The organism is Flavobacterium sp. Leaf359, assembly GCF_001423985.1.
GTDB lineage: Bacteria > Bacteroidota > Bacteroidia > Flavobacteriales > Flavobacteriaceae > Flavobacterium > Flavobacterium lindanitolerans.
The window spans coordinates 127,030-290,290 of sequence record NZ_LMPW01000002.1 but is presented as its reverse complement, the minus strand read 5'-3'; the positions used below and the strand labels follow the sequence as shown (position 1 = coordinate 290,290).

Annotated in this window: 156 protein-coding genes, 1 tRNA gene and 1 pseudogene (1 of these 158 cut by a window edge); 67 read left to right on the top strand and 91 right to left on the bottom strand. The window is 36.0% G+C overall.

Annotated elements, in window-relative coordinates; genetic code table 11:
- From ASG38_RS03925 to ASG38_RS03910, 4 genes are all read left to right on the top strand, one after another.
- Positions 1-507 (top strand): HAD hydrolase-like protein (locus ASG38_RS03925; protein ID WP_235498559.1); only part of this gene is annotated, 507 nt, incomplete at its 5' end.
- 33 nt (positions 508-540) lie between these two features.
- Positions 541-1,170: a chloramphenicol acetyltransferase gene (locus ASG38_RS03920; RefSeq protein WP_056067347.1), complete on the top strand. Its 630-nt coding sequence runs from the start codon at positions 541-543 to the stop codon at positions 1,168-1,170.
- 45 nt (positions 1,171-1,215) lie between these two features.
- Positions 1,216-2,619: a hypothetical protein gene (locus tag ASG38_RS03915; RefSeq protein WP_056067345.1), complete on the top strand. Its 1,404-nt coding sequence runs from the start codon at positions 1,216-1,218 to the stop codon at positions 2,617-2,619.
- A 9-nt stretch (positions 2,620-2,628) separates the two neighbouring features.
- Complete coding sequence (locus ASG38_RS03910; protein ID WP_056067343.1) at positions 2,629-3,531, top strand: histone deacetylase; 903 nt, start codon at positions 2,629-2,631, stop codon at positions 3,529-3,531.
- Positions 3,532-3,652: 121 nt separating this feature from the next.
- On the opposite strand, the gene ASG38_RS03905 is transcribed toward ASG38_RS03910, so the two are convergent.
- Positions 3,653-3,985, bottom strand: coding sequence for a single-stranded DNA-binding protein (locus tag ASG38_RS03905; protein WP_056067342.1), 333 nt, complete (start codon positions 3,983-3,985; stop codon positions 3,653-3,655).
- 186 nt (positions 3,986-4,171) lie between these two features.
- On the opposite strand from ASG38_RS03905, the gene ASG38_RS03900 reads away from it, so the two are divergent.
- The 4 genes from ASG38_RS03900 to ASG38_RS03885 all read left to right on the top strand — a co-directional run bounded on the left by ASG38_RS03900 (position 4,172) and on the right by ASG38_RS03885 (position 9,386).
- The gene (locus tag ASG38_RS03900; RefSeq protein WP_056067340.1) at positions 4,172-5,698 is read left to right on the top strand and encodes a bifunctional GNAT family N-acetyltransferase/carbon-nitrogen hydrolase family protein; all 1,527 of its coding nucleotides are present in this window, start codon (positions 4,172-4,174) and stop codon (positions 5,696-5,698) included.
- Positions 5,699-5,820: 122 nt separating this feature from the next.
- Positions 5,821-6,186 carry a hypothetical protein gene (locus tag ASG38_RS03895; protein ID WP_056067338.1) on the top strand — a complete coding sequence of 122 codons (366 nt, stop codon included), beginning with the start codon at positions 5,821-5,823 and terminating at the stop codon, positions 6,184-6,186.
- A gap of 10 nt (positions 6,187-6,196) precedes the next feature.
- The gene (locus ASG38_RS03890) at positions 6,197-8,584 is read left to right on the top strand and encodes a M28 family peptidase (RefSeq protein ID WP_056067336.1); all 2,388 of its coding nucleotides are present in this window, start codon (positions 6,197-6,199) and stop codon (positions 8,582-8,584) included.
- Positions 8,571-9,386 carry an NAD(P)H-binding protein gene (locus ASG38_RS03885; RefSeq protein WP_056067334.1) on the top strand — a complete coding sequence of 272 codons (816 nt, stop codon included), beginning with the start codon at positions 8,571-8,573 and terminating at the stop codon, positions 9,384-9,386. The genes ASG38_RS03890 and ASG38_RS03885 overlap by 14 nt, the downstream gene beginning before the upstream one ends.
- 208 nt (positions 9,387-9,594) lie before the next feature.
- Here the strand turns inward: ASG38_RS03885 and ASG38_RS03880 are convergent, their stop codons facing one another.
- Positions 9,595-10,119 (bottom strand): hypothetical protein, encoded by a 525-nt coding sequence (locus ASG38_RS03880; RefSeq protein WP_157486019.1) that lies wholly within the window; start codon positions 10,117-10,119, stop codon positions 9,595-9,597.
- A gap of 357 nt (positions 10,120-10,476) precedes the next feature.
- Positions 10,477-12,534, bottom strand: coding sequence for a M13 family metallopeptidase (locus tag ASG38_RS03870; protein WP_056067329.1), 2,058 nt, complete (start codon positions 12,532-12,534; stop codon positions 10,477-10,479).
- A gap of 121 nt (positions 12,535-12,655) precedes the next feature.
- On the opposite strand from ASG38_RS03870, the gene ASG38_RS03865 reads away from it, so the two are divergent.
- Positions 12,656-13,330: an SCO family protein gene (locus ASG38_RS03865; protein WP_056067327.1), complete on the top strand. Its 675-nt coding sequence runs from the start codon at positions 12,656-12,658 to the stop codon at positions 13,328-13,330.
- A gap of 42 nt (positions 13,331-13,372) precedes the next feature.
- On the opposite strand, the gene ASG38_RS03860 is transcribed toward ASG38_RS03865, so the two are convergent.
- Positions 13,373-13,807: a YMGG-like glycine zipper-containing protein gene (locus ASG38_RS03860; RefSeq protein ID WP_056067324.1), complete on the bottom strand. Its 435-nt coding sequence runs from the start codon at positions 13,805-13,807 to the stop codon at positions 13,373-13,375.
- Between the two features lie 226 nt (positions 13,808-14,033).
- Here ASG38_RS03860 and ASG38_RS03855 point away from each other — a divergent pair, with 226 nt between their 5' ends.
- Genes ASG38_RS03855 through ASG38_RS17335 form a run of 3 tightly spaced genes read left to right on the top strand, consistent with a single transcriptional unit; the run spans position 14,034 to position 16,684 of the window.
- Positions 14,034-14,270 (top strand): FeoA family protein, encoded by a 237-nt coding sequence (locus ASG38_RS03855; RefSeq protein ID WP_056067322.1) that lies wholly within the window; start codon positions 14,034-14,036, stop codon positions 14,268-14,270.
- Positions 14,267-16,504 carry a ferrous iron transport protein B gene (feoB, locus tag ASG38_RS03850; RefSeq protein ID WP_056067320.1) on the top strand — a complete coding sequence of 746 codons (2,238 nt, stop codon included), beginning with the start codon at positions 14,267-14,269 and terminating at the stop codon, positions 16,502-16,504. The genes ASG38_RS03855 and feoB overlap by 4 nt, the downstream gene beginning before the upstream one ends.
- A gap of 54 nt (positions 16,505-16,558) precedes the next feature.
- Entirely contained in the window at positions 16,559-16,684 is a 126-nt protein-coding gene (locus tag ASG38_RS17335) for a FeoB-associated Cys-rich membrane protein (protein ID WP_082482145.1), read from the top strand.
- On the opposite strand, the gene ASG38_RS03845 is transcribed toward ASG38_RS17335, so the two are convergent.
- Together ASG38_RS03845 and ASG38_RS03840 are read right to left on the bottom strand one after the other, a co-directional pair.
- Positions 16,681-17,334 (bottom strand): metal-dependent transcriptional regulator, encoded by a 654-nt coding sequence (locus tag ASG38_RS03845; RefSeq protein WP_056067318.1) that lies wholly within the window; start codon positions 17,332-17,334, stop codon positions 16,681-16,683. The two genes, ASG38_RS17335 and ASG38_RS03845, sit on opposite strands and share 4 nt — an antisense overlap.
- 29 nt (positions 17,335-17,363) lie before the next feature.
- On the bottom strand, positions 17,364-19,235 hold the full coding sequence (locus ASG38_RS03840) for an Nramp family divalent metal transporter (RefSeq protein WP_056067316.1): 1,872 nt from the start codon (positions 19,233-19,235) through the stop codon (positions 17,364-17,366).
- A gap of 88 nt (positions 19,236-19,323) precedes the next feature.
- Here ASG38_RS03840 and ASG38_RS03835 point away from each other — a divergent pair, with 88 nt between their 5' ends.
- The 10 genes and pseudogenes from ASG38_RS03835 to ASG38_RS03790 form a co-directional block, all read left to right on the top strand.
- Positions 19,324-21,585, top strand: coding sequence for a TonB-dependent receptor (locus ASG38_RS03835; RefSeq protein ID WP_056067314.1), 2,262 nt, complete (start codon positions 19,324-19,326; stop codon positions 21,583-21,585).
- A gap of 2 nt (positions 21,586-21,587) precedes the next feature.
- Complete coding sequence (locus ASG38_RS03830; protein ID WP_056067311.1) at positions 21,588-22,046, top strand: thioredoxin family protein; 459 nt, start codon at positions 21,588-21,590, stop codon at positions 22,044-22,046.
- 21 nt (positions 22,047-22,067) lie between these two features.
- Positions 22,068-23,210, top strand: a complete 1,143-nt coding sequence (locus ASG38_RS03825; protein WP_056067309.1) for a lycopene cyclase family protein — start codon at positions 22,068-22,070, stop codon at positions 23,208-23,210.
- 100 nt (positions 23,211-23,310) lie between these two features.
- Positions 23,311-23,721 carry a BrxA/BrxB family bacilliredoxin gene (locus tag ASG38_RS03820; protein ID WP_056067307.1) on the top strand — a complete coding sequence of 137 codons (411 nt, stop codon included), beginning with the start codon at positions 23,311-23,313 and terminating at the stop codon, positions 23,719-23,721.
- Positions 23,722-23,900: 179 nt separating this feature from the next.
- Positions 23,901-25,280: a rhodanese-related sulfurtransferase gene (locus ASG38_RS03815; protein WP_056067305.1), complete on the top strand. Its 1,380-nt coding sequence runs from the start codon at positions 23,901-23,903 to the stop codon at positions 25,278-25,280.
- Positions 25,281-25,458: 178 nt separating this feature from the next.
- Positions 25,459-26,781, top strand: a complete 1,323-nt coding sequence (locus tag ASG38_RS03810) for a regulatory iron-sulfur-containing complex subunit RicT (RefSeq protein WP_056067304.1) — start codon at positions 25,459-25,461, stop codon at positions 26,779-26,781.
- Positions 26,765-27,250, top strand: a complete 486-nt coding sequence (locus ASG38_RS03805; protein WP_056067302.1) for a gliding motility lipoprotein GldH — start codon at positions 26,765-26,767, stop codon at positions 27,248-27,250. Before ASG38_RS03810 ends, ASG38_RS03805 begins: the two co-directional genes overlap by 17 nt.
- A gap of 5 nt (positions 27,251-27,255) precedes the next feature.
- A complete protein-coding gene (locus ASG38_RS03800; RefSeq protein ID WP_056067299.1) occupies positions 27,256-29,565 on the top strand; it encodes a penicillin-binding protein 1A in 2,310 nt (769 codons plus the stop codon).
- Positions 29,566-29,627: 62 nt separating this feature from the next.
- Positions 29,628-30,329, top strand: a complete 702-nt coding sequence (locus tag ASG38_RS03795) for a CoA transferase subunit A (protein ID WP_056067297.1) — start codon at positions 29,628-29,630, stop codon at positions 30,327-30,329.
- Between the two features lie 2 nt (positions 30,330-30,331).
- A pseudogene (locus ASG38_RS03790) lies at positions 30,332-30,973 on the top strand (3-oxoacid CoA-transferase subunit B); the annotation flags it as partial.
- 65 nt (positions 30,974-31,038) lie between these two features.
- On the opposite strand, the gene ASG38_RS03785 reads toward ASG38_RS03790, so the two are convergent.
- On the bottom strand, positions 31,039-31,776 hold the full coding sequence (locus ASG38_RS03785; RefSeq protein WP_056067295.1) for a hypothetical protein: 738 nt from the start codon (positions 31,774-31,776) through the stop codon (positions 31,039-31,041).
- Between the two features lie 8 nt (positions 31,777-31,784).
- Positions 31,785-33,476 carry an ABC transporter ATP-binding protein gene (locus ASG38_RS03780; RefSeq protein ID WP_056067413.1) on the bottom strand — a complete coding sequence of 564 codons (1,692 nt, stop codon included), beginning with the start codon at positions 33,474-33,476 and terminating at the stop codon, positions 31,785-31,787.
- A gap of 220 nt (positions 33,477-33,696) precedes the next feature.
- Here ASG38_RS03780 and ASG38_RS03775 point away from each other — a divergent pair, with 220 nt between their 5' ends.
- Both ASG38_RS03775 and ASG38_RS03770 read left to right on the top strand, forming a co-directional pair.
- Positions 33,697-36,642, top strand: coding sequence for a S8 family serine peptidase (locus ASG38_RS03775; RefSeq protein ID WP_056067293.1), 2,946 nt, complete (start codon positions 33,697-33,699; stop codon positions 36,640-36,642).
- Positions 36,643-36,837: 195 nt separating this feature from the next.
- Positions 36,838-37,455 carry a hypothetical protein gene (locus ASG38_RS03770; protein ID WP_056067291.1) on the top strand — a complete coding sequence of 206 codons (618 nt, stop codon included), beginning with the start codon at positions 36,838-36,840 and terminating at the stop codon, positions 37,453-37,455.
- A 46-nt stretch (positions 37,456-37,501) separates the two neighbouring features.
- Here the strand turns inward: ASG38_RS03770 and ASG38_RS03765 are convergent, their stop codons facing one another.
- The 5 genes from ASG38_RS03765 to ASG38_RS03745 form a co-directional block, all read right to left on the bottom strand.
- Complete coding sequence (locus ASG38_RS03765; protein ID WP_056067289.1) at positions 37,502-38,215, bottom strand: 3'-5' exonuclease; 714 nt, start codon at positions 38,213-38,215, stop codon at positions 37,502-37,504.
- Positions 38,199-39,359: a serine hydrolase gene (locus ASG38_RS03760; protein ID WP_056067286.1), complete on the bottom strand. Its 1,161-nt coding sequence runs from the start codon at positions 39,357-39,359 to the stop codon at positions 38,199-38,201. The genes ASG38_RS03765 and ASG38_RS03760 overlap by 17 nt, the downstream gene beginning before the upstream one ends.
- Positions 39,360-39,379: 20 nt before the next feature.
- On the bottom strand, positions 39,380-39,853 hold the full coding sequence (locus tag ASG38_RS03755) for a methylated-DNA--[protein]-cysteine S-methyltransferase (RefSeq protein ID WP_056067284.1): 474 nt from the start codon (positions 39,851-39,853) through the stop codon (positions 39,380-39,382).
- A 71-nt stretch (positions 39,854-39,924) separates the two neighbouring features.
- Positions 39,925-40,608 carry a response regulator transcription factor gene (locus ASG38_RS03750; RefSeq protein ID WP_056067282.1) on the bottom strand — a complete coding sequence of 228 codons (684 nt, stop codon included), beginning with the start codon at positions 40,606-40,608 and terminating at the stop codon, positions 39,925-39,927.
- A gap of 4 nt (positions 40,609-40,612) precedes the next feature.
- Positions 40,613-41,872, bottom strand: a complete 1,260-nt coding sequence (locus ASG38_RS03745) for a sensor histidine kinase KdpD (protein WP_056067280.1) — start codon at positions 41,870-41,872, stop codon at positions 40,613-40,615.
- A gap of 182 nt (positions 41,873-42,054) precedes the next feature.
- Between ASG38_RS03745 and ASG38_RS03740 the strand changes: the two genes are divergently transcribed.
- Positions 42,055-42,495 (top strand): DUF1573 domain-containing protein, encoded by a 441-nt coding sequence (locus ASG38_RS03740; protein WP_056067278.1) that lies wholly within the window; start codon positions 42,055-42,057, stop codon positions 42,493-42,495.
- Between the two features lie 50 nt (positions 42,496-42,545).
- Here ASG38_RS03740 and ASG38_RS03735 read toward each other — a convergent pair whose 3' ends face one another.
- The 8 genes from ASG38_RS03735 to hemA all read right to left on the bottom strand — a co-directional run bounded on the left by ASG38_RS03735 (position 42,546) and on the right by hemA (position 49,369).
- On the bottom strand, positions 42,546-42,938 hold the full coding sequence (locus ASG38_RS03735) for a c-type cytochrome (protein ID WP_056067275.1): 393 nt from the start codon (positions 42,936-42,938) through the stop codon (positions 42,546-42,548).
- A gap of 63 nt (positions 42,939-43,001) precedes the next feature.
- A complete protein-coding gene (hemB, locus tag ASG38_RS03730; RefSeq protein WP_056067273.1) occupies positions 43,002-43,994 on the bottom strand; it encodes a porphobilinogen synthase in 993 nt (330 codons plus the stop codon).
- Positions 43,995-44,054: 60 nt separating this feature from the next.
- On the bottom strand, positions 44,055-44,957 hold the full coding sequence (gene hemF / locus ASG38_RS03725; RefSeq protein WP_056067271.1) for an oxygen-dependent coproporphyrinogen oxidase: 903 nt from the start codon (positions 44,955-44,957) through the stop codon (positions 44,055-44,057).
- A gap of 4 nt (positions 44,958-44,961) precedes the next feature.
- The gene (locus ASG38_RS03720) at positions 44,962-45,336 is read right to left on the bottom strand and encodes a hypothetical protein (RefSeq protein WP_056067269.1); all 375 of its coding nucleotides are present in this window, start codon (positions 45,334-45,336) and stop codon (positions 44,962-44,964) included.
- Positions 45,337-45,415: 79 nt separating this feature from the next.
- The gene (gene hemE / locus ASG38_RS03715) at positions 45,416-46,438 is read right to left on the bottom strand and encodes a uroporphyrinogen decarboxylase (RefSeq protein ID WP_056067266.1); all 1,023 of its coding nucleotides are present in this window, start codon (positions 46,436-46,438) and stop codon (positions 45,416-45,418) included.
- 74 nt (positions 46,439-46,512) lie between these two features.
- On the bottom strand, positions 46,513-47,187 hold the full coding sequence (locus ASG38_RS03710; protein ID WP_056067264.1) for a uroporphyrinogen-III synthase: 675 nt from the start codon (positions 47,185-47,187) through the stop codon (positions 46,513-46,515).
- Positions 47,188-47,198: 11 nt separating this feature from the next.
- Positions 47,199-48,116 (bottom strand): hydroxymethylbilane synthase, encoded by a 918-nt coding sequence (hemC, locus tag ASG38_RS03705; RefSeq protein WP_056067263.1) that lies wholly within the window; start codon positions 48,114-48,116, stop codon positions 47,199-47,201.
- A complete protein-coding gene (hemA, locus tag ASG38_RS03700; RefSeq protein ID WP_056067262.1) occupies positions 48,113-49,369 on the bottom strand; it encodes a glutamyl-tRNA reductase in 1,257 nt (418 codons plus the stop codon). The genes hemC and hemA overlap by 4 nt, the downstream gene beginning before the upstream one ends.
- Positions 49,370-49,630: 261 nt before the next feature.
- Here hemA and ASG38_RS03695 point away from each other — a divergent pair, with 261 nt between their 5' ends.
- The 6 genes from ASG38_RS03695 (at position 49,631) to ASG38_RS03670 (ending at position 56,073) form a co-directional block, all read left to right on the top strand.
- Positions 49,631-50,503 carry an AraC family transcriptional regulator gene (locus ASG38_RS03695; protein WP_056067411.1) on the top strand — a complete coding sequence of 291 codons (873 nt, stop codon included), beginning with the start codon at positions 49,631-49,633 and terminating at the stop codon, positions 50,501-50,503.
- Between the two features lie 42 nt (positions 50,504-50,545).
- A complete protein-coding gene (hemH, locus tag ASG38_RS03690) occupies positions 50,546-51,574 on the top strand; it encodes a ferrochelatase (protein ID WP_056067260.1) in 1,029 nt (342 codons plus the stop codon).
- Positions 51,575-51,599: 25 nt separating this feature from the next.
- The gene (locus ASG38_RS03685) at positions 51,600-52,157 is read left to right on the top strand and encodes a CopD family protein (protein WP_056067258.1); all 558 of its coding nucleotides are present in this window, start codon (positions 51,600-51,602) and stop codon (positions 52,155-52,157) included.
- A 56-nt stretch (positions 52,158-52,213) separates the two neighbouring features.
- On the top strand, positions 52,214-53,629 hold the full coding sequence (locus ASG38_RS03680) for a PAS domain-containing sensor histidine kinase (RefSeq protein ID WP_082482150.1): 1,416 nt from the start codon (positions 52,214-52,216) through the stop codon (positions 53,627-53,629).
- 37 nt (positions 53,630-53,666) lie between these two features.
- Positions 53,667-54,449 (top strand): enoyl-CoA hydratase/isomerase family protein, encoded by a 783-nt coding sequence (locus ASG38_RS03675; RefSeq protein WP_056067254.1) that lies wholly within the window; start codon positions 53,667-53,669, stop codon positions 54,447-54,449.
- 64 nt (positions 54,450-54,513) lie between these two features.
- Complete coding sequence (locus ASG38_RS03670) at positions 54,514-56,073, top strand: hypothetical protein (RefSeq protein WP_056067252.1); 1,560 nt, start codon at positions 54,514-54,516, stop codon at positions 56,071-56,073.
- 34 nt (positions 56,074-56,107) lie between these two features.
- On the opposite strand, the gene ASG38_RS03665 is transcribed toward ASG38_RS03670, so the two are convergent.
- Positions 56,108-56,305, bottom strand: a complete 198-nt coding sequence (locus ASG38_RS03665; protein ID WP_162239646.1) for a helix-turn-helix domain-containing protein — start codon at positions 56,303-56,305, stop codon at positions 56,108-56,110.
- Between the two features lie 248 nt (positions 56,306-56,553).
- Between ASG38_RS03665 and ASG38_RS03660 the strand changes: the two genes are divergently transcribed.
- A complete protein-coding gene (locus tag ASG38_RS03660) occupies positions 56,554-58,104 on the top strand; it encodes a hypothetical protein (protein ID WP_157486016.1) in 1,551 nt (516 codons plus the stop codon).
- Between the two features lie 46 nt (positions 58,105-58,150).
- Positions 58,151-58,669 carry a hypothetical protein gene (locus ASG38_RS03655; protein WP_157486014.1) on the top strand — a complete coding sequence of 173 codons (519 nt, stop codon included), beginning with the start codon at positions 58,151-58,153 and terminating at the stop codon, positions 58,667-58,669.
- A gap of 39 nt (positions 58,670-58,708) precedes the next feature.
- Here ASG38_RS03655 and ASG38_RS03650 read toward each other — a convergent pair whose 3' ends face one another.
- Genes ASG38_RS03650 through ASG38_RS03640 form a run of 3 tightly spaced genes read right to left on the bottom strand, consistent with a single transcriptional unit; the run spans position 58,709 to position 61,141 of the window.
- Entirely contained in the window at positions 58,709-59,359 is a 651-nt protein-coding gene (locus tag ASG38_RS03650; protein ID WP_056067245.1) for an HD domain-containing protein, read from the bottom strand.
- Positions 59,360-59,407: 48 nt separating this feature from the next.
- A complete protein-coding gene (locus tag ASG38_RS03645; RefSeq protein WP_056067244.1) occupies positions 59,408-60,403 on the bottom strand; it encodes an acyl-ACP desaturase in 996 nt (331 codons plus the stop codon).
- 3 nt (positions 60,404-60,406) lie between these two features.
- On the bottom strand, positions 60,407-61,141 hold the full coding sequence (locus tag ASG38_RS03640) for a 1-acyl-sn-glycerol-3-phosphate acyltransferase (RefSeq protein WP_056067242.1): 735 nt from the start codon (positions 61,139-61,141) through the stop codon (positions 60,407-60,409).
- A 150-nt stretch (positions 61,142-61,291) separates the two neighbouring features.
- On the opposite strand from ASG38_RS03640, the gene recA reads away from it, so the two are divergent.
- The 4 genes from recA to ASG38_RS03620 all read left to right on the top strand — a co-directional run bounded on the left by recA (position 61,292) and on the right by ASG38_RS03620 (position 65,117).
- Complete coding sequence (gene recA, locus ASG38_RS03635; RefSeq protein ID WP_056067240.1) at positions 61,292-62,296, top strand: recombinase RecA; 1,005 nt, start codon at positions 61,292-61,294, stop codon at positions 62,294-62,296.
- A 98-nt stretch (positions 62,297-62,394) separates the two neighbouring features.
- Positions 62,395-62,823, top strand: coding sequence for a hypothetical protein (locus tag ASG38_RS03630; protein ID WP_056067238.1), 429 nt, complete (start codon positions 62,395-62,397; stop codon positions 62,821-62,823).
- A 24-nt stretch (positions 62,824-62,847) separates the two neighbouring features.
- Complete coding sequence (locus ASG38_RS03625; RefSeq protein WP_056067236.1) at positions 62,848-63,393, top strand: RNA polymerase sigma factor; 546 nt, start codon at positions 62,848-62,850, stop codon at positions 63,391-63,393.
- Positions 63,390-65,117: an outer membrane beta-barrel protein gene (locus ASG38_RS03620; RefSeq protein ID WP_056067234.1), complete on the top strand. Its 1,728-nt coding sequence runs from the start codon at positions 63,390-63,392 to the stop codon at positions 65,115-65,117. The genes ASG38_RS03625 and ASG38_RS03620 overlap by 4 nt, the downstream gene beginning before the upstream one ends.
- A gap of 67 nt (positions 65,118-65,184) precedes the next feature.
- Here the strand turns inward: ASG38_RS03620 and ASG38_RS03615 are convergent, their stop codons facing one another.
- On the bottom strand, positions 65,185-65,943 hold the full coding sequence (locus ASG38_RS03615) for a 1-acyl-sn-glycerol-3-phosphate acyltransferase (protein WP_056067232.1): 759 nt from the start codon (positions 65,941-65,943) through the stop codon (positions 65,185-65,187).
- Positions 65,944-66,066: 123 nt separating this feature from the next.
- Between ASG38_RS03615 and trpS the strand changes: the two genes are divergently transcribed.
- Positions 66,067-67,041, top strand: a complete 975-nt coding sequence (gene trpS / locus ASG38_RS03610; RefSeq protein WP_056067230.1) for a tryptophan--tRNA ligase — start codon at positions 66,067-66,069, stop codon at positions 67,039-67,041.
- A 264-nt stretch (positions 67,042-67,305) separates the two neighbouring features.
- On the opposite strand, the gene ASG38_RS03605 is transcribed toward trpS, so the two are convergent.
- Positions 67,306-67,842 (bottom strand): hypothetical protein, encoded by a 537-nt coding sequence (locus ASG38_RS03605; protein ID WP_056067228.1) that lies wholly within the window; start codon positions 67,840-67,842, stop codon positions 67,306-67,308.
- Between the two features lie 128 nt (positions 67,843-67,970).
- A complete protein-coding gene (dprA, locus tag ASG38_RS03600; protein WP_056067226.1) occupies positions 67,971-69,071 on the bottom strand; it encodes a DNA-processing protein DprA in 1,101 nt (366 codons plus the stop codon).
- A 103-nt stretch (positions 69,072-69,174) separates the two neighbouring features.
- Here dprA and ASG38_RS03595 point away from each other — a divergent pair, with 103 nt between their 5' ends.
- The gene (locus ASG38_RS03595; protein WP_056067224.1) at positions 69,175-70,110 is read left to right on the top strand and encodes an SPOR domain-containing protein; all 936 of its coding nucleotides are present in this window, start codon (positions 69,175-69,177) and stop codon (positions 70,108-70,110) included.
- A gap of 100 nt (positions 70,111-70,210) precedes the next feature.
- Positions 70,211-70,723: an acyl-CoA thioesterase gene (locus tag ASG38_RS03590; protein WP_056067221.1), complete on the top strand. Its 513-nt coding sequence runs from the start codon at positions 70,211-70,213 to the stop codon at positions 70,721-70,723.
- Positions 70,724-70,756: 33 nt separating this feature from the next.
- Here ASG38_RS03590 and ASG38_RS03585 read toward each other — a convergent pair whose 3' ends face one another.
- From ASG38_RS03585 to ASG38_RS03480, 22 genes are all read right to left on the bottom strand, one after another.
- A complete protein-coding gene (locus tag ASG38_RS03585; RefSeq protein WP_056067408.1) occupies positions 70,757-72,013 on the bottom strand; it encodes a murein hydrolase activator EnvC in 1,257 nt (418 codons plus the stop codon).
- Between the two features lie 22 nt (positions 72,014-72,035).
- Complete coding sequence (locus tag ASG38_RS03580; protein ID WP_056067219.1) at positions 72,036-72,809, bottom strand: DUF4292 domain-containing protein; 774 nt, start codon at positions 72,807-72,809, stop codon at positions 72,036-72,038.
- On the bottom strand, positions 72,809-74,161 hold the full coding sequence (locus ASG38_RS03575) for a lipopolysaccharide assembly protein LapB (protein WP_056067218.1): 1,353 nt from the start codon (positions 74,159-74,161) through the stop codon (positions 72,809-72,811). Before ASG38_RS03575 ends, ASG38_RS03580 begins: the two co-directional genes overlap by 1 nt.
- Before the next feature lie 19 nt (positions 74,162-74,180).
- Positions 74,181-75,191 carry a sugar phosphate nucleotidyltransferase gene (locus ASG38_RS03570; protein ID WP_056067216.1) on the bottom strand — a complete coding sequence of 337 codons (1,011 nt, stop codon included), beginning with the start codon at positions 75,189-75,191 and terminating at the stop codon, positions 74,181-74,183.
- Positions 75,192-75,243: 52 nt separating this feature from the next.
- The gene (dut, locus tag ASG38_RS03565) at positions 75,244-75,678 is read right to left on the bottom strand and encodes a dUTP diphosphatase (protein ID WP_056067214.1); all 435 of its coding nucleotides are present in this window, start codon (positions 75,676-75,678) and stop codon (positions 75,244-75,246) included.
- A gap of 27 nt (positions 75,679-75,705) precedes the next feature.
- A complete protein-coding gene (locus tag ASG38_RS03560) occupies positions 75,706-77,169 on the bottom strand; it encodes a lipopolysaccharide biosynthesis protein (protein ID WP_056067407.1) in 1,464 nt (487 codons plus the stop codon).
- A gap of 144 nt (positions 77,170-77,313) precedes the next feature.
- Entirely contained in the window at positions 77,314-78,126 is an 813-nt protein-coding gene (locus ASG38_RS03555) for a T9SS type A sorting domain-containing protein (protein WP_056067212.1), read from the bottom strand.
- A gap of 78 nt (positions 78,127-78,204) precedes the next feature.
- Positions 78,205-79,062: an ATP synthase F1 subunit gamma gene (gene atpG / locus ASG38_RS03550; RefSeq protein WP_056067210.1), complete on the bottom strand. Its 858-nt coding sequence runs from the start codon at positions 79,060-79,062 to the stop codon at positions 78,205-78,207.
- Positions 79,063-79,161: 99 nt separating this feature from the next.
- A complete protein-coding gene (atpA, locus tag ASG38_RS03545; protein ID WP_056067208.1) occupies positions 79,162-80,739 on the bottom strand; it encodes a F0F1 ATP synthase subunit alpha in 1,578 nt (525 codons plus the stop codon).
- A 37-nt stretch (positions 80,740-80,776) separates the two neighbouring features.
- On the bottom strand, positions 80,777-81,310 hold the full coding sequence (gene atpH / locus ASG38_RS03540) for an ATP synthase F1 subunit delta (protein ID WP_056067205.1): 534 nt from the start codon (positions 81,308-81,310) through the stop codon (positions 80,777-80,779).
- 1 nt (position 81,311) lies between these two features.
- Positions 81,312-81,803 (bottom strand): F0F1 ATP synthase subunit B, encoded by a 492-nt coding sequence (locus ASG38_RS03535; RefSeq protein WP_056067204.1) that lies wholly within the window; start codon positions 81,801-81,803, stop codon positions 81,312-81,314.
- Between the two features lie 81 nt (positions 81,804-81,884).
- Positions 81,885-82,085: an ATP synthase F0 subunit C gene (gene atpE / locus ASG38_RS03530; protein WP_044401428.1), complete on the bottom strand. Its 201-nt coding sequence runs from the start codon at positions 82,083-82,085 to the stop codon at positions 81,885-81,887.
- A 40-nt stretch (positions 82,086-82,125) separates the two neighbouring features.
- Positions 82,126-83,274, bottom strand: a complete 1,149-nt coding sequence (atpB, locus tag ASG38_RS03525; protein ID WP_369814293.1) for a F0F1 ATP synthase subunit A — start codon at positions 83,272-83,274, stop codon at positions 82,126-82,128.
- 131 nt (positions 83,275-83,405) lie between these two features.
- The gene (locus tag ASG38_RS03520; RefSeq protein ID WP_235498558.1) at positions 83,406-83,693 is read right to left on the bottom strand and encodes a hypothetical protein; all 288 of its coding nucleotides are present in this window, start codon (positions 83,691-83,693) and stop codon (positions 83,406-83,408) included.
- 95 nt (positions 83,694-83,788) lie between these two features.
- Positions 83,789-84,016, bottom strand: coding sequence for an AtpZ/AtpI family protein (locus ASG38_RS03515; RefSeq protein WP_056067199.1), 228 nt, complete (start codon positions 84,014-84,016; stop codon positions 83,789-83,791).
- Positions 83,982-84,392, bottom strand: a complete 411-nt coding sequence (locus tag ASG38_RS03510; protein WP_056067197.1) for a polymer-forming cytoskeletal protein — start codon at positions 84,390-84,392, stop codon at positions 83,982-83,984. Before ASG38_RS03510 ends, ASG38_RS03515 begins: the two co-directional genes overlap by 35 nt.
- Before the next feature lie 3 nt (positions 84,393-84,395).
- Positions 84,396-87,059, bottom strand: a complete 2,664-nt coding sequence (locus ASG38_RS03505) for a tetratricopeptide repeat protein (protein WP_056067195.1) — start codon at positions 87,057-87,059, stop codon at positions 84,396-84,398.
- 188 nt (positions 87,060-87,247) lie between these two features.
- Positions 87,248-87,943, bottom strand: a complete 696-nt coding sequence (locus ASG38_RS03500; protein WP_056067193.1) for an ABC transporter ATP-binding protein — start codon at positions 87,941-87,943, stop codon at positions 87,248-87,250.
- 37 nt (positions 87,944-87,980) lie between these two features.
- Positions 87,981-89,453, bottom strand: coding sequence for a DUF5687 family protein (locus tag ASG38_RS03495; protein ID WP_056067191.1), 1,473 nt, complete (start codon positions 89,451-89,453; stop codon positions 87,981-87,983).
- Between the two features lie 55 nt (positions 89,454-89,508).
- Complete coding sequence (locus ASG38_RS03490; protein WP_056067189.1) at positions 89,509-90,207, bottom strand: hypothetical protein; 699 nt, start codon at positions 90,205-90,207, stop codon at positions 89,509-89,511.
- Between the two features lie 56 nt (positions 90,208-90,263).
- The gene (locus ASG38_RS03485) at positions 90,264-90,932 is read right to left on the bottom strand and encodes a hypothetical protein (RefSeq protein WP_056067187.1); all 669 of its coding nucleotides are present in this window, start codon (positions 90,930-90,932) and stop codon (positions 90,264-90,266) included.
- A 1-nt stretch (position 90,933) separates the two neighbouring features.
- A complete protein-coding gene (locus ASG38_RS03480; RefSeq protein WP_056067185.1) occupies positions 90,934-91,269 on the bottom strand; it encodes a PadR family transcriptional regulator in 336 nt (111 codons plus the stop codon).
- Positions 91,270-91,393: 124 nt separating this feature from the next.
- Here ASG38_RS03480 and ASG38_RS03475 point away from each other — a divergent pair, with 124 nt between their 5' ends.
- Complete coding sequence (locus tag ASG38_RS03475; RefSeq protein ID WP_056067183.1) at positions 91,394-92,446, top strand: ferredoxin--NADP reductase; 1,053 nt, start codon at positions 91,394-91,396, stop codon at positions 92,444-92,446.
- A 50-nt stretch (positions 92,447-92,496) separates the two neighbouring features.
- Here ASG38_RS03475 and ASG38_RS03470 read toward each other — a convergent pair whose 3' ends face one another.
- The 6 genes from ASG38_RS03470 to ASG38_RS03445 form a co-directional block, all read right to left on the bottom strand.
- Positions 92,497-93,513, bottom strand: a complete 1,017-nt coding sequence (locus tag ASG38_RS03470) for a hypothetical protein (RefSeq protein ID WP_056067180.1) — start codon at positions 93,511-93,513, stop codon at positions 92,497-92,499.
- Entirely contained in the window at positions 93,494-95,128 is a 1,635-nt protein-coding gene (locus ASG38_RS03465) for an NAD(P)/FAD-dependent oxidoreductase (protein ID WP_056067178.1), read from the bottom strand. The genes ASG38_RS03470 and ASG38_RS03465 overlap by 20 nt, the downstream gene beginning before the upstream one ends.
- On the bottom strand, positions 95,106-96,623 hold the full coding sequence (locus ASG38_RS03460; RefSeq protein ID WP_056067176.1) for a polyamine aminopropyltransferase: 1,518 nt from the start codon (positions 96,621-96,623) through the stop codon (positions 95,106-95,108). Before ASG38_RS03460 ends, ASG38_RS03465 begins: the two co-directional genes overlap by 23 nt.
- On the bottom strand, positions 96,616-96,831 hold the full coding sequence (locus ASG38_RS03455) for a DUF350 domain-containing protein (protein ID WP_056067403.1): 216 nt from the start codon (positions 96,829-96,831) through the stop codon (positions 96,616-96,618). Before ASG38_RS03455 ends, ASG38_RS03460 begins: the two co-directional genes overlap by 8 nt.
- A 208-nt stretch (positions 96,832-97,039) precedes the next feature.
- On the bottom strand, positions 97,040-98,260 hold the full coding sequence (locus ASG38_RS03450; RefSeq protein ID WP_056067175.1) for a DUF4178 domain-containing protein: 1,221 nt from the start codon (positions 98,258-98,260) through the stop codon (positions 97,040-97,042).
- Positions 98,260-98,622: an S-adenosylmethionine decarboxylase family protein gene (locus ASG38_RS03445; protein ID WP_056067174.1), complete on the bottom strand. Its 363-nt coding sequence runs from the start codon at positions 98,620-98,622 to the stop codon at positions 98,260-98,262. Before ASG38_RS03445 ends, ASG38_RS03450 begins: the two co-directional genes overlap by 1 nt.
- A gap of 149 nt (positions 98,623-98,771) precedes the next feature.
- Here ASG38_RS03445 and ASG38_RS03440 point away from each other — a divergent pair, with 149 nt between their 5' ends.
- Entirely contained in the window at positions 98,772-99,671 is a 900-nt protein-coding gene (locus ASG38_RS03440) for a DUF4349 domain-containing protein (protein WP_056067172.1), read from the top strand.
- A gap of 10 nt (positions 99,672-99,681) precedes the next feature.
- Here the strand turns inward: ASG38_RS03440 and ASG38_RS03435 are convergent, their stop codons facing one another.
- Genes ASG38_RS03435 through ASG38_RS03425 form a run of 3 tightly spaced genes read right to left on the bottom strand, consistent with a single transcriptional unit; the run spans position 99,682 to position 101,593 of the window.
- On the bottom strand, positions 99,682-100,722 hold the full coding sequence (locus tag ASG38_RS03435) for a glycosyltransferase family 9 protein (RefSeq protein WP_056067169.1): 1,041 nt from the start codon (positions 100,720-100,722) through the stop codon (positions 99,682-99,684).
- Between the two features lie 55 nt (positions 100,723-100,777).
- Entirely contained in the window at positions 100,778-100,981 is a 204-nt protein-coding gene (locus tag ASG38_RS03430) for a hypothetical protein (protein ID WP_056067167.1), read from the bottom strand.
- 6 nt (positions 100,982-100,987) lie between these two features.
- A complete protein-coding gene (locus tag ASG38_RS03425; protein WP_056067165.1) occupies positions 100,988-101,593 on the bottom strand; it encodes a DUF4254 domain-containing protein in 606 nt (201 codons plus the stop codon).
- A 175-nt stretch (positions 101,594-101,768) separates the two neighbouring features.
- Here ASG38_RS03425 and upp point away from each other — a divergent pair, with 175 nt between their 5' ends.
- Positions 101,769-102,422, top strand: coding sequence for a uracil phosphoribosyltransferase (upp, locus tag ASG38_RS03420; protein WP_056067163.1), 654 nt, complete (start codon positions 101,769-101,771; stop codon positions 102,420-102,422).
- Here upp and ASG38_RS03415 read toward each other — a convergent pair.
- Entirely contained in the window at positions 102,417-103,346 is a 930-nt protein-coding gene (locus ASG38_RS03415) for a DUF6427 family protein (protein ID WP_056067161.1), read from the bottom strand. The genes upp and ASG38_RS03415 overlap by 6 nt on opposite strands.
- A 115-nt stretch (positions 103,347-103,461) precedes the next feature.
- On the opposite strand from ASG38_RS03415, the gene ASG38_RS03410 reads away from it, so the two are divergent.
- Positions 103,462-103,692 (top strand): hypothetical protein, encoded by a 231-nt coding sequence (locus tag ASG38_RS03410; RefSeq protein ID WP_056067159.1) that lies wholly within the window; start codon positions 103,462-103,464, stop codon positions 103,690-103,692.
- A gap of 59 nt (positions 103,693-103,751) precedes the next feature.
- On the opposite strand, the gene purD is transcribed toward ASG38_RS03410, so the two are convergent.
- A complete protein-coding gene (gene purD, locus ASG38_RS03405) occupies positions 103,752-105,023 on the bottom strand; it encodes a phosphoribosylamine--glycine ligase (RefSeq protein WP_056067157.1) in 1,272 nt (423 codons plus the stop codon).
- A 91-nt stretch (positions 105,024-105,114) separates the two neighbouring features.
- Between purD and ASG38_RS03400 the strand changes: the two genes are divergently transcribed.
- Positions 105,115-106,431: a phenylacetate--CoA ligase family protein gene (locus ASG38_RS03400; protein ID WP_056067155.1), complete on the top strand. Its 1,317-nt coding sequence runs from the start codon at positions 105,115-105,117 to the stop codon at positions 106,429-106,431.
- Here the strand turns inward: ASG38_RS03400 and ASG38_RS03395 are convergent.
- From ASG38_RS03395 to ASG38_RS03345, 11 genes are all read right to left on the bottom strand, one after another.
- Positions 106,417-107,193 (bottom strand): glycosyltransferase, encoded by a 777-nt coding sequence (locus tag ASG38_RS03395; protein ID WP_056067152.1) that lies wholly within the window; start codon positions 107,191-107,193, stop codon positions 106,417-106,419. The genes ASG38_RS03400 and ASG38_RS03395 overlap by 15 nt on opposite strands.
- 2 nt (positions 107,194-107,195) lie before the next feature.
- Positions 107,196-108,548 (bottom strand): undecaprenyl-phosphate glucose phosphotransferase, encoded by a 1,353-nt coding sequence (locus ASG38_RS03390; protein ID WP_056067150.1) that lies wholly within the window; start codon positions 108,546-108,548, stop codon positions 107,196-107,198.
- Positions 108,549-109,532, bottom strand: coding sequence for a UDP-glucuronic acid decarboxylase family protein (locus tag ASG38_RS03385; RefSeq protein WP_056067147.1), 984 nt, complete (start codon positions 109,530-109,532; stop codon positions 108,549-108,551).
- Position 109,533: 1 nt separating this feature from the next.
- Positions 109,534-110,838, bottom strand: coding sequence for an O-antigen ligase (locus ASG38_RS03380; RefSeq protein WP_056067146.1), 1,305 nt, complete (start codon positions 110,836-110,838; stop codon positions 109,534-109,536).
- Positions 110,780-111,886 carry a DUF1972 domain-containing protein gene (locus tag ASG38_RS03375; RefSeq protein WP_056067143.1) on the bottom strand — a complete coding sequence of 369 codons (1,107 nt, stop codon included), beginning with the start codon at positions 111,884-111,886 and terminating at the stop codon, positions 110,780-110,782. The genes ASG38_RS03380 and ASG38_RS03375 overlap by 59 nt, the downstream gene beginning before the upstream one ends.
- 227 nt (positions 111,887-112,113) lie before the next feature.
- A complete protein-coding gene (locus ASG38_RS03370) occupies positions 112,114-113,211 on the bottom strand; it encodes a glycosyltransferase family 1 protein (RefSeq protein ID WP_056067141.1) in 1,098 nt (365 codons plus the stop codon).
- Complete coding sequence (locus tag ASG38_RS03365) at positions 113,198-114,460, bottom strand: hypothetical protein (protein ID WP_056067140.1); 1,263 nt, start codon at positions 114,458-114,460, stop codon at positions 113,198-113,200. Before ASG38_RS03365 ends, ASG38_RS03370 begins: the two co-directional genes overlap by 14 nt.
- Before the next feature lie 15 nt (positions 114,461-114,475).
- Complete coding sequence (locus ASG38_RS03360; RefSeq protein WP_056067138.1) at positions 114,476-115,396, bottom strand: hypothetical protein; 921 nt, start codon at positions 115,394-115,396, stop codon at positions 114,476-114,478.
- Positions 115,393-116,673, bottom strand: coding sequence for an oligosaccharide flippase family protein (locus ASG38_RS03355; protein WP_056067137.1), 1,281 nt, complete (start codon positions 116,671-116,673; stop codon positions 115,393-115,395). Before ASG38_RS03355 ends, ASG38_RS03360 begins: the two co-directional genes overlap by 4 nt.
- Before the next feature lie 289 nt (positions 116,674-116,962).
- The gene (locus tag ASG38_RS03350) at positions 116,963-117,508 is read right to left on the bottom strand and encodes a hypothetical protein (protein WP_157486003.1); all 546 of its coding nucleotides are present in this window, start codon (positions 117,506-117,508) and stop codon (positions 116,963-116,965) included.
- A 70-nt stretch (positions 117,509-117,578) separates the two neighbouring features.
- Complete coding sequence (locus tag ASG38_RS03345; protein WP_056067131.1) at positions 117,579-118,643, bottom strand: acyltransferase; 1,065 nt, start codon at positions 118,641-118,643, stop codon at positions 117,579-117,581.
- A gap of 99 nt (positions 118,644-118,742) precedes the next feature.
- Here ASG38_RS03345 and ASG38_RS03340 point away from each other — a divergent pair, with 99 nt between their 5' ends.
- Positions 118,743-120,218, top strand: coding sequence for a glucosyltransferase domain-containing protein (locus ASG38_RS03340; RefSeq protein ID WP_056067129.1), 1,476 nt, complete (start codon positions 118,743-118,745; stop codon positions 120,216-120,218).
- 7 nt (positions 120,219-120,225) lie between these two features.
- Here the strand turns inward: ASG38_RS03340 and ASG38_RS03335 are convergent, their stop codons facing one another.
- The 8 genes from ASG38_RS03335 to ASG38_RS03300 are packed head-to-tail and all read right to left on the bottom strand — an operon-like array spanning position 120,226 to position 128,607.
- Positions 120,226-120,942 (bottom strand): glycosyltransferase, encoded by a 717-nt coding sequence (locus tag ASG38_RS03335; RefSeq protein WP_056067127.1) that lies wholly within the window; start codon positions 120,940-120,942, stop codon positions 120,226-120,228.
- A complete protein-coding gene (locus ASG38_RS03330; protein ID WP_056067125.1) occupies positions 120,930-121,691 on the bottom strand; it encodes a hypothetical protein in 762 nt (253 codons plus the stop codon). The genes ASG38_RS03335 and ASG38_RS03330 overlap by 13 nt, the downstream gene beginning before the upstream one ends.
- Complete coding sequence (locus ASG38_RS03325) at positions 121,692-122,684, bottom strand: hypothetical protein (protein WP_056067123.1); 993 nt, start codon at positions 122,682-122,684, stop codon at positions 121,692-121,694.
- A gap of 2 nt (positions 122,685-122,686) precedes the next feature.
- The gene (locus tag ASG38_RS03320; protein ID WP_056067121.1) at positions 122,687-124,384 is read right to left on the bottom strand and encodes a hypothetical protein; all 1,698 of its coding nucleotides are present in this window, start codon (positions 124,382-124,384) and stop codon (positions 122,687-122,689) included.
- Between the two features lie 42 nt (positions 124,385-124,426).
- Positions 124,427-125,329, bottom strand: coding sequence for a carboxypeptidase-like regulatory domain-containing protein (locus ASG38_RS03315; RefSeq protein WP_056067119.1), 903 nt, complete (start codon positions 125,327-125,329; stop codon positions 124,427-124,429).
- Positions 125,329-126,204 (bottom strand): carboxypeptidase-like regulatory domain-containing protein, encoded by an 876-nt coding sequence (locus ASG38_RS03310; RefSeq protein WP_056067117.1) that lies wholly within the window; start codon positions 126,202-126,204, stop codon positions 125,329-125,331. The genes ASG38_RS03315 and ASG38_RS03310 overlap by 1 nt, the downstream gene beginning before the upstream one ends.
- Before the next feature lie 4 nt (positions 126,205-126,208).
- A complete protein-coding gene (locus ASG38_RS03305) occupies positions 126,209-127,690 on the bottom strand; it encodes a GH3 auxin-responsive promoter family protein (protein WP_056067115.1) in 1,482 nt (493 codons plus the stop codon).
- A gap of 47 nt (positions 127,691-127,737) precedes the next feature.
- A complete protein-coding gene (locus tag ASG38_RS03300; protein ID WP_056067113.1) occupies positions 127,738-128,607 on the bottom strand; it encodes a M23 family metallopeptidase in 870 nt (289 codons plus the stop codon).
- A gap of 248 nt (positions 128,608-128,855) precedes the next feature.
- Here ASG38_RS03300 and ASG38_RS03295 point away from each other — a divergent pair, with 248 nt between their 5' ends.
- Together ASG38_RS03295 and ASG38_RS03290 are read left to right on the top strand one after the other, a co-directional pair.
- A complete protein-coding gene (locus ASG38_RS03295; RefSeq protein WP_056067112.1) occupies positions 128,856-129,035 on the top strand; it encodes a twin-arginine translocase TatA/TatE family subunit in 180 nt (59 codons plus the stop codon).
- Positions 129,036-129,216: 181 nt separating this feature from the next.
- Positions 129,217-129,597, top strand: a complete 381-nt coding sequence (locus ASG38_RS03290) for a DoxX family membrane protein (RefSeq protein WP_056067400.1) — start codon at positions 129,217-129,219, stop codon at positions 129,595-129,597.
- Between the two features lie 35 nt (positions 129,598-129,632).
- On the opposite strand, the gene ASG38_RS03285 is transcribed toward ASG38_RS03290, so the two are convergent.
- From ASG38_RS03285 to ASG38_RS03270, 4 genes are all read right to left on the bottom strand, one after another.
- A complete protein-coding gene (locus ASG38_RS03285) occupies positions 129,633-129,977 on the bottom strand; it encodes a helix-turn-helix transcriptional regulator (RefSeq protein WP_056067110.1) in 345 nt (114 codons plus the stop codon).
- A gap of 82 nt (positions 129,978-130,059) precedes the next feature.
- Positions 130,060-132,213: a Tex family protein gene (locus ASG38_RS03280; protein ID WP_056067108.1), complete on the bottom strand. Its 2,154-nt coding sequence runs from the start codon at positions 132,211-132,213 to the stop codon at positions 130,060-130,062.
- 99 nt (positions 132,214-132,312) lie between these two features.
- Entirely contained in the window at positions 132,313-132,744 is a 432-nt protein-coding gene (rpiB, locus tag ASG38_RS03275; RefSeq protein ID WP_056067106.1) for a ribose 5-phosphate isomerase B, read from the bottom strand.
- Positions 132,745-133,382: 638 nt separating this feature from the next.
- Positions 133,383-133,622 carry a putative signal transducing protein gene (locus ASG38_RS03270; RefSeq protein WP_056067398.1) on the bottom strand — a complete coding sequence of 80 codons (240 nt, stop codon included), beginning with the start codon at positions 133,620-133,622 and terminating at the stop codon, positions 133,383-133,385.
- A gap of 140 nt (positions 133,623-133,762) precedes the next feature.
- Here ASG38_RS03270 and rnr point away from each other — a divergent pair, with 140 nt between their 5' ends.
- The 3 genes from rnr (at position 133,763) to ASG38_RS03255 (ending at position 137,455) form a co-directional block, all read left to right on the top strand.
- Positions 133,763-135,949 carry a ribonuclease R gene (gene rnr, locus ASG38_RS03265; RefSeq protein WP_056067104.1) on the top strand — a complete coding sequence of 729 codons (2,187 nt, stop codon included), beginning with the start codon at positions 133,763-133,765 and terminating at the stop codon, positions 135,947-135,949.
- Positions 135,950-135,975: 26 nt separating this feature from the next.
- The gene (locus tag ASG38_RS03260) at positions 135,976-136,656 is read left to right on the top strand and encodes a head GIN domain-containing protein (protein WP_056067103.1); all 681 of its coding nucleotides are present in this window, start codon (positions 135,976-135,978) and stop codon (positions 136,654-136,656) included.
- 112 nt (positions 136,657-136,768) lie between these two features.
- Positions 136,769-137,455, top strand: coding sequence for a LysE family translocator (locus ASG38_RS03255; protein ID WP_056067396.1), 687 nt, complete (start codon positions 136,769-136,771; stop codon positions 137,453-137,455).
- Between the two features lie 58 nt (positions 137,456-137,513).
- On the opposite strand, the gene ASG38_RS03250 is transcribed toward ASG38_RS03255, so the two are convergent.
- A tRNA-Cys gene (locus tag ASG38_RS03250) sits at positions 137,514-137,587 on the bottom strand.
- A gap of 133 nt (positions 137,588-137,720) precedes the next feature.
- Between ASG38_RS03250 and ASG38_RS03245 the strand changes: the two genes are divergently transcribed.
- A complete protein-coding gene (locus tag ASG38_RS03245; protein ID WP_056067101.1) occupies positions 137,721-139,658 on the top strand; it encodes an LTA synthase family protein in 1,938 nt (645 codons plus the stop codon).
- On the opposite strand, the gene folB is transcribed toward ASG38_RS03245, so the two are convergent.
- On the bottom strand, positions 139,659-140,018 hold the full coding sequence (gene folB / locus ASG38_RS03240) for a dihydroneopterin aldolase (protein WP_056067394.1): 360 nt from the start codon (positions 140,016-140,018) through the stop codon (positions 139,659-139,661).
- A gap of 127 nt (positions 140,019-140,145) precedes the next feature.
- On the opposite strand from folB, the gene ASG38_RS03235 reads away from it, so the two are divergent.
- The 4 genes from ASG38_RS03235 (at position 140,146) to ASG38_RS03220 (ending at position 143,481) form a co-directional block, all read left to right on the top strand.
- Positions 140,146-142,239: a glutamine--tRNA ligase/YqeY domain fusion protein gene (locus ASG38_RS03235; RefSeq protein ID WP_056067099.1), complete on the top strand. Its 2,094-nt coding sequence runs from the start codon at positions 140,146-140,148 to the stop codon at positions 142,237-142,239.
- A 295-nt stretch (positions 142,240-142,534) separates the two neighbouring features.
- Positions 142,535-142,861, top strand: coding sequence for a YtxH domain-containing protein (locus ASG38_RS03230; protein WP_056067097.1), 327 nt, complete (start codon positions 142,535-142,537; stop codon positions 142,859-142,861).
- Positions 142,862-142,873: 12 nt separating this feature from the next.
- Positions 142,874-143,227 (top strand): hypothetical protein, encoded by a 354-nt coding sequence (locus ASG38_RS03225; protein ID WP_056067095.1) that lies wholly within the window; start codon positions 142,874-142,876, stop codon positions 143,225-143,227.
- 11 nt (positions 143,228-143,238) lie between these two features.
- Positions 143,239-143,481 (top strand): DUF6327 family protein, encoded by a 243-nt coding sequence (locus ASG38_RS03220; protein ID WP_056067094.1) that lies wholly within the window; start codon positions 143,239-143,241, stop codon positions 143,479-143,481.
- A gap of 30 nt (positions 143,482-143,511) precedes the next feature.
- On the opposite strand, the gene ASG38_RS03215 is transcribed toward ASG38_RS03220, so the two are convergent.
- Both ASG38_RS03215 and gltX read right to left on the bottom strand, forming a co-directional pair.
- Positions 143,512-144,522 carry an SPFH domain-containing protein gene (locus ASG38_RS03215; protein ID WP_056067091.1) on the bottom strand — a complete coding sequence of 337 codons (1,011 nt, stop codon included), beginning with the start codon at positions 144,520-144,522 and terminating at the stop codon, positions 143,512-143,514.
- 70 nt (positions 144,523-144,592) lie between these two features.
- The gene (gltX, locus tag ASG38_RS03210) at positions 144,593-146,107 is read right to left on the bottom strand and encodes a glutamate--tRNA ligase (protein ID WP_056067089.1); all 1,515 of its coding nucleotides are present in this window, start codon (positions 146,105-146,107) and stop codon (positions 144,593-144,595) included.
- Between the two features lie 207 nt (positions 146,108-146,314).
- On the opposite strand from gltX, the gene ASG38_RS03205 reads away from it, so the two are divergent.
- The 7 genes from ASG38_RS03205 (at position 146,315) to ASG38_RS03175 (ending at position 156,566) form a co-directional block, all read left to right on the top strand.
- On the top strand, positions 146,315-149,644 hold the full coding sequence (locus ASG38_RS03205) for a DUF4175 family protein (protein WP_056067392.1): 3,330 nt from the start codon (positions 146,315-146,317) through the stop codon (positions 149,642-149,644).
- Positions 149,637-150,056, top strand: a complete 420-nt coding sequence (gene ybeY, locus ASG38_RS03200; protein WP_056067087.1) for an rRNA maturation RNase YbeY — start codon at positions 149,637-149,639, stop codon at positions 150,054-150,056. The genes ASG38_RS03205 and ybeY overlap by 8 nt, the downstream gene beginning before the upstream one ends.
- Before the next feature lie 94 nt (positions 150,057-150,150).
- Positions 150,151-152,022 carry a tRNA uridine-5-carboxymethylaminomethyl(34) synthesis enzyme MnmG gene (gene mnmG / locus ASG38_RS03195; RefSeq protein ID WP_056067085.1) on the top strand — a complete coding sequence of 624 codons (1,872 nt, stop codon included), beginning with the start codon at positions 150,151-150,153 and terminating at the stop codon, positions 152,020-152,022.
- Positions 152,023-152,131: 109 nt separating this feature from the next.
- Positions 152,132-152,548, top strand: coding sequence for a hypothetical protein (locus tag ASG38_RS03190; protein WP_157486001.1), 417 nt, complete (start codon positions 152,132-152,134; stop codon positions 152,546-152,548).
- Positions 152,545-153,393, top strand: coding sequence for a bifunctional 2-polyprenyl-6-hydroxyphenol methylase/3-demethylubiquinol 3-O-methyltransferase UbiG (locus ASG38_RS03185; RefSeq protein ID WP_056067081.1), 849 nt, complete (start codon positions 152,545-152,547; stop codon positions 153,391-153,393). The genes ASG38_RS03190 and ASG38_RS03185 overlap by 4 nt, the downstream gene beginning before the upstream one ends.
- Positions 153,394-153,624: 231 nt before the next feature.
- Positions 153,625-154,203, top strand: coding sequence for an OmpH family outer membrane protein (locus ASG38_RS03180; protein ID WP_056067390.1), 579 nt, complete (start codon positions 153,625-153,627; stop codon positions 154,201-154,203).
- Positions 154,204-154,295: 92 nt separating this feature from the next.
- On the top strand, positions 154,296-156,566 hold the full coding sequence (locus ASG38_RS03175) for a helix-turn-helix domain-containing protein (RefSeq protein ID WP_056067079.1): 2,271 nt from the start codon (positions 154,296-154,298) through the stop codon (positions 156,564-156,566).
- Position 156,567: 1 nt separating this feature from the next.
- On the opposite strand, the gene ASG38_RS03170 is transcribed toward ASG38_RS03175, so the two are convergent.
- Together ASG38_RS03170 and ASG38_RS03165 are read right to left on the bottom strand one after the other, a co-directional pair.
- Positions 156,568-156,951 (bottom strand): DoxX family membrane protein, encoded by a 384-nt coding sequence (locus tag ASG38_RS03170; protein ID WP_056067076.1) that lies wholly within the window; start codon positions 156,949-156,951, stop codon positions 156,568-156,570.
- A gap of 5 nt (positions 156,952-156,956) precedes the next feature.
- Entirely contained in the window at positions 156,957-158,105 is a 1,149-nt protein-coding gene (locus ASG38_RS03165) for a DNA polymerase III subunit (protein WP_056067074.1), read from the bottom strand.
- Positions 158,106-158,491: 386 nt separating this feature from the next.
- Between ASG38_RS03165 and pgk the strand changes: the two genes are divergently transcribed.
- The 4 genes from pgk (at position 158,492) to ASG38_RS03145 (ending at position 163,174) form a co-directional block, all read left to right on the top strand.
- A complete protein-coding gene (gene pgk, locus ASG38_RS03160; RefSeq protein WP_056067072.1) occupies positions 158,492-159,679 on the top strand; it encodes a phosphoglycerate kinase in 1,188 nt (395 codons plus the stop codon).
- A gap of 103 nt (positions 159,680-159,782) precedes the next feature.
- Positions 159,783-161,705 (top strand): LysM peptidoglycan-binding domain-containing protein, encoded by a 1,923-nt coding sequence (locus tag ASG38_RS03155; RefSeq protein WP_056067071.1) that lies wholly within the window; start codon positions 159,783-159,785, stop codon positions 161,703-161,705.
- A 42-nt stretch (positions 161,706-161,747) separates the two neighbouring features.
- Positions 161,748-162,719 (top strand): DUF4837 family protein, encoded by a 972-nt coding sequence (locus ASG38_RS03150; RefSeq protein WP_056067069.1) that lies wholly within the window; start codon positions 161,748-161,750, stop codon positions 162,717-162,719.
- 8 nt (positions 162,720-162,727) lie between these two features.
- Positions 162,728-163,174 carry a GNAT family N-acetyltransferase gene (locus tag ASG38_RS03145; protein ID WP_056067067.1) on the top strand — a complete coding sequence of 149 codons (447 nt, stop codon included), beginning with the start codon at positions 162,728-162,730 and terminating at the stop codon, positions 163,172-163,174.
- Here the strand turns inward: ASG38_RS03145 and ASG38_RS03140 are convergent.
- On the bottom strand, positions 163,171-163,261 hold the final stretch of the coding sequence (locus ASG38_RS03140; protein ID WP_056067064.1) for an OmpA family protein. It continues 728 nt past the right edge of the window; the window shows 91 of its 819 coding nt (coding positions 729-819); the start codon falls outside the window, past its right edge — the gene reads right to left on this strand; its stop codon occupies positions 163,171-163,173. The genes ASG38_RS03145 and ASG38_RS03140 overlap by 4 nt on opposite strands.

The window sequence follows — 163,261 nt, the reverse complement described above, 5'->3', positions numbered from 1 at the left end:
AAAGGATATATCCTTTCCATGATTGAAGCTGCCATGAAAATTTCAAACAAGACCATTAGCGTTGATGTCATTGAAAAAATCATTGAATACGGCAAAGAATTGCTTCAAAAACCTATAGAACTGCTTGATGGAGTTGAAGAAACATTGGAAGCCCTGCACGGAAAATACAAACTGGTTGTTGCCACAAAAGGTGATTTGCTTGACCAACGTCGTAAATTGCATAATTCAGGACTGGGACATTATTTCCACCATATTGAAGTTATGTCAGACAAACAGGAAAAAGATTATCACGACCTGCTGAACCGATTGGAAATAAAACCCCAGGAATTTTTCATGATTGGGAATTCCTTAAAATCAGACGTATTACCTGTATTGGGAATAGGAGGCCATGCCGTACATATCCCTTTCCATACGACCTGGGCACATGAAAAAATAGACCATAAAGTAGAACACAAAAATTTCAAGGCTTTAGACAAGATTACCGAGGTTCTGCCTATTTTGCTATAATTAAAATACAACAGCACCTGTGCTGAAAACATAATGAAAACCAAATTAGACCTAAACAACTGGCCAAGAAAAGAACACTTTGAATTCTTTAGCAAATTCGAGGAACCTTTTTTTGGTATAACTGCCACTATAGACTGCACCCAAGCATATGAAACCGCCAAGAAAAAAGGCACTTCTTTCTTTTTATACTACTTGCACAAAACATTGGCAGCGGTTAATGCCGTTGAGAATTTCCATTACAGAATTTCGGAAGGAGAAGTATACCGCTATGACAAAATTGATGCTTCACCTACTTTAACTAGAGATGACAATACGTTCGGTTTTTCATTGGTCGAATTTTTTCCAGATTATGAGGTTTTTGAAGCTAAAGCCAAAGAAGAAATCGAAAGAGTCAGGAATACGCCGGGTCTGTTTACAAGAAACTTCGAAGTAGACAACCTGATTCATTTTTCTGCTATTCCCTGGGTAGATTTCACTTCACTGTCACATGCCCGTAGTTTTTCATTTCCGGATAGCTGTCCTAAAATTTCTATCGGAAAGATGGTTGTGCAAGACAATGGGAAAAGAACCATGGCCATTTCCGTCCACGTTCACCACGGATTAATGGACGGGTTGCATGTCGGGGAATTTTTCAATAAATTCCAGGAATTAATGGATTCTTAAACTGGTATTATTTTTGAGCAGAAAGAAACTAAAAAACAACAGCTTATGAAAAAAATATTCCTTTCGCTTTTTACTCTTTGCTGCGTCAATCTTTCTTTCGGCCAGACATTGCTTGCCTCACATCCTTTGGAACTAAAAAAGGCAACAAGCTATCATCAGATAGTTAATGCCGTCAATGACCAAAATCAGGTTTTTGTATTTGCCTCAGATAAAGAAAAATTAAAAGTATTGAAATACAACAATGCCTTGTTTTTCAAAGACAGTCTATCTGTAAACCGTCCTGATAAAAACTACACCGCTATGGTAGGATTTAGTTTTGAAGATAACGGAAATCCTTACCTGTATTGGTCTTCTGATGATTATACAAAAATCCAGTCACACTATTTTGATTTCAACAACAGGGCATCAGTAACAGCTTCCCACCAGCTTTCTCTAAAAAATGAAAGTATCATTTCCGTCTTTAGCGAAAACAATTCATTCTACATCCTGTCGTTGCCCCAAAAAGAAGATAAGCTGAAATTTTACTGCTTTAATAAAGGGCAGTTAGATGAAAAAATCATTGATTTTTCTTCTTACAAATTCATGGACGAAAAAGGAAAATCGTCGACTTTTTCCAGTCTAATCAAAGAGAATGGGATTGAGAAAATCGACACCCGTTCTTCAAATCCACTTTTCCAAAGTGTTCCCAAAATAAAATTTTATATTACAGGGAGACACATGATGCTTACTTTTGATTCATCCGGCAGGACACAGCTATTTGACATTGACCTTACTACTTTTGCTATAAATGAAAAAACAATTCCAGCACTCACATTAAAGGGAAGTGGCGGCCAGTCCAACTCTTATTTCCACGACAATAAATTATACCAAATCAGGGCCAATGAAGAAGAATTGGCAATAGCTGCTGTTGATATAGCAACCGGAGAAGAGCTTAAAAGATATACTGCCGGTTCCAAAGATTCCATTTCGTTTAGAAATTCTCCTCTCTATTCCCAAACCGGAAACCAAAGAGGACAGGAATTAAAAAACACTAAAAAATTCTTCAATAAATTAAGCAATTCCTCTTTAGGAATTACCGTATATAAAACTCCTGCTTCCTTGATGGTGACTGCTGGCGGTATAAGAGACGTAAGTTCTGGTGGCGGAATCTTACTGGGAATAACAGCAGGTGTAGCGATGGCTATTTCCGGAAGCTATTATGTTCCAGAGGATATATTTGACAGCCAAAATATGCAAACTAATTATTTTGAAAGTCTTTTTGATGATAAATTTGAACATAAAAAAGGCCCGCAGCAAGGATTGGCTGTAGATTACATATCGCAATTCCTGCACGAAAACAATGTTTCTCTTGTTTCCGTTTTCCCATATAAGGATTATTTTATCATGGGGTATTATGATTCTAAAAAGAAAGAATATGCAATGCGGAAATTTGAAGATTTTAATGAGTAATCCCTGTTGATGCTTCCCATAGCTTTTCATCCCATATACAAACATCCTCTGCCGGAAGGACATCGTTTTCCGATGTTGAAGTACGAACTGCTTCCGCAACAATTGCTCCATGAGGGAATTGTTTCCGAAAGCGATTTTTTCAAACCGGGAATCCCAGACCTGCAACACATCCTGGCAGTTCATGATAAAGCATATGTTGACGAGCTGGTTAATCTGACTTTAGACGCAAGAGCCGCACGTAAAATAGGGTTTCCGCTTTCTGCCGAATTGGTTGAACGCGAACTCCGCATTGCGCAAGGCACAATACTGGGCTGTGAAAAGGCATTGCAATACGGCATAGCCTTTAACATAGCAGGAGGCACTCACCATGCCTACTCGAATCGTGGCGAGGCCTTTTGCCTGTTGAACGACCAGGCCATTGGCGCACAATACCTTCTTGACAAAAAACTAGCATCAAAAATTCTTATCATTGATTTGGATGTCCATCAGGGCAACGGAACAGCGGAGATATTTCAGAACAATTCTAATGTTTTTACTTTTTCTGTCCATGGAAAATCGAATTATCCGTTCAAAAAGGAAACCTCTGACCTTGATATTGCACTACCGGATAAAACCGGAGATGAGGAATATCTTAAGATTATAAACGATACGGTTCCCAAATTAATCGACCGTGAAAAACCAGATTTTATCTTTTATCTTAGCGGAGTAGACATACTGGATTCTGATAAACTCGGAAAATTGGGCTGTTCAATAAACGGATGCAAAAAAAGAGATGAAATCGTATTGTCTCTTTGCCGCAAGTTTGAAATTCCTGTCCAATGCAGTATGGGCGGAGGCTATTCACCGGAAATAAAAACTATTATTGAAGCGCATACAAATACCTATCGAATAGCTAAGAATATCTTTTCATAAAAAAACCATCTCAACATTGAGATGGTTTGGAGGGGAATTAATCTGGATGGCGCTTAAATGTTTCTGCTTTATGGTACAATTTAACTGGACATTTGCGACATCTTAAAAAATTTCAAAAGAATTATTTACCCAACAATATAATCTCATTAACCACAATTTCCGAGATGTATTTTTTTTCACCGTTTTTGTCATCATAACTTCTATGGACTAACTTACCCTCAATGGCTATCTGGTCACCTTTTGTGACATACTTTTCCATAATTTCGGCTGTTTTTCCCCATGCCGCTACAGAATGCCATTGCGTATCTGTAACTTTTTCACCTTTGTCATTAGTATAAACTTCATTGGTAGCAATAGTAACGGAAGCCAGTTTTTTCCCACCGTCAAAATTCTTGATGTCCGGGTCCTTTCCGGTATGCCCTATAAGCTGTACTCTGTTTCTTAATGTGTTCATGGCGTTTCGTTTTAAAGTTTAAATTATTTCAAAATTAAATCAAACCGTATGTTTAACTAATATCACAAATATGTAACGTTTTGTTTAATTTATTCGGTAAGTATTCGTTTACTTTCGATTGTAAACGTTTGTAACCGCTTGTAAACCGAAAAAAATGCCGTAACTTTCGGAAAATGATTTTTTTTTATGCAGGCAGAAATTAATAAAGTCGAATTACGAAACTTACAGATAGAAGATTATAAGCAGCTCAAGACTTCCATGTTGCATGCTTATGATGAATTTGACGAACCCTACTGGGAAGAAAAAGAAATAGAAAAATTGCTTTCGGTTTTTCCGGAAGGACAACTCGTCATTCTCGTTGATGACAAGGTGGTTGGCTCTGCTCTTTCCATTCTCGTGAATTACAAAAAAGCCAGTTCCAACCATACATACCAAAAAATCACGGGAAATTTTTCTTTCTCCACACATGACCCGGATGGAGAAGTATTGTATGGTATTGATGTCTTTATCGACCCTGAATACCGTGGACTACGGTTAGGAAGGAGACTCTATGATGCCCGAAAAGAATTGTGCGAAACCTTAAACCTGAAATCGATAATATTTGCCGGAAGGATTCCAAAATATTCTCAATATTCGGAAGAAATGACCCCGAAAGAATATATTGACAAGGTAAGGCTGAGTGAATTGTATGACCCGGTACTTTCGTTTCAGTTAAGCAATGATTTCCACGTATTGAAAATCATGAAAAACTATCTTGAAGGCGATATCAGTTCTCAGGAGTATGCCGTACTGCTGGAATGGAACAATATCTATTACGAAAAAAGCCCTAAGCTTATTAATGTCAAAAAAAGTGTCATCAGGCTCGGACTCGTACAATGGCAGATGCGCCCTCTTGCCAATCTGGAAGCCCTTTTTGAACAGTCGGAATTTTTCATCGATGTCGTTTCGGGCTACAGTAGTGATTTTGTGTTGTTTCCTGAGCTGTTCATTGCTCCTTTGATGGCTGATTATAACCATCTTTCTGAAGCCGATGCCATCAGGGAAATTTCCCATTTCTGTGAACCGATTCGCAAGAAATTCCAGGAATTTGCCATTTCATACAACATAAATATCATTACCGGCAGCATGCCTTACACAGAAGATGGAAATCTTTATAATGTAGGATTCTTATGCAAAAGGGACGGAACTTATGAAATGTATACCAAAATACATATCACTCCTAACGAAGTTCAATATTGGGGAATGAAAGGTGGGTCTGAAATCAGGACTTTTGATACAGACTGTGGTAAAATCGGCATCATGATTTGTTATGATGTAGAATTTCCTGAGTTATCACGATTAATGGCAGATGAAGGAATGGAAATTCTTTTTGTTCCTTTTCTTACCGATACACAAAACGCTTATACCCGCGTAAAATTTTGCGCCCAGGCCAGAGCTATCGAAAATGAATGTTATGTGGCCATAGCCGGATGTGTAGGCAATCTTCCGAAGGTAAACAACATGGACATCCAATATGCACAGGCAGCCGTCTTCACTCCTTCTGATTTTGCCTTTCCTTCTAACGGAATCAAGGCAGAAGCTACTCCCAATACAGAAATGACACTCATTGCCGATGTCGACCTTGACTTGTTGAAAAAACTACATGAACAGGGAAGTGTCAGAATATTAAAAGACAGGCGCGATGATTTATATAAAATTAAAAAGCTGAAATAGAAAAAAATTTCTGATGTTTGTGTAAGAAAAAGATGTAGTTAGCTTTCGTAAAAAGTTTTAACCATAAAAGTTATAAGCTTTTATGCCATTTAATTAATATTTACACCAAAAAAGAACAATATATGCCAAAATCATGTTTAGAATGTAAGGAGAGGATTATGGGTCGGGAAGACAAAAAATTCTGCGGTGATGGATGCAGGAACGCTTATAATAACAAAATAAATAAAGATTCAAATAATTTAATGCGGAACATTAACAACAAGTTACGCAAAAATTACAGAATTTTATCGGGGATAAATTCTGATGGCAAAATACAGGTTTCCAGGTCAAGATTGCTCACTAAAGGTTTTGACTTTGAGTTTTATACCAGTACGCTGCCAACAGAAAACGGAAATACCTACTATTTCCTGTATGACCAGGCCTATTTACCTGTAAAGGATGATTCCTTTATAATAGTAAAGAAAGAATATTTAACACCACCTAAATAATCTCAACGGAATGAAAAAAAGATATAGTTCCCTTATTTCTGCTTTACTTGTCGCAGGAATTATCTATGGGATTTTCTTTGCAATGATGCCCCAAAACATTGCCGAAGAAGAAGTCCCACTGACGGAATTTTCTACCAAAAGAGCTCTTGAACAAGTCTCCTCTATAGCAAAATCTCCACATTATGTAGGTTCAGAAAATCATAAAGCCGTTGCTTCCCTTCTCGAAAAAGAACTTCAAAAACTCGGATTAGAAACGACAACACAAGAAGGATATACGTTGACAGAATGGGGAAATCTGGCAAAATCAAAAAATATTCTTGCCCGGATAAAGGGTTCTAACAATTCCAAAGCACTGATGCTTTTGTCGCATTACGACAGCGCTCCACATTCATCTTCTCTGGGTGCTGCTGACGATGCTTCCGGAATTGCTACCATACTGGAAAGTGTAAGGGCATTTCTTGCGAACAAAACGGCCAACAAAAACGACATTATCATTTTGTTTTCTGATGCGGAGGAACTGGGACTGAATGGAGCTGCTCTTTTTGTTACGGAGCATCCCTGGGCCAAAGATGTCGGGCTTGTCCTGAATCTCGAAGCAAGAGGAAGTGCCGGACCGTCTTATATGCTGATGGAAACCAACAAAGGAAATGCGGCCATGGTGAAAGAATTCACAAAAGCCAATCCGGGTTTTCCTGTTTCGAACTCTCTGATGTACAGCATTTACAAAATGCTTCCCAACGACACAGACCTGACGGTTTTCAGGGAAGAAGGAAAAATACAGGGATTTAATTTTGCTTTTATTGACGACCATTTCAATTATCACACGCAACAGGATGACATACAACATCTGAGTCCTACTACTTTAGCCCATCAGGGCACCTATATCGTTCCTTTACTTAAATATTTCTCCAATACCAATCTGAGTACCCTCAACGATGGCGAAGATTATGTTTATTTCAACACTCCTTTTTACTTTGTAAGCTATCCATTTTCATGGAACTATATACTTGTTACTATTGCGGGAGTGCTTTTCATTTTCATTGTTTTTATCGGCATAGGCAAAAGAGCCTTATCCATTAAAGAAATCGGACGTGGTTTTGCCCCGTTCTTTGCTTCTCTTCTGGTTTCGGGTGCTGCTGCTTTCCTGGGATGGAAAGTCCTGAATGAATTTTATCCTCAATACAAAGACATTTTACACGGATTCACCTATAACGGCCACTATTACATAGGCTTTTTTGTCTTTATCAGTTTGGCCATCAGTTTTGCTTTCTATAAAAAATACTATTTCGAAAACCAGGCGATGAACTTTGCCATAGCACCTTTGTTCCTGTGGCTTCTGATAAATATTGCACTGGCGATTTATCTTCCCGGGGCAGGATTCTTTATAATTCCTGTTTTTTGTGCACTTATCATGCTGGCTTATTATGTAATTACACAGAAAAAAAGCTGGATACTGAACCTTATCCTCAGTATTCCGGCTTTTATAATTTTTATCCCGTTCATTACTACATTTCCAATCGGATTAGGACTAAAACTATTGGCCGGAAGTGCAGTATTAACCGTTTTGGTATTTACGCTTCTGCTTCCTGTTTTTGGCTATTATTCAAAAAAAGGTATCTGGGCCACGGCTATGCTTTTGATTGCAACTGGCTTTTTTATAAAAGCACACCTTGAGTCTGGCTATGAACCCGGAAAAGCAAAACCAAACAGCCTCCTGTATGTTTACGACGGTGATACCGGAAAAGCATTATGGGTGACCTACGACCAAAACCTTGATAGCTGGACCAAAGGATATCTTAGTGAAAAACCTTCTGATGCCAAACATTTGGAACCTTATAACCTGTTTAGTAAATACAATTCCAAATTTACCTATTCGAATTCTGCTCCTGCCAAAGAACTGGAAGAACCTACTATCCAATTCCTGCGTGATACGGTAATTGGAACCCAAAGGCACCTTAAAATTAAAATCAGTCCTAACCGGAAGGTAAACCGCTATGATATTTTTGCGCATGAAAACCTTACTTTCCATAACCTGAGAGCCAATGGGGTAAAACATATCAACCAGAAAGGTTCTGCTTTTAAGAGAAAAGGAAGAAAACTTTTGAGCTATTATGTAACAGATAATGAGCCTTTGGAATTGCAGTTCAGTATTGCTTCAAAAGCGGTGCTTGATATGGATTTGATGGAATCTTCTTTCGACCTGATGAGCAACAAAATGTTCAGTATTGCAAAGCGTGAAAACTGGATGATGCCAACACCTTTCGTACTAAATGATGCAGTAGTCATAAAGCAAAAGATAAAACCTAATTTCAGAAAGGAAATCATTCCTGAACAGCTATTAGACAGTCTACAGCAACAGCCAACAACTCTGGAAATCAATGCCAATGCAGCAAATTAGTATCTTAGGTTGCGGATGGCTCGGATTGCCTTTGGCTAAAGCTTTACTAGAGAAAGGATTTTCAGTAAACGGCTCGACAACTTCCGAAAACAAGCTTAGTATTCTGGAAAATTCCGGAATAAAGCCTTTTTTAATTGCTGTAAGTTCTGAAGGAATTCAGGGAAACCTAAATGATTTTTTGAATGGTTCTGAAATTCTGATTATTGATATACCGCCAAAACTAAAAGGCGATACAAATGAAAATTTTGTAAAAAAAATGCAGAATCTGGTTTTGGAAATAGAAAAATCTTCCATTAAAAAAGTACTGTTTATAAGTTCAACATCGGTATATGCTGATACTGAAAATACTCCCGTTATCACAGAAGAAAATACTCCAAATCCGGATACCGAAAGTGGCAGGCAGCTTTTTGAATCTGAAAACCTCTTACTGAATAATCCTAAATTCAGTACTACCGTTTTGCGTTTTGGAGGATTAATAGGTGAAGACCGCCATCCTGTAAAATTTCTCTCAGGCAGAGAAAACATTGAAAATCCTGACGGACCTGTCAATCTTATTCATCAACAAGATTGCATCGGGATTATTGAAAAGATTATTAAAAAAGATATTTGGAACGAAACATTTAATGCTGCAGCACCCATCCATCCGGGGCGAAAAGAATATTATACTCAAAAAGCGGAAAGCCTTGGTTTGGAAGTACCGAAATTCAATGTTGAAAAAAAATCAGTTGGGAAGATTATAATTAGCAATAAGCTAGAAGCCATTTTGAATTATAATTTTGAAGTAATGGACAGGAATTTTTAATTTAAAATAAGTTTAAATCCCTTTTCTATATACTTACAAGTTAATGTAAATGACCTGACACTATTTGTATTTTTTAAAAAACTCGTCAGGGGGCAAACGAGTAGCATCATACTTTTTAATTGCATTAGGTATTGCAAAGGCTAAGTAAACTATCAGCAAGACCAAAACTATATACCCTATCTTTTTTTTTGTTATCATGGCGCTTATTTTATTTACATTTTTTACAAACTGTAGACTGTAAGCAATTCATATATGATTCTTGTTGGGACTTTGTGTCTACCGGGAGCCCTGAACATGAAAAACTTATAAAGAAACTTACTTTTTGCCAAAAAGTACAGGCATCCAAATAAATAGTACCATTTTTATTTCTTGTGCATGGGTCTTTATCGTGAGTTCCTAACACCTTTGCTTCAATCTCATGAAGTAATTTTACGTAATCTTCTACACTCTCTTTTTTGTACTTTTCGTAGAATGAATTTAAAATTCCAACTATAGAATTTTGATATGTTTTTACTTTGTCAAAGTCTTGCTTGTTTAATGCTTTTTCCCAATTCTTTATTTCTAAATCAATATTACTGTCTTTTACATCTTTTTCAAATGCCACTACTATATCAGAAGACATCCTTTTTCCTAAAACACTAAAATCATCCTTTAATTGATTTATTTGCCCATTCTCATCATCACAAGACAAAAACATGACACTGCTTAAAAACAAAAACAACGCTTTTTTCATGATTATTAAATTTTTAAAAATTGAATTTCTATTTTTTAAGGGTTTTCAAGTTACTAATGGCACACATATGTATTTGGAAAGTTTTATTTTCCCGTCATTCTTAATAAGAATTACAAAAGAAGCAGCCAAAAGAACCTTATTTAGGATTTGAATTTTAGATAAAACTAACACTTAAAAACATAACATCCACTACACAAATTAGTAGAATTTAACTCTCAAAATAAAATCCATTATTTTGTGTAGTGTGCATCACATAGTATTAAAAAGTAGAGCTTAACTTTTAGTAAGAGGTTTTTGAGAAAGAGTAGTTTTTGATAAATAAAAAATCCCAAGCTCACACTTGGGATTTTTTATTTTTTACCAGATTTTAACTCTCTTTTCCGGTTCTACATACATTCCGTCTCCTTTTTTGATTTTGAATGCTTCATAGAATGCGTCCACATTTTGAAGTGGCACATAAGCCCTGTACATTCCCGGTGAATGCGGATCTGTTTTTACCTGATTCTTAATAGCTTCATCACGGGCTTTGGTTCTCCAGATGGTCGCCCATGAAATAAAGAAACGCTGTTCAGGAGTATATCCGTCAATCAATCCCGGACGTCCGTTCTCTTTTAAATACAATTGCAAGCCATCATAAGCTGCATTCACACCACCTAAATCTCCGATGTTTTCACCTAAAGTAAATTTACCGTCAACATAAATTCCAGGTAGTGGCTGCAAAGCACTGTATTGGTCTGCCAAAGCACCACCCAATCCTGTAAACTGCTTCAAATCGTCGTCAGACCACCAGTTTACCAAATTTCCATCGGCATTATATCGGGACCCTGAATCGTCAAATCCGTGTGAAATCTCATGTCCTATAACCGCTCCGATTCCTCCATAATTAACAGCTTCATCCGCTTTGTAATCATAGAATGGCGGCTGCAGGATAGCTGCCGGGAAAACGATCTCATTATACGAAGGGTTGTAATAGGCGTTTACAGTCTGAGGCGACATAAACCATTCATCTTTATCAACCGGTTTGTTTAATTTTTCGATATCTTCCTTATAATTCCAACGGGCTGCATTTTTAATGTTTTCAAAATAAGTTCCTCCTTTTTCAGGAGCAACGATTGTCAATGCAGAATAATCTTTCCATTTGTCAGGATATCCAATTTTGATTCTTGACTTGTGCAGCTTTTCAATGGCACTTGCTTTTGTAGCTTTTGTCATCCAAGGCAATCTGTTGATTCTGTTTTCAAAAGCCAGGAAGATGTTTTTAATCATCATTTCTGCCTTCGCTTTTGCTTCTGGCGGGAATTTTTCAGCAACATATAGTTTTCCTAAAGCTTCACCAATCATTCCGTTTACTGTCTGCAATGCTCTCTCGTCGCGAGGTCTTTGCTTCACAGCTCCTGTCAGGGTTTTGCCATAGAATTCCCAGTTTGCCGTTTCAATTTCTGTTGAAAGTGTTCCGGCAGATTTGTTAAGCAACGTCCATTTCATATATTCTTTCCAATCCTCAACTTTGTTTTGCTTGAAGATTTCTTCCAATGCAGTCATGTATTTTGGCTGAGATACGATAACTGAATCCAATTTTGGAAGTCCGATTCCAGTCAAATAGGTATTCCAGTTAATAGAAGGAGTCAGTTTCTGTAAATCGGCAATAGCCATCGGGTTGTAGGTTTTCCTTCTGTCTCTTCGTTCCACTCTATCCAATCTCGGCTTGGCCATAGCAATTTCCAATGCTACAATTTTCGCCGCATTTTTCTTCGCTTCATCTGGTTTTTCGCCAAGATATTGCAACATTCTGGCAACGTGCTGTTCGTATTTTTCTCTTTTTTCTTTTGAATCGGCTTCATCAGAAACATAATAATCCCTGTCCGGAAGACCTAAACTTCCTAAACCAACGGTTACCACATTTCTGTTACTGTTTTTAGCATCAGTACCTACTCCGGCTCCTGTAAATCCAACTCCGCCTACCGGCTCCATATCAATCATCAGGGCTTGAAGGTCTTTTACATTTTTAACCGCATTGATTTTTGCCAGATACGGTTTTAGAGGAGCAATTCCCTGTTTGTTCCTTGTTACCGTATCCATAATAGACTTGTAAAGATTTACAGCCTTGGCCTGGTCTGATTTAGGGTCCAGCTTTTTATCCGAGACCGCTTTCTTGAGGATAGCTAACGCATCTTCATCTGTTCTCTGGCGAAGTTCGTCAAAACTTCCCCAACGAGTCCTGTCAGCAGGAATCTCGGTTTCCTTAACCCATTTTCCGTTAACAAATTTAAAGAAGTCGTCATTGGGTCTTACTGACAAATCCATATATTGGATTTCAATACCAGGATGTGGTGATTTTTCCTGGGCATTCGCCGAAATTGCGGTCAAAATCATGGCCGTTACGGACAGCATACCCTTATTCGAAATTATTTTCATATAAAACTCTGTTTGTGTTGTCACAAATTTAAAAAGTAAACCAGTTGCATCAACTTATATAACTGTTAAAATAAAATCTGCATGACGCTTTCTTTTGTAATTTTGCAAAAATTTCTTCTGCATGCTTACCTTTTTTAAAAAATATAGAATTTTCTTTCTAGTCCTTTTCCTGCTATCCGCGACCATCATCACACTCTTCTATTTTGCACTAAAGCCAAAAAAGACGCTTAAGATATACAATCCTGCCGATGTCAATCCTGAAATGGTAGACACCACGGTACAGTATGTGAAAAAATACCATACCATTGATGATTTTTCGTTTACCAACCAAAACGGAAAAACAATAACCCAGAAAGACTATGAAGGAAAAATCTATGTAGCCGACTTTTTCTTTACGACCTGCCCATCAATCTGCGTACCAATGGGTGAAAATATGGCATGGCTTCAGGAACAGATTAAGGACAATCCTAAAGTGATGCTGCTTTCCCATACCGTAATGCCAGACATTGACACGCCGGAAGTTTTAAAAGCTTATGCCGTTAAAAAAGGAGTAATTGACAGCAAATGGAATCTGGTTACGGGCGATAAAAAAGACATTTATTATATTGCCAGAAAATCATATCTCGCCGTGAAAACTTCAGATTCCAGCGAGTTATATGATATGGTACATACCGAAAATTTTGTGTTGGTAGATACAAAAAGAAGAATCCGCGGATTTTATGACGGCACCAAACTTGAAGAAGTCAAAAGACTACTGGAAGACATTAATTATTTGAGTAATGAAAAATCAGAATAAAAAAAGAGAGGCATTAGCCTCTCTTTTTCGTTTGTTCCGGGTTTATTGTTTTTCTTTCTTCTTTTTGCTATCGTCAATAATGGCTCCCGTTCCGGCACCTACTGCTGCTCCGGCCAAACCACCAATAATAGCACCTTCACCTTTTTTCTTTGAAACGGCAGCTCCTGTAATGGCTCCGGCTCCGGCTCCAATCACAGCACCTTTTGCCGTATTGCTCCATCCTTTTTTCTTCTGCTCAGCGGTTACCGGAGCAGCTTTATTTGCTGAAGCCCGAGCAGCTTTTGCTTCGGCTGCAGCTACAACGGCATTCATGGAATCAATTGTTCTTTGTTTGGCCAATGCTTCTTCCTGTTCTTTCATCACCACTTTCATAGAATCTATCTCACGCTGTTGCTCCAGCATTGCATTTTCACTGGCCGTGTCTTTACATGCAGAGAAAACAATCACTATAAATGCGGCATAAATTAGCTTTTTCATGACTTTTATTTTTGATTATGGTATAAAAGTAAGCTTATAAAACTGAGTAATTTTATAGGATTGCACTATAATTTTATAAAACTTAAATGCGGTATTTTCTTTATAGAGAATCATCAAACATAAAAAACCATTGAAAACGCTAGGATTTAACCTCTATTTTTTATTTAAACGCCTTACTTCAATAATAATTCCTATTTTTGCAATCTAAATTGAATCTAAATAAGGCTTGAAAACTTTAGCACAGCTCAAAATCGGTCAGAAGGCACAGATACTCGACGTTAATATCGATACGATTCCTTTAAAATTGCTTGAAATGGGATGTCTTCCCGGCAATTTTGTTGAGCTATTGCAGATTGCACCTCTTGGCGACCCGTTATATATTGATGTCAATGACAGTCATGTTGCCATTCGCAAAGAAACTGCCCTTGCTATAACTGTTGAAGTCGTGAATGAAGCTCTATGAGTCATAAAAATCTTAAAGTAGCCCTTATAGGCAATCCTAATACCGGGAAAACTTCTGTCTTTAATCAGCTTACAGGATTGAAGCAACAGGTTGGTAATTATCCGGGAATAACCGTTGAAAAGAAAATCGGTTACAGCAAGCTGGCCGAAAATCTGAAAGCCACCATTCTTGACTTGCCCGGAACCTATAGTTTAAACGCCAGTTCTATTGATGAGAATGTGGTAATTGAACTATTGCTCAACAAAAACGACCCTAATTATCCGGATGTTGCGGTTGTAGTTACCGAAGTTGAAAATCTTAAACGAAACCTGCTTCTTTTTACACAGATTAAGGATTTGGAAATCCCGACAATCCTGGCTATCAACATGTCAGACAGAATGGATTATAAAGGCATCAGCCTGGATATTCCTTATCTTGAAGAGCAGTTAAAAACCAAAATAGCTCTTATAAGCTCTCGCAAAAACATTGGTATTGACAATCTCAAACAGCTTATAGCCGATTATAAAACCTTATCAACAGAGCCTTGCCTGAATGCATCAAGCATTGATGTTGATTATTTTAACAGGCTCCGCCATGCTTTCCCGAAAGAACTGCTTTATAAATTATGGCTCGTCATTACACAGGACGTGAACTTTGGAGAACTGGAACGGAATGAGATTGCTGAAAAATCTTTTGCAAAATCCAATTCTGAGCTGAAAAAAATGCAGCAAAAAGAAACCATCAAAAGATACCAGTTTATCAATGATGTTCTTAAAGTCGGATATAAGGTTGATTCATCCAAAGCAAAAGGAGTGAGAGCAAAACTGGATAGAATCCTGATGCACAAAGTTTTTGGATATGTCATCTTTTTTGCCATTCTGATGCTGATTTTCCAATCGGTATTTTCATGGTCAAGTATTCCGATGGATTTTATCGATGAAACTTTTGCTAAACTGGCTAGCTTTTCAAAAGAACACCTTCCACCTGGTTTACTAACCGACCTTATTTCTGAGGGAATCATACCGGGAATTGGCGGAGTAGTAATTTTCATACCGCAAATTGCCTTTCTGTTTCTTTTTATTTCTGTATTGGAAGAAAGCGGTTATATGAGCCGTGTGGTTTTCCTTATGGATAAAATCATGAGAAGATTTGGACTTAGCGGAAAAAGTGTTGTTCCATTGATTTCGGGAACCGCTTGTGCTATTCCGGCTATCATGGCATCGAGAAATATCGAAAACTGGAAAGAGCGATTAATTACCATCCTGATTACTCCTTTCACAACCTGTTCAGCAAGACTGCCTGTTTATGCCATTCTGATTGCCCTGATTATTCCCGAAAAAAGAATCCTTGGTTTTTTAAACCTACAGGGGCTGACTTTAATGGCATTGTATCTTTTAGGTTTTTCCATGGCTATTTTTGCCGCCTATATCCTAAACAAAATATTAAAAATAAAATCCAAGTCGTATTTCGTTATTGAGATGCCCAATTACAGACTGCCTTTGTTTAAAAATGTGGCCATTAACGTAATCGAAAAAACAAAATCTTTTGTGGTTGGAGCAGGGAAAATCATCCTTGCCATTTCGATAATCCTTTGGTTCCTGGGTTCGCACGGTATGTCTCACGAATACGCTAATGCAGAAACTATTGTCAAAGAAAGAATACAAAAGCAAGGTTTAACACGATTCAACCAAAATTACATCGACAATACACTTTCAGAGCATTATACAGCATTGCAGGACAGCGTTGCCAAAAACGTTTACAAGATTAACAGTCAGGACATCGCTGATTCTATAGCTGCCAAAAAAATAGAACTTTTTGAAAAAGTAGAAAATCAGGAAATTTCCAGTTTTAAGCTCGAAAAATCATTTATAGGAGTTTTAGGAAAAGGCATAGAACCTGTCATCAAACCATTAGGTTATGACTGGAAAATTGGTATCGCGGTTATTACTTCCTTTGCGGCAAGAGAAGTATTTATTGGTACGCTGGCTTCTATTTACAGCGTAGACAGCGAAGAAGAAGCAACCATAAAAAGTCGAATGGAAGCTGAAATCAATCCGGTTACAGGCGATAAGATTTTCAATTTTGCTACGGGAATATCGCTGTTACTTTTTTATGCTTTTGCGATGCAGTGTATCAGTACGCTGGCAATTACGAAGAAAGAAACCAACTCCTGGAAATGGCCTGTCATTCAGCTGGTTTTTATGAGCTCATTTGCCTACGGAGTTTCATTAATTGTTTATCAGATTTTGAAATAAAGGTTTATCATTTTCTTGGCATAAGCCGAAGAATTTAATTTTTAACTTTGAGACATGAATATTCAGGAAATCATAGCATACCTACTTGTAGCAGGAGCTTTTGCTTTTCTTGTCAAGAAATTCTTTTGGAAAAAGAAAAAGGCAGGAAATTGCGGCAATGACGATTGCGGATGCCACTAAAGCAGTTTGACAAAAAGGTTGCTTGCAATTTTATTGGAAATCGTAAGCTCTTTTCCATTCACTTTTATTCTCAAGGACAAATCAAAACTTTCTCTGGACAGAAACTCGATTTTTGAACCCAAAGCAATTTCCTGCTTGTCGAGGTATTTCAAAAATTCTGAAGAAGTGTCCTTTACACCAACACAAATCCCGGACTGGTTTTCTGATAATTCCGAAAGCAATTGCTTTTCGATTTTTATAATTCTTCCTTCCCTGTCCGGTATAGGGTCACCATGGGGGTCTTCTGTAGGATTGTCTAAAAAATCGTCGAGCTTATTGATGAGTTTTTCTGATTTGATATGTTCTAACTGTTCGGCAATATCATGCACCTCATCCCATGAAAAACCAAGCTTTTCTACTAGAAAAACTTCCCAAAGGCGGTGTTTTCTCACAATCATTTTTGCAGCCAGCTTTCCATCTTGTGTTAATGAAACTCCCTGATATTTTTTATAATTAATCAGGCCTTTTTCCGCAAGCTTTTTCAACATATCCGTAACAGACGATGCTTTCGTTTCCATTTTTTCAGCAATGGCATTCGTACTGACTTCAGCATCTGAAGCTGTTGTTAGGTGATAGATTGTTTTTAGGTAATTCTCTTCTGAAAAAGTCATTGCAAAATATTTTGAGTGTAAAGGTAAACCTACTTCTTGACAATAAATAACGGTATCGATATTTGATGGCGCAATTTATTAACCGTAGTTCCAAAAAGCAAATCCTTGAAACCGGTATGCCCATGGGTTCCCATCACCAAAATATCAAAACTTCCAGTATTTACTATAGCCGGAATCACTTTACCTGGTTTTCCAAACCCTAATTGGGTTTCAACCCTGAACCCTTTTTGAACAAGCATTTCCTTATATTCGTTCAGCAATTTTTCATCAATTGTGGTTTCATGGTCCTGTATGTTTTCGCCATACATCATGGCACCAACAGTTTCTACTATGTGAATCAATGTATAATTTGCTTCTATTCCTCCCAATTCAAAAGCACTGTTTATGGCAACCTCATCTGCTTCCGAAAAATCAACAGAAATAGCAATATTCTTTTTCGTATACGTTGCCTTTTCTGAAAACTTAAGCGTAAGGTTGTGTGGTGAATGGTTGTAATTTTTCGCTTTTGACCTGGCAATAAACGGTTTGAAAACAATATATAAAAGCAGTACCAAAAATGCTATTGCCAAAGGAACAACTGTCAACCAAAGCACTAAAGGATTCTCTGCATTTTCAATCCATCCGGTAATTTCATCATAAACCAGTTTTGCATTGAGCGACACAATGGTTGATGCGATAATCCAGGCAGCTATTTGGGTAATCCTGCCAATATGGAAACCTTTCATCTTTCGTTTGTCGCTTACAAAATGGATTAACGGAATAATGGCAAATCCTAATTGGAGGCTCAAAATCACCTGACTGAAAATCAGCAGTTTTCCCGTAACCTGCTCACCATAAATCATGATGACAATAACAGCAGGCACAATGGCAATCAATCGCGTAATTATTCGGCGAACCCACGGCTGTATTCTTAAGTTGAGATAACCTTCCATAACTATCTGCCCGGCCAATGTTCCTGTAATTGTTGAGCTTTGTCCGGCAGCGATTAAGGCAACTGCAAAAAGTATCGGTGCCCATTTTGTTCCTAAAAGTGGTTGCAGAAACTGGTGTGCATCCTGAATCTCTGCCACATGAAACATCCCGTTGCGGTAGAAGGTTGCCGCAGCCAGAATCAAAATAGCCGCATTGACCAGAAAAGCCAGATTCAGTGCTATGGTAGAATCAATCAGATTGTATTTTAAGGCCTGTTTGATGCCCTTATCAGTCCTGTCAAACTTTCTTGTCTGCACCAGAGAAGAATGTAAGTATAAATTATGTGGCATTACAGTTGCACCAATAATACCAATGGCTATATACAATGCTGCTTCATTAGGAATGGATGGAATCAGTCCCAATACAACCTTATCAAGTTCCGGTTCTGCAAATACCATTTCAAACACAAAAGAAAATCCTATTATAGCTACCAAGGCAATGATAAAAGCTTCCATTTTCCGGATACCTTTATTAATAAGAAACAGCAAAAGAAAAGTATCGAGAACCGTAATCAAGACACCTTCAATCAAAGGAATATCAAACAAAAGGTTAATCCCGATCGCCATACCCAATACTTCTGCAAGGTCACAGGCCGCAATGGCAATCTCTGCTAAAAAATAAAGAATATAGTTAATGAAAGGCGAATAGGTTTCCCGCGATGCCTGTGCCAGATCACGCTGTGTCACAATTCCAAGTCGGGCGCTCAAACTTTGCAAAAGCAATGCCATAATATTACTCATCAGAAGTACCCATAAAAGCGTATAGCCAAACTGGCTTCCTCCCGCTATATCAGTTGCCCAGTTCCCCGGGTCCATATATCCAACGCTAATCAGATAGGCCGGTCCCAAAAAAGCCAGCACTTTTCTAAATGCCGATTTTTTATTTTGGGTAGCCACTGACCCGTGTACTTCTTCCAATGATTTACTCATACAAAACAATTATTGATACAAATATAATTATTTTATTTGCTTAGTAAAATATAATTTTTAGTTTTGTCTAAAAATTAATTGCTGCTTAATGAAAAATATAGCCCTACTATTTCTAATCTTTTCTTTCCAAAACTTTTATGCACAGGAGAAAGGTACTATTTCCGGAAAAATAACTTCCGAAGGGATTGCAGTTACCGATGCTGATATCAAAATCTTAGGAACTAATTATAGCACATCATCAGACAGCTTAGGTAATTATAAAATCGATAATATTCCTGCCGGAAATTATAAGATTCAGGTAGCTTATGTAGGTAGCAAAACACAGAGAAAAGCCATAACCATTAAAAAAAATGAAACCCTGGAATGGGATGCAGAATTGGAAAACGATAAAAATTCTTTGGAAGAAGTAGTTGTAAGCGGCACTTTAAAACCTGTCAGCCGTTTGGAAAGTCCCGTTCCCGTTGAAGTATACAAACCCTCTTATTTCAAGAAAAATCCAACTGCCAATATTTTTGAAGCAATGCAGAACGTGAACGGAGTCCGTCCACAACTCAACTGCAATATCTGCAACACGGGCGATATCCACATTAACGGATTGGAAGGGCCTTATACATTGGTGTTAATTGACGGAATGCCAATCGTTAGCGGACTGTCTACCGTTTACGGATTGTCCGGAATCCCAAATTCGCTGCTGGAACGGATTGAAATCGTAAAAGGCCCGGCATCTTCCTTATACGGAAGCGAGGCGGTTGGAGGCTTAATCAATATTATCACCAAAAATCCGTCCAATGCTCCACGGTTTTCAATAGACGGTTTCAGCAATTCATGGGGCGAAGTCAACCTGGATGCCGGATTCAAAGGAAACATAGGCAAAAACTCTTCCGTTTTATTAGGAGTCAATTATTTCAATTACAGTAATCCGATAGACAACAATCATGATAATTTCACAGACGTTACACTACAGCATCGTATTTCTGTCTTTCAAAAATGGAATCTGGGCAGAAAAAGCAACAAATTGTTTTCACTGGCCGGCCGTTATTTTTATGAAGACCGTTGGGGTGGCGAAATGCAATGGGAGAAAAAATACCGTGGCGGAGACGAAGTCTATGGTGAAAGCATTTATACTAAAAGATATGAACTATTAGGAGCCTATGAACTGCCTATTGAAGAGAAAATGCTGTTTTCGTTTTCGTATACAGACCATGACCAGAATTCTGTATATGGAAATACGCCCTATATGGCCCAACAACGTATTGGTTTCGGACAGCTAACCTGGGACAAGAAAATTTCCAACCATGACCTGCTTTTTGGAACCGCTATCCGCTATCAGTTTTACAACGATAATACTCCGGCTACTTCCACTGCCGACAAAACCTTGATTCCGAGCATTTTTGCTCAAGATGAAATAAAATTCAACGATAAACACAGCATACTTCTTGGTGCACGATACGACTATAACAGTGACCACGGTTCTATTTTCACACCCCGTTTTGCTTATAAATTCAAAGCGACCGATAATGATATTATCCGCCTGAATTCCGGAACCGGATTCCGTGTCGTAAACCTGTTCACCGAAGAACATGCCGCCTTAACCGGTTCCAGGGAAGTTGTTATTGCAGAAGAGCTAAAACCGGAGAAATCGTATAATGCCAATATCAATTACCTGAAGAAAATCTATACAGAAAACGGAACCTATATTGGCCTGGAAACGGCAGCCTGGTATACGTATTTCACAAATTCCATCCTGCCTGATTATGATACAGACCCAAATAAAATCATATACAAAAATCTGGATGGTCATGCCGTGACAACAGGAGTTAGTGCTAACTTAGACATTGTTTTCCAAAACGGACTGAAATTTATTTTGGGAGCTACGTATATGGATGTTTCCAAAACCGAAAACGACATCAAGACAAGACAGATTCTGACTGAAAAGTTTTCGGGAACCTGGGCTATTTCATATCGCATTCCAAAATTGTTTCTCGACATTGACTATACGGGAAATGTCTACGGCCCAATGCGTTTGCCATTGCTTGGAGAACTCGACCCGAGAAAAGAATACTCGCCAACGTGGAGCATACAGAACATCCAGTTCACTTACAATAAAATAAAAGATGTCGAAATTTATATGGGCATCAAGAACCTATTAAACTGGACGCCAAACAAGGGAAATCCTTTTATTATTGCAAGAGCTAACGACCCTTTTGATAAGAATGTGCAATATGACCCGCAGGGAAATGTCCTGCCAACGCCAGACAATCCATATGCGTTGACTTTTGACCCAAGTTATGTTTATGGTCCGAATCAAGGTATCCGAAGCTTTTTTGGAGTGCGATATACTTTGAAATAATTATGAAAAAGTGGTTTCTTATACTAGCATTGGTAACGGCAGTTCCAACTTTTGCCCAACTCAAAACGCACACTTTTGAAGAAGCAGAAAAATTAGCCGCTGCCACTTCCAAACCTTATGTCATTTTTATACATACGGATTGGTGCAAATTCTGCAAGATGATGGAAAACACGACTCTTAAAAACAAAGAACTTATAACAGCCCTGAACCAAAACTTTTATTTTATTTCTTTTGATGCGGAAGATAAAAAAGACATCTTTTTTAACGGGACTGTTTTTAAATTCAGGCCAAAGGGAAATAATTCCGGCGTTCATGAATTGGCTACGGCATTGGCAGAAAAAAATGGAAACACGGCCTATCCGTCAATTGTTATCCTAAATTCCGATTATTCTATAGCCGCACAGCTCCAATCTTACATAAATGCAAAAGACCTGTTGCAGATGTTGCGTAAGATCCGATAAAATATTCGCTATTTTTGGAATATGAAAAAGTACGACTACATTTTTGCCGGGGCGGGACTGTCCGCATTGATGACCGTCTACCAGATGATACTTTCCGGGAAATTCAAAGAAAAGAAAATCCTTCTTTTGGATGCCGATTCCAAAAAAAACAATGACCGCACCTGGTGTTTTTGGGAAAAACCAGATGGAGATTACGAACACCTTGTCTATAGAAAATGGAATACGGCCATTTTTTCGGATGCAAATTTCACGCGTGATTTAAATCTAAGTCCTTATCAGTACAAGATGATACAGGGAATGGATTTTTACCAACATGTCTTTGAAGCAATTTCAAAAGAACACAATATTGAATTCTTACAGCAAAAGATAATTCATTTCAAAGAAGATAATGGCGGGGTTTTGGCAGAAACAGAAACAGAAAAATTCTACTGTGATAAACTTTTCAATAGTGTTTTAAATCCACAGGAAATTATTGGGCAAAATAAATATCCCTACTTGCAACAGCACTTTATTGGATGGAAAATCAAGGCTAAAGAACCCGTTTTCAATCCGGAAAAAGCCACTTTCATGGATTTTTCAATAGCCCAAAAAGGAAATACGCGATTTATGTATGTATTGCCATTTTCAAAAACCGAAGCTTTGATAGAATACACTTTATTTTCGAAAGAACTGCTTCCTGAAAATGAATATGAAAACGAAATTCAGGACTATTTCAAAAAATTAGGAATTACAAATTACGAATTGATTGAAAAAGAACAGGGCGCAATTCCAATGACTTGTTATCCTTTTTGGAAAAAAAACACTAAAAACCTTGTACACATTGGAAGTGCCGGAGGCTGGACAAAAGCCAGTACCGGCTATACTTTTAAAAATGCCACAAAAAAATCAAAAGAATTGGTGGCTTTTTTGGAAACTGGAAACGATTTCAGAAAATTCCATAAAAAAACAAGGTTTTGGTTTTATGATTTGTTGTTATTAGACATATTGGATAGAAAAAATTATCTCGGAAGCCAAATATTTTCCGCCATGTTTCAAAAAGGAAATCCTGCCATTATTTTTAAATTTCTGGATGAAGAAACTTCATTTGTTGAAGACATACGCGTAATTTCCAGATGCCCAAAAACACCTTTTCTTCAGGCATTAGGCAAAAGAATTGGCATATAAACCCGACTATGAAACTATAACAAATCTTTATACTCTATTTTTTTACAACACTCCAAAACTTCGTAACTTTGTGCTTTTAAACTTTAAACTAACAAAAGTTATGTATCCAGAAGAAATGGTAAAACCAATGCGTGCTGAATTGGCTGACGCAGGTTTTGAAGAATTATATAGTGCCGGTGCAGTTGAAAACGCAATTGCAAAACCGGGCACCACTTTGGTTGTTGTAAATTCAGTTTGCGGATGCGCTGCAAGAAACGCACGTCCGGGAGCAAAAATGAGTTTGGATGGCAGCAAAAAACCAGACCATTTAGTAACTGTTTTTGCAGGAGTTGATAAGGAAGCTGTAGATGCGGCACGTGGATTCATGTTCCCTTTCCCTCCTTCTTCTCCTAGTATGGCACTTTTCAAAGATGGTGAATTGGTTCACATGTTGGAGCGTCACCATATTGAAGGTCGCCCGGCAGAAATGATTGCTGAGAACCTAAAAGATGCTTACGCAGAATTCTGCTAAAAGATCTTTTTAATCTTTATACCAACCCTTTCAGCGTTTAAAACGCTGAAAGGGTTTTGTTTTTAAAAAGGATTCCCGAAACATGACAAATGTCATTTTCGATTCTTGGATAAAAACCCTACTTTTGCACCAGATTTAAAAAAATCGACATAATTCTCTCAACTTAAAACGTTTATAGCATGCAACTGTACAACACTTTAAGCGCAGAAGAAAGAGCGGCACTTATTGACGAGGCCGGCAAACAGCGACTCACGCTGTCATTCTATGCGTATGCCAAAATTGAAGACCCGAAAAAATTTCGCGACGATTTATTTATAGCCTGGAACGAGCTTGATGCACTTGGCCGAACTTATGTTGCCAAAGAAGGAATCAACGCCCAAATGTCTGTTCCTGCGGAAAATTTGGAAGCTTTTCGTGAAACATTAGAAAAATATGATTTCATGAAAGACATACGCCTGAATGTAGCTGTGGAGCAGGACGACCACTCTTTCCTGAAACTGACGGTTAAAGTACGTGATAAGATTGTAGCTGACGGATTAGATGATGATACTTTTGACGTAACCGATATTGGCGTACACCTAAAGGCCAAAGAATTCAATCAGATTTTGGAAGACCCAAATACGATTGTTGTTGATTTCAGAAATCACTACGAAAGCGAAATCGGCCATTTCAAAGGTGCCATAACGCCTGATGTAGAAACATTCCGCGAGTCATTACCCATAATCAACGAGCAATTAAAAGATTATAAAGAAGATAAAAATCTGGTGATGTACTGTACCGGAGGAATTCGTTGTGAAAAAGCTTCTGCTTATTTCAAACACCAGGGATTTAAGAACGTATTCCAGTTGGAAGGCGGTATTATTAATTATGCCAAACAAATCAAGGAAGAAAACCTGGAAAGCAAATTCATTGGAAAGAATTTTGTTTTTGACCACAGGTTGGGCGAACGCATTACAGATGACATCATTTCACAATGCCACCAATGCGGAAAACCATGTGACAATCACACCAATTGCGAAAATGAAGGCTGCCACTTATTATTCATCCAATGTGATGAATGTAAGGCCATCATGGAAAACTGTTGCTCTACAGAATGCCAGGAAATCATCCATATGCCGTTGGTAGAACAGGTAAAACTGCGTCGCGGTGTGAAAAACGGAAACATGATTTTCAGAAAAGGAAAATCTGAAAAATTAAAATTCAAACATTCCGGAGAATTGTCTGATATGCCTTTGGCAAAAGCTGGCAACGATATTCCTGAAACTGTTAAACCAAAAGACATCCGACAAAAAATCAAGATAAAGAAAACTTTACTTGGAAAAGCGGAGCATTATTTTGTAAAAGCCGGAATCGGGCAATTTCTGATTGAAAAAGACGAATTAAAAATCAATGACAAAATTATTATTTCAGGTCCGTCAACGGGAAATCAGGAATTACAAATCTCTCAAATGTTTGTAAACGGCACAGAAGCAGCAGTTGCAAAGCCTGGAGATAAAGTAACCTTAGCTCTTCCTTTTAGAATTCGCCTTTCAGATAAATTATACAAGGTTCTGGACTAAAAATATTTCTACTCTATTTACGTTAAACCTATTCCGGGATTCCGGAATAGGTTTTGTTTTTTTACTGAACAGCAACAAATTAAAGGCTTTGTATCATTAAAACTAAAAATGCTATCTTTACGCACAAAATCATTTTACGAATTTTAAGTTACGTTAATCGTGACATCTATATAAAATTATGGCTTGTACCAGTTGTTCAACGTCTGATGGCAGTGCGCCAAAAGGCTGTCAAAATAAAGGGACTTGCGGCACCGATAGCTGCAACAAATTAACCGTATTTGACTGGCTGTCAAATATGAGCCTTCCTAACGGCGAGGCTCCGTTTGACTGCGTAGAAGTACGTTTTAAAAACGGAAGGAAGGAATTTTACAGAAATCCTGAAAAACTTTCGCTTAGCATGGGAGATATTGTGGCTACAGAATCTTCTCCCGGACATGATGTGGGGATTGTAACCCTGACCGGAGAACTGGTAAAGATACAAATGAAGAAAAAGTCAGTAAACCCGGCGAGTAACGAAATTCTCAAGATTTACCGCAAGGCTACCCAAAAAGATATCGATATCTGGTCTGAAGCACGTGCCAAGGAAGAACCAATGAAAGTAAGGGCGCGCGAAATTGCCATTGCTCTAAAACTGGAAATGAAAATTTCTGATATTGAGTTTCAGGGCGACGGTTCGAAAGCAACTTTTTACTATACCGCCAACGACCGCGTCGATTTCAGGCAGTTAATTAAAGACTTTGCCAGAGAATTCAACACCAGAATTGAAATGAAACAGGTTGGTTTCCGTCAGGAAGCTGCCCGTTTGGGAGGAATTGGTTCCTGTGGAAGAGAACTATGCTGTTCTACATGGCTGACCGATTTCAGAAGTGTCAACACCTCAGCGGCAAGATACCAGCAACTGTCATTAAACCCACAAAAATTGGCGGGACAATGCGGAAAATTAAAATGCTGTCTTAATTATGAGTTGGACACTTATATGGACGCATTGCAGCATTTTCCGGATTTTGACACCAAGTTAATAACAGAAAAAGGTGATGCCATTTGTCAGAAACAGGATATTTTTAAAGGCCTGATGTGGTTCGCATACACCAGTAATTTTGCAAACTGGCATGTTCTTAAAGTAGAGCAGGTCAATGAAATTATTGCAGAAAATAAACAGAAAAGGAAAGTTTCTTCGTTAGAAGATTATGTACTTGAAGTAACACAGGAACCGGAAAAAGATTTCAACAATGCTGTTGGACAGGAAAGCCTGACTCGTTTTGACCAGCCAAAGAAAAAGAAAAGACCGAAAAAGCGTAAGCAAGCGGCAACGGCAGATACCCCGGTTGTAGAAAAACCGGTTGCAAAAGAAAACAAAAATCCAAACGCAAACGCAAATCCGAATAAAAATAACAACAACCGGAATCACAATAAAAACAGGCAGCAAAAACCTGCAAATGAAAAGAAACCGGATAACAAAAACAACAATAACAACCGTCCAAAAAATGAGCCTAAAAAATAGCTTACTATTTGTTTTTGCAGCAATACTTTTGGTTTCCTGCGATAAGAAAAGGGTTTTCGACCAATATAAGTCGGTTGGAAAAGAATGGCATAAAGACAGTATTGCAACCTTTACTTATAACAACCAGGACACCGCAAAGGCGTATAATTTGTTTATAAACCTGCGTTCCAATAATGACTATCCTTTCAACAATATTTTCCTTATTGTTGCTATGGAAGCGCCGGGCGGATTAACAAAAGTCGATACGCTCGAATACCAAATGGCGAATCCGGACGGAACCTTATTGGGCGAAGGCTTTTCTGATGTAAAAGAAAGTAAGCTTTATTTTAAAGAAAAATACAAATTCAAATCCTTAGGAGATTACAAAATTGGTATAATGCAGGCACTCCGCCAGACAGGAAAAGTAAATGGAGTAGAATCACTGGCAGGAATAACAGAAGTCGGCTTTAGAGTAGAAAAATTAGATTAGCAATTATGGCAACTAAAAAAAAGAACAATACACAACAGGTTAAGGATGTCGCTTATTACAATAGACTATTCTGGAAAATATTCCTTTATGGAACCGGAGGAGTAATTCTATTTTTCCTTTTTGCTTCATGGGGACTTTTTGGTTCAATGCCATCCTTTGAAGACCTTGAAAATCCGGAATCCAACCTGGCAACCGAAATCATTTCTTCCGATGGAGAAACTATTGGGAAATTTTATAACGAAAACAGAACGGCTATTAAATACTCAGACCTGCCAAAACATCTGGTTGATGCATTGGTGGCTACTGAAGACGAACGTTTTTATGAACATTCCGGAATCGATGCCAGAGGTACATTTAGAGCAATCGTAGGTTTTGGAAGCAGCGGTGGAGCAAGTACAATTACGCAGCAATTGGCCAAGCAGTTATTTCATGGTGAAAGGTCTAAAAATATAATTGTTGCTTTAACTCAAAAGGTCAAGGAATGGATAATTGCAACCCGTCTGGAAAGGCAATACACCAAAAGTGAGATAATCACAATGTATTTCAATGTTTATGACTTTAACAATTATGCCATTGGAATTCGTTCAGCGGCTAAAACCTACTTTTCAAAAGAGCCAAAAGATTTAACGGTTGACGAATCTGCTATGCTCGTTGGAATGTTTAAGAATTCATCCCTTTACAACCCTGTCAGAAATGAGAAAGGTGTAAAAAACAGAAGAAATGTGGTGCTTTCTCAAATGGTTAAAGCTAAAATTATAACCGAAGCCCAAAAAGAAAAATATAGCGCACTGCCTATTAAGCTGGATTTCCAACTACAGACACACAAAGAAGGAACCGCTACCTATTTTAGGGAATATCTTAGGGATTTCATGAAAAATTGGGCAAAGAATAATCCTAAAAAAGACGGTAAAGAATATGACATTTACCGTGATGGTCTTAAAATCTATACTACTATCGATTCCAGAATGCAACTGTATGCTGAAGAAGCAGTAAGTGCACATTTGGCAAACCTTCAAAAAGAATTTTTCAAACAGGCGAAGGACAATAAAAATGCCCCATTCATCAGGTTATCAGAAGTTGAAACTGAAAAATTAATGATGCGTGCCAGAAAGAATTCTGAAAGATGGAGAATTATGAGTAATGAAGGCAAAAGTGAAGATGACATTTTGAAGTCCTTTAAGGTAAAAACAAAAATGAGAGTCTTTACCTGGAAAGGCGAGAAAGACACCATCATGACTCCAAACGATTCTATCAGATATTATAAGCATTTCCTTCAAACCGGAGTAATGGCAATGGAGCCACAAACAGGCCATGTTAAAGTTTGGGTTGGCGGTATCAACTACAAGCATTTCCAATACGACCACGTAGGACAGGGAGCAAGACAGGTAGGTTCTACCTTTAAACCTTTTGTTTATGCCGCAGCAATCGAACAACAGGGTTACTCACCATGTGATTCTATTATTGATGCGCCTTATACTATTCCAAAAGGAAGACACAATGTAACTGAAACCTGGACACCACGAAATTCTAACGGAACCTATAAAGGAATGGTAACACTCAAATATGCGCTGGCACAGTCTATCAATACCGTTTCGGCCAAATTGATTGACAAGGTAGGGCCGGATGCTGTAATTGACCTTGTTAAAAAACTGGGTGTCAAATCAAACATACCATCACAGCCTTCTATTGCCTTAGGAGCCGTTGAAATCACTGTTGAGGACATGGTTGCCGCTTACAGTACTTTTGCCAACCAGGGCGTTTATATAAAGCCTCAGGTAATTACAAGAATCGAGGATAAAAACGGAGTCGTTTTATACGAAGCGGTACCGGAATCTCATGATGTATTAAACAAAGATATTGCTTATGCTGTTATTAAGCTTCTCGAAGGTGTTACTGAATCCGGTTCGGGCGGGCGTTTAAGAACAGACGGTGGTGGTTTTGGCTACGAAATGATGACCGGTTATCCGTATGTGCTCAGAAATCCAATTGCAGGAAAAACGGGAACAACTCAAAATCAATCCGACGGTTGGTTTGTGGGTATGGTTCCAAATCTGGCAACTGGTGTATGGGTTGGAAACGAAGACCGTTCTGCGCACTTCAAAAGTATTACCTATGGACAGGGAGCCGTTATGGCCTTACCAATCTGGGGATTATTTATGAAGAAGTGTTATGCCGATAAAGAACTTAAGGTTTCCAAAGAACCATTTGAAAGACCGGCCAACCTATCCATAAAAGTGGATTGTTGGAAACCAGCCGTAAAAGACACCACAAATGTCGATATGGAAGAACAAAATACATCCGAATTTGATTTTTAATAGAAACGCCTTTTTTAAGGCGTTTTTTTATATATTTATCCTCCAAAACAAACATTCTTTATATGATTAATAAAAAAGTAGCATCTGTTTCTGATGCACTGAAAGATATTCAAAATGGGCAGACCATTATGCTTGGCGGTTTTGGCCTGTGCGGAATTCCGGAAAACAGTATTGCAGAATTAGTAAAACTTGGGGTTACAGATTTGACCTGTATTTCAAACAATGCCGGAGTTGATGATTTCGGATTGGGATTATTGCTTCAAAAACGCCAAATCAAAAAAATGATTTCTTCCTACGTAGGAGAAAACGCCGAGTTTGAGCGCCAGATGCTTTCAGGCGAACTGGAAGTTGAACTGACTCCACAAGGAACGTTGGCTGAAAAATGCCGTGCAGCTCAAGCCGGAATTCCTGCTTTTTTCACACCAGCCGGTTATGGAACAGAAGTTGCTGAAGGGAAAGAAGCTCGCGAATTCAACGGTAAAATGCACATCATGGAAGAAGCTTTCAAAGCTGATTTCTCTATTGTAAAAGCATGGAAAGGCGACGAAGCCGGTAATCTCATCTTTAAAGGAACTGCCAGAAATTTTAATGCCTGTATGGCTGGTGCCGCTAAAATCACCATTGCGGAAGTGGAAGAATTGGTTCCGGCCGGAGTACTGGACCCGAACCAGATTCACATTCCGGGAATCATGGTACAGCGTATTTTCCAGGGCGAAAAATTTGAGAAGAGAATTGAACAACGAACTGTCAGACAAAAAAACTAATTATGGCACTTACTAAAGAAGATATTGCAAAACGAATCGCCAAAGAAGTAAAAGATAAATATTTTGTTAACCTTGGAATTGGTATCCCAACTTTGGTTGCCAATTATGTGCGTGAAGATATTTCAGTAGAATTCCAAAGTGAAAATGGTGTATTAGGTATGGGACCTTTCCCTTTTGAAGGTGAAGAAGACGCTGATATTATCAATGCCGGAAAACAGACCATCACTACGCTTCCGGGAGCCAGTTTTTTTGATTCTGCATTCAGTTTCGGGATGATTCGCAGCCAGAAGGTAGACCTGACCATTCTGGGGGCTATGGAAGTAGCAGAAAACGGAGATATTGCCAACTGGAAAATCCCGGGAAAAATGGTAAAGGGAATGGGAGGTGCTATGGATTTGGTCGCTTCTGCTGAAAACATTATCGTAGCGATGATGCACGTGAACAAAGCAGGAGAATCAAAACTTTTAAAAAGATGTTCGCTTCCCCTGACAGGTGTTGGGTGTGTGAAAAAAGTAGTAACAGAATTGGCCGTTTTGGAAATTGTTCCTGAAGGATTCAGACTTTTGGAAAGAGCTCCGGGTGTTTCTGTAGAAGATATTAAAAAAGCCACTGAAGGCAATCTGATAATCGAAGGAACGATTCCGNNNNGAAATGATTATCGATTAAGATACAGAAGACAAGAGCCACAAATTAATTTGTGGCTCTTGTCTTATTGTTTGTAATATTCTTCAAAAGTAAAATTCTCTTTACGGTATATTTTGCCTTTTTGTGTAAGCGGAATCTTTTTCCATTTTCCGTTTTCAAAATTATACCGAACAGAATCGGTATAAGAAACTTCTACCCGTTCTATCGAATCATTTACGGTTTCATCAGAAGACACATCAATTGTCCTGGCAAAAAATGATTTCATTGGTTTGGTTTTAAAATCAGGCTCAAAGCGTTGGTCAACACCATAACCACCATCCCACATAGAATCCCATTGTGTTACCAGCTGTACGCCTTTTTCATCCAAAAAGAACAAAAAATGAGTATGTGTATAGCCGCAGGCAGCAACACCATTATTACAATGGATAAATCTAGTGTCGATATTTTCATTTTCTGAATCTGCCATGAATTCCTGATTGATATTCCATTCGGCACCTCCTTCCATTCCAAAAACAATCTTGGTCGGATAGGTATAGATTGCCTTATTATTCTTAAAAAAACCTATTTCAAAATAAGAAGTACCAATACTGTCTTTGTCATAGGTTCTTTTTATTTCGGCAATTACAACTTTATCTGCACAAATTCCTTTGGAATCCAGCAACAATGAATCTTTCTGTATAAAATTAGATTCGGTTGTCGGAACTACTTCTACTTCTGAGGATGTTGCAACATCAACGGTTTCTTCTTTTTTGTCCGTACAGGAAACACATAGTAAAAAAAGTACAATAAGTATATATTTCATAAGTCTAATTAATTCCCTTTTGGAATTGCTGCGATTAATTTTTTAGTATATTCTTTTTTAGGGTTATCATATAATGCATCGGCGTCGGCCATTTCTTCAATTTTGCCCTTGCTCATTACTAAAACCTGATCCGACATATATTTTACAACAGCCAGGTCATGAGAAATAAAAATATAGGTAAAACCGAAATTTTCTTTCAGCTCATTCAAAAGATTCAGAACCTGTGCCTGAACAGAAATATCAAGGGCAGAAACCGATTCGTCACAGACAATCAATTTGGGCTGCAAGGCAATAGTTCTGGCTATGCCTATTCGCTGTCTTTGCCCTCCAGAAAATTCATGCGGATAACGATTGAAATATTCCGCACCCAGACCAACCCTTTCCAAAATTTCTATTGTCTTTGCTTTTCGTTCGGTATCATTTTTATATAGCTTATGAACTCTCATCGGTTCCATAATGGCTTTGCCAACCGGAATCCTCGGATTCAATGACGAATACGGATCCTGGAAAATAATCTGTATTTCTTTTCGTAATGCCCGGATATCTTCTTTTGGCAATTTCATAATATCAACGCCTCTATAAAAAATCTGACCTGCAGTTGCCCTATCCAATTGCAGGATGGCATTCCCTAAAGTTGATTTCCCACATCCGGATTCTCCTACCAGTCCTAATGTCTCTCCTTCATATATCCTAAAACTTACATCATTGACCGCTTTGAATCCTATTCTTTTTCCAAAAAGTCCGGCAGAAGAAAAATATTCCTTTTCTACGTTTCTGACTTCCAGAATTGGTGTTTGGCTATATAATTTTTCATGTGCTTTTTTCCTTTCATCAATGGTGATAATTTCATCACTGACAGAATTCTTCAGATAATCCTGTATGGTAGGAAGTCTTTTCAAACGCACATCAAGTGAAGGTCTTGAACTAACCAGTGCTTTGGTATAAATATGTTGCGGATTGTGGAAAACATCAGAAGCATTGCCTTGTTCTACAATTTCACCTTTATACATGACCAATACACGATTTGCAATTTCAGATACCAAAGCCAAATCATGTGAAATAAACATAATGCTCATTCCTGTCTCCTGCTGAATATCTTTCAGCAGTTGGATGATTTCCTTCTGTACGGTCACGTCCAGAGCGGTAGTTGGCTCATCGGCAATCAGTATTTTTGGCTTACAGGCTATTGCCATCGCAATCATGACACGTTGTTTCTGTCCGCCGGAAATCTGATGCGGATAGCTTTCATAAATTTTTTCCGGATTGGGCAGTTTTACCCTGTCAAATAAATCAAGGGTTTCTTTTCGTATTTCTTTTTTGGAAAGTTTGGTGTGCTGCAAAAGCATTTCTTCTACCTGAAAACCGCATTTCAAAGAAGGATTTAAAGAACTCATTGGTTCCTGAAAAATCATTGAAATGTTCCTTCCTCTTAGATTCTGCAGTTCCTCTTTTGAAAACCGGGACACATCTTTGCCCTGAAAAAGAATTTCTCCTTTGGTAATTTTAGAAATATTTTTAGGAAGCAATCCCATAACAGCAAGAGAGGAAACCGATTTTCCGGAGCCTGATTCTCCTACAATCCCTAAAATTTCATTGCTTTGCAGCGCATAGCTTATAGAATTGATAATGGGCTTAAAGCCACCATCTTTCTTAAAAGAAATTTCCAAGGCATTGACTTCTAACAATGGCTGTTTTTTCATGTTATAAAAATAGCAAAAAGATTTTCCAAAAATTAAACCCAGATTTCTTTTTAACCGTATATAGTTTATGATTATTTCACAAAACATTGACAATTCTTACATTTTTATCTCTGTAAACGCATTTTTAATTCCATTTGAAATAAAGTTTTCAAAACATTATTGAATAAAATACAATTCCCTATATTTGGTGGAATTTTTCAAAAACACATAACTATATACAGTGACAAAAAATTCCACTTCCGCTTTTAAAGCACTTTCATTGCTTTTCCTGTTCTCAATTCCTTTTACCGGTTTTAGCCAAGATAAAAATGATATCGAGCAAATTACCAAAAACTACGATTTAAAAAAGCTAAAAGAGCTACAAGAGGTTTATCGGAAAAAAGCCGCCTCTGAAAAACAGCAAGCTCTAAAGGCTGCCAAATTAAACAACTGGCCTGAATTTATTAAAAATGAAAACGGTACTGTTGATGAATTGATAAAGCTTACTCCTGATGGATTTCCTTTATATTATTCCGTAGACAATAGAAGTGCGGCCCGCTCAACAAGAACTAACTTTTTAAATACCGGAGGCGCTTTAGGATTAAATCTTGATGGCCAAGGTATGGTTGCCCGTGTTTGGGATGGCGGTAAGGTAAGAGCTTCGCATAGAGAATTTGGCGGCAGAATTACCGTGAATGATGCTGTTGCAAGCTCATCAGGAAATAACTTCCATGCAACACACGTTACAGGAACTATTGCTGCGACAGGTATTACTGCTAGTGCAAAAGGTATGGCGCCATTGGCACAGGTCAGGACTTTTAACTGGACGGATGATGAAAGTGAAGCTTTGGCTGAAATCCAATCCGGAATGCTACTTTCCAATCACTCTTATGGGGTGCCAATTGTCAATAACGGACAATTTGTTCCAGCATGGTACATCGGAGCCTATACTACCGATGCCAGATCTTGGGATGAAATCGCTCATAATGCGCCTTATTACCTGATGGTGGCATCAGCAGGGAATAACGGAGAAGATGAAAATCCTCAGCCTATGGCAGCAGGTTATGATAAATTGACCGGAAATAAAACAGCAAAAAACAATCTTGTAGTTGCCAATGCTGAAGATGCAATAGTTGCATCTAATGGTACCCTTACCAATGTCACGATTAATTCCAGCAGCAGTCAGGGACCTACTGATGATTTTAGGATAAAACCCGATATTACAGGAAACGGTACTAGTGTATATTCTACTTTTGAAACATCTGATTCGGCCTACGGAACGCTATCAGGAACTTCTATGGCATCTCCCAACGTAACGGGAACATTATTGCTTTTACAACAATATTATAAGATAAAAAACAAACACTTTATGAAAGCGGCAACCCTAAAGGCTCTTGCCTGCCATACTGCCGATGATGCCGGAAGTACAGGACCGGACGCTTTTTTTGGATGGGGATTGCTAAATGCTAAAAAAGCGGCAGAAACCATCACAGCCAATGGATTGGGAACTATCATTTCTGAAGAAATACTACAACAGGGGCAAACATTTACAATGACTGTAAATTCAAATGGCACAGAACCACTAGAAGCAACTATTGCATGGACAGATGTTCCCGGAAATGTAAACAACGGCATTCTAAATAGCACAACACCCGTTTTAGTAAACGATCTGGATATTCGAATCACAAAAGGAACTTCTACTTATTTCCCTTGGAGATTGACAAGCGACCCTAACTCGGATGCGGCAAATGATGGTGATAATAAAGTTGATAATATTGAAAAAATAAGCATTCCTGCTACTGCAGGTACTTATACAATAACGGTAACACACAAAGGAACTTTGGTACAAGGTCCTCAAAATTTTTCTCTTATTGTTACTGGCGTAAATTCAACTTTTTCGTTGACACCTCTTTCTGAAGACCAAACCGTATGTAGTAATAGTAATGCTATATATAATTTCCAACATACTACTACCACATCAGAAAACACAAACTTTACAATACTAGGCCTTCCTGCAGGGACTACCGGAAATTTAAGCGCCTCTTCTTCATCAATAAATGAAGCCCTGACAATGACAATTTCCAACCTGAATACTCTTCCTGCCGGCAATTATACTATTGGTATCAGAGGTACCCGGGGAACAGATGTAGAAACAAAATATGTAAATCTAAAAGTCTATAACGACACTTTCCAAAATAGTACACTTTTGAGTCCGGCAAATAACACAAGCGGTGTGGCGCCAACTGTACAATTGGATTGGGCACCTTCTGTAAACGCAGAATCTTATATTGTTCAGGTTGCAACCGATTCTGGTTTTGGAACCCTGGTTGTCAATCAGGAAGTAACAGAAACCACTTATTTTTTAAACAATCTTACACCGCAATACAACTATTATTGGCGAATTCTTCCAAAAAACAGATGTGCAACCGCTACCTCAAGTACGGTATATAATTTCCAAACCGGAGCTTTAAATTGTGGTCAGACTTTTTCTGCTACAGATTTCTCAGAAGCAACAATTGCCACTACAGCAAATGCTGTGGGTTCTGTTCCTGTTCTTGTGACAGGCGGCATGACAATTGGAGGACTAACGGCAACAATAGACATTTCTCATACCTATATTGAAGACATGACTATTTATTTGGAAGGTCCGGAAGCAATAGGCTCACCTTACATCAAATTATTTGAAGAGCCTTGCGGTGATAATGATAATATTGTAGCTACTCTAAGCGATGCAGGCATTGCTTTTTCATGTGGCGCAACAGCTCCTTCAATTTCCGGAACTGTCAAACCTTTGGAGCCTTTGAGCAATTTTAATAATCTTCCTGCTGACGGTATCTGGACATTATATGCCATCGATAAATATAATGGTGATGGAGGTGTTATTAATAGTTTCAGTCTTAATTTCTGTAATGTTACTCCTTCCAGCCTTACTGTAGCAGACAGCCTATTAGCTAATATTTCCGTTTATCCGAATCCTTCAAAAGGAATCTTAAATGTAAACCTGCCTGCCAACTCCGGTAATACTACCTTATATCTGAACGATATTCAGGGAAGAAGAATACTCACAAAAGAAACTTCAAATTCAAACGAAGTACTCAATATTGATAATTTTTCGGATGGGGTTTATATTCTTACTATTCAAAACGGAAACTTAAAAACAACGAAAAAGATTATTTTGAACCGATAATCGAATTTTATTTTAAAAACATAAATACCTGATAATAATCCCGATAGAAAAAAATATCGGGATTTTTCTTTTTAAAGATGTTAGTTACAAAAAGTTTTGGCATATAAATTGGATAGCTATCAATAACCTTGATTTTTTAAGGTTCGAAAAAGCTGAAAATCGAAAGAGTAGGCAAAATTTTAATTCTTTTGAATCATGAAAAAAATTACTCTCTTAGTGGCTAGCATTTTATTCGTTGGAAACATAGCGAATGCAGAAACAACTCATTATTTGGGTGAAAAAAATTTTAGTGCAAACCTTGATATGGACGAACCAATTGCTTTTGTCGAAAGAGGAATTACCTTTTACGTATTTCCTGACGGGCAATTCGATTTTAATACAGAACCAACCGTTGCTAATGACGTGCTATATTATAAAAGCGGCAGAAGAAGCTCTAGTGCCAATGTGAATACAACGTATGGTGCTCCTGGAGTACGAAACGGGCAAGGTATAAAAATTGAACATGACAGCCAGGGCAGAATCAGAAGAGTTGGAAACGTATTTGTTAACTATGATGCTTATAACAGAATCAAAAGAATAGGTACCGTTTATATGAGCTATAACCGTTATGCCCTATCTCAAATTGGCGGACTGCAGCTTATTTACAACCGCCGCGGTGAAATTGTTGATATGGTGGGAAGTGTTAAGGCTAATGATTATGCCGTAAATAATGGAAACTATTATTACGGAAGCGGAAACGGTTACCAATATGGAAATAACAACAGTAACAACTATTATTATAGAACAGAAAAAACGCCTGAAAAAGAAAAATAAAATGCTCTGAAAAAGAAAAAGCCTTGGAATTCCAGGGCTTTTTTATTTATATGTGTATTATTTCATCTTCTATCAATAAGTCCTCACGCCTAAAGCGTAACAGGATTTGTGCAACAGTAATCACGTCCTTTTCACAATAGGTAATGATTCTGTCGATGTCTTTTTCAACATAATACACATGACCCACATCGCTTCCGCTAATATCGTCTTTAGGCGATGGGATGTTTAAGATTTTTGCCATCAATTTCAAGGAAGTATAATGTTTGAAATCGCCAAACTTCCATAATTCCATTGTGTCTAAATGCGGGATTTCCCAAGGTTTTTTGCCAAAAAGGTTCAGCTTACCCGGAATTTTTACCTGATTGATAATCATCCTCCTTGCAATAAAAGGAAAATCAAATTCTTTGGCATTATGACCGCATAAAATATGTTGTGGCTGTGCAAAATAGTTTTCCAGAAGATTGGTAAAATCTCCCAGTATTTTCTGCTCATCACCAAAAAAGGAAGTAACCCTGAAATGGCGTATATCTCCCTTGAATGTAAAATATCCGACGGATATGCATACTATTTTTCCAAATTCGGCCCAGATTCCGGCACGGTCATAAAACTCTTCTGCCGTAAATTGCTCTTTCCTCTGGTATTGTGTTTTTAAATCAAATAGTTCCTTTTTTTCTTCGTCTAACGCAGTAAAGGTTTCTTCTTCCGGAACAGTTTCGATATCTAAAAAAAGGATGTTTTCCAGATTAATTTTTTCTATCATGTCTTATCATTTCGTAGGTTTCGTCGATATATACATAAAAATCATTCCTGTGGAAATTCCCATCGGCTCTTTCGTCCCTGTTGCGACCTAACCGTACAATTATCAGGTCGTCTTTTGGAATTACAATAACATATTGTCCCAAATGTCCCTGCATATAATAAATCTGCTTGTCCCTATAATCGCTTATCCACCAACCGTAACCGTACATTGGCGCATCTGCAAATCTTGGCGTAACGCACTTTTCTACAAAAGCGGAATCCAGAATCTGTTTGCCATTCCATTTTCCATGCTGCTTGTATAATTTCCCGAAACGGGCAAAATCTCTCGCATTGCTTGCAATACAGCAATATGCCTTTTCAACTCCATCTAGACGGTCAATTTGCCAAAGCGCTTCGTGTTCTGCTCCCAAAGGTTTCCAGAATTGTTCCGAAACATAATCGGCAAGATGTTCGCCTGTTGCTTTTTCAATTACCATAGACAGGAGTTGTGTGTTTCCGCTCAAATATTTGAATTCTTTTCCCGGTTCTCCCACAACTTTCAAGCCCAGCATCAAATCTGTAAGGTTGTCGTCAAAATAGGCCCTGGTTGTAATTGAAAAAGGACTGTAATAGGACTCGTCCCAATCCAAACCTGATGCCATTGATGACAAATCGCCAACCGTCATCTTATCACCATATTTTCCGGCATATTTAGGGAAAAAATCGGTTACTTTCTGGTCCAGGCTTTTAATTTTTCCTTGCATGATTGCCTTACCTAAAGCAGCAGTAACAATACTTTTTGCCATAGAAAAGGAATTCGATTTGCTGTCTTTATTATAGCCGTCATAATAGCTTTCATACCAAATACTATCATTTTTGATAATTAGAAAAGCGACTGTTTCAAATTTCTTATGGGTTTCTTCCAGTATATCGGTTGGTTTTTGCTTGTTATACTCTTTGCTGATTGCCCAGGGCTGCCCTGCTCCTTTCTTGATTTCGCGATTTGGAAATTCAGTATAATCTTCAAGGAAAGCCGTTTTCTCTCCATTTAAATACGTAATCCTGACAGCACGTATAAGATAGTCGAGATTAAAAATATACAGCAACAGAATAAGGGTTGCCAATACAATTGCAAACCACAAAAGGAATTTTTTCAGAAATCTCATACCGCTTTACTTATTAGGTTTTAGAATAAACTTTGCTGCTTTACCGGATTTTCATGTTCCAGAAGCCATTTTTTCCTCCATAATCCTCCTGCATATCCTGTGAGCGAACCATCAGAGCCAATAACACGATGGCAGGGAACTGCTATCCAAAGCGGATTTCTTCCGTTTGCAGAAGCTACGGCACGAATAGCCTTGACATCACCCAACCGGATAGAAAATTCCTGATAAGACAAAGTTTTTCCAAAAGGAATTTCGAGCAGACCTTTCCATACTTTTTTCTGGAATTCTGTGCCCGACGGGTTCATTTTAAAAGTAAAATCTTTTCTTTTGCCATCAAAATAATCTTGCAATTGGAGTACGGCTTCCTGAAGTTCGGGAGGAACAACCGTAGAAACAGGGCTTCCTTTGTCTAATGCCAAAATACTGGATATTCCGTTTTCATCGCCGCTAATTTCAGCAATGCCCAATGGCGTATTGATGTAGGCTTGTAACATGGAGGATTATTTAAAATCTAAAGTTATGAAAAAAAACTTTCGGATTTAAAGCAGGCTGTAAAGTAGGTTTGCTATTCCATTACCAGCTTGAAGCCTATTCTTGGAATGTTTTCAATTCTTACGCTATTTTCTTCTTTGAAAATTTTTCGAAGACGTGAGATAAATACGTCGAGGCTTCTGCCCATAAAATAGTCATCGTCTCCCCACAGGGCCGTAAGGATTCTTTCGCGCTTCAGTATCTCATTCTTATTGTCTAAAAACAGCTTCAACAAAGCAGATTCCCGTTCTGTCAGGTTTACTTTTTCGGTATTCCTTGTCAGGCAATAATCATTGGGAAAAAAGAGAAAACTTCCAATCTCATAGCTTTTCTGGGTTACTATTGGAGCTTTGGAACTTCTTTTTAGAAAGACTTCTATTTTCAGGCTCAATTCCTCGAGACTGAAAGGCTTAACTAAAAAATCATCGGCTCCCAGTTTTAAGCCTTTAATACGGTCTTCTTTTAAAGATTTGGCAGAAAGGAACAGTATGGGTATTTCAGCATTGGCATTCCGTATTTCCTGGGCAATTTCAAAACCGTCTTTTTTAGGAAGCATGACGTCCAGAATACACAGGTCATAATTGTCTTTATGAAAATTTTTCACAGCTTCTGCACCATCCGAAAAGTGGGTAATGTCATAAAACTGTTCCAAATAATCTACAGTCAAAAACGCCAGGGTAGCATCGTCTTCTACATAAAAAATTTTGCTTTTTGCCATATATCTATTTAGGAATACTGATTGTTACTGTTATGCCGTTATCCGGATTATTTTTAACATTTATCTTCCATCGATGTAAGGTGCAGATTTTCTTTACGTAGAAAAGTCCTAATCCAAAGCCGCCAACTTCATTTCTTTTTGCACTTGAAATACGATAGAATTTATCAAAAATAGCATTTAATTCGGGAGTTTCAATACCAATTCCGTTGTCTATAAATTCGAGTTTGACTTCTCTTTGATTTTCGGTAATTACTATTAGTATTTTTGGAGTCGAGTCATTGTATTTTATGGCGTTGTCCAAAATATTATAGACCACATTCGAAAAGTGAAATTCATCAGCAACGATTGGATATTCTGTCCTGTCACTTTGGATTTCAATCGAAATTTCCTTGCCATATTTAAGTAATATGGTTTCTTTTGCCAAACTTATGACGTCAAACATATTAAATCTGGTTTTTTCCAGTTCCAGCATATGTGAATCGCTTTTGGCAATATGCAGGATTTTTTCAATATGCTGGTTTAGCTTATTGCTCTGTTCGATTATAATCTGTACATATTTGGAAAGTTTCGGATTTTTGGTAATTTCTTCCTGACTTTTGGCATAATTCGATGCTATAAGAATTGAAGATATTGGTGTCTTGAATTCGTGTGTCATATTATTGATAAAATCCGTCTGGAGTTCTGTATATTTTTTCTGTTTAATCAGAAGCAACACGGAATAAACATAAATTACCAGAACCAGCACGAGAACACCGGTATAAATCCAATATTGCTGGAGCGAAGTAATATAATTGTATTTCAGTTGTGGAAAACGGATTGCAAAATAATAAACAAGACCTTCTTTTTTGGTAAAGCATTTTTCACATCGCGGTGCTTTTTTATCAGATGAGGAAACATATTTTCCGTACATCATTTCGTCCGAGCTGCAATCATAAATAGCATATTCATAATCAATATTCAGCTTTACTTTCTGGAATTCGGTCTTCAGATAATACTCCAACACCGAAGCCTCAAAAACATCATCGACATTTACGATATAATAATCGTCGGTAATCTTTTTTATCTGGCTGGTTACAGGAACTTCCGTCTTATTGTCTTTATGAATCTTGGCAACTACATCCTGCAAGGCGAAATGAATCTTCTCGCTAAATTCCTTTTTCTCAAACGCATAGGCCTGTGACAAGGTGAGCAACTGCATAAACAAAACGCCTACGATTGCCAATAGCCCAATGAAGATAATAATATTTAATCTGTTGAATTTCAATACATGAAGTGTTAATAGAGCACGATATTACTATAAATTAGACTGCGAAACAACCCGTTAACAAGTCATTAACAAGAGTTGCGAAATGCTTAACATCTTTCTTAAAAAAACTAAATACATTTGTATTGTTCATTTGAAACACCAATCACGAAATCTAAATTAATTTAAAAATTATCTGATTTATGAAAACATTAAAATTATCATTTTTTGCTCTAGCTGGTGCTTTATTGCTAAGCGCTTCTTCATTTGCTCAAACGGCTGCTCCTGCAAAAGCGCAACCTGCTCCTGCAAAACAAGCTGCAAAAGCATCTGGAGTAACCTGGACATCTGATGTTCATGATTTTGGAGATATCCAAAAAGGAAAACCGGCTTCTTTTGATTTTACTTTCAAAAACACTACAAAACAAACTGTATTGATTACGAATGTAAAAGCTTCTTGCGGTTGTACAGCAACAAATTATACAAAAACTCCTATCAAACCAGGAGAAACTGCCAGCATCACTGCTACTTACAATGCCGCTACACCTGGCCCATTCTCAAAATCTGTTACAGTAACAACTAACGATACTGAAACTCCAAAGATTTTGACTATCAAAGGAAAAGTTATCGAGCCACAATCATAATTGTGACCCGTTCTAAAAATAAAAAAAGCCATCTCAAGAGATGGCTTTTTTTATTTTTCGTTTTTCAGATGGCTGTAAAAGTAAGCTTCAACAGCTTTTAGTTCTTCATCAGAAAATGTCTTGGTGATGGCAAAGTTGGTCTTCATGACAGAATATTGACTTGGGTCAACAATAGGCTCGCTTTTTTCTTTGAGGAATAATTTGATATCCGCATTCTTTTCTTTGTAGATTTTCGCTATTTCAGTAATGCTAGGACCTATAACTTTCTGGTCTGGCTTATGGCAGGAATAACACATTCCTTTTCCGTCAAAAATTTCACGTCCCAATTCCAACTGTTTTTCTTCAGCAGAAAGTGTTTTTTCTGGATAAAGTGATTCTTTTTTTGTTTCTTTTTGACAGGAAAGAAGAAATAAAGCCGGAAGGATAAAAAATAGATTTTTCATGTTGTAATACCTCTTAAACCCCGCCAGGGTTTGAAACCCTGGCGGGGTTATGTTGGATTTTAATTATTTATTTAAAATGATTGCTGCTTCTTTAGCAAAGTAAGTCGAAATAATATCGGCTCCTGCTCTTTTGATGCAATGCAGCTGTTCAATCATAATTTTATCATGATCCAGCCATCCTCTTTCTGCAGCTGCTTTTACCATCGCATACTCTCCGGAAACCTGATAGACCGAAACCGGCACATTTACCGCATTTTTTACTTCTCTTACAATATCAAGATAAGCAATTCCCGGTTTGACCATTACAATATCGGCTCCTTCTTCGACATCATGCAATGCTTCCTTGATTGCTTCAATTCGGTTTGCATAATCCATCTGGTAGGTTTTCTTATCTTTAGGAACATCCATATTATCCACAGGAGCACTGTCTAAGGCTTCACGAAACGGCCCATAAAATGAGGAGGCATATTTGGCACTATAGCTCATGATTCCAACATTGTGATGTCCGTTTTCTTCCAAAGCTTTGCGTATTGCTAAAACACGTCCGTCCATCATATCGCTTGGTGCTACAAAATCAGCTCCGGCTTCTGCATGACTCAAACTCATTAAAGTAAGGGCATCAACCGTTGCATCATTGATTACCTGTCCTTTTTCGATAATTCCATCATGTCCATAAACGGAATATGGGTCAAGCGCCACATCCGGCATTACTATCATTCCCGGAACAGCATCTTTGATAGCGCGAATAGTCTGCTGCATCAGTCCGTTTTTATTCCAGGCTTCTTTTCCGGTATTGTCTTTCAGTTTGTCGTCTACTTTCACATAAATATTGACCGCCTTGATTCCCAAATCCCAAAGTTCTTTTACTTCCTTAACCGTCAAATCTAACGAACGACGGTAAATGCCCGGCATAGATGGAATTTCAACCTTATAATCTTTTCCTTCTGCCACAAACATCGGGAACATAAAATCGTTAGGAGACAGATGCGTTTCCCGAATCAGGCTTCGGATGGAATCATTGGTTCTTAAACGGCGGTTTCTTTGTAGTGGAAACATAATTTTCAGATTTTAGATTTTAGATTTCAGCTAGTGCCGCCGTCTAAAATTGGTATTGAATTAAATCCAGTCAATCGGATTTTGTAATATATTGATTAATTTCTCTTCTTCGCTTCCGGCTTCCGGATGATGGTCATAAACCCATTGCACATGTGGCGGCAGACTCATCAGGATACTTTCTATCCTTCCGTTGGTTTTTAGTCCGAAAAGTGTGCCTTTATCATGAACCAGATTAAACTCTACATAACGTCCACGGCGGATTTCCTGCCAGTTTCTGTTTTCTGGTGTGTATTCTAAATTTTTTCTTTTTTCTACAATCGGAACATAGGCTTCCAAAAAGCTGTTTCCTACTTCCGTTACGAAATCATACCAGTTGTCTAGTGCAAAATCTTCAGAAGCTTTGCAATAGTCAAAAAACAATCCGCCCAAACCTCTGGCTTCGTTCCTGTGGGCATTCCAGAAATAAGCATCACATTGCTTTTTAAATTTTGAATAAAAATCCGGATGATGCTTATCGCAGGCAGACTTGCAGGTTTGGTGAAAATGTCTGGCATCTTCTTCAAACAAGTAATAAGGTGTCAAATCCTGTCCGCCGCCAAACCACTGGTCTACCGTATTTCCTTCCTTGTCATACATTTCGAAATACCTCCAGTTGGCATGAACCGTTGGAACCATTGGGTTTTTAGGATGGATAACCAGACTCAAACCACAAGCAAAAAAATCAACATTTCCCACCTTAAAATAGGTCTGCATGGCTTGCGGCAACGAACCGTGAACGGCAGAGATATTAACCCCGCCTTTTTCAAAAACGGCTCCGTTTTCAATTACACGGGTTCTTCCACCACCACCTTCCGGACGTTCCCAAAGGTCTTGTCTGAAGGTTGCCTGTCCGTCCACTCTTTCCAGTTCGGCAGTAATTTTATCCTGAAGGGTCTGTATGTATGCGTAAAATTTATTTTTCATTCTGCTATGCTTTGGCTTTGGCAATTTTGTTGAAAATATCAAAAGAAAATACTTTACTTTCTCTCTGTATGTATTCGTAAATCACCACTGCTTTTTCTCTTAATTGTGTTCTTTCTTCTTCTTTTCGGTCAGAAAGCAATACTATAAAATCTGCGAACTGTTCTGCATTGGCCCAATCAAAGTGGAGTTTTTCCAGATGGGCAATCAAATCATCTGACGAAAAACCCAATAGTTTTTCCAATGTCAATGCTAAATAATTCAGATGCTTTTCCAACTCATCCAGATTCCAGTCTTCCGGAACATAAACCAGCGAAATCAGCTGTTTGAGGATGTTGTTAATCCTTTCATTTTCTTCATCACGCAATCCTTTGGTTAACATCTTTATTTATTTTTGATTTAGGATTTATGATTTGGGATTTGGGATTTGGGTCTGAAATCCTAAATCATAAATCAACAATCTATTTATATTCTTTTACAGCGTCTACAAATGCTTTGGCATGGTCAACCGGAATGTTAGGTAAAATTCCATGTCCGAGATTGGCAATGAATTTATCTTTACCAAATTCGTTAATCATTTCCGTAACCATTTTTTTGATGGTTGGTATTGGCGAAAGTAATCTTGACGGGTCAAAATTTCCTTGTAAAGTAATTTCTCCTCCAGACAAATATCTGGCATTTCTTGGCGAACAGGTCCAGTCTACTCCCAAAGCAGAAGCCTTACTTCTTCCCATTTCGTTCAAGGCAAACCAACAGCCTTTTCCAAAAACAATAACATGTGTTTCCGGTGCCAACGCTTCAACAATCTGGTTGATATACTTCCATGAAAACTCCTGATAGTCGGTTGGAGAAAGCATTCCGCCCCAACTGTCAAAAACCTGTACTGCATTTACACCAGCCTTCACTTTTTCTTTCAGGTAAGCAATTGTAGTATCGGTAATTTTTTGCAATAATACGTGTGCTGCTTCCGGATGCGTAAAGCAGAATCCTTTGGCCGTATCAAAACTTTTTGAACCCTTACCTTCTACGGCATAACAGAAAATAGTCCATGGAGAACCCGCAAACCCAATTAACGGAACCTCATCGTTCAGCATTTCTTTGGTCAGTTTGATAGCGTCCATCACATAACCTAATGTTTCCTGAATATCCGGAACTACCACTTTTTCTACATCCTGAATCGTCCTGATTGGATTTGGCAAAAATGGCCCGACACTTTCTTTCATAAGAACTTCAATTCCCATTGCCTGAGGCACAACCAGAATGTCTGAAAACAAAATAGCTGCATCCGGGGCAATTCTTCTGATTGGCTGTACTGTAATTTCAGCCGCCAATTCAGGAGTCTGGCAACGTGTGAAAAAGTCGTATTTATCGCGAAGGGCGATAAATTCTGGCAAGTATCTTCCGGCCTGACGCATCATCCAAACTGGCGGACGTTCTACTGTTTCCTTATTGAGTGCTCTTAAAAAAAGGTCGTTTTTTATCATTTTTATTTGGCTTTAGGCTTTAAGCTATGAGGCTTTAAGCTTTCATTTATGTTAAATTTGCTTAGGCCTATTGCCTAAAGCTTTTTGCTGTAATAATTTATTGTCTGGATAATCACATTTTCAACCGTTTGCTGTTTGGCGATTATTATTTTATCTGTTAGTTGTTCCAAAGGCTCTGCTGTGGTGGTGCCAATGCAGAAGCAATTCTGGTTTACTATCCTATTTTCCTTCAGGTAGCTTTGCACTCCTGACGGACTGAAAAAAAGTATTCCATCTACCGGACCATTTATCTTTTGCGGCGTCAGGATGGTTTCATATACTTCAATTTCTTTCAGGCTAATATTGGCTTTTTGTAAGGCTTCCGGCAGCGTATCGCGTCGCAGACTTCCCGAAAAAAACAAAAAGCTTTCATCCTTAAAATCGTTTACAATAACTTCTGCCAGTTCCGATGCATATTCTTTTGAAGCCAGAACCTTATAGCCATTTTGTTCTAATAAGGCTTTTGTTTTTGTACCCACACAAAAGATTTTTTTATTTTTCAGGTTTTGAGCTTTCTCATTTTCTAAAAAACTCTTCACGGCATTCTGGCTGGTAAAAATCAGGTTTCCATCTTCATCTCTTAACTCAAATTTCTTTCCTACTGTCTGAATAAAATTGGCTTCTATTACAGAAAAACCTGCGTTCAGCAAAAACTGCCTCTGGTTGGGCAACAATTTTTTTGTAGATAAAATTCGAATTGGTTCGGGCATCTTATTGAAATTTATTTTTTTAAATCTCTCCTGATAACTTCCATCAATTCCTGTCCGCCATTGGCAAGAATCTCTGATGCTGCTTCCTGTCCGAAATTTTTATAATGAGTCACTTCAACTGTCTTTTCTATCTCGATTTTTTCTTTTCCGTCAATTGAAAAAAGTACGCCTTCAAAACGGATTTTACCATCCAATACTTCCGCAAAAGCACCAATTGGCGCTGTACAGCCGCCTTCCAGCGTTCTTAGAAACTGGCGTTCAATATGCGTACAGATTTCGCTTTCAAAATGGTTTAGTTTTGCTGTGGCCTCTTTGCAAAAATCATCGCTTTCCATGGCAACGATTACCATTGCACCTTGTGCCGGAGCAGGAATCATCCAATCCAAAACGGTATGATTTTCCGGTAAAATTTCAATTCGCTCCAATCCTGCTTTGGCAAAAACGGCACCGTTCCAATCATTATCTTTTAATTTCTGCAATCTTGTATTGACGTTGCCGCGCAGGTCAACCACCTGATGATTTGGATATCTATGCAGCCATTGTGCCTGGCGACGTAAGCTTCCGGTGGCTACCGTTCCGCTGGAATGCAGAAATTCAAGATTGCCTTTATGTACTAAAATATCTTCGTGATTGGCTCTTTTTAAAACTGCAGTCTGGACAATGCCTTTAGGAAGTGCTGTCGGAACGTCTTTCATTGAATGTACCGCAATATCAACTTCGCCCTTAATCATGGCTATGTCTAATGTTTTTGTGAAGATTCCGGTAATTCCGAATTCGTAAAGCGGAATGTCCAAAATGACATCGCCTGTAGATTTCACGGCAACAATTTCTGTTTGGTACCCTAAATCGTTGAGTTTTTTTTCTACCGTGTGAGCCTGCCAGAGCGCTAATTGACTGTCGCGGGTTCCTATTCGGATTATTTTATTCATTTTCTGGAAGGTTCAATCTGAAAAACTTTCTCTATCCATTCGATGCTTTCATCTACCATGGTATCACTATCTTTCAGATGATTGGCAAAATGAGTCGTTATTTTCTGGATAATCCTCTTGCTGATAATTTCAGCCTGCTCTTCATCAAAATTACTGATTTTTTTTCGCTGGAAATTTAGTTCTGTATCCTTAATCGAGTTTAGTTTTTCTTTTAAGGCATGAATTGTTGGAGCGAATTTTCTATCGTTAACCCATTCCGTGAATTCTTCCATCATTGTTTCAATAATCGATTCCGCCTGAGGGATATGTTTTTTTCTGTTTTCTAAAGTATCGTCAGTTATTTTTGACAAATCATCCAGATGGACAACCGTTACACCGGAAATACTTTTAACGTTGTCATGGACATTTTTCGGTATTGACAAATCGAGAATTAAAAGCGGTTTGTTTAGCTTTAACAACTCCTGGTCAACAGTGGGATTGCTTGCTCCCGTAGCCACAACCAGCACATCTGCCTTTGGAATTTCCAACGGCAGCAAATCATAATCTTTTACGATCAGGTTGAATTTTCCGGCTATTTTTTCGGCCTTGTCTTTGGTACGGTTAATCAGTGTGATGTGGTCATTTTTGGTGTGTTTTACCAGATTTTCACACGTATTTCTCCCTATTTTTCCTGTTCCGAAAAGCAATATGTTTTTATTCCTGATATCCGGAACGTTATTCATGATATATTGTACCGAAGCAAAAGAGACAGAAGTAGCTCCTGAACTTAATTCGGTTTCATTTTTAATTTTTTTGCTGGCCTGTATCACCGAGTTTACCAGTCGTTCCATAAAAGCATTGGCCAATCCTTGTGATTTTGCTTCCGAAAAGCTGGATTTTATCTGACTGATGATTTCAAAGTCTCCCAAAATCTGACTATCCAAACCGGTTCCAACTCTGAAAATGTGGTGTATGGCCTCCTGGTTTTTATATACGAAACCTACTTTTTGAAACTCGTCAACAGTTCCCTGACTGTTGTCGCAAAGTAATTTAATTAATTGAAACGGGTGCTCGGCAAAACCGTAAATTTCGGTTCTGTTGCAAGTAGAAGTAACAATCAAACTGCCAATACCGTTTTCTTTTGCCTGTTGCAAAACATCGGACTTAGCCTGATTTCCTAAACTGAATTTCCCTCTAATCTCTGCATCAGCTTTCTTGTAACTCAATCCAACTGCATAGAAGTAATGATGCTTTGACAAGTTATTTTTATTCATAGTGCCACTTTAAAGTATAACGAAACTGAACCTTAAACGGATTCTATTTCGAACACCACAAAATTATAGGTATACGTTTTATAAAAATAACGCTAAAAGTGCTATTTGTGTCGCTGTGAGATATTTTGATAATTTTAGCCATTATAAATTAGAAAAACTATAAATTTGCAGTGAAATCAGCATTTGACAGCTTTTTTGTTTAGAACCATTCTAAATAAAAATCTTTCCGGTTTCAAAATTATTACGATAAAAAATACCGCTATGAGTTCAGCCGAAGAAATCAAAATCGAAGATGATTTTATCATCATCCGGATTCAAAATGACAGCGACGAAACTTCGCACTTTGAACGCGAGGTAAATGTTGACCTCATACAGTTCCATTTTGGTATCAAAGGACGGGCGAAGTTTATTTTTAATCAGGGGCGTTATGCTTTAGACCTTAGAGAAGACCTTTCTTTATTTCTTTACAACCCTCAAAAAGAACTTCCTGTACATTTAGAAATTGCTCCTCATTCCTGGGCTATTTCCGTATTGATTTCCATCAAAAAATTCCATGGCCTGTTTTCTTCGGAAGCAGACTACATCCCTTTTTTAAGTGAAGAAAACAAAGACAAGAAATACTATAAAGACGAACCTATCAGTCCGTCCATGTCAATCGTATTGAACCAGCTATTCAACTTCAACCTGCATCCGTCCATAAAAAACCTCTACTTTAAAGGTAAGGCTTATGAGTTATTAAGTCTTTATTTCAACAGGAACGAAGACCCGAATGCAGAACAATGTCCGTTTTTAGTTGATGAAGAAAACGTTCTCAAAATCCGAAAGGCGAAAGATATTGTGATTGCCAACATGGCCGAGCCACCGGGATTGCAGGAACTTGCTGACCAGGTAGGAATCAACCTGAAAAAGCTAAAAATGGGCTTCAAACAGATTTATGGCGACAGTGTTTACAGTTTTCTTTTTGATTATAAAATGGAATTTGCCCGAAAATTATTAGACAGCGGTTCGTATAATGTAAATGAAGTCGGATTAAAAATAGGCTACAGCACAGCCAGCCACTTTATTGCCGCATTCAAGAAAAAATTCGGAACCACTCCAAAAAAATATTTAATGTCGATTGCCGTAACTAACTAAGTGCAATCCGTAACCCCTGATTAAAGGAATAAAAACAAACAAATGAAAGGCGTATTATTAGTAAACCTTGGCTCTCCAAAAAGCCCCGATCCCAAAGACGTAAAACCCTATCTTGATGAATTTTTAATGGACAAATACGTCATCGACGTTCCTTATTTATTAAGAGCTTTATTAGTGCGAGGCATTATCTTAAGAAAACGTCCGGAAGAATCAGCCCATGCTTACAAAAAAATCTGGTGGGAGGAAGGCTCTCCATTAATGGTACTTTCCGAAAGAATGCATAAAAAAGTACAGGCTAAAGCAACGATTCCGGTTGCCCTGGCTATGCGTTATGGCGAAATGACAATTGAAAAAGGACTTCAGGAACTTCATGAACAAGGCGTTACCGAGGTATTGCTTTTCCCATTATATCCGCAATATGCAATGGCTTCAACACTGACTATTTTGGTATTGGCAGAAGAAATCAGAAAGAAGAAATTCCCACATATGAAATTTACCGATGTTCCTGCTTTCTATAATAAACCGGACTATATAAAAAATCTTGCAGATTTAATGAAGAAGCATCTGGAAGGGTTTGATTATGACATGCTCGTATTTTCATATCATGGAATTCCGGAACGCCACATCCGAAAAACTGACGTCACAAAATCACACTGTAAAATAGATGGCTCATGTTGTGTCACTCCTTCAGCAGCACATGCTTTTTGCTACCGCCATCAATGCTACGAAACCACAAAACTTGTCGTGGAACAGCTCAATATTCCTAAAGAAAAATATTGCCTGACTTTCCAATCCCGACTTGCCGGAGACAAATGGCTTGAACCTTATACTGATATTGAAATCAACAATATGCCGGCCAAAGGAATCAAAAAGATTGCTGTGGTAACACCTGCCTTTGTAACCGACTGTTTGGAGACTTTGGAAGAAATCGCAATGCGTGCCAACGAAGATTTTGTAGAAAACGGTGGAGAAGAATTTTTGGCTATCCCATGTCTGAATGATGATGACAATTGGGTAGAAACCGTAAACAATTGGATTGAAGATTGGGCTTCAGAAAAAGCAACAATCTGATAATTTTTTTACATTCCGAGTATCGATGGAAAACTATTATGAATACTTAAAATCCCTGCACCTGATTTTTGTAATCACCTGGTTTGCGGGATTGTTTTATATCGTCCGCTTGTTTGTGTACCAAATTGAAGCTTCGCAAAAAGAATCTCCTGAAAAGGAAATCCTGCAAAAACAGTATAAAATAATGACCTACCGCCTGTGGTATATCATCACATGGCCATCGGCAGTATTAGCCAGTATTTTTGCATTCTGGATGCTGTTTTTTACACCACAGGGAAATTTTTGGCTGCAACAATCCTGGATGCATGTCAAACTTGGCTTTGTTTTTGCTTTGTATCTGTACCATTTGAAATGCCATCAGATATTTAAACAGTTGCAAAATGACGAGGTAAAACACACTTCTAATTTTATGCGTCTTTGGAATGAAGGTGCTACAATCATACTTTTTGCAGTAGTTTTTTTGGTAATTTTGAAGAATGCCGTCAATTGGATTTATGGAGTCGTGGGGATTTTCCTGTTTTCTATACTGATTATGTTCGGCTTCAAATTTTATAAAAGAATACGGGAAAGAAACCAGTCTTAATGCTGAAACCTATCAAAATAAAACGCTTATCACTTCGTGTCAGAATCTTCCTTTCGATGATTTTCCTGACCCTGATTTCGTCCATTTTGATGGCTTCACTTTCCGTTTACCAATTCAAGACCGCAGCAAAAGAATATCACGAAGAACGTCTGGAGCGCAGAGAAACGGCTGTTAAAGAACACATTAATTACATACTTAACACGACTACCTATCCGTTGACTACGGAAAATCTGCCGCTTATTTTTAAAGACGAGATTTATAAACTGGCGGATATCCATAGTTTGGCTATCAATATTTATAGTCTGGACGGAAAACTGCTCAAATCTTCCAAGGCTTCCTTTACGGTGGATACCATTTTGCCGCCTATTCCAAATTATATTTTGAAATTGGTACAGTCTTCTATGGACAAACGATATGTAGATGTCCAAAGTATCGAAGGAAAAAAATTCCGTTCTTCCTACACGCAAATCAAGGACACCAAATTCAAGCCATTGGGAATTTTGAATCTTCCGTATATTCCCGATGATGGTTTTTATGAAAGAGAACTTCGGAATTTCCTAATCAGTCTTGGGCAGGTCTATTCCATCATGTTGATTATAGCGTTTGTGCTGGCTTATTTCCTTTCGAGTTATATTACAAAGTTTTTGAAATCGATTACCGATAAAATCACAGAAACCCGATTCAATCAGAAAAACGAGAAGATTGAACTCGAAGAAAGCAGTAAGGAAATTGCCTTGCTGGTCCATGCCTACAACTCCATGGTAGAAGAACTGGAAGAAAGTGCCTCGAAATTAGCGCAAAGTGAAAGAGAACAGGCTTGGCGTGAAATGGCAAAACAGGTAGCGCACGAAATCAAAAATCCTTTGACTCCTATGCGTTTGACCGTACAGAGTTTCCAAAGAAAATTTGACCCGAATGACCCGGAAGTAAAACAAAAAATGTCGGATTATTCCAATACGCTAATCCAGCAAATTGACACCATGAGTTCTGTAGCTTCGGCTTTCTCAAATTTTGCCTCGATGCCTGCACAGCAAAACGAAACCCTGAATGTGGTAGATGTAGTACAGCTTACACTGGATATTTTCAATGAAGATTATATCGAATTCCGAAGCGATGAGAAAGAAGTTATTACCATTATGGATCGCACCCAGCTTATCCGTATCGTAACAAATCTGGTCAAAAATGCCATTCAGGCTATTCCGGAACATCAGCTCAAAAAATCGGTAATTGTTTCTGTCAAAAAAGAAGGAGAACAGGTTTTAATCAGCGTACAGGATAACGGAACCGGAATAGAAACAGACAACCTCAACCGAATTTTCGAGCCCAAGTTTACCACAAAAAACAGCGGCATGGGATTGGGATTGGGAATCATCAAAAATATTATTGAAAATTATAACGGAACTATTACTTTTGAAACTGCATCCGGAAAAGGAACCATTTTTAATGTCTACCTTCCTATAATTAAAATGTAATTTCGACAAAAACAAAACAACCATAAATTTATAAATCATGAATTACGAAAATATTCTGGCAGCTTCTGAAAATGGCATTGCTACGATAACCATTAACAGACCAACAAAATTAAATGCTTTAAATAAAGCTACGATTGAAGAACTTCATTCAGCTTTTGATGCGTTCGACAAAGACCATTCTATTCGCGTAATCCTATTGACCGGAAGTGGTGACAAGGCTTTTGTTGCCGGTGCTGATATTTCTGAATTCGCCAATTTTTCGGTTTCAGAAGGTGCGGAACTGGCTGCAAAAGGACAAGCTACCTTATTTGATTTTGTAGAAAATTTAAAAACGCCCGTTATTGCAGCAGTAAATGGATTTGCACTTGGTGGCGGATTGGAACTGGCCATGTCATGCCACTTCAGAATCGCTTCAGACAATGCAAAAATGGGACTCCCGGAAGTTTCTCTAGGTGTAATTCCGGGTTATGGCGGAACACAAAGACTACCTCAACTGGTTGGAAAGGGAAAGGCGATGGAACTTATCATGACTGCCGGAATGTTAACCGCAGAAGAAGCCAAAACAGCCGGCTTGGTAAACCATGTCGTGCCGCAATCAGAATTACTGGAACTGGCAAATAACATTGCACAAAAAATCATGAAAAATTCTCCGGTAGCTATCGGGAAAGCTATTGAGGCTATCAATGCCAACTTTAAAGACGGTGTGGACGGTTATGCTGTAGAAATCAAAAACTTTGGCGATGCTTTTGGAACAGAAGATTTTAAAGAGGGCACGGGTGCTTTCTTAGAAAAAAGGAAACCTTCTTTTACAGGAAAATAAATTCAATAAGACCCCATCGAAATGATGGGGTTTTTTATTTATATTCGTTGCAAAATCCCCACACATGAAACTATTTTTACAATTTCTTTTTATTTCTGCTTTTGCAATTTCCGCTAAAGCACAGGATATTCCTTTTAAGGTTTTAAAAAGTGAAATTTTCAAAGACGAATTCAAGGAGTCCAATATAGTTTTTGCTGAAGAGGCAGAAAATGGCGGTATTTTAATTATCCGTTCCTATGTAAGCGGTGGATTATCATCCGGAAGAGGTTATTATATTGAAGAATACGACTCAAACTTAAAACTGGTAAAGGAATACGAACAACCTTTAAAATATGCCAATTTTGAAAAATACGGAACCGTTTTAGGAATTATAAAAGGCGATAAAGACATTCAGTTTGTTGACATGTTTTACAATATTAATGAAAAAGCCTATATCTGTTCAGCCTATATTGTTGATTTTAACAATTCGAAAACATCCAAAAAAGAACTCTTTAGGTTGTCTCGTGAAGAAATCAAGCAATATGGAAATTTCTTTATGAATCAGACCTTCTATTCGCAAGACACCAAAATTTATGAAGAGCCAGGGAATGAATCAGGTGTTTCAATGATTGTAAATGAAGATCGAACGGCTTTTGCAATCACAATCGATATGAAAACTGAAAAGTCAGAAGCTTTAAAACTGTACCTTTTTGATAAAAACTTAAACAAAAAATTTGAACACATTTTCGTAAGAGAAATTAAGGACAAAAAGTTCCGCTATGAAAATGTAGATGTTTCAAAAGATGGAAATGCGCTTTATCTATTAGGAAAAGTTTATGCCGATGAAAAGAAAAACAAAAAAACAGGGGGCAAGTACCAATATGAATTGACACGATTTTCTTTTGAAGGACAAAAAACTCAGGTTTTTGACACCGAAGAACATTTTTCAGGAAGCATGACAACAATAGCCTCTCCAGATAAAATTACGTGTATAGGATTCTATTCTGACCAAAATGACAACCATTTTAAAGGGATTAGTTATTTTGAACTGGATCCTGTTTCATTGGCCATCCGAAAATCCAAGTTTAATCCATTTAGCCAACAATTTATGATTGACAAATATGGTGAAGAAAAAGATAAAGAGTTAAAAAATCTCATTTTCAAGAAAATCCATATCACAAAGAATAATGATATTATTTTCAATGCAGAAGAATTTTATGTTTCTTCAAATAACAATCAAACTTTTTTTAATTATGACGATATCGTCAGCGCAAAAATTAATACTGACGGAGAATTAGTTTGGGCAAGAAACATTAACAAGTCCCAATTCACTACAGATACTGATGCTTATATCTCATACACTTCAACAATCAAAAATGACGATACTTATTTTTTCATCAATGCCAGTGAAAAAATCAAAAAATTAAGTAATGATCGAATCTTATTTAAACATGTCAGAAAAAACAAGTCAAATTTGAATATTATCCGAATCAATAAAAATGGTGATTTCGACTTTCAGGAGGTTTTAAATAATGAAAGTAACGAAGTTCCTTTTATGGTCTCACAAGGAATAGTAAGCAAGGAATCTGTATTCTTTTTAGGAAAAAAAGGAAAGGATAAGCAATTGTTGAAAATCAGTTTATAATGAATAAAAAGGTCGGGGTTGAATCCGGCCTTTTTTATTTTAATAATTCTTCAGGCGGAATTCCAAATAAAGCTGCCAGCTTTAATAACAAATCTAACGTTAAACTGTTTTTCCCCGATTCTACTCTGGAGTAAAAACTCTGAGAAATTTTTAATTCATTAGCTACAAATTCTTGCGAAAAACCATTTTTAAATCTTTCTAGCTTAATCCTATTTAATACTTTCTCTATCATTTTTTTTCTGCTTATAAATTTATCTGTATCGATGTTTAAAATCAATATTATACAAAAAAATAACATCAACAAAAGAAATATTCTTATAATTTCCTATTCGCATAAGTTCTAATTTAGAACTGACAAATAAACTTTTCGTAAGAAATAAACTTTATGTTTGTTAAGTATCAACCATTTAAAATTATTTTATGAAAAATTTGTTGTCCTCGAAATTAATATCATTCGATGCAAAGACTTTTGTATCAAAGATGAAAAGAGAATCAAAAAAGTTAGCTTTTGTAATTTCTATACTTACTTTAAGTTCCTGCAGTACTGAGGAAGATTTTACAGAAAATAAAACCGTCCAAGAGCTTGATAAAATTTCTCCAAAAGATGAGAAAAGCATTTTGAAAGAAAAATTTGCATTTAGCTTAATGAAAAGTATAAAGGAAAGTCCCGGCCTAAGAGAGATAATAAAGGATGAAACCCTTAAAATGTTCAATAAAGATTATGAGGTTTTAGTTTATACTATTAAAGATTATACGTTAGAAAACGGCATGACATTGGAGCAAACAATAAATCAAAATGCAGATAGTAATTTCCAATTGTCAAATTTATTACGAATTGAACCTACATTAACCTTATTAGTTCCTGAACTCCCTTTGGAATCATTTTCTGCAAAAAAATGGAATACTCAATCAGAAATTCCAGCGGTTGCCATAAGAACAAATTATACCAATCAAGTGCCTTTAATTACTCCTGATTTAAATTTAGAAATGATGCCAAATGACGTCATACCTGGGTTTCCAGTTATTGTAGTTAAAAACAACGAAAGAGTAGTTTCTAATTTAGAAAATCCAAACATAAGAGATTTAAAAACTAAAACTGTTTTTGAAAAAGATGGAATCATAATAAAATTTTGGACAGACTCTTTTAATAATGAGGACAAAAGAAATATTTCAGCAAGGTTAGTAAAAAAACTAGATCCAGCCTTAATAAGTGCTTATAACATTTATGACCAGCAAAATCCAAACTTGAATGGGTGGCAAAGAGATTTTATTTATTATAAAATTCAACCATCATCTCCAAATGGCCCATTTATTTATGATTTTAAAGAGCACTTAAGAAGTTTTAGTATGACGGGAGATCCTACAATCGCATATAATAAAATCTCAGATCAAACTGATGATCCAACCTACAGAAATAACCACAGAATAAATTCAAGTCATTGGACTGGCGGTTTTTATGAGTTCAAAGTTAGAACTATAATAAATGCTAAAAATGGTGTTGGTAACGAATTAATTAATGGTTTTACTGTTTCACCTGACCAATTGTTTTTTCTTGAATATGATACCTATACTAGAGGAACTCTGTTTTGGGAAAAAACTTACTACAGACTGAAAAATATTTCCAATCAAACTATTATAGTGGATATTCCTTTAATTAACTGGAATTTAGATGAATATGCTTCATCAATAAAGATTGAAATAGAAGAAGTCGATCTACCAACTACATCTGTAATAACTGATACAAGAACCGTAAAATTTGCAACTAATTTTGGCATTGATGCTGCTTTCGGCGTAAACACAAAAATAGGTTTAAAGTTTGGGATGAGTTTAGAAACAATTCAAACTCATACTGTCCAAAAAACATTTACTCAAGGAAATGATTTTCTTGGTGAAGCAATCGTAAATTTTGCCGATAAAATTATTATAGGGCAAGCAAATTTACCTTTGTTTGGGAATATGTGGTTAACTCGTGACTATACTACAGGTTTAGGGTATTGTAAATTCAGTATTGAACCAAAAAAAGTACAATAGATTAATTATGGCAGGGCAATTATGCCCTGTCATTAAATTAAACATTATGAAAAAAATTGTTTTTACTTTACTGTATATTATAACACTTTGCTCCTGTGAAAATGACGCTGAAATTGTAGGTGGTACAAAAAAAGACACCTACTTCAGAATAACTGAATTTATTATTCCTGAAAACTCAATCGACTTAAATAATGATAATGTAATTAATTCAAACATGTTATTAGAGTTTTCAAATTATTTTAATAACACTTATGATTTGCAAATCAAAGCAAATAACAATTCATCTCTACTCTCTTTTTATTTACCTAAACAAAATATTTTCTTCGATTATCTATGCTGTCCAAATGGGTATGTTGAATTCTCAAAGAATGGATTTACAATAAATATGAATCGCAGACAAACAAGTCTGGAAAACCAAATAATTGATAATGAGAATAAGATAATTTTATTCTCAAAATTAAATGATTCCAGTTACAAGCTCATTTTAGAAAAAAAATATTTTGATTTTAACTCAAACGCTTTTTCTGCTGAAACTTTTGAGATAAAATATGATATTATAAACTGACATACAACCTTTTATTAGCTATTTCAGTTTAATAATTAGTTATCTCTTCCCTTCACATTCCGCAAAAAACTGTTCTAAGAACTTTTCCATATAGGTATGTCTTTCTTCAGCTATTTGTTTTCCTGCCTGCGTATTCATCCTGTCTTTCAGCAACAATAGCTTTTCATAAAAATGGTTGATTGTAGGCGAAACGGCACTTTTATATTCTTCCTTACTCATGTTCATGTTGGGTGTGATTGTTGGGTCATACAGCGCCCTGTTTTTAAATCCGCCATAATTAAATACCCTGGCAATTCCTATCGCTCCAATGGCATCCAAACGGTCAGCATCCTGAACAACGTCTAATTCTGTTGAAGAAAATTTACGCTCGAAATTACCTCCCTTAAAAGAGATATTCTCGATGATGTTTACTACATGAATTATTGTTTCTTCCGGAACATTCTGAGATTCTAAAAACTCCCAGGCCAGTTTAGGCCCGATTGTTTCATCTCCGCCGTGAAATTTGCTATCGGCTATGTCGTGTAGCAAAGCTCCCAAAGCCACGATTGTGATATTACAGTTTTCATCTTTGGCAATGTTCATGGCATTGTTGTACACTCTTTCAATGTGGAACCAATCATGGCCGCCTTCGGCATCTTTAAGTTTTTCTTTTACAAAAGCAATTGTCTTTTCTATTAGTATTTTATCCATAGTTGTGTGAGAAAAAAAATCCTCTCTGTAAAGAAAGGATTTGGTTTATTATCTTAATGTTGCAGGTTCAACCCATTTAAAAATATGCGATTCTGCAGGAATGACCAATCGTTCTGAAATCTTTGCCATTCTTGCCGGAAGCTTCATCAGGAAATCTCTGGCTTTTTCTGCCTCGTCTGTCAATCCTGTAATTTTGCTGATATCCCATTTGTCAATCAGTTTTTGCATAATGTCAATATAATCGGTTGCCGTATATACGCCAATTCTTTGTGCCGAATCTGAAAAAAGTTCAAAAGCGGTGCTTATCTTTTCACCTGATTCTCTTAAAAAATGAGCCGGCATGACAATCTTTTGTTTCATCATGTATTGGAAAGCCAACATCATTTCGCTTGGGTCTACCTGAAAAATCCTGTGTACAAATTCTGAATAGGCATGGTGGTGGCGCATTTCATCACCTGCTATCAGTTTACATAATTTGGAAAGTTTTTTATCTCCAAACTTCTTCGCTATTTGTGAAACCCTGTTGTGCGAAACATAGGTTGCCAATTCCTGGAAACTGGTATAAACAAAATTTTTATAAGGGTCTCTTCCGGTACCGATATCAAATCCGTCATTAATCAAATGCTGTGTCGTCATTTCAATTTCACGCATGTTGACACGTCCAGAAAGGTAAAGGTATTTATTTAGCAAATCACCATGACGGTTTTCTTCCCCTGTCCAGCTTCTTACCCATTTTGACCAGCCATTGCCGCCTTCATCAACCTGATTTACGCCTTCCACATCCATCAACCAGGATTCATAAGTTGGAAGTGCTTCTTCTGTAATAGTATCGCCAACTAAAACCACCCAAAAATCATACGGTAGTTCTTTTGCTATTTCTCTTAATTCTTTTACGTCTTCAAAAAAAGTTTCGCTTCGGGAATCAGGCAAAAGGTCAGAAGGCTGCCATATATCCTCCACAGGAATCAAATACTGGTCAACAAATGCATCAATATTTTTCTCTAGAAACTGCATTACTTCTAGACGAATGTTTTTTACAGACATATTTTAATTTTTTATTCCGTCAACTACTGCCTTTTCTGTTTCTTTCATCAACTCATCAAAAGGTACTTCTGCCACAGCAATTGGCTTATGAGCAGTAAAGGTAAGGCGATTTCCTAAACCTACAGGAAAAAAGCCATATTTAACAATTTTCCAAGAGTTGTTTATGGTTATTGGGACTACTACTGCCGAAGGTGCATTTTTGCATAGAATTTTCAATCCTGTCTGTGCAAATTCTTTCGGTTTTCCGGTTTTGCTTCTTGTTCCTTCCGGAAAAATTACTGCTGCCCGATTGTGCTTTTCAATATACTCTCCCAATCCTTTAATGACAGGCAATGCCTGTTTCGGATCTTTTCTGTCGATTAATACAGAGCCTCCATGCCTTAAATTATAAGAAACACTTGGAATTCCCTTGCCTAATTCTTTTTTGCTTACAAATTTCGGATGCGATTTCCTGAAAAACCAGATTATGGCAACAATGTCATACATGCTTTGGTGGTTGGCAACAAAAATTACCGGAACTCCTTTAGGTACCAATTCCCTTCCTTCCACTTTATAGGTTGTTCCCAAAAGATGGGTTGCCCTAAGCAAACATAAATTCAGATAATCGACACTTTTTTTATGTGCCTGGTATCCAAAAAGGTTAAAGCACAGCCATTGGATGGGATGAAAAATCACCAAAATAAGCCCGAAAATCAGATAGTATACAACAGAAATCGGATATGAAATTAGTTTTTCCATAATTGTTATAATTCCCCGCAAAAGTACTAATTATATTTTTGTTTATTTTAATCGAAAAACAGCAAATTTCTAACAAAAAATAACTCTTGCCACGTAGAAAAAAAGAACTATTTTTACGAAAAATAAGTGCCAATTATAAATGGAAGAAAAATGAGTTCAGAGAAAGAAGCCAAATTAAAAGCGTTACAGTTAACGCTTGACAAATTAGATAAAACTTACGGAAAAGGAACCGTAATGAAGCTTGGTGACCAGGCAGTTGAAGAGGTAGAAACGATTCCTTCCGGGTCTTTAGGATTGGATTTGGCTCTTGGAGTTAACGGATATCCTAAAGGAAGAATCATTGAGATTTATGGTCCTGAATCTTCCGGTAAAACAACCCTGACATTGCATGCTATTGCCGAAGCTCAAAAAGCAGGTGGTATTGCTGCTTTTATTGATGCAGAACACGCTTTTGACAGAAATTATGCAGAAAAACTGGGTGTTGATATCGAAAACCTGATTATTTCACAGCCTGACAATGGTGAACAGGCTCTGGAAATTGCAGAAAACCTGATCCGCTCCGGTGCTATTGACATTGTAGTAATTGACTCTGTTGCCGCATTGACTCCAAAAAGTGAGATTGAAGGCGAAATGGGTGATTCAAAAATGGGTCTTCACGCCCGATTAATGTCACAGGCATTGAGAAAATTGACCGGAACTATCAGCAAAACAAATTGTACCGTTTTCTTTATTAACCAGCTTCGTGAAAAAATTGGGGTAATGTTCGGAAACCCTGAAACAACAACGGGTGGTAACGCACTTAAATTCTATGCATCTGTTCGTCTTGACATCAGAAGATCTTCTCAAATTAAAGAAGGTGAAAATGTAATTGGTAACAGAACGAAAGTCAAAGTAGTAAAGAATAAGGTTGCTCCTCCATTCAAAACAGCAGAATTTGACATCATGTATGGCGAAGGCGTTTCAAAAACAGGAGAAATCCTTGATTTGGCAGTAGAATTTGAAGTTGTGAAAAAGTCCGGTTCGTGGTTTAGTTATGGCGATACCAAACTGGGACAAGGTAGAGATGCCGTAAAATCCCTGATTAAGGACAATCCTGAATTAGCGGAAGAATTAGAACAAAAAATCAAATCGCTGATTAAAGAAAATAATGATTAATTAAAAAAACCCGAAAATTTTCGGGTTTTTTTTATATCCTAACGCAACCTTCGGCCTATATACACATCTAAACAATAAAGCATAACAGAATACAGAGAATGAAAAAATTAATTTCGATTTTATTTTTAGCAGTCATAACAATCGGTGCATTTAGTTCCTGCGAATTAAATGATGATAATACTGTTAGTTACCATTTTGAGCTGATTCCTACAGAAAGTGCGGTATTTCCTCAAAGTTTTGTGATTGGAAGAACGTATACTATAAAAGTATATTATAAAAGACCTACCAGCTGTCATTTTTTCGAAGGGTTCTATTACGAAAAAAATTTAAATGTCAGAACAATAGCAGTACAAACAGGCGTACTCAATGCCAGTAATTGTACAGAATTGAATGAAGAGCCAGTAGAAGCTACATTTGATTTTATGCCTACAAACGAGAATACATATATTTTTAAATTTTATAAAGGAAAAGACCAATACGGGCAAAATCTTTTTCTGGAATATGAAATACCGGTAGTACCAGAATAATTTTTAATTTATAAAGAAAAACTTTTGAGTTTAGAACAACTCATATACGGTTGCAGAGATCATGATACCAAAGCTCAAGAACAATTATATAAGCTATTATCACCCAAATTGTTCAGTGTTTGCTTGAAGTATTCGCGGAATTATGTAGAAGCCGAAGATAATCTTCAGGACGGATTCCTTATTATTTTCAACAAGATAAACCAATTCAATTTCAAAGGGTCTTTTGAAGGTTGGGCAAAAAGAGTAATGGTTAACAATATCCTCCAAAAATACAGAGGGAACTCCGTTTTTGAAATCGTCAATGACACTATTCCTGACGAAGCAGAAGTCGAGATTGATGATGAAAATGTTTCTCTTGAATTTTTGATGAAAATTATACAGGAACTGCCTGACAGATACCGATTGGTTTTTAACCTTTATGTTATGGACGGCTATTCACACAAAGAAATTGCCGAAATGCTTGATATTACAACCGGAACAACAAAATCTAATCTTGCACGCGCAAAGATGATTTTAAAAGAAAAAATAGAAGCTCAGGCCGGAAACGGAAATTATACAGCAGCAAAATGAGTGAGAAAAAAAATATAGAACGGCTTTTCCAAGAGAAGTTCAAAGACTTTGAAGCAATACCTTCACCTGAAGTTTGGGACAATATCGAAGCAAAGCTCAAAGAGAAGAAAAAAAGAAGGGTTATTCCATTATGGTTTAAGCTTTCGGGAGTTGCGGCTATATTGCTTATCGGATTCATGATAGGCGACGGAATCATAAACAGCCCAATAAAAACAGATACTGATAACGGAGTTGTTGACCAAAATGCTACGGACGTTGACCGTTCAAAAGATTTGACACCAATGCAAAGTCCAATCAAAAGCAAGGAGGTCGTTACTGAAAATGAAAATGCCGTTACTGAAACTGAGAATACTGATTTAGAAAAAAACAACCCAACACAACAACATAAAAATTCTGAAAATCCAGAGCAGGACCAACTGAACAAGTCAATTATTTCAGGAAAGAATAAGGCCAAAAACACGGCTATCACCAGTCAGGATAATACTGACCGGGAACGCCTAAAAAATACAGCCGACAAAAATCTTCCTGTTATTACAAATCAAAAAACGAAAACAGAATCCGGACTTGCCAGCCAAGGGCCTGCTCAACAACATAACCGTCAGGAAAATGCCAACCAAAACAAATTCAACGGTAAAAACCAGGAAGATGTTTTTAACAAAGCTGGCATTGCAGATTCCGGAAATAAAGAAAAAAATCAGGCAAAATCAATTGTAAACCAGAATTCAAGTAAAATTTCAATTCCGGAAAATCGAAACGAAGGAGAAAAACAATTGGCCGTTTCTGAAAAAAAATCAAATGACCTTTTGCAAAAAAACGACAAGGTTTCAGAACGCAACAAACAGTCTGACAAAGAGAAAAATAATAATTCCCGAATCGCTTTTGACACCAAAGCATTCGAGAAACAAAAAAAAGATTCGGCAGCTGTTGCTACTGCCGAGCCTAATCCGCTGGAAGAATTGCTAAAAGAAAAAGAAAAAAAACAACAAGCGGTCACAGAAACTAAGGTAAATAGGTGGCAGATTACGTCAAACGTAGCCCCTATTTATTTTAGTTCTGCTTCCAAAGGCTCACCAATTAACCAGCAGTTTGCAGATAACAGCAAAAGCTATGAGAAAAATCTGAGCTATGGTGTTGGTGTTAATTATGCAATAAACAAAAAATGGTCTATCCGCGGAGGTGTGAACAAACTGACTTTAGGTTATAATACAAATAATATTGTTTATTATGCCGGCTTATCGGATGCTGTTGCTAATGGCGAAGTGTTTTCGCCAAGCAACATTCAGGAAAGCAGAAATGTCACGGTAATTGTTGAAGATAATACAGCTGCCAATACGGTATCGTTTGATAATGTTCCGGGCAAAAAGGCTGGCTCGTTAAATCAGACTATGGGTTATGTGGAAGTTCCGGTTGAGCTTTCGTATAAGATTCTGGATGATAAATTTGGTATCTCTTTAATTGGTGGTATGAGCACGTTATTCTTAAATGAAAACAGCCTATCCGTAGTATCTCCGGGTATGTCTACCTCAATTGGAAAAGCATCAAATTTAAATGACGTTTCTTTTACTTCCAATATCGGAATCGGATTCAAATACAAGTTTTGGAAATCATTCGAAGCGAATGTTGAGCCAAAATTAAAGTATCAGATTAATACATTCAGTGAAAATGCTGGTGGATTTAAGCCTTATTTCATAGGCTTATATTCCGGAATCAGCTTTAACTTTTAGATAGTTGGTTTTATAGTTTAGTTAGGTTCGTCATTAAATACGTTAATGACAAAAAAAAGCGTCGTGGTTAGGCGCTTTTTTTGTTACTGAATTTCAAGAGTTGTTTGTAAATGATTTCCCTTACTAATTCTTTTATCTGCTTGATTTCCTTCTTATCTGCATTGTGGCCTTTTGTTTCCACAAAACGATGAATTTTGGCTCGCATGAGGCCTGGGCTTCCACTCAAAAAAGTATAGGAGAATCGTTTTTTATTATCTGCAAAAGTCATAGGAACAATTGGTATCTGGTGCTCTAGCGCCAAACGAAAAGCTCCGTCTTTGAATTCATCCAAAAGAACCGACTCATCATCCGGAACGCCTCCTTCCGGGAAAATACAAATACTAAGTCCCTGTGCCAATCGTTTTTGGGCACGGTTGAAAACCTCCATCCTGCTTTTGGAACTGCTTCTGTCAACCAAAATACAGGTTCTTTTGTAAAAGAAACCAAATAACGGAATCTTAACCAGTTCTTTCTTTCCGACAAAAACAAACGGATTGCGTACCAGGGCAAGCATTAACATAATATCCGTCATGGAAGTATGATTGGCCACCAGCATATAACTTTTTCCTTCTTCCAGTTCCTGTTCACGTTCAACCTTATAATGGAAGCCCATTCCGAAAAGGATTATTTTAGCCCAAATTCTGGCCATGACAAAAAAGTAGGGATACCATTTCTCTTTTGAGATAGAAATAAGCAAAAAAGGCAGCATAATAATGATAGGAAGACCCATCAGAATATAGAACCATATCCTCCAAAGAATCCAAAAAACTATTTTAAAAATACGCATGCAGGTGGTGTATCAGAATTATTTATGAGGGCAAAACCTGGTTTTCAAATTTTGTCTCCCAAATGTAAGAATTCAAACCTTACATTTTGCCAAAACATTTACCTTTGCAAAAATTAAGTTATTATGTCAAAAATACTCACAGGTATTCAAAGTACCGGAACGCCGCATTTAGGAAATTTGCTTGGTGCGCTTCTTCCGGCCATCGAATTATCAAACAAGCCGGAAAACGAAACTTTTCTTTTCATTGCCGATTTGCACTCAATTACGCAGATTAAAAATGGAGAAACATTACGTCATAACACGTACAGTACTGCTGCAACGTGGCTTGCCTGTGGAGTTGATGTTAACAGAGTTACTTTTTATCGCCAGTCTGATGTTCCTCAAACAACAGAACTTTCATGGTATCTGAGCTGTTTTTTCCCCTACCAGCGACTAACGTTGGCCCATTCTTTCAAAGATAAGGCTGACCGATTGGATGACGTTAATGCCGGGTTGTTTACCTATCCGATGCTTATGGCAGCAGACATTCTTTTGTATGATGCTGAATTCGTTCCTGTTGGAAAAGACCAATTGCAGCATATTGAAATTACACGTGATGTTGCTTCCCGTTTTAACCATCAGATGGGAGAAACTTTCGTAATTCCTGATTCGTATCTTCAGGAAGAGACAAAGTATGTTCCGGGAACAAATGGTGGAAAGATGAGCAAATCAGCCAACAATATCATCAATATTTTTTTAGATGATAAATCGTTGCGTAAACAGGTCATGTCTATCGAAACCGACAGCACTCCTTTGGAAGCTCCGAAAGACACCGAGAACTGTAAAATTTTTGCTATTTATAAACTGATTGCCAATGAAGAACAACTGGCGGCCATGACCGAAAAATATAAAAACGTAAATCGTGATTTTGGCTGGGGCCATGCCAAACAAGCCCTGTTCGAGCTTATTTTGGAAAGATTTAAAGTAGAAAGAGAAAAATACAACTACTATATGAACAATCTGGAAGAAGTGGACAAAGCACTGCAACAAGGCGCTGAAAAGGCAAGAGCTGTTGCAGACAGGGTTCTGGAAAGAGTCAGAAAAAAATTAGGATATTAATCAAAGCCCCGCTCAGTCGGGGCTTTATTTTTAAAGCAACTATATCACTTTTTATCATAAAATTATTTGATAATAAAAAAGCCCCAATTATGGGGCTTCTATATTTAAGACCGTTCAGATAACTTTAAACCCTGCCTTTCGGCCGTTCAGATTTATTTCTACCCTGTCTTATGATTCTTATACAAAGTTAAAGTAACACAATAGACTACGAGTTGTTTTTTGATTCTATTTTTCAATGATAAACAACTCTACAATAGATATTTACTATAGCCCGTAATTTGCTATCTCAACAAGTTTTTTGTTAGTGCATCTAAATAACTGAGAACTTTCACCATCAACCCGTATGACCAATTGGTTATCGAACACTTTAAAGTTTTCCTCAATCATTGCTGTCACTAAGGTTATCTCGTATATCCCAATATCAACATAATGGATTTCGGTAGCTAAATTTAACATCTCTCCATTTTCATTTCTTTCCTGTAAAATAAATCTGTATTTGACACCCCTATTTTCAGGGTATTGTACAAGCAATATGTTTGGATATCTTAATTGATAATAAAAAATGTGATTAATACACCTAACCGTAAGTTTCTGTAGTGTGTCTGATTCTAAACCTCTCTCGATTTGTCTTTCATTACAATGCTTTTCAAACCAAAGTTCTACATCTATATCGATTTTAGTTTGATGAAACTGCCTACCTGTTGCTGTACAAGAGTTTGGAGAATATCTTTTTATATTTTCTACTGCAACAGGCGGCTTTTTATCTAAAATTCTAGACCTTTTCTTTTTCGGGCTTTCCATATTTAACTATTTGTAATCAACAATATTAACTAATTAAGATTCGAAAGACAGTTATTTAAATCCAATTTATAAACATTTTTTTGCAAAACTGAACTACCAGTAACTCTATACTTGGCAACTATACATTTTTAAATAACTTCAAACAATTTGCCCGGCAACGGCCGTACCACTCCTTTTAGTTCCATATTTAAAAGCAGGGAAGATATTTTGTGAACAGGGAAATTGCATTCTAAAGCAATAACGTCCATCAATTCTTTCTCTTTTGCCTGCAAATAATTATAAACCGTTTGCTCCTCCTTATCCAATTCTATGAATAAGCGTTTCTGCACACTGGTTTTCTGCGTTTCCAAATCCCAGTTAAGTATATAAATCAAATCTGCCGCTGAAGTCAGCAGTTGTGCTTTTTGAGATTTAATCAGGTTGTTGCATCCCTGACTGTATTTGTCCGATGCTTTTCCCGGAAATGCAAAAACATCCCTGTTGTAGTCATTAGCCATGTTGGCTGTAATGAGGGAACCTCCTTTTTCTGCCGATTCAATAACGATAGTTGCTTCGGAAATACCGGCCACAATACGATTTCTACGAATAAAATTTTCCCTGTCAGGATTGGAAGAACTCCAGAAGTCGGTCATAAAACCACCATTTTCCTGCATCCTGGAAACATATTTTTTATGAGCCTTCGGATAAATCTGGTTTAGTCCATGGGCGATAATACCAATCGTTTGCAGATTGTGTTCCATTGCTGCCTGATGTGCAATAATGTCAATTCCATAGGCAAAACCACTAACAATAACCGGATTTAGCGGTGCAAGGTCAGAAATCAGCTTTCTGCAACATTCTCCTCCATACGGGGTAGCCTGTCTTGTTCCGACAATGCTTATAATTTTTCGGTTATTGAAATCGAAGTTTCCCGAAGCAAATAATAATATGGGGGCATCGAAACAATGTTTGAGCTTTTCCGGATAATTTTTACTTTGGTAAAAAAACACATCGATAGCATTTGACGTGATAAACGCAAGCTCTTTTTCCGCCTTTTTAAAAACCGTCTGGTCTTTGAGATTTCTAATCAAAACACTTCCTATTCCTTCTATACTTTGGAGTTTTGAAGGTCTGGATTGAAAGATTTCTTTGGCATTTCCAAAATGCGCGAGAAGTTTTTTGGCAAGGATATCGCCTACCGATTCTACTTTTTGTAAGGCTAATAAATAAAATAATTCTTCCTGGTTCATGGCAAATAATTGAATCTCAAATATAAAGACATTTTACTTAGATTGTTAATAAAATTTGTTGATAAAATTTTGACCTGACCAATGAATAAGTAACTTTGTTTCTATGAAGATTGAATTTTACATATCCCAACTTTTATATAGATACCAATGTGTTGCGGTTCCCGGTTTTGGAGCATTCCTTACGGAGATACAACCTGCAAGACTCAATGAAAGTACTATGGCGTTTTATCCGCCCAGAAAAGTGGTTTCTTTTAATTTTCATTTAAAGAATAATGATGGCTTATTGGCAAACCATATTTCGCAGGCCGAAAAAATCTCCTACGAAGATGCCGTAGCCCAAATCGAAACTACTGTTTCAGGATGGAAGCTGGCTTTGCAATTGCACAAATTGCTGGAGTTGAAAAACATTGGCCAATTGTCTTTAAATTCGGAAAACAATATTGTTTTTGAACCGTCAGATAGCCTGAATTACCTTACGAGTTCTTTTGGATTGAGTACTTTTGTTGCTCCAAAAATTCAAAGGGAAGTTTATAAGGAAGAAGTTGAGGCGCTTGAAGAAAAAGCACCAATAATTTTCACTCCGGAACGAAGAAATAGCAGGCCTTATCTTAAATATGCCGCTATTTTTGTACTTGGACTTGGAGCAGCAGGTTTCTTTGGAAATGACTATTATCAGAAACAAATTGATTCTGAAAACCTGATTGTACAAAAAACGGTTCAGAAAAAAGTACAGGATAAAATACAGGAAGCTACTTTTTTTATTGAAAGTCCGCTACCTGCCGTAAAGCTGAATATCAAAGAGGAAAAGTTAGCTTATCATATTGTTGCGGGTGCTTTTAGAAATGAAGAAAATGCACAAAAAATATTCGAAAAGCTTAGTGCAAAAGGATATAAGGCAAGAAAAATAGCAAAGAACAAACATGGATTGCATCCTGTTCTTTACGGAAGTTTTTCTAATTATGCCGAAGCCCAAAAAGCAATGTCAAAAATCCAGAAAACAGAAAATCCGGAAGCTTGGCTTCTGATTCAGGAATTATAAGTCCAATCCCGATTCGTTCGGGATTTTTTATTTTTCCCCTAAAAAATTTATTACTGACTATCGGATTTAATTGCTATCTGTTACCTTTGCAAAAAAAACGATGCAAGCGAAAACTCCTTCTGAATCTGTAGCAATTCTAACTGATTTGGTTTTGCCGGGCGAAACCAATCCTTTAAACAATCTTTTTGGCGGTGAATTACTGGCACGAATGGACAGAGCGGCAAGCATCGCGGCAAGGAGACATTCGAGACGTATTACTGTTACAGCTTCTGTGAATCACGTGGCGTTTAACCGTGCTATTCCTTTGGGCAGCGTTGTGACTATTGAAGCTAAGGTTTCGAGGACTTTTAAAACATCAATGGAGATTTATATTGATGTATGGATTGAAGACCGCGAGTCAGGAATCAAAAACAAGGCAAACGAAGCCATATATACTTTTGTTGCTGTCGATGAAACCGGTCGTCCGGTAGAAGTTCCTGCCATACTTCCTGAAACCGAACTGGAAAAACAGCGCTATGATGCCGCATTGAGACGAAAGCAGCTTAGCCTTGTACTGGCCGGAAAAATGAAACCAAATGAAGCTACTGAACTAAAAGCATTATTTATAGAATAAAAAAGGAACCTTTCAGGTTCCTTTTTTATTTACTTACATATTTGTCAACCAGGCTTGTGGATTTAACGTTGTTGAGTTTTGCATGATTACAAATTTCAAGGCTGTCTTGCCTGCTGCATTGGTTGTTACTTTTCCTATATTCTGCATAGCCGTTACTTTAGTTCCTTTGGAAACACTTACAGAGCTTAAGTTTTGATATACCGTATAGAAATCTCCATGTTGGACGAATACTACCATATTATTTGGAGAAATCAGCTGTACTCTTGTTACTTCACCCGCAAAAACAGAACGTACGGAAGCACCGGAATCTGTCGTAATTTCAACACCGCTACTGTGAACGATAAGTGATTTTTGCAGCGGGTGCGGCTGGTCACCATACCTAAGGGATACAAAGCCTTTTGCAACAGGCCATGATAATTTTCCTTTGTTCGCTTTGAAATTATCCGAAATGATTTTCCCTTCCGGAGTCAATACAATTTTTGAAGAGTTTTCGATGGCTTTTGTTTCTGCAACAGTTGCTTTTGGATTCGCTTTTTTATTTGCTGCAGCTGTTTTTCTGTTGGCTTCGGCAATTGCCTCCCTAATTAACTTGTCAATCTTACGGTCAATTTCACGTGTTTCCTGTTGTTTTTTCTTGATTTCGGCAGTATATTTTTTGACGTCTTTTTTAATAGACTTCATTATTTTTTCCTGCTCTTCCTTATCTTTTTCCAGATTCTGCTTTTCTTTTTCGTTTTCGACAATCAGCTTCTGTTTTTCTTTTTTCTGTATGCCTAACTTTTCGTTATAGGCTGCCAGCTCATCTGATTTTACCTTAATTTCTTCTCCCTGATTTTTTCTATAATTAGAATATTGCTTCATGTATTGGGCCCTTTTATAAGCCTGAAGGAAGTTTTTCGAAGAAAGCAAAAACATGGCCCTGCTCTGCTCAGAACGGCTCTTATAGGACTTGACAATCATTTTGGCATAATCCTTTTTAAGCTCATCAAGGTCTTTTTTCAGTCCGTTGATTTTTAACTGGTTTGTATAAATGTCATCACTCAATAACTTGGCTTGCTTTTCGGTTGTAGCAATAAGTTTTTCCTGCAGCTTGATTTTTGCAGTCTGCTGGCTAATTTGTGTAACGACCGATTTTTCTTTTTTCTTTTCTGATTGCAAAGCATTTTCTGCTTCCCTGATTTCTTTCTGAAGCTGTGCTTTGCGTTCTTCCAATTTTCTCTGCATATCCGTTTGGCCCCAAACTATTGAAGTGGCCAGCAGCAGAAAAAGAGTAAATATGTTTTTTGACATAATTGGATATGTTTGTGCAAATCTAATCAATATATATTCTTTCATAGCCATCAGGAACACTGTACGGGAAAGTAAGGTTTTCGTTGAATGAAACTGAATTATAATCGATATTAATATTGACTTTCTTACCGTTTTGGACTGCATCAATTATAATTTGTGATGGCAATACCATTTCCGGATATTCTTTATGACCTGGATAGAGAATCTGCAATCTCCTGTCTTCTTTTGATTGGGTAACTTCCTGCTTTTTTATCAGGTAATTTGCCGCTTCAAAATAAAAAGCCTTTTCGGTATTCTTATTTGAGGCATCTTGCAGTTTGTACAGGCTTTCGTCAATTGTGGTCGTGTATTTCCCTTTTGTCAGGTCGTCCATGGCTTCACCAATAAGCATGTTCTGCACTTTTTGGAAATCCAATTCGGTCCCGAGCCACTTGCTCAGTGTAGAATAATCGCCTTCAAAAAACTTGTTTCCTATCTTTTCATAATATTTTACCTCCTGAGGCGTAATGAGTGCCTTGGCCATGGTAAATCCTAAAAAACGGACACTGATTAAAATCTGCTCATCTTTCTTGATTCGGATTTCGGCAGAAACACCCTGTGACATGTGGTCGTCTTTATACTTTGCACTGGCCTTGATATAGGCTGTCGAAAAATTCCTCTTGAGCTTATAATGGTTTTCAATTACTTTTGAAGAGGCGACCATTTCATTGGCTGTTCCTTCTGCAATTACTGCTTTCCTGGCATTGCATGAAAGTAGCATAAGGGCTCCAAAAGTTATGAAGATATATCTTTTCATTATTTTTTCTGTTTTAATAACTGGTCTGCTTTCTGGAAATAAAATTCCTTCTTCTTCGCATCTCCAAGTCCGTTAAAAGCCTCACCTAATTGGATATTAAAGTTAATTTCCAAATCTCTGTTGTCAACGAGATAGTCCATACCCATTTCCAAAAAGTCTTTGGCTTTTTTATAATTTTTTATCTGGTTGTTTGCCAGTCCCGAGTAATAATAAAAATCCGGTTGCATAGGGAAAAAATCAATCAGGTCTGATGCTTTTTTTGCCAACACATCAAACTGCTTATTTTCTGTATAGGCCTGCAATAAGAAAATATTAGACTCTACTTCCTGTGGATTATTTTTGGAATAGATTTCCAGATAGTGGATGGCGCGTTCCCAGTTTTTTCTTGCATAAAAAACCTTGCCTACTTCTTTAGTCAACAGAGCCTGGTCTTCACTACTAAAATAGCCAACGGCCTTATCCAAATCAGTATTGAACTGCGGATTGTTTTTGACAAAAACCAAAAACTCTTTCAGGATTTTGCGTTTTACTTCAGTATCAATCTTCTTGCTTTCCAACACCTTATTCATGGCCGTAACTGCCTTATCTCCATCGTTATTATTAAGATGAAATTTGAAAAGTCCTACCTGGGCAAATTCTGAATCGGGAATTTCTTTTTCTAATTTTTTGGCAATTTCATATGCTTTTTCTTCCTGATTGCTTTCCGAATAAAGATAAATCAGGGCAATGTATTTTGACTCGTCTTTTGGATTTTTTTTAATGGCTTCCAAAAGCTGGTCTTTTTCTCCAATGCGGTATTTTGAATCTTTCAGGATTTGCTGCTTATAGGCATTCCTCTGAGGGGTTTCACCAACCGTATCATCCAAATCTTTTATGAGTGCCAAGGCCTTGTCATATTGGTCTGTATACATGTAAAGCGAGGTCAGGTCCTCTTTATATTTTATGTCAAGCCCAATTAATTTATTGACAACAACTATAGCCTGTGTATAATCTTTTGTCTGGTAGCACACATCATACATTCCAACATAGAACCATTTATTTTTAGGGTCTATGAGGGAAGCCTGTGAAAACGACTCGTATGCTTTTTTATAATCTTTCAGGCTCAGGTAATTTTTACCCAATTCATAATAGACGACCGCATTTTGAGGTTGTAGCTTAAGGCATTTTTCCAAAGCGGTAATGGCTTTGTCATAATTTTCAATGCCTTTCTGCTTTAGTGATTCATAAAAACTATCCTGAAAACCATCTTCTGCCAATGCTATATCGTCCGGCTCAGCCTGGGCAAAAGTTTTGGCCGGAACGCATAACATTCCGAAGAAAAGAAGTGGTAAGAGATAACTTTTAATTTTCATATTGGTTTTTTATCAAATTTTATTCCAAAACCGAATAATCGCCTATGCTTATGCTTGTGAAATTTCCGTCAAAGCTGGCGTGGTTTCCAATCATTGCATTATCCAAACTTGCATTTTTTATATGAGAATGCGTTTGAATTAAACTGTTTTTTATGGTACTGTTGATGACGTGACATCCTTTGCCTAAAGATACATTTGGACCAACTATTGCGTTAATCAGGATTACGTCTTTACCAATATAGCATGGTGGAATGATTGTCGAATTTTCTGTCTTAACATCATAGTCTACCAAATGTTCGCCATCATTATGCAGGAAGCCTAACATTCTTGTATTGGTCTCCACAGTAACATTTTTGTTACCGCAATCCATCCATTCGTCAACTTTTCCCGGAACAAACTTCAATCCTTTTTCTTTCATATTCTCCAAACCATCCGTCAGTTGATATTCTCCTCCTTTTACAACATTATTATCCAATAAATATTGCAATTCATTTCTTAAAGTTTCTCCGGATTTGAAATAATAGATACCTATAATTGCCAGGTCAGAGACAAAATCTTTTGGTTTTTCTACAAAATCAACAATTTGGTTCTGCCCGTTTAACTGCACAACACCAAAAGCACTCGGGTCGTCAACTTGTTTTACCCAAATAACACTATCTGCCTCTGTGTCCAGGGTAAAATCAGCACGAAAAAGCGTATCGGCATATGCCACTACTATAGGCCCTGTCATTGATTCTTTTGCACTCATAATGGCATGAGCTGTTCCTAATGGCTGTTCCTGATAATAAATTGTGCCTTTGGCCCCCAATTTTTCTGCTATTTCGACCAACTCAACTTCTACCTGCTTTCCAAAATCTCTGTGGATGATAAAGGCTATTTCTTCTATATCCTGATTGATTACACCGGCAATATCTTCAACAAGCCTATGCACTATTGGCTTTCCGGCTATCGGGATTAGTGGTTTTGGAACTGTTAATGTATGTGGTCTTAAGCGAGAGCCTCGTCCGGCCATAGGAACTATTATCTTCATATAGTTTTCGTATTTTATTTTAAAGTTGGAAATCCAACCGTGTTTGTTTTATTTATTTTACTCCTGTACTTCCAAATCCACCTTCTCCTCTTGATGTTTCAGACAGTTCATCTGCTTCCAGCCAGACTGCTCTTTCATGTTTGGCTATAATGAGTTGAGCAATTCTTTCGCCGTTTTCGATTACAAAAGCTTCATTTGATAAATTTACTAAAATCACTCCAATCTCACCACGATAATCCGCATCGACTGTTCCCGGAGAATTGAGTACGGTTATTCCTTTCTTTGCAGCTAATCCGCTACGTGGACGTACCTGCGCTTCATAGCCTACCGGCAATTCTATAAAAAGCCCGGTTTTTACAATAGCTCTTTCTAACGGGCCCAGCGTAACGGGTTCAGAAAGATTGGCTCTCAGGTCCATTCCGGCTGAAGCCAGAGTTTCATAGTTTGGTAACGGATGCTGTGATTTGTTTATGATTTTAATTGTCATCAGATAAAAGGGTAAAATTATTATGTCTTAGGCTTTTCTTTTAATAATGCGAAGAATAGTTTCTTTTTCGTTGTAATATATGAAATACATGAATGCAATCAACATTGGGATTCCCACCCAATAATTTTCACGATATCTGTAAAAATAAATGAATGAGAAAAGAATAGAGATTATCAGATAACCGCCTATTGCTTTTTTATCATACGGAATCGGATAGTATTTATTGCCCCACACATACGATATAAACATCATGCTGCCATAAGCTGCAATGGTTGCAATTGCCGAACCGTAGTAGCTAAACGGCGGAATGAGCAGGTAATTCAACACCAGGGTTATGACTGCACCAATAATGGAAATATAGGCTCCTATATGCGTTTGGTTGGTAAGTTTGTACCAGACAGAAAGATTAGTATAGATGCCAAGAAAGAAATTAGCCAAAATAATCAGCGGCACGACTCCCATAGCATCCCAAAATGATGAATCACGAATCATGACTAGCTTTAGTACATCAGCAAAAACAATTACTGCCAATGTCATTAAAGACCCAAATATTACAAAGTATTTTGTAATTGTTGCATACGTCTGTTTTGCATTTTCATTGGAGGCATGGCTAAAAAAGAACGGTTCAATGCCTAAAGTATATGCCGTACGAAACAGTACCATAAAGAGCCCTAACTTATAACAAGCGGAATAAATACCTACTTCTGCTTCGGCAATATCTGGCGGAAGCAGGTATTTTAATAATATCTTATCAAACTGGTCATTAATGGCAAAAGCAATACCGGCAATCATGATTGGAAAACCGTAACGCAGCATTTTTTTCCATAGTTGGAAATCAAAATGCCAGCGAACATGCATATAGTTGGGCAAAAACACCAACAAGGTCAGTAAGCTTGCGACAATATTGGAAACAAAAATATAGCCAACCTGAAAATCCTCAAAATACAAGGAGCTTACAAAGCTTTCAGGATTCTGTTGGGCAATTTTGGGAAGATAAATCAGGAAGAACAGGTTCAATCCTAAATTTACGGCTACATTCCCAATCTTTACCGCGGCATAGAACATTGGCTTCTGTCTGGCCCGCAGCTTCGAAAAAGGAATAATTACCAGGGCATCGAGCACTAATATCCAAATGACATAGGTTACATACTGCACCTCAATATCAATAAATTCTGCTACTGAAGTTCTGAAAAGAAGGGCAAGAACCAGAAAAAGAATGCTGGTCCAAAAAATAGAAACGGTTGATGTTTCTACCACTGTTTTTTTATCGTCTTCGGTATTATAAAACCTGAAAAAGGCCGTTTCCATTCCGTAGGCCAGAATGACATTAAAAAAAATAAGGTATGCAAAGATAATATTGACCTGACCATATTCTGCTTTTGGTAACAGTTCCGTATAAAGCGGCACCAAAAAAAAGCTAAACATTCTTGGTACAACTGTAGCAAGTCCGTAAATCGCTGTCTGCTTGAAAAGATTTTTGTATAAGCTCAAAATAGGTTTGGTCAAATTTATTTAACAAAAATAGCTAATTCTTTGATTTCAGAATCAATTTTATGTAGCAGTTTCACATAAAATATCAAACAAAAAGGTCGGCAACAATAAGTTGCCGACCTTTTAGAAAATCAGATATTGTGATTATTCTTTAACCAATTTAAAATTGTGTTGTCCGCCTTCAGCAAATAATTTAACTACATAAGTTCCTGCAGAAAGTTTGCTGGTATTCAATTGGAAATCTGACTGACTTGCCTTTTGTGATAGAACTTCTTGTCCCAAAAGGTTATAAACCCTAACATCTTGTATGTCTGATTTATATTTTACGTTTAACACGTCTTTTGCCGGATTAGGATATACCGCTAAAGAATTCAAATCGAAAGAGTTTGTACCTAATGCCGCTACATTTACAGTAAAGTCCAATGCTTGTCCATAAGAATCCAAAACTAATTCAAAATCAGGAAAGTCAAAAGCAATAGCACAAGGTGTAGGATATAATACAATACCTTCCAATTCATCCGTCCAAACCTTAATAACACGGATACGTGTATTACCTACCGCTGCTGTCGAAGGAACCTGTATAGATGTTGAGGCTATGGCACCATCATTTCCCGTAGTACCGGTCAGCTTACCGATATAATAGTACTCTCCTGTATCAGTTAAAAGCCCATTTTGATTCCAATCCACATAAGCAATATATTCATTATCATAATCTCCATGAGAATTCCCTTGTACTTGAATCGTATAAGACTGTCCAGGAGTTACATTCGCAACTGTAGAAGTATGGTTTAAAAGTATTGTCGTCGCATCTGAATTTGTAATAGAAGCGCCTGCAAAATTTACTGAAGTTATTTCTTCCACATCTTCAACAACTGTAATATCACAATAAGGGTTTGGAAAGTTTTGAGCATACGCTCCAGCCCCAAAAAGGGCTAATAAAAAAGTAATTTTTTTCATAATAGATTATTTTGATCAATTACGAATATATAAAAAAAGCCAGCAAATGCTGGCTTTTTATCTAAAAATTCATCTTTTTTATGCATTTAAAGCTTCGGCTCCTCCAACAATTTCTAAGATTTCGTTGGTAATAGCAGCCTGACGTGCTTTGTTGTATGTCAACTTCAATTGGTTTCTCAATTCCGTTGCATTGTCAGTCGCTTTGTGCATTGCTGTCATACGGGCTCCGTGCTCTGAAGCAAAAGAATCTCTGACTGCTTTATACAATTGTGTCTTCAATGAACGTGGAATCAATTCTTCAACGATTTGTTCTTTTGATGGTTCAAAAAGGTAATCTACCTGATTTTTACTTTCTGCCTTTACCGGAACGATTGGTAAAAACTGCTCCGTAATGATAACCTGAGTTGCAGCATTTTTGAATTGGTTATATACCAGTTCAATCTTATCATAACTTCCCTCAGCATATAGCTTCATCAATTCTTCCGCAATTTCAGCAACATTATGGAAAGTCAAATTGTCGAAAACGCCATTATTATTCATAATTACGTTATTTGTCTTTCTGACAATGTCGTTGCCTTTTTTACCGATAGTAACAAAATCAACCTGCTTTCCTGCATAGTTTTGCAAAAGGTTTTTAGTTTCTTTTACAACGTTAGAATTGAATGCACCACACAAACCTCTGTTTGATGTAATCACAACAATAAGAACTTTATTTACAGGTCTTTGGTCAGAATATTTTCCGCCGCTTTCCCCATCAAGTGAAGCGCTAACATTTTGTAGCAATTCAGTTAATTTTTCAGCATAAGGACGCATTGCCGTAATGGCGTCTTGCGCTTTCTTAAGCTTTGCAGCAGAAACCATTTTCATCGCCGATGTAATCTGCATCGTTGATGAAACGGAAGTAATTCTATTACGGATTTCCTTTAAGTTTGCCATTTTTTATTAGTCTAAAAGTCCCAAGTCATAAAGACAAAAGTTTATTGAAACACCACCTATCTGGCTTTCGACTTTTGTCTTTAAGACATTTGACTAATTTTAGTTATATTTCGCTGATACTTCTTTAGCTACGTTCTCAATAACGTCAGTAATCTTGTCATCAAGTTTTCCAGCTTTCAAAGCATCAAGAGTATCTCTATGTTTGTTGTTCATGAATTCCAGGAAGTCTTTCTCGAATTCTTTTACTTTATCAACAGGAACGTTTCTCAATAAGTTTTTAGAACCCGCATAGATAATAGCAACCTGATCTTCAACAGTATAAGGATCGTTCAAACCTTGTTTTAGGATTTCAACGTTTCTCTTACCTTTTTCAATTACGTTTAATGTAACGGCATCCAAATCTGAACCGAATTTAGCGAACGCTTCCAATTCACGGAATTGTGCCTGATCCAGCTTCAAGGTACCAGCTACTTTTTTCATCGATTTGATTTGTGCGTTACCTCCAACACGAGATACAGAAATACCTACGTTAATCGCAGGACGAACTCCAGAGTTGAACAAATCAGACTCCAGGAAAATTTGCCCGTCTGTAATCGAAATTACGTTTGTTGGAATATAGGCAGAAACGTCACCCGCTTGTGTTTCAATGATTGGCAAAGCTGTCAATGAACCACCACCTTTTACGATTGGCTTCAATGAATCTGGCAAATCGTTCATGTTTTTAGCGATGTCATCATTATTGATAACCTTACAAGCTCTTTCTAACAATCTTGAGTGAAGGTAGAAAACGTCTCCAGGGTAAGCCTCACGTCCTGGTGGTCTTCTCAAAAGAAGAGAAACCTCACGGTAAGCTACTGCCTGCTTAGACAAATCATCATAAACAATCAATGCCGGACGTCCAGAATCTCTGAAGTACTCACCAATAGCTGCACCTGCGAAAGGAGCATAAACCTGCATCGGAGCCGGGTCAGAAGCGTTAGCAGCAACAATGATTGTATAAGCCATTGCTCCTTTTTCTTCTAATGTTTTTGCAATTCCTGCTACAGTCGAAGCTTTTTGTCCGATTGCAACATATATACAGAATACAGGCTGACCTGCATCATAAAATTCTTTTTGGTTCAGGATGGTATCGATACAAACGGTAGATTTACCAGTCTGACGGTCACCAATTACAAGCTCTCTTTGTCCACGTCCAACCGGAATCATCGCATCGATAGCTTTAACACCTGTTTGTAATGGTTCAGTTACAGGCTGACGGAAGATAACTCCAGGAGCTTTTCTTTCCAATGGCATTTCATATAGTGTTCCGCCAATAGGTCCTTTACCATCGATTGGCTGACCTAGAGTATTTACTACACGTCCTACCATTTCTTCACCTACTTTAAGCGAAGCAATACGTTGTGTTCTTTTTGCTGTAGAACCTTCTTTGATTCCTGTTGATGGTCCTAAAAGAACGACACCTACATTATCTTCTTCCAAGTTCAAAACGATACCTTCCATACCGTTATCAAATTCTACAAGCTCACCGTATTGAACATTTGAAAGCCCGTACACACGAGCAATACCATCTCCAACTTGAAGTACTGTTCCAACTTCTTCCAGCGTAGCACCAGATTCAAAACCTGATAATTGCTTTTTTAATATTGCTGAAATTTCAGCAGGTTTGATTTCCGCCATTTTGTTTTATAATTTATACACTTTTCGTGTGGTAAAACTAATTACTAAACTCTCTTTTTAAAACTTGTAATCTGTTGGCAATTGAAGCATTGTATTGCTTATCGCCTATTCTTAAAATAAATCCTCCAATGATAGATGGATCTACTATATTTTGAATTGTAATTTTCTTGTCTGAAAATTCTTTGATTTTCTCAGAAACTTTTGCTTCCAAAGCTGAATCCATTGGAATGGCTGTAGTTACTTTAGCCACTTCAAGTCCGTTCATTTCATCAAACTGAATTTTGTACTGTGACGCAACATCAGCAAGAATTTCAAATCTTTTGTTTTCGAATAGCAAGTGGAAAAGACTTTTAGTCACTCCGTTTACATTTGCGAAAACTTCTGTCAGGGCAGCTTCTTTAACACCAACTCCAATAGTAGGATTAAGGATGAAGGTATTAAGCTCTTCATTACCTTCTATTGTTGATGCAATTGAAGCCATATCATTATAGACATCCTGCGCTGCACCATTGGTTAGCGCCGAATCTAAAATTGCTTTTGCGTATCGGATTGCTGCTCTAGTTCCTGACATATTAGTTCAATTTTACGTCACCTAACATTTTCTCAACCAATTTGGTTTGAGCTTCTTTGTTAGACAATTCGTCTTTCAATAATTTTTCAGCAATTTCAAGAGACAATGATGAAACCTGAGATTTCAATTCAGCCATAGCTGCATTCTTCTCCGCTTCGATAGCAGTTTTTGCCTGCTCAATCATTCTTTCTCCCTGAATTTGTGCTTCGTGTTTAGAATCTGCAATCATTTTGTCTCTCATTTCACGAGCTTCTTTCAATAAAGCATCACGCTCCATACGAGCTTCGTGTAAGATACGCTCATTGTCTGCAGTAAGGTTTTGCATTTCCTTACGCGCTGCTTCAGCAGATGCCAATGCGTTGTTGATTGATTCCTCACGTCCTTTTACAGCTCCTAAAATAGGCTTCCAAGCGAATTTTCTTAAAAGAATAAAGAAAACTATGAAGATAATTGTTGTCCAAAAAACTAAACTCTCTGGTGCAGTAAAATTCATAAACTTATATATTTAATTTGTTTGTCGTTTTTAAAAAACTTCCTGAAACCAACCGTTTCAGGAAGTTTTGTTTACTTTAAATTACTTTGCAATTAATGCAACAACTACTGCGAAAAGAGCAACACCTTCGATAAGTGCAGCTGCGATAATCATAGCAGTTTGAATTTTTGAAGTAGCTTCTGGCTGACGAGCAATAGCATCCATTGCAGATCCACCAATTTTTCCAATACCAATACCTGCACCAATTGCAGCTAATCCAGCACCGATTCCAGCTAATACCATAGTAATAAATTTATATAGTTAATAATTAATAAAACTCAAATTAATGGTGGTCGTGCTCTTCAACAGCCTGACCGATAAACAATGCCGACAACAATGTGAAAACATAAGCCTGCAATGCAGCAACCAACATTTCAAGGACACTCATGAACAATACGAATGCACCGGAAACCGGAGAAATCGCAACTGTTTTAAAGATGAATATCAATGAAACCAAACTTAAAATGATAATGTGACCCGCAGTAATGTTCGCAAATAAACGAATCATCAAGGCGAAAGGTTTTGTAAGCATACCAATGATTTCAATAGGAACCATGATTGGGTATAATGCTTTTGGAACCGGAGGAAGCAAAATGTGTTTCCAGTAATATTTGTTTCCGCTTAGCGTAGTTACTATAAAAGTAATCAATGCCATTACGAAAGTAAAGAATATGTTTCCTGTCAGGTTTGAGCTGAATGGGAAGAATGGAATCAAACCGATAAGGTTGTTAATCCAGATAAAGAAGAATATCGTTAAAAGATATGGCATGTATTTCGCATATTTTTTGTGCCCGATATTTGGAATAGCAATGTCGTCTCTCACGAAAGTAACCAGTGGTTCCAGGAAACCTGCCAGTCCTTTAGGCGCCATGTTGTTTTTCTTGTAAGAACGTGCTACAGCAGAGAACAACAAGAAAAGTACGATCGCCGACATTAGCATCGAGAAAACGTTTTTAGTGATTGAGAAATCCAAAGGTCTTGCTTCAAAATTAAAAGCACCTTTGTCTTCTTCTGTCAGTTTTTCAAATTTATCTGCGTAAAAAATCACTTCATTATAACGAACGAATTCCTGTCCGTTTGCAGATACTACGTGATGTCCTGTATTATCGTGGTGAAATTCTTTTGAAGAAAAAATCGTCAGTCCGTTGTTTGTCCATAAAATAACAGGAAGGCTGAACGAAATTGGATGGCCATTCCAATCTGCAATGTGGAAATCGTGCGAATCTCCAATGTGTGAGTTAATCAACTCACTTGCATTAAACTCTTTCTCCTCATGGGCATTTAATTCTTTGTGGCTTCCGTGTACCGGATTTGCCGCTTCCGTTTTAACATAAATACTGTCAACCGTTGTACTGCCGAAGCTTGCTAAGGGAATACACGCTAAAAAAGCAGCCAGAATGAATTGGAGTGGTTTATTTGAAATTACCATTATTAAATTGTGTATCTAATTTTACGTTTCAAAAATTTTTGCAAAGGTACATATTTAATTCATACTTGAAAATATATCAATATAATTTTTAGTTATTTGGCTTTTGAATAATAATTCTTTAATATTCAAAGGAATTAGCGATTGTTTATTAAACGAATTGCAAAAAAAGTTTCAAAAAAAAGGAATAGGAAATATGGGATAAAAAAGGCAGTGACATCGATTATCGGGTCATTTACGTCAGCCTTTATTAATGGGATAAGAAAAACTACAGCCGCCATCATCTTGATAACACTCCCTGCAAGGAATGCAAAACCGGTCTTATCAAAAAAATTTTTGTTTACAAAAAGAAGAAAAAGATAGATTAGCAGGGTTGCTGCGATATGGAAAGTGTAGATGCTCCATACCTGATAAAAAAATGCCATATCCGGAAATAGTTTTTCCGTGATAAAATATTGCGCAATAAAAAGGATTACTGAAAAGGGAATAAAATACTTTAAAAAAGCGAAGAGCCTGTGCATTATTTTTTGTTTAGATTTTTTACCTGCCGGATTACATTATATAGTGCTATAAAAACAGACAAAAGCGACAGAACAATTGTCCAGGTTGAAGAGTTATTTGAATATTTTTCGTCAAGCCACATGCCCAGATAGGTGAAAGCAAAAATGATAATTCCCATCTGGAAGGGAATATTCATCAATGCTGCCCATTTGCTAAGCGATTTTTTCTTCTGGTCGTTGTTTTCCATCACCCGGATTTAAGTTTTTCACATTGGCCTTCATCGTACAGGAAGCACTAAATTCTGCTCCTGGTTCAACAGACAGCTTTCCTACGATAACTTCTCCGTAGATTTTTGCTTTGGCTTTTACGTTCAGGATTTCCATGACTTCAATCTTGCCGTCAAATTTTCCTTCTATGTCGGCATTTCTGCAAATAATGTCGCCAATTACTTTTCCTGCCGGGCCAATGACAATTTTTCCTTTTGACTGGAAATTTCCTATGAGCTCACCGTCAAGACGGAAATCGGCCTGGGAAATGATGTCTCCTTTTATTATGGTTCCTTCAACAATCCTGTTGGTTTTTCCTAAAAGGTCTGTGTAGGATTTGGGATTCTTATCAAACATCTTTTACGGTTTTTTGATTGTTAGGTAATCGGCAAGATTTTTCTTTATCTGAACAACTTTATAATTTTCATTGGATATGATTATTGGGTTGTCAGGAATCTTATAGTCTTTGTAATCTTTTAGGATTGAGGCAATGTCTTTTGCATTCTCTTCTGTCTTGATTCCGTGAATTGTAACAAAACTTTCATTTGCGGTATAGACGTCAAAAGACATGGACAGTTTGTCTACTGTTCTTTCCGAAACAAACTTCTTTATTTTATCCTGAAGTACTTTCGTGTTTTTCTCATCCGGATTTGGTCCTACCTTATATAGTATTTTCCAGCTTATCGGAATTTCTTTGTCAAAAGCTATGGCTTCCATTTGCGGAATATTAGTTGCCAAAAGACTTTCTGCTTCTTTTCCTTCTTTACTGTTTGGGTAATTCAAAGCTACATAGTTTAATGCGCCTTTGTATTCTTCAAGCCCTTTCAGCTTTCCGGTTGTGTTGGCTTTAAGCAATTCTATTTTTGGTATGATATCTTCTCCTGCATACAGCTCAATAAGCGCTTCACTTTCTTTCATGACTGCCTGATATTGGCCCGCTTCGTAAAGTTTGAACAATTTGTTATAAGCAGCATCGGGTGTGTCATTGGCTTTTGTCAAATCTGAAGCAGATGTTTGTAAAATAGTGGCATAGCGGGATTCCGGATATTGTGACAGGATTCTCTGTCTCATTGCTTCTGCCTTCTGCTTGTCTGTTACTTCATAAATTTTGAAAAGATTGTACATTGATGGTAAAATCAATCTTTCTTCCGGGTCATTTTGCAATAATTTTTCGAGCCTACCTGTCGCTAGCTCGTATCTCTTGAATTTGTCCTTATAAATAAGACCCAATTGATAGTATGCAAAGTTTCTTTCTTTAGCAAGACTGTCGATTACTTTCTGGTCTGTAGGCAATTGCTTCAGATAATAATCTACCGTATATCTCACATCAATTTTGTCTTCCTTTTTAGTGTCGCCTTCTTCATTTGAGGCTACGCTGTCATCAGTAACATCATCGCCAAATCCAATCTTGGTTTTTCCTTGAGATAGTCTCCAGTTGTCTTTTAATGCTCTATTGCCCCATGTTTTACGGAATTCATTTTTTCCATAAGCAACAGTACTTGGATTATAGTAATAGAAGTTAGACGACGCAATTGAACTTCCTACTCCCGGAGGTGCCATGTTCATTTCATCTGCCAGGACTGCTGCCTCTCTGCTTTTACTGCCAAATTTTGCGGAACGCTTCATGGCTTCTTCATCATTTCCTTCAGAGTCTTTCATTAAAACAGCTGTTCCCGGTTGTCCATTATTTACCACTAAAGCTTTTTTGGCCTTCTCTTCATCTTCTTTTTTCAATCGAGCGATTACGTCTTCAAAAAAGCTTTTTTTACCATCGTCTGATAAAGAGACAACATGAAGTATGCTGTCATTTGTTTTAGCAATGGCTTCGTATTTGATAACGTCAACCAGATTTTCTCTTTTCTTTTTGATCGCTTTATATTCTCTGGTTCTGTTGTCCATACGAACCATAGTACTGTCATAGTATTGACCTGCAACAGAATATTTGGCATCATTGAAATAAATTTCTGCCAGATTTCTGTAATTGGAAGCAATTTGGTAATTGTCCTGAGAATTGGCCTTTAATGATTTATTGTAATATTTTTTAGCGATATTATCTTTTTCGAGATTATCGTAGAATAGTCCCATCTGGTGGTTGACTATATCCAGATAAGGTCTGTTTTCGCGATCTTCCAGTAAATCCTTGTATTTTTTTACAAAAGCCAACGTATCACCGGATTTGAAATCAAAATGTTGTGCCTGCTTGGCATGAGCCTGAATAACATAACGGCGAGGTGCTTTTCTTCTCATATCAATTACCGATTGGTAGGCAGCCATGGCACTGTCTGTCTTCTTCTCACTATCGTAAAGCTGCCCCAATATGAAATGGTATCTTGCTTTTTCCTCGTTTTCTCTGGTATATTCGATGGCCAGTTTTAGTCTTGATATAGCACTGTCTTTTTCTTCAATATTAAGGTAAGCCTGAGCCAGAGTTGCATTCGCATCAGCAAAAATCTGGTCTTTGAATTTTATTTCCTGCAAAAGCTTACGAAGGTTTTTTACCGCCAATGCATCATTTTCCATACGCATATTGGTTTTTTCTCTCCAGATTTTTGCTTCGTAAATCTTATCGCTGTTCGGATATTTATATAAGATATAGTTGAAAGCTTCTAAAGCCGGTACAAATCGCTGGTCATAATAACGTGCCTTTCCAAGCAAAAGGTGAGCTTCGTCAATTTGCGGATTTTTTTCTCCACCTTCAATATACATGGAGTGTTTCTGGATGGCTTTATTGGCTTTGGTTTCTGCGCGTTCAAAATTGGGATTCTTTTTATCACCCGGAAGCATCGTTTCCTGGGTTGGCTGCATCCTTTCTACCGGAAGAATTTCCCAAAAATTGTCCTTATATTGTGCTTTCAGTTCGTTTATTCCGGCCTGAAGCGCAATATCGCCATTATACAAAATATTGTATTCAGTGCTGAGGGCGTGCATATTTCTGTTCACAAAGTTATTTTTCTTGGTAGAACAAGCTACCAAAAAGGCAAAAAGGCAAAACAGAATGACGTATTTAAGTATGTTGGTTTTCAATGTAAAAGCGTTTTATTCCTTAACTTTTAAAAATCGATTTTAGTATAATGACTGGTAAAAATACGTTTCTTTTTGATATAGGGAAAAAAATAGGTGATTTTTTGCTAATCCGGATAGCTGTGGCTCCTAAAACGACCTGACTTTATGGGTAAAAAAAGGCTCCGTAAAACGGAGCCTCTATACTAAAACTAGACAGCGAAAAATCGTTCTAGCTCTTCTAATGTTTCAGATGATGTTTGTATGTCTTTTACTATTTCTCCTTTTTGCAGGGCAACAATCCTATTGGATACCTCAACCGTGTGAAGCAGGTCATGGCTTGAAACCAGCACCGTAATTTCAGGATTGTCTGCTAATTCCTTGATTATCTTTTTAAGCCTGAACTGAGTTGTCGGGTCAAGATTTGCAAAAGGTTCATCCAGTATGATAACTTTTGGATTACCGATTAAAGTAGCAATAATCCCTACTTTTTTCTGGTTCCCTTTTGAGAAGTCACGAATGTATTTTTTGCTGTTCAGGATTTCCCCATTAAAAAATTCTTCATATTTCTGCAATAAGGCGTCAACATCAGCTTTATTTTGTCCGCGCAAATCACCAATAAAATAGAAATATTCTTCCGGAGTCAGGTAGCCAATCAGGAAGCTTTCATCTAAAAAAGAAGCCGTTAGTGATTTCCAGCTTTCGCTCTGGTCTACCCTAAAACCGTTATTGACTATTTCTCCGGTTGTAGGCTGTATCAAGTCAAGAAGCAAACTGAAAAAGGTTGTTTTTCCTGCTCCATTATTCCCTACTAATCCAAAACTTTCTCCTTGTTGTATTTCAAGGTGGTCTATTTTTAATACGGTTGTTCCGTTATATGTTTTTGAAAGATTTTTTGCTTGTATCATTTTTCGATTTTTATATCGTTAGACTTTGTTCTTTTGATTATGCTTTTTGCTTGTAGGCTTCCAGCGTTTTGTATTTTTCTGTCTTGTAGACTCTCTCAATCAGGTTAAAAACTTTGTTTTTTAGAGCAAAGCCAAGAATACCTGTCAGGGCAACGAGAGCCAGTCCTGTTGTTGGGTTAATCAGGTAATACCCCAATGCATAGATAATCATAGGTAATAACAGTTTTGGCAAAGAGATAAGCATGGTTTTTACATTAAATGCTTTCTTGTCACCAAAGGCACCTTTGCTGGAACCCAAATCAACCGGTGTTTTTGTATAGGCACCGCCCAACAATACCAAATGAGAGTTGACACCAATATTATAAATAGCTCCAACAACAATAACCAGGTATACTTCGAGTCCAAAATAAAGATAGAAAGAAGCAGCAACCGTTGAAACCGCCGTTGCAATAACAATCAGCCACCATTTTGAACTAAGGTATCCTTTATAAGGAATATTTTGCGTCATCATCAACGGATAATAAGCACTATCCCAACTTGGTACGAATTGACCGAAAGTGAATAAAAAACCACCTGTTACAAAAATTCCGGCAAACATGTGCATCATCGGATTGTCATAGGATTCTATTCCGCTTGCAAAGAAAAGCAGTCCGTAAAAAAGAAACAGGAGACTCATAAAGATTGTAGTCTTGGAACGCTTGTTACGCTTTATCAGGCGTATGTCATTTTTAAGAAACGTACCAATAGTTCCGAACTGGTTAAGCCAGGTATACTGTTCTGTTTTGGCAACGCTATGCTTTGATGAAAGTCCCGTATCCAAATGCAGATTCTTTTTAAAGAAATTAAAGGTAATTGCATACAAAGCAATCAGCAAAAATACCGGTATCAGAAAAATATACCTGGTATCAAATAATCCCTGATAGAAAACAGAAGTATAATTAGTTACATCAAACAAGTCATAGTACTGCATGGTTCCTAAAACCAGTACAAGTCCGATAAAGATTAAAAAAAGATAATCTTTATTGTTGAGCAATATATTAAGGAAGTTGTTAACATATACCAAAGCCATCAATCCAATGTGCCAAAGAATAACGCTCACAATGTCATATCCTTCCATAATCAGTACGATTGAAAAAGGCACGAAGAAAAAGCAGTGTACGAAATTAAAAAACGACAGTACCGTTTTGCCTAAAGCAAAATTTACAATGGTTGATTTCTTAATTGGCAGAGTGAGCAACGGCCGAATATTCATGACCGGAATTTTCTGCAGAAAAAGTCTCATTATCAAATCAAAAAGAAAATAATAAATCAAAAATTGATTGACGGTCACCAAAGGGTCAAGGTGTAATTCTTCTTTGATAAGATAAAACGCGCCAATCCCCATAAAAAGAAAAATCAGCGTGAAATAAATGGCCCCAAAAATCATTAATATTTTTAAGGCAAGATTGGTTCTGAATGAAGCGGAACGGAAAAAAGCCTTCCATTCCAGCATAAGAAATTTTTTAAACATAGTTTATGGTTGGGTTTTTAAGAATTAGTAGTGCAATCAGTACAAACGTTACAGCTTATTTTGACATTTCATACTCCGGATAGACACTTCCCATTTCCTGTACGATTTTTGGATACACGATTTTCCAGTGTACATATTGTAATAAGGCAAACAATACCAGTAGTATAGCACCAAAAATGGCTATTCCCCTATGCCATCCATCTTCACCAATTGTTACTGATAAATTAATCAGTTGCATAGGCAAAAGTGTAATCGGGTAGACATCAAAAGCATCAACCATTTGCTCAAAAAACCATTTTTTTCCTGTTTCCTTTTCTTTCTGCTTTTGGGCCTTATGAATTTTGCGGCTTTCTATAGTGAATGCGATACCAATAATGGCTAAAATACTGAGGTAAAGGTATTGGGTGTCCTGCAGTTTTTCTGAAAGAAAATATAAAAAATACATCGATGAAACGGTCAGGATAATTTTAGGCAGCCTAAAAAATTCTTTATAATGCTTCCAGATAATCCTGCCGTATTTTTTTGATAAAAACCGGCGGCGTTCATCCACAACATCCATAAATCCAAAAATCCCGAATTTTTTGAATTCCAGATCCAGCGCTTCCTCAAAGGTCAGTTTTGGATTTTCTTTCCACCTGTCCTCAATGGAATTTGCCAAATGGTCTACCAATTCTGATTGCAGGTCATACCATTCTACAAAATGCTGGCGTGTGAAAAGGTATAGTTGATTTGTTTGCTGTTTGTTTAATTTCATAGAAACAGGGATTTATACTTCTGTTTTATTTTAATGTGGTAGCGTTTTGGAGGTGATTAAGAATATTGCATTCTTTTTAACTCCTGAAAATGTGCTTTGTAGAAGATAAAGCTATAAACTGACAAAAGAAAATATATTGAAAAAACAAAAATTATAAAATAGCTGAAAAGTGGTGAAAAATTATTTCTTTCAAAACCACTGTTCATAAAATAGAGTTGTTGGAAAGTCAATAATACGCTGGCCATAAATTGCTGCTTATATAAAAAGCCATACGATGTTTTTCTTTTTGATAATCGGATTTTGACATATCCTATAGCCGACAGTAAAAAAGCAACACTATACAAAATTGTCGCAATGCTAAAGAAATTGGCCAGGTGATTTCTCAAAAAAGAAGAAAATAACAGGAATCCGGAAGTTAAGACCATAGCACCCGTAAATACCAAAAGCAATTTTTTTCTATACATTTTAATGCATTTATTGAGCAAAATCTCTGGCATTTCCCAGAAATAACCAAACAATACACTGGATGATTTCTTGAATTTGGACTGCCATTTTTTTAATACTTCCGGGAAAGCTTCTTCAAAAGTTATAGTATGGATTATCATTTTTTCTTCTACTTCCGTAGCAATATGGTCCAGGATTTCATATTTATAATCAACATAAACCACACCTAGTTTGTCTAAAACCGTTTCAATTATATGTATCTGATTTTTATCCAGTTTCATTTTAATAACTCAATTTAGGGTTAACGATGCTTTGCATGTTTTTTATAAATTCTTCCAATTCGGCCAGGCGGTTTACGGTTTCGGTCTGTCCGTTTTCTGTCAGCTTATAATATTTCCGGAGACGATTGTCTACTTTTTCAATTTCAACATCCAAAAGGCCTTCGGCTTCGAGTTTATGCAATGCCGGATAAAGCGCTCCTTCTGTGATGTTCAGTTCGCCTTTGGTTATTTCTTTCACTTTCTGTGTGATTTCATAACCATACATGCGTCCGTTTTCACCTAATAACTTCATTATTATGGTAGTAAGGCTTCCTTTATACAATTGGGAGTTTTTCATTTTTCAAAATTAGTTCTCAAATATACATAAATTTCTTATGCATAAAATAGTTAGGTATTATTTTTTAAGCTTTTCTTATTTAAAAAAGCTTTGGGAATGCTTATTTTTGCATAAAATATACAGAATGTCTACATTTTATAAACTAACGATAAAAGAAGTCAGAAGAGAAACAAAAGATGCTGTTTCTGTACTTTTCAATGTTCCTTCAGAACTAAAACCCAACTATAATTTCATAGCTGGCCAATATATAAACCTGAAGCTGACATTAGATGGAAATGAAATCCGCCGAGCCTATTCTATCTGTTCATCTCCAGACAGCGGCGAACTACGCATTGCAATTAAGGCCGTTTCCAATGGCGTATTTTCCCAGTTTTCAAACAAACAGCTAAAAGCAGGAGATACGATTGAAGTAGGTTCTCCGGAGGGAAAATTTATTTTTGAACCGGATGCCAACAGGATTAAAAATTATGCTGCCTTTGTTGCCGGAAGTGGTATAACTCCAGTAATGTCTATTTTAAAAAGTGTTTTAGAAAAAGAACCACAAAGCACTTTTGTATTGGTTTATGGGAATAAATCTCCTGAAGAAACCATTTTTCACGAAGAGTTGCATAATCTTCAGCTTCAATACACCGGAAGATTCTTTGTGTACTATGTATTCAGTCAGGCCAAAGCAGAAAATGCATTGTTTGGCAGAATTGAGAAATCTGCTGTAAATTTTATACTGAAAAACAAACATGCTTCCGTTGAGTTCGACAAATTTTATTTGTGTGGTCCGGAAGAGATGATTAATACCGTAAACAATGTCCTGAAAGAAAACAATATCAAAGAAAAGGACATCAAATTTGAATTGTTTTCAGCTTCTACTAAAGAAAATAAAATTTCTGAATCATTAGAAGGCCATACTAAGGTTACAGTTTTAGTTGATGATGAAGAGACTACTTTTGATATGTCACAAAAGATGACGCTACTTGATGCTGCACTAAAACAAGGAATCGACGCTCCGTATTCTTGTCAGGGAGGTATTTGCAGCAGTTGTATTGCAAGAATTGTTTCCGGAAGTGCAGAAATGAAAAAGAATTCAATCCTGACCGACAGAGAAATTGCGGAAGGATTAACATTAACCTGCCAGGCACATCCAACTTCTGCAGAAATTTATATTGATTTTGACGATGTTTAATCATCACATATAAAAACAACTAAGAGGCTTCGGCCTCTTTTTTATTTCCGCTATTTTCTGGATTTCCAAATATAACCGTCCAAAATATAATGCGTGAACTGTGGAACGGTTAGCAACGGAACTAAAAGAATCTGCCATTTTACAAGTGAATCTATACTTTCATTAAAACTAAAATGTTCATTCCACACCAGAACTTCCCAGAGATATTCTTCAGTAAAAGCAAACAAAAGAAGAATGCCGATATAAACCAAAATTCCTAAAAAACTGGAAAGTTTTGGTATCTGAAAAGAGTGGTGGTTGTTTCTTTGATTGAAATAAATCAATGCCATATAAGGAATCCCGTGAGAAATTACATTGAGCAATGTGAATACCAAATCGTTGTTGAAATATACAATCCCAAAGTACCAGGACAAGATTGTTCCTATAATAATAGCATTTTTAGGTATATTGAAATATTTTGTTTTTATAAAAAAGTACACTGTCCTTAAAGCATAAAAACCCACGATGAGGAAATAGCACCGTGTGAAGAACTGCAGCAACAACGGATTTTGGTAAGAGAAAAATTCATCTTCAACAAACCAGGTAAACTTTCTGGAAGGATTCATAAACCAAAAAATCATAGGATAGCCTGTTGCCGTATAGATGAACAGGTTGTCTAAAAACACCGTCCATTTAGTCTTGATTTCATTGCGTGAATAAAGTCGCATGAATCCGTATTGCTGTCGGATAAAATGAAATACGGCTACATAAGCCAAAACCGACCAAAAAGTTTTTGCTCCAAAAAGGAATAACAAAAATCCAACCAAAAAACAGAATAAAGGAAGAACAAGCAAAAGTTTTTTCCGTTTTACAAATTCTTCTTTTACAAAATACGTTTTAAATAAGGTGGCATAAACATGGGCCACATCAATAAATACAATTAAAAGCAACCATGTAAAAAAAGAATATTTTTCCTCGGCTTCCTTTAAAAAGTCCTGACAGAAAAATACAATCCCCAACACAAAAAATTGCGGAAAAAGAATAAAAGGAATGTCAGTTTTGGGCTTATTAATCCAAGGCTGTTTCATTGAGCATCTTATTTACGGCATTAATTCCTTGATGGAAAGCTTCTTCAAAAATTGAGATTCCGGATAAATCACTATGAGCAAAAAAGATTTTATCTTCGATTGTGCGTGAAGCTTCGGTCCTGAAATTTCCAAATAAAAAACCCGGAACCGGACTAATCATTCCATGCCCTATTCGTTGGATATCAATTTCTTCTATGCTATTTTCAATGTCCGGATGTGGTATTTTCAAATCACTAATAATCAATTCCTTCCAGTAACTTTCCGGCTTTGTCAGCAGTTCCTTCCTTGATTTCTTTAAATCAGCTGTTGAAAAACTATAATAATAAGTAATTACCTTTTTTTCCTGAATCTGTCCTAGTGATTCATGCTGGTTGAAAATATACCCCAACCCTTTGGCTCCATAAATAACATTGTCCCAGCATAAAGGATAGCTGTTATTATCATCAAGGTCTTTAACTGTTAGGGTAGCCAGTAACCACGGAGCATAATGGAATTCTTTTGTAACGGTTTGCCTGCTAGCTAGCAGATAGCCATTGATAAATTGTGGCGTTGCAAAAATTACTTTTGAGACAACAATTGCAACAGTTTCTTTTTTCAGGTCATCATAAGCATTGACAATTACATTTTCTCCTTTAATCCCTGCTTCATACACCAGATGGTTTGTAACAATCTTATCTTTCGAATATTCTTTGAGATGATTCATTAATCTGGCATTTCCTTCAGGCCATGTCAGAACATTTTCCGTTTTTTCTTTTGTTGCATTGTGTTTTCGGGCAGCAAAATAGTGTATTCCGGCCCAAGCCGAAACAAATTCGATACCCAAGCCAAAATCATCACGACAGCAATAATTTACATATTGATACAATTCTTCCGAAAGAAATTTATTTTGTACCAGCCATTCTTTCATAGTGATTTTATCCAAAAAATCATGATGCCCATCTTTTGATATATTGGCGAGAGGAATATCAAAAATAAATCTTCCGTCTTCTCCTTTCTTATTTCGAAAATCCGACATGATTTCAAAAAACCTGTTAAACTCTTCTTCCGATATTTTTGAAACTCCAAATTTTGGGACCAGACTTTCCTGCCAGGTATTTTTAATAAACAATCTTTCCTGCGGCATGAACGTAAGTTGTTCTTCATCAAAAACCGGGAAACCATCTTCGTGACCAACGATAATTTTTGATTCTTCTAAAAATCGCACTAATTCTTTGTCTTGAATATTGGGCAAGGGTAAATAATGGGCTCCTAAAGGATATTTAGAATATTTATTTTCCCTGTTTCGTGAATTTCCACCGGCTTCAGTTTCTAATTCCAAAATCAGAAAATCTTCAATTCCTTTTTTCTTCAGTTGTCTGCCTGCAGAAAGTCCTGCAATTCCACCACCAATAATTAAATACGGAATTTCGATTGTCTTAGAAATTTTCGGAAAGTTTTTGGTTCGAAGCCTATGTCCTAAAATATGATTTGTTCCAGAAAGCCGGATGGCAAAATTGATTGCTTTTTCTTTGCAGGCTATCAAAAAAGAAGGGACAGATACCAGAATGATTCCTGCCGAAACGGATTTCAGAAATGACCGCCTGGATTTTGGATTATAGTTTTCCCCATTCTTCATCAAAATACCTCACTAAAATTTGATTGTCTAGTCTATTAATCTCTAAATCTTTTGCCTTCATGTCTTTCGGAAAAAAATTCAGTTTTTTATATTGGTAATCATAATATTTAAGCCCACTGACTTTTCGGTTTACTTTGCTAAAGTCTGCCGTATTGTTATTCGAAGCAATGGTATAGCCCCATTCTCCAAAAGAAGGCACATAAACGTGATAGGCGTCTGCATTTGGAAAAACTTCATTTACGGTATTATTAATACACCAAAAGGACTTGGGAGCAAAATATGGTGATGTGGTTTGGATTACGATTGCAGCTTCAGGAGCTACAATATTCTTTAATGATTTATAAAAATTCAAGGAATACAGCTTTCCTAAGCTATAATTTGACGGGTCCGGAAAATCAATAATAATTACATCAAATTTATTATTTTCTTCTTTGACCCATAGAAAAGCATCTTTATTGACCACCTCTACTTTGGGATTAGTCAATGAATTGTGATTGAATTTTGTTAAGATGGTGTTAGAAGCAAAAAGCTTCGTCATTCCTTCATCTAAATCGACCAACGTAATCTTTTTGACTTCCTTATATTTTAGAATTTCTCTGACAGCAAGCCCGTCGCCGCCGCCTAAAACCAAAACATTTTCAATATTTTTTGCATTGGCCATGACAGGATGAACAAGGGCTTCATGATACCGGTATTCATCTGCTGAACTAAACTGCAAATTGTTGTTCAGGTATAATTTATAATCGTTTTTGGTATGGGTCAGTACAATTCTCTGATATGGGGTTGCTTTCGTAAAAATAATATTTTCACCATAAAGCTTTTGTTCGGAATATGACAAAATCTGGTCTGAAAAAAAGAAAGTCAAAAGCAGAATTATAAATGCAGAAATGGCTTTAAGCTTTAGCAATAAAGAATGCTTCAAGTCTTTTGATAAAAGAAAACACAAGATTATTGCTACCGAAACATTAATCATCCCAAAGAAAAGCGAGGTTTTCATGACTCCTAATTTTGGCACCAGAACCAATGGAAATAAAACAGAGGCCAGCAATGCTCCGATATAATCGAATGTAAAAACATTTGAAACCAGATCACTGAATTTTACTTTTTCTTTAAGGATGTTCATCAAAAGCGGAATTTCCAAACCTACGAGACATCCGGTAACAAAAACCAGCAGATAGAGTATGAACTGGAAATAATCTACTTTTTCAAAAAGGATGAACAAAATAACAGAGCTCAATCCGCCAATAACACCAACCAGAATCTCTATTTCTACAAAGGTATTGAGTTGGTTTTTTTTGACAAATTTTGCAAAATAAGAGCCCACTCCCATAGAAAACAGGTAGACTCCAATTATAAATGAAAACTGCTTTACGGAATCACCAAGAAGATAGCTTGCCAGAGTTCCGGCAACCAGTTCATAAATCAATCCGCATGTCGCAATAATAAAAACGGCGAAAAGCAGCAGGTATTCAAACTTTAAAAAGTTTTTAGCCATGAATTGCAGCGCTAATAATGATTGAGATTCCAATAATGAAAGCCCCGAATACAATAGCTAAAGCTACATTTTTGTTATTGACAATTTCTTTCCATGTGTTTTCAGGGGTCATCTTTTCAAGTATCAGATAGCCAATAATCAAAACAAATATTCCTACTCCTGAAAAAATGAGCGAATTGATAATTCCTTTTACTAATATATGTTCCATATTTTTTGTTTTATTTATGGTAAAAACGGGAGACTCCAACGTGTCTGCTGTTATTATTTGAACTGTATTTTTCTGTTGATACGCAATCGCAAATCCGGTTTCCGGAAAAAGTAAAAAATAAAAAAAGTCCATAAACGAAAAGCCCCATCAGGACAGGCCATTTATTATCTTTAATAAAAACTTTTATTGTATTAATATCCATATTCTCCTAATTAAATGGTGAGAAATCACTACTACTCCATCGGGTGGTTTCAAAGCTTTTATTTGCAAAATAAATAATACCCAAAACAATTCCCATAACCAATATTGAAATGAAGAAATTCCACATGGACGGACTTTTCCAAACTGCCTTGACTGTTATACGGTCATTTAATGTATCGTCTGGTTGCTTTTGAGGTGTAATAACCAAATGGTATTTTCCTTGTCCTACACCACAAATATTAAATTCTTCACTTCTGTCTCCTTCGCTCCAATTTTCGCCATCAGTATATCCATGATAATACTCAATATCCTGACTGGCAGATTCTTCCTCATTTGTATTTTCATTAACTAATGTGACTTGTGCATTAGCCCAGGAGTTGTCTACCTCTGAATGTATTAACACAGTCAGCGGAGCGGAAGCCCCTTCTAAAATAAATGACTCCGAAACAAAGTCCTTATTATTATATTCTGTAAATGAAAAAGTTTTTGAAAACACTTCGGTTTCGCCCCTACTATTGTTCATGAACAGCTGTGTTAGTAAAATAAGAATGGCCGTACAGCAAAAAATAATCGCCACATTATAAAAATTAAAAAGGAAAGGCTGTACAGAACCTACACCAAATTTACCGGGTAGCTCCGGATTACCAAATGCTTTTTTTATTTCTCTTTTACTAAAATGCCTTCCAAAATAAGCCTTTTGTTCTTTTTCTAATTTTTCAATCGAAACGATATAGGGTGGCTTTATATATTCTATGATTTGTATTTCCGTTTGGGGTATTTCTTCATCAAAGAATCCGTATGCCGACTCAACTCTACAATGCGTATTTTCATATAAATCGTAGGAAACCTCATTATAGGTAAGCCTTTTATATTTTCTGGAAACATTGAATTTATCGGGAATTTCTTCAAGCAAGATCCAGTGTCCTTCTGATTCTGACAGATATAAATAATGGTCGTCTTTTGATTTTAACGTGTATTCCCTCCAATAATGAATGGCATGGAATTTTTTGACGAACATACTGACGATTTCATATTCTTTCCCATTAATAATGCCTTTTCTTCCTATATCCAGTATTGGATTCAACGGCTTGTGTTCAAATTCTTTAACAAGACTTAATTCCTCTTTGATTTCAAACAAGCTTCTGCAATAAGGACAGCCAAAGTATCTGGCTTCGAAATTGCTTTCGATTGATGTAGTCGTACCGCATTTTTTACAAGCTATATGCATTACCTATCTATTTCAACTTGTTTTAAAACTTCAGCTCCAAAAAAGGAAATGTATTCCTTTGCTAATTGCCTAACCTTTTCTGTATTGTCTTGTGAATAATTACACAGATAGATATCCAATGCCAAATTCTTATTTTCTGGCCAGGTGTGGATACAGATATGAGATTCCATGAGGCAAAAAGCAACCGTATAGCTTTTATTATCAAAAACATGTGAAGCTATTCCGACTTTTTCCAGGTTATATTTTTCAAGTAATTCTTCTGTAAAATCTATAAATTGTTCTATTTGAACAAGTTTTTTATGGTCTTCGACATGAAGCGTAAGTAATTGATGTAATCCGAGAGGATTTGCCTGAATAGCCATAAAAACAAATAGATTGTTACAAAAAGCCAAAATAGCAATATTTTCTATATGAAAGAAAAAACTACTAATTTTTTCATAAAATACATGTTGTCATCTGATTATCAAAATCCTTTTTTAATTACATTTGATTAAAAATCAAACCCTTGAAAATGAAAAAAGTCATTTATCTCCTTCTTTTATCTGCTAGTTTTTTTTCTTGTAAACAGAACAAAGGACGGGAAGCTTATTCTGAGGAGGCTGCTGCAGAAACTGTTTCATCCCAAGATGCATCAATGGTTTCGTCTTCTGCTGCCGTTGTAGATAAAAACTCAAACCGGAAATTTATCCGCACGGCTGATTTGAGATTCAAGGTCAAAAATGTTGCAAAATCAACTTATGCTATTGAAAATACGGTTGCCAGATTTGGTGGTTTTGTAAGCTCGACGGAATTGAGAAGCAATATTATCAATACCTCAACAGCAAAGAAAAGTAACGACTCCTTAGTTGAAACTACCCGTTTTGTGGTGGAAAATAATATGATTATTCGCGTTCCTAATACACTATTGGATACTACTTTAAAAACAATCGCACGTCAAATCGACTATCTGGACTACCGGATTATAAAAGCTGATGATGTTTCTTTAAAATTATTGTCAAACGACCTTTCCCAAAAAAGAAATCAAGACAATCAAAAACGTGTTGAAGATGCTATAGCAAATCGCGGCAAAAAATTAGGTGAAACACTGGATGCCGAAGATAGGTTACATGAAAGCCAAACACAATCTGACGAGGCCAAACTGTCTAATCTTTCGCTAAAAGACCAGGTAAATTTCAGTACGTTAAGCCTCTCTCTTTATCAAAGAGAGGAATTCAAAAAAGAAGTCATTGCGAATCCGGATAGTGAAGAATACAGAACCAGCATTGGTGTCAGGATTATGGATGGCCTGAAAACAGGGTGGCACATTTTGGAAGAAATTATTATTTTCTTCGTAAATATCTGGACCATTATCGTTCTTGGAATTATTATCTGGATTTTAATACGAAGAAGAAAGAAAAAGGCAAATCCTTAATTACGAAATACTATCCTCTCAATTTGTCATTAATGGTAGTAATAACTTTTTCTACCGGAATGCTTCGCATGGCATCTTCATAGCCTTCAACTTTTTTATTGCCGTAAACAGAAGTAGGCAATAACGGATATTTTTCTCTATCGGAAGTGAGCGCAGAGCTTAGTTCCTGATTAAAAGGTAAAAATCCGGCATAAGGATGTGTGGCTCCCCAAAGCGTAATTACTTTTATACCTAACATTGCGGCTATATGCGAATTGCCTGAATCCATTGAAAGCATTAGGTCGAGATTGGAAATTAGCTTTATTTCTTCTTCGAATTTTAACCTGCCCGCAACTGTAATTACGTTTTCTTTTCCCTCCGCCAACTCGTTCAGTATTTCTGTTTCCTTATTTCCTCCTCCAAATAAAAAGACTACATATTCCTGATTTTCAGAAAGCTTATCAATAACTTCCTGAATCATATCCTGAGGATAAACTTTGGATTCATATTGCGCAAAAGGTGCTACTCCAATCCATTTTTTATTTTTTATTCCGGTAACATTTAAAATCTCCTGGGAAAGATTTGCTTTTTCAGGAAACATAGGATTTTCAAGATTGATTTCAAAACCCAGTTTCCTAAAAACTTCCTTATGCCTTTCAGTCATTGGCTTTAACGGTTTAAAAACCTTATTTTCCGCCCGGGTCAAAGCTTTTTTTCCAGCCCTGTCTTTGTCTACAAAGGCTGTTTTTTTTCCGGCCAATGCAAAAAGCGTACGCACTATTTTGGAACGCAGCACATTATGCAGGTCGGCTACTGCATCAATACCCAATTTCTTCAAATCTTTATACAGACGCATCAGCCCTAAAAAGCCTTTATGTCTTTCTTTCAGGTCGATAGCGAAAAAGTCAAGGTTGGGAATACCGTCAAAAAAAGGCTTGAAAAAAGGGCGGGATACTACCGTTAGCCTTACATCCGGATATTGTGCAGCAAAGGCTCTCAATACAGGAACGGTCATTGCAACATCGCCCATCGCAGAAAGCCTAAAGACTAAAATGTGTTTGATTTTTGACATTGGTTATAAAATAAAAAAGACTTTTATGAATTTTTCTCAAAAAAGTCTTTCGTTATTATTTTTGTCTCATTCCGCTCAGGCCTTTTCGAATAAAGAAGACTCCAAACAAAGCAAGAACAATCAATTTTAATGGTTGGGATTGCTGTTCGGTTTCCAGAAAAAGCATTTCATACAAAACATAGAGAAACGCTAAAAAAGTCAGTCCGTAAACAATCTTGAAAAATAACGGTTCCGAACTGATAAAATTCTTATCCGCCATTTGGTCTTATTTTTTGTTTTGGTACAAAACAGGGTTCAACTCATCATCATTATACATCTTCATCTGCTTATAGACCTTCATGAACTTATCTCCTTTTTCAATGTCTGTAAGCAAATCGTCAATAGCCGTAGACAAATCTGAACGCTGCTCCAAAAGTACATTCAATTTGGTCTGGCAAGCATTTCTATGCTCCTGAGTGGCATCTTCACGCGTAGCTTCTTCGTTCATGTGATAAATCTTCAACGCCAGGATTGACAATCTGTCAAATGCCCATGCCGGACTTTCAGAGTTTATCTTCGCATTGTCTTTTACTTTAACACCGCTGTATTTTTTAAGGAAATAACTGTCGATATATTCTACCATATCTGTTCTTTCCTGGTTTGAAGCATCAATTCTTCTTTTCAGTTTCAAAGCTGCAACAGGGTCGATGTTGGGGTCACGGATTATATCTTCTAAATGCCATTGCACTGTATCTATCCAGTTTTTCAAGTACAACAAATGTTCAAATGTGTCATTTGAATAAGGATTGTTGATTGGCTGGTCTACATTATCATGTTTATGATAATCCTTAATGCTCTGTTCGAATACGGAATAGGCTAGTTTTGAAAACATATTTTTACAATTAAAATACAAATATACTTTTTATACCTTTATGGCAGGGAAAAATTTTAGAAAGCAGACTTTAGATTTTAGACTTTAGATTTTAGATTTTAGATTTTAGATTTTAGATTGCAGAACTCATAGCTTAGGAACTTAGTACCTCAAAAACTTAGAAACTTAAAAAAACATGCAAATACATTACTTATCAGAAGCCAACAGCGTTTTAAACCATTTCTTAGGACAAATCCGCAATGTAAACGTACAGAAAGACAGCATGCGTTTTCGCAGGAATATTGAACGTATTGGTGAAATAATGTCGTATGAGCTCAGCAAAAATCTTCATTATAAGGATGTCGAAATCCAAACGCCTCTTGGTATTAAAAAAACCACTGAAATTCAGGATGATTTGGTTTTATGTTCCATATTGCGTGCCGGATTACCCCTGCATTTGGGTTTCCTGAATTATTTTGATAGTGCTGAAAACGGATTTGTATCTGCCTACCGCCATCATTATAATAATGATGATTCTTTTGAAATCAAGGTAGAATATCAGGCTGTTCCAAGCATTGAAAACAAGAACCTTTTACTCATAGACCCAATGTTGGCTACAGGCCAATCTATGGTGGCTGTTTTTAATAAATTGATGGAAAAAGGAACCCCAAAAGAGGTCCATATTGCTGTAGTAATTGCCGTACCGGAAGGGATTTCCTATTTGCAGGAACATCTTCCCGATTATTGCCATCTTTGGGTAGCCACTCTTGATGAAAGGCTGAATGAGAAAAATTATATTGTTCCGGGTTTAGGAGATGCCGGCGACCTGGCCTATGGCAATAAGCTATAATTGCGAAAAAAACGTCAACAGACTACAGCCCACAATCACATAAATAAAAGTTTCTTTTAGCCAGTTGATTTGCATCGACTCAATATAATTGGTTGCCATGATAGCTACCGGAGCAAAAGTATATACCAGCAAGCTATTATTTTTATTGGAAGAAATCAGAAAAACAACAGCACCAAGACAAAACGCAACAATTATCTTTTTGTAAGAGGATTGCATGTTTAACGGTTTGTTTGGCAGTGTCAATGCCTGTGTTATAAAAAAGAAAGCCGCTGAAACCACATAAAGTGAAAGCGCAAAATTTTGATAGTTGTTGGTAAAGTAATTAAAATTAAAATCAATTAAGGCACTATCAACTACTGTCTCAATTAGGCTTCTGTCAAAAATCAGTGCATACATCAGAGTGATGATTCCAACTGCAAAAAAGGAAATAAATGGCAAGATCCAGTTTCTGTAATCTCTGGAAACGTGGAAAAGAATCGATACGAAAACAATCAGGATAAACAGAATGCTCCAGAAGTGAAAAATGGCCGCGATAAAAATCCAAAGCGAAGCATCAAATATTTTTTCTTTGGGCGTGAGGAGCGATTGCAATGAAATCAGCCTGCGTAATGCTAAAAGTATAAAGAAGTTGGAAATAATCAGGTTTACGTTGATTAATGTCGTTGGAAATAAAATCAGAAAAGAGAAGAAAAAAAGAAACGTATAGCTATTGTCCTTGCTTAATCCGTTCTTTTTGGTCACGAAATTTACAATAAAAAGAGACCCTACTAAAAGTAGCAGCAGACCTATGCCGGACAGAACTCCTTCGGCAGAATCTACCCGTTCAGGAAATTTTTGAAGGTATAAAAAATAGCATACAACCAACAGCGTTGAAATAATTATATAATTTAACGGCCTAGATTTGCTAAAAATGCTTGTAATCATAAGGATATTTTATACTTTTGCAGTGTAAAGATACTACTTGTTCTAAAATGAACTATGATAAAGTTGATCTCTACAGAAATTTTAGAAGTTCATAAAATAAAACATAACAAACGATATGAAATCATTTTTTGAAGGAATACAATATTTATTCGTAGACATTTTATTCAAACCGCTTGATTTTTTCAGAGAATTAGAATTGAAAAACTGGTGGGCTGCCAACACACTGAACTGGATTTTTATGATTATCTGTGCTGTGGCAATTGTTTATTGGATTAAGCAATTAAAATTGCACAAAGCCAACAACGACGAGTTTCAGGATACTACAGCTCATTCTTTCTTAGAGTAGGCTATTCTAAATAAAATTAAAAAACCGGGAAGTATATGCTTCCCGGTTTTTTTTGTTGATTACAGGTCAAACCCGATATCTTTTCTGAAATACATCTTATCAAAATCCAACTTCTCAATATTCTGATATGATTTTTGGATAGCTTCTTTAAAATTATCACCATAAGATGTCACTGCCAGCACTCTTCCTCCATTAGTCACTATCTGCCCATCTATCATTTTAGTTCCGGCATGGAAAACAATAGAATCTGAAACGGATTCGATTCCGGAAATAATTTTCCCTTTTTCATAATCTTCCGGATAGCCACCTGAAACGACCATTATGGTCGTCGCACTTCGGGGATCTATTTCTAAAGTAGCCTGGTCTAATTTTTCATTGGCAACAGCTAAAAACAGTTCAACCAAATCTGACTTTAATCTTGGTATGACAACTTCAGTTTCCGGGTCGCCCATCCTAACGTTGTACTCAATAACCATTGGCTCATTCTTCACATTAATCAGCCCTATGAATATAAATCCTTTGTACTCTATTCCGTCCTTTTGCAATCCGGAAATGGTTGGCTTTACGATTCGGCTTTCAATTTTTTCCAATAATACGGAATCGGCAAAAGGAACAGGTGAAACGGCTCCCATTCCTCCGGTATTCAAACCCGTATCTCCTTCTCCAATCCTTTTATAATCTTTAGCCGTTGGAAGCATCTTGTAGTTTTTGCCGTCCGTTAAAACAAAACAGCTCAATTCAATGCCGTCTAAAAATTCTTCGATTACAACTTTGGAGCTTGCCTGACCAAATTTTTCACCAACAAGCATATTGGCTAATTCTGTTTTGGCTTCTTCCAAATCCTGAATAATCAAAACGCCTTTACCAGCTGCCAATCCATCTGCTTTCAAAACATAAGGAGGCTCAAGTGTTTCGAGAAATTGCTGTCCTTTTTCTAAGGTTTCTTTAGTGAAACTTCCATAGGCAGCCGTAGGAATATTGTTCTTTACCAGAAATTCTTTTGCGAATTCCTTACTTCCTTCCAACTGTGCTCCAACTTTTGACGGACCAATCACGGGAATATGCTTCAGGCTTTCGTCATTTTTGAAGAAATCATAAATTCCGGCGACCAAAGGGTCTTCCGGTCCTACAACAACCATGTCAATTTTTTCCTGGTTAGCGAAGTTTTTTATGGCTGCAAAATCGGTTGGACTGATATTGATGTTTTTTGCAATTGTTTCTGTACCAGCATTTCCCGGTGCTACAAATAATTTTGAGCATTTTGTGCTCTGCAATATTTTCCAGGCCAAAGCATGTTCTCTTCCGCCAGAACCTAATAATAAAATTGTCATTGTTGTGTTGTTTGTTTAATTAAGTGCCAAAATTAATTGCTTTTGAAGATAAAAAATAATTAATTTACTAAAAACTATCAACTTTCAGGCTGTGTTTAAACTTTTTGACTTTTCCTTAAAAATTAGCGGCTTTCCTATTGATGAAGCCCGATTGGAATTTGACAATATCCTTGAAATTCCAGAGGCAAATTATGAAAGTTATATCCTTGGCAGAAGGAAGCAGATTGTTGATTACCATTTGAAAAACAATTCTTTTTATCGCCAATTGGCATCCGGAAAGACTTCTGAACAATGGGATGCTTTGCCTATCCTGACAAAAAAAGAACTGCAACAGCCTTTAGATTTGAGACTTTCCCAAGGTTTTACTGTTAAAAATGTATTTGTAAACAAGACTTCCGGTTCCAGTGGCGACCCGTTTATTTTTGCGAAAGATAATTATTCGCATGCTATGACCTGGGCATCAAATATGTACCGATTTGGGTGGTATGGAATTGATTTTAACAGCTCCTATCAGGCACGATTCTATGGTATACCGTTGGATTTTATTGGAAACAAAAAAGAACGTCTCAAAGACTTTCTGAGCCATAGGTTCCGTTTCCCGATTTTTGATTTGTCTGATCCAATCCTGGAAAATTTTTTAGGACATTTTAAACGCAAAAAGTTTGACTATATCAACGGCTATACGAGTTCTATTGTACTATTTGCAAAATATCTGGAGCGTAAAAATCTTATTCTCAAAAACATTTGTCCTACTCTAAAAGTATGTATCATTACTTCAGAAATGTTATTTGAAAAGGATAAAAAACTAATGGAAAAACAGTTTGGAGTGCCTGTTGTTAATGAATACGGTGCTTCAGAATTGGACCTGATTGCTTTTGAAAATCAAAAAGGAGAATGGCAGGTCAATGCGGAAACCTTATTTGTTGAGATTTTGGATGATGACGGACAACCGGTTCCGTATGGTACGCAAGGCCGGGTTGTAATTACTTCACTATATAACAAGGCACATCCTTTTATCCGTTATGATATTGGTGATATTGGAATACTCGATGAAAAAAGTACGTTCAAAAACCCCATCCTAAAACAATTAACCGGAAGAACGAATGATGTGGCTGTACTGCCAAGTGGTAAAAAAGCACCGGGATTGACTTTTTATTATGTTACAAAAAGCATTATAGAAGACGACGGAAACGTCAAAGAGTTTATCATAAAACAGACTTCTATCGATTCTTTTGAAGTTGACTATATAAGCGAAGCAGAACTGACATTAGAACAAATTGCCAAAATTGAAGCTGCGATTTCGCTATATCTGGAACCGAATTTGAAATTCAAATTTATCAGGAAATCTTCTTTAGCCCGAACTAACCGCGGTAAGCTTAAACAATTCCAGTCATTACTCAGGTCTTGATTTTTTCACATACTTTGGTTTGATGAAAAAATGGGTAAATAAAAATCCAATCATGCAGATTACTGACCCAATAATACTTTTGTGATGAAAATCCCTGTAAACTTTATAATTGTGCCTTAAAAGCTCTGTTTTGGATGCAGAAATGGAATTTTCACGAATCCTGTAAATCGCCAGGCTTTCCGGAATAGGTTCTGCCGTTTTTATTTTTTTGAGTATGGTGAGCCACATTATCCAGTCCTGTCGTTTCCGCACTGAAGAAATGGCTATTTTCCCAAAAAAATCCACATCATAAATTCCTGTAAGATTTCCCACCCAATTGCTCCAGAACAGTTGGCGGTAGGTTAGTTTTTGTGGTGCCTGGATAATTTTTCCCAATGCTTTTCCATTTTCATCAATACATTCGTAATACGAAAAGGTAAAAGGCTGGTTTTTTGAGATCATAAACTCAACCTGTTTTTGAAGCTTGTCTGGTTTCCATAAATCATCAGAATCCAAAAAAGAAATATACCTGCCCTTTGCTAAATTAATTGCCTTATTTCTGGCAACTCCGGTTCCTGAGTTTTGATCCATTTGATGTAATTGAATCCTGCTATCGGTAAGGAATTCTTTTATTATGGAAACAGTGCCGTCTGTTGATCCGTCGTCGACAATAATCATTTCCCATTCCTGATAGGTTTGGTTTTTAACCGATTGTATCGTGTCAGAAATAAATTTTTCGGAATTGAAAGAGGGTGTAATAATGGAAACCTGATGCCCTTTCATTGCTAATAGGCTTTTTCTTCTCCTTTGATAGCATTGATTACTGTGAGGAAAATGATTTTGATATCCAATAACAACGACCAGTTTTCAAGATAGAAAATATCAAATTTTACACGATAAATAATATCCTTATCGCTTTCGACTTCACCCCTGAAGCCCTTAGTTTGTGCCAAACCTGTAATGCCCGGCTTGATAAAGTGGCGCACCATAAACTTGTCAATCCTTCTGGCATACATTTCTGTATGGCTCACCATATGAGGTCTTGGTCCTACGACAGACATATCGCCTAATAAAACATTGAAGAATTGAGGTAATTCGTCAATACTGGTTTTTCTTATGAATTTACCAACTTTTGTAATTCTAGGATCATTTTTAGAAACTTGATGTAAATCTGCTATTTCATTCAGTCTCATTGAGCGGAATTTATAGCAATAAAATTCTTTATAATTCAAGCCGTTCCTTTTTTGTTTGAAAAAAACGCTTCCTTTAGATTCTAGTTTAATAAATATGGCTAATATTGGAATAAGCCACGAAAGAATTCCAATAATAATAACCAGTGAAAACATTATGTCAAATGTCCTTTTTATAATCTTGTTGGCTATTTCATCAAGCGGTATGTTTCTCAAAGAAATAATCGGGATATAATCATAATAATCAAAAATTAGGTTTCTGGCCAATATTTCTTTATTGTCTGGAAGGAATTTGAGTATTTTCAGGTTGTTATCAGTAAAATCAATAAATCTGTTTACATCAGCATTTGACAGATCAGACAGGGAGCAATAGATTTCGTCAATTTTATTATCCATAACAAAATCAAAACATTCCTCTATCTGTTCTTTTTTGTTTGGTGTCAGGGTGTAGATTTTTTCAAGTTTATATCCGTAATCTGGGTTTTCATTAAAAAACTCTTCGAGTTGACTGACACTTTTACCATTGCCAACTATTACTACTCTTCTGAAGTTTCCTCCAAATACAACTCTGAATCTTCGTAATGAAAAATAGATGAAAAACTTGGCAAGACTGACTAAAATAAGAGAAAACGAAACGAATTCGATCATTTTTGAGGGTTCGGAAAATTTGAGGTAAAATCCGATAAAAGCAAAATTAATCAGCAGGAAGAAGAAATATTGCTTGAGTATATTGCTGAAAATCTCAATAACTTTAGTGTAGCGATAGACCTCATAAAAGCCAATATTCCAAGCAATAATTAGCCAGGAAACGGAAACAAAAAAATGGTAGCCTAAAAGGTTTAACGTTTCAGGCAATAGGAAGTTAGCCAGGATATTGATAATAATCAAATCCAGCACATATGAAAATGGCCTTATATAGCCAGAATATCTTCCCGTTTTTTTGCGCACTTAAAAAATATATTTTGAAAAATCTTTATGCTCTTCCTTCAACAATTCTTCCGATGATAAAGATTTAAAATATTCATAGGTTATTCTCATTCCTTCTGATCTCGAAACTTTAGGCTCCCAACCCAAAAGTTCTTTTGCTTTTGTTATATCCGGCTGTCTTTGAAGCGGATCATTTATCGGTAAAGGACGATATACTACCTTTTGATTTGTTCCTGTTAAATTGATAATTTCCTCTGCAAAATCCTTAATGGTTATTTCATCCGGATTGCCAATATTTACAGGATATATATAATCAGAATGTAATAATCGGTAAATTCCCTCCACCTGGTCATCTATATAACAAAAAGAACGTGTTTGCATTCCGTCGCCAAATATAGTCAAATCCTCACCTCGTAGGGCCTGACCAATAAAAGCCGGAATCACTCTACCATCATTTAATCGCATTCTTGGTCCATAAGTATTGAAAATCCTAACGATTCTAGTTTCAACACCATGAAAAGTATGATACGCCATGGTAATGGATTCCTGAAAACGCTTTGCCTCATCATAAACTCCTCTAGGCCCTATTGTATTGACATTTCCATAATATTCTTCTGTCTGAGGATGAACCAATGGGTCTCCGTAGACTTCAGATGTAGATGCAATTAAAATTCTTGATTTTTTTACCCTTGCCAATCCAAGAAGATTGTGAGTTCCCAAAGAGCCTACTTTTAATGTTTGTATTGGAATTTTAAGGTAGTCAATCGGGCTTGCTGGTGATGCGAAATGTAATATATAGTCTAATTTTCCCGGTATATGAACAAATTTGGTTATATCGTGATGGTAAAATTCGAAATTTTCAAGTTTGAATAAATGTTCAATATTCTTTAAATCACCTGTAATAAGATTATCCATTCCTATCACGTAATATCCTTCAGCTATAAAACGATCGCAGAGATGGGATCCTAAAAATCCCGCCGCGCCAGTTATAAGTATTCTTTTCATATTACTTTTTTTGGGCCATAACCAATCTTTCCGAATTGAAAAGGCAATACATCATTGTAAAATACATAATCCCTCTTTGTCTCCAAAGAAATGATTCGGTCAAAAATAACGTTATCATTAGAATTGCAAAAACAATATGCAGAAAATATTTATTATTAATGGCATTTTTAACGTTAATAAATAACATTACTAACAAAATGGCAAAACCAAAAAAACCGAGTTCTGCAAAATTTTGAATGTATTGATTATGGAAATTGTATTTTGCATAGCCATAAAAAATATTATATTCTTTAGCTTTTTCCTCGACTTTAATATTTGAAGCATTTAGGCCATATCCGGTAAAAAAAACAGGTTCCTCTTTCATTATTTCAAGAAAAATCCTAATCTGATATACGCGAAAGGCAGCTCCTGGAAAGAAATCGTTGGGTTGAAATTTTTCATTATTCCATGCTTGGCGTATGCTTACATTGTACACATTCTCCATTCCGTCTCCTTCTGCAAGCGTATTCTCTTTAACATTGGTTTTGACGTCTACCAAAAACCGGTCTCTTACCTGTTTTACAAATGTCAATGAGGTTAAAACTAAAAGAATCCCGATTCCACTGGCATATTTTGCTTTTTTGGAAATGTCTGAATAAAAGAAATAATAAAGTACCGTCAGTGCTAAAAATACAATTACTACATTTTTGGAGGATAAGAATAAGATAGTAACCGTAAGCACCGCAATAGCCATCTTATCAACAAGCTGCTTGTTTTTCTTTGACATAAAATAAAAACAGGCCAATGACATGTATATAGAAACATGAATCGCATTCAGATCTTTGGTGACTAGTTCGTGATAGAAAAAAACCGAAATATCTTTTGTAATTAAATAGCGGATAGTAGCTTTTATAAAATAAAAAACTGAATAGATCAGCATTCCATAGCTGTAGTATTTAAATATTTTAAAAAGCTGATCTTTTGTAAATACTTTTATTATAAAAAAACAAAGTGGAATCAACAATAATGGCAATTCCTTTGAAAGTGAAGATAATGTTCTTGAAACGCTTAGTGTCCAAATAAGGGATAGAACCATTAAAAGATACAACAAAATTGGCCAAACAAGGTTTTTTTTGATTTTGAAATTTTCTTTCTGGAAAGTAATTAATGAAACTCCTACGAAAATTCCCAGTGCAATGCTATTCACGGCATAACCTAACGGAATAGAAAGCAGGAGTACTACAACAGTAATAAAAGATTTATTCTCGCTATTTTCTTTTTTCAGATCTTGAAATACATCCTTGAAAAAGTTGTAGATACTCGCCATTTATTTTTTCCCAATTAAATTCGTTGCGTATTGCATTCAGGTTATTCTGAATCAATCGCAAGTTATCACTTTTTTCGATTGTCTGAGTTAAATTTTTAACATCTTCAACCGATGAAAAATAATAGGCGTTCTCTTTTAAAATACTTTTGTTAAACTCATTATCATGAGCCAGAATTAAAGCGCTGGAAGCCATAGCTTCTAATAATGAAGGATTGGTTCCGCCAACTGTATGCCCATGAAAATACAGTTTAGAAAAATATCTCAAATTGTTTAGCTGTTCAAAATTATATATAGCACCTAAAAATTTGATAGTGGGATAATTTTTAAATTTTGCCTTAAGATATTCTCCAAATTTAGTTTGATGGTTTCCAATGACTATAATTGGAGTCTTATCGGTACTCAGAGAAATACCATCAAGAATCATTTCTATATTGTTTTCAGGCTCCAGGCGGGCCAAAATCATATTAAAATTATCTTTTTGCAATTGGTATGTTTCGAGTATGTTTTCGCTTGGATTTTCAAAAACGGAACTTCCGTAAGCAATATAAGTTGAAGATTTTTTGTATTTAGCTAAAAGATAATTTTGGATTCCAATAGAGTCTGCAACCAGACAGTCACTACTTTTTACAGCCAGTTTTTCAGCAAATTTCAGTGCCTGTTGTACAATTTTAGAATATTTTGTCCTTTTCCACTCCATGCCATCCATATTAGTAATGATGACAGAATTTTTAGGAAGCAGGAAATACCATACCGAATTACTGGTATAGCCAAGCTGGAGTATAATATCGAAGTCCCTTTTTCGGGAATCCATGATACAGTTGTAATCATAGATGAACTGACCAAAAGTTCCCATTTTATGCTCCGGGTCGTATTGGTGAATGATATTTACACCTTTAAATATTTTTTCTTGATACGGATGATTGTGAGAATTATATACATAAACCTCATGCCCTTTTTCAGCAAGATACGTTGAAAAAAACTCGGCAAATTGTTCAAAACCACCATAGTAATTTGGCACGCCTCTAGTTCCTAATATGGCTATTCTCATTTAAGTTTTTCCTTTTCCGGATGCAAAAGTAGTAATTTTAAGATAGTCTTAAGAAAATGTTGGTCTAAAACTTTGATGAAATTTCAGTTATTGTATTATACTGTTTAAAATTCAATAATTTATAGTTATTTCTGTTTCTATATAAATAGTACTCTATTATGATTAATTGAATTTATAGAGAGAATTTAGATGCCTTACAAAAAAAGACCTGAATAAATCAAGGATTTTTATGCTTTTAATGCCAGATTATAATTTCTTGCCGATTTTTCCCAGCTGTATTTGTCTTTTAAATATTGTCTTAGTTCTTCAACTTTTATGTCTCCTTCCCGCAATGTTTTTAAAAGCTTTTCTTCAAATTCTTGTTGATTCAAAGGATTGAAGCTATATTCTTTTAGAAAATCGAAATCGGACATTGCTGTTGCATTTGATGTTATAGTAGGTATTCCAGCAGCTACTGATTCTAATGGAGGAATTCCAAAACCTTCTGCAAGTGACGGATACATTGAAACTTGTGAGCCTCGCAAAAACTTAAGCATTTCTATAAACTTAAGATTCTCAAAAGAATGAATCTTTTCTTTTATAGTGATATCTAAAGTATTTAATAAAGTGGTGTATTCTTTATTCTCAAAGGTAATTTCTCCTATGAATACCAGGCTATACTTTTTATATAGGCCTAAATCAACAAAACTTTTTAAAATCAAATTATGATTTTTTCTCGGTTCCCATCGGCTCACATAAATCAGATAATTCGAAATGTTATATTTTTTCAAAATTTCTTTTTGTATCTCCTCTTTTTTATAAGCCTCAAAAAACTCACCAGAAACTGCATTTGTTGTAATATGGATATTATTGATGCCAAAATGATTTTCAATCTGTTTTTTAGAGTACTCGGAAACTGTCAATACAACATCTGAAATCTTAGCACTTACTTTAAATAAAAACTGGTTTTTTACTCTATTAAAAAAAGGAAAATAATCCGGAAAGTCGATAAACAAGACATCATGTACTGTAACAATATATTTGCATCGTTTGATTGGTGGAACAATATACTGGAAATGAGCATAATCGATTTTATGTTTTTTTACTAGTTTTGGAATATCAATCATCAGCCTATAAAACTTATTACCAGAGGCATATTTTAGATAGGTAATATTATCCTGCAGGCCAAAAATATCCTGTAGATTTTTTATATTCTTAGCAGCAAAGAAGAAATGTTTGTCTGAATTCTTAATTAATTCCTGATAGAGTCCTTTTAAATAGGTAGTAGTTCCCTGAAAACCATCATCAAAGACATGAGAGTCGACAAAGATATTAAGTTTTTTCATGTGTGTTTTCAATTAAAGCCATTCTACTATTTTCTTTATAAATAACCAATCTCAAAGCGATTAAAAATCCAATAATGACTGATTTATTGTCAAGTTTTAAATAAAGTCCTAAAAATACCCAGTTTGAGAAAATTAGAAATATGGCTGTACCGGTCAAAAAATAATTGATATGCCTAATTGTATCGTCATTATTCCTTTTTTGTCTCATAAGGGTTAGGATAAACGAAAGAAGAAAGAAAACCCCAAATAGTCCTGACTTTAAAAAAACAGTCATATACCCATTATGTACGATGGGTATGAATCTGACAAATTCGCCATCATTAGACCAGACTTCCCTCCCTAAATCAAGAGTAGCACCTGTTCCTTCTCCAAATAAAACTGCACTTGTTCCTTTACTAGAAACTTGTTTTACAGTAATTATATTTTCATAAGATCTATAATTATCATTAAAATCCTTCCAGTCATCTTTATTGATTCGAGTTTTAAAAGGTTCAATAGGAGCTATCTTTATTTTGTACAAAAATGCCTCAAGTCCTTTTCCGTTTCGTTTTGGATTAATTGAATATATAATTGCATAGCCAATAAGGACAGATATAAAAACTGAAGAAAGAATTGTTAATGATCGCTTATTTAATGTAAAATAGCCTTTTAATGCTACTATAAATATTATAAATTGAATCAGATTTGTCCTAGCTAGATATAAAAAACATGAAACTCCCACTAAAAGAGTAAGGAAACGTATTCTAGATTTGGGGATTTCTATTCTAAATTTTTCATGAAAAATGAGCATTACTAAAACATAAATTTCATAATCACTGAAATAGCCCCCTTTCTCCCTAATCATGTTTACTGAAAATGTGCCTGAATCCAATACCGTTATGATTATAATAACGATATGAATAATCGAAAGAATAGTACCTGTATAAATAAACATTTTCAATGCTTCCTTTGAGGAAATCTTACACAATTGATAACCTGCCCACAATCCAATAATAGGTTTGGCCAGATAGGTAATGTCACGTATAGCATTATATGGTGAGTGTTCTCTAAAAATTCCGCTTACTATCGCAGTTAATAGTATCACTACAAAAAAAGAAATATATTTTATTAAACTTTGAGAATACAATTTTTGTAAAGTCAAAAAAATAGTAATCACCCAAACCGCAAATACCAATTCATAGTTATTCAAGAATGTTACTCCAATACAAGAAAAGTATAACGTTTGATATAATAGGTCTCTTTTTTTCATAGTTATTTAGCCAAACTATTCAGTCTTAAAAGCCTCTTTAATTTTTAATATTCTGTTTTCGTCTATATCAAAAATGGGCATTTCTTCAATCAATTTCAATCTTTCTGAATGTCTGAGAAAAGATAATTTTCCTTCTTTAGTTTTTGAGTCGCGATTCGCAGATTCATTAAATCCTTCTTTTGCCGTATACGTATTGAATGGTCTAACCAAATCATTTCTAACAAAATAGGCATTTACCCCTGCACTTGTTGTTCCAACAAATTGATATCCTTTTTTTTCTGCTAAATCACAGAAGGCAGCTAAGGAAGCTCCAAAATAAAGCTCAGAATAATGTTCAATGTTCCTAACAAAATTTTCTTTGTAAGGAATGGTTAATTTTTTTTCCGGACCATAAGCAGAATTATATTCACAAACAACAATTCTAGGATTTATACAATTTATGGCTTCCCAAACCCAATAGTCGTTCCCATCAATATCAACGCTTAACAATCCAATATCTTTGATATCAGTATAGCTTGAAATCAAATCATCAATATTGTCTTTTGTAATAAAACTCTTTTTGGCTGTAATATCATATTTCCAATAAATAAAATCTTTTTTAATGAAATCGATATTTTTTTCTGAACCATCAATCACAAGTCCGCTCCAGTTATCGTTTATAAGAAGGAACCTCGTATTGGATTCTGTATAAGTTTCCACTCCAAATTCAATAAAAATCTTATTGGGGATGTCTATTTTACTAATCAGATATTGTAGAACACCATCTTCTCCCCTTTGTGAAAAAACTTGAAATTCTACCTCATCAAGAGATTTTATTGTATCCTTTTGGCTATTTAGTTGTGAAAGTATTTTTCCGTTTAACAATAGCGCTTTATGTACGTCATAATTCATCTTTTGATATATTTTCTTATACCAAAATCTTAGTAATTCTTTCATCCTTTAGTGTATTTTCTCTTAAACAGGTAGGGCTTCAACAAAATTAAATAAGCCATAATTAAGAACATCTCTATTGCTATCAATATCATGAATGCATAATATAAATTTTTATTGATACTCATTAGTATTGAGAGTCCTAAAATATTAAAAAATGTTGATGTTATTGTTAGTCTAATATATTCTTTGTTTTTTGAAAAATTAAAAATTAATTGCTCTAAAGGTAGTGTAATTCCAATCAGAAAAGGGAGTATTAAAGCTAATTTTAAATATTTGCCAAGTTTGTTGACTAATTCATGTCCAACTTTAAAAAAATGCAATATCTCATCTGAAAAAATAAAGGTTAGTACCAATAAGGAAAATAAAAAAATCAAATTCAATCCGTTGTATTTTTTCCAAAGTAACAGTCCTCTGTAAATACCTTTGTCGATTTCAAAACAGACATATGTATATGTAAATTTGAAAAACATTTGGAGATAAGTCCTAAAAAGGTTAATAATTTGCTCTATTACCTTAAACTGTCCGGCGACAAAATCTCCGGCAAAGAATCCGATTACCAAAACTGACGAATAATTTCTTATAGCAAAGAAGAACTGTGAAACGCAAAACATAAAATCTTTTTTCAGAATTTCTTTTGCCCCACTCAGTGATTCGGACTTATATTTAAAGTTGTATTTTCCAACCAGCCAAACAAAAGCAATCATGCTGGCTATTATTGTCCCTAAACCGAGCCATAAGTTAGCATAGATATAATCATCTTCTGTTTTCAGAAAAATAAAGATGCCCAGTATATAAATAACTTTTGATAAAATATTGATTATAGATATCCATTTAAAGTTTTCTATCCCTTGTAAAAACCAGGTAGGATTAATCGCTTGCCCAATTATGATAGAGGTACTCAAAAATACCATTAGGGCATTTTTGCCACAATAAGGTACTGCTAAGACTAGAAAAATAACAATGCCTATAACAATTGTTGACAAAAATATTCTTGAAATATATACTGCTAAAAATATATGTTGAAGCTTGGCAATATTATCACGATTTATTGAAATTTCTTTTACTCCGATAATATTTGAGCTATAATCAATAATAACATTTAGAATATAAGCCAGAGATTGCCCAATAGCTATAATACCTAATTTTTCAAGACCGCAGATATAGATAATATAGGGTGTTATTAATAAAGGGCTGGCTAGATTAATTGCCTGCCCAAAACCATATATGATAAAGTTTTTTAATGTCTTGCTTGATGTGAAGCTTTTTAAAATTTTGTTCAAATCCGAAACTGTAAAGTTTGTCACAAATATATGATTATCTATTTATGAATTTAAATTTAATAATAAAATCCCCATAAGTGAGCCATTTCTCAAAAGTCAGACACTAATAATAGGATATTTGTAACATACCTTATCAGATAAAAAAATAAAAACGGAGGGATAAAATTTCAAAATGAATATGTAGAAAATATCTAAAATCTAACAGATGGAAACTATTGTAAGAAATCAACAAAAAAAGATGAGCCCGATAAATATATCGGGCTCATCTTTATAGAAGGTGTTTTTCTTATTATAGAAGCTTCTGAATTTCTTCGTAAAGTGGTTTTTCAGAATAAGACATTGGATCATACCCTCCGTCAGCCGAAACAAATGGTGTTAGCGAAACTTTTTCTAGATTTGCTTTCAGATTTGTTGGATTAATCATAATATAGTTAAAGAATTCTTTACCATTCATCATAAACTGTTTCCCTTTATATTCTATTTTAAGCGACTTGATTAGGATTTCGCCTTGCTCTTTATTGATTCCATAATCTAAGCGAATAAAGTTTGGAATATCACCTTCATTTACTCCAAATACAATGTTTTGCGGTTCCGGGCTTCCTGTAACTGCAGTTGAAACAATAGTAGCCTCTTCATAAGGCATTTGTTCTGTTTCTCGATAGCTAAGCTCAAAATTGTCATTTTTAGGAACTACAGCATTTAGCGTTACAAGAAATCCAATTTTTTTAGCTTCTTCTTTAGGAGTTTCCTCTGTCTTCTGAGGGTTATCACCTTTACAAGAAACTAAAAATAACACTACTAATAATGCGAAGAAGGAACTTTTTGATTTCATCATTTTATGATTTAATTTTTTTTGCAAACATATATATTTTTTTTGAAATGTTAAATAGAGTTTAAAAAAAAATCTAACCTCGATTTCCTGTTGTAAAATTATATAAATCAGGAAGTTTAGTTTTAAAAAAATATCCAAGGATTAGACAAATCGTTATCACTATGGGACCAGAAATTAAGAAAATGAGAAAATGATCAACAACTGATTTGCCTAAAATAAAAAATAATCCCTTTTTAACAAGTGTAAGAAATGGTTCATGAAATACATAAATAAAAAATGAAAGACCATACACATCTGTTTTTTGTAATTTGTTTTTAAATAGTGGAAAAACTGCATCATAGATTAACCATATGGCTACAATGCCTATACAAATTGATAATTTTTGTAATGCGAAAATTATGAAATGATTTTCATAATACATTTGAAGTGTTGTTTTGATTATTAATAGTGTCAGCCATATACATAAAAAAGTCAAAGCAGTTTTTCTTGAAACTTGTTTGTTGAGAATATCACGATGCTTTAGACAAAGAAATAGTCCTAGTGAAAAAAACAACAATGCTTCACTAGTAAACATTATATTATCAATTGTCAAAAACCAAAACGGAAAAATGGCGAAAAGAAAAAAAATTCCAAATCGGCGAATTATTATAAAGATAATCGGTGATAAAATTGTTAATACAATTAAATCTCTAAGGAACCAAAGTTGGTACGAAATAGGTTGTGTAATTAAAGCTCTCCACCAATCCAAGAAGTTAAAATCAACGATTAATTTTTTTGAAAAAAAAACTCGTCCTTGTGGAATGGATTGTAAAATAAAATAAAATAAAATTCCAAAACCAGACCAAAATAAAAAAGGGATAACTAGTGTAAAAAATCGTTTTTTAATTTTAGAAAGAAAATCGTTGTTGCCTTTAAACGTATAAAAAAACAAGTAACCTGAAATTATGAAAAAAATAGGGACGGCCACACGTGTAATACCGTAGGAAATGAAATTTTGTATAAACCAATTGTAATCTTTTTCTAAAACTAAACTAATATCACTATGCTTTATATCAAGATTATAGCAATGCAATAAAACTACCATTACGATAGACAAAAATGATATTATTTTAATTTTTAAGCTTAAATATTTATTCATAGATTTTCTTAATCATATTCAAATATATTAATTTAGAATAAATGTTATCGAGAATTAAATAATCATTTATATTTTTATTCTATTTTTGAAAAAAATTCTATGATAACTTTGCAGAGATATCCTCAAAAATTTAAACTATTTACCTATTCTTTTGCAATTTGTTTGATTTGCTATGGTTATGCATTAGCAAATTTTACGGTAACAATTGACGGAGAAAATCCTATATATCCAGATTTTGCAATGAGTTTAGGTAGATGGGGGCTAAATTTCATCCGCTATAAATTACTAGGAGGTTACACTCCTTACTTTACCTTACTTGCTGCATTAGCTTTTATGAGTTTAGCCGCCGTAGAGATTTGTAGAACTCTAAAATTAAGAGGTATTAATGCTTATCTTTTTTGTTCCCTCTTTTTAACATTCCCACAACTCGCCTATCAATTGGTTTTTTTAGTTCAGGCAGAAGCAGTAGGGTTGGCATTTTTGTTAAATGTTTATAGTTATTCTCTATTTTTATTAGCATACGATCAAAAAAACAAGTACACTAAATTAGGTCTTTTCACTCTTTCTGCACTCTTAATCACATTTGCGCTCTCAATTTATCAGGCACTGATTTTCATTCCTATAGTGCTTTGTTTAACACAAATGTTAATCAATTCAAATCTTTCTTCTTTTTCATTTAAATATGAGCTTAAAAAGAATATAATTTTTGCAATAGTATTGGCAATTGGATCTGGTCTATATTTTTTAAGTGTGGATTTATTGTGTCCTCCTATTCAAGGAAGCTATCTATCATCGTATGTAGCTGGTGAAAGTGAAAACAAATTAGTAGCATTTTATAAGCTGTGGATTGAACTCATCAAGGGTAAAATGTTTTATGGAAACACATTATTTTTAATCAGCACATTACTTTTTAGTGTGTTAATTTTAAAATATGCTCTCGATAAAAAAATGTTTTTTTTAAAATTTGGAATCATAGCGATTTTATTGATTATGCCATTTACTCTCTCTTATTTTATAACAAATGGCTATCATCCTCCAAGATTATATATGTCAATGGGAATTGTATTTGCCGTTCCATTTATTCTGCTGATGAATCGTCTTAAAACTTCTAATATTCCCATAGCAGTTACTTTTGTGATATCATTCATTAATATTTATTATGTTACCGAATTATATAATTCCCAAAACAAAATTGTTGGACAAGACGTTAACAATGCTAAAACAATTCTTTTAAAAATTAATACTAAATATCCGGAAATTGATTTGAATAAAACACCTGTTTATTTTCACGGAAGCATTACAGGAGAATTTTACGATAAGTTTGCATTGCCACAATCTGAAATTTTTTCAGGATCATTTTTAAAATGGGATAATGGGAACAACTATCGTATTCAAAATTTCTACAGCTATATGGGAATTGCTAACTTACAAATTACGAATCAAGCAGGGTATGCAAAAATTAAGGAAAGAATTGCAACTCTACCAGTATGGCCAAATTCAAATTCTATTGAATTAATTGATGGAATAATGGTTGTAAAATTGGGTCCAAACGAAGGATCTCCATTGCCTAACTAAAAACTAATCAGTACGTTTTAACCAATTTGTATAATTCTTTCAAAATCTTAAAAGCAGTTTTCCAGCCTAATTTAGATCCTAACACATCACGCCAGTCATAAATGGGAATTTCTTTACCAAATTGTAGTAAATTTTCCTTTTTAAGTCTAATGAAAATCTCCACATCGAAAAGCCATGAGGTTACGAACGGCTTTTGAAAAGATTGGCGTAAAATTTTGTCGGAAAAGAGTTTTGCTCCACATTGAGTATCATAAATACCTAACTTAAACCTGAAATTTATTAATGTTATAATTATACGGCCTATAATATGGCGATGTGTACTTCGCTGAATACCGGAATTTAAAACCATCACACGAGAACCAAAAAAAAACTGTTTCTCTGTATGTTTATGTGTTTGGTCTAAAATGCGTTTTACTTCGGTTACAGGAGTTGAAAAATCAGCATCGAAATATCCTATAAATTGATAAGTATCTTTTTCAAGTAGTTCTGCTACAGCTTTAAATATAGTAGCGGCTTTCCCCTGATTTTTTTCGAAAGAAATAACAGAGCAGCGCTCAGGATGCTTTGTTGAAATTTTCTTTAACAGAACCAATGTATTGTCCTTACTTCCATCATTTGCAAAATAAATATCGCAGTCTGTTATTGCTATAAGTTCGTCAATCAAATGTTCTTGAAGACGCTTTTCTTCGTTATAGCAAGGAATGATAATAGCTATTTTTTGCATAAGCTATAGCAAGATAATCCAGGAATATTAATCCCGATTTTTTTTAATAAAAGACTAATTGTAAAATCGATTTTTAACATCGTATTTATTAGCATTGTTTTAAAACTCCCACCTTGCCAATTATCAATAGATGCTTCTTTATCTTTTTTCAAAAATTTATCTATTTTTCTAAAAATCAGCAATGTAGTAAAATAATATCCTTTGTCAATTATTTTAAATCCGTTTTTCTCTAAAAGCGAGTATAAATGTTCTAAGGTATATCTTCGATAATGCCCCAAAAGAACATCATGACTTGAAAAAACCGATTGAAAAGCTGGAACAGCAAAAAAATAAAAATTGTTGTTATTGCTGGCTTTCAGATGATCTAAGATTATTTTCTCGTTTTCCAAATGCTCTAAGACATCCATACACAAAAAAAGAGTTGATTCATCAGTAGAATTATTTTCTAAATATTCTTGTATATTTTGAACATAATTAACTTCGCTATAATTGTTATTTATCTTTAGTTGTTCAATAACTTCTGATGTATAAGCTGTATCAATTGCAAAATATTTTTTAGCCAGCTTTTTCTCAACCAGTGTGTGTATTACATAGGCATCGCCACTCCCAATATCAACAATTCTATCAATTGTAAAAGGAATTTTTGCCTGTTTTAAAAAAGTATGTAATACATTTTTTCGCGACGTTTCCCATGGATGTCTACTATACTTATTTTTGTTATTAAGTCTTGAGAATTCTGATATATCCATTTATTTACTAGTTGTCGTTGCTAATTTTTTACTTTGTGAGCGATAAAAATCCTTCAGTAATCCAAATAAAAGAAATAATCCGATAAATAAAAATGGAAAAACAATTTTAAGCTTTCCATTAATCGATTCTGTATTTTTAATGTTTAAGATAGTTGCATTTTCTTTGACCGTTTTATCTCCTGTAATGATTTCGATTCTTTTGTTAGCCTGTTCTTGAATCAGCTCGCTTTTTGTTTTTAATACATCATTGAGCTGCGTATTTTCATTGTAATAAACTAGCTTATCATTTTTACCAGATTGATTGGCACTTGATGAAAAACTCGCTAAAAGGCTGTCGATCTGCCTGATTGTTTTCTGATTCGCCTCCAATTTTAATAAATTGCTATCATGTACTGATTTCTGAATTTTAGAAAAATATTCATTACTATTCAAATAATTCAATATCGGATCAATCAGACTTTTTTGTGAAGCAATGCCTTTGGTAGTAATCTTTAACTTATGATTAGTATAATTTATACTAGTTGTCGGATTTTCGATTACTTTGTTGATATCTCCATTTTCAGACATCAATTTGATTATTTCAAAATTTAGTTCTTTTTGGCTTGCAAATCCATATACATCTGTAATAGGCTTTATTTCAATTTCCAAAAAGTCATCTATGTCAGCAATTCCGATCGATTTTAAAAACTTCTTATCATTTTCTTTAATTTTAGAGTTTATGAGATTTACCTTTGAATAGACATACTCTGCACTTCCAAAATTTGGGGTAATTATAACTTCATGATTGTAAACTTTCGTGTTCTTATCTAAATAAAAACCCAAACCTGCTCCAACAATAAAAAGAATAGTAAGAATGATAATATTTCTCCTTGCAAAAAGAAATCCTCTAAAAATCCAAGCCAAGAAATTCTGATAAACATTTCCTAATTTTCTTGAAACTTGTGCCAAGTCAATTTCTTGATTGTCCGGATTGGTTGGTGAGTTTGAACTCATGGTTAGTTTGTTTTTATGTTAAAAATTTGTTCTAGTATTTTAATCGTGATAAGATAGGTTGGTTTTACTCCGGTAGTTCCTAAACCTCCTGAAGCCAGCGTGCTTCCTGTTTCTAATGGATTATCTGACGCATAATAAGCATATCTCACCTGAACGTCAGGATTGATACTTTTTCTGATTTTTGAAGCCGATTGTATTGCTTTCTGATAGTAAGCTCCTTCCATTTCAAGACCAATGACACCCCATGTTGATTCGTGGAAAAACTTCAGCAAATCTTTGTTTTGAAGCGATGTTCCCAATACAGAAACCATAGGTCCTGCATATACCGGAATTCCATTTCCTTCAAACATTTCGGCTGTCAGCTGGTTTTCAAAAGGATAGTTATCGCCTGTTCCTTCGTTGATATGGGCAGACGGTATCATGATATCTCCTTTTCCGCCTTCCAGGATTCCGGCCTTCCCCATGATGGAAACCGATTCTACATTCAGGAAATATTTGTTCTTGCCATCTTTATAGGGCTTTAAAAGCTCATCTATGGTTTCATAGGCCTGTTCACCAAAGGCATAATCCATGACGATAATAACCGGAGCGTGCGCCCCTATTTTCGCTTTCGGGAATGCTGATTTTGCCCAATCTATTTTGGCCGTATCAAAAATCTGTACATCGATGTTGGTACCTGAAGTATCCGGTAACGAAATCATGCCATATTTCAAGGCAAATTCTTCTACTTTATTTCGTAGGTCATTAGCTCCCGGCTTACTTAGTTCTTCATAAACAAAGAAGTCAGTCTTGTCCTTAAATTTAGTCTTAAGCGTATGCGTGGCAAAAATAGAATTCATAACACTATGCATATTCGCACTGATAATATGAATCGGTCTGTCAAGCAATTCGTTTTGCTTTAATACTTCTTTGATATTATTCGCCCAAATTTCTCCGTGGATATGGTGTCCTAAACGCTCTCTGAGTATAGGACTGAAGGTTATGGTTCTCTTGTTATTGAATATTACCTCTTCAATAGCCAGTTTTCCTAACCAGTAAATCACGTGAAGGAAACGATCCGGTTTTTCTTCCGTTCCAAAAGCTTCATAAATGTCCAGTATTTCCTCAAAAGAACGTCCCAGAATAATAGAAGCATGCGAAATCGCTATTTCTTTTTCAATAAGGGTAAGCTTTTTATTCTGAACCACAATCTGCTCCAGCTTTTCCCAGTCACGGGTCATTTCCTTAGTGTTTTCATCCAAAAGAACCCTATCCTTGATTTTATGTGATTCGATAAAAATAAAGGTAAGGTGCGTCAGGATATCATAAATATCAGAACGTCCTCTTGTAATTTCAACATTCATTTGTTCGCTATCAATCCTGTAGCAGTTTCTCTTTCTTTTTGGAGGAACAATTGCCTTGAAATGTGATTTTGAATAGCCTTCATCTGATGTAAGATTGATAAAACGGCATTCTTCTATTCCAACAGGAAGCCTTTCGATTACGTACAAAAGTCCGCTTAATTCTACTTTTTCTTCTGCAATCGTTCCGTAGATTTCCGGTCTTAATTGCAATAATGCCTCCCTCAATGTATCACCCGAAACACCCATTGGCTTATAGAATCCTCTATTAAACAAATGGCGCATAGTGATGTACAGCTTTTCAATAGCCGCAGAAGACTCCTGGGCTCTTGATCGTGATATATTTTTAGTTTCTTTCATTTCTATTTATTTTCTAACCTGCAAATGTAGGTTTTTTATTTTTTAGTTGGTAAGCGTAATGCTCATTGCTATCTCTAAATACTTGTCATGGTATTTTCTCATCAACAAATTGCTATAGCTTTTAGGATTTTGCATTTTGTGTAATCCGTTCTGTGTCCATTTTCCATTGAAATACCAGCAGGTATTTTCTTCTGAAGGCAAAAATCCAAAAAACGGCTCATAAGTTTCAACATCCATCCTTTTTTTGTTTCCGGTTATGTCCTTATACTGCGGACCTTTCTTTTTGAATTTATTTTCGTTGATTCTTAAATGCTCAATAACTACAAAGAACCCAGTATTTGGGATTTCAATATTATTTTTCTCCATATTGACTGTCGTATTCTTGCCGCCTTTTTTGACCTCAACAATATGATTTTCTTCTAATATATCTTCTCCAGGTGACCCATCCGATTTTACATCTAAAAGGCGCAGATTGACTTTAGCGTTGTCAATCTTACTGCTTGTATATATGGTAATTTCTTTTAAAAAGGGATAATTTTTTGCTTCTTCAGAATAAGGAAAATACTTAGCCGTTGTTTGCTGGCTGTAATAACGTATACCACCCCTGCCAAAACTGCCAATTTCTTTTTCTTTTTGCTTTTTTGCAGAACTAATAACTACTTCATTCAATTCGATTTCCTTTTTATGCAACTCCACATTTTTTGCTTCTGCTGCCCTAATAATTTTGGTTTCGAATCCTACTGCAGAAAAAATCAGGTTTTTGGCAGCATCAACCGTAATAGAAAAACTTCCATCCTCCTCAGACGAAGTTCCGCCTTCCTCGTTTTGGACCATAATGCTTACAAAAGGGATAGGATTTCCTCTTTCGTCCTTAACAACACCTTTTACCTGTGAAAAGAGAGAAAAACTGAATAAGAAGAAAAATAATGCCGCTTTAATTTTCATCAATTAGTAAGTATTAATGTTACGGAAGGCTCATATATTGTTTTAGAAACCGAAAACGGATTCATTTCTTCTCTCGTTCTTTTTAACCATCTTCCACCGGAAAAACTATATAAAAAATCTCTTTCCACTGCATTATAAAGCACTAACGGAGCATAAGTGGTCTGGATTTTTGTTGTATTGGTATTGAAATCTTTAATCGTTTTTTCTACCCTGTTTTTCTTAATCAGCAATTTTTCAAAAACCACAAAAATTCCGGTTTTGGGCATTTCTAAATTAAAATCCGATAGGTCAATTTCATTTTTAGTCACGCCTTTTTTGATTGTAACGATATAGTCTTTAGACAGCAACTCGTTACCTGGAAATCCATTTTCATCAACATCATAAAGATGCAGCTTGATGGTTGCATCATCAATTCTGCTGTCAGTTAAAATAACTGCCTTTTGAATCCAGCGTGTTTTTTTGTATTCCGGATAATATGGGAAAAATTTGGCATCCATCCTTGGTCCGTTGTCAAAAGCTTCGGCAATGGCGTTTTTGGTCTTGCCTATTTCCAACTGTTTCTTTTCTTTTTTATTGTTAATCGTTACCTCATCCAATTCAAAAGTCGAAGGTGAAAGCAGGACTATCTGTGATTCCGAAACCTTAACGGTTTTTTTCTGATATCCCAATGCCGAAAAAATAAGGTTTTTGTTTTTGTCATTGGTGCCAATCTGGTATTCACCATTTTCTTCGGAAGTAGTACCTATATTTTCATTCTCGACCCAAATACTTACATAAGCAATAGGATTTCCAGTCAGGCTGTCCTTAACAACACCTTTGGTTTGGGCGGCAACATTTGCTGCAAAAAATAAAAATAATATCGTAGTAAGTTTCATCCTTCTATTTTAACTTATCAGCAATAGTTCTGTCATTGCTCAACCTCGGAATTTTATTCTGTCCGCCCAGTTTTCCTATGGATTTCATGTATTCCTGAAAACCATTTTTTGAAACTTTGGTGACGACCAACTTTCGCAGAACGTTACCTGTAATCAGGTCGTCATAATAAACATTCTGTTTTCTCATTGCATCATCTATCCGAAGTGAAAAGGCGGCAATATCTTCCGGCTCATTTTCAAACTCAATAAACCATTCATGATAAGGCAATCCGTCTTTTGGCGTAATCTGTGGTGCTACGGTAAATTCGTTCACGCGTACAGCCGTATTTTGCATCGCTTCCCTGAGTGCTTCTTCCACTTCTTTTCCTATAACATGCTCTCCAAAAGCGGATATATAATGCTTAATCCTACCGGAAACGACAACACGATAAGGTTTTAATGAAGTGAATTGTACCGTATCGCCTATGTTATAGCCCCAAAGTCCGGCATTTGTAGAAATAATCAGCACATAATTGATTCCCATTTCTACTTCGCCAATGGTATATCTTTTAGGATTTTCTGCAAAAAATTCGTCTGCTTTTACAAACTCATAAAAAATCCCTGCATCTAAAAGCAGTAACATTCCTTTTTCCTTTTGGGAATCCTGATAGGCAAAAAAACCTTCCGAGGCTGGAAAAAGTTCAATGCTATCCACTTTTCTTCCAATCAGGTTTTCAAACTTGGCGCGATAGGGCTCATAATTAACGCCTCCATAGATAAAAAGACTGAAATTCCTGAAAATTTCACCAACCGGCTTCTCTCCTTTCTGCTTCAACTTTTCAAAATACATCTGTACCCATGACGGAATTCCGGAAATCACCGTCATATTCTTGTCAAACGTTTCCTCAACTATGGCATCTACTTTGGTTTCCCAATCTTCTATACAATTGGTTTCCCAACTCGGCATTCGGTTTTTTTGAAGGTATTTGGGAACAAAATGGGCTACAATTCCTGACAAGCGCCCTAACTTGATTCCATTTTTTTCTTCCAAAACAGGACTTCCCTGTAAAAAAATCATCTTTCCGGAAACAAAAGAAGCATTTCCGGTTTCATGAATGTAGTGAAGGATTGCATTTCGTGCCGCCTGGATATGAAACGGCATGGACTCTTTTGTCAACGGAATATACTTGGCTCCGGAAGTTGTTCCGGAAGTTTTCGCAAAGTATATCGGCTTCCCTTTCCACAAAACATTCTCTTCTCCTTTTTTAACCTTTTCGATATAAGTTTTCAGACCTTCATAATCACGTATCGGGACATTTTTTGCAAAATCTGAATATGAAAGTATGCCACTAAAATTATGATCTTTCCCAAATTGGGTGTCTTTTGCCTGCTGAATCAGGTTTTTAAAAACACGTTCCTGAGTTTCAACAGGATTCCTGGCCCATTTTTGAGTCTTGTCATAAATTTTTTTGGCGAATTTTTTAGCAAAAAAAGCTTTTATTGACATTTTAAAGTTTTCTATTTTTTAGGAATTGTGAGGAATATACTTCCCCTTTATTCAAATTCTATAAAGTTGGTCGGATCAATGGCAAATCCATCTTTCCATAATTCAAAATGCAGGTGAACTCCTGTAGATTCCTGACCCGTGGAACCTGCCATGGCTATTACTTCACCTGTTCTGACAACATCTCCTTGTGTTTTTGTTAGCGATGCTGCATGTTTATAAACCGACATGATTCCTTCTCCATGCCTTATGATAATTACATAACCTGTACTCGGGGTCCAATCAGCAAAAATTACGGTTCCGTTTGCTACTGATTTTATAGGTGTATTTTTTGGAACAGCAACATCAACAGCAAAATGTTTGTTTTTTGGATCATATTTATCGGTTATATGACCGGTAACCGGTGGAAATAATACCAGGTTTACTTTGGTCTGCGCCTTGTCAAAAAGATTGTATTTGTCTTCCTGGGCTACTTTTTCCCTTAAAATGGAATCCTGTTTTGACGGCTTGAAATTCACTTCTGAAGCAGCTGTCTGCTCCGCTGCCATAATAGAATCTTTGCTCAGTTTGGCCACTTCCACATCGCCAGCAAGTACTTTTTTAATCGATTCAATATAGGCATTATTCATTTTGATGGCCTTCTCCAGGGAATCTGATTTCAAAGCCAATTCTGTGGCTTCCCTTTTTAATTTGGTAGATGCATAGCCCGGAATGTATTCACGAAGTGGTGTAAATGCAATAATGTAGGTTGTAATCGCAATCAGGAAAATAGCTCCACCTGTCAGCACTACAAATACATTCATCAGATTGAGTTTCAGGGAAAAAATTTCTTCAAAAGTTTCTTCATTCAAAATAACCAACCGGTTTTTTGTGAAGAGTTTTTTCTTTAAAATCTGTCTTTTGAGTCGCTTACCTGACATTTCATTTTTGTATTTTACAAATATAATAATTTGGATGTCTTGCCAATGTTTTTATGCTATTACTAAGGTGTTAAATAGGTTTTACTCTTTTCAAAATAATTAGTGAGTGTATTGATTCCGAAGCTTTTCCAAATAAAAAAGGCTTTTTTAACTTATAATTATTTGTTATATAAGGAAAGTGGTATGATTTTTCTTTTTACATTTGCAAATATTTACAAATGCTTGCGAAAGCATAAACTTTTTTAATCATGGGAAAATTAGGTTTAACCGAAATACTTGTAATCGTTGCGATTATCTTATTACTTTTTGGAGGTAAAAAAATTCCAGAATTGATGAAAGGATTGGGTTCGGGTATAAAAGAATTCAAGAATGCTGCTAAAGATGATCAACCGGCTGCATCTAAAAAAGAAGAAGATACAAAAATTTAAGACCGCTTTTTAAAAGCTGTTTTATTGAAGCCTCAAGGATTATGAAATCCTTGAGGCTTTTATTTTTTATGATTATATCTCAGATATACTAATTTTTATTTTCTTAATTTTTTATTATTATGTAATTTAAAAGCTTAATTTTTTAATTTTGAATTATAAAAATAACCTTAAAATTAAAAAAATGAAAATAATCAAAACCATTCTTTGTGTTCTTTTTGGGCTGATGTTTATCAATGCCGGCCTGGATAAATTTTTTCATTATATGCCAATGCCTGAAATAAAACCCGAAGAAATGAAAATTTATGAAGCTTTTGGAGCTATTGTTTGGCTTATGCCTTTAATTGCTTGTATTGAATTGCTTGGCGGATTATTATTTATCTTTCCAAAAACAAGAGCCTTAGGCGCAATCGTTATTCTTCCAATAACTGTCGGAATCATATTGCATAATGCAGTATTGATGCCTACAACTACTGGTCTTAGCATTTCTGGAGTACTTTTTCTGATCAATCTCTGGATGATTGGAGATAATTGGCACAAATACAAACCTATGTTTACTGAATAATAAAAAAGCCCCGGGATTGACCCGGGGCTTTTTTATTATTCAGTGTTTTTGAGTATACCATACAGCTCCTGAATTTTAGAGACTGGCAATTCGTTTAATATTTTATGGATTTCTCCTATGGCATCACCTTTCGAAATCGTATAAAGTGCATGATTACCAGGAAGCTTTTGGTTCTTCTCAGGAACAAAATCAAATAGATCGTTAGGTGTACAATTAAAATCAATACAGAATTTTTCTAATTTTTTAAAAGGAATTGACAACGGTTTGTCATTCACTACTGCATTGGCATAACTCCCGGAATGGCCTCTTTCGATAAGATATTTTACTGGTTTGGTAATTCCTTTCATCTTAAAAATAGGCTGTAAATTTAATTTTATCATCTTGGCTTATATATTGGTTACTATTTTAAATTTCAAAGTATATTCCTTCAAATATAAACAAAATAGCAAAAACGTTCTAATTTTATAAAATCATGGTGAGCTGAATCCTTTTACGGCTTTCATCTACTTCCACTACTTTCACCTGTACTTGCTGGTGTAATTTAACCACTTCATTTACGTCAGAAACATAACCTTCTTTTAATTGTGAAATATGAACAAGGCCACTTTCCTTGATTCCGATATCAACAAAACATCCAAAATTAGTAATGTTATTTACGATTCCCGGCAATACCATTCCGGTTCTCAGATTATCAATTGTTTTTACATTCGGGTCGAATTCAAAAACCTTGGCTGCTTTTCTTGGATCCAGACCCGGTTTTTCCAATTCTTTGACTATATCTTTCAAACCTAATAATCCCACATCTTCAGTAACGTATTTTTCTAACGGTATCTGTCCAATCTTTTCCTTATTGGCAATCAGCTCATTTAGCGATATTTTCAAATCTTTTGCCATTTTTTCAACTATACCATAGGCTTCCGGATGTACGGCAGAATTGTCTAACGGGTTTTTAGCGTTTGAAATCCTGATAAAGGCTGCAGCTTGCTGGTAGGCCTTTTCTCCCAGCCTTGGCACTTTTTTTAATTGTTTTCTTTCTTCAAATGCCCCATTTTCTGAACGATAGGCTACAATATTTTCAGCCATCTTTTCTCCTATTCCGGAAACATAGCTCAATAAAGATTTACTTGCCGTGTTAATATTGATACCAACGGAATTCACGCAACGCATAACCACCGTATCCAATTCCTCTTTCAATTGAGATTGGTCAACATCGTGCTGGTACTGCCCTACTCCTATTGATTTTGGTTCAATTTTTACCAACTCAGCCAAAGGATCAGACAATCTTCTTCCTATTGAAACTGCACCACGAACCGTCACATCATAATTTGGAAATTCGTCACGTGCAATTTTTGAGGCAGAATATACAGAAGCTCCTGCTTCGCTAACAACAAATACCTGTATAGGCTTGTCAAAGGCTATCTTTTTAATGAAAAATTCGGTTTCGCGCGAAGCGGTTCCGTTTCCAATTGAAATGGCATCAATTTTATATGCATTTACCATGGAACGGATTTTTTTCATAGCGATAGCAGTTTCATTTTGAGGTGCATGAGGAAAAATCGTTTCGTTATATAGCAAATCGCCTTTTTCATCAAGGCAAACCACTTTACATCCACTTCTAAAGCCCGGATCAATAGCCAAAATTCTTTTTTCTCCCAAAGGCGGTGCCAAAAGCAACTGTCCTAAATTACCGGCAAAAACCTGAATTGCCGTAATATCTGCTTTTGCTTTTGCTTCCTGCAGTGTTTCATTTGAAATTGCCGGAGATAATAAACGCTTGTAACTATCTTCAATAGCCTTCTTGAGATGTACAGCTGTTTCTTTCTTATTTTTGATAATAGACTCTTCCATCATTTCGATGGCTTCTTCGTTTTCAATTTCAATTTTTAGTTTTATAAATCCTTCATTTTCGGCACGTAGCATTGCCAAAAGACGGTGAGAAGGTGCTTTCATCAAATTTTCTGACCAATCAAAATACTGTTCGAATTTTTTAGCCTTTTGTTTGATCTGTTCTGCTTCCTGACTCGATTCGTTTTCAAATTTCAACTTGACGGCTTTGGTTACTATTGCTGATTTTCGCTGATAAATACGTCTAATATTTTTCCTGATGTAAATATTTTCATTAATCCATTCTGCTATAATATCTCTTGCCCCCTGGAGCGCCTCATCTTCATTTTCAACCTTATCATTGATATATTTCGAAGCTACAAAATCAATATCATCATTATTTTGTGCCATAATAATCTTGGCCAAAGGTTCCAATCCTTTTTCGCGGGCCACATCGGCTCTTGTTTTTTTCTTTTTCTTAAAAGGCAGGTATAAATCCTCCAGATCGTTTAAATCAAAACTTTGCCTGATTTTTTTTTCCAATTCCGGAGTTAATGAATTTTGCTCTTCTATTGATTTAAGAATGGCTTCTTTTCTTTTAACAATGGTTTCAAATTCCTTGTTCAATTTGGCAATCTGTTCTATTATAACCTCATCAAGATTGCCTGTCTTGTCTTTTCTGTATCTTGAAATAAACGGTATGGTACAATCTTCGCTTAAAAGCTGTAATGTGTTTTCTATATTTTTTACCGGCGCAGTAACTTGTTTTGAAATGAATTCTAAATTGGTCATATAAAGTCTTGATAATAATTTAAGAGGAAGCAATTTAAAAAAAGCATCTTAAAACTCGTGGTTCAAAGATGCTTTTAAATTCTGTTTTGAAAATATATTTTAGCTACAGGCTATCTTATTCACACGATTTTGGTGCCTTCCGCCTTCAAAATCGGTATTTAAAAATGTTTCAACCATTTCTACGGCTTGATGAATCGCTGTAAATCTCGCCGGGATACTGATAATATTGGCATTATTGTGCTGTCTTGCCAATGCGGCGATTTCTTTGGTCCAGCATAAGGCACTACGAATTCCCTGATGCTTATTAACAGTCATATTAATTCCGTTTCCGCTGCCACAAATTACAATTCCGAAATCTGCCTTGCCATTTTCAACATCCAAAGCTACCGGATGTCCAAAATCAGGATAATCTACACTATCTGTAGTATCTGTTCCATAATTGGTAACTTCATGTCCTTTAGCTTTTAGCATATCAACAATTGCCTTTTTATATTCTGGTCCGGCGTGGTCATTTCCTATTGAAATTTTCATAAGTTCTATTAATTAGTTGTGTACTGCAAATTTACCGTAACGGTTTCCATTTACCAAACTAAATGCTGTTGAAATTGCTTTACTTGATTATCAAAACGTTACGTTTTTATAGTTTTGTAAAAGCCTGATAATCATTATATAAATTGTAATGTAAATGTTAAATTATTGCGATGTTAACAGGAATTTACAATGTACTGACTTTTAGTTAATTATAAATTAACATGGATTGTTTATAACTTCGGATAGAATTTTAGAACTATTTCTTGTTTGTTCAATTAAAATCACTAATCCAAAATCACTTTTAAAAATGCAAATTTAGTTTGGCTAATTTTTAGAAAAGTTATCAGCATCAAAGATTAGTTTGTTAACAGTAATTAACAAGTAAAGTTATTTACATTTTTAAGTAAAAAATGATTATCAACGGATGTTAACAATGTCTTAAAAAACCTTAAAAATGAACCCTTTAAAAGTAAATAGGGTTGTTAATAAGTCGGTATAACAAATGCTAACTTAAAATCCTACACTTAAAAAATTAAATTATTCCGACTATCAACAAGCTATAATAACCATCAAAAAATAAATTTAAAATTTCCTTTTTCTTTTTTTGTTTTTAATGAATGTTGACAACTTCGGAATATTTAAACGATTTTCAAATTTTGATTACGGTTAAATTCGTCGAGAATTTCTTTTGCTTCTTCTGCGTCTTCCGGGTGCACCTTAAGTTTGATTCCTCCCAATGCCTGTGAATACATAGGTACGATGTTCATCATTGTCTCATTTTCGAAAAAGTATCGGATGTCCTCTAAATCGAGCCTGTGTTTTAAAATAGTGATTTCATGAGGGTAATTGAAGATAGCGAGCGTGATGAAATTTTCCATTTGAATTTGGTTTTCATAAAGATAACAAGAAATGTATTTGGTTAGCTGATAGGCAAAAGTTATATTTTGTTTAAAAAAATTAACATTTGAGAAGAAACTGTCTACAATTTCGTAATTTTCAGCATTATTAGAAAAGAAATATGAGTAAGAAACCACGAAAGCCTGTAAAGAAGACTAAAGATTTTACAGCAAAAATTTTAAAGATTTTATCTCAAGATGCCAATAAAACATTCAATTATAAGCAAATAGGAGCAAAGCTTGGAGTAGACGATACGAAAAGCCGCAATGAAATTATCAAGGACCTGAAGCTTTTAGCTTCACAGAAAAAAATTGTTGAGATTGAACCGGGTAAATACCTGGTGGTAGCTACCAGCCAGGATTATTACGAAGGTATAATCGACATGACAAGCAGAAAAACAGCCTATTTTGTTTCGGAAGAATTTGAAGATGATATTTTTATTCCTACCAATAACCTGAACAAAGCATTAGATGGAGACCGAGTAAAGATTTATCTCTACAACAGGAGAAAAGGCAAAAAGCCTGAAGGAGAGGTTATTGAAATTGTTGAAAGAAAAAAAACGGATTTTGTTGGAGTTATCGATATCCAAAAAAACTTTGCCTTTGTTTCTACTGCCAATCCAAAAATGTATACAGATATTTTTATTCCTAAAGAAAAGATAGGAGAGGCGCAGAATGGTGATGTTGTTCTGGTTCATATTGAAGACTGGCCAAAAAAAGCAGATAGCCCTTTTGGTGCCGTTATCAAGGTTCTTGGAAAACCAGGTGAACACAATACAGAAATCCATGCTATTTTAGCAGAATATGGCTTGCCTTATGATTTTCCTGTTGATGTGGAAGCCTATGCCCAAAAACTGGATACTTCCATTCAGGAAAGTGAAATTGCCAGACGACGTGATATGCGGGATGTACTGACATTTACTATTGACCCTAAGGATGCGAAAGATTTTGATGATGCCTTGTCGTTTCAGGTATTAGAGAATGGTAATTATGAAATAGGTGTTCACATTGCAGATGTTTCCTATTATTTGGAAGAAGGAACAATTTTAGATAATGAAGCGTATCAAAGGGCAACTTCGGTATATCTGGTAGATAGGGTAGTGCCTATGCTTCCTGAAGTATTGTCAAATTTTGCCTGTTCACTACGACCACATGAAGAAAAATATACTTTTTCTGCCATATTTGAATTAAAAGAAAATGCTGAGATTGTGAACCAATGGTTTGGAAGAACCGTTATTTATTCAGACCAGCGTTTTGCTTATGAGGAAGCGCAGCATATTATTGAAACCAAAGGAAATACTATTCCTGCAGAGATTTCTTTAACCGGAAGTGAATATATTGTTCCTGAAGCCATTCAAAAAGCTACTCTTAAAATGGACGAACTGGCCAAAATATTACGCAAAAAGAGAATGCGTGATGGAGCCATTTCATTTGATAAAGTAGAAGTAAAATTCAATCTTAACGAAGCGGCAGAACCGGTTGGAGTGTATTTCAAAGTATCAAAAGATGCCAATCATCTTATTGAGGAATTTATGCTTTTAGCCAATAGGAAAGTAGCCGAATTTATTGGAAAACAAAGACCTAAGAAAACATTTGTTTATCGAATTCACGATGAGCCGGATGAAAATAAACTGATTAGTTTACAAACCGTAATTTCAAAATTTGGATACAGTATCAACTTTAAATCTAAAAAAGATATTTCCAAATCGCTTAATCAATTGCTTGAAGATGTTAACGGAAAAAAAGAGCAGAATATGGTCGATACGTTGACAATCCGATCCATGAGCAAAGCAAAATATTCAACAGAGAATATAGGGCATTATGGTTTGGCATTTGATTATTATTCACATTTTACTTCACCAATCAGACGTTATCCGGACGTAATGGCACATCGTTTGTTGCAGCATTATCTCGATGGAGGAAAATCTGCCGATGAAGAATCTTATGAAGAGAAATGCCAGCACTCGTCAAACATGGAAGTTTTGGCTACCAATGCTGAACGAGACAGCATCAAATACATGCAGGTCAAGTATATGCAGGATCACCAGGATGAAGAGTTTTTAGGCGTAATTTCCGGAGTGACTGAATGGGGAATTTATGTAGAAATTGTTTCCAATAAATGTGAAGGTATGTGTAGAATTCGTGAAATACGCGATGATTATTACACCTTTGATGAAAAGCAATATGCTTTGGTTGGAGAAATTTCAAAGAATATATTGCAATTGGGAGATGAAGTCTACGTGAAAGTAAAAAGTGCCGATCTGGTTAAAAAACAACTGGATTTTACATTTTTGAGAAAGAATGAATAAGTAGATACTAACCAAATTATAAAAACATGAAAAAGATAATTTTTGTAGCATTCCTAATGCTATCACAGCTAAATTTTGCACAGGAAAAAATCACTAAAAATTTAGGTGATTTTGATCAGGTAAAAGTTTTTGACAGGATTTCATTACAGTTGGTTCCGGCAAATGAAAACAAAATTGAAATTACGGGTGACCGTAGGGAAGATGTAGAAATTGTCAACAAAAACGGAGAGCTGAAAGTAAGAATGAAGTTGAAAAAGCTTTTGAAAGGAGAAGACATCACTGCAATTCTTTATTACAAAAATGAAATTGAAACTATTGAAGCCAGTGAAGGTTCTTATGTTTCAAGCGAAAAAACTTTTAAAGCCATAGATTTTCATGTCAATGCAAAAGAAGGTGCTGAAATAAAAATTAGCCTCGATGCTCAAAAATTAGATGTAAAAGCAACATCCGGCGGTATCGTAAAACTGAAAGGAAATGCAAACAGTCAGGATATTGTCATCAATTCAGGGGGTATCGTTGATGCTAAAGATTTAGAAACTTCACAAACCACGGTAGCTGTAAATGCAGGTGGAGAAGCAGATGTAAGAGCTTCTGAATTGGTTGATGCCAAAACCAGGGCAGGAGGGGATATAACCATTTATGGAAGCCCTAAAAAAATAAACAAAAAGACTTTTGCAGGAGGAAATATTACAGAATCCCAACGATAAAGACTGCCAAGGATTGTAATTTTTAAATTATCTTTGTGTTACTATTTTTAATTTGCATAAATTGCTGATTGAAAATATCCGAAGAACTTTCAAAAATTACAATCCTTTTTTAATGATTCAAGACATCTTAACAGGCATTCCTCTAGGTTTATTCCTATGCTTTATGATTGGGCCTGTTTTTTTTATATTGCTTGAAACCGCTGCAGTCAAAGGCATTCGTGCTGCATTGGTTTTCGATTTTGGAGTTATTGTAGCAGATGTTCTTTTCATCTGTATTGCCTATTTCAGCAGTTACCGACTTATCAACAGTTTAAAAGATGAACCGGCACTTTTTATTTTTGGAGGGCTGATTATGCTTACTTATGGTATAATTTCATATCTAAAACTCAACAAAGCAAGTAAAAATATTTCGGAAGAAGCAGAAGTTGAACTTATTAAAAAAAATTACGGAAGTCTTTTCATAAAAGGATTTCTTCTCAATTTTATCAATGTTGGAGTACTTGGATTCTGGTTATTGATTATCATTACCTTTGGACCTCAACTCGATTTAAAAACTTCCCGCCTGATAGTTTTTTTCGCTTCGGTTATCGGAACTTATCTAATGGTTGACCTGGCCAAAATGTTTCTGGCCAAAAGATTAAAAAGCAAAATGACTTCTTCCAATATTCTAAAAATTAAAAAAATCACAAGCATACTTTTAATAATTTTTGGATTCTCCATCATGTTGCAAGGGTGGTTTCCGAGTGACCAGAAACTTGTCAAATCGGCTTTAGAAAAAATAGAAAACAGAAAAAAATAAGGGTATTGTAACACCTGGAAAATAAAAAAGAGATACTGAAAAGTATCTCTTTTTCTTTTGGAGGCATCGAGCGGATTCGAACCGCTGTAGGAGCTTTTGCAGAGCCCAGCCTAGCCACTCGGCCACGACGCCATAACTGTTTGGATGGCAAATTTACATATTATTTGCTGTAACGCAAGAAAATCTTTAGCAAATATTAATTTTTAATTTTAACTATTTGATAATAATAAATTTTACTTTTGGCTGAAACAAAATCAAAAAAGCCATGTTAAAAAAGCTCCATTTTCTAAAGCCATTATTTAATTTTATTTCTATCGGATTGATAATTATGACATTAAGCAGGATATTGCTTTTTTTCTTATACAAAGATAGGATAAGCGAAACGGAAAATTATTGGTATATTTTTCCAATCGGATTGCGTTTTGACCTTATCATTTTATGTTATATTTCTTTCCTTCCTGCGGTTTTAATCTGTCTTTTGCCAGACCGTTTTCTGCAAAAAATCAAGAAGTTTTTCCATATCTATTTTCTTTTATTCTTATTTCTGTTCCTTTTAATGGAACTTTCTACTCCTGATTTCATAGCCCAATACGATACCAGACCAAACAGACTTTTCCTTGATTATTTGATTTATCCTAAAGAAGTAATGGGAACTCTATTAAAAAGTTACCTGCCTTCAATGCTGTTTGCGGTGGTGTTTTTGAGTGTGGCAGTTTATTTTGGTTTCAAAAAAGGAAAAAAATTGTTTTATCCGTCATTCCAGAATTACAAAACAAAGCTGATTTTATTCCCTTTAGTGGCCTTTTTATTGTTTTTTGGAGCTCGTTCCAGTTTAACTTCAAAACGTCCTATAAACGCAAGTAATGCTATTTTTTCAACAGATCAATTGACGAATTGCATCGGATTGAATTCTTTTTATACCGTAGCTTTTGCAGCCTATTCCTTAAAAAATGAAAACAATGCCGCAAAAATGTATGGCAAAATGGAAAGCAGCGAAGCATATGCCAGGGTTAAAAAATACATGACTGCCTTGCCGGAAGATTTTACAGATCCTCAGTTGCCTTTATTGCACAATCAAAACCCGGATTCATTAAGAGAAAAGCCTTATAACCTGGTTATTTTTCTTCAGGAAAGTCTTGGAGCAGAATATGTAGGATGTTTAGGAGGGAAGCCACTAACGCCTAATTTAGATAAATTGTCAAAAGAAGGTTTATTATTTACAAATTTGTATTGTACCGGTACACGAAGTGTAAGAGGTATTGAAGCAGTAGTAACCGGATTTTTACCTTCTCCGTCAGAAAGCGTTGTCAAATTAAGCAATTCACAATCTGGCTTTTTTACGTTGGCAGAACTATTAAAAAGCAAAGGATATGATACGAGCTTTATCTATGGTGGAAGCGCTAATTTTGATAATATGGGCTCATTCTTTAACGGAAATGGCTTTCACAATATCATTGATGAGGCTGATTTTGACAAAGACAAAAAGAAATATGCTTTTAAAGGTACCTGGGGCTATTCTGATGAAGATTTGGTTACTAAAGCAAATGAATATTTCAAATCACAAAAAGATAAACCTTTCTTTTCTTTGATGTTTTCAACATCTAACCACGAACCTTTTGAGTTTCCTGACGGAAGAATCCAATTGTTTGACAAGAATAAAAATACCGTCAACAATGCCATGAAATATGCTGATTTTTCTATTGGTAAATTCTTTGAATTGGCCAAAAAAGAAGACTATTTCAAGAATACGGTTTTTATTGTAATTGCAGACCATAATACAAGAACCTACGGAAAGCATTTGGTGCCTATTAAAAAGTTCCGAATTCCTGCCTTGATTATAGGGCCTCAGGTTCCAAAAGGTGAGAAATATGATAAATTGAGCAGTCAGATTGATATTCCGCCAACGTTATTAAGTATGCTTGGAATGAAAGTACAGACGCCAATGCCGGGAAGAAATATTCATGACCTAAAGCCGGAAACCAAAGGAAGATCCATCATGCAGTTTCACGACATCAATGCTTTCCGAGTTGAGGATCAGGTAGTGATTATGCAACCTAATAAAAAAGCATTGCAGTTTAAAATTGAAAATGATACCGTTTTGACGCCTGTGAAATTAGACGAAGAATTGGCTAAAGACGCATTGGCTCACGTTACTGCAGCTTCAGACCTTTATAAAGAGAAAAAATATAAAATGAAAAAATAGTTAGCTTCTATATTCCTCCAGTTGAATGGTAACTGCTTCAACATCACCACCAATTGGAGGATTTATTTTTGAAACGGCAACAATTATTCTGGAAACAGAAGCTATTTCTCTAAATACACGCTGTACAATCCTATGAGCTACATGCTCTAAAAGTTTGGAACGAACAGCCATTTCTTCCCTTACTATCTTATTGAGGTGAACATAATCCACAGTATCTTCCAGTTCATCTGTTTCCATAGATTTACGCATATCGGTTTTGATTTCCAGGTCTACGGAATAATCAGAACCGATTTTGCTTTCTTCGACTAAACAACCATGAAATGAATAGGTTCTGATGTTTTTTAGCTTGATAATTCCCATGGTAAGATGTATTTTTTGATTGGAGATTTCCGTTATATAATTTCGTTGTTCAAAATTAGGTATTAAAGAATAAAAATTAAGCATTTTCTTGGCAAAATGAATAACTTTGCGGTCTTAATTTATGAATATGGCATCAGAAGAAAAATCACTGAATTTTATTGAGCAAATCATTGAAGAAGATATTAAAAATGGCTTGTCTCAACAGAAATTACGTTTTCGTTTCCCGCCTGAACCCAACGGTTATTTGCATATCGGACATGCAAGCTCGATTGCTTTAAATTTTGGATTAGGCATTGATTATCAAGCACCTGTTAATCTTCGTTTTGACGACACCAACCCTGCCAAGGAAGAGCAGGAATTTGTTGATGCAATCAAACGTGATGTACAATGGCTGGGATACCAATGGGAACACGAATGTTATGCTTCTGACTATTTCCAGCAATTATACGATTGGGCTGTTGAATTTATTAAGAAAGGAAAAGCCTATGTAGACAGCCAGACTTCTGAAGAAATGGCTCAGCAAAAAGGGACGCCTTCTACTCCGGGAGTGGATAGTCCTTACCGTAATCGCTCTGTAGAAGAAAACCTTGATTTATTCGAAAGAATGAAAAATGGTGAATTTCCGGAAGGAACACATATTTTGAGAGCAAAAATAGATATGAAATCAACAAATATGCTGATGCGTGATCCTATCATGTATCGCATATTACACAAACATCATCACAGGACAGGTGATGCCTGGAAAATTTATCCAATGTATGACTGGGCACATGGTGAAAGCGATTATTTAGAACAAATTTCGCATTCTTTCTGTACGCTTGAATTTTTGCCTCACAGAGAATTATATGACTGGTTCCTGGATCAGATCTATGATAACAAAAGCATTCGCCCAAAACAAAGAGAATTTGCAAGAAGGAATCTTTCGCATACGGTTGTAAGTAAAAGGAAACTATTAAAATTAGTTGAAGATAAACATGTTAACGGATGGGATGACCCAAGAATGTCAACTGTTTCCGGATTGAGAAGAAGAGGCTATACTCCGGCTTCTATCCGCAATTTTGCCCACACTATTGGTATTGCCAAACGTGATAATTTGATTGATGTTTCTGTTTTGGAATTCTGCATACGTGAAGATTTAAACAAAACGGCACCTCGTGTTATGGCAGTTTTGGATCCAGTAAAGCTGGTTATTACCAATTATCCGGAAGGAAAAGAAGAGTGGCTGGATGCAGAAAACAATCAGGAAGATGAAAATGCAGGATTTAGAAAAGTACCTTTTTCAAGAGAATTATATATTGAAAGAGAAGACTTTTTAGAAGAAGCTACAGGCAAGTTTTTTAGATTGACGCTTGGAAAAGAAGTACGTTTGAAAAATGCCTATATCATTAAAGGTGAAAGTGTTGTAAAAGACGCTAATGGAAATATTACAGAAATCCATGTGACCTATGATACGGATAGTTTAAGTGGTAGCGGTACAGAAGCAAGCCAAAGAAAAGTATCAGGTACATTGCATTGGGTTTCTATTGCCCATGCGATTGAAGCGGAAGTGCGTTTGTATGACCGACTTTTTACAGATGAATCTCCGGATACCCATAAAGGAAAGGATTTCCTGGAATTTGTAAACCCAAATTCGCTTCAGGTCGTTACCGGTTATTTGGAGCCAAGTCTGAAAGACGCTAAAAATGAAGATAAGTTCCAGTTCCAAAGATTGGGTTATTTTACTGTAGATAAGGACTCTACAGATAAAAAATTAGTTTTCAACAGAACAGTTTCTTTGAAAGACACATGGGAAGAAAAAGGTAAAAAAGAAGAAAATATTATTAATAATTCCCTTAAAGAAATTAATAAATATTTTAAAGTTGCCACTCAGGAAGAACGAAATGCTGTAGAAAAAGTCATAGGCAATGAGTTGACAAATGTTGCCAATTTCAGTTTATTACAGAATACTTTAAAGAAGAATATCAATAATAACAAAAGCTCTTTATTGTTTTCCAATTATCTTCTCAAATATTCGGCGCTAAAAGCTTCTGATGTTGAAACGGAAGTATTGCATAAATTGTATTCGATGTCACTTAAAAGCGAATCGCCTTATGTTCGATTGGAAGTCATCAAAAATTTAAAAAATGATGAAGCAAATCGTTTGGAATTTTCTTCGCAGCTTGATGAATTAAAAATTTCAGAAAAAAATGAAGAAGTTCTGAATTTGCTTTCGGAAAATTAAAACTATAAATTTTATATATGAAAAGCTCCTGAATTCGGGAGCTTTTTCTATTATTTGGATTTTCTATAAAAAATAGGAATAGTATAATTTTAAGTAATTAAAATTGACTTCCATAAATTGATTTTAGGACATTTTTTAAAAATAGTAATGTAAATATATGGATAGCTCTTTCAAAATCGATTTAATGAGGTATATGAGGGTTTTGACAAACTTTGGCATACTTTAACTGGTTGTTAACACCAAAATGTTAAAATTTACTGTAACTTTAGTTTATTAACCTAAAAAAAGAAAAGTTATGTCAAGAACGAACACAGTAATCGGAATATTAGCTGGAGCTGCAATTGGTGCAGCAGTAGGAATTTTATTTGCGCCAGACAAAGGTCAGAAAACCAGAAAAAAAATCAAAGATGGATTTGACCACCAAAAAGATGAATTACAAAACAAATTCAACCAATTATCAGATCAGGTAAAAAGTAAATTTTCAAGAGCAAAAGTAGATTTGGAATCCGGTTTTGATGAATTGGTTGCTAATGCTCAAGACACCAAAGAAGATGTAATTGCAGCTTTAGAAAAAAAACTGGCTGATTTAAAAGCACAAGCAACAGCTGCTGGTAAAAAATAAAAAAACTGCTTTATGGCATTTGAAAAAATAAAAGAAAACACCGACGAACTGCAAGACCGAGCCAAAGAATTTTTAGATGCTAATATTGCCTACTATAAACTTTGGGGTTTCAAAATTGCAATGAAATCTACCACCTTAATGCTTAAATTATTTCTTTTGAGCGTTATGTTGGTGATTGTAACCCTGTTTTTTTCAATTGCATTAGCATTAGCAATTGGATATGGACTGGATAATTTTGCTTATGGATTCTTAATTGTCGGAGCAATTTATCTTGTTCTTGCCATATTGGTATATTACATCCAGGATAAAATTGTGGAAGGTCCGATTCTGAGAACATTTTCAAGATTATTTTTCAAAAAATATTAAAATTAAAGCTTATGCAAGTAAAGAGCTATTCTTCTTATGAAGAAATAAACAGGGAACTTCAGATTTTGAAAGTAGAGAAGGATTTGGCCTATGAAAAAATGAATAAAAGTTTTCATGAAACCAAAGACAGTTTTACTGCAAAAAATATCCTGGGAACAGTTCCGGGAATAGCATTAAGCATTATAGGAAGCTTATCCGGACCACTCAAGAATGTCGGGATAGCTTATCTGACGAAAAAGATTTTTCGTCTATAAACAAAAAAGAGGCTCTATGAGCCTCTTTTTTTATTTGGTTGAATCATAACCTTCAACATCGCCACTTTCTGGTAAATGAGGTGGTGTAGGTGGTTTAGGAGTTGATTTCTTTTCTGTCTTGTCAAATGCTTTGGCACGTTTCATAGCTTCACCAACCTGATTAGAAGCGGTAAAGGAAGCTACCATATTATTCAACATGTCACTACCGGCTTGTGGAGAATTAGGAAGTAATATAAGATTAGAATTGGCATCTGCACCAATGGCTTGCAAAGTATCATAATGTTGTGTCACAACAATTAGGGCAGAAGCCTCCTGTGAATTGATTCCTACTTTGTTCAATACATCCACACTTTCTACCAAACCACGGGCAATTTCACGTCTCTGGTCAGCAATACCCTGTCCCTGTAATCTTTTACTTTCTGCTTCGGCTTTGGCTTTTGCAACGATTCTGATTCTTCCTGCTTCTGCTTCATACTCTGCTGCAGATTTCTCTCTATCAGCTGCGTTAATACGGTTCATGGCATTTTTTACCTGAATATCCGGATCAATATCCGTAATAAGCGTATTGATAATATCATAACCATAAGTGGTCATAGCCTCATTCAATTCGCGTTTTACGGCAATAGCGATATCGTCTTTTCTTTCGAAAACATCATCCAGTTTTAATTTAGGAACTTCCGCACGAACTACGTCAAATACATAAGATGTAATCTGGTCATGTGGATATTCCAATTTATAAAAAGCTTCGTACACTTTATCCTGAATTACTTTAAACTGTACAGAAACTTTCATTTTTACAAATACGTTTTCTTTCGTTTTAGTTTCAATGATAACGTCAAGTTGCTGGATTTTCAAATTAATCTTACCTGCAATTTTATCTACTATCGGAATTTTTAATTGTAATCCGGAATGACGGATGCTTTGGTATTTTCCAAAACGTTCTATTATGGCAGCAGTCTGTTGCTTTACTGTAAAGAACGACGAAAAGAAGATAAATAAGGCGAAGAATAAAAATACATACAAAGGAATGTTTAGATCCATGATACAAAGTTTAAAGTTAATTGGGTTAAGGTACAAAAAAAGCCTCTCATTTCTGAAAGGCTCTTTTAATTTATTTCAGGCTGTCAACTGCTTTTCGAATTCGGGTAATCGTTTCTTCTTTTCCAATCATGCTGATAATGTCAAATAGGTGAGGGCCTTTTAAAGAACCAACGAGGCTCAATCGTAAAGGCTGCATAATTTTACCCATTCCGATTTCATTTTCTGCCATCCAAGTTTTGACTGTATTTTCAACGTTTTCAGTCGAAAAATCCAAAGTGTTTTCTAAAACACTAATAAGCTTCTCCATCAACTCAGCTGTTTCCGGTTTCCAGTTTTTAGCTGCTTTTTCATCATAAGAAGTCGGAGCCAGGAAAAAGAATTCAGACACTTCCCAAAGTTCTGAAGCAAAAGTAGCACGCTCTTTTACCAAACGAACAACTTCTGTTAAAAATTCAATAGGCTTATTGATACCTTTTTCCAGCAATACATGTGAAAGCTGTTGTGCTAAATCATTATTATCTGCTCTTTGGATATACTGGTGGTTAAACCATTTGTTTTTATCAGGGTCAAACTTAGCGCCTGCTTTATGGACTCTTTCCAAATCAAAAGCTGTTATCAGTTCATCAAGGGTAAATAATTCCTGATCAGTTCCGGAACTCCAGCCTAATAGAGCCAGGAAATTGATTACAGCTTCCGGAAGAAATCCTTTTTCTCTGTAGCCTGAAGAAATTTCTCCAGAACTAGGGTCTTTCCATTCTAAAGGAAATACCGGAAAACCAAGCTTATCACCGTCTCTTTTTGAAAGCTTGCCATTTCCAACCGGTTTTAGAATCAAGGGAAGGTGGGCAAATTCCGGGGCTTCCCAATTAAAAGCTCTGTACAATAAAACGTGTAATGGTAGTGATGGAAGCCATTCCTCCCCACGAATTACATGTGAAGTTTCCATCAAATGGTCGTCCACTATATTTGCTAAGTGATAGGTTGGCATTCCGTCACCCTTGAACAAAACCTTATCATCTAATAGATTGGTGTCAAATTTTACTTCACCACGAATCATATCGTTCAAGTGCAAAATCTCATTAACCGGAGTTTTGAAACGGATAACATATTCCTCACCATTTGCAATTCTTTGCGCCGTCTTTTCAGCAGAATTGGTCAATGAATTATCCAATTGCTCACGGTTTCCGTGATTGTAAATAAATGTTTTTCCCTGTTCTTCTTCATTCTTGCGCAATTGGTCCAAATCTTCAGCAGTATCAAACGCATAATAGGCCCAACCGGATTGTACCAATTGGTCAGCATATTCTTTATACAAATGTTTTCTTTCGCTTTGGCGATAGGGTCCAAATTTTTCATTTTTTCCAACAGTTTCATCCGGAGCAATTCCAAGCCATTCCAAAGCTTCCAAAATATAAGCTTCGGCTCCTGGCACAAAACGGTTTTGGTCAGTATCTTCTACACGAAGGTAAAAAACACCACCATGTTTTTTAGCAAACAGATAATTGAAAAGGGCTGTTCTAACACCACCAATGTGTAAAGGTCCTGTTGGACTTGGCGCAAAACGAACGCGAATAGGTCTAGACATTTTGAGTAAATTTTGGTGCAAAGATACGATTTTAGTTAAAAGTTATGAGTTTGCAAAAGGCAGTTTTCAGACAATAACTCAGTATAAATCTGCAATCTTAAATCTTAAATCCGCCGTCTGCTATCTGTCATCTGCCGTCATAATTTTAACCTTTCATATAAATATAAATTACTATTTTTATCGGTTATAAAGAAACTATTGACAATTTTGGAAAATAAAAAACTGATTTACGACAAATTAGAAGCATTTATCAAGAAGTATTATGCAAATGAACTACTCAAAGGATTGATTTTCTTTATTGGGTTAGGATTACTGTATTTGCTGTTTACGCTTTTTGTCGAATACTTTCTTTGGCTCAAACCAACGGGAAGGACTATCTTGTTTTGGGCATTCATAGCTGTAGAAGTTTTTCTTTTGTTCCGGTTTATAATGTTCCCGATTTTCAAGTTGTTCAAACTTCAGAAAGGAATTGATTATGAAGAGGCATCGGCAATCATAGGAAGTCATTTTTCTGAAGTTAATGACAAACTGAAAAACTTCCTGCAATTGTCAAATGACAGCAATCAGTCAGAATTATTACTCGCTTCAATTGACCAGAAAGCACAGACCTTAAATCCGATTCCTTTTGGTAATGCCATTAACTTTAAAGGCAATATCAAATTTCTTCCCTGGGCAATTATACCAATCCTGTTTTTTGCTTTTTTTATGCTATCCGGTAATAGTGATATGATAACCCAAAGTTTCAATAGAGTAGTGCGCTATAACGAACGCTTTTCACCACCGGCTCCGTTTGCTTTCGAAATTATAAATCCTTCTTTGCAAACCGAACAGGGAAATGATTTTGTACTCCAGGTAAAATCACAAGGAAAAGTAGTTCCGGAAAATACCATGATTTTTATAGATGGTGAAAGCTATTTTATGGAAAGTACAAAACCGGGTTTTTTTGAATATAAATTTACAAGACCCTCAAAAAACATACGTTTTCATATTGAAGCTAATCAGGTTACTACCAAAGATTTTGAATTGGCTGTCGTGGCTGTTCCAACCATTGCCAATTTTGAAATGGTTTTGAATTTTCCGTCCTATTTGAATAAGAAATCAGAAACCATACAAGGTTCCGGAAACGCAATTGTACCTGAAGGAACTAAAGTAACGTGGAAAGTGGCTACTTTGGCTACAAAATCTGTGGAATGGTCTGATTTAAAAACAATTACGCCATTTTCTTCTAACGAAAACACATTCCAGATTACAAAAAGCATTCTTCAGAACACGGATTATCAAATTTTGACTTCAAATGCTAAACTGAAACACTACGAAAAGCTGAATTATCAGATTTCCGTTATCAAAGACCAGTTTCCAACTATAGCCGTGAATAATGCACCTGATAGCCTTAAACTAAACCAGAATGTTATTGTAGGACAGGTTTCTGATGATAACGGATTATCAAAATTACAGATTGTTTTCTATCCGAAGAACAAAACCAATGAAGCCAAAAAGATGGCTTTGCCGGTTAAAAAAGATGTTTTTGACCAGTTCATTTTCTCTTTCCCCGGACAGCTTCCCGTAGAAGAAGGCGTTTCCTATGAGTACTATTTTGAAGTTTTTGATAATGATGCCTTACATGGTTTCAAATCTACAAAATCTTCTGTTTTCTCAGATAGGTTAGCTACTGTCGAAGAAAAGGAAGAACAGAATTTGCAGCAGCAAAATGACAACATCAACAGTTTAGAAAAATCAATTAAAAACCAGGACAAACAATTGTCAGAAATTGACAAACTACAAAAGTTAGGTAAAGAAAAAACAAACCTGGAATTTAAAGACCAACAAAAGGTTAATGATTTTATCCAACGCCAAAAACAACAGGAACAAATGATGAAAGAGTTTTCCAAAAAGATGGAAGACAACCTCGATAAGTTTAAAACCGATAAGAAAGACGAGTTCAAAGAAGAATTAAAAGAGCGTCTTGAGAAGGCAGAAAAGGAAATCGAAAAGAATGAAAAGTTATTGGATGAATTACAGAAATTATCTGAAAAATTAAGAGAAGAAGAACTGTTTGAAAAGATTGATAAATTCAAACAGAGTTCAAAAAATCAGACTAAAAATTTAGAGCAGCTAGTTGAGCTTACAAAGAAATATTATGTAGAAAAAAAGGCTGAACAGTTGGTCGAAAAATTAGATAAGCTTTCTGAGAAACAGGAAGCCTTGTCTAATAAAGATAAAGAAAATTCTGTCGAAAATCAGGAGGATATAAACAAGGAATTTGAGAAGATTCAAAAGGAATTGGACCAACTTGAAAAAGATAACGAGCAATTAAAAAAACCGATTGATTTACCCAAAGACGAACAAACTGAAAAGAGTATAGGTGAGGATTTAAAGAAAGCATCAGATGAATTAAAAAAAGACCAGAAAACTAAAGCCAAACCTAAACAAAAAAGTGCTGCTCAAAAAATGAAACAGATGAGCGGTGCCATGATGGAAAGTATGGGTAGTGGTGAAATGGAACAATTGGAAGAAGACGTAAAAATGCTACGTCAGATTCTGGATAATTTATTGGCGTATTCGTTTTCACAGGAAGACCTGATGAAGAACTTTAAGGGACTTAAAAAAGGGTCGCTTTCATTTAATAAAAACCTGAAAATACAGCAGGATTTAAAACAACAATTCAAGCATGTTGATGATAGTTTGTTTGCCATGTCGTTGAGGAATCCAAAACTGGGTGAGAACATCACTACAGAAATTGGTAACGTGCATTACAATGTTGACAAGGCTTTGGAAACCTTATCTGATGCCCAGATTCAAAAAGGTGTATCACACCAGCAATATGCCGTCGCTTCATCCAATAAGTTGGCCGATTTCCTGAGTGAGATTTTAAACAGCATGCAAATGCAGATGCAAATGTCCGGTTCCGGTGCTGGTAAGCCTAAGCAGGGTCAAGGTCAGGGAATGCAACTTCCTGACATTATTGAGAAGCAGAAAGGATTGGGTGAAAAGATGAAAGAGGGTATGAAGAAAGGTGAAAAACCAGGAGAAGGTAATGAAGGTAAAGATGGAAAACCTGGTAAGGAAGGAAAAGGTAAGAATTCTAAAAGTGGAAATAAAGAGGGTGAAGGAGGAGAAGATGGCGAAGGTAATGCGGGTGAAATATTAGAGATTTACAAAGAACAGCAACGCTTGCGTGAAGCATTGCAAAAGGCTTTAGAAAAAGAAGGAATGGGTGGTAGTGGACAGAATGCGTTGAACCAAATGAAGCAGATTGAAAAGGATTTGTTGAATAAAGGTTTCAAGAATGAAACGCTTCAAAAGATGCTTAACCTGAAACACGAATTATTGAAATTGGATAATGCAATCCAACAGCAAGGTGAAGAAAAGAAGCGCCAGTCGCAGACTAACAAAAAAGAATACAATAATCAAACGAATGCTATTTCTCCAGCCTTAAAGCAATATTTAAATAGTATTGAAATATTAAACAGACAAACACTACCTTTGCGGCCAAATTTTAACCAGAAGGTTCAAGAATACTTTAGAAAAGATGATTAGCTTTAATTACGAAACCGAGTTTGAATTGCCAAATGAGAATGAAATTGAGAAGTGGCTTTCAGAGGTTATTGTTTCAGAATCTAAGAAAGAAGGAGATATCAATTATATCTTCTGTGATGACGAATACCTGCATGAAATCAATGTCAAATATCTTGACCATGACACCTTAACAGATATCATTAGTTTTGATTATTCCATAGGCAATGAATTACATGGAGATATTTTTGTATCAGTAGAAAGAGTAGCAGACAATGCAAAAGATTTTAACGTGAGTTTTGACGAAGAATTGAAAAGAGTGCTTGCTCATGGTATATTACACTTTGCAGGATACAAGGACAAATCTGAGGAAGATGAGTTATTGATGCGTTCAAAAGAAGATGAAAAGATTGCAATGTTCCACGTGAAACAATAGCTTAAACATCTTTTCAAAAGATAAAATTTAATAAACGTTCCACGTGGAACACAATAAGATTTTGGTTTCCAAAATCGTAAAGAGAGGATAAAAAATGTTTCAAGAAACCTACGATGTGATTGTAGTTGGAGCCGGACACGCTGGTTCAGAAGCGGCCGCGGCAGCGGCCAATTTGGGTTCGAAAACCTTATTGGTTACAATGAGCTTGCAGAACATAGCCCAGATGTCTTGTAATCCGGCAATGGGAGGAATAGCAAAGGGACAAATCGTAAGAGAAATTGATGCCCTCGGCGGATATTCCGGAATTGTTTCAGACAAAACGGCCATACAGTTCAAGATGCTCAATAAATCAAAAGGCCCGGCAATGTGGTCGCCAAGAGTTCAAAGCGACAGGATGCGTTTTGCAGAAGAATGGAGATTGATGCTGGAAAGAACACCAAATCTTGATTTCTATCAGGAAATGGTAAAAGGTTTGATTATTGAAGATGGCAAGATAAAAGGAATCAAGACATCGCTCGGAATCGAAATAAAAGCAAAGTCTGTTGTTCTCACCAATGGAACTTTCCTGAACGGATTGATTCATATCGGAGAAAAACAATTTGGTGGCGGTAGGGCAGGTGAAGGAGCCGCTTATGGTATCACGGAAGATTTGGTTCGTGCCGGATTTACCTCAGGAAGAATGAAAACAGGAACGCCACCACGTGTTGATGGACGTTCTTTAGATTATTCTAAAATGGAAGAACAGCCGGGTGATGTAAATCCGGATAAGTTTTCCTATTCTGACGAAACCAAGCCGCTAGCACATCAAAAATCATGTTATATGACCTATACGTCGTTACAGGTTCATGATTTACTACGTGAAGGATTTGACCGTTCTCCAATGTTTAATGGAAGAATCAAAAGCCTTGGGCCAAGATATTGCCCATCGATTGAAGATAAGATCAACCGTTTTGCTGATAAGGAAAGACACCAATTGTTTGTAGAACCAGAAGGATGGAATACGGTTGAAGTGTATGTAAATGGATTTTCTACATCGCTTCCGGAAGAAGTGCAGTTCAAAGCACTTCGTTCTGTGGTTGGTTTTGAGAATGTGAAATTCTTCAGACCGGGTTATGCCATCGAATATGATTATTTCCCGCCTACGCAGTTAAAACATACGTTGGAAACGAAACTGGTTGAAGGTTTGTATTTCGCCGGACAGATTAACGGAACTACTGGCTATGAAGAAGCTGCATCGCAAGGATTAATGGCCGGTATTAATGCGCATTTAAAAGTGCATGAAAAAGACCCGCTGATTTTGAGAAGAGATGAAGCCTACATTGGGGTGCTCATTGATGACCTGATTACGAAAGGAACGGAAGAACCCTATCGTATGTTTACTTCCAGGGCAGAATATAGGACCTTATTACGTCAGGATAATGCAGATTTCAGATTAACACCAAAATCTTTTGAGATTGGCTTAGCTTCTGAATCCCGTATGCGCAGAATGGAGAAGAAATTAAACGAATCAGAAGCAATGGTTAATTTCTTTAAAGAAACAAGCGTAACAGTTGCAGAAACGAATCCGATATTGGAAGAAAAAGGTTCTGCCCTGATTTCGCAGCCCGACAAGATGTTTAAAGTTTTCTCACGCCCGCAGATTAATTTAGAAGACATCCTGAAATTTGAAAAGGTAGCTCAATATGTTCAGGACAACAATCTTGATAAGGAAGTATTAGAGCAAGCCGAAATCCAGGTGAAATATTCAGGCTATATTGAAAAAGAAAAAAATAATGCTGATAAGCTGACACGTTTGGAAGATGTGAAAATTCCGGAATCTTTCGATTATGATAAGATTAAATCATTGTCGCATGAAGCCCGTGAAAAGTTCAAAAAAATACGCCCGGTAACATTATCACAAGCTTCTCGTATTAGCGGAGTTTCTCCAAGCGATATTTCCGTATTACTAATTCATATGGGAAGATAATATGTTTCACGTGGAACGAAGTACTCAAAACCGCATTATCAAAGGAATTGTCTCAATTCTTTTGATAATTTTTGTTTTACAAAGCTGCATTGGAACCAAACAGGCTTTTATGATAGACGACTATTATATTTCTGAAAACGGAAAAGAAGTTCTGGGCACGAAACCACTTAATGCGTTTATTTTTGAAAACAATTTAAAAAATCTTCCGTTTGAGCAATTTCTCGCTATTAAATACAAATTGAATAATTATCTCACAAGAGAGTTTTGGATTACGATTGATGGTGACAAGTATAAGCTTATTGTCTATGAAAATTCGGAGTTTGATAAATATTTCGGTTTTTCAAACTTTGCGGTACAAAACCATGAAAATATAGCTAACATTGTAGGAGGCCAGCCAAAATTTATTGCTATTTCAATGATTAATGAATTTAATGAAGATTGTCTTTCCAATAAATCCATGTTTCAAAACAAAGTAACGGCTTATCTTAAAAATCTTAAAGACGAATACATCCAATTTAAACAATGACCTCAACAAATCATAAGCATTACCAAACTGTAAAAGACAATTCTGTTTCGAAAGAAGTTTTCGAGTTGTTACATGACGAAGATTTGGACATGCTGATTACTTCACCTCAACCAAAAGGCACAGAACTTTCCAAATATTACGAAAGTGACGATTATATATCGCATACAGATGGTAAACGTTCTATTTTTGAAAAAGCCTATCACTTCATAAAAAATATTGCCTTAAAAAATAAACTGAGCCTGGTTAATAGCCTGCAAAAAAAAGGTAAGCTTTTGGATATTGGTGCGGGAACCGGAGATTTTCTTTTAACAGCTAAAAATGACGGCTGGAATGTAATAGGTGTAGAGCCAAGTAAAAAAGCAAGGTCAATTGCAACCAAAAAAGGAATAGAATTAAAACCGGTAGCTGATTTTGATGACCATTCTTTTGATATTATAACCATGTGGCACGTTTTAGAACACGTTCCGGATTTACAGAATCAAATAAAAGAACTAAAAAGATTGCTAAAGCCAAATGGCGCGATTATTATTGCCGTACCCAATTTTAAATCATACGATGCAAAATACTATGGTGAATTTTGGGCAGCATATGATACGCCAAGACATTTGTGGCATTTTTCAAAAACGGCAATCAAAAAATTATTTCAAAACGAAAATATTGAGCTTGTAAAAATCCTGCCGATGAAATTTGATTCATTTTATGTGAGTCTTCTATCTGAAAAATACAAAACCGGAAAAATGAATTTTATTAAAGCATTTTTTATCGGTTTGAAGTCAAATTGGAAAGCAAAGGAGAAATTTGAATATTCTTCGCACATTTATGTGCTAAAAAACGCTAAAAATTAAAATAAAAGCGGGAGTTGGAAGATTTTTAAGGGCAATATGAAAAGACATCGTCTTTTTTTGAAAGTGCCTTAAATCGCTTTATTTCAATCCGTTTTTGATAGTCAGAATTTATGCTCGTTTTTTAAACCATAAAATAATTTTATATAAAGAAAAAACCCGAAAATTTACACTTAAGCCATTTGTAACATTTTTTTTCTATTTTTGACCCAATTAAAAAATAAAGAACACAGAATGAAAAAATCAATAGTAGCCATTGCAATAGCAATCTCATTATTTTCTTGCAACAAAGCTGAAGAAAAAAGTACATCAGAAAAAACAGCTTATATCGATACTGTAAAATTGATGGAAGAATATACAGAATCGAAAGACCTTCAGGCCAAGTTTGAAGAAAAATCGAAAGTTATGGGCAGAGAATTGGAACTTGAAATTAAAAAATTCCAGGAAGAAGCCGATAATTTCCGTAGAAATGCACAGGCAAATGGACCGGAATGGGCACAGAGAAAAGGCTCTGAGTTGCAGAAAAAAGAACAGCAACTCACTTATGCCCAACAAGCTATGAGCCAACAGTTGCAAAAAGAAGCAGCTGTTGAAAGAGATTCTGTAGTTAGTAAAGTAAGAAAATACATAAAAGATTACGGTAAAAAGAATGGTTATTCTTATATCTACGGAACAGGTGATGCTGCTACGGTTCTTTATGCAAAAGAAGGATATGACATCACGGATAAAATAGTTAAAGAATTGAATGACAATTATAAAGCTCCAGAAAAAACAGAAACAAAGGATACTGCAAAAACTGAAGAGAAAAAATAAATTCTATAAGATGCCTTCCCCAGAGAAGGCATTTTTTTTTGGAAATATTTCAAAAAATTGACTATTTTTCCCTATTCGAAAACTACAAGCCAATGCAACCAATATCTGAAGCAGCATCCTATACGCTCAAATTCATCAACCAAACCCAGCGTTCCCTATTCCTAACCGGTAAAGCCGGAACCGGAAAAACCACTCTTTTAAGAGAAATAATCCAATCAACACATAAAAATACGGTAGTTGTGGCTCCAACAGGCATCGCCGCTTTGAACGCGGGAGGTGTTACGATTCATTCCATGTTTCAGCTTCCATTTGCAGGATTTATCCCGGAATACAACAAAACACCGCACTTTTCAGATACCATAAAGTTCGAAACCAAAGACACCCTAAAGCGCCATTTCAAAATGAATGGTACCAAAAAATCAGTCATTCAGAATATGGAATTGCTGATAATTGATGAAGTGAGTATGCTTCGGGCCGATTTATTGGATGCTATTGACTTTACAATGAGGAGCATACGAAGAAAAGAACTTCCGTTTGGTGGTGCTCAGGTATTATTCATAGGTGATTTATTGCAGCTTCCGCCCGTTGTTAAAAATGAAGAATGGGAAGTCCTGAAAAACTACTACCGGGGAAAATTCTTTTTCCATTCGCATGTAATGCAGCAATATCCGCCATTATACATTGAGCTTTCAAAAATTTTTCGTCAGACCGATGATAAATTTATATCGATATTGAACAATCTCCGTAACAATCAGGTAGATGCAGAAGATATCAAAAATCTGAACCAGTATGTAAGGCCGGATTTTGACCTCAAACAGAGTAAGGGATATATTACCCTGACAACGCATAATGCGAAAGCCGATGCTATAAACGAACAGTCATTAGTTGATTTACAGGAAAAACAACTGACATTTTTACCTGAAATTATTGGTGATTTCCCTGAAAAGATATATCCTGTTGATGAAAGGCTGAACCTTAAAGTTGGAGCCCAGATTATGTTTGTGAAAAATGACCTTTCATTGGAAAAGAATTATTTCAACGGAAAAATGGGCATCGTAAAATCGTTGTCTGAGCAGGAAATACTGGTTCATTTTCCGGATGAAAACAAGACCATTGAAGTAGAAAGATATGAATGGCAAAACATTAGATATTCTGTTGACCCCAATACTAAGGAAATCGTAGAGGATGTTTTAGGTACCTTTACTCATTATCCAATTAAATTAGCGTGGGCGATAACTGTTCATAAAAGCCAGGGATTAACTTTTGACAAAGCTGTGCTTGACGTATCGCAGGTTTTTCTTCCCGGGCAGGCCTATGTTGCTCTGTCGCGACTTCGTTCGTTAGAAGGGCTTATTTTGCTTTCTCCATTGCAAATGAATGGCATTTCGAATGACTATGATGTCATGCAATATTCCAATAACAAGGCTTCTGAAGAACTATTGCAGTCTTCCCTGGAAAAAGAGACACTAAATTTTATTCATAACTATCTGAAAAACAGTTTTGATTGGAAAGAACTGGCACAGGAATGGCGGAACCATCAATACAGCTACAATGAAGATGCTGAAAAATCTGAAAAATCAAAGCATATGCAATGGGCGAAAAGGCAGGCAGAATCCATTGGTGCACTTACGGAACCGGCTACAAAATTCATGCGCCAGTTGGATAAGCTATTTTTTGATGAAGCGCATGATATTCAGTTTGTTTTGGAACGAATTCAGGCTGCCCACGATTATTTCTTAAAACCAATGGACCAGCTGGTTTATGAAATCCTGTGGAAACTGGAAGAAGTAAAACGCGTTAAGAAAGCAAAAACCTTTTTTCAGGAACTCTATGCTTTGGAAGAATTGCAGACAAAGGCCGTGTTACGTTTGATGAAAGCCAAAAGACTCATAGAAATTGTGGCATCAGGTCAGGAAATCTGTAAAGAGAATCTGGATTCACAGGAAATTAAATCCTATAAATCGAAAAAACTGGATGCCATTCGCGAGGAATTCAAGAATACTCACGCTACACTGGTAGATGATGATTATGATGAAGAACGCTATATGCCAAAGAAAAAAGCGAAAAAGCTACCTAAAAAATCAACGGTGGAGGAAACCTATGAACTTTGGCAGCAAAACAATTCTATACCCGAAATCGCTGGTCTTCGCAAACTAACGCAACAGACCATAGTGAACCATTTTGTCAAATTAATCCAGTCTGGAAAAGTGGCATTATCAGACATTCTTCCGGAAGGCGTAATACAAGATTTGGCTGAAGCTTTTGAAGGCTACAACGAAGAATCTCTCAACGGATTGAAAGAAAAATACGGGAATAAATTTACCTGGGATGAACTGAAGTTATTCAGAGCTTCACAGCAGTAAATTATTGCATAAAAAAAACACCTAAAATAGCCGGAACAAAATAGATGGCAATAGTTCTGGCACCATCATAATCCTTGGCAATACGCTGTCCGAATAATAGAAAAATCAGCGTAACAGCAGAAACAACAGAACCATAAAAACCAAAAGTAGTTCCTTTATTCATAAGCATCTGTATAATACCAGCAACGCAAAGAATTCCGGCTGCTATTTCCAAAACAAGAATTAGCATCAGGGATTGTGGTACACTGTTTTTGATGAATGTTTTCTCAAAATGACCTTTGAGCCAGCCTACATTACCTTGCCAGTCAATTACCTTGTCATAGCCTGATTGTAAAAAGGTTACGGCCAAAAATACTAAAATCAAAATAGAAGCAGTGTTGTTCATGATTACTATTTTTTGTGGATTAATCGGGTTAGTTTGATAGATAGGTCGGTTAAAATAATCTTAGCATTTCCGTTTCGTTCAATATGATAAACGGCATCAGAAAGCTCTTTGTAAATATCATTGATATTGTTGCCATTAACAAATGGAGCAAAGTTTTCCAGCTTGAATTTTTCAACTTTAGGTTCCATATAAACCAGGCTTGATGCCTGATAGTTCAGCAGCAATGCCTGACGGAACATTTCGATACAAAAATGCAAAAATTTCTTCTGCGCTTCACGTCCCAGGCCGGCAATTTGTTCACTCCAGGCAATCAGGTCGTTAATGGCAGATGCGTTTCCTTTGGCACGAAAAGCCGCACGTACCCATAAAACAAACCATTGCTCAAAAGGCTGTTCTTCGCTGTCTTCATGCAGCAGGTGTAATGCCTTGCTAAAATTTCCTTGTGCCTGATGCGCAATTTTCCTGGCTTCGCGAGGGTCTATATTTTCACGTGAAACTAATGCGTCAGCAATAATATTTTCATGGATTCCGTTGAAATGAAGTACCTGGCAGCGCGAACGTATTGTCTGTATGATAGATTCCTCATCTTCAGAAATCAGAATAAAAAGTGTTTTTTCAGGTGGTTCTTCAAGAATTTTCAAAAGCTTGTTGGAAGCTTCAATATTCATCTTGTCTGCCATCCAGACAATCATGATTTTATAACCACCTTCATAGGATTTTAGTGAAAGTGACTTTAAAACTTCCTGGGCATCTTCTACGCGAATCAGTCCCTGTTTGTTTTGAACGCCCAGATATTTATACCAGTCAAACAATCCGCCATAAGGCCTTTCCATTAAAAAGGAGCGCCAATCGGCAATAAAATCAAGACTTTTTGGCTTGGACTTTACATCATCTGTCGAAACCGTAGGATAGATAAAATGTAGGTCGGGATGTGAAATGTTATTGAATTTCAAATTACAGGCCTCGTTTTCGCCCTGATTTTCACCACCTGAATTCCGGCATAACACATATTGCGCATAGGCCAGAGCCATAGGTAATGTTCCACAACCTTCAGGACCAACAAACAATTGTGCATGCGGAATTCTTCCGGCATCAGCACTTTTCGTAAGGTGGCTTTTGATATGTTCTTGTCCTAGGATTTCTGAAAATAGCATGAGGCAAATATAGGGGAAAAAGGATGAACGGATAACATGCGGCAAAAAAATGAATGTTCCGTAAACTTACAGGCTGCCTTTTAAATTATTAAACAAAACATTTCATTTTACATGTTTATATAACCTCTTCCCGGCCTTTATAAATTTTATATAGATGGTAACAGACGTTAGAAAACAAGATCCCAAAATATAAAATTGACAGGGATGTTTTTAACAACAAATTAATGTACAAATTTTTTTAATCGGATTTTCTAAAGTAGCCCAATCATCAATTATAACGTTTTCGCTAACGATTTAAGCTTATTTTAAATGTTTTCATATTTTTTAGTTGGTTAAAAATCATATATTTGTGAATCCAATAAAAAAACAAATAAAATATACCACTAATGAAAACTTTGAACGACTTCAATTTCAAAAACAGAAAAGCACTAATCAGGGTAGATTTCAATGTTCCTTTAGACGAGAATTTTAAAGTAGTTGACACCACCCGAATTGAAGCGGCAAAGCCAACAATTGATAAAATTCTTGCTGATGGCGGAAGCGTAATTCTGATGTCACATTTGGGAAGGCCAAAAGCAAAAGAACCAAAATATTCTCTGGAACACATTCTTGAAAAAACAGCAGAAGTTCTGGGCAAAGAAGTAAAATTTTCGAATGACTGTATAGGTCCGGTAGCAGAGGAAGCAGCAAAAAATCTGAAGCCGGGCGAAATCCTGCTTTTGGAAAATCTTCGCTACTATCCCGAAGAAGAAGCCGGAGATGTTGAATTTTCAAAGAAATTGGCTTCATTAGGAGACATCTATGTGAATGATGCTTTCGGTACCGCTCACAGAGCGCATGCCTCAACAACAATTATTGCGCAGTTCTTTCCAAACGATAAATGTTTCGGAACCCTTTTGGCTAAAGAAATTGAAAGCCTCAATAAGGTGCTTAAGCATTCTGAAAAGCCGGTAACAGCTGTATTGGGTGGCTCAAAAGTTTCTTCAAAAATTACGGTTATTGAAAACATACTCGATAAAATTGACCATATGATTATTGGTGGAGGAATGACATTTACTTTTATCAAAGCCCTGGGAGGCAAAATTGGAGATTCTATTTGCGAAGACGACAAAATGGACCTGGCACTGGAGATTTTAAAGAAAGCAAAAGAGAAAAATGTCGAAATCCATCTTCCTGTTGACGTAGTTGCGGCTAACGCATTTTCGAATGATGCTGAAACAAAAATAACAGACGTAAAAAATATTCCTGACGGTTGGCAAGGACTTGATGCAGGTCCAAAATCGCTGGAAGATTTCAAAAAGGTCATTTTAAATTCCAAAACCATTTTATGGAACGGTCCGTTGGGGGTTTTTGAAATGGAAAAATTTTCACATGGAACGATAGCTTTGGGAGAATTTATTGCAGAAGCTACTCAAAAAGGTGCTTTTTCTCTTGTTGGCGGCGGCGATTCTGTTGCTGCGGTAAAACAGTTTGGTTTGGAGCCAAAAATGAGCTATGTTTCTACTGGGGGCGGGGCAATGCTGGAAATGCTGGAAGGAAAATCACTGCCAGGAATTGATGCCATAATAAGTTAAAAAACAAAATTTTTATACTAAACCTTTTAAAAGTTAGTTATAAAAAGTTAAGTTTGCAATTATGTATAATTATTTGAAATATAATAAGTTATAATTTTCAGTTATGAATAAAACCAAAATAGCACTTTTTTTAGTACCCTTTTTCTCCTTAAATATTTTTGCCCAGGATGCCGTTTCACAAGAGGTAGCTCCGCAAATTACAGCTCCAAAATTATCTGTTTTAGACTCTATAAAAAACACATTTGTTGACCATGAAGTTGCTTCTTGTGTTGATAAGGAATGGATGGATGAATTGACCAATCAGGATCTTTTTAAAGAAATGGAATTCGATATTGCTCATATGAATCCTGACGAAAAAGTAGATTACGATTTATCTACTGATTTGTTAAAAGCCCGTTTGAAAGAAATGGACGCTAAATCACCTTTCAACATAGAGTACAATCAGGGTCTTGAAAATATCATCAAATCATTCCTGAAAAACAGGAAAAAATCGTACGAACGATTGATGGCGATTTCTGAATATTATTTTCCAATGTTTGAAGCCGCCCTTGCCAAATACGACGTGCCTTTAGAAATCAAATATTTAGCCGTTGTTGAATCTGCTTTGAATCCGCACGCAAAGTCAAGAGTAGGAGCAACAGGCCTTTGGCAGTTTATGTTTGCTACCGGAAAACAATACAATCTGGATGTTTCTTCCTATATTGATGAAAGAAGCGATCCTTTGAAAGCTACTGAAGCTGCCTGCCAATATCTTTCAAATATGTTCAAAATATTTGGAGACTGGGATTTGGTTTTGGCTTCATATAATGCCGGTCCTGGAAATGTGTCAAAAGCAATCAGACGTTCCGGCGGACAGCAAAACTACTGGAATATCCGAAAAAATCTTCCAAAAGAAACACAGGGTTACGTTCCGGCTTTCCTCGCTACAATGTACATTTACGAATACCACAAAGAGCATGGAATTGAACCAAAAAGAGCGGCCATAAGCTATTTCGCTACCGATACAGTTATGATTAAGCGCGAAATGAGTTTCAAGCAAATCTCCGACCTGTTGGATATACCGGAATCTCAAATCAAGCTTCTGAACCCGGGTTATAAATTAGATGTAATTCCTTTCGTTAAAGGGAAAAATCATTACCTGAGGCTTCCACTTCCAAAGATTGCAGTATTCACATCCAATGAAGACAAGATTTATGCCTATGCACAAATCGAAGAAGATAAAAGAGAAAAGCCTTATTTTTCAAGAAAGTCAACTTTTCCAGCAGGTGGTAATACAACAGAAACCGCTATCGCTTCTACAGATTCGAAAAGTCCTTATGTAGATTATTCTGAAGAACCGGAAATTGTAAAAGGCAGTAAAATTGTAACCAAAACAAAATACCATACGGTTAAAAAAGGAGACAATATTGGCGAGATTTCCCAGAAATATGGTGTATCTATTGCTGAAATCAAGAAATGGAACCGTTTAAAAAACAATAATGTTATGCTGGGCGCTAAGTTAAAAATTCAAACTAGCGAAAGAGTGGCTACCACAGTAGTAAAGAAAACTCCAAAACCGGCCGCCAAAACAAAAGATACTACAGAAACCGCTGTAGCAGCTGTTGAAAAGCAGGAAGCAAAAACAAAAGAGGTTGCTACTGATGATACAGATAACAAGGAAGACGACAAATCTGAATTTTATGTAGTTCAAAAAGGTGACAATCTTAATTCTATTGCCAGAAAATATGGTGTAACCGTTGCAGAAATTAAGGAATGGAATAATCTTGAAGACGCAAATGTATTGTCTGGAAGCAAGTTAAAACTGATTCCTAATGAAAATGCTCCGGTAATCGAAACCAAAGCAGAAAAAGCACAACAACAGATTGCTTCTTCTGCCAAAGTTCACCAATATCTTGTCCAAAAAGGAGACTCGCTTTTCAGCATCGCAAAAAAATATCCGGGAGTTACGGTTGAAAATATCAAAAAATGGAATGATATTCGCAGCGAAAACATCAAACCTGGAATGAAGCTTAAAATCCAAGGATAATCATCTTTGGATTTTAGCTTTTCCATTGCAAAAAGCAACACAATGAAAAAGCTATTGCTGCTCCTGTCTTTAGCGGCCTTTTCCTTTTCCTGCAATCAAAAAGAAGTAAAAAATTCCGACAAACAATCCGTCGGGAATACGAATTCGCTTGCTGTTTTTATTGATGATAAACTCTGGATAGGCGAAATAGGGGATACAATCCGGAAAAAATTTGCTGCTCCCGTGGACGGACTTCCTCAGGAAGAACCACTTTTTACGATTAATCAGTATCCACTTCACGCTTTTGAAGGTTCATTGGCCAAAAACAGGAATATCCTTTACATAAAAAAAGAGGCCAAAAATGATTTTAATTTTTCTGAGAACCAATTTGGTGTGCCTCAAAACCTCATCCGAATATCAGGTAACTCAACCGCATCGATTATTGGCCACCTTGAAAAAAATGCTGCAGAAATAATAGCAAGGATGCAACAGACAGAAATAGAGGTGACCCAGAATCAAATCAAGGCCTCATTAATGGATGACAAGAAGTTCAGGAACAAATTCAATATTTCGCTTCTGGTTCCGAAAACATTTAAGGTTGTCCTTGAAAAAGATAAGTTTTTATGGCTAAAGCAGGAAATCCAAACTGGAAACTCCAGTATCCTGATTTATCAGGTTCCGTTGCATTCCATCAAAAAGAATGACGATGCAATCAACAACATTGTCCGGGCTCGCGATTCAATAGGAGGGCTTTACATTCATGGTACTACGGAAAATTCTCAAATGATTACAGAAGATTCGTACTCGCCTTATCTCATAAATACAACCATAGGTGGCCTGAAAGCCTTCCAGACCAAAGGAAACTGGGAACTGCGAAATGATACGATGTCCGGGCCATTTATTAACTACAGTATTATTGATGCTAAAAATAACAGAATTCTTGTCATCGAAGGATTTTGTTATGCTCCGTCAACACCGCAACGCGATTTGATGCACGAATTGGAGTCAATAATTAAAAGTATTTCATTCTTATAAAAAGACCCATGTCCCTAATTTGGAAAATAAAGCCTTTTAAGGCGCTATCTCTTGATGAGTTGTATAATTTGCTGGAACTGCGAAGTGAGGTCTTTATAGTGGAGCAAAATTGCGTATATCAGGATATCGACGGCAAAGACAGAAAAGCAATTCATTTAATTGGCGAATTTGATGGCGAAACGGTAGCTTATTGCAGGCTTTTTAAAGCAGGCGATTATTTTGATGAATCGTCAATTGGGAGGGTTATCGTAAAGGAAAAGTATCGCGACAGAAAATGGGGGCATGACCTTATCCGCGAAGCGATTAAAGCAATCAAGGAAAATTTTGATGAAGAGAAGATTACAATTTCGGCACAGCTTTACCTCAAAAAGTTTTATGAAAGCCATGGATTTTCCCAGACTAGTGAAGAATATCTCGAAGATGGGATTCCCCATATCGAAATGAAAAGATCCTAAACTTTTGTAATCACCAATTCTACCCGGCGGTCCAAATCAGTTCCTTTGCCAAGCGGTTGGGTATTGCCATATCCTTTAAATGTCATT

Excerpts from the sequence above, each read along its gene's own strand:
- ASG38_RS03915 (WP_056067345.1), top strand. The coding sequence starts at position 1,216 with ATGAAAAAAATATTCCTTTCGCTTTTTACTCTTTGCTGCGTCAATCTT.
- ASG38_RS03800 (WP_056067299.1), top strand. The coding sequence starts at position 27,256 with ATGGCAACTAAAAAAAAGAACAATACACAACAGGTTAAGGATGTCGCT.
- ASG38_RS03190 (WP_157486001.1), top strand. The coding sequence starts at position 152,132 with ATGATAGACGACTATTATATTTCTGAAAACGGAAAAGAAGTTCTGGGC.
- ASG38_RS03675 (WP_056067254.1), top strand. The coding sequence starts at position 53,667 with ATGAATTACGAAAATATTCTGGCAGCTTCTGAAAATGGCATTGCTACG.
- ASG38_RS03305 (WP_056067115.1), bottom strand. The coding sequence starts at position 127,690 with ATGTCAATAAAAGCTTTTTTTGCTAAAAAATTCGCCAAAAAAATTTAT.
- ASG38_RS03295 (WP_056067112.1), top strand. The coding sequence starts at position 128,856 with ATGGGAAAATTAGGTTTAACCGAAATACTTGTAATCGTTGCGATTATC.
- ASG38_RS03430 (WP_056067167.1), bottom strand. The coding sequence starts at position 100,981 with ATGGCGGATAAGAATTTTATCAGTTCGGAACCGTTATTTTTCAAGATT.
- ASG38_RS03740 (WP_056067278.1), top strand. The coding sequence starts at position 42,055 with ATGAAAACATTAAAATTATCATTTTTTGCTCTAGCTGGTGCTTTATTG.
- atpE (WP_044401428.1), bottom strand. The coding sequence starts at position 82,085 with ATGGTATTAGCTGGAATCGGTGCTGGATTAGCTGCAATTGGTGCAGGT.
- ASG38_RS03825 (WP_056067309.1), top strand. The coding sequence starts at position 22,068 with ATGAAAAAGTACGACTACATTTTTGCCGGGGCGGGACTGTCCGCATTG.
- ASG38_RS03670 (WP_056067252.1), top strand. The coding sequence starts at position 54,514 with ATGAAACTATTTTTACAATTTCTTTTTATTTCTGCTTTTGCAATTTCC.
- ASG38_RS03735 (WP_056067275.1), bottom strand. The coding sequence starts at position 42,938 with ATGAAAAATCTATTTTTTATCCTTCCGGCTTTATTTCTTCTTTCCTGT.
- ASG38_RS03350 (WP_157486003.1), bottom strand. The coding sequence starts at position 117,508 with ATGATGAAATCAAAAAGTTCCTTCTTCGCATTATTAGTAGTGTTATTT.
- ASG38_RS03260 (WP_056067103.1), top strand. The coding sequence starts at position 135,976 with ATGAAAAAGATAATTTTTGTAGCATTCCTAATGCTATCACAGCTAAAT.
- trpS (WP_056067230.1), top strand. The coding sequence starts at position 66,067 with ATGTCAAAAATACTCACAGGTATTCAAAGTACCGGAACGCCGCATTTA.
- ASG38_RS03165 (WP_056067074.1), bottom strand. The coding sequence starts at position 158,105 with ATGCTATTTTCAGAAATCCTAGGACAAGAACATATCAAAAGCCACCTT.
- purD (WP_056067157.1), bottom strand. The coding sequence starts at position 105,023 with ATGACAATTTTATTATTAGGTTCTGGCGGAAGAGAACATGCTTTGGCC.
- dut (WP_056067214.1), bottom strand. The coding sequence starts at position 75,678 with ATGACAATTAAAATCATAAACAAATCACAGCATCCGTTACCAAACTAT.
- mnmG (WP_056067085.1), top strand. The coding sequence starts at position 150,151 with ATGTTTCAAGAAACCTACGATGTGATTGTAGTTGGAGCCGGACACGCT.
- ASG38_RS03330 (WP_056067125.1), bottom strand. The coding sequence starts at position 121,691 with ATGGATATATCAGAATTCTCAAGACTTAATAACAAAAATAAGTATAGT.
- ASG38_RS03555 (WP_056067212.1), bottom strand. The coding sequence starts at position 78,126 with ATGAAAAAAATTACTTTTTTATTAGCCCTTTTTGGGGCTGGAGCGTAT.
- ASG38_RS03435 (WP_056067169.1), bottom strand. The coding sequence starts at position 100,722 with ATGTCAAAAATCAAACACATTTTAGTCTTTAGGCTTTCTGCGATGGGC.
- hemH (WP_056067260.1), top strand. The coding sequence starts at position 50,546 with ATGAAAGGCGTATTATTAGTAAACCTTGGCTCTCCAAAAAGCCCCGAT.
- pgk (WP_056067072.1), top strand. The coding sequence starts at position 158,492 with ATGAAAACTTTGAACGACTTCAATTTCAAAAACAGAAAAGCACTAATC.
- ASG38_RS03520 (WP_235498558.1), bottom strand. The coding sequence starts at position 83,693 with ATGGCATTTTTTTATCAGGTATGGAGCATCTACACTTTCCATATCGCA.
- folB (WP_056067394.1), bottom strand. The coding sequence starts at position 140,018 with ATGGGAATTATCAAGCTAAAAAACATCAGAACCTATTCATTTCATGGT.
- ASG38_RS03630 (WP_056067238.1), top strand. The coding sequence starts at position 62,395 with ATGAAAAAATTAATTTCGATTTTATTTTTAGCAGTCATAACAATCGGT.
- ASG38_RS03410 (WP_056067159.1), top strand. The coding sequence starts at position 103,462 with ATGAAATCATTTTTTGAAGGAATACAATATTTATTCGTAGACATTTTA.
- ASG38_RS03290 (WP_056067400.1), top strand. The coding sequence starts at position 129,217 with ATGAAAATAATCAAAACCATTCTTTGTGTTCTTTTTGGGCTGATGTTT.
- ASG38_RS03755 (WP_056067284.1), bottom strand. The coding sequence starts at position 39,853 with ATGTTACAAGCCTACATCAATACGCCATTGGGCATTGCTGAAATTAGC.
- ASG38_RS03665 (WP_162239646.1), bottom strand. The coding sequence starts at position 56,305 with ATGATAGAGAAAGTATTAAATAGGATTAAGCTAGAAAGATTTAAAAAT.
- ASG38_RS03345 (WP_056067131.1), bottom strand. The coding sequence starts at position 118,643 with ATGAATAAATATTTAAGCTTAAAAATTAAAATAATATCATTTTTGTCT.
- ASG38_RS03440 (WP_056067172.1), top strand. The coding sequence starts at position 98,772 with ATGAAAAAAGTCATTTATCTCCTTCTTTTATCTGCTAGTTTTTTTTCT.
- ASG38_RS03235 (WP_056067099.1), top strand. The coding sequence starts at position 140,146 with ATGGCATCAGAAGAAAAATCACTGAATTTTATTGAGCAAATCATTGAA.
- ASG38_RS03310 (WP_056067117.1), bottom strand. The coding sequence starts at position 126,204 with ATGAAACTTACTACGATATTATTTTTATTTTTTGCAGCAAATGTTGCC.
- ASG38_RS03155 (WP_056067071.1), top strand. The coding sequence starts at position 159,783 with ATGAATAAAACCAAAATAGCACTTTTTTTAGTACCCTTTTTCTCCTTA.
- ASG38_RS03840 (WP_056067316.1), bottom strand. The coding sequence starts at position 19,235 with ATGAGTAAATCATTGGAAGAAGTACACGGGTCAGTGGCTACCCAAAAT.
- ASG38_RS03845 (WP_056067318.1), bottom strand. The coding sequence starts at position 17,334 with ATGACTTTTTCAGAAGAGAATTACCTAAAAACAATCTATCACCTAACA.
- ASG38_RS03470 (WP_056067180.1), bottom strand. The coding sequence starts at position 93,513 with ATGAAACAGCCTTGGATTAATAAGCCCAAAACTGACATTCCTTTTATT.
- ASG38_RS03655 (WP_157486014.1), top strand. The coding sequence starts at position 58,151 with ATGAAAAAAATTGTTTTTACTTTACTGTATATTATAACACTTTGCTCC.
- ASG38_RS03765 (WP_056067289.1), bottom strand. The coding sequence starts at position 38,215 with ATGATAGAAAAAATTAATCTGGAAAACATCCTTTTTTTAGATATCGAA.
- ASG38_RS03895 (WP_056067338.1), top strand. The coding sequence starts at position 5,821 with ATGCCAAAATCATGTTTAGAATGTAAGGAGAGGATTATGGGTCGGGAA.
- ASG38_RS03585 (WP_056067408.1), bottom strand. The coding sequence starts at position 72,013 with ATGTCAAAAAACATATTTACTCTTTTTCTGCTGCTGGCCACTTCAATA.
- ASG38_RS03835 (WP_056067314.1), top strand. The coding sequence starts at position 19,324 with ATGAAAAATATAGCCCTACTATTTCTAATCTTTTCTTTCCAAAACTTT.
- ASG38_RS03315 (WP_056067119.1), bottom strand. The coding sequence starts at position 125,329 with ATGAAAATTAAAGCGGCATTATTTTTCTTCTTATTCAGTTTTTCTCTC.
- ASG38_RS03465 (WP_056067178.1), bottom strand. The coding sequence starts at position 95,128 with ATGAAGAATGGGGAAAACTATAATCCAAAATCCAGGCGGTCATTTCTG.
- ASG38_RS03395 (WP_056067152.1), bottom strand. The coding sequence starts at position 107,193 with ATGAAAGGGCATCAGGTTTCCATTATTACACCCTCTTTCAATTCCGAA.
- atpA (WP_056067208.1), bottom strand. The coding sequence starts at position 80,739 with ATGGCGGAAATCAAACCTGCTGAAATTTCAGCAATATTAAAAAAGCAA.
- ASG38_RS03770 (WP_056067291.1), top strand. The coding sequence starts at position 36,838 with ATGAAAAAAATTACTCTCTTAGTGGCTAGCATTTTATTCGTTGGAAAC.
- ASG38_RS03475 (WP_056067183.1), top strand. The coding sequence starts at position 91,394 with ATGTCTACATTTTATAAACTAACGATAAAAGAAGTCAGAAGAGAAACA.
- ASG38_RS03660 (WP_157486016.1), top strand. The coding sequence starts at position 56,554 with ATGAAAAGAGAATCAAAAAAGTTAGCTTTTGTAATTTCTATACTTACT.
- hemE (WP_056067266.1), bottom strand. The coding sequence starts at position 46,438 with ATGATAAAAAACGACCTTTTTTTAAGAGCACTCAATAAGGAAACAGTA.
- ASG38_RS03815 (WP_056067305.1), top strand. The coding sequence starts at position 23,901 with ATGCAACTGTACAACACTTTAAGCGCAGAAGAAAGAGCGGCACTTATT.
- ASG38_RS03710 (WP_056067264.1), bottom strand. The coding sequence starts at position 47,187 with ATGCCCGAACCAATTCGAATTTTATCTACAAAAAAATTGTTGCCCAAC.
- ASG38_RS03805 (WP_056067302.1), top strand. The coding sequence starts at position 26,765 with ATGAGCCTAAAAAATAGCTTACTATTTGTTTTTGCAGCAATACTTTTG.
- ASG38_RS03695 (WP_056067411.1), top strand. The coding sequence starts at position 49,631 with ATGAGTTCAGCCGAAGAAATCAAAATCGAAGATGATTTTATCATCATC.
- ASG38_RS03450 (WP_056067175.1), bottom strand. The coding sequence starts at position 98,260 with ATGCATATAGCTTGTAAAAAATGCGGTACGACTACATCAATCGAAAGC.
- ASG38_RS03820 (WP_056067307.1), top strand. The coding sequence starts at position 23,311 with ATGTATCCAGAAGAAATGGTAAAACCAATGCGTGCTGAATTGGCTGAC.
- ASG38_RS03910 (WP_056067343.1), top strand. The coding sequence starts at position 2,629 with ATGCTTCCCATAGCTTTTCATCCCATATACAAACATCCTCTGCCGGAA.
- ASG38_RS03270 (WP_056067398.1), bottom strand. The coding sequence starts at position 133,622 with ATGGAAAATTTCATCACGCTCGCTATCTTCAATTACCCTCATGAAATC.
- ASG38_RS03645 (WP_056067244.1), bottom strand. The coding sequence starts at position 60,403 with ATGTCTGTAAAAAACATTCGTCTAGAAGTAATGCAGTTTCTAGAGAAA.
- ASG38_RS03335 (WP_056067127.1), bottom strand. The coding sequence starts at position 120,942 with ATGCAAAAAATAGCTATTATCATTCCTTGCTATAACGAAGAAAAGCGT.
- hemC (WP_056067263.1), bottom strand. The coding sequence starts at position 48,116 with ATGAATAAAATAATCCGAATAGGAACCCGCGACAGTCAATTAGCGCTC.
- recA (WP_056067240.1), top strand. The coding sequence starts at position 61,292 with ATGAGTTCAGAGAAAGAAGCCAAATTAAAAGCGTTACAGTTAACGCTT.
- ASG38_RS03785 (WP_056067295.1), bottom strand. The coding sequence starts at position 31,776 with ATGAAATATATACTTATTGTACTTTTTTTACTATGTGTTTCCTGTACG.
- hemA (WP_056067262.1), bottom strand. The coding sequence starts at position 49,369 with ATGAATAAAAATAACTTGTCAAAGCATCATTACTTCTATGCAGTTGGA.
- ASG38_RS03590 (WP_056067221.1), top strand. The coding sequence starts at position 70,211 with ATGCAAGCGAAAACTCCTTCTGAATCTGTAGCAATTCTAACTGATTTG.
- ASG38_RS03225 (WP_056067095.1), top strand. The coding sequence starts at position 142,874 with ATGGCATTTGAAAAAATAAAAGAAAACACCGACGAACTGCAAGACCGA.
- ASG38_RS03575 (WP_056067218.1), bottom strand. The coding sequence starts at position 74,161 with ATGAAAATTAAAAGTTATCTCTTACCACTTCTTTTCTTCGGAATGTTA.
- ASG38_RS03760 (WP_056067286.1), bottom strand. The coding sequence starts at position 39,359 with ATGAGATTTCTGAAAAAATTCCTTTTGTGGTTTGCAATTGTATTGGCA.
- ASG38_RS03320 (WP_056067121.1), bottom strand. The coding sequence starts at position 124,384 with ATGAAAGAAACTAAAAATATATCACGATCAAGAGCCCAGGAGTCTTCT.
- ASG38_RS03720 (WP_056067269.1), bottom strand. The coding sequence starts at position 45,336 with ATGTTAACCAAAGGATTGCGTGATGAAGAAAATGAAAGGATTAACAAC.
- ASG38_RS03795 (WP_056067297.1), top strand. The coding sequence starts at position 29,628 with ATGATTAATAAAAAAGTAGCATCTGTTTCTGATGCACTGAAAGATATT.
- ASG38_RS03870 (WP_056067329.1), bottom strand. The coding sequence starts at position 12,534 with ATGAAAATAATTTCGAATAAGGGTATGCTGTCCGTAACGGCCATGATT.
- atpG (WP_056067210.1), bottom strand. The coding sequence starts at position 79,062 with ATGGCAAACTTAAAGGAAATCCGTAATAGAATTACTTCCGTTTCATCA.
- ASG38_RS03780 (WP_056067413.1), bottom strand. The coding sequence starts at position 33,476 with ATGAAAAAACAGCCATTGTTAGAAGTCAATGCCTTGGAAATTTCTTTT.
- ASG38_RS03425 (WP_056067165.1), bottom strand. The coding sequence starts at position 101,593 with ATGTTTTCAAAACTAGCCTATTCCGTATTCGAACAGAGCATTAAGGAT.
- ASG38_RS03220 (WP_056067094.1), top strand. The coding sequence starts at position 143,239 with ATGCAAGTAAAGAGCTATTCTTCTTATGAAGAAATAAACAGGGAACTT.
- ASG38_RS03175 (WP_056067079.1), top strand. The coding sequence starts at position 154,296 with ATGCAACCAATATCTGAAGCAGCATCCTATACGCTCAAATTCATCAAC.
- ASG38_RS03515 (WP_056067199.1), bottom strand. The coding sequence starts at position 84,016 with ATGGAAAACAACGACCAGAAGAAAAAATCGCTTAGCAAATGGGCAGCA.
- ASG38_RS03500 (WP_056067193.1), bottom strand. The coding sequence starts at position 87,943 with ATGATACAAGCAAAAAATCTTTCAAAAACATATAACGGAACAACCGTA.
- ASG38_RS03255 (WP_056067396.1), top strand. The coding sequence starts at position 136,769 with ATGATTCAAGACATCTTAACAGGCATTCCTCTAGGTTTATTCCTATGC.
- ASG38_RS17335 (WP_082482145.1), top strand. The coding sequence starts at position 16,559 with ATGAATATTCAGGAAATCATAGCATACCTACTTGTAGCAGGAGCTTTT.
- ASG38_RS03280 (WP_056067108.1), bottom strand. The coding sequence starts at position 132,213 with ATGACCAATTTAGAATTCATTTCAAAACAAGTTACTGCGCCGGTAAAA.
- ASG38_RS03880 (WP_157486019.1), bottom strand. The coding sequence starts at position 10,119 with ATGAAAAAAGCGTTGTTTTTGTTTTTAAGCAGTGTCATGTTTTTGTCT.
- ASG38_RS03750 (WP_056067282.1), bottom strand. The coding sequence starts at position 40,608 with ATGGCAAAAAGCAAAATTTTTTATGTAGAAGACGATGCTACCCTGGCG.
- ASG38_RS03480 (WP_056067185.1), bottom strand. The coding sequence starts at position 91,269 with ATGAAAAACTCCCAATTGTATAAAGGAAGCCTTACTACCATAATAATG.
- ASG38_RS03145 (WP_056067067.1), top strand. The coding sequence starts at position 162,728 with ATGTCCCTAATTTGGAAAATAAAGCCTTTTAAGGCGCTATCTCTTGAT.
- ybeY (WP_056067087.1), top strand. The coding sequence starts at position 149,637 with ATGATTAGCTTTAATTACGAAACCGAGTTTGAATTGCCAAATGAGAAT.
- ASG38_RS03830 (WP_056067311.1), top strand. The coding sequence starts at position 21,588 with ATGAAAAAGTGGTTTCTTATACTAGCATTGGTAACGGCAGTTCCAACT.
- ASG38_RS03680 (WP_082482150.1), top strand. The coding sequence starts at position 52,214 with ATGATTTTCCTGACCCTGATTTCGTCCATTTTGATGGCTTCACTTTCC.
- ASG38_RS03580 (WP_056067219.1), bottom strand. The coding sequence starts at position 72,809 with ATGAAAAGATATATCTTCATAACTTTTGGAGCCCTTATGCTACTTTCA.
- ASG38_RS03900 (WP_056067340.1), top strand. The coding sequence starts at position 4,172 with ATGCAGGCAGAAATTAATAAAGTCGAATTACGAAACTTACAGATAGAA.
- ASG38_RS03370 (WP_056067141.1), bottom strand. The coding sequence starts at position 113,211 with ATGAAAAAACTTAATATCTTTGTCGACTCTCATGTCTTTGATGATGGT.
- hemB (WP_056067273.1), bottom strand. The coding sequence starts at position 43,994 with ATGTTTCCACTACAAAGAAACCGCCGTTTAAGAACCAATGATTCCATC.
- ASG38_RS03810 (WP_056067304.1), top strand. The coding sequence starts at position 25,459 with ATGGCTTGTACCAGTTGTTCAACGTCTGATGGCAGTGCGCCAAAAGGC.
- atpH (WP_056067205.1), bottom strand. The coding sequence starts at position 81,310 with ATGTCAGGAACTAGAGCAGCAATCCGATACGCAAAAGCAATTTTAGAT.
- rnr (WP_056067104.1), top strand. The coding sequence starts at position 133,763 with ATGAGTAAGAAACCACGAAAGCCTGTAAAGAAGACTAAAGATTTTACA.
- ASG38_RS03535 (WP_056067204.1), bottom strand. The coding sequence starts at position 81,803 with ATGAATTTTACTGCACCAGAGAGTTTAGTTTTTTGGACAACAATTATC.
- ASG38_RS03230 (WP_056067097.1), top strand. The coding sequence starts at position 142,535 with ATGTCAAGAACGAACACAGTAATCGGAATATTAGCTGGAGCTGCAATT.
- ASG38_RS03460 (WP_056067176.1), bottom strand. The coding sequence starts at position 96,623 with ATGGCTAAAAACTTTTTAAAGTTTGAATACCTGCTGCTTTTCGCCGTT.
- gltX (WP_056067089.1), bottom strand. The coding sequence starts at position 146,107 with ATGTCTAGACCTATTCGCGTTCGTTTTGCGCCAAGTCCAACAGGACCT.
- ASG38_RS03150 (WP_056067069.1), top strand. The coding sequence starts at position 161,748 with ATGAAAAAGCTATTGCTGCTCCTGTCTTTAGCGGCCTTTTCCTTTTCC.
- ASG38_RS03180 (WP_056067390.1), top strand. The coding sequence starts at position 153,625 with ATGAAAAAATCAATAGTAGCCATTGCAATAGCAATCTCATTATTTTCT.
- ASG38_RS03365 (WP_056067140.1), bottom strand. The coding sequence starts at position 114,460 with ATGAAAAAAAGAGACCTATTATATCAAACGTTATACTTTTCTTGTATT.
- ASG38_RS03485 (WP_056067187.1), bottom strand. The coding sequence starts at position 90,932 with ATGAAACTGGATAAAAATCAGATACATATAATTGAAACGGTTTTAGAC.
- rpiB (WP_056067106.1), bottom strand. The coding sequence starts at position 132,744 with ATGAAAATTTCAATAGGAAATGACCACGCCGGACCAGAATATAAAAAG.
- feoB (WP_056067320.1), top strand. The coding sequence starts at position 14,267 with ATGAGTCATAAAAATCTTAAAGTAGCCCTTATAGGCAATCCTAATACC.
- ASG38_RS03920 (WP_056067347.1), top strand. The coding sequence starts at position 541 with ATGAAAACCAAATTAGACCTAAACAACTGGCCAAGAAAAGAACACTTT.
- ASG38_RS03340 (WP_056067129.1), top strand. The coding sequence starts at position 118,743 with ATGATAACTTTGCAGAGATATCCTCAAAAATTTAAACTATTTACCTAT.
- ASG38_RS03360 (WP_056067138.1), bottom strand. The coding sequence starts at position 115,396 with ATGAAAGAATTACTAAGATTTTGGTATAAGAAAATATATCAAAAGATG.
- ASG38_RS03860 (WP_056067324.1), bottom strand. The coding sequence starts at position 13,807 with ATGAAAAAGCTAATTTATGCCGCATTTATAGTGATTGTTTTCTCTGCA.
- ASG38_RS03455 (WP_056067403.1), bottom strand. The coding sequence starts at position 96,831 with ATGGAACATATATTAGTAAAAGGAATTATCAATTCGCTCATTTTTTCA.
- ASG38_RS03620 (WP_056067234.1), top strand. The coding sequence starts at position 63,390 with ATGAGTGAGAAAAAAAATATAGAACGGCTTTTCCAAGAGAAGTTCAAA.
- ASG38_RS03605 (WP_056067228.1), bottom strand. The coding sequence starts at position 67,842 with ATGGAAAGCCCGAAAAAGAAAAGGTCTAGAATTTTAGATAAAAAGCCG.
- dprA (WP_056067226.1), bottom strand. The coding sequence starts at position 69,071 with ATGAACCAGGAAGAATTATTTTATTTATTAGCCTTACAAAAAGTAGAA.
- ASG38_RS03385 (WP_056067147.1), bottom strand. The coding sequence starts at position 109,532 with ATGAAAAGAATACTTATAACTGGCGCGGCGGGATTTTTAGGATCCCAT.
- ASG38_RS03595 (WP_056067224.1), top strand. The coding sequence starts at position 69,175 with ATGAAGATTGAATTTTACATATCCCAACTTTTATATAGATACCAATGT.
- ASG38_RS03215 (WP_056067091.1), bottom strand. The coding sequence starts at position 144,522 with ATGGATCTAAACATTCCTTTGTATGTATTTTTATTCTTCGCCTTATTT.
- ASG38_RS03415 (WP_056067161.1), bottom strand. The coding sequence starts at position 103,346 with ATGATTACAAGCATTTTTAGCAAATCTAGGCCGTTAAATTATATAATT.
- ASG38_RS03245 (WP_056067101.1), top strand. The coding sequence starts at position 137,721 with ATGTTAAAAAAGCTCCATTTTCTAAAGCCATTATTTAATTTTATTTCT.
- ASG38_RS03570 (WP_056067216.1), bottom strand. The coding sequence starts at position 75,191 with ATGAAGATAATAGTTCCTATGGCCGGACGAGGCTCTCGCTTAAGACCA.
- ASG38_RS03865 (WP_056067327.1), top strand. The coding sequence starts at position 12,656 with ATGCTTACCTTTTTTAAAAAATATAGAATTTTCTTTCTAGTCCTTTTC.
- ASG38_RS03300 (WP_056067113.1), bottom strand. The coding sequence starts at position 128,607 with ATGTCAGGTAAGCGACTCAAAAGACAGATTTTAAAGAAAAAACTCTTC.
- ASG38_RS03285 (WP_056067110.1), bottom strand. The coding sequence starts at position 129,977 with ATGATAAAATTAAATTTACAGCCTATTTTTAAGATGAAAGGAATTACC.
- ASG38_RS03615 (WP_056067232.1), bottom strand. The coding sequence starts at position 65,943 with ATGCGTATTTTTAAAATAGTTTTTTGGATTCTTTGGAGGATATGGTTC.
- ASG38_RS03890 (WP_056067336.1), top strand. The coding sequence starts at position 6,197 with ATGAAAAAAAGATATAGTTCCCTTATTTCTGCTTTACTTGTCGCAGGA.
- ASG38_RS03185 (WP_056067081.1), top strand. The coding sequence starts at position 152,545 with ATGACCTCAACAAATCATAAGCATTACCAAACTGTAAAAGACAATTCT.
- ASG38_RS03375 (WP_056067143.1), bottom strand. The coding sequence starts at position 111,886 with ATGAGAATAGCCATATTAGGAACTAGAGGCGTGCCAAATTACTATGGT.
- ASG38_RS03170 (WP_056067076.1), bottom strand. The coding sequence starts at position 156,951 with ATGAACAACACTGCTTCTATTTTGATTTTAGTATTTTTGGCCGTAACC.
- ASG38_RS03510 (WP_056067197.1), bottom strand. The coding sequence starts at position 84,392 with ATGTTTGATAAGAATCCCAAATCCTACACAGACCTTTTAGGAAAAACC.
- ASG38_RS03650 (WP_056067245.1), bottom strand. The coding sequence starts at position 59,359 with ATGGATAAAATACTAATAGAAAAGACAATTGCTTTTGTAAAAGAAAAA.
- ASG38_RS03325 (WP_056067123.1), bottom strand. The coding sequence starts at position 122,684 with ATGAGTTCAAACTCACCAACCAATCCGGACAATCAAGAAATTGACTTG.
- ASG38_RS03905 (WP_056067342.1), bottom strand. The coding sequence starts at position 3,985 with ATGAACACATTAAGAAACAGAGTACAGCTTATAGGGCATACCGGAAAG.
- ASG38_RS03640 (WP_056067242.1), bottom strand. The coding sequence starts at position 61,141 with ATGGAAAAACTAATTTCATATCCGATTTCTGTTGTATACTATCTGATT.
- ASG38_RS03380 (WP_056067146.1), bottom strand. The coding sequence starts at position 110,838 with ATGGCGAGTATCTACAACTTTTTCAAGGATGTATTTCAAGATCTGAAA.
- ASG38_RS03885 (WP_056067334.1), top strand. The coding sequence starts at position 8,571 with ATGCAGCAAATTAGTATCTTAGGTTGCGGATGGCTCGGATTGCCTTTG.
- ASG38_RS03490 (WP_056067189.1), bottom strand. The coding sequence starts at position 90,207 with ATGAAATTAAACAAACAGCAAACAAATCAACTATACCTTTTCACACGC.
- ASG38_RS03445 (WP_056067174.1), bottom strand. The coding sequence starts at position 98,622 with ATGGCTATTCAGGCAAATCCTCTCGGATTACATCAATTACTTACGCTT.
- ASG38_RS03685 (WP_056067258.1), top strand. The coding sequence starts at position 51,600 with ATGGAAAACTATTATGAATACTTAAAATCCCTGCACCTGATTTTTGTA.
- ASG38_RS03495 (WP_056067191.1), bottom strand. The coding sequence starts at position 89,453 with ATGTTTAAAAAATTTCTTATGCTGGAATGGAAGGCTTTTTTCCGTTCC.
- upp (WP_056067163.1), top strand. The coding sequence starts at position 101,769 with ATGCAAATACATTACTTATCAGAAGCCAACAGCGTTTTAAACCATTTC.
- hemF (WP_056067271.1), bottom strand. The coding sequence starts at position 44,957 with ATGAAAAATAAATTTTACGCATACATACAGACCCTTCAGGATAAAATT.